The organism is Mycobacteroides chelonae, assembly GCF_016767715.1.
GTDB lineage: Bacteria > Actinomycetota > Actinomycetes > Mycobacteriales > Mycobacteriaceae > Mycobacterium > Mycobacterium gwanakae.
This window is the reverse complement of record NZ_CP050145.1, coordinates 1317016-1547701: the sequence shown is the minus strand read 5'-3', so window position 1 is coordinate 1547701 and position 230686 is coordinate 1317016. Positions and strand designations below refer to the sequence as shown.

Genomic DNA, 230686 nt, shown 5'->3' with positions numbered 1-230686 from the left:
AGATCGTCACCGCTGAGCGCCTCCCCGAATCGCTCAAACCCGAGCTGCGAGGGTAACGGGCCAGTCCACGCGCCGGCGAATCCGACAAGCGCCACGGTGGCAATCGGTGCCAGGAAGATCACGGTGACCGCAGCCACGAAGCACGTCCACAGGATAAGTCTGCTCCGCCTGCTCCACAGCAGCATGTCATGCCCCCTTGGGATGAAGCGCAGTCCGCCCGGACACCATGCGCGAGAAGATGATCCGGTACAGGCCGTACAACGCAAGTGACAGCGCTACCTGAACGGTCGCGATGACTGCCGCGCCCGGCAGATCGAAGGTGACGATGCCCCGGGTGTAGATCAGGACCGGCAGTGTTACGACTTCCTTGGCACCTGTGAATAGGACGATCCCGAACTCATTGAGCGCCAGAAGTAATACCAAGCTGCCGCCCGCCATCAGGGCCGGCCAGGCTTCCGGCATCAGTACCGTGCGCAGCACCCGCCACGGTGATGCCCCGAGGCTCGCGGCAACATCCAACTGTTCACGTGGGACTGTCGCGAAAGCGGCCAGCAAGGGGCGCACCACAAACGGCGTGAAGAAGGTGATCTCGGCCAGGATCACTCCGGTGGAACTGGACAGGAAATCCAGCGGACGCGCTCCTCCGGAGATACCCGCGACGACAGCGTTGACCGCACCCGCGGTGCCGTACAGAAAGGTGAAGGCGAGGGTGATCAGAAAGGACGGAAGCGCCAGGACGGTGTCGATCAGTCGTCCGACCAGTTCCGACCCCGGAAACGGTACGAAGGACAGCACGATGGCAATAAAAGTCCCCAACACCAGGCAACCGATGGTGGTGAGCACCGCGATCTGCGCCGTGCTCACCAGGGCACGCTGGAACAGCGTTGAGGTCAGCACCGCCAGCCACGTGCTGTTCCCCTCTCCGTCAGCGGAATTCGACAACACTCGCAGCAACGGGTACACGATGATGACGATCATGACGAGAAGCGGCGGCAGCGCCCACAGCATGGGTACGGTCCGTCGTGGTTCCCTACCGGGTGCTGCGTCCGTAGGATTGGCATGGTCCAGAACCGCGGTCATTCCGCCTCCCCCGGAATGGTGACCAGAACTCCGGCCGGCTCCGGGAACTTCACGCCGACAGCCGAATCCGGTGGAAAGTCGCCATGCCCGGGCACGTCCACGTCAATGAGCTGGTCGGGAAATCCATTCACCGCGAGCGACAGCCTGGTCGATGCTCCGCGCCACACCTGCGCGGCCACGCGTGCGTGCAGTGCACCCGGTTCGGTCGCGGCAACCACGGCAAGTGTGTGTGGGCGCACGCACACCATCGCATTGGCTCCGGGGGCCCAGGGGTCACGGCCCACTTCGGGCTTTGGCGCGATGACGCTCAGTACCTTGTCCCCCACCGAGACCAGTGCCGACTCCCCCGACACCCGTCCGACGGTGCAGGGGATCAGGTTCGCGCCACCGAGGAAGTTCGCGGTGAAATCGGAGGGCGGCCGGGTCCACAGGTTCCGCGCGGTATCGATATCGACCAGCTCCGCGTTGCGCATGACGGCAATCCGGTCTGCCAACGCCAATGCCTCGCTTTGGTCGTGGGTGACGTACAGCATGGCGGTATCCGACAAGGTCTTTTGTAGCTGCTGCAGCTCGGCGACCATCGACTGACGCAACTGAGCATCCAGGGCGGCAAGCGGTTCATCCAGAAGCAGCACCCGGGGCCGGATTGCCAGCGCGCGTGCAATGGCCACGCGCTGCTGCTGACCGCCGGACAACTCGCGGGGATAGCGGTCGGCATACCTGGACATGCTCACCATCGCCAGCGCCTCGTCGACGCGCGCCGCGATGTGGCCGGATTTGGTTCTACGTGCCCGCAAACCGAAGGCAACGTTGTCTCGCACGCGCATATGAGGAAACAGTGCATAGGACTGCACAACTACGCCGATTCCTCGTTTCGCGGGCGGTAGGTCCGTCACGTCGTGCCCATCCAGCCTGACCGTGCCGAAGGTTGGCCGCACGAAGCCGGCGAGTGCCTTGAGCGCGGTGGACTTTCCCGATCCACTGGGTCCAAGAAGGGCCACCGTTTCACCACGGGCGATACGCAGGTTGAAGTTTCGCAACGCTTCGGACCTCTTCTTACCGCGGCCATAGGTGACGGTCACATGGTCGAAGACGATCGCCGGTGCGTCCGCGGCAGCGCCAGCACGCGGGGCAGGTTCGACTGGAGTCCCGGCGAGGACATCGCCGACAAACCTTTTAGGCGAGGAGAATTCGGCACTGCGGTCCATATCAGCTCCCGGTCGCTTTCTGGTAGGCAATGAATGACGCATCGAGGGTGTCGAGCACCTGATTCCAGTCCGGATGCCAGATATTCACTCCCTCCAGGACTTCCGCCGGCGTGTTGGGTCCTGTCTCGGGTCGTACGTCGGTACGTACCGGCATCCCCAATGCCTCACCAGAGACGGTCTGCTGAACGCCCACGGACAGCAAGTAGTCGAGCAGCTTTTTCGCGCTCTCCAGGCGCGGGGCACCCTTGGTGATTCCAGCGACATACGGAAGGGAAACCGTTGAGCGGGAACCATCATCGGTCGCGGGGATGAACACCGAGAAGTTCGAGCGGTCTTCGCGGATCGATGCGAGGTTCATCTGAACGTCCCCGTTGGCCACCCATAGTTCTGCATTACTGACCTTGGGCTGAAGCTTGCCTGTGGAGCTGGACGGTCCAACGTTGTTGTGCTGCAGCTTTCTGAGATAGTCGACGGCACCCTGCTCTCCCATGAGGTGCTGCAGGAGGACCAACATGGCGGTACCGTCCCCGGCCTGCCCGGGTGTCGAATACTGAAGTTTGCCCTTGAACCTAGGACTCAGAAAGTCGCTCCAACGCGCATCTTTCAGCTCCGCGGCAGGGTTCGCGATGAACGTCAGATAGTTGTCGACAATCGCGACGTATCTACCATCAGTGTCTCGGTTGTTCTCGGCTACCGCGGAGACGTCAACCCCGGCGCCAACGAGTAGATCACTTCTTGCCGCCTTCTGGATGAAGGGCGGCAACGTCACCAGCAGGTCGGCCTGCGGGTTGGCCCTCTCCTTGGCGACCCGTGAGACCACCTCAGCAGAACCGGCTTCCACGAGATTCACGGATATTCCGGTACTTTGGGTGAATTTCTCGAATTGAGTCTCGTACCACGAGCCGAGCCCGTCCGCGCTGTACACGGTGACCGAGTTCGGACCGGTCCCACCACCGGTGCCGCCGCAGCCGCTTACCGTCAGGGCAACTGTCACGGTCGATACGAACCTCAGCACCCGCATCAGCGGGAGATTTTTCATGTCCTGCTCTTTCAGATTCGATGCAGGACGATGTCGGCAAAATCTCCCACCGAGTGCACGATGTGCGTAGGCTGCGCGGTGCTGAGCTGGGCGGCATCATGAGCGCCGGTCAGTGTCCCGGCGACAATCTGCGCGCCGGCGCGATGACCGGCCAACACATCGCTCGAGGTGTCGCCCAGGACCGCGACCTCGCGAACATCATTGACTTCCAGACGAAGCACGGACGTCAGCACCAGGTCCGGGTAGGGCCTGCCCCTCCCGGCCTCCGAAGGCGCCAGTGTCAAGTCTGCGATGTCGGCCCATCCCAGCGCCGCCAGTAGCTTCTCCTTGGTGGAGGCGCTGAAGCCCGTTGTGAGCGCGACTTTGACGCCGGCTTTTCTGAGCGTCGAAATAGCCTCCACCGCACCGTCAATCGGCCTGGCATGACCGTCTCCGATGAGCCTGTCGTACGCGTCCTCGAAGGTCCGGTTCGCATGTTGAGCCCTGTCCTCGTCGCCGAGTAGATGGCGGAACACGGCGATCTTCGATTGCCCCATGGTGTCGATGACGTACTGACGGGCGCGATCACGTTCAGGACCCACCTCCTCGATACCACCGGCGGTAGCCGCCGTCTCGAATGCCTTGAGCACCAATCCACCATCGGCGACCGTGGTGCCGGCCATGTCGAGCACGGCAAGACGAATAGGAATATCGGACATCGTTTTCCCTTTCCTGGGGTCGTCTGTACTAGAGGTTCATCAGGTCAGCTGTGTCCGCACCGATGGCCGGACCGAGGGTCATCCCGCGCCCGCCGGGGCCCGTCACCACCCACACCCCGGGCGCCGCCTCGCGCCGATAGACGATCTCGTTCGGGTCGGCGCATTGGGAGTAGACACCCGCCCACCGCCGCACCACTGGAGGGAGCTTGCGCCCCAACAGTTCCTCGGCCCTGTTGATGAGGTGCCGGTACGGAGCCTCGTCAACGTCGAAGGCGAAGGGTTCGGTGTACTCGTGGGTGTCCCCGATTGTCAGTCCGCCGTGCAGTCTTTGCACGCACAGCAGCTGCATCTTGTACTCGGCAGCCGTCGGTTCCTGAAGCTGCACGGCATTCAGGGCGTCGAGCGCATCACCGGCGAATGCCGGGTAATAACGCAGGCTGTCTCCGTCCGCGATCGCCGTGGTCAGCTCCTCACCGAGTGAGGCGGTCTGCATCATCTGCAACCGCACCCGGCGAACCGGGAAGTCGCCCAGTAACTCTCGCACCAGTCCGCCGTGCGCCGCCCCGGCACACATGACGACCGCATCCGCGCGGTACACCTCACCGTCGTCAGCACGAACCGAGACTCCGTCGGATGTGGCGTCGACCGACCGGGCCTCCGCGCCGGGCCGGAAGGAGTACCGCCCCGTCTCCTTGAGGTGTAACCGCATGGCCGGCAGCGCCACGCGTGACTCGACGGCGCCGTCCCGAGCGCAATGCAGCCCGGCGAGGAACTTTCCGCGTAGTGCGGGGTTACACCGCTGGACAGCCTCCGGGTCGAGCAGCGTGAATCCACGCGCACCGGCATCGGAGCGCGCCATCACCTCTTCGGCGACAGCCACCTCTTCCTGTGTCTGCAATAAGGTAAGCGATCCGATTGCCCGGAAGCCGGTACCCGGAACCGATTTCGCGATCCCCTGCCAGAGATCCCGAGACCGTTGTGCGACCTCCAGTTCTCGGGGCGACCTGCCGGAAACCCACACCAGGCCGAAATTCCGGACGGTGGCCCCACGGGCTTCGGATTCACGTTCCAGCTGCACCACGTGGTGTCCGCGCTCAATCGCAGCCCACGCATGGGCCGTTCCCAGAATCCCGCCACCAACAACCACCACTCGCATGCCACCAGCGTTTCGCATTGGTCTAGACCAATCAAGAACGCGGGGGCGAACACAGTATGAACAATTGGTATAGACCAATTTGGCGTACGCTCAGTCCGTGGACACCGTCGATGAACTCGAAGCAGTGCTGATGTCACTGCGCGGGATATGGGACGAGGAGGCCGTCGACGAGCTCGACCATGCCCTGCAGGCCGGATACCTCGCCCACGCCGACCGCGCGGACGATGAGCTGCTGCTCGCATCGGTTCTGCACGACATCGGGCACAGTCCGCTCCTCGGCCCCGCCGCCGACCACCGACACGACTCCATCGCGCGTGAATGGCTTACCCCTCGCCTCGGGAAACGGGTTGGGTGGCTTGCCGGTTCGCACGTCGCGGCCAAGCGGTACCTCGCGCTGACCGATTCCGACTACGCGTCGCATCTGTCCGCCGCATCCGTGGCATCGCTGGCCAGCCAGGGCGGAGCCGGCGCAGATAGCAGATGGAGTGAGCACCCGTGGTGGCCCGATGCACTCCGGCTGCGCCGGTTCGACGATGGAGCGAAGATTCCCGGGGCCAAGGGGCTTTCCATTCCCCACGTGCTCGCACTGGCCCGAAAGGTGGTGACACGGCATGACTTCTGACGTGCGACTTCCCAAGCATTACCGCGTACGCACCGAACTCGACCACATCCTTTCGGCACTGAGCGAAGGAGATTCAGTTCCGCCCGAGCGCGATCTCGCCGAACGATTCGAGGTGTCACGCGAGACCGTCCGCCAGGCGCTGCACGAGCTGCTCATGGAAGGGCGCATCGAGCGACGCGGACGAGGAACCGTGGTATCTGCGCCGAAGCTGGTGCAGCCTTTATCGTTACGGTCATACACCGAGGGCGCCCAGAGCCAGGGCCGAACCCCCGGGCGACTGCTGGTCACCTGGGAGGACATCACCGGAGACCCGGACCTATGCCGGGACCTCGGCATCCGGAACTCCTCGACGGTGATGCACCTGGAACGCGTACTGCTGGCCGATGGTGCCAAGCTCGGGCTGGAAAGCACCTATCTACCCAAATCGCGGTTCGGCTCATTGCGCAACACTTTCGATCCCGGCACCTCGCTGTACGAGGCCATACGCGAACTGGGAGTCGGGTTCGGCAGTGCCGTCGAGCGCATCGAAACGGTGCTCGCATCACCACGCGAGGCATCACTTCTGGACACCTCGACAGCTATGCCCATGCTCCTTCTGCACCGACGCACGCTCGACACCGACGGACGACCGATCGAATGCGTGCGCTCACTCTTCCGGGGTGACCGCGTGGCCTTCGAGGCAGTCCTAAAGGAATGACATTAAGTGTACGATTGACGTACACTTAATGTCATGGTGCCACGAGGCGAAGCGCGCACCGCGGCGATACTCGATACCGCCCTGCGGGTGCTGGTAGCTGACGGATACGAACGTTTCACCATCGATTCCGTCGCCGCACAGGCGCATGCCAGCAAGACGACCATCTACCGCAGGTGGAGCAACAAGGCCGAACTGGTCAAAGCCGCACTCGATGCTCACGACGCGAGCTGCAACGACCAGGTTCCCGATACCGGCTCGCTGCGGGGCGACCTCATTGCAACACTGGACATGCTGCGCCGCAAGACCGCGTCGATACCGCCGACCCTGTACACAGACCTCATGCGTGCCATGGAGCATGACGCGGAGTTGGCCGACGCCATCAACAGGCACCTGACCGATCCGGGCCTGTCCCCCTTCGATGCGCCATTGTCCCGAGCGATTCCGCGGGGCGAGGCGCGCGCCGATGTCGACCGCGAGCTGATCCACGATGTCGCCGAGGCAATGCTCACACATCGGCTGACCATGAGAGCGACGGTGGACGGCACCTTCATCCGTCGGCTCGTCGACGATGTGCTGATCGTGCTTGTTCGGGGCGGAGTTTCATGACCGTGGTGATTGCAGGGGCGGGCCCCACGGGCCTGACGCTGGCCTGCGAATTATCGCGACGCGGCATTGGGTGCCGAGTGTTGGAGAAGGCGCCCGGCCTGTTTCCGGGCTCTCGCGGCAAGGGTTTGTCGCCGCGCACCCAAGAGGTGTTCGACGACCTGGGAGTTGCCGACGCGATCCAGTCCGGTGGCATGAAGATGCCGTCATTCCGTATCTATGCCGGACGCGAGATAGTGGCCGAGCGCACGCTGATGGAGATGCTGGGATCGGAGATTCCGTCGGGACCGGGGGTTCCCTACCCGGGCTTCTGGATGGTGCCGCAATGGCGCACCGATGAGATCCTGCTCAACCGATTGCGTGAACTCGGTGGCGACGTTGAATTCAATTGTGAAGTAACGGGTTTCGATCAGAATATTGACGGGGTCACAGTCACGGTAATGCGGGACGGGACTCCCGACCGGATACGATCCTCATACCTCGTTGGCACCGACGGCGGGCGGAGCACGGTACGCAAGGTTCTCGGCGTCGGTTTCGCCGGAGAAACCTTCAAAAGCGAACGGACACTGATCGGTGATGTCCGTGCCGACGGCCTAGACGGCGAGTTCTGTCACGTGATGACACGGGGCGGTCAGGTATCGGAACGCTTCTCGCTATGGAATCTGCCGAACAGTGACCATTACCAGTTTGTCGCGAGCATGGCCGCCGACGACGTTCCCCCACCGACCCTTGAGGCGGTGCAGGCTCTCCTGGTCGAGCGGTCCGGACGCGAAGACATTGTGCTGCATGATCTCCGGTGGATATCGCGGTATCGGGTAAATACGCGGATGGTGGACAGGTTCCGGGAGGGCCGGGTGTTTCTGGCCGGTGATGCCGCTCATGTGCACTCCTCGGCGGGCGGCCAGGGTCTGAACACCAGCGTGCAGGATGCCTACAACTTGGGCTGGAAGCTGGCGGCAGTCATCGCGGGCGGTCCCGAGTGTCTGCTGGAAACGTACGAAGAGGAGCGGATGCCGGTAGCCGCATCGGTACTGGGGATGAGCACGGATCTGCATCATCGCAACTTCGAACCGTCGAATGACCCTGCACCACAGCTCCATCAGATGGATATCACGTATCGGCAGAGCTCACTGGCCGTCGACGACCGGCCCGCCCCCGGCACGTTACGGGCCGGCGACCGGGCTCCCGATGCACTATTGCCGGAAGGCCGTCGACTCTTCGACGTGCTCCGGGGTACACACTTCACGCTCCTCACAGCGGACGGCCGGGCCACCGATATCCCTGACGTGCAGGTAGCGCCCGTCACGCCGTCGACCGATTACGACATCACCGCGTCGACCTTCATCTTGGTGCGCCCAGACGGATACATCGGCGTCATGACCGAATCCGAGGAGACCGTCCGGAGGTATCTCACTCGGGTGCGTTAGAGGGCGGCGGTCAACGTGTCCAAGCGCGCGGGAACATGCTTATGCCACGGGGTACCCGCGTACTCGTCACGCCAGGCAGAGGAGGTCAGGACGTTCGGTGCCACGCCCGGCACGTGCGTTTCACCGGACTCGTCGGTGTAGTCGAGGCCGAATCCGTTCGGGAGTGAGGCATGACCTGCCTGCATCATGTCGCTGATCTCGACGGTGGCCTCCGCGCTACCCGCCGCCGTGGAGATGCGCACCCGATCACCGTCGGCTATGCCGAGCTGTTGGGCATCCTCCTGGCTTATCCGCAGTGCGCCCTGTTGATCACGTTTACGCCAGGACGGATTGCGCAGGATGTCGTTGGCGGTGTACGCCCGTCGCTCGCCCGCCGACAACACAATCGGAAACTCCGGAGTCGTCAGCTGCGCCGGTCTCGAGGCCAATCCTCTAATTTCGTCCAGCATTTCGGGGATTGCGAGGGCAATCTTGTGATCCGCATGCGTGATCAGTGCGAAGTCATCTTCGTACTCGTGAACGGTGAAAGTCACGCCCGATGGGCTGTTCAATATGGCATCGAAGAGCGCGTTGCCGTCCGAGTGGCCCGCCCGTGCCACCGCCTGCGGATAAGTCATCATCGCCTTCTGCGCCAGACCCCACAGCGCGGCGGCACCCTCCAGCCCCTTGGGCAGGGTCGGACCGAGGGTCTCGTACAGGATGTACGGAGCCAGCGGGCCGAGTGCCGGATTGGCCAGCACCGCGAAGAACGCCTGCAGGTAGGCATCCCGACCCTGTGCGGCAGCATCACGCAGCGGCTGCAAGTCCGCATCGTCGACCACTCCCAATGCCCGGACCAATCGCGCCCAGATCTCCGGCTCGGGCAAGGTTCCTGGCTCGGGTTCCAGCAGCGGGTGCCGCAGCTGAAAAGTGTTGTGCGGGAACTCCAGGTTGAAAAATGTTGCTTCTACCTTCTCGAACTGGGTGGCAGCAGGCAGCACATAGTGAGCGAGGCGGGCCGTTTCGGTCATCGCCACGTCGACGACGACGAGCAGCTCCAGGGCCTGGAAGGCCTCCTTGCATCGGGCCGAATCCGCAAGGGAATGCGCGGGATTGCTGCTCTCGACAACCATCGCACGGAACCGGTCGGGATGATCGGTGAGGATCTCGTCGGGAATGACGTTGGACGGCACCAGGCCCCCGATGATGCGGGCCCCGGTCACCGGGGTGTTGCCGAAGAAACCACCCATGAGCGGCGCCATCCACGAATGCAGATGTTGTCCACCGCGTTTGGCGAAGCTTCCGGTGAGGATCCATAGCATCTTGTTCAGATAGGAACTGAGCGTGCTGTTGGGCGCCTGCTGAATCCCGAGGTCTTCGAAGACCGCCACGCTCTCGGCAGCGGCTATCCGGCGCGCCGCCGCGCGAATGAGGTCTGCCGCCACGCCGCAGCGCTGCGCATAGTCGTCGATCGGTACCGCACGCAAGGCATCGCGAACCTCCTCGGTGCCGTTGACATGTGCCGCGAGAAAAGCTTCGTCACAGAGATTTTCCTGCACCAGTACCGCGGCCAGTGCCGCAAGGCACCAGGCGTCGGCGCCGGGGCGCACTCGCAGGTGGAAGTCGGCCATCTTGGCGGTGTCGGTGATGACCGGGTCGATGACGATCATCGACCGTTGCGGATCCTTGGCGATCTCGTTGAGCACCACTCGCGCCCGCGGGAAGCTCTGCGACATCCAGGGGTTCTTACCAACGAAGACCGACACCTCGGCGTGCTCGAACTCACCGCGGGTGTGCCCGCCGTACAAGTTCTTGTCGATCCAGGCCTCGCCCGTCTTCTCCTGTGCCAGCGCGTTAGAGCGGTACTTGGATCCGATGGCCTTCAGGAAGGCACCGCTATAGGCCCCACCCAGGTGATTGCCCTGACCGCCCCCACCGTAATAAAAGATCTTGTCTCCGCCATAGCTGTCACGGATGTGCTTGAAGCCCTCGGCGATCTCGACAATGGCCGTATCCCAATCGATTTCCTCATAGGTACCGTCGGGTCGGCGGCGCATCGGTGAGGTCAGTCGATCGGCATTGTTCTGGTAGTGATCCAGGCGCAATGCCTTGTTGCAGGTGTATCCCTTGCTCGCGGGGTGGTCCTTGTCGCCGCGAATCTTGGCAAGTGTGCGCCCCTCGGTCTGCACCACGATGCCGCAGTTGCACTCACACAGGATGCAGGCGGTGGGTAACCAATTGGTGGTGTTCATGACAAAGCCTCCTCGATAAGCGTGCGTAATTGCTTATGCACCACATCGATTGGTGTGATGTCGTGAGTGGATCGCGCGACGATGATTGCCCCCTCCAAAGAGGTTGTCATCAGCATGGCCAGCTCGTCGGCCCGCTCGCGGGGGACTCCGGCGGCGGCGAGCTTTTCGGCGATGAGGCCGATCCAACGCTGGAAGACCGCAGCCGAGTGTTCGATAAGCTTTTGATTACTGGCAGGGCTCTCCGGGTCTCCGGCCTCTACCGCGACTGCCACAACGGGACACCCAGCCCGGAAATCGCTGCGCACCAATTGCTTCCGATAGGACGCGACAAGCCTGTCCAGGGCCTCCACCCCTGAGGGTGTGGCGTCGATCATCCCGGCGATGTACTCCCCCGCCAGATCCACCGCTTCACCCAGCAATTGAGTGCGACCGCCGGGAAAGTAGTGATACGCCGAGCCGCGCGGCGCCCCGCTGTGTTCGAGTACATCGGAGATGGCCGTCGCGTGTGCCCCGCGCTCACGAATCAGCAGGGCGGCCGAGGCGACCATTCGTTCACGCGGGGTGCTCAATCGTCGTCCTTCCCGGGGCGCACAGGTCTATGTATGCTGCTCTACATAATCCGCTACCGACACGGAGAAGTCAATGTCTGAGTACGAAACCCTGAGCATCCGGCGCGACGGATATGTCCTGGTCATCGGCCTGAACCGGCCTGCCAAGCGCAACGCGTTCGATAAGACCATGCTCCAGGAGTTGTCTCTGGCATTCGGCGAGTTCGAGACGGATGCGGAGCTACGGGCTGCCGTCCTGTACGGCGAGGGCACGATGTTCACCGCCGGTCTGGACCTGGCGAGTGTGGCCGCAGAGATTCAAAGCGGTGCCTCCCTGACACCCGAGGGCGGGATTAATCCATGGCAGGTCGATGGCACACAACTATCCAAGCCACTGGTTGTCGCGGTACATGGCAAGGTCCTCACACTGGGCATCGAGCTCGCACTCGCCGGCGATATTGTGATCGCGGATGAGACAGCGACCTTCGCGCAGCTCGAAATCAATCGAGGGATTTACCCGTTCGGCGGTGCCACTATTCGTTTCCCGCGAGCCGCTGGCTGGGGTAACGCGATGCGATGGATGTTGACGGCCGACACCTTCGACGCCGCCGAGGCTCACCGCATCGGAATCGTGCAGGAGGTCGTGGCTGCCGGCGCGCACGTCGATAAGGCGATCGCCATCGCGCAGACGATCTCGCGACAGGCACCGCTGGGTGTGCAGGCCACCCTGCGCAACGCCCGCTCGGCGATACGCGAGGGCGAAGCCGCTGCCGAGACGCAGCTGGTGCCCACCATCCGGGAACTCTTCACCACCGAGGACGCGGCGCTGGGCGTGCAGGCCTTCCTGACCCGAACCACCGCCGAGTTCGTCGGCCGCTGAAGATCCACCGATCAGCGGGCGTTGACTGCCTTCCGCACGTCACCGAGCTCCCCGATAGGCACCGTGCGCGTCGAGGCGACCGGCCGAACTCCCGGGCCGTCGGGCTTGGACACCATGACCACGCTGTCGATGTAGGGCTGGATGGTGGTCGTGTTCTGCACGGTCGCAACGATCACCAACTGGAACCCGAACTTACGGAACGCCGATAGCGCCTGCTGCGCGAACTGCGGATCGGACTTCGAGAATGCCTCGTCGAGCATCAGCTGCGCAAAGACCGGCCGATTGTCGCCGGTTTCGGGGTTGGCGAGGTTGAAGCTCAGCGCACCGGCGAGGCAGAACGCCATCAGCTTCTCTTGCTCCCCACCGGAATTCGCACCCGCATTGCTGTAGGTGCGAATCGCCTCGCCGGTGGCGGCGTCGCGCTCCTCGCAGTACAACACGAAGCGGTTACGCACATCCAACGCGTCGCGCGTCCATTGCCTGGCCTCGGGGGTCTCCGCCGCCAGTAGATTCCGCAGTTGCAGGATGTCCTGGTACTGGTCGTGGATGGCCTTCTCGTCTCCCATGGAAACCGCAACGGCCCGTCCCGAAATCCGCCGGGCCCGCTCGTTGAGCTCGCCCACCGCCTCAAGCGCCTTGGGCTCGGCACGCAAGGTCAACCGGGTTCCCCTGTTGAACTCCACCGAGCCCAAACCGCTATTGACCCGGTCGATCTGGTCGGTGATGCGGTGCGCCTCCTCCTCGGCGAGCTGATGCAACCGCAGGACTGCGGTGGGCGCCTGCTCGGTGATGAGTCGCAGCATCTGCTCGTAGGCGGCCGGTAGGTCGCGCTCGTCGATTCGGCGGCACAAGGCGACGTAATCGTGGATCTTCTCGTCGAAGTTCTCACTGTCGTTGGGAATCGAATCCGGGAAGTCCCGGTCGTAGGCGTTGAGGATCCGGTTCAGCTCGTTGCGTGAACGGGTGACACTTTCCCGCAGCACCGACTGGTCCTTCTCGATCTGACGCCACAGCTCCAACCGGTAGGTGTCCGGCTCCAGCACATCCAGGCTTGACGACAGCTGCGGAACATAGGCTTCGATACCCGATCGGGTGTGCCCGCCCACCTCGCGCGGGTTCAAATTGTCCAACAGATCCAGCAGTCTCGTGCGGCGCGAATCGTGTTCGGATTCTTGCCTTCTGAGCGCACCGATACGTTCGGAGAGTTTCTTGATCTCATCGAGATAGGAATCGGCCTGCTGCTGCAGTCCGGTGAGGTCGGGGTTGGCCTCCAGCATCGCGTCGTACTGGTCCTGAAGCCGTGCCACGGCGGCTTCAGCCGAATCGGTATCGATCTGGCTCCAGTACTCGTATTGGCTGTGCAGCTTGGACCACCGCACCACCTCCGAGCGCAGTTCCTCACGTTTGGTGTCCATCTCGCCGATGAACTTCTCGGCGTCACCAACGGCCTGCTGCGCCTCGACCACATCATCGGAGAGCGCGGCGCGCTTGTCGCCTGCGTTGCCCTGATAGATGTACTGGGATGCACGCAGCTCGCGCCGGTCATCCTTGACCGCGCGCCGGTCGCCGTCCTTGCGCAGGCCCTGATCGGTGACCGCCCGGCGGTGCTTGCTGAACTCGTCGGGTGTGTCAACCAGCACGTAATCGCCCACAGCCGCCACCAGATTCATTGCAGCACTGGCGCATTCGTGATTGGGGTTGGTCAGGCGCAGGCAGTCGGCGAGGGTGCCCGGCTCGGCACGCCGCGGCGCGCCGGAAGGGATCACCCGCTCCATCTGCAGGTAGCCGCGCATCGGGTTCTCGTTGACGTATCGCAGCACCTGCCGGTGGTGCTGATCGGGCACCAGCAGGCACAGACCGGTAGACCGCAGCACCTTCTCCACCGATCTGCGCCACCGTTCCTGGCCTGGGCGCAGATCCATCAATTCGCAGACGTAGGGCAGCTCCTTGGCGGTAAGACCCAGCGCCGCCGCGATTTCCCCACGCATGCGGTCCTCGTCAGGAGGCACCGAGGTACCGACATGTTCAACGCGCTTGAGCTCGGAGGAAGCAGCCCGCAGCTGATCGCGCGCTGTCGACAAGGCGCCGGCCGCCATCACATAGGCGTCATGACCCGCTTCGAGTTCCGCATTGATCCGGGTGACTGCGCGCAGGCTCTCGACCCGCATGGCTTCGAATTCCTCAGCGGATTCGACGTCTTCGTCGTGGCCGAGGTCCCACAGGGCGCTGTCGTACGCGGTACGGCGGCGCGACACCTCCTCGGCCCGGGCCCGCGCATGAGCGAGTTCACTCTTGAGCGGTGCGAGATTGCTGTCGGCGGCGGCGATCCGGCCGAGCAGCTTGTCCCGCTCGCCGGTGAGAATGTCCTGGCGCGACTGGATTTCGTCGCATTCACCGCCGAGCCGAGTGATCTCGGTGTCCAACAGGTCGATCTCCGGACCGGCCAGCGCCAGCCGCTGCTGATCAACGTAGTCACGGACGGTGTGGTGGTCCACCACGTCGACGGTGGCCAGCTGCGCCGCGTCGCTGGCGTACGTCTGCTGAATCTGTTCGATATCGCCAAGCGTCTGACGCTGGCGCTGCGCGACCGCCAGTGCGGCACGCGCGTCCACCAACGGGGTGATCTGCCCCAGGGCCTCGGAGATCGCGGCCATGGACTCGGGCTCGTCGAGCATGTACTCGCGGACGAACTGTTCCAGGCCACCAACGCTTTTGAGCGACTTGGCCTTACCCAAGAGCTGCTGGGCTGCCGAGGAACCTTGGATGCCAACGGCGGCGTAGAGCTGTTCCAAATACCAGCGTTCACTCTTGTGTCCACGCCAGCCCGCGCCATCGAAAACCGCAGCCGAATATCCCTTACTCGCCCAGGCATTACACAGGTCGCGAATATCGGCATCGGCGTCGATCAGGTAATAGCGGCTCGAGGAATCCGAATCTGATCCCGGCGCAAGCCATTTGAGAACGAGGCCGGTGATCACGCGACCATCGGTGCCTGAATAGGTGACCGCGATCGCCGACCATGCCGCACCCTTACCGCGCAGGAACATCTGCGTTGGCCGCTCCCCCGGGTTCTTCAGCTCACCCCACAGACCGCGCACATACTTGTCGACGGTGCGCTTGCCCATACTCGAGCCGGCCGCAGTGGTATCGCTTGACGCGTTGAAGTTACGGCGGTTCGAGGACAGAAATGCCAGCGAAATCGCGTCCAGCAGGGAAGATTTACCGCTTCCGGAGGAGCCGGTGATCAGTGTACCGCGGCGGCTGAACTCGATGGTGTGGTACCCGTCGAAGACACCCCAGTTGATGACCTGCAGTCGGGACAGCCAGAACTGCTGGGTGGCTGAATCACCCGGCCTGCCGGGTAGGCCCTCATTCATCGTCATCGGTATCGCCATCTTCTTCGTCGTCGGTGGAGTCTTCTGGGGCGGCACCGCCACGCTGCAGCTGTTCGTATTGGCGTTGCAACGCCTCGATCATCTGCGCGGACATCAGCGCGTTGATGACGGGGCTGATGGTGTAGCTGTGCTCGTCGTCGCGAGTGCGCTGCAGGATCTCGGCCTTCGACAGGCGTTTGATGGCTTCGTCGACGCGGTCGCGCAGCATCGCTTCATCGCGGTCGATGTCGTGGCTGACATTGGCGAACAGCTCATGGATATCGTCGCGGCTGACCAGTACCTGCTCGTCGTGCGCGGTCCTCGCGATCTTGGCAAGGTGCAGCGCAACGATCGAGGCATACGTGCCCAGGGGTTCGCGGCGCAACACCCGGGCGCCGTACGCGCTGGGGTTCTCCAAGGGAGCCGGTTCGGCGTAGGCGACCTCAAGATCGTCGAAAACTCGTAGCCGCAGGTCCAATTCGGACAAACGCGAGGCCAGCACCTTGCGGTGCTCCATCATCGATGCCCACAACTCCGGCTGGCCGTCCTTGCTCAGATAGCGCCGGGCCACCAGGTTCTGCAACGCCCAGCATGCCTTGTCGGTCAGCTCGCTCGTGTCGCCGTCGAACCGTGGCCCCTTGACGGTTCTGGGTGCCGAGGCATCCGGCTCGACACCCGGCAGATCGTCAAAGTTGATGTTTCCCAGGGGCGTTGTCGTCACAGTGCCGCCCCCTCCTCTTCGAGGGTTGCCAACACCGGTTCACGGAACATCAACTGAGGTACCTCCATCACCCGGTCCTGTCCATCCAGGGACCGGAACTTCACCTTGACCGACTCGCGATCAAGGGTGTTGTCCTGCTTTAGGGCCAGCGACCACAGCACGATCACGTCACCCAGATACGGTGCGTCGACATGAGAAATCATGTCGGGCAGGGAAACTGGGCCACCGACAACAGCTCTGTTCACCGTCTCGGCCAGTGCGGCCATGTCCACCTGGGTCGCCAATGCCGAGAATCCACTCAAGTCCAAGGGGCCCGATGGCGCTTCCTGAGCCAGCACCGGCGGCGCCGTGTTCTTGATGGTGAATGACAGGGCACCGATGGACGCCGCCGCAGAGCGGCCAATTGGTAGTTCGGCGTCAATCGGGGAATCCGCGGTGGACACCTTGAGCAGCGCGTGCCCGGCGGCCAGGGCATCGTTGAGCTGCCGCGCACGGCCACGCGCCTGCTCCGTGGTGCCGGCGGCGAAGAATCGCCGGATACGTTGCGCACAGCGCTGCTCGATGCGGGAGACTTCCGCGATCTGCTGGGAAACCAGCTTGAAGAAGTTCTTCATGACATCACGCAAACCCGGGTCTAGCTCAGGTAATCCCTCAGCGACACAGGCGATATCGCTGCGCAGGGCGGCACGTTGGTCTGGGTCCTGGATGGTGCGTGTAAAGGCGGCGTACGAGGCGCGTTCGCGGGAGTCGAACAGGGCGTCGTAGTCGGCGAACATCCGTCGTGCACGGTCGCGGAACCCGGAGTCGGAGTCCTCCGCCGCGTCGATGAGTCCGGCGGTGATCTCGTTCTGCATGCTGCCGTAGCGCACGATGTCGGTGATCACCTGCTCCATCTGATAGGCGATGGCCCGGGTTTCATCCTCGAGATCAACGATGTCCGGCTCGGGACGGTATCCGTCGTCGATCGCGTGCAAGTAGCTCTGCAACTCGGCGATCTGAGCCTCGATATCGGCACGCAGCCGCGACGGGTCGCCATCCAGTTGAGTCGCGACCCGCTTGAGGCCCGCCGCGATGCCCGCGATGGACCCGCCGGTGGCGACGCTGTCGGCACGACGCAGTCGCCGGACGAAGGCCAGCGCACTGCGTGCGTCCTCGGTCAACGAGCAGACGTTCTCGGCGTCGGGACCGGCGCCATCCGACGCGCGGTGCAACCAGCCGTCACTTGCCCAGCTCTTGATGAGGGCGAGTCCAGACTGCTCCCCCAGTCCGACCGCGTGAAGATCCCGGTCCAGTTTGGCCACCAGCTGGGGTTCGGACACCTTCGCACTGCGGTCCAGGTGGCGCTCCATGAGCGTGATGTACGGCGCCAGATTCTTAGCGGCCAATAGCCTGACCGCCCGGGATTTCTGCACGTCGTCGTTGTGCGCGAACAGCTCTTCGATCGTCAGGTCAGTCATCGCACACCTCCATCACATTGCTAGCGCGTGTCCCCTGGCCCAGTAGCTGTCGTAGCCACCGGCCCGGAAAACCTACCGGGCTGACGAAGGCGTGGCGAATGGGCTCGCTGACGTGGGACAAATGAGGCAAATGAGTTAGCTGAGATCCCCGTGAACACCCAGGGTGCCGTCCAGGTACTGGCGGCGGCAAGCCCGTCGCGCCAGTTTTCCGCTGGTGGTGCGCGGGATGGCTCCCGCCGGGAGCAGGCGCACGTCGCAGAGCTCCAGGCCGTAGTGGCTGCGGACCGCCTCGCGGACCGCGTCGGCGGCTTCCTGCGGGTCAGCCTTGGCCGTCCGCGAGGCACGCTCGGCGACAACCACCAGACCATCGTCGATGGTGAAGGCGGTGACGTATCCGCGGCGCACGATGGGCGACGCGTCCGCGACGGTGACCTCGATATCCTGCGGGTAATAGGACCGGCCATCGATAGTGACGTGGTCGACCATGCGCCCGGTGACGTACAACTCACCGTCGAGATAGAAACCCATATCGCCGGTGCGCAACCAGTCGCCGTCCATATTGGACTTGTCAGCATGGCTTTTGGCGAGCGTCTCACCGAGCCGGGCGTGGAACGTCCTCGCACTCTCGTCCGGACGTGCCCAATACCCGCGGCCAACATTGTTGCCCTGCAACCAGATTTCCCCGACATGACCGTCCGGAAGCTCGTTGCCCGTCCCTGGATCGACGATCACACCTGACAAGCTGCGGGCGAGTTGGCCACAGGACACATGGACAGTGGTGTTGGGTGCATCGACAGCGGTCGATACCGCGCGGCCCTCGGCGAGCTGCGCACGATCGAGGTATACGACGGAGGGTTCGGCATCCGGTGCGATGTTGGAAATAAACAGGACGGCCTCGGCAATGCCGTAGGAGGGCTTGAACGCGGTCGACGGTAATCCGAAGGGCGCAAAGGCCTTTTCAAAGGTGCGGATGGCATCGATGCTGACCGGCTCGGAACCGATGATCATCACTACGTTGCCCAGGTCGATGTCCGCACCGTCCTTCGGCACACCGCGCTGTGCGGTGTACTCGTACGCGAAATTGGGTGCGGCGGTGATGACGCGGCCTTCCTTGCAGCCGTCGGAGAGCGCCTTGATCCAGCGTTGTGGCCGACGGATGAAGGCCGTCGGCGACATGAGGGTGGAGTGACCACCATAGACCGTCGGAAAGCCGATCATGGACAAACCCATATCGTGATAGAGCGGTAACCAGCTGCAGCCGTGCGTGTTTCGATCCAGCAGGTCGATCGACAGGATCATCTGCGTCAGATTGACACCGACGGCGCGGTGCGTGATTTCCACGCCGACCGGAGGTCGAGTCGCACCCGAGGTGTACTGCAGATGCGAGATGTCGTCATCCACAAGATGCACGTACTCGAAGGTCTCGCCCGCTTCATCGGGGATCTCGTCGATGACGAGGATGCGAGTGTCCCGTTCTTTGAGGAAGTCTTCGACAACCGTACGCGCGCGGGCGGTCGTCAGGACCACCGTGGGCCTGCAGTCCGTGAGGGCGGTATCCAGACGCTCGGCGTGGCCGGGCAACTCGGGAGCGAAGAGCGGCACCGCGATGGCGCCGGCCTTGATCGCCGAGAAGAATCCGACGACATAGTCCAGACCCTGTGGAGCCAGAATGGCGACCCGATCACCACGTTCGATGTGGCGTTGCAGCGTCGCGGCTACCGCGTTCAGACGCACCCCGAGCTGCGACCACGTGAGCTCGATACGGGTGCCGTCCTCGGAGGTGGTGAAGTCCAGATAGCGATAGGCGACGGTGTCCCCGACGTTCCTGATGTTGCGCTCGATGAGGGATATCAGCGTGGTGCCGGGCGGCAGTTCGACGTTTCCGTCGGCATTCAGACAATCGTCGATATCAAGCAAACCGTCAGCGCGAACCACGATTTCAAGTCTACGGGCGCGCGGAGAGCGCACCGGGTCCCACTGAATCTCTGGTGCGGGCGGAGGGACTCGAACCCACACGTTCTTACGAACACGGGCACCTAAAGCCCGCGCGGCTGCCATTTCGCCACGCCCGCAGAGTTCCGATCGTACCTCCTCGGTGTCAGAGGCCCTCGTTACGTTCGAACACAAATCGCCTCGAGGAGTCCCTTTGCGATCTGCAGACGAGTTTTGCCGAGTCCAACGACTCATCGAGACCGGGATGAACGACTGTGCCATCGCACGTCAAACAGGGATACCTCGACCGACGGTGAGAGACTGGCGCCGCCGGCCTGGAGTCCTAGTGAGGGCATCTATCAACTCGACAGCCTGTGGGGTAGCTCACGAACGGTCTTCGCTGCATGCAGAGAGCTACGCCTACCTCCTAGGCCTTTATCTGGGCGATGGGTGCATCTCACTGGACAGACGGTGCTGGCGTCTCAGGATCACCTTGGACCACAAGTATCCGCTCATCATCGAGCGGTGCCGAGTCGCCATCGACGCCTTGATGCCTGGACAGCAGGCCGCGATCGTTCAGTGCCCCAAGGGATGTGTGCAGGTCTCTCACTACTCCAAACACTGGCCCTGTCTCTTTCCTCAGCATGGCCCCGGCCGCAAGCACAGTCGCAAGATCGCCCTCGAGCCCTGGCAGCAGGACCTCGTCGATCACGCCACCGAGGATTTCGCCCGGGGTCTGATTCACAGCGACGGCTGTCGGGTGGTCGCCAACGATCGCGGAGTCGCCAGCATCCGCTATCACTTCACCAACCGCTCGGAAGACATCCTCGGCCTCTTCACCGCAGCCCTCGACAGCCTCGACATCCCCTGGACTCGATCGACCACCTACGTCGTCTCCGTCTACCGCAAAGCTGCCACCGCGCGTCTCGACGAGTTCATCGGACCGAAGCGCTGACCAGGGGCGTTGGCATCCGCCCCCACCTCACGCGGTACCGTCAGGAGGTGTCCACTACACGGCGTCGGAGACCGGCACTCATCGTGCTGGTCGGCGTCAGTGCGCTCGCGTTCCTGGGCCTGGCCTACTGGCAGTTCCAGCGATTCGAGTCGGTGACCGGCGATGGCCAGAACCTCGGCTACGCCCTGCAGTGGCCGCTTTTCGCGGCGTTCGTGATTTGGGCTTATCGCCGCTTCGTGCAGTACGAGGACGAGGGCCCGCCCCCGCCGCCCAGCGACCGGGTGACCGAAATACCGGAGGGCCTGCTTCCTGAGCGCCCTGCCGCCGCGAAGCCGGATCCCGCCGACCGCACACTGACCGACTACAACGCCTACCTCGCCGCCCTGGCCGAAGAAGATAGGAAGCCTGCCCCGTGACCGAGCCCGAAGCCACACCCCAGACGCCCGCCGTGACTACGCCGGTCGAGAAAATCCGTGGCGCCCTGTGGCGCTACCGGATCCTGGCCTGGACCACCGGTGTGTGGCTGATTGCCCTCTGCTGGGAAATGTGGCTCAAATACATTGAGCACGTACCGCATCCGCCGAGCTGGATCGGCATCGTGCACGGGTGGATCTACTTCGTGTACCTGATCTTCACCACCGATCTGGCCATCAAGGTGCGCTGGCCGTGGCCACGCACCGCCGGCACGCTGCTCGCGGGCACGATCCCGCTGCTCGGTTTCATCGTCGAGCATTACCGCACCAAGCAGGTCAAGGAGCAGTTCGGCATCTAGCCGAAAGAAATATCCAATGTCAGGAATACTGACATGACGATGCGACTTTGATAGCGGTATGACCACCACACATGCAGTTGTCGCCACTGCCTATGGCGCATCCGATGTACTCGAGTTCCGCGAGGTGCCGATCGATGGCCCCGCCGACGGCCAAGTGCTCATCGACGTCAAAGCCGCCGGCGTTAATCCCATCGACTGGAAGCTGTATTCGGGAGCCTTCGGCACCGACCCGGCCGCAATCCCCATGCGCCTCGGCCTCGAGATCTCTGGAACTGTCGCCGCCGTCGGCCCGGGTGTCGACGGGTTCCAACCCGGTGACGACGTCATCGCCGCGGGGCAGATCGGTGGCTACGCCAACCAGATCGTCACCACCGCAGACCAGGTGTTCAAGAAGCCCGCGAGTCTGTCCTTCAACGAGGCCGCCGGATTCCTGCTCACCGGGCAGACCGCGGTCCACCTATTGGAAGCCACCAATGTCACCGAAGGGGACACTGTTCTGATTCACGGTGCCGCGGGCGGCGTGGGACTGTTGGCCACCCAGCTCGCCAAGGCCCGCGGTGCAACCGTGATCGCCACCGCCAGCGCTGCCCGCCACGAACAGCTTCGTGGCTACGGAGCGATCCCGGTCGAATACGGCCCCGGACTGCAAGACCGTGTCAGCTCAATCGGCTCCGTCGATGCAGCCCTCGATCTGGTCGGCACCGATGAAGCCGCCGACGTCTCATTGGCACTCGTTGCCGACAAGGACCGTATCGCCACGATCGCCGGATTCGGCCGTGCCGCAACCGATGGCTTCAAAGCACTGGGCGGCGGCCCCGGTGCCGATGCGGGCACGGAGATCCGTCTGGCCGCCCGCCCTGAGCTGATTCGCCTTGCGGGCAATGGCGAACTCAAGGTCACCATCGATCGCATCTATCCGTTGGCCGAAGCGCGCCAGGCCCATGAGTACGTCCAGACGGGCCATGCCCGCGGAAAGGTGATCCTGCTGCCCTGACCCCCGCGAGCAGCCCCCTAATGCGGGGGCTGCTCCCCGGGGAGACTACGGCGCGGTCCGGCCGAGGTTAACCAGGTTGCGCAGCATCGGGAGCAGCGCCGCCAGCGCCCGTCCGCGATGCGATACCGCATCCTTCTCTTCGGGCGTCATTTCCGCTGCGGTCCGCAGACCGCCGCGCGGCACGAAGATCGGGTCGTAGCCGAAGCCGTTCTGCCCCGCGGGTTCGCGCGCGACCGAGCCCTTCCAGCGCCCCTCTACGACGACCTCTTCGCCGTCCGGAGTCACCAGCGCACACGCCGATACGAATGCCGCACCGCGGCGCTCGTCAGGCACATCGGAGAGCTGCGCGAGCAACAGTGCGGTGTTGGCAGCGTCATCTCCGTGCCGCCCCGCCCAGCGCGCAGACAGCACACCGGGCATCCAGTTCAGCGCATCTACCGCAAGCCCGGAATCGTCGGCGACGCAGGCTAATCCGGTCTGTTGTGCGCCCTCACGCGCCTTGATGAGCGCGTTGTCCTCAAAGCTGGCGCCCGTCTCTGGCACTTCCTCGTATTCAGGCACGTCGGCGAGCGAAACCAGTTCGACCCCGGTAATCCCTGACGACTCGAGCACCCGATGTAACTCCGCGAGCTTCTTCGGGTTACGGCTGGCGACAAGTATTTTCATGGCCCCCGCCTACTTCGAACCGAACGCCTTCTTCTGTGGCGCCTCCGGCAGGACACCCGGATACGGCAGGGCTAATGCTTCCTTCTGCAGAACGAACAGTTCCTCGGCGGCGCCGACGGCGGCGTCAAGCAGCTTGTCCAGCGTCGTACGCGGGAAGGTGGCGCCCTCACCGGTGCCCTGAACCTCCACCAACGTACCCGTGTCGGTGGCCACCACGTTCATGTCCACCTCGGCGCGCGAATCCTCTTCGTAGGGAAGGTCTACGCGCACCCGGCCGTCCACCACGCCAACACTCACGGCGGCGATCGCACACGACAGTGGCTCATCATCGGCGAGCTTGCCGTGCGCGGCCAGGTACGTCACCGCATCGGCGAGCGCTACATACGCACCGGTGATCGCCGCGGTGCGAGTCCCGCCGTCGGCCTGCAGCACATCACAATCGATGGCAATGGTGTTCTCCCCCAATGCCGACAAGTCGATACACGCACGAAGAGAACGCCCGATCAAGCGGCTGATCTCCTGAGTACGGCCACCTACGCGCCCCTTGACCGATTCACGGTCGCTGCGGGTATGGGTAGAGGCCGGCAGCATCGCGTATTCGGCTGTCAGCCAACCCAGTCCAGAACCCTTGCGCCAGCGCGGCACACCCTCGGTGGCGCTGGCGGTGCACATCACCCGCGTCTGACCGAACTCGATGAGTACCGAACCCGCCGGGTGCGAAGTGAATCCCCGCGTAATGGTCACCGGGCGCAGTTCGTCGTCTTGTCTGCCGTCTTCTCGTCTGGACACGCCCTCGACCTTATCGTCTCGGCGAAAGTACCGAGCGTGAGCGGCAGAGCTACAGCTCGATGGTCTCCCCCGCGACGACGGCCCGCACCGGCCCGTCGAATGCCGACTTCGCCTCGGCGATGACATCCTCGCGCGAAGTCCACGGCGGGATGTGGGTCAGCAGCAGTTCCTTCACGCCTGCTCGGGCCGCGATCTGCCCCGCCTCGGTGCCGGACAGGTGAAGATCCGGCGGGCGGTGCCCCGGCATGTGCGTCCACGACGCCTCGCACAGGAACACGTCGGCATCGCGAGCCAGCTCGACCACCGCGTCGCATATGCCGGTGTCACCGCTGTAGGCAAGGACGGCACCTGACGTGTCCTCAATCCGCAGTCCATATGACTCCGGCGGATGCGCCACCCGTGTGGGTGTCACCGTGAGCGACCCGAATTCGACGGGCACACCTTCACTCCACGCATACAAGTCGAAGATGTCGGTGAAGTCGTCGACCTCACCGCCGATCTCGGCCGACGCGGCCCCCACCCGAATCAGGGTGTCGGCGGGCCCGTACATGATGGCCTTGCCCTTGGGCGGATTCGGGTGATAGCGGCGCCACACAAACAGACCAGGCAGGTCCAGGCAGTGGTCGGCATGCAGGTGCGACAGCAGAACGGACACCGATCCGGGGTCGGCGAACCGTTGCAGAGAGCCCAAGACGCCGCCACCGAAGTCGATGACCAACGGTGGCGCATCCGGTGCCGTCAGAAGGTAACCAGACGCCGGTGAATCCGGTCCGGTGACACTGCCTGAGCAGCCGAGCACGGTGACTCGCACAGCCCCTAGCTTGCCACGTCCGGCAAGCGTCTCGGCACAGGGTTAGAGAGGTGTTGCAATTTCGGTGTAACCCGGAACACCGCTAGCTCGAGTTTGCACCGATGTCACAGCCGGACCGAGGAATCTGGCCGCCAGGGTGCGGAACGCATCGGGGTCACCGGTTGCCTCAAAAATGCGGTTCGGACCTGAGGCACTCGGGTTATCCGGATGCGGCCGCAACAGATCCCTCTCCGACAGCACCCGCAGCAGGTCCTTGGCAGTTTCCTCGGCGCTGGACACCAGCGTGACATCCTCGCCCATGGCGAGCTGGATCAGCCCGGACAGCAACGGATAGTGCGTGCAACCCAGCACCACGGTGTCGACCTGAGCCCGCTGTAGCGGCTCCAGATAGCCCTCGGCGAGCTGCAGCACTTGCCTCCCGCTGGTGATGCCACGCTCGACGAAGTCAACGAAACGCGGACACGCCACCGCCGTGATCTCGGTATCCCGCGCGGCCGCGAACGCATCCTGATACGCACCCGATGCGATGGTCGCCGCTGTTCCGATGACACCGATCTTGTTGTTGTGCGTGGTGTGCACGGCGCGGCGCACCGCAGGCAACACCACCTCGATGACCGGCACCGGCGCATAGCGTTCACGAGCGTCACGCAGGCATGCCGCCGAGGCCGTATTACAGGCAATCACCAGGGCTTTCACCCCGCGTCCGACAAGGTCGTCGCCAATGGCCAGCGCATGCCGGCGGATCTCCGGAATGGTCAGCGGACCATATGGCCCGTTACCCGTATCACCGACGTAAATGATGTCCTCGTCGGGCAGCTGGTCGATGATGGCCCGCGCGACGGTCAGTCCGCCAACTCCGGAATCGAATATCCCGATCGGCGAAGCGCCGCTTGCGCCAAGACCCTCGAGAGCGGCGCCGGTGCCCGTCATGTCGACAGCCTTGGTGGCGCCCCAGGACCACGTGCAGCCTTCGCCTTGCGTTCCCTACCCGAGAGCCAATAGGCGGCCAGCACGCCGGCGATAGCCCCACTCAGGTGCCCTTGCCAGGACACCCCGAACTGTCCGGGCAGCACACCCCACAGCACACCCCCGTAGAGGACGATCACGACGACACCGATGAGGATCTGTCCCACGCGGCGGTTGAAGAATCCTCGGACAATCACATAGGTGAGCCAGCCGAAGATCAGCCCCGACGCCCCGATGTGATTGGTCTCGTAGGGCGAGCCGAGGTTGCCAATCAGCCACGTGCCGATCCCGCCGAGAACCCAGATGATCGCGGTTGCCAGCAGGAAGCGTCCGAGCCCGGCGGCCGCGGCCAGGAAACCCAGCACGAGCGCGGGCACCGTGTTGGCAACCAAGTGGCCCCAATTCGCATGCAGCAGGGGCGCGAACAGGATGCCGTCCAGACCATCGGCCTCCAGCGGCCGGATGCCGTTCTCGTCGAGTTGGTGCCCGGTAACCGTATCGATGCCTTCGATGACATAAAGCAACGCGACGAACGAGACCACCAGGATTCCGCCGGTGACCCACTGTGGCCGTCTGGACCGCTCGGGACGGGCTGGATGGAACCCCTCCGGGCCACCCTGGTATCCCGTCATGCCCACAACTGCCCTTCCAGCGCGTCCTCTGCGTCATCCACGGTACCGGCGTAGGCGCCGGTCGACAGATACTTCCAGCCCGCATCGGCCACCACGAATGCGATGTCCGCGCGCTCGCCCGCCTTGACGGCCTTGGCCGCCATGCCGAGTGCCGCGTGCAGAATCGCGCCGGTCGAGATGCCCGCGAAGATGCCTTCCACTTGCACCAACTCGCGGGTACGGCGCACCGCGTCGAACGACCCCACCGAAAAGCGGGTGGTGAGCACCTCGGGGTCATACAACTCGGGCACGAATCCCTCGTCGATGTTGCGCAGTGCGTAGACGCCCTCGCCATAGCGCGGCTCGGCGGCAACAATGTGCACCCCGGGCACGTTCTCCCGCAGGAACCGTCCGGTACCCATGAGGGTTCCGGTGGTGCCCAGCCCGGCAACGAAGTGGGTGATCTCGGGCAGGTCGGCCAGAATCTCCGGGCCGGTGCCGTGATAGTGCGCGGCGGCATTCGCCGGGTTGCCGTACTGGTACAGCATCACCCACGAAGGATTTTGCGCGGCAAGCTCTTTGGCAGTGGCGACGGCGGTATTGGAGCCACCTTCGGCCGGGGAGAAGATGATCTGAGCGCCGTACAGCTCAAGCAACTGGCGTCGCTCGATGGAGGTGTTCTCCGGCATCACGCAGATCATCTTGTAACCCTTGAGCTGCGCGGCCATCGCCATCGAGATTCCGGTGTTACCGCTGGTGGGTTCCAGAATCGTGGCTCCCGGTTCCAGCAGCCCGTCCTGCTCGGCCTGTTCGATCATGCGCAGGGCAGGCCGGTCCTTGATGGAGCCGGTCGGATTGCGGTCCTCCAGCTTGGCCCACAGCCGCACATGCGGATCGCCGTCCCAGGCCGGGGACAGCCTCTGCAACCCGACCAGCGGCGTGTTCCCGAGGGCCTGGAGCAACGAGTCGTATCGGGTCATGCGCCGCTAGCCACCGGCCACGGCGGGCAGGATGGTGACCGAATCGCCATCGGCGATCTCGGTGTCCAGCCCACCCGAGAACCGCACGTCCTCGTCGTTGACGTAGATGTTGACGAAACGGTGCAACTTACCGTCGTCAACCAGCCGGTCGGAGATCCCGGAATAGTTGGATTCCAGGTCCGCGATCACCGCTTGCAGCGTGGAACCCGTTGCCGTGACGCGCTTCTCGCCACCGGTGTGCGTACGCAGGATCGTGGGAATCGATACTTGAATCGACACGGTGGATATTCCTTTTCTCTAGTACTGCTCGACGTATTGGTCTACAACGGAAATCTCCTCTTCGGTGACCACCCCGTCGACGATCCGGTAGCTGCGCAGTTCGTGCTGCTCAGGATCGCGAGTGGACACCAAAACGTAGTGGGCATCGGGTTCTGCGGCCAGGTTGATATCAGTACGGCTGGGGTAGGCCTCGGTCGCGGTGTGCGAGTGATAGATAACCACCGGCACCTCATCGGCGTCATCCATCGCCCGCCAAACCCGAAGCTGCTCACCGGAATCAAAGCGATAAAAAGTAGGAGACCGCTCGGCGTTGATCATGGCAACGTGTCGCTCGGGACGATCGGAACCCTCCGGACCGGCCAGTACACCGCAAGCCTCATCGGGATGATCGGCGCGAGCATGCTTGACCATGGCGTCGACCAAGTCGGCGCGAACTACCAGCACTGTCTTTCCTGCTTCCCTCTTGGCCGTCTCGGACGATTACGAAAACGCTCCTGGCAACATGTCACGATATGCGGGTATTCCGGCCACACTCACGGCGCCCACCACGGCCCGCACCACGGCACGCTCCACACAGTCGGCGGCGGCAATCCCCACCGAAATGGTGAGAGCCTCGGCATCGCCCTCGCCGGTCCCGGTCGCCAGCACGTACAGCGTGTCACCGTCCATCGGGGTATGCGCGGGCCTGATCGCCCGTGCCAACCCGTCGTGGGCAGCGATCGCCACCCGGCGGCATTGCGCCTTGCTCAGCGGGGCGTTGGTCGCCACCACGCCGATCGTGGTGTTCAACGAGACCGATTTGTCGGGCAACGCGGCCAGCGCCGCGATCTGGCTTGCCGGAGGCGCGCCGAGTTCCGGCGCACAGGCGGGGTCCCACGGCAGCCCTGTCGACGGATTGATCACCAGTCCAACCGGGTTCGCCACGATCACGGCACCGACCACAATCCCATTACCCAGATCCGCACTCGCGGAGCCGACACCGCCCTTGAGAGTGCCGGCTCGCGCGCCGACACCGGCACCCACGGCACCCCATTCGGGCGTATCGCTTGCGAGTTCTGCTGCCCGGTAACCGAATTCGGCGTCGGGACGACTCTTCCAGGCGCCCACCGGTAGATCGAAGATGACTGCTCCCGGGACGATGGGCACGGTACCGCCCTGCAGGGCCACTCCCCTGCCCTGCTCCTCCAGCCAGCGCATCACCCCATCGGCGGCGGCCAGTCCGTAGGCGCTGCCGCCGCTGAGCACAATGGCGTCGACCGTGCAGACGGTGTTGGCCGGATCGAGCAGATCGGATTCACGCGTTCCCGGAGCTCCGCCGCGCACATCGACCGCACCGGTCGTCCCCGGCGGCGCCAGCACCACGGTGGTGCCGGTGGCCCAGCCCGATCCGAGTTCGGCGTCGGCATCCACGCGCTGGTCATGTCCCACCAGCATTCCCGGAACGTCGGTGATCGCACCCGAGAACAGGCTCATACCGCCGACTTCCCCATCAACGCGAGCACCAACAACTCCTGCATCACGGTCAGCCAGTGGTAAATGTCCATATGCCCCGCCATCGGATCGTCTGCGGGCAACTCCTGCGGCCCGTCGCTGTCGATCCCGAGCATCGCCCCCAGCGCCAGGCGCACGTCATTCAATGCGGTCAGCCATGCGCGCGCGTCGTCCTCGGACAGCTCGAAGCGCCCGCCCTCCAGGGGAAGCGTGCGCAACAGCCGTTGACCCGCCTCACGTTTGGCGTCGATGATCTCCGGTTCATAGAGGCTGCGCAGTGCGCTGTTGAGTCCGCTCACCGCCTCGAGACTGCTGGTGCCGTCCTGGTCGGGGCGGTGAAAGTCCGGAAGCAACCGCCCAAGAGTGACATCGGAGGGCGCCGCGGTGTTCCCGGTACGGATGCCGGTCAGCTGTGCCAACTCGTCGTTGGGCGCTGACGATTCGCGCTCATCGAGCATCGCCAGCATGGAAGTGACCATCGACTGTACGAGCGCCGCCTCGTGCGGCTCCATCTCAGAACGCAGCCGAACCCCATCAGACGCGTTGACGCGCTTCCACTTTCGCACGGATCAGCGGCTCAACGATCCTGCTGCAGAGTGGCCCACAGACCGGCGGCGTGCAGCTTGCTGACGTCGATCTCCATCGACTCACGCGCCCCGCAGGACACCACAGCCTTGCCCTCGTGGTGAACCTGCAGCATCAGGTTGGTGGCCTCGCTCTCGCTGTAGCCGAACAGCTGCTGGAACACGTAAGCGACATAGTTCATCAGGTTTACCGGGTCATCCCACACGATGGTGACCCACGGCGACTGGGTCTCGTCGACATGTTCGACAGACCTCTCTGCGGTAGTCCCTGGCAAGGCTCGCGCCGGCGCACCCATGGCCCCAGAATACCGGGGCCGCGAACTCTGTCAGCATGAAGTTCGGGTTCCCCGTCTCCCCGGAGCCTCTCGGGACCCGTTCACGCGCCCGGGTATCCCGCTAACGTGGCGCACATGGCGCACCTGCATACGTCATTGCTCACCGACAAGTACGAGCTCACCATGCTTGCCGCCGCACTGCGTGACGGCACCGCGGGACGTCAGGCCACGTTCGAGGTGTTCGCCAGGAGATTGCCGGACGGCCGCCGTTACGGCGTCGTCGCCGGCACCACCCGATTGCTCGAGGCGCTTGCCGAATTCCGATTCGGATCGGAAGAATTGGAATCGCTGTCCGACTTTCTGGACGAGGACACACTCCAGTACCTGGCCGCATATCGATTTAGTGGCGACATCGACGGCTACCGCGAGGGTGAGCTCTACTTCCCGGGATCCCCGGTGCTCACGGTGCGGGGAACCTTTGCCGAATGCGTCATTCTGGAGACCCTGGCACTGTCGATCCTGAACCACGACAGTGCCATCGCCTCTGCCGCCGCCCGAATGGTGTCGGCCGCAGCAGGCCGTCCGCTTATCGAGATGGGCTCACGGCGCACCCACGAACTGGCGGCGGTAGCCTGCGCCCGCGCCGCCTATCTCGCGGGATTCGAATCGACGTCCAACCTGGAGGCCCACCGCCGCTATGGTGTGCCCGCCCGCGGCACCGCCGCGCACGCCTTCACTCTGCTCCACGCCAAGGACGGCATGAGCCCCAGCGAGGCCGAGCGTGAGGCATTTCGCGCGCAGGTCGAGGCGCTCGGGGTGTCCACCACCCTGCTGGTGGACACCTACGACATCACCACCGGGGTCGACAACGCCATCGCCGTCGCCGGGCCCGAGCTCGGGGCGGTGCGCATCGACTCGGGAGATCTGGGCATGCTGGCCCGGCAGGTTCGGGCACAACTCGACGGGCTGGGTGCGCACCGGACCCGCATTGTCGTCTCCGGGGACCTCGACGAGTACTCCATCGCGGCACTGCGCGCCGAACCCGTCGACATCTACGGTGTCGGCACCTCGGTGGTAACCGGATCGGGGTTCCCAGCGGCCGGCATGGTCTACAAACTCGTCGAGATCGACGGTATCCCGGTGGCAAAACGCAGTAGCCACAAGGAATCACATGGCGGCCACAAGTGTGCGCTGCGCACCGCCAAGCCGACCGGCACCGTCACCGAGGAAGTGGTGTATCGCGCGGCCGCCGGTCAACCCACCGTGATGGAGCCGCACCGGGTACTGACCACCCCGCTGGTGCGCGGAGGCGCGCCTGTCACCTCCGACTCTCTCGACGACGCCAGAGACCGGGTACGCACGGGATTACTGAGCCTGCCGTGGGAGGGGCTGGGCCTTTCGCACGGGGATCCTGCGATCACCACCCGATTGGTGGGATAATTCCTGGCCGGAGGACACATGGCAGCCAGAAGGCAATGGGCGGGAACCACTCCCGCTGAGCGGCGAGCGACGCGTCGGCGGGCACTGCTCGATGCGGGTATCGCGGCGCTCGGCGCCATCGACGGCCCGGCGCTGACCATCCGCACGGTCTGCAGGTCTTCCGGCGTATCGGAGCGCAACTTCTATGAGGAATTCGGTGACCGCGACGACTTCGTGCGTGCGGTGTACCAAGACGTCCTCGAATCCGTGATGCGCGTCGTCACCGAATTCGCCGCCGAGGGAGACGATTTAGAAACCCGCGCGGTGGAGACCTTCATCGGGGCGACCGTCGACAACCCCGCCTACGGACGCATCATGATGCTCGCGCCGTTCACCGAACCCATACTGGGCAGTGTCGGGTTCGCGGGCTCGATGGCCTTCGCCTCACTTGCCGAGAAGGCACTGATCGACGTCGACGATCCGGGACGGCGCCGCTTCCTATCGGTGTCGCTTGTCGGCGCGGCCTCCGGCGCCATCATCGATTATCTGCGCGGAGATCTGGCCATCAGCCGCGACGAGCTCATCGACTACATCTCACGCATGGGCCGTCACGTGTCTGACATCTTCGACTGAGTACCGGCGGGGGTACCGTCGATCCATGGGCAGGGCGCTTATCGTCGTCGACGTGCAAAACGACTTCTGCGAGGGCGGCTCGCTGCCCGTGTCCGGCGGAACAGCGCTGGCCCAGAAGCTCAACGACCTCACCGCATCCGGTGCGTACGATGCGGTGGTCGCGACGCGCGACTTTCACATCGACCCCGGCGACCATTTCTCCCAGACACCGGACTTCGCGACAAGCTGGCCGCCGCATTGCAGGGTCGGCACACCCGGCGCCGACTTTCACCCCGACTTCGACCTCACCCCGGTCGCCGAGGTGTTCTCCAAAGGCGAGTACTCCGCCGCGTATTCGGGCTTCGAGGGCGCCTGCGCGGATGGCACCACGCTGGCTTCGTGGCTGCAGAAACGGGATCTGGACAGCGTCGACGTGGTGGGCATCGCCACCGACCACTGCGTGGCCGCCACCGCGCGCGACGCGGCCCGACAGGGGCTGCATACCCGCGTACTCACCGCGTATGCCGTTGGCATTGAAGAACAATCAATACATCGCGCCCTGGGTGAGCTCCGGGCCGCCGGCGTCGAGGTAGTCCGCTGAAGAACACCGACACGCCCATGTCTGCCACGGGCCTGCTTGCCACGGCCGTCACCGCGCTCGGTGGAACCGAACGCGCCGGACAGCTCACGATGGCCACGGCCGTCGAGCACTCCCTGCATAGCGGCGAGCACCTGGTGGTCCAGGCCGGCACCGGCACCGGCAAGTCGCTGGCATACCTGGTACCGGCCCTTGCCCACGCCATCGAGGAGTCATCCCCGGTCGTGGTATCCACCGCCACCATCGCGCTGCAACGCCAGCTCGTGGATCGTGACCTGCCCCGGTTGGCGGAGGCGTTGGCACCCTCACTGGCCCGCAAGCCCAGATTCGCCATCCTGAAGGGCCGTGGAAATTACCTCTGCCTCAACAAATTGCACAACGGCGCAGCATCCGATCAGGAAGCACCCGACACGTTGTTCGAGCCCTTCGCGGCCAGCGCGCTCGGCCGCGACGTACAGCGTCTCAACGACTGGGCGGAGACCACCAAGACCGGGGACCGCGATGAACTCAAACCCGGCGTTCCCGATCGCTCCTGGTCGCAGGTCAGCGTGTCGGCACGCGAATGCCTCGGCGCCACCCGGTGCCCGTTCGGCACCGAATGCTTCGCCGAACTGGCCCGGCTCGACGCCGGACAGTCGGATGTGGTGGTCACCAACCACGCACTGCTGGCCATCGACGCCATTGCCGACATAAACATCCTGCCCGAGCATGACGCGGTGATCGTCGATGAGGCGCACGACCTCGTCGACCGGGTGACAAGTGTTGCCACCCAAGAACTCTCGGCAGTCGGGCTGACTGTCACCATCCGGCGGATAGGCCGCCTGGTGTCACCAGAAACGGCGAGCCGTTTCGAGGCCAGCTCGGCAACCTTCTCTTCGCTGATCCACGACAGCAGGCCCGGCACCATCGACCGCGCGGACGAGGAGACCGTCACCTACCTCACCGCGCTGCGCGACGCCGCGGCCGCCGCACGCACCGAGATCCCCACCGGCCAGTCCACCGACCCCGCCACTGCCGCCGCACGCACCGAAGCAGTTGCCGCACTGGACGATATCGTCGATGCCGCATCCCTGACGCTGGCCTGCTGGGCCGAACCGGACATCACGGCACGCCCCAACGTGGTGTGGCTCGATCACGAGGACAACCGCGGCACGGTGCGTCCGGTACTGCGGATCGCCCCGCTGTCGGTCGCCGGGCTGCTGCGCACCCGCCTGTTCGGGCAGCGCACCGTTGTCCTCACCTCGGCCACTCTGGTCCTCGGGGGCAAGTTCGACACCATGGCCGCCTCCTGGGGCCTGCCTGCCCGGGTGCCCAGCACAGACACGAATACCGAAGCCAAGGCCGTCTGGCACGGCATCGACGTCGGATCCCCGTTCCAGCATGAGAAATCCGCCATTCTCTACCTGGCGCGGCACCTTCCCGCCCCGGGGCGCGATGGCGTCGGTGCGGCGACGCTCAACGAGATCGAGACTCTGGTCCGCGCCGCGGGAGGACGCACCCTGGGGCTGTTTTCCTCGATGCGTGCCGCCAAAGAGGCATCCGAGGAAATGCGGACGCGGCTCGACACCCCGGTGCTGTGCCAGGGAGACGACGCGACATCGATTCTGGTCGAACAGTTCAGCGCGGACCCACAAACCTCGTTGTTCGGGACGCTGTCGCTGTGGCAGGGAGTCGACGTACCCGGACCGTCGCTGTCGCTTGTTCTCATCGACCGAATCCCATTCCCCCGCCCCGACGATCCGCTTCGGGCGGCCCGGCAGCGGGCAATCAGCGCGCGCGGAGGCAATGGGTTCATGGCGGTGGCGGGCACCCAGGCGGCGTTACTGCTGGCCCAGGGCACCGGCCGGCTGTTGCGCGGCGCACAGGACAGAGGCGTTGTCGCGGTGCTTGATTCACGGATGGCCACGGCGGGTTATGGCGGATTCCTGCGCGCATCGCTGCCACCGTTCTGGTCGACACACGACTTGTCGGTAGTCACCGCGGCGCTGCAACGACTGACGACCAAGCACGATGCGACCTATGCTGGAGAGGGCACCCGCACACGGGGATAGCCGCTACAGAGAGACGGCCATGTCGCTTCCGGACAGGTGGAATCACACGCCGACGGTAGTCCTGGGCTGCTGCGCCCTCCTGGCCCTGACACTCTCGACCTGCACGAATAATATTGAGGGCGTTCCGATTTCACAGCTCGGCAATGCGTATCAAGTTGCCGGGCTTCCCGCTGTAGACGGTCCTTCCGGGCTGCGCCCGCACCCCAAACCGGCGCACAGAGCCGTGCGCGGCGGCGACGACGGCGAGATGGACCGCCTTGCCGTCAACGCAGTCGCCGATATCGAGGATTTCTGGCAGGAGGCCTATCCGAAGAGCTTCTGGGCCCCGTTTCATCCGGTCGATTCGTTGACATCTTGGAACAGTGTGGGCCGCGACATCGCGAAGTTCTGCAACAACCTCACGATCGGCTTCGACAACGCCGGTTACTGCATCAGCCAGAACAGCCTGGGGTGGGACCGCGGCGCGCTGCTGCCCAAGCTGGTGCGGATGTTCGGCCCCATGGCGGTACCCATGACGCTGGCCCACGAGTACGGGCATGCCCTGACGCACCAGGCGAAGATGGTGGACCCTCAGACACAGACACTGGTCAGCGAGCAGATGGCGGATTGCCTGGCCGGGACATATCTGCGCTGGGTAGCGCAGGGCAGCTCGCCACGTTTCACATTGAGCACCAGCGAGGGCCTCAACAAAGTCATCGCGGCGCTGATCGCGTTCCGAGACGATCCGATTGAGGCAGGCGGCGTAATCGATGCGCATGGATCGGCATTCGAGCGGGTCTCGGCCTTCCAACGCGGATTCGTCGACGGCGCGACCGCGTGCACCCAGATCGACAGGGCGGAGATCGCCAAGCGAGCCGGTGGACTCCCCGAGAACCTCCCGCACGGCCGATCGGAAGGCCTGCCGGTCTCGGTCGACGCCCTGCGCACCCTGATGACGGTGCTCGGAGCAATTTACGGCCCGGCGCTCGACACCGCACCACCGCGGCTCTCGGTGTCGGGGGCCGCATGCGACGAATCCGGACGCCGCACAAGAGATGTGGCAGCGGTCTACTGCCCGGACTCCAACACGGTGGCTCTCGATCTGCCGCGGTTGACCGCCCTGGCCCGACCCACGCACGATCAGGGGCAGGTAACCGGCGATTTCACCGCGTACTCGATGGTCATCTCGCGTTACGCACTAGCGGTCGAGAATCAACAGGGCCTGCCGCTCGACAACGGGCAGAGCGCGCTACGCACCGCATGCCTAACGGGTGTCGCGTCGGCGGCGATGGCCAAACCCACCACACCCGACGATGCGCCGAACCCGATGGTGCTCACCGCGGAGGACCTCGATGAGGCGGTATCGGGGCTGCTCACCAACGGCATCGTGGCCAGTGATGTCAACGGGACCACCGTCCCGGCGGGCTTCTCCCGGATCGATGCCTTCCGAGACGGAGTCGCCGGATCGACGGACCGCTGCCTCACCCGCTACGGGTAAGTCGTGCCGTTAGTGCTCCAGGTCACTGGCGGCCAGCACCGCCAGACCCAGCTCGCTATCACCGGCCAGCAGCGGATGATGCGGAAGCACCCGCACCGTGTATCCCACCGACCCGGACACCGGCAAGGTGGTCGTGGTGGAGAAGGTCTCCACCCCACCGTCACGACTGCCGGTGTGCGCCATCGGGACAATCACCGATTCGGATAGCTTGTCGTCCAGGTCCACTCGCCCGATCACCGCCTGCACGGCGACCTCCGAGGGCGCCAGCCCGGAAAGCTGAACCGACGCGGTGAGCGTCAACGGTGATCCCAGCAGCGGGGTGTCCGGCAGGCCCGAACTGTCGACATCGGTGATGACCAGCGAGGGCCATACCTGCTGCACTCGTTCGCGATAGCGCGCCAGCTCCTTGGCCGGCGCGAACGAATGATCGGCTCCGACGGTGGCACGCAACGACTGGGCCGCGGGAGCGTAGTAGCCGACGGTGTAATCGCGAACCATCCTGGATGCCAGAACCTTTGGACCCAGCTTCTCCAGGGTGTGCCGAACCATCTCGACCCAACGCTGCGGCGTGCCATGCTCATCGCGCTCATAGAACTTGGGCGCCACCTTTTGCGCCAGCAGCTCATAAAGCGCCGCGGCCTCCAGGTCATCGCGCCGGGTGTCGTCGGTGACTCCGTCGGCCGTCGGTATTTCCCAACCGTTTTCGCCGTCGTACCACTCGTCCCACCACCCGTCACGGATAGATAGGTTGAGCCCGCCGTTGAGTGCGCTCTTCATCCCCGAGGTCCCGCACGCCTCGAGCGGACGCAGCGGATTGTTCAACCACACGTCGCAGCCGAAGTACAGATAGCGGGCCATGGACATGTCGTAGTCGGGAAGGAAGGTGATCCGGTGCCGCACGTCCGCCTGATCGGCGAACCTGACGATCTGCTGGATGAGCCCCTTACCGCCGTCGTCGGCAGGATGCGATTTACCGGCCACGATCAGCTGCACCGGATGCTTCTCGTCCAGGAGTAGCTCACGCAGCCGTTCCGGGTTACGCAGCATCAGCGTGAGCCGTTTGTACGTCGGGACCCGGCGGGCGAATCCGATGGTCAGCACACCCGGGTCGAACGCGTCGTCCACCCAGCCCAACTCGGCCTCAGCCGCGCCGCGCTGCAGCCACGAGGCACGTATCCGCCGTCGCACATCCTGAATCAGCTGCTCACGCAACTGTGATCGGATCCACCAGATGTGTCCGGGGTCTACCTCGTGGATGCGCTCCCATCCACTGGCGTCGTTGAACGCCTCGGCACCGACGAGCTGCTGGCCCAGCTCCAGCCATTGCGGTGCTGCCCAAGTGGGCGCATGCACGCCGTTGGTGATCGATCCGATAGGTACCTCGGCGGCGTCGAATGACGGCCACAGCCCGTTGAACATCGACCGGCTCACCTGGCCGTGCAGAAGCGATACACCGTTGGCGCGCTGCGCCAGCCGCAGCCCCATATGAGCCATGTTGAACGTGGAGGGGTCGTCCTCCGCGCCCAGGGCGATGATGCGGTCCACCGGCACACCGGGCAGCAGCGTGGAATCACCGGATTCCCCGAAGTATCGACGCACCAAGTCCACCGGGAAGCGGTCGATTCCGGCGGGAACCGGTGTGTGCGTGGTGAACACGGTGCTGGATCGGACCACCGTCAGGGCAGTTTCGACGTCCAGTCCGTGCTGCCCGATGTACTCGCGAATGCGCTCGAGCCCCAGGAACCCGGCGTGACCCTCATTGGTGTGAAACACCTCGGGAGATGGCGCGCCGGAGGAGGTGACATACGCACGAATGGCACGCACTCCGCCGATACCGGCCAGGATTTCCTGCTTGATGCGGTGGTCCTGGTCGCCGCCGTATAGCCGGTCGGTGACGTAGCGCAATTCCCGATCGTTCTCCGCGATATCGGAATCCAAGAGCAGCAGCGGAATCCGGCCCACCTGAGCAACCCAGATGCGCGCCGAGAGCACCCGGTCCTGCGGCATCGGCACCGTGATGAGGATCGGGGTGCCATCGTCATGAGCCAGTAAGCGCAACGGCAGACCGGCCGGGTCGATCAGCGGATACTGCTCGGTCTGCCAGCCGTCGGCGGTCAGCGACTGCCGGAAGTATCCCGACCGGTAGTGCAACCCCACCGCGACGAGCGGCAGGCCCAGATCGGAGGCGGCCTTGAGGTGATCGCCGGCCAGGATGCCCAAACCGCCGGAGTAGTTCGGCAACACCTCCGAGACGCCGAACTCCATCGAGAAGTACGCGATCGCGGCGGGCAGACCGCTGCTCTCGGCGCCCTCTTCACCGTCCCGCTCCAGCTGACGCTGGTACCACATGGGGCGATTCAGATAGTCATGAAGATCACCCGCCAGGGCAGCCACCCTGTCGACGAAACCATCGTCGGCAGCCAGCTCATCGAGCCGTTGCGCCGGGACCGACCCCATGACCGCAACCGGATCGTGGTTGGTCTGCTCCCACAGCTGCTGATCGATATCGGCGAAGAGATCCCGGGTGGGTTGATGCCACGACCAGCGCAGGTTGTTGGATAACTCGCCCAGCGCCGCCAACCGCTCCGGAAGATGGGCACGAACCGTGAATCGACGTAGGGCTTTCACCCTTCAGAACTTTACTGAGATTTCGGTGGATCGCATGCCCGGCGGAAATTCCGTACCGATACGCGATGCTGTGGAGGTTCCGTCTCACACGCTCGCGCCGATCACCGGCGTACCGGCGAAGCCTCTGGTAGCGCTTCTGCACCGCACCGCAGGGGCCCGTCTACTACGGTGGACGTGGTGACCGGACGCATAGGCATCGATGATGTCGCCCCCGCGATCTCCGGTGGGCGCTATCCGGCCAAGGCCGTCGTGGGTGAGGTCGTCCCCGTGGCGGCAACCGTCTGGCGTGAAGGCCATGAGGCCGTCTCCGCGACACTGGTGGTGCGCTGCCTCGGGCCCAGCTACCCGCAGCTCTCCGAGGGGCCGTTGCGCCGGATCTCGGCGCCCCGCGAGAAGGACACCAGCGCGACACGAATCAAACCGCTGCATATCCCCATGCAGCCGGGTGGGGCGCTCGATCGATTCCATGCCAGCTTCGTCCCGGACCGGGAGGGGCTGTGGACCTTCCGGGTCGACGGATGGGGCGACCCGATCGCAACCTGGCGCCACAACGTCGAGGCCAAACTGGAAGCGGGGCAGGGCGCTGCCGAGTTGGCCAACGATCTGGAGATCGGTGCGCGCCTGTTCGAACGTGCTGCGGCCGGAGTGCCACGGAAACGTCGGGGGCCGCTGCTGGCCTCAGCGGAAGCGCTGCGCACTCAGGACGACCCGGGAACGCGGTTTAAGCATGCGCTCTCCGATGAGGTACAGGTACTGCTCGCCGAGTTCCCGCTGCGCGATCTGCTCACTCGCGGAACCCAATACGGTATCTGGGTTGACCGCACTCGGGCGTTGTACGGCTCCTGGTACGAGCTGTTCCCGCGTTCCACCGGCGGAGTGGGACCGGACGGACGGCCCATGCACGGCACGCTGGCGACCGCCGGGGCCGACCTCGCACGGGTCGCCGCGATGGGATTCGATGTGGTGTATCTACCGCCGGTGCATCCGATCGGCGAGATCAACCGTAAGGGCCGCAACAACAATCCGATCGCCGAGCCCGGTGAAGTCGGTTCGCCGTGGGCCATCGGCAGTGCTGCGGGAGGTCACGACACGATCCACCCCGAGCTGGGAACCCTCAAGGACTTCGACCGGTTCGTGTCCACCGCGCGCAAGCTGGGCCTGGAAGTGGCGCTGGACCTGGCACTGCAGTGCGCACCGGATCACCCATGGGTCAGCGCGCATCCCGAGTGGTTCACCGAACTTCCCGACGGCACCATCGCCTACGCGGAAAATCCTCCCAAGAAGTACCAGGACATCTATCCCCTGAACTTCGACACCGACCCTGCCGGGCTGTACACCGAGGTGCTGCGTGTCGTGCAGCACTGGATTGCCCACGGCGTCAAAATATTTCGGGTAGACAATCCGCACACCAAGCCACCGGACTTCTGGCAATGGTTGATCGGCGAGGTCAAGGCGGCCGATCCCGACGTGTTGTTCCTGTCCGAGGCGTTCACTCGCCCGGCTCGGCTCTACGGTCTGGCCCGGCTCGGCTTCACCCAGTCGTACACCTACTTCACCTGGCGCACCGCCAAATCCGAGATCGCCGAGTTCGGCCGAGAGATCGCCGCGCAGGCGGACGTGGCACGCCCGAATCTCTTCGTCAACACCCCGGACATCTTGCACGCGAGCCTTCAGTACGGCGGCCCGGGCATGTTCGCCATCCGAGCGGTCCTCGCCGGCACCTTGAGCCCGACCTGGGGCGTGTACTCCGGATACGAACTCTACGAACACGTCCCGTTGCGCGAAGGCAGCGAGGAGTACCTGGACTCGGAGAAGTACCAGCTACGTCCCCGCGATTACAAGGGAGCTGCCGCGCGCGGCGAATCATTGGAGCCATTCATCACCCGACTCAACGAGATCCGCCGGCTACATCCGGCACTGCAACAGCTGCGCAACATCACCTTCCACCACGTCGAGAACGACGCCCTGCTGGCGTACTCCAAGTTCGACCCGGTAACCGGCGATGCCGTCCTGATCGTGGTGAATCTCAACCCCTTCGGGGCCGAGGACGGCACCATCTGGCTCGACCTGCCCGCACTCGGCCTCGATTGGCATGAAACGTTCTGGGTGCGTGACGAGCTCACCGGCGAGCAATACCGCTGGGGCCAAGCCAACTATGTGCGACTGGACCCCCTGACACCTTCTCGGCAAGTGGCGCACATCCTGAATCTGCCGCAGGTCCGCGAGTCGGCCCGCACGCACTTGGTGTTCCGCCCGTGACCACACCCGCGACCTTCCTGAAACCGGATGCCGCCGATCTCGCCAGACTGGTGGCGGGCACCCACCACAATCCGCATTCGATTCTCGGCGCGCACGAGTATGCCAACCCGGGCGGCAAGGGACACACCGTCATTCGCGCGTTCAAACCTGGCGCCACCGCGGTGGCCGCGGTGGTGGGCGACGAGCTGCACCCGATGGCCGACCTCGGGTCCGGACTTTTCGGGGTAGCGCTGCCCTTCCTGGACCTCCTCGACTACCGCCTCGACGTCGACTACAGCGGCACGCCGCTGATCATCGCCGATGCATATCGATTCCTGCCCACGCTGGGCGAAGTGGATCTGCATCTGTTCAACGAGGGCCGTCACGAGCGACTCTGGGAAATCCTTGGTGCGCACCCACGCTCGTTCGTCACCGCGGACGGCGAGGTCAGCGGGATCTCCTTTGCGGTGTGGGCACCCAACGCGCACGGGGTCTCGGTAATCGGCGATTTCAACGGGTGGAACGGCAACGACGCCCCCATGCGAACCTTGGGATCCTCCGGAGTCTGGGAACTGTTCTGGCCGGGCATGACGCTCGGTTCGCTTTACAAATTCCGTGTGCACGGCGCCGATGGGTCGGTGACCGACCGCGCCGACCCGTTCGCGTTCGCGACTGAATTGCCGCCGGCCACCGCCTCGCGGGTCACCACGTCGTCGTACTCCTGGCAGGACGAGGAATGGATGACCCGGCGCACCACCGGCAACCCGGTGTTCGAGCCCATGAGTACCTACGAGGTGCATCTGGCGTCCTGGCGCCCCGGACTCTCCTACCGGGAGCTGGCCCGCGAGCTCACCGACTACGTACTGGCACAAGGTTTCACCCACGTCGAGCTGCTGCCGGTGGCCGAACACCCCTTCGGTGGGTCCTGGGGCTATCAGGTGACCTCGTACTATGCCCCCACCTCGAGGCTGGGCACGCCCGACGACTTCCGCTACCTGGTCGATGCCCTGCACCGGGCGGGAATCGGCGTCATCGTCGACTGGGTACCCGCGCACTTTCCCAAAGATGCGTGGGCACTGGCCCGCTTCGACGGAACACCCCTATACGAACACGCCGACCCACACCGGGCCGAGCAGCTGGATTGGGGCACATATGTTTTCGACTTCGGGCGCCCCGAGGTTCGCAACTTCCTGGTCGCCAATGCCCTGTTCTGGCTCGACCAGTTCCACATCGACGGCCTGCGAGTCGACGCCGTCGCGTCGATGCTCTACCTGGACTACTCACGCCCCGCGGGTGGCTGGACACCGAACATTCACGGCGGCCGAGAGAATCTCGAGGCGGTGCAGTTCCTGCAGGAGATGAACGCCACCGTGCACAAGCTGCATCCCGGGATTGTCACCGTGGCCGAGGAGTCCACCTCCTGGCCGGGCGTTACCAGGGCGACCAGCCTTGGCGGCCTTGGCTTTTCCATGAAATGGAACATGGGGTGGATGCACGACACCCTGGGCTACGTCGGGCGCGATCCCATCCATCGCAGCTTCCATCACCATGAGATGACCTTTTCGATGCTGTACGCGTTCAGCGAGAATTTCGTGCTGCCGATCAGCCATGACGAGGTGGTGCACGGCAAGGGCACACTGTGGACCCGCATCCCCGGTGATGACCACGCCAAGGCCGCAGGCCTGCGCTGCCTGCTGGCCTACATGTGGGCGCACCCCGGAAAGCAGCTGCTGTTCATGGGTCAGGAGTTCGGTCAGCGGGCCGAATGGTCCGATGAGCGCGGCGTCGACTGGTTCCAGCTGGGCGAGGACGGGTACTCCTCAGGAATCGCGGCGTTGACCGCCGACCTGAATTCGGCCTACCAGCAGCGTCGCGCATTGTGGTCACAAGACACCGCCCCCCAGGGATATTCGTGGATCGACGCCAACGATTCGGCCAACAACGTGCTGAGCTTCCTGCGCTTCGGCGACGACGGTTCGGTGTTGGCCTGCATCTTCAACTTCGCGGGCATCGAGCACGCCAGCTACCGGGTGGGGTTGCCGCTGACCGGACGCTGGCGTGAGGTCATCAACACCGACGCACTGCAGTACCACGGCAGCGGAGTGGGGAACCTGGGCGAAGTCATCGCCGAGGCGAACCCGTGGCACGGCCGCCCGGCCTCGGCCACGCTGGCCCTGCCCCCCGCCGCCGCGATCTGGCTGGAACCCATCTCCGGGGACCTGTAGACAACATTAGGATGCGCTCAACGCAAACTCGCGTAGTTATAAGGGGTGGCTCGATGTCCAAACGCTGGGTGGCGCTGCTGGTGGGGCTGGTGCTGGTGATCACGTCGTGTGGCCGTCCACTCGGTGGGCAACCTCAATCGATCTACGCCGACCCCCTGCGCGTGGCAGGTATGCCCGCGGTCGACGGCCCGTCCGGCATGAAGCCCGGCGTCCAGATTCCCCAACGCAAGATCGAGAACACCGACAACGGTGAGATCGACGACTACGTCAAGGTGTCCCTGGCGGACATCGAGGATTTCTGGACGCAGTTCTACGGCGATTCGTTCGCCAACTTCCGGCCGGTATCCCGGCTCATCTCGGTCGACTCCCGTAAGGACAACGGCAGCATCAGGTTCTGCGGGGGCAACCTGAACGACTTCATCAATGCCGCGTTTTGTCCACCGGAGAACTCGTTCGCCTGGGATCGCGGCCAGCTGTTCCCCTACCTGCGCAAGCAAATGGGCGAGATGGCGATGAACACCGTCATGGCCCACGAGTACGGACACTCGATCCAGTATCACGCTCAGCTCATCACCCCAATCGACGATCCGAAGTGACCAAGGATCAGGTCGAGTACCTCGTCGACCTCACTCAGGAACAGCAAGCTGACTGCTTCTCCGGCGCCTATCTGCGCTGGGTCGCACAAGGGGATTCGCCACGATTCACCTTGAACACCGCCGATGGGCTGAACAAGGTCACGGCCGCGATGATCGCGATCCGCGACAACGACACCAGTAAGAAGTGGGCCATCCACGGTTCGGCCTTCGAGCGGGTCTCGGCCTTCCAGTTCGGGTTCACCGACGGCCCCATGGCCTGCAAGCGCATCGATCCCCGCGAGATCCTCAAGCGCCGCGGCGAGCTGCCCAAGGGACTGGGTGTGGGACCCAACGGCGACAACTGGCCGATAAACCCGGACACCATCGATGCGGTGCTGACCGCCGCCTCACAGGTGTTCCCCATGGACAACCCACCCAAGCCGGTATACGGCGACGGGAAGTGCTCTGACGGTTCGGGCACCGCGCCGGCTTCGTTCTGCCCCAACGACAATACGATTGCCCTGGATCCGAAGGCCCTGCAGAAGATGGCCACCCCGGTGTCGGACCGGGCGCTGTTCTCCGCGCAAGTCAACGGCGACTATTCGGCGTTCAGCGTGATCGTCTCGCGCTACGCACTGGCGGCAGAAAAGGCCGCGGGTCTGGAGACCGAGGGAATCATGACCGGGTTACGCACCGCCTGCCTGACCGGATACTTCACCTCACGCGCCGCCGGCAGGGGCATCGTGACTCCTCGCGCGCCGGTCATCCTCTCCGGCGGCGACCTCGACGAGGCTGTCTCCGAATTGCTTTCCAGCGGCAGGGCTTCCAGCGACGTAAAGGGCGAGACGGCCCCTTCCGGATTCTCCCGCATCGACGCCTACCGAATCGGCGTCCTGGGCAATGACCAAACCTGCGCCAAACGCTTCCCGTAACCGCGGGACCGGACAGCGGCCGAGTCAGAACAGGGCGTTGGCGAGCTTGCGCCGCCCGGCGACCACCGCGGGATCGGCCGGATCAAACAGCTCGAACAGCTCCAGCAGCCGGGCACGCACTTTGGCGCGTTCGTCGTCGCTGGTCACGCGAACAAGTGCGACGAGCCTGTCGAAGGCCGAATCCGGCTGCTGCGAAAGCACTTCCACGTCGGCAGCAGCCAACCCGGCGTCGATGTCACCGGGTGTGGCATCGGCGACCTCGACCGCATCCTGAGGGTGGGCCGTCGCCCGGATCAAGAACTCGATCTGACGCACCGACGCGGTTGCCTCGGCCGCGACCACCCCGGTGGCGCCGTCGTCCAGCAGACCTTGATAGGCGGCACGGGCCGCCTCGAAATCTCCGGAGTCGAGCGCATCACGCGCCGCGGCGAGCGCCGGATCTGTACTTTCTTCGGGGTATTCGGACTCCCCGACATCCTCCCCGTCCGGCGCGGTGGCGTCGGGCAGCTTGCCGGCGACCGCGTCGAGAATGGAGTCAAGCCACCGCCGCAGCTGATCGGCGGGCTGAGGTCCCGCGAAGCTGGTGATTGGCCTCCCGGCGGCCACCGCCACCACGGTAGGCACCGCCTGCACACCGAAAACCTGTGCGATCTGCGGACTGGTGTCGACGTTGACCCGCGCCAGGGCCCACTTGCCGCGGTCTTCCGCGACCAGGTCACCCAGGGTGGCGGCCAGTGCCGCCGAGGCCTCGCTGCGCGGCGACCCCAGCAGCACGATGACCGGGACACGATTGGACTGCGCCAGTACTTCGGCTTCAAGATTCGCCTCGGTCACCTCGACGGTCCATGCATCTCCGGCCGAGGGCTCGCGAGGAGCCGTGGGCTCCTGCGCGCGCTGCTTGAGAGCAGAGAGGTCGACAGCTCCGGACATGGCCGCAGCCATCGCGGGACGTGGTCGGGTCACGCTGTCCAGTCTGTCACGGCTCACGGCCTCCGCACTACGGTCCAGCGTCGCCCGCAGCCGCAGACCCCGCGACGGGCAATTTACCCGCCTTATCAGCCCATATGACAAAGATCACACTGCACAATGGGGCAACTCCAGCTAACAGTGCGAGCAACCAGGTGAGCGGACTCCAGCGGTACTCGCGGCCCGCGAGGAAGCCCAACACCAGGTACGCGATGAAGACGATGCCGTGGATCCAGCCGAAGACCTTCACACCGATCTCGTTACCCGGGTCCGGCACGTACTTGAAGAACATCCCGGTGAGCAGACCTGCCCAGCTGATGGCTTCGAGCAACGCGACGGTGCGAAACCTGCTGGCGGTGCTGCGCAGGTCGAAAAGCTGTGTCATGCCCTCAGTCTGCCCGATACAGCGCCCGACACATCATCGATCTACTACGTCGCGTCGTAAATCACACTCGCACGATCAGGGCATCGCCCTGGCCGCCGCCGCCGCACAGTGCGGCCACACCGATTCCGCCGCCGCGGCGCTTGAGTTCCTGCGCCAGGTGCAGAGTGATACGGGCACCCGACATTCCGATGGGATGACCGATGGCGATCGCTCCGCCGTTGACATTGACCTTGGCCGGGTCGATACCCAGGTCTTTCACCGAGGCCAAGCCCACCAGCGCGAAGGCCTCATTGATCTCGACCAGATCGAGCTGCTCGGGGGAAATCCCTTCCCGCTCACAAGCCTTCCGAATGGCGTTGGCCGGTTGCAGCTGCAGGCTGGAATCGGGGCCGGCGACCACACCATGGGCACCGATCTCGGCGATCCACTCCAGCCCCTCGCGCTCCGCGCGCTCCTTACTCATCACCACCACCGCGCAGGCGCCGTCGGAGATCGGCGAGGACGACCCCGCCGTGATGGTGCCGTCCTTGCTGAACGCCGGACGCAGCCCCGCCAGCGATGCCGCAGTGGTGTCCGCGCGGATGCCCTCGTCCTCGGCGAACTCGATCGGATCACCCTTACGCTGCGGGATCTGAACCGAGACCACCTCGTCGGCGAAGACACCGTCCTTCCACGCACGGGCGGCATGCTGGTGCGAGCGCGCCGCGAATTCGTCTTGCTCCTCGCGGGTGAACTTGTCGGCGGCGTTGCGCTGTTCGGTGAGGATGCCCATGGCCTGGTCGGTGAAGGCGTCATGCAGGCCGTCGAAGGCCATGTGGTCAACGAGCGTCACATCGCCGTACTTGAAACCGAAGCGGCTCTTGGGCAGCAGATGCGGGGCGTTAGTCATCGATTCCTGCCCACCGGCGACGACAACCTCGAACTCACCGGCCTGAATCAGCTGGTCAGCCAGCGCAATGGCGTCGACGCCCGAGAGGCACACCTTGTTGATGGTGAGCGCCGGAACATCCATACCGATTCCACCGGCAACGGCGGCCTGACGTGCGGGAATCTGGCCGGCGCCCGCGGTGAGGACCTGGCCCATGATCACGTAATCGACCGCAGACGGCGCCACCTTGGCCTTCTCCAGGGCGCCCTTGATGGCGATACCGCCGAGCTGAGCGCCCGAAAAGTCCTTCAGCGATCCCTGGAAGCGGCCAACGGGAGTACGCGCTCCAGCAACAATCACGGACGTGCTCATTGAATCTCCTTAATACTGCTCGAGTGGACGCCGTTTTCTGGAACGCGTTACCGTTGCGTTATGACGACATCGTCTCCTCTTGATGTTCCCTCGATCCTATCGACCGGTCTGGTGACCGCGATCGACCACGTGGGCATCGCGGTGCCCGACCTGGACGCCGCAATCGAGTGGTACCACGAACACCTGGGCATGATCCTGGTACACGAGGAGATCAACGAGGGGCAGGGAGTCCGCGAGGCGATGCTGTCCTTCCCCGGAGCAGAACCCGGTAGCTCACAGATCCAGCTGATGGCACCACTGAATGAGTCGTCGCCGATCGCCAAGTTCCTGAGCACCAAGGGAGCCGGCCTGCAGCAGCTGGCCTACCGCGTCACCGATATCGATGCGCTGTCCGATCAGCTCCGCGCCGCGGGCGTGCGAGTGCTGTACGACGAGCCGCGTATCGGCACCGCGAACTCACGGATCAACTTCCTGCATCCCAAGGACACCGGCGGCGTGCTCATCGAGCTCGTCCAGCCGACGCAGTCGCACTAGCTCCACCGACGCGTCGGGCTCCGATTCGCGCGGTTGCTCCAGCACGGCGTATGCCAGTGCCGACGGTCCTCCACCCCCCTGCCTTGTCCCTCGGAGACAGGCCACACCACCACATGAGCTACGCCGATCGCGATCTCGTGATCACAGCCGGGACAGCGGTAGATCTTGACCGCACGTGCCGCGGCGATCCGGCGCACTTGGTAGTCCAGCCCGTCGGTCCCCTGCTCAACCTGGTCACGGCCGAGAGGCGGCACACCGGCACGGTCGGCCGCAGCACGGCGCGGCGGATGTCGGCGGCCCATGCGGTGATTCTATGAGTGGTGGGGCGATTTCAGAACAAACGGAATTCGTCTGAGTCCATTCCCCGCATCGCATCGTAGTCCAGTGTGAGACAACGGATTCCGCGGTCTTCGGCAAGAGTGCGAGCCTGCGGCTTGATCTGCTGTGCCGCGAAGACGCCGGCGACGGGCGCCAGCGTGGTGTCCCGGTTGAGCAGTTCGAGATAGCGGGTGAGCTGCTCGACGCCGTCGATCTCGCCCCGGCGCTTGATCTCGACCGCAACGGTCGCACCGCCGGCGTCCCGACACAGCAGGTCAACCGGCCCGATCGGCGTCATATACTCGCGCCGCACCAGGGTGTATCCGTCGCCGAGCAGCGCGACGTGCTCGGCGAGCAACTCCTGCAGGTGCGCCTCGACTCCATCCTTGACCAGTCCGGGGTCGACCCCGAGCTCGTGGGCCGAGTCGTGCTCGATGTTCTCGATGGTGATCCGCAGCTGTTCACCGGCCTTGTTCTCCACCACCCAGACGGTCGAGGCATCCGCTTCGGCAGACTCCTCGTTCTCCGTCTCGACAAGCCAGCACGGCGGGCTCATCCAGTTCAACGGCTTGTAGGCGCGGTCGTCGGCGTGCACGCTCACCGAACCATCGGCCTTGATGAGCAGGAGCCGCTTGGCGGACGGAAGATGGGCGGTGAGCCGACCGACATAATTAACGGTGCATTGAGCTACGACGAGACGCACCGGCCCACTGTATAGGGAGTTAGGCTGGCCACAACTATGGCAAACGAGTCGATTCGCGCAGTGTCGCAGCGAGTGGGCCGTGCCCTGGCCACGATCACCGGGCAGACCGGCCGACTCGAGGCCGGCGACGGGTACGGATCGTGGCTGCTGGGCCGCTATGACGAAAGCACGCTCATCCAGCGCATCCGCATCCAGCTGATGCTGACCGTGTTCGTGGTGGCCGCCAACCTGATTGGTGTCGCCGTCGTCATCCTGCTGGTGCTCGTCGCGGTGCCCGACCCGAATGTCTTCGATGCGCCGTGGTGGATCCACTTCGTGATCGTTCCGGTGTACGTCACGCTCGCGGTGCTCATCGGCGCGGTATGGGGCACCCGCCGGACCTTCAAGGTGGTGCGGTGGGCACTCGACGAACGGGAGCCGACCAAGGCCGAACAGCGCAATGCGTTCGCAGTCCCGCGGCGACTCACGGTCGTCCAGGCGGTCCTGTGGGCGGGCGGCACAGCCCTATTCACCACGCTCTACGGGATACAAAACCCGCTCTATATCCCCAAAATATTCTTCGCAGTGGGGTTCAGCGGTGTCGTGGTCTGCGCTGCCAACTATCTGTTCACCGAGTTCGCGATGCGGCCTGTCGCCGCACGAGCACTCGAAGCTGGATACCGCAGAAGACGACTCGCTTCCGGAATCATGGTGCGCACCATGCTGGCCTGGGTGCTGGGGTCTGGCGTGCCCGCCGTCGGCATCATGCTCGCCGGTGTCGGAGCGCTGATCTTCGGCAATTTCACGGTCGACCAGCTGGCGGTGGCGGTCATCATCATCGCCGGTGCGATCCCCACCTTCGGGCTTATCCTCATCTGGATCTCCTCGTGGATGCTCGCCACCCCGGTGAAGGAGGTTCAGTCCGCGCTCAAGCGTGTCGAACAAAACGACCTGGACGTGAACCTGGTGGTCTACGACGGCACCGAGCTGGGCGAGCTGCAGGCAGGTTTCAACACCATGGCGGAGGGCCTGCGCGAGCGCGAACGCGTCCGGGATCTTTTCGGCAAGCATGTCGGCCGCGAGGTCGCCGCTGCCGCAGAGTTGCAACAGCCCGCTCTCGGCGGCGAAGAACGCCACGTCGCAGTACTTTTCGCCGATATCGTCGGGTCTACACAGCTGGCAGCTACCCGGCCGGCCATCGAGGTGGTCGCACTGCTGAATCGATTCTTCACCGTCGTCGTCGAAGAAATCGACCGATACGAAGGCATGGTCAACAAGTTCGAGGGCGACGCCACCCTCGCGGTGTTCGGGGCGCCTGTTCGGCAAGACCGCCCCGAGAGCCAGGCGCTCGCCGCTGCTCGCGCCATTGCCCGCCGACTACGGGCCGAGGTCCCCGAATGCCAAGCAGGCATCGGCGTTGCCTCGGGGCAGGCGGTGGCCGGAAACGTCGGCGCCCACGACCGTTTCGAATACACCGTGATCGGCGATCCGGTCAATGAGGCAGCCCGGCTCTGCGAGCTCTCCAAAACCGTGCCCGGGCACTTGGTGGCTTCGTTGGATACCGTGTTGCGCGCACACCATCGCGAGGCGCTGCACTGGCGTTCCGGCGATACCGTGACCTTGCGTGGCCGCATAGAGCCCACCGAGCTTGCAGTACCTGTCGCCTAAGGCCGCCGCACCGCGGCCTATTCGGACTGTTTCCACCATGCTTCGACATAGAGCACCATCGCCACCACGAGGGCGATGAGCACCCACAGCACCAAGGCTTGATCTATCCACGCTCCCGGCGGCGGCGCTCCGGGCAGGATGTTCCGCAGCGGCACGATCGCGAACAACATGGTGCCGAACCACGTGGTGAGCGGCGGGTGGAACTTCTTCCTCCCCCTGACCGTCTCAATCGCCACAATCAGCGCCATCGTCGGAAGCGTGATCAACACAAGACAGATACCGACATCGAATGCCAGCGTGCCCCGGGCACGCACCAACGTAATTGTGGTCTGGTCGCCCTTGCCGGCAGGAGCCTGTGATGTCTCCGTCGACACGCGCCATCCGCCCAGGCTTCCGATCACTTCGATCCGCGCGGGCACGGTACGTCGCCCTTCACCGTTGCCCACCATCACCTCTGCGCGCAGCTTCTCGGTGGAGTACTCATCGAAGGGCCATGATTGCGCGTCGCCCGTTGCGATCAGAGTGTCGTCCATAGCTGCGGGCAACGTGCCTCGCGGAAAATGCCGCTCCCCATAATCCAGCGATGACACCAACCTGACGGACATGTCCGCGTTCAGCAGGCCAAAGGCGTCAAGGTTCGCTTTCGCGGGCAGCACCACGATCTCAGAATCCAACCGGTTATTTACGGTCCGCAAATCCTGCAGATCGATGACCACCACAGTCTCGTTGTCCCGGGATAGATCGAGGTCCGCCGACGCCGACCCCGAATGATGATCCAGCATCCGGTAGATGACAAGAAATCCGACATAAATGACTAGCACGAGTACGACCGCACCTACGGTGGTGGCAGTCGGCTTCAGTTTGAAGCGCCCCTTCAATGCCTGCACAGGATTCCCATCTCTACCGTCGTGCTATTCGAAAAATCTAACAGCAGAAATGAAAACACCCCCCAGTTTCCTGGGGGGTGTTTCCAATTTATGTTCGGCGGTGTCCTACTCTTCCGTTCCGTGTTAAGAACAGTACCATCGGCGCTGAGAGGCTTAGCTTCCGGGTTCGGGATGGGACCGGGCGTTTCCCTCTCGCTGTGGCCGCCGTAACTCTTTCGTGTGATAAACACACAAGTTATCTGGTGGTGGAGTGTGGTCGTCAAATGACGACGAATAGTGGTTGCGATTTATTAGTAAGTTTTCGGTCGATTAGTGCCAGTTCCCTGAACGTATTACTACGCTTACAGGTCTGGCCTATTGAACCCATAGTCTGTGGGTGACCTTATCCCTCTAAAAGGGTAAGAAACCTGGTCTTGGAATAGGTTTCCCGCTTAGATGCTTTCAGCGGTTATCCTGTCCGAACGTAGCTATCCAGCCGTGCTCCTGGTGGAACAACTGGTACACCAGAGGTTCGTCCGTCCCGGTCCTCTCGTACTAGGGACAGGTTTCCTCAAGTTTCTGACGCGCGCGGCGGATAGAGACCGAACTGTCTCACGACGTTCTAAACCCAGCTCGCGTGCCGCTTTAATGGGCGAACAGCCCAACCCTTGGGACCTGCTCCAGCCCCAGGATGCGACGAGCCGACATCGAGGTGCCAAACCATCCCGTCGATATGGACTCTTGGGGAAGATCAGCCTGTTATCCCCGGGGTACCTTTTATCCGTTGAGCGACATCCCTTCCACTCAGAGATGCCGGATCACTAGTCCCGACTTTCGTCCCTGCTCGACTTGTAGGTCTCGCAGTCAAGCTCCCTTGTGCACTTGCACTCAACACCTGATTGCCGTCCAGGTTGAGGGAACCTTTGGGCGCCTCCGTTACATTTTGGGAGGCAACCGCCCCAGTTAAACTACCCACCAGGCACTGTCCCTGGACCGGATATACGGTCCGAGGTTAGAGGTTCAATACGATCAGAGTGGTATTTCAACGATGACTCCACAAACACTGGCGTGCCTGCTTCACAGTCTCCCACCTATCCTACACAAACCGAACCAAACGCCAATACCAAGCTATAGTGAAGGTCCCGGGGTCTTTTCGTCCTGCCGCGCGTAACGAGCATCTTTACTCGTAGTGCAATTTCGCCGAGTCTATGGTTGAGACAGTTGAGAAGTCGTTACGCCATTCGTGCAGGTCGGAACTTACCCGACAAGGAATTTCGCTACCTTAGGATGGTTATAGTTACCACCGCCGTTTACTGGGGCTTAAATTCTCCGCTTCACCCAAGGGTTAACGGGTCCTCTTAACCTTCCAGCACCGGGCAGGCGTCAGTCCGTATACATCGTCTTGCGACTTCGCACGGACCTGTGTTTTTAGTAAACAGTCGCTTCTCACTGGTCTCTGCGACCTCGTTCAGCTCACGGAGCAAGTCCGGTCACCAAGCGAGGTCCCCCTTCTCCCGAAGTTACGGGGGTATTTTGCCGAGTTCCTTAACCATAGTTATCTCGTACGCCTTAGTATTCTCTACCTGACCACCTGTGTTGGTTTGGGGTACGGGCCGTGTGTGAACTCACTAGAGGCTTTTCTTGGCAGCATAGGATCACTGAATTCGCCTCAATCGGCTATGCGTCACCTCTCAGGCTTAATGACGTCCGGATTTACCTAGACATCGCCCTACGGGCTTGCTCCGGTATAACCACTAACCGGTACAGCTACCTTCCTGCGTCACCCCATCGCTTGACTACTACCACCGAAGGTCCCACGCAGCGGGTTCACGTCGCACTCCGAAGAGATTGATCTAGAACCTTTTGGGTGGTTAGTACCGATGATTCATCATGGGCGCGCACACACGGGTACGGGAATATCAACCCGTTGTCCATCGACTACGCCTGTCGGCCTCGCCTTAGGTCCCGACTTACCCTGGGAGGACTAGCCTGGCCCAGGAACCCTTGGTCATTCGGCGGGCAAGTTTCTCACTTGCCTGTCGCTACTCATGCCTGCATTCTCACTCCCGCACCCTCCACTGCTGGATTACTCCGCAGCTTCGCTGGGTGCAGGACGCTCCCCTACCCATCCATGCCACTGCCCCGAAGGGAATGTATTGCATGAATGCCGCGGCTTCGGCGGTGTACTTGAGCCCCGCTACATTGTCGGCGCACAATCACTTGACCAGTGAGCTATTACGCACTCTTTCAAGGGTGGCTGCTTCTAAGCCAACCTCCTGGTTGTCTTTGCGACTGCACATCCTTTTCCACTTAGTACACGCTTAGGGGCCTTAGCCGGCGATCTGGGCTGTTTCCCTCTCGACGTACGGAGCTTCTCCCCCGCCGTCTCACTGCCGCGCTCTAACTTATTGGCATTCGGAGTTTGGCTGACGTCAGTAACCTAGTAGGGCCCATCGGCCATCCAGTAGCTCTACCTCCAATAAGAAACACGCGACGCTGCACCTAAATGCATTTCGGGGAGAACCAGCTATCACGGAGTTTGATTGGCCTTTCACCCCTACCCACAGCTCATCCCCTCAGTCTTCAACCTAAGTGGGTTCGGGCCTCCACGGCGTCTTACCGCCGCTTCACCCTGGCCATGGGTAGATCACTCCGCTTCGGGTCCAGAACACGCCACTATGGGCGCCCTATTCAGACTCGCTTTCGCTACGGCTACCCCTCACGGGTTAACCTCGCGACGTGTCCCTGACTCGCAGGCTCATTCTTCAAAAGGCACGCCATCACCCCACAAGGAGGCTTTGACGGATTGTAGGCACATGGTTTCAGGTACTATTTCACTCCCCTCCCGGGGTACTTTTCACCATTCCCTCACGGTACTAATCCGCTATCGGTCACTAGAGAGTATTTAGGCTTACCGGGTGGTCCCGGCAGATTCACAGCAGATTCCACGAGCCCGCTGCTACTCGGGATGAAGTACGAGACAGGTGTCGGATTTTCGCGTACCGGACTCTCACCGTCTGCGGCGGGCCGTCCCAGACCACTTCCGCTAATCACGACACTTTTTTACTGTCCGCCGGCCTGGTAGAACCGGCAAGTACAACTCCCACAACCCCGCACACACAACCCCTACCAGGTATCACATGCATGCGGTTTAGCCATCTTCCGCTTTCGCTCGCCACTACTCACGGAATCACGGTTGTTTTCTCTTCCTACGGGTACTGAGATGTTTCACTTCCCCGCGTTTCCTCCCAAAGCCTATATATTCAGCAGTGGGTAACACGACATCACTCGTGCTGGGTTTCCCCATTCGGACATCCTCGGATCAAAGCTCGGTTGGCAGCTCCCCGAGGCTTATCGCAGCCTCCTACGTCCTTCTTCGGCTTCTAGTGCCAAGGCATTCACCATGTGCCCTTAAGAACTTAGCTAATAAATTGCAAAAACTAACCTCACTCGTAAACGAGCGAGGCTTGTTAGATGCTCGCAACCACTATCCATAAGTCAAAGACCACACCCCACCACCAAGCAGGGTGACAACACAACGTGTTGCCTCAGGACCCAACAGTGTGCCAGCGTTTCAATTCTATTGACAGTCCGACGTTTTGCCGACTACCTATCCACGGGGTGGACAGGATTTATAAAACATATTCACCAAGCGAGTAACCACTACAGAAACTCACTTTATGTTCCCAAGCTCATTCGGCTGGGAAATGGTGCTCCTTAGAAAGGAGGTGATCCAGCCGCACCTTCCGGTACGGCTACCTTGTTACGACTTCGTCCCAATCGCCGATCCCACCTTCGACAGCTCCCTCCAAAAGGTTAGGCCACTGGCTTCGGGTGTTACCGACTTTCATGACGTGACGGGCGGTGTGTACAAGGCCCGGGAACGTATTCACCGCAGCGTTGCTGATCTGCGATTACTAGCGACTCCGACTTCATGGGGTCGAGTTGCAGACCCCAATCCGAACTGAGACCAGCTTTAAGGGATTCGCTCCACCTTGCGGCTTCGCAGCCCTCTGTACTGGCCATTGTAGCATGTGTGAAGCCCTGGACATAAGGGGCATGATGACTTGACGTCATCCCCACCTTCCTCCGAGTTGACCCCGGCAGTCTCCTACGAGTCCCCGGCATTACCCGCTGGCAACATAGGACAAGGGTTGCGCTCGTTGCGGGACTTAACCCAACATCTCACGACACGAGCTGACGACAGCCATGCACCACCTGCACACAGGCCACAAGGGAATACCTATCTCTAGGTACGTCCTGTGCATGTCAAACCCAGGTAAGGTTCTTCGCGTTGCATCGAATTAATCCACATGCTCCGCCGCTTGTGCGGGCCCCCGTCAATTCCTTTGAGTTTTAGTCTTGCGACCGTACTCCCCAGGCGGGGTACTTAATGCGTTAGCTACGGCACGGATCCCAAGGAAGGAAACCCACACCTAGTACCCACCGTTTACGGCGTGGACTACCAGGGTATCTAATCCTGTTCGCTACCCACGCTTTCGCTCCTCAGCGTCAGTTACTGCCCAGAGACCCGCCTTCGCCACCGGTGTTCCTCCTGATATCTGCGCATTCCACCGCTACACCAGGAATTCCAGTCTCCCCTGCAGTACTCTAGTCTGCCCGTATCGCCCGCACGCCCACAGTTAAGCTGTGAGTTTTCACGAACAACGCGACAAACCACCTACGAGCTCTTTACGCCCAGTAATTCCGGACAACGCTCGGACCCTACGTATTACCGCGGCTGCTGGCACGTAGTTGGCCGGTCCTTCTTCTGTAGGTACCGTCACTTTCGCTTCGTCCCTACTGAAAGAGGTTTACAACCCGAAGGCCGTCATCCCTCACGCGGCGTCGCTGCATCAGGCTTGCGCCCATTGTGCAATATTCCCCACTGCTGCCTCCCGTAGGAGTCTGGGCCGTATCTCAGTCCCAGTGTGGCCGGTCACCCTCTCAGGCCGGCTACCCGTCGTCGCCTTGGTGGGCCATTACCCCACCAACAAGCTGATAGGCCGCGGGCTCATCCCACACCGCAAAAGCTTTGCACCACTCACCATGAAGTGTGTGGTCCTATCCGGTATTAGACCCAGTTTCCCAGGCTTATCCCAGAGTGCAGGGCAGATCACCCACGTGTTACTCACCCGTTCGCCACTCGAGTACCCCGAAGGGCCTTTCCGTTCGACTTGCATGTGTTAAGCACGCCGCCAGCGTTCGTCCTGAGCCAGGATCAAACTCTCCAAACAAAATTTAATCCCGACAAAACAACTGTCAAAAGAATTGTTATCGACATAAAATGTCTATATAAACACTGACACACTATTGAGTTCTCAAACAACACATTTAATTTGTTGTGGCTATGAATTCTGGAATTACTTCCTTCATTCTCACCTTCGCCCTTTCGGGCGACTCGGAAACCGTATCAAGTTCGGTGAACTTGAGTCAAATTCCCGGTTTTGGCTGGTCACTTGCGCACCATCCGATCGCCGACATTCTGGAATTTCTTCCTGAATTCCGACTTCCGCTCTTTCGGGCGGCTGGGAAACCGTATCAAGTTCGGTGAACTTGAGTCAAATTCCCGGTTTTGGCTGGTCACTTGCGCACCATCCGATCGCCGAGATATCTGAATTTCTTCTTCTATTTCGGCTTTCGCCCTTTGTAAGCGGCCCGGGAACCGTATCAAGTTCGGTGAACTTGAGTCAAACTCCGGGTTTTGGCTGGTCAACTGCGCACCAACCTAAGACCGGAATTTCGGAATCGCTTCCTTGTCCCGGCCTCGCTCATTCAGGGCAACCCGACCACTGTACCAAGTCCAATGAACTTGAGTCAACTTCGGGTTCTGGGGGTGGTCAGCTAGCTGACCCGCTCGACTTCGGCACCCAGGCTCTGGAGGTTCTCCACGAACAACGGGTAACCGCGGTCGATATGAAAGACATCGTATACCTCGGTGACGCCATCCGCCACTAACCCCGCAAGCACGAGTCCGGCGCCGGCCCGGATGTCCGATGACCACACCGGCGCACTGGACAGTTGACGGATACCCCGAACTACCGCATGGTGCCCGTCGGTCCGCGCGTCGGCCCCCAACCGCATCATCTCCTCGACGAAACGGAATCGGGCCTCGAAGACGTTCTCGGTGATCATGGAGGTGCCGTCGGCTATCGCTGCAAGCCCAATTGCCATGGGCTGCAGGTCAGTTGGGAATCCCGGGAACGGTAACGTGGCCACATTGATCGCTTTGGGGCGCTCGTACTGAACCACACGAAATCCGTTGTCGTTCTGGGTCACTGTCGCACCGGCATCATGCAGCTTGTGCAGCACGAGCTGCAGGTGCTCCGGATCCACTCCCGTCACCGTGACATCGCCACGCGTCATCGCAGCAGCCAAACCCCAAGTGGCAGCGACGATTCGGTCTCCAATGACGCGATGCTCGGTGGGATGAAGCTTCGGAACACCGATCACCGTCAACGTCGACGTTCCAGCACCCTCTATCTGGGCACCCATCTGGACCAGCATGGTGCACAGGTCCACCACGTCCGGTTCGCGCGCGGCGTTGTGGATGGTAGTGACGCCATCCGCGAGAACCGCTGCCATCAAGATGTTCTCGGTCGCCCCCACGGATGGGAACTCAAGCTGAATATCAGCTCCATGCAACGCTTTTGCCTCGGCGACCACGCACCCATGTTCGATGGTGCACTCCGCTCCAAGCTGTCGCAATCCCGCCTGATGCATGTCGAGTGGACGTGAGCCGATCGCATCTCCGCCCGGTAACGCCACCTTGGCACGCCGGCAGCGCCCCACCAGGGGACCCAAGACACACACCGAAGCCCGGAACTGCCGCACTGCCGCGAAATCAGCCTCGTACTTGGGTTCATCGGGAGAAGTGATCCTGACAACATCGCCCTCTAGTTCCACCGTGGCGCCCAATCCCCGCAGGACATCCGCCATCAGCGGCACATCAAGGATGTCCGGGCAGTTGGTGATGGTGCTTGTTCCCTCAGCAAGAAGAGCGGCGGCCATCAGCTTGAGCACGCTGTTCTTGGCGCCGGTTACTGCCACGTTGCCGGTAAGCCGGGCGCCGCCGGTCACCAAGAAATGCTCGCTCACGCCCGACAGCGTAGCCGGGTAACGTTTCGACACATGACCGATGAGGCCCCGGACCCGCAACGTGAGCGAGGATCATCGAGCGGCGTGCATCTGACTCGCATCTATACCCGCACCGGAGATGACGGAACCACGGGTCTGAGCGACTTCTCGCGTGTATCGAAGAGTGATCCGCGGCTGGCCGCATACGCCGACTGTGACGAGGCCAACGCCGCGATCGGCGTCGCGGTTGTGCTCGGGAACCCAAGCCAATCGGTCGGTTCGGTACTACTGCAGATCCAGAACGATCTCTTTGACGCCGGCGCGGACCTGTCCACTCCCGTCGTACCCGATCCCGAGTACCCACCGCTGCGGATCACCCAGCCCTATATCGACCGTCTCGAGCACTGGTGCGACCAGTACAACGCCGATCTGCCGAAACTGAATTCGTTTGTGCTGCCGGGCGGTACCCCACTATCCGGGTTGTTGCACGTGGCGCGGACCGTGGCACGTCGGGCAGAACGGTCGGCCTGGGCGGCCATCGACGCCTATCCCGACAGCACCAATGTGCTCACCGCCAAGTACCTCAACCGGCTCTCGGATCTGCTGTTCATCCTGTCGCGGGTTGCCAACGACGGTAAGGACACTCTCTGGAAGCCCGGCGGCCCGGCGCAGCCCGCCTAACGCTCGCGACTGCGGCGTTCCGCACGCGGTGAGGGCCGCGACTCAACCCAGGACATGAATGCGGTCAACGCACCGCGATCCAGTGCCATTTCGTAGGTGCGCGCACCATCGCGCAGCTGCAGCACCACGATCTCTGCCGTCATGATGTCGTACTCGTCACCGCGCGGAATCCGCCGGTCGATGATTTCCAGTTCACGCCGCGAGAGCTGGCGATCGGGCCAGAGCCGCACGCTGGAGAGCCGATAGAACTCGGCCTGAGATTCGCGATAGCGCATCACGCCGTGTCGCCAGCGGCCCTCCCCCGCCTCCGGCACATCGCGCAGCAGTGCCGCGGTGCCGCCATTGCGCAACTTGAGCAGACGAAAGCTCAATGCAGCCACCGCCAAAGCAAGGACGGCGATGACCGATATCTCGATCATCGCCGTCACGCTCAAAGCGGTATTTCCTTAGTGGTTGGCCGTGTGGGTACTGCTAAACCGTCTGGCCAAGGGCACGCAGACGCGCGCGTCCCTGCGCCGCAACCCGTGGATCCTCAGAACCGGAATCGGTCTTGGCCTTGGACTCGTCGATATCCGCACGAGCCTGTGCGGACTCAACCAGGATGCTCACCTTGGTGTCGGTGATCGACAGGAATCCCCCGTCGATCGCCCACCACAGGTCATCATCGCCCTCGCGCTCAATCTTCACCGCTGCATCGTCCACCAGCTGCGCCACCAACGGAATGTGGTGCGGCAGGATGCCGATTTCACCGGAGGTCGTGCGGGTAAAGACGAATGTGGCCTTACCCGACCAGATCTCACGCTCGACGGCGACAATCTCGACGTCAATCTCGGACATTCAATGCACCTCCTTCAGATAGCTAGTGACGAATTACAGCTTGGCGCCGAGGCTTTCGGCCTTCTTCGCCAAGTCGTCCAGGCCACCGATGAGGAAGAACGCCTGCTCGGGCAGGTGGTCGAACTCGCCCTTGGTGAGCTTGTCGAACGCCTCGATGGTCTCCTTGAGCGGCACGGTCGAGCCGGGCTGACCGGTGAACTGCTCGGCGGCCATCATGTTCTGGCTCAGGAAGCGCTCGATACGACGTGCGCGACCCACCAGCTGCTTGTCCTCTTCCGACAGTTCGTCGATACCGAGGATCGCGATGATGTCCTGCAAGTCCTGGTAGCGCTGCAGAATCCGGATGACTTCCTGCGCGACGCGGTAGTGCTCGTCACCCACGACGGACGGCAGCAGAATCGTCGACGACGAAGCCAGCGGGTCCACGGCCGGGAAGATGCCCTTGGAGAACACCGCACGAGAAAGCTCGGTGGTGGCGTCCAGGTGCGCGAACGTGGTCGCCGGCGCCGGGTCGGTGTAGTCATCGGCGGGCACGTACACGGCCTGCATCGAGGTGATGGACCGGCCACGGGTCGAGGTGATGCGCTCCTGCAGCTCACCCATCTCGTCGGCCAGCGTCGGCTGGTAACCCACGGCCGAAGGCATACGACCCAGCAGGGTCGACACCTCGGAACCGGCCTGGGTGAACCGGAAGATGTTGTCGATGAACAGCAGCACGTCCTGGCCCTGCTCGTCGCGGAAGTACTCGGCCATGGTCAGCGCCGAGAGGGCGACGCGCATACGCGTGCCGGGCGGCTCGTCCATCTGGCCGAACACCAACGCGGTGTCCTTGAGGACGTTGGCGTCGGCGAGCTCGACCCAGAGGTCGTTGCCCTCACGGGTGCGCTCACCCACGCCGGCGAACACCGAGGTGCCACCGAAGTTGCGGGCGATGCGGTTGATCATCTCCTGGATCAGAACGGTCTTACCGACACCGGCACCACCGAACAGGGCGATCTTGCCACCACGCACGTACGGGGTCAGCAGGTCGACGACCTTGAGGCCGGTCTCCAGCATCTCGGTACGCGGCTCGAGCTGATCGAAGGCCGGGGGCTTGCGATGGATGGACCACTTCTCGAAGTCGCTGCCGTAGCCCGGCTCGTCGAGGCAGTTGCCCAGGGCGTTGAACACGTGCCCCTTGACGCCGTCGCCGACCGGCACCGCGATGGTGTTACCGGTGTTGATGACATCCACGCCACGCACCAGACCATCGGTCGGCTGCATGGACACGGTGCGCACCAGGTTGTCGCCCAGGTGCTGTGCGACCTCGAGGGTCAGCGTCTTGGCCATCGCCTCGTAGGTGATCTCGGCGTTGAGGGCGGAGAAGAGCGGCGGCACGGCGTCGCGCGGGAACTCCACGTCAACAACCGGGCCGGTAACGCGAACCACTCGCCCTACGGTCTTGTTAGCAGTTGGTGCGGTCATGTACTCGTCTCTTCCTAATGTTCGCTTGCGGCGGCCGAGGCAAGCGCGTCCACGCCGCCAACGATTTCACTGATTTCCTGGGTGATCTGGGCCTGGCGAGCGCGGTTGGCTTCCAGGGTGAGTCCCTTGATGAGCTCATCGGCGTTGTCCGTGGCGGCCTTCATGGCGCGCCGGCGGGATGCCGACTCCGAGGCTGCCGCCTCCAGCAGCGCCGCGTATACCCGGGTGGCCAGGTAACGAGGCAGCAGCGACGCGAAAAGCGTTGTGGCGTCAGGCTCGAACGAATACTGGGTGGTGGGGCCGGTGGCCTCGCCGACGTACTCGATCTCCATCGGGGCGATCCGCTTGGCCACAGCCGACTGGGTCAGCATCGACTTGAACTCGGTGTAGACGATATGGAGCTCGTCCACACCCAGAATTCCGTCAGCGCCCGGATCGTCACCGTCGTCATCTGCGCCCGACAGGAACGCGTCCACCAGCACACCCGCGATCTGCTGAGCATGTGCGTACTCGGGTCGCTCGGAGAACCCCGTCCAAGACTCGGTGACCGTGCGGCCCCGGAACTTGTAGAAGTTCAGTGCCTTACGGCCGATCACGTAGATCACCGGAGTCTTGCCCTGCTCGCGCAGCAGCGCGAAGAGCTCCTCGGCGACGCGGAGCACGTTGGCGTTGTAGCCACCGCAGAGCCCGCGGTCCGATGACACGATCAGCACGCCGGCCCGCTTGGGCGCGGCCCGCTCCACCAATAGCGGGTGATCCAGCGCCGCATCATCGGCGAGCGCGGTGAGCACGTTGGTGATCTCGGTCGCGTACGGCCGGGCAGCCACCACGCGAGCCTGCGCCTTGGAGATGCGCGATGTCGCGATCAGCTCTTGCGCCTTGGTGATCTTCTTGATCGACCCGGCGGATTTGATCCGCCGGCGCAATTCTCGGATTTGTGCAGCCATGGCTGATTACTTCTTGGGAGCCGGCTTGCGGACCTGGACGGTCTCCTGACCGACCTCGGACGCGTCGAGCGCCTCGGCCGCTGCGTCCTTGACCTCCACCGAGCTGCCGTCGGTGGCGGCGAAGCTCTTCTTGAAGTCGTTCACGGCGTCGGTCAGCTTGGTCTCGGTGTCCTCGGAGAACTTCTTGGTCTCCTTGATGTCGGCCAGGATGTCGGCGTGTGAACCGCGCACGTGATCAAGGAACTCCTGCTCGAAGCGGATCACATCGCCCACCGGCACCGAGTCGAGGTGTCCGCCGGTGCCCAGGTAGATCGCGACAACCTGCTCCTCGACCGGGTACGGCGAGTTCTGCGGCTGCTTGAGCAGCTCGACCAGGCGGGCACCACGCTCCAGCTGGGCCTTCGAGGTGGCGTCCAGGTCGGAGGCGAACGCAGCGAAGGCTTCCAGCTCGCGGTACTGCGAGAGCTCCAGACGCAGCGAGCCGGCCACCTCCTTCATGGCCTTGATCTGGGCGGCACCACCCACGCGGGAAACCGACACACCGACGTTGATGGCCGGGCGCACACCCTGGTTGAACAGGTCGGTCTGCAGGAAGCACTGTCCGTCGGTGATCGAGATGACGTTGGTGGGGATGTAGGCCGAGATGTCGTTGGCCTTGGTCTCGATGATCGGCAGACCCGTCAGCGAACCGGCACCGAGCTCGTCGGAGAGCTTCGCGCAACGCTCCAGCAGACGCGAGTGCAGGTAGAAGACGTCACCCGGGTATGCCTCGCGGCCCGGCGGACGACGCAGCAGCAGCGAAATGGCACGGTAGGCCTCGGCCTGCTTGGTCAGGTCGTCGAACACGATGAGGACGTGCTTGCCCTGGTACATCCAGTGCTGGCCGAGAGCCGAACCGGTGTACGGCGCAAGCCACTTGAAGCCGGCGGCATCGGAGGCCGGGGCGGCGATGATGGTGGTGTACTCCAGCGCGCCGGCCTCGTCCAGGGTGCGGCGCACCGCGGCGACGGTCGAGCCCTTCTGACCGACAGCGACGTAGATGCAGCGCACCTGCTGTGCCGGGTCACCGGTCTCCCAGGCCTGCTTCTGGTTCAGGATGGTGTCGACGCAGACGGCGGTCTTGCCGGTCTTGCGGTCGCCGATGATCAGCTGGCGCTGGCCGCGACCGATCGGGGTCTGCGAGTCGATGGCCTTGATACCGGTCTGCAGGGGCTCGGACACGCTCTGGCGCTGAACCACGGAGGCGGCCTGCAGCTCGAGGGCACGGTTGGTCTCGGCCTCGATGTCACCGCGGCCGTCGATCGGCTGGCCCAGCGGGTTGATGACGCGGCCCAGGAAGGCGTCGCCCACCGGCACCGACAGCACCTCGCCGGTGCGCTTGACCTGCTGGCCCTCTTCGATGCCGTGGAAGTCACCGAGGATAACGGTGCCGACGCTGCGCTCGTCGAGGTTGAGCGCCACGCCCAACACTCCGCCCGGGAACTCGAGGAGTTCCTGGGTCATGACCGAGGGCAGGCCCTCGACGTGGGCGATGCCGTCACCGGTATCGGAGACGATGCCGATTTCTTCACGGGTGGGGTCGGCAGAGAACGTCGCGACGTACTGCTCGATCGCGCCGGAGATATCCGCCGAGGAGATCGTCAACTCTGTCATGGCTTTTCGTCTTCCTGCTCGTCTATCGGGGTAGGTCTAAATAATGGTCAGTTGGGCAGATGGAGTGCGGCGGCCGAGAGTCGGCTGGACAGACTGCCGTCGATCTCCTCGTCACCGATGTTGACGACGAGCCCGCCCAGCAGCTCGGGATCCACATCCAGTTGCACCGCGATGGTGCGGCCGTAAATCTGCCCGAGCACCTGGGCAAGCCGTGTGCTCTGTGCATCGCTGATCGGTGCGGCCGACTTCACGTGTGCCACTGACTCGTCGCGCCGGGCAACCGCAAGTTCGGCCACCTCGAGCACGGCGACATCGGCGCGCTTGCCCCGCAGCAGACGCACGGTCTGCGCGAGCAGGCTTGTCACGATCAGATTGGACCGACCGGCCAGCACGTTCTTCAGCAATGCCACACGATCGGCGGCAGGCGAGGTGGTGTTACCCAGCAGCGTGCTCAGCTGCGGCTCGTTGTCCAGGATGCGACTGACGCGGAACAACTGGTCCTCGACGTCATCGATCTGGCCGTCACGCTCGGCCCGCTCCAGCAAGGCGAGACGGGCGATGTGTTCGATCGCGGTGATCAGGTCGTTGGAGGCGGACCAGCGGGCGGTCACGGCCGCACGCACGACCTCGAGTGCAGGCCGTCCGATCTTGGACCCGAACACCGAGTCGACCAGGGCGACCTTGGCGGCCTGCTCGCTGGCATCGACCGGCTCGGACAGGTGCTTGCGTAGCACCAATTCCTTGACGAGAACCTCGGCGACCGCAGTCAGATCATCGGCCAGCGCGTTGAGCGTCAGGCTGTCGAGGGAGACCGCATTGGCCTGGAAGGCCTTCACCTGCTCGGCGAGCGATTCGCGGCTGGCGGCGTGCAGACCGGCACCACCGGCGGCCAGCGGCCGACGTTCGGTATTGATACTGCCGGCCATCTGCGACAGCTCATCCAGGAACCGGTCGACAGTGGCGGACTGCGCCGCGGGGTCGCTCACGTGTGAACGAACCAGATCGCCTGCGCGGTTCACGGATTCGGCGCCGAGGTCACCGCGGAGCTGACGGATCAGCTGCTGGCGCTGAAGCAGGATCTGCTCCTGCCCATGCACCTTGATCCGCTCGACCTCGGCATCGGCCTGCTCACGCAGCTGCTTCGAGATCTGCACAGCATCGGCCTTGGCTTCCTCCGCGATGTGGGCGGCGTCGGCCTTGGCATCCTCGATGGCCTTGGCATGTGCACCCTCGGCCTCGACCAGCTTGTCCGCCGCAGTCTTGCTGTCAGCGAGCTGCTGACGCACCGCGTCCTGCTGCTTGGCCATCAACGTGCGTACCGGCGGCACCACGAACTTGACCACCAGGAACACGATGACAGCGAAACCGATGAGCTGTCCGATAAATGTCGACATCTTTGTTTAGCCTCGCCCTGCGTTCGCTGGTTCCGAAAGGCTCACCCCGAGAACGCGTTCGGCGAGCGTCCGAGACAGGCTCTCGACGCTTGCCGACAGCTCTCCGGAAGTTGCCTCGCCCTGACGGGCCAACTCTTCGGCGGCCTTCGCATTCACGGCGGTCGCTTCGGTGTTGGCCCGCTGACGCATGTCCTCGAGAATTCCGCGTCCCTCGGCTCTGGCCTCGTCACGCACCGCGGTTGCCGCACCGCGCGCCTTGGCCAGCTCGTCCTTGTAGTCAGCCTCGGCGGCGGTGAATTGCTCAGCGGCGTTCCGGTTGTCCTCGGCCGTCTTGGCGACCGTGTCCTCGCGTGCCTTGAGCACCTTTTGGATCGGCGGCACTACGAAGGTTCCGATGACCGCCAGGACGATCAGGAAGATCGCCAAGACGACAAAGAAGGTGCCGTTGGGGATGAGGAAGTTGTTCTGCTTCCCACCCTCTTCGGCGGCTTCCGCCGCGACTGCCATGACGGCAGAAGCGACACTGTGCAATTCACCCATGCCGATTAGCTGGCGCCGGGAGTCGCGAAGACGAACAGCGCCATGAAGGCCAGGTTGATGAAGTACGCAGCCTCAACCAGACCGACGGTGATGAAGAACGGGGTGAACAGCCGGCTCTGAGCCTCGGGCTGACGGGCCACACCCGAGATCAGGGCGTTACCGGCGATACCGTCACCGATACCGGCACCGATCGCGCCGCCGGCCATGATCAACCCACCGCCAATGAGGGCACCAGCAACAATTGTCGGGTCCGCCATTTTCTTCCTCCTTATTAAGTGGTAGCTGTGCTACCAGGGTCTATTCAATGTGGTCTGTGTAATTAGTGGTGCTCGTCGTCCAGTTCCATCGACTGGCTGAAGTACAGGACAGTCAGCAGCGCGAAGATGAAAGCCTGGATCAGGCCGACGAACAGGTCGAACGATTTCCAGATGGCGTTGGGCGCCCACATGATCCATGCCGGGAACATCGCGATCAGCGCGACCATGATGCCGCCGGCGAACATGTTGCCGAAGAGTCGTAGCGACAGCGAGATCGGCTTGGCCAGTTCCTCGATCGGGTTGATGAACGCCGTAACCCAGGTGTGACCCTTGAGCAGCTTGATCGGGTGGCCGATGAGGCCGCGGCGTGCAAAGCCCGCGATGTGGTAGCAGACGAAGACGAACAGCGCCAAGGCCAGCACGTAGTTGATATCCGAGGCCGGCGGTGCCAGCAGTTCGGCCGTCTTACCGTTCTCGTCCGTGTACTGCACGGGCAGCACCGAGATCCAGTTGGACACGAGGATGAAGACGAAGATCGTCACCGCCAGCGGCAGCACGAACGGCGCGATCCTCATGCCGATGGCCGACTCGACCTGATTGCGGAACTGAACGGTCACCGCCTCGAAAAACAGCTGCACCCCGTTCGGCACACCGGTCGAGGTGACCTTGGCCCGCAGGAACAGTGCCAGCGCGATCACCACTACTGCGGCCAGCGAGGTGGCAACGATGGTGTCCACGTTGACCTCACCGAGAAAACCCCAGTGTGCGTGCTTGTGATGGCCAACTTCGATGGCGGCTTCTGCCTGGAATGTCGTAATCATGCTGGGCTTATACCTCCGCCTGCGGCTGATTCACTGAACGGATCCCTTTCCACACCGGCACAGCGGTGGTCAACACCAGCAGCACCTGGAATAACGCGACTCCGAAGAACACCCCAAGACCTGCGGGGCGGAACACGAAGGCGATCACCAGGGCGAGGACGGTGATGATCATCAACCGCGCTGCGGAATTGATGGCCATCTTTTGCTTGCTTGGATTGTCTTGCGCAGTAATGACTTCCGCAGACTGGCGAACGAGGAGAGCGTTCACCAGTCCGAGGCCAAGCCCAGTAACGAAGAAAATGCCGAACTGCCAATGCCCGAGCAGGGCGGAGGCCAGGAGAGCCAGGGCACCGAGCACGCCACACAGAACCGCCAGACGCAACGGGCGAAACGCCAATGCCGGAAGGACCAGCGGGGCGTCGGGCGTTGTCACCTGGGGTGTCACCTCACATCTTTGTCGGGGTGGCGGAACAAAAACTGCATTCGTCGGTTCCAGACCTTATAGGAGGTCTGCGGGCTCGCTGAACTCACCTCAAAGGGCAGCTCCCTGTCGGTCAGTTGATCGGTCCGGCGAACCCCTGGATTGTCTAGACAGACTTTCCAAAAATTCCACCGATCCGGCGTGGCCGGCACCCGTGAGTTTTCGGGTATGGCAGAACCGTATCACATGGTAGAGGGGGTTAATGCACCCCTACTACTTTTCGTCGTACACGACCGGTTCGGCCGGAACCGTCGTCGAACTCCCGTCCAATTGGGCGCCCGAGAGCCGATCGGGTTCTTCGCCGCGCAGCAAGGGCACGACCGTCGCCACGATGGCGATACCGATCGCGCCCAACACCACCGCACCGGCATACCGAGGCTCGAAGAAGATGGTGCTGGCGGCACCGAACGCGATGATGGCCACCCACAGATAGATGATCAGCACCGCCTTGCGATGGGAATGCCCGATCTGCAACAGCCGGTGATGCAGATGCATCTTGTCCGGGCTGAAGGGGCTGCGGCCCGCGCGGGTGCGCCGGATGATCGCCAACAACGCATCCAGGGCGGGCACCAGCATCACCGCGATCACCAGTAGGAACGGCGACAACAGGACGAACATGTCTTTGGCCCCGTACGAGCTCTGCGAGATGGGGCCCGCGGCCGTGGTCGATGCCGCGGCCAGCATGAGGCCGATCAGCATCGACCCCGAGTCCCCCATGAAAATGCGGGCCCGATGGAAGTTGTGTGGCAGGAATCCCAGGCACGCCCCGGCCAGCACTACCGAAATGACGGCGGGCGGGTAGTACAGGACATCACCGCCGTGGCTGCGCAGCAGCCCGATCGAGAAGATGCAGATGGCCGCCGCGGTGATGAGTCCCAGACCTGCGGCCAGACCATCGAGACCGTCCACGAAGTTCATGGCGTTGACGATCGACACCGTCAAGGCGAGCGTCACCAGGATGGACGACATCTGATCCAGCACGATCGTTCCCACCCCACCGAACGGGATGTAGATCATGCTCCAGGCCACCCCCATGGTGACCAGCACGCTGGCGGCCGTGACTTGGCCCGCGAATTTGGTGAGCGCGTCCAGGCCCCACTTGTCGTCGATGAGACCGACGACCATGATGATGCCTCCCGCGACGACCACGGCGGGCATTCCCGAGGAATAGACGAATCCCCTTGTCAGGGCGGGCAGTTGCGAGGCCAGGAAGATGGCGGCACAAACACCGAGATACATCCCGAGGCCGCCCATCCGGGGGGTCGGCTGCAGGTGCACGTCGCGTTCGCGCGGGTAAGCCACCGCCCCCACCCGGGTCGCGAACATCCGTACACCACCGGTGCAGAAGAACGTCGTGATGGCCGCGGTCAGCCCAACCAGGGCAAGCTCACGCAGAGGGACACCCGCACCGCGATCGGCAAGGGCCAGCAGCTCACTCACGCATCCGACCGTACTTCAAGATTCTGTGGGTTCCGCCGACTCGCCGGGACCGACATCGCCACCAATCACATCGACGATCTGTTCCCGGGTGATCGGCCCCTCCCGCACGACCAGCGGTACCGGCCCGGTGAGATCGACGATGGTCGACGCTGCCCCCAATTCCGCGGTGCCGCCGTCCAGATACACGGCAACCTTGTCCCCCAGTTGATCGCGTGCTTCACCGGCGGTGAGTGCCGCCGGCTGCCCCGAAACGTTGGCACTGGAGACCGCCATCGGACCGACAGCGCGCAAGAGATCGATGGCCACCGGGTGCAGCGGCATCCGCAGCATGACGCTTCCCTGCGCGTCCCCGAGATCCCAGGACAACGACGGCGCATGCTTCACGATGATGCTCAGCGGCCCCGGCCAGAACGCCTCGATGAGTTCGCGGGCCGCCGACGGAACGGCGAAGACGAGCCCGTCGACGGTGTGCCAGGACCCGACAAGCACGCCGACGGGCATATCCCGGCCTCGCCCCTTGGCGGCCAACAGCGCCGAAACCGCATTGGAATCGAATGCGTCACAACCTAATCCGTAGACGGTATCGGTGGGCATCACCACCAACTCACCCGCCTTGAGCGCGCTCACCGCCGCGTCGACCCCCTCCTGGCGGGTCGCAGCGTCCTGGCATTCGTAGACGGCGGTCACGACCCCAGTCTATGACGCCGGAGATTTGCGGCGTGCGGTGACAAATCTCGGACGGCCTGCCAGGTCGTGCCGCTGCACAACCTCATCGAACAGTCCACTGGCCGTGAACAACTCACGTGTTCCCTCACCGTTGGTGTCGTCATGCTCAACACCGATGTGGCCTCCGGGGGCAAGGAGCCGGCCTGCGGCGGTCACGATTGGCGCGATGACGGTAAGCCCGTCGAACCCCGCAAAAAGCGCCAACGGCGGATCATGCTGCGCCACTTCCGGCTCCAATTCGGCGTCTTCGGGGATGTAGGGCGGGTTGGCGACGATCAGATCGACCGTTCCATCGAGCTCCCTCAACAGCGCGGGTGAGGTCACATCGGCCTGGATCACCTCGACCGGAGTTCCAGCGGTGTTACGCCGCGTGTAGACCAGTGCCTGATCGTCGAGTTCGATCGCGAGGATGCGTGCGGCGGGCTCGTCATGCGACAGGGCGATCGCCAGCGCCGCAGACCCGGCACACAGCTCGACAACCGTGGCGTGCGGCATCAATTTCCCTGTTGCCCAGGCATACAGAGATTCCGTCTCCGGACGCGGGATGAACACGCCCGGGCCCACCGACACCTCGACGGGGCCAAATGCGGCGTTTCCGGTCAAGTGTTGCAAGGGAATCCGCTGCACGCGTGCCGCCACCAGGTCGCGGTAACTCTCGGAGAAACCAGGGGCGATCTCAGCGAAGCGCAATCGGGATCGCGAGACTCCAAGCAGATGGGCTGCGAGCTCTTCGGCGTCTACCTGCGGACTGGAAACTCCTGCCCCAGAGAGCGATTCGACCGCCTCGGCGATCAGCTGACGCAACGCGCTCATCTCGTTCACGCCTCCTGCAGGCGTGCCTTCCGATCGGCCACTGCCAGCGCGTCGAACAGTGCATCGAGGTCACCGTCGAGCACCTGGTCAAGGTTGTGCGCCTTGAACCCCACGCGGTGATCGGTGATGCGGTTCTCCGGGAAGTTGTAGGTGCGGATGCGCTCGCTGCGATCCACCGTGCGGATCTGGCTGGCCCGACCGGCGGAGGCGTCGGCTTGCGCCTGCTCCTCGGCGAGCGCCTGCAGCCGCGCCGCCAGCACCTGCATGGCGCGGGCCTTGTTCTGCAGCTGAGAACGCTCGTTTTGGCAGGTCACCACGATCCCGGTCGGCAGGTGAGTGATGCGGACCGCCGAGTCGGTGGTGTTGACGCCCTGGCCACCCTTGCCCGAGGAGCGGTAGACGTCGATCCGAAGGTCCGACTCGTCGATCTGGATTTCTTCTACCTCTTCCGGCTCCGGATAGACCAGCACTCCGGCTGCCGAGGTGTGCACGCGCCCTTGGGATTCGGTGACAGGCACACGCTGGACGCGGTGCACACCGCCTTCGAACTTGAGCCGCGACCAGACGCCGTCGGCGGTGTCGCCCTTGCTGGCGATGGCCAAGGTCGCGTCTTTGTATCCGCCGAGGTCGGATTCGGTCTCGTCGAGAACGGTGACCTTCCAGCCGTGCCGCTCGGCGTACCGGATGTACATCCGAGCCAGGTCGGCAGCGAACAGCGCCGATTCCTCGCCTCCCTCACCAGATTTCACTTCGAGGAGGATGTCGTCACCGTCATGGGGGTCGCGGGGAGCGAGCATGTCCGAAAGCTGTGTCTCCAGCTCGGCGATCGACGATTCCAGCTCGGTCACCTCGTCGGCGAACGAGGGATCATCCGCCGACAGTTCACGGGCGGTGGCCAGATCATCGCGGGCGGAGACCAGCTTGCGGTGGGTGGCGACGATCGGCGAGAGCATCGCGAACCGGCGTCCGGCCTTGCGCGCCGCGCCAGGATCCGCGTGCAGCGCTGGGTCGGCCAGTTGCTTCTCCAGTTCAGCGTGCTCGGCCAGCATTCCTTCGATCAGCGGCGTCTCGCTCATGCGCCCTCCTCCCAATGTTCATACCCGCGCTTGGTCATACAAAAAACCGACGCCCGGACTGCACAAAGGCAAATCCGGGCGTCGGCAAGGAAGCTATTTGTCGGCTGCGGCCTTGCGCTTGCCGTACCGGGCCTCGAACCGGGCGACGCGACCGCCGCTGTCCAGGATCTTCTGCTTACCGGTGTAGAAGGGGTGGCACTGCGAGCAGACCTCGACCACGATGTGGCCGCTGTCCTTGGTGCTGCGGGTGGTGAAGGTGTTGCCGCAGCCGCAGACCACGTTGGTCTCGACGTAGGTGGGGTGGATACCCGATTTCATTGCTTTTCCTCTGCGTGTTGTGGTCGCCGGGTCGCTTGTGGGCGTGAACCGGAACCCTTCAAAAGGCTGAGAGGCCATTATGCCAGCTCAGTTACGTAGAACCTAAACGGCGCCGACCTGCGCACTATTCCCGATTTCTGAACCCGGCGTACGTTGGGGAAGGAAAGCCGATTCGGGAAGGAAACGCATGAACATCAAGAGATTGATCGTCACAAGCGCATCCGCGGCAGCGATGGGTTTGGCCGCATTCGCCGGCGCACCGGGGCTGGCCTACGCCGACCCCATCACGCCCCCGGCACCGCCGCCCATCCCCCAGGCCCCACCGATCCCCCAGGGAACCGGTGTACCGCCCGTCCCTCAGGCGCCGCCGATTCCGCAGATTCCGTCCATTCCGCAGCCCTGATACTCGCCCGACCTCGGGCATGTAACGGGCATTGACATCCTGTCGATATTCACAACGGCAGCCGCGGCATAACCAACGCGGTGCAGCTGTTGGAAATCGGTACTTCGGTTGAGTCGGGGCGAACCGCCGAGATAATCGGACAGGAGTCGCACGTGAATCTGAAAAGTGTTGTGAGCCAGGGTGTCATCGTTGGCACGTTGACGATGGGAGCGCTTGGGCTGGGCGCCGTTCCGGCGTATGCGCAGCCTCCGGGACAGCCCGGTTACATCCAGGATCATCCCAACCGCCCACACGGCGACGATGACGATGACTGGGGCGGCCACGACGGTTGGCGGAACAACGGCAACTGGCGCGGCAATGACAATTGGCGCGACCGCGACCAGGACTGGCGGGATGACCGCAGATGGCGCGATGACCGCCGGGAATGGCGCGACAACCCGTGGCATTACGACCAGCGTCCACCGTGGGGCTGGGCCCCGCCACCTCGCGCGGAATGGCGCGGACCGCTTCCAGATCGTTGGGGCCCACCCCCTGCGGCCTTCGACTACTGGGGATATCGGGTACAGCCGATCTGGGATGACGGTTTCCGGACCTGGGGATTCTGGCTGTTCGGTATCTGGATTCCGCTCGCGTCGATCGGCTAGCGGTCCCGGCCATATGAACCTGCGCGGTATCACCGATACCCGGTGATACCGCGTCAGGCTCTAGCTGTACTGCGGCTCGTCAGCGCCGTTGGAGCCCGGAGTGTTCTTGGAGACCTGGACCAGGAATTCGTAGTTGGTCTTGGTCTTGCGCAGCTGGCTCATCAGCAGGTCGATGGCCTGATGTGAATCCAAGCCGGAGAGCACGCGGCGCAGCTTGTGCACGATCGCGAACTCGTCGCCGCTCATCAGCAACTCGTCCTTACGAGTACCCGACGGGTTGACGTCGACGGCGGGGAACACACGGCGTTCGGCGATCTTGCGGTCGAGCTTGAGCTCGGCGTTACCGGTGCCCTTGAACTCCTCGAAGATGACCGTGTCGCCGGTGGATCCGGTCTCGACCATCGCGGTGGCGATGATGGTCAACGAGCCGCCGTGCTCGATGTTGCGCGCCGCGCCCAGGAACCGCTTGGGCGGGTACAGCGCCGTCGAGTCGACACCACCGGACAGGATGCGGCCGGACGCCGGCGAGGCGTTGTTGTATGCACGTCCCAGGCGGGTGATGGAGTCGAGCAAGACCACGACGTCCTTGCCCTGTTCCACGAGACGCTTGGCACGCTCGATGGCGAGCTCGGCAGCCTGAGTGTGGTCTGACGGCGGGCGATCGAAGGTGGAGGCGATGACCTCACCCTTGACCGAGCGCTGCATGTCGGTGACCTCTTCGGGCCGTTCGTCGACCAGCACCACCATCAGATGGCACTCGGGGTTGTTGGCGGAGATCGCGTTGGCGATGTTCTGCATGATCGTCGTCTTACCGGCCTTCGGCGGAGACACGATCAGCGCGCGCTGCCCCTTGCCGATGGGCATGATCAGGTCGATCACACGAGTCGTCAGCTTCTCGGTGGTGGTTTCCAGCCGCAGCCGCTGATTCGGGTACAAAGGCGTCAACTTGGTGAAGTCGGGACGCTTCTTGGCGTCCTCAACCGGGCCACCGTTCACGGAATCGAGGCGCACCAGCGGGTTGAATTTCTGGCGCTGGTTCTGATTACCGGCATCCGCGTCGCGGGGTACCCGCACGGCACCGGTGATGGCATCGCCGCGGCGCAGCCCGTTCTTGCGGACGAGGTTCATCGAGACGTACACATCGTTCGGCCCGGCCAGATATCCGGACGTCCGGACGAACGCGTAGTTGTCGAGCACATCCAGAATGCCGGCCACGGGCTGGACGACATCGTCCTCGCGCAGCTCGGTCTCGCCACCCTCATTGGTGTTGCGATCGCGACCACGACGGCGTTCACGGGTACGGCGACCACGACGGCCCCGGCCCTCACCGTCATCACCGCGGTTGCCCTGGTTCTGGTTGTTGTCCTGGTTCTGGTTGTCCGAGTTCTGGCCCCCCGAGCCACCCTCACGCCCAGAGTTCTCGGAGTTCTCCGAGTTCCCCCGGCCGCCGTTCTGCTGCTTGCGCTCGCCCTCGGCGTTCTGGTTCTGGTTCTGGTTGCGACGCCGCTCACCGCGTCCCTCGCGAGGCGCGCCCGCCGTCTCGGAGTCCTTGCCCTCACCGGAGTCGGCTTCCGGAGCGGACTTCGGCGCCTCGGCAGGCAGATCGAGTGCGGTCTGAGTGGGCTCGGATCCAGCAGATTCGTTCTGCTCGTTCTGGGCCGGTTCCTTCTGGGCCACTTCAGCTGGTGCTGAGGCCTGAGGCTGCTGGGCCTGGGTGGACTGGTTGTTGTTCTTCGACGCGCCAAGCGCACCCTGATGCTCACGAATGGCGGCGATCAGATCGCTCTTACGCATTCCGGAGGTGCCCTTGACGCCAACTTGGCTGGCCAATGCACGCAACTCCGGCAACACCATCGTCGACAGCGCACCCAGTCCATCACTCCGACGCTCCTTGTTGGAGCGATCAGAGGAGGCTGTGGCGGGCGCCTCGGGGGCTTCCGGGGCGGCTTCGGTCGCGATGAGGTCCGTATCGGTCACGGATTTCCTTTCCTTCCCCCGCCGAATATGGGGCGAGGGTCTCACTTCGGCCAGTCAGGTTGCTGGCCGCGAAGTTCATGCTGCGGGCCCACACAGATAGGGCCACGCGAGGTCCTGAGAAATGGCAGCTGACCATCGACCTTGCCCAATATCGCCGCCTGTCGGCGACGACGGAGGCATCGGAAAGAACTAGGAGAATTTGTGATCGTCCTCGTTCTCGGCGCAGGTGCGCAGAAGCTGCAATTGCTGGGACTGATACCGAGGATAACCCCCAGGTGGGTATCAAGCAACCAGCACCCCCCCCGGCGAGTCCCCCGCTCACCAGCCATAACGTCGGCTATCGAACCGACACGCCCGCCGATACGGACATCGTCGCCAGCGAGAAACCTTGATCTTCAGCGTATTTCACCGCGACGTCAGGGATATCACCGGTGGTCAGGGCCAATACCGCAGGTCCAGCCCCGGAAAGAACCGCCGCAACCCCCTGACTGCGCAGGTATCCAAGAACCTCGGCGGACGCCGGCATCGCGGAGGCGCGCTGGGGCTGATGTAGGCGGTCTTCGGTGGCCGTCATCAGCAGATCCGGCCGCGCAGTCAGCGCGACGGTGAGTAGCGCCGCTCGGCTAATATTGAACCTGGCGTCTACATGGGTGACAGATTCTGGCAGCAATACGCGAGTGTGCGCGGTGGAGGACTGTTCCTCCGGGATCGCGGCAACAATTCTGATATCGGGGTGCACATCCAGCCGGGTGGCCGCATAGACGGGGGCCACACCCGAAGTCTCCGACCAGGAGACCACGGCTCCCCCGAGCACGCTGGCCGCCGCATTATCGGGATGCCCCTCGAATTCCGAGGCCAACTGCACCAGCACCTCGTCGGAGAGCACCGGGTGTCCGGCCTTGGCAAGGAGTCCGTTGGCGACGGCCAGGCCGGCAACCGCAGCCGCGGCCGAAGAACCCAAACCCCGCGAGTGTGGAATCTTGTTGCGGCACTGAACGATCAGACCAGCGGCGGCAGCTCCTCCGGCAGCGAGCCCACGCTCGATCGCCCGCACCACCAGGTGACTGCCGTCGAGCGGGACCTCACCGGCGCCCTGACCTTCGACAGCCACCTTGAGACCGGATTCGGTTGTACTGACCTCGATCTCGTCGTACAGCGACAGCGCGATACCGAGGCTGTCGAAGCCCGGCCCCAGGTTTGCACTCGACGCCGGCACCACGACGGTGGTGATCAGCCCCGCGGGCAGGATTTGGTTCACGCGAGTTCCAGCGCCTCGGCGACCGCGCTCGCCTGCACCGGAATGGGAGTCACCTCGGGCATGCCGCTCAGGGCGTTATCGGGATCCTTCAGGCCGTTCCCTGTCACGGTGCAGACCACGATGGAACCCTTCGGAACCCAGCCGTCGGCAACCGATTTCAGCAGACCGGCGATGCTGGCCGCGGACGCGGGCTCTACGAACACGCCCTCGCTGGAGGCGACCAGCCGGTAAGCGCTGAGAATCTCCTCATCGGTGACGGCCAGGAACTTGCCGCCGGATTCCTGTTGTGCGGCAACAGCACCCGACCACGACGCAGGCGATCCGATCCGGATTGCGGTGGCGATGGTCTCCGGATTGGCAACCGGCGCCCCGTTCACCAACGGTGCCGCACCCGCGGCCTGCGCACCCAGCATCTTGGGCAACCGGTCCGACAGGCCGTCGCGGTGGTACTCGTTGTAACCGCGCCAGTAGGCGGTGATGTTTCCCGCATTGCCGACCGGCAGCGCGTGAATATCGGGGGCGGTGCCGAGGGCATCCATGATCTCGAAGGCCGCAGTCTTCTGTCCCTCGATGCGCACCGGGTTCACGGAGTTCACCAGGGCGATGGTCGGATAGTCCGCGGTGGTCTTGCGCGCCAGCTCCAGACAGTCGTCAAAGTTGCCGTCCACCTGGATGATCCGCGCACCGTGGATCACGGCCTGGGCCAGCTTGCCCATCGCGATCTTGCCCTGTGGGATCAGCACCGCACACGTGATACCCGCCTTGGCGGCGTAGGCGGCGGCGGAGGCCGAGGTGTTCCCGGTCGAGGCGCACAACACCGCGCGCTGGCCACGGGCCAGCGCGTCGGTCACCGCCATGGTCATACCGCGGTCCTTGAACGAGCCGGTGGGGTTGAGGCCTTCGACCTTCAGGTGCACGGTGCAACCGGTGAGCTCGGACAGCCGCTTCGCGGGAAGCAGCGGAGTGCCACCCTCGCGAAGCGTCACGGGCTGCCAGTTCTCCCCGATCGGGAGGCGGTCCCGGTATGCCGCGATGAGGCCGGGCCAAGGGGTATGAACGGTCACTCTTGTGTTCCTTCCAGCCGGATGACACTTGCGACACCCAACACCACGTCGAGGTCGGCAAGTGCAGCAACGGTTTCCGAGAGCGCAGCATCGGTGGCCTTGTGGGTGAGCACCACCAGACGGGCGCCCGTCTCGTCGACCTCGCCCTCCTGCCGGACGGTGGCGATGCTGACTTCGCGCTTGGAGAACTCGGCGGCGACGGTGGCCAGCACACCGGGCTTGTCGGCCACCCGCATGCGCACGTAGTACCGGGTCGGGATGAGACCGATCGGCGCAATGGGCAGCTGTGCGTACCGAGATGCCCGCGGACCGCGTCCGCCCTGCACCCGGTTGCGCGCCGCCATCACCAAATCGCCGAGCACGGCCGATGCGGTCGGCGCACCGCCGGCACCCTGGCCGTAGAACATCAGCTCGCCGGCGGCCTCAGCCTCGACGAAGACCGCGTTGAACGCTCCGTTGACGCTCGCGAGTGGATGGGTCAACGGCACCAGCGCCGGGTACACCCGCGCCGAAACTCGTTGGTTTCCCTCGGCGTCCGTAAGCCGTTCACAGATAGACAGCAGCTTGATGGTGCACTGCAGGGCTCGCGCCGACTCGAAGTCGTCGGCACTGATCTTCGTGATGCCCTCGCGGTATACGTCGTCGGCACTGACCCGGGTGTGGAAGGCGATCGACGCGAGAATGGCGGCCTTGGCCGCAGCGTCGTAGCCCTCGACATCGGCGGTCGGATCGGCCTCGGCGTATCCGAGCTCGCCTGCCTCGGCAAGTGCGGTGTCATAACCGGCCCCGGTGGTGTCCATGGCAGACAGGATGTAGTTGGTGGTGCCGTTGACGATGCCGGATACCCGAATCACCGAATCGCCGGCCAACGATTGGGTCAAGGGCCGGATGACGGGAATGGCACCGGCCACCGCTGCCTCGAAATAGAGGTCAACCCTTGCCTTCTCGGCGGCTTCGGCAAGCTCACCGGCAGACTGGGCCAGAAGCGCCTTGTTGGCGGTCACCACCGACTTGCCCGCGTTGAGTGCACCCAGGATGCCGCGCCGTGCGGGTTCCACCGGACCCATGAGCTCGACGACGATGTCGACGTCGTCTCGTGAAACCAGCGCGTCGATATCGTCGGTGAGCAGTTCGACCGGAACACCGCGGTCATCGGCTACACGGCGCACACCGATACCGCGAATCTCCAGCGGCGCACCGATGCGGGCGGCGAGGTCACTCGCGCTGCTTTCGATGATCCGCGCTACTTCACTGCCGACGTTGCCCAGGCCCAGGATCGCTACGCCTATCGCGTCACTCATTCACTTACCTCCAAACTCACCAAATCCTCGACGGTCTCGCGCCGCAGGATCAGTCGCGCCTCGCCGTCCTTGACGGCGATAACCGCCGGACGGGTCAGCAGGTTGTACCGGCTGGACATCGAATAGCAGTACGCACCGGTCGCGGCGACCGCCACCAGGTCGCCGGGAGCCACGTCCTCGGGCAACCACGCGTCCCTGACCACGATATCGCCGCTTTCGCAGTGCTTTCCCACCACCCGGGACAGCACCGGTGCGACGTCACTATCGCGGGAAACCAGCTGCGGGTGGTACTCGGCCTGATACAGCGAGGTGCGGATGTTGTCGCTCATCCCGCCGTCGACGCTCACGTAGCGCCGCTGCCCGTTGGACAGGATCACGTCCTTGGTGGTGCCCACGCGGTACAGCGTCACGGTGCCGGGACCGGCGATGGCCCGGCCGGGCTCGATCACCAAACGCGGCTCGGGCAGGCCCGCCAGCGCCGACTCGGTGCGCACGATCACGCCCAGCTTGGCCGCCAGATCCTCGATGGGAGGCGGATCGTCGGACGGCACATAACTGATGCCGAGGCCGCCGCCGAGGTCGATGATGTTGAGCTGCGCGGTCTTCTCGGTACCGAACTCGGCGACCACGTCGCGCAGCAGCCCGATCACCCGGTGCGCGGCGACCTCAAACCCGTCGACATCGAAGATCTGCGAACCGATGTGGCTGTGCAGTCCCACGAGTCGCAGGTTGTCGGTGGCGAAGACACGTCGCACGGCCTCCAGTGCCTGCCCACCGGCCAGGGACAACCCGAATTTCTGGTCCTCATGCGCGGTGGAGATGAACTCATGGGTGTGCGCCTCGACACCGACGGTGACACGCACCAGAACGTCTTGCACCACACCGGCACTGCCCGCGATCGCGTCCAGTCGCTCGATCTCGATCATCGAATCGACGACGATGTGTCCGACGCCTACCTGCACCGCCTGGGCGAGCTCCGCCTCAGATTTGTTATTACCGTGCAACGCGATTCGCGCCGGAGGGAACTCGGCGCGCAGCGCGATGGCCAGCTCGCCCGCTGAGCAGACGTCCAGGCCCAGCCCCTCATCCTTGATCCACCGCGCGATCTCGGTGCACAGGAACGCCTTCGAGGCGTAGTGCACGCGCGCAGCACCACCGAACGCCGCGGCCATGTCGCGGCAGCGCGATCGGAAGTCGTCCTCGTCGATGACAAAAAGCGGCGTGCCGTACTTCTCGGCGAGCTCGGAGACGGTGAGGCCCCCGAGGGTCACCTCGCCGTCGGTGCCGCGAGAGGCATTGCGGGGCCATACGTTCGGTGCCAATTCGGTCGGGTTGACCGGAGGTGCGCTGCTCATGGCGGTGTGCTGTTCCCCTTCTGCGTGGCGGGGGCCTGCCGGGTGTGCGCTCACATCCGCTCCGGTGCGCTCACGCCGAGAATGTCCAGGCCGTTGGCGATGACCTGCCGGGTGGCAAGGCATAACGCTAGGCGTGCCGCGTGTAGATCCCCCGGTGTTTCGTCACCTTGCGGGAGCACCCGGCACGAGTCGTAGAACCGGTGGTAATCACCGGCGATGTCTTCCAAGTACCGTGCGACGCGGTGCGGTTCACGCAGCACCGCGGCGTTTTGCAGAATGCGGCCGAACTCGCCGAGCCCCCGGATCAGCGCACCCTCCTTCTCATGGGTGAGCAGTTCGAGATGATCGGTCGAGTGCCGCAGGCCCAGATCCGCGGCATTGCGCGCCAGTGCACAGAGCCGTGCGTGCGCGTATTGCACGTAATAGACCGGGTTCTCACTAGACGCGGAGGCCCACAGCTGCAGATCGATGTCGATCGAGGTGTCCACCGAGGACCGGATCAACGCGTAGCGCGCAGCATCGACGCCGATGGCGTCGACCAGGTCATCGAGAGTGATCACGGTACCCGCACGCTTGGACATCCGCACCGGCTGACCGTCGCGCACCAGGTTGACCATCTGACCGATGAGCACCTCGACGCTGTCGGCGTCGTAACCCAACGCCGCCGCAACGGCTTTCAGGCGTGCGATGTACCCGTGGTGATCGGCACCGAGCATGTAGATACACAGGTCGAAGCCGCGCTCGCGCTTGTCCAGGTAGTAGGCGATGTCACCGGCGATGTAGGCGGGGTTGCCGTCACTCTTGATGACGACGCGGTCCTTGTCGTCGCCGAAGTTGCTCGAACGCAGCCAGGACGCGCCGTCCTTCTCGTAGATGTTGCCGGTCTTGCGCAGCTGGGCGATGGCCTCCTGCACCCGTCCCGAGGTGTGCATCGAGTCTTCGTGGGTGAAAACGTCGAAGTCCGTACCGAATTCGTGCAGCGACTTCTTGATGTGGGTGAACATCAGGTCCACGCCGATTTCCCGAAAGACTTCAGCAGCCTGTTCAGCCGGCAGCGAGAGCGCGTCGGGACGTTGAGTGAGGACCTGCTTGGCGATATCGGCGATGTAATCCCCGGCGTAGCCGTCCTCCGGAGCTTCCTTGCCCTCGGCCGAGGCGATGAGCGAGCGAACGAACCGATCGATCTGCGCACCGTGGTCGTTGAAGTAGTACTCACGGGTGACCTTGGCGCCCTGGCGGGTCAGCAGGCGGCCCAGCGCGTCGCCGACCGCGGCCCAGCGGGTGCCGCCGATGTGGATCGGGCCCGTCGGGTTGGCCGAGACGAACTCCAAGTTGATGGTGTGCGTGCCCTGCGCATCGGAATTGCCGTAGCTCTCGCCCGCGTCCAAGATGTTCGCGACGATGGTGCCCTGTGCGTCGGCGGCGATCCGCAGGTTCACAAACCCGGGTCCGGCAATCTCCGCGGCAGCGATCGCGTCGTTGGCGACGAGGGCATCGACGAGCCAGGTGGCCAGGTCACGCGGGGCGACGCCGACCTTCTTGGCGACCTGCAGGGCCACGTTGGTGGCGTAGTCACCGTGCTCGGGATTACGGGGCCGTTCGACGGTCACGGTGTCCGGTAGCGCCGACGTGTCCAGACCTCGCTCGTCCAGCACCGTGGTAGCGGTGGAACGTAGCAGGTCGGCGAGGTCGGCGGGAGTCACGGCGATCATCCTATGGGCTCGGGTATCCAGGCCCCGAATCCTTTACCCGCGACCGAAACGGTGGTCGGGATGCCGGTTGGGATGCGCTAGGCTGTCCCCGCTAGTCTTTCCAAGCCCTGACGCCCTCGTAGCTCAGGGGATAGAGCGTCTGCCTCCGGAGCAGAAGGCCGCAGGTTCGATTCCTGCCGAGGGCACACAATTATTCGGCTGCGGGACTTTCCGCCGCGGCGGCGGCAGCCTCACGAACCTGCTGCTTCTCCACCTTCACTCGGCGTCGCCAGTTACGCACCACGAAGAACGTGACGAGCAGGAAGATCAACAGCGCCACACTCGCCCCGATGGCCGTCGCTCCCCGGAATCCGGGCGCTTCGACGTCGAGCACACGCTCGCCGGCGTGGGCGGAATTGCTGGTGCCGAACACGATCGTCAGCGTCATCAGGTTGGGCACCGCGACAATGACCGCGAGCAGTGTCAGCACCCCGGCGAAGAACGTCCCGCCGCGGCGACCCCGTATCAAAAATGCCCACAGCGCGAGCAACAGCGGTATTCCGGTGCACAGCAGACCGAGCGTGAGCCCGCTGCCGATCCCCTTGGTGAAGCTGCCGTGACCGGACATATCGGCGATGCGTTGTGCCCACCACCGCGGGATGAAGGCCGACAGTGCGAAGTACACGGCAACCAAGGTCAACAACAATGCGATGACCGCGATCACGCGACCGCGCCACCTCGCCCAGACCGACTCCTTGCCCACAGGCCCTGCTTTGCCACTCCCAGCCATGGGAAAAGGCTATGCCAATAGAATTGACTTTCGTGCGCCAGAAAGCAGTGTTCGGTCTGATTGGTCTGGCATTGACGCTGTGCTGGGCGCCGGTGGCGAATGCCGACCCGATTTCGGTCTGCCCGTTCAATCAGCCATCAGGGTGGAACGGGCAGCAATGTTTCCCCCAGCCATGCGTTCCGCCGTACGCGCCGGGGGTCCCGCCGTGCTTCATGCCGCCGCCCACAATCGCGCCCCCGACGATGGCGCCGGGCGGCATCCCCCACTGATCGACTCAGGCCACTGACGGCGTGAGTGGGCGGCGCCGCGCGTACAACAGCGATAACGCGAGTACTACGAGCCCCGCGACCGCCAGCGCCGCGCCGACCAGAGAAGGGGCGCGGTAGCCATACCCAGCGGTGATGACCAGGCCCCCGAGCCAGGCGCCGCCGGCATTGGCGATATTGAGCGCCGAGTGATTCAGCGCGGCGGCCAACGTCTGCGCGTCATCTGCCACATCCATCAATCGGGTCTGCAGAGCGGGCACCAGTGACGTTCCGGCGACTCCCACGGCGAACACCAGCACCAGTGCGGCCCAAGGATTTCGGGATACCGCCGCGAAAATCACCAGCATCACGGCCACCAGCACCAGACCAATGGCGATGGCCCTGACCACACTGCGGTCCGCCATCCAGCCACCCAGCACGTTTCCGGTGACCATGCCGATGCCGTAGAGCGCCAATGCCAGCGGGACGAGGGCCCTCGATAGTCCGGAGACGCTGGTGAGTGTGGTGCTGATGTAGGTGTAGAAGGCGAACATGCCGCCGAAGCCCACGATGCCGATGAGCAGGGTGAACCACACCTGAGCGCGACGCAGCGCGCTGAGCTCCGTCAGCGGATTCGTGATCTTCATATCCGTCAGCCCTGGCAAGAACCGCAACAACGCCGCGACCGTGACCACGCCGATGACCGCGACGACGGCAAAGGCCGAACGCCAGCCCACCGTGTTGCCGAGCCAGGTGGCCACCGGAACACCCACGACATTGGCCACCGACAAACCCAGCATGGTCTGCCCCACGGCCTTGGCGCGTTCCCCTGGGCCGGCAAGGTGTGCCGCCACCAGCGCCGCGACGCCGAAGTAGGCACCGTGCGGCAGCCCGGCGACGAACCTGGACGCGATCAGCGCGGCGTACCCCGGCGCGAAGACGGTGGCCGCATTGCCGATCGTGAACGCGATCATGAGCGCGATGAGCAGGGTCCGACGCGAGGCCCGGGCGGTGAGTGCCGCGATGATCGGTGCACCCACGACCACACCCAGCGCATAGGCGCTGATGACGTGCCCGGCCTCAGGCTCGGTGACGTGGAAGCCGTGCGCGATGTTGGGCAACAGCCCCATCGCCACGAATTCGGTTGTCCCGATCCCGAATCCACCTATGGCAAGTGCCAGAATCGCGCCTCGGCGAATGCGTGGTGACACCGGCGACTCGGGCTGCGCGCGTGAATCGACAACGGCAGTCATGAATAGGGCTCCTGTGCGGTATGCGGCTAGATGCGCACATCGATGAGCGCCCTGATCGGTCAACCACCGATTCTGCCGGGTTCATTCCCTTCAGGCGAACTGTGGTCGTCTCGTAGTTGTCCGCAGTCGTCAGCGGAACGGGCTGATGATGTCGCGCATGAACTGCCCGATGTTGGTCGGCGCATCGCCATCGGGGAAGCTCGCGGTGGCCAGCACGTTGCCGCCCGCGTCGGTGAAGTTCCGATCTGCGCGCTGTTGATGGGTCGAGTTGGTCACCAAAATGATTCCCGAGGCGCCGGCCTGCTTGGCCAGCGGCACCGAGAACTGCGCATTCTGCACCGTGCTGTTGGCCCGGGGTTCCACAACGATGCGGTCGGATGGATACCCAAGGCCGACAAGCATGTTGCGCATCTGCTCGGCCTCTGACACACCGTTTTGCGGATTACCTCCGGTCACGATGATGAACGAGTTCGGGAACATATTGGCGATCGCCCTGCCCGTCGCTACCCGCTGATACAGCTTGTCCCGCATCGAGCCATCGGGCTTGAGTCCGTACCCAAGGATGACGACCGCGGGCTTCGAGAAGTCCTTGCCCGCCGCCATGGGCTCGGCGCTCGCGGCACCGGGACTGCACAGCGCGAGAACGGCACCGACGACCCAGATGGTCGCCCATCGAGTGATCAATGCGCCCTCCAAGTCTCAGTGACTCCTGCGACAGACGAGATACATGGTGCCAGAGTTACCCCTGTCAAGTCGACCCGCCGGTGAAATCTCCCGCGATTCCCTCTGGTGTGACCGATATGACAGATGTAAGCTGTGCTATAAGACACATGTCTACTAACACCACAACGCCGTGGAGGGTGACGTGACCGAAGCCTCAACCATCGACCGAGAAGCCGATACGCCCGAGCCGATCGCTCCCCCGCTCGTAGCACTTCCCAAGCTGGCCCAGGGCATCGCCTTCGTAGCCTCCCGGCGATGGACCACCAGCAGACTGGCCAAGAAGTACGGCAAGGTCTACACGATCAACATCCCCAAATTCGGATACACGGTCGTGGTGGCGGACCCGGATCTCACCCGGCAGGTGTTCACCACCAGCACCGAGATTCTGGGCAACATCCAGCCCAATCTGAGCCAGCAGCTCGGACCCGGGTCGGTCTTCGCCTTGGAGCGCAACGAACACCGGCATCGCCGCAAGCTGCTCGCACCAAAGTTCCACGGCAAGGCCATGATTCAGTACGAGCAGATCATCGAGGAAGAGACGCTGCGCGAATGCGCGTCATGGCCGGAGGGTCAGCAATTCCAGACCATGGAACCGATGATGCGGATAACCCTCAACGCCATCTTGCGCGCGGTCTTCGGCGCCGACGGAGCCGAGCTGAACGTGCTACGCGAGCTGATTCCACCGTGGGTGGTACTGGCGTCTCTGACCACTCGGGTACCGCAGCCGAAACGAGTCTATGGGCGGTTCAGTCCGTGGGGCCGATTGAAGGCCTACCGTGCGCGTTATGACGAGGTGATCGCACTTCTCATCGACAAGGCTCTCGCCGCACCAGATTTCGAGGACCGCACCGACATCCTCGCCCTGCTGTTGCGGTCCACCTACGACGACGGCACCACCATGTCGCGCAGCGATGTCTCCGACGAGCTACTCACTCTGCTGGCAGCCGGTCACGAGACCACCGCCACCACTCTGGCGTGGGCCTTCGAACGGATCACCCGTCACCCACAGGTGCTGTCGCGCCTGGCCGAGGAGGCACAGACCGAGAACAACGAATACCGCCAGGCGACAATCCTTGAGGTACAACGCAGTCGGCCGGTCATCGATTTCGCGGGGCGTCACGTGCTGGCGCCTTACGTCGACATCGGGCCCTACCGAATCCCCCAGGGCCACTCCCTGGTGGTGAGCATCAATTTGATGCATGACGACCCGGCCGCTTTCCCCAACCCCGAGCGTTTCGACCCGGAACGCTTCACCGACGCCAAACCCGGCAACTCGTGGGTTCCCTATGGCGGCGGGACCCGGCGCTGCGTCGGCGCGGCCTTCGCCAACATGGAGATGGACATCGTCCTGCGGACCGTGTTGCGGCACTTCACCATTGAAACCACGACGGCCCCCAACGAAAAGTGGCACTCACGCGGGGTCGCCTCGTGCCCGAAGAACAACGGGCTCATGACGGTGCGGCGCCGCTGACACCCTCAGGCAAGCCTGCGCGGCTCCGCCTCAGGGATGCCGTTTACGCAGCTGCATGAGGATCTCGCCCTCGGGTCCTCCGGTGAAGGTCACTTCGCGGCGCGGCTTCTGACCCGGCACCATTTCCAGCTCGTATTTCTGAGCCAGCGACGCTATTCCAATGATGGCTTCCAGGTTCGCGAAGCCTGAGGCGATACACATGCGCTTGCCCGCCCCAAAGGGCATGTGTGCCTTGCGCTGTTCGGGCTGCAGGTTCTCCTTGAGGAACCGCGCGGGATCGAAGGTCCTGGCGTTCTCCCACACCCGCTCGTTGTGGTGAATGCTGTCGATCAACACGGTGACGGTGGTACCGGCCGGAATCGGGTAATCACCCAGCACATCATCGGCCTTCGCGGCACGCGCCAATCCCAAAATCGGCGGGTACACCCGCATCGCCTCATTCAGTACCGCGGCGGTCCATGGCAGATTGTCGACATCCGCAGCGGTGGGTAACCGTCCACCGAGCACCCGGTCGACCTCTTCGCCGAGTTTCGCGCGCGCATCGGGATTGCGGGACAACAGATACCAGGTCCACGCGAGCGCGGCAGCGGTGGTCTCAAAGCCCGCACCGAGGAAGGTCATCAGTTCATCGCGGATTTCCAGATCCGTGTACCTGGCACCCGTTTCGGGATCTTCGGCGGCCATCAACAGCGCCAACAAGTTGTCCTGCCTGGTGATCCGGCCGGAGTGATGATCGGCGATGAGCTGATCGATGGTGCGCTCAACCCAGCGCAGACCCCTCATGGTCCGCGGAGCGGCCACCGACGCGCCGATACGCAACGCGCGTATGGCCAACCGCGGGGTGTGTGAAGCCAACTCGTCAGGGCCGTGGGTGGCAAGCTTGTCCACGAACCAGCGCAGCGGTGGGGCCGCCCCCACGATGTAGCCCACGCCGAAGAGCTTCAGCAGGCGTGCGAAGTTGATCCGCATCCTCTCGGCCATGTCGCCGGACAGATCGATACCGAACATCGTTTGCGCGACGATATCCATGGTCAGGTAGTTCATCTCGGCGGTGACATCGACCGCCTTCCCCTGGGAATACAGCTCGTCCCATCGAGCGAGGGTGCGCGCGCTGGCCTCCGCCATCTGTGGAGCGAACAGGTCGACCTGGCGCTTGGCGAAGATCGGCTGCACCAGCCGACGATTTCGGTTCCAGAGTCCCTCGTTGAGATCGGTCACCAGCCCGCGGCCGAAACCGACTGCCAGGAGATCGTATTCAGCGCTCTTGATGTAATTGTCCTGATTAGCCACCAGCACATGACGGGCCAGTTCCGGATTGCGGACAATCACCGTCTTACGCATGGGCGCCCTCGCAACGATGACGTCATCCTGCCCGGGCAGGTTGGCGAGGTACTCGGAGATGGTGTGTCGGTAGGTGGACCAGACCGCCCCGAGTGCGAGACGCCACGACTTCAGATAGCCGACCTTGGTGTTATGCCACCGGAGGAAGGTCGGCCCGCCCGGATAGAGGTCGTGGTTGACCGGACATTCACGGGCCGCCGTGGCGACCGGCGCGGAAAGGGGTTCTGGCTGCAACGCTGGAGCCGACACGGTTAGACCCTTTCCTGCTCGGAGACGCCGTCGCGCGCCTCGTCAACCTCTGATTCGAAAGTCACCTCTTCCACCACGGCGTCGTTCTCGTCGTCGGCCCCCGCATCGGCAGTGTCATCGTCGTGGCCCTCGTCATCGAGGTCGACGAGTTCGCCTTCCTCGGCATCGTCGTCGGCCGCGTCGTCCAGATCTGCATCCGCCGAGGCGCCCCAGCGCTCATGGTCAGCTCGGGCCCTCTTATTGGCCTCCGCGATTTCGAACCCGTCGGCCACAACGCCGCTCAGCTCCTGCCCAACTTCTCCCACCGTCCGCGTGATGATGCGGATGATCCGGCCGACACGAGACCCGACCGACTCCACGACCTCCTGGACGACGTTGACGTTGCGCTCTACAGGTCCCACCATGCTGCACTGCCCCTTCGAATTCGGTGGCCAAATAGTGAACAATCGTGCACTGAGATCAGTGTGCGTAACGTAGATGAACCTGTCAATACCAGGCCTCAACACGGTTTCGAACAAAAGAAGCCAATCGATAAGAGCACGACCGTACACTGACAGGTATGCGCCATAGTCGTGCTGAAAAGAAGCTGCACACCCGCCGCGCATTGCTCGACGGGACCTTGGATCTACTCAAGGTGCGTGGCTTCGCCGCCGTGAGCCTGCGCGAGGTGGCTAAATCCGCAGGTTTGGTTCCCACGGCGTTCTATCGGCATTTCGAATCGATGGAGGACCTGGGCACGGTCCTGGCCGAAGAGAGCGTTCGTGCGCTTCGTGACACCTTCCGTCAGGCCCGGCGCGAGGTGGGCAGTGACAACCCTGCCAAAATTCTCGGACTCATGGTCGACCGGGTGAGCGAGCATGCGAACAACTTCCGGTTTCTGGTGCGTGAACGTCACGGCGGCTCGCCGCAGGTTCGGCGTGCCATCAACAACGAGATGCGCATGCTCACCAACGATGTCGTGGTCGAGCTCGCGCGCAATCCCGCAACGAACCACCACACCACCGAAGATCTCGAGATCGCCGCCGAACTCATCGCCGGCTCGATTCTCAACACCATCGGCATGCTGGTGGATACCGATCACCCCAGCGACGCCGACGCGCAAGCGGCCCTCAATCGCGCGCTGCGCCAGTTAGACCTGGTCACCAGCGGGCTGGCTCACACCGGCAGCGTCACGACCGTCATTCCGAAGCCGACTGCTGCCGGTGCACAGGACGAATCTTCTGCCACAACCAGAGTCCCATGAGCATGCCGACCGCATCGGCAAGCACATCAAGCAGACTTCCGTCCCGGCGCGGAACCCACAGCGCCTGAATAACCTCTGAACACGCAGCGAAGGCCAGAACCCAGGCCAGTGTGAACCTTTCACCGATCCTTGCGAATCGCGAGGACACCGCCAGCATCCCGAAAATCAGAAAATGCACTACCTTGTCCGCCCCGGGCGGTCCGGACGGGACTGCGCTGCCGGGCGTGAACAACAGCAGGCACGCGATCGTCAAAGCACACACCAGGGTGAGCCAGCGAAAGCATGGAAACCACGAATGAACTATGCGAATCATCGTGACCCATATTGCCGCTTCGGTTCTGGGTGATTCAAAGCGATGCCGCCAATGGGCATGCTGCGTACAACGAAGATATGACCTCCGCTCCGTCAATCCTCGAAATCCGCGCACTGCCCGGCACCGAGACCTACCGGAATCTGCTCACCCAGGTCGCCGACGGGGCACGAGAACGTGACCTTGACGACGAGAATCCCTTTGACCAGGTTCGGCTGCTCAAGGAGGCAGGGATCGGTCGGCTGCGTATCCCGGTAGAACTGGGCGGCGCAGGACTTTCTGTGCGGCAACTCTTTTCCACCATCATCGATATCGCGCAGGCCGACCCCATCGTCGCGCACATCTTCCGCACCCACTTCTGGTTCGTCGAGGAACGGCTGCGCACCCTTTCCGATCCCACGTCGGCCGCCTGGCTGACGAAGGTGAACGAAGGCAACCTGTTCGCCAATGCATTCAGCGAGAAGGGGACTTTGGCCGTCGGAAGTCTGGTGTTCAACACCCGTCTACTGCCGGCCGGTGATGGATATCGGTTGAATGGCGAGAAGTTCTACAGCACCGGGACCTTGTTCGCGGACTACCTGACGGTCACCGCAACCACCGACCACGATTCGATCGCATCGGTCATCGTCCCCGGCGATCGCGACGGGGTGCGGCTGGTGGACGACTGGGATGGATTCGGCCAGCGACGCACTGGTACGGGCACCACGATCTTTACTCAGGTCGATGTCGCCAGCAACGAAATCCTTTCCGACACACCGTACGACGCGGCCCCGGTGCCCACCACGCAGTATGCGTCGTTGCAGCTCTACATCCTGGCGATTGTCGCCGGAGTGCTGCGGTCAGTCGTAGATGACGGTGCGGCACTGCTGCGTTCCCGGCAGCGCAACTTCAGTCATGCTCTCACCGAACGTCCGGTCGATGATCCGTTGTTGCAGCGCACCCTGGGCGAACTCAGCGCAACCGCGTTCGCGGCCGAGGCCACGGTTCTCGCCGCGGCCGATGCCATTGATGCCGCCACCGCGTCCTTGCGCGATGGAGTTCCCGATGCGCAGCTCGCCGAGGAAGCCCAACTGGCGGTCGCCAAGGCCAAGGTGCACATCGATGCCGCCGCACTCGATGCCGCAACGAAGCTGCTGGACCTGGGTGGTGCCAGCGCCTCCAGCCGGAGCCGAAATCTGGACCGGCACTGGCGGAACATCCGGACCATCAGCCTGCATAATCCGGTGCACTACAAGGCCCGGGTGATCGGCCAGAACCTGCTGCACGGCACGCCGCTTCCGGCGAACGCGTATTTCTGAGGGGCACCGATTTTGAGGGGTATCGGGGCAGCCGAGTCACTCAGGCCGACAGGCTGATTCGCTGCGCCCCGGTGACCGAGTGATAACGGTCGGGGCTGCAGGTCAGCACGATCACCTGCGCCTCCGTGCCCACCGCGCCGAACACCTCTCCCATGCGCTCCAGCCTGTCGCTGTCGGTGAATCCCAGCGCGTCATCGATGATGACCGGCACCGCATCCTGCGGAGCCACCAACGCGGCACTTGCCAGTCGCGCGACGATGCCCAGTTGTTCCTTCGCGCCACCCGATAGCGACTCGTAGGGCACCGTTCGGCCTTCCAGCGTACGGCTGCGAATACTCAGATCGCTGTCGACGTCCACTTCGAAGGTGGGGCCGAAGACCATGCGCCCCAACCGCTCCAGCTCCGCACGGAATGGGTCGACATAACGCAATCTCATGCCGTCCCGATGCCGCAACATCACCGATCGCAGGGTGTCGACGGCTCGGGCCTTCGCCCCGATCCGGGCGAATTCCGTTGCCGCATATTCACGCTCGGAAGCAGCGGCATCCAGCTGGTCCTTACGGCCCTGCCTGCCGAACACTTCCAGGCGCACCGAGATATCGCGTAGCCGATGACGCAACGACTCGTGCTGCTGATCCAGCCCCTGTGCTCGCGCGGAGACCTCGCCGAGTTCGGCGCGTACCCGATCAGCCTCGAGCGCGGCCAACTGACCCATCAGATCGGTGATGCGGCGAGCGGTCAGGTCTGCCGCTTGGACCGCCTGCTCATGGCGTTCGGTGAGCAGATCGTCGGAAGCCGATGCCCGAACCTGGGCCAGGCGCTGCTCCACGGCGGCCAACTCTTCGGCGCGGGCGCCCTGCTTCTCTCGCAATACCATTGCCTCGGTCGACTTTTCGGCGAGTTTCTGATTGGCGACCTGGGTGGCGTGGCGGTGGGTGACCTCTTCAGCCTGCAGGCGCTCCGCCTCGGCCACCAACCGGGCGACCTCTGCGCGAGCCTGCGCCGGATCGATCGCATCCCACAGACCGTCGGCCTCCGGTGCCAACTCGCGCAAGCGGCTCAGCTTCTCGCGCAGTGCATCAAGGCTCTCGGAGCCCATCAGCCCATCCAGCAGTGCCGTCAACCGGTCGCGTTCGGCATTCAGCTCGGTCCGCCGCTCATGCTGCTTATGGGCCTCACCGACATCGGCTACACCAGCAGCCGCCAGTGCGCCGGTGAGCGCCTCACGAGCCGCATCGAGGTTTCCACGCAGCTGCGCGGCGTTGGCCCCCGGAATGATTCGGGTGACTGCCACACCGGGAGCGGTGATCTCGACGGTATCGGTGGCCGCACTCGCCCATTGCTCCCCGGCCGCAACCCGCAGCTGGCGGCCATCCACGGTGATGTCGACATCGGCGAGCGCGCGAACCTCCACCTGCGCCGAAGCGGTGTCCAGAGCCACCTCTGCCATGCCCACGGTTCGCGCGGCGGCCTCGATAGCGCCAAGGGTCTGTGCGGTGATGGCCAGTGCCGAAAGTTCCGCACCGGCCGTGGTCAACTGCCGGGTAGCGAGGTCGATACGCGACACCCGGGCCGCCAGTCCATCCACCTCATCCCGGGCCAGTGCGCGGTCCAAAGTGTCGCGGGCCGACTGCAATTGAGTACGGGTAGCCTCGACCGCCTGGGCCATCCGGGCCGCGGCAACCTCGGCCGCCTCTGCTACCTGTTGCGCCTCAGCGTGCGCTTCCTTCGCGGCCGACACCTGCTCGGCGAGCCCATCGATTCCGGCGCGACGGGCCTGGATATCCGCGACCAGTTGGGCCCGCTCGTCACGTTTGGTCTGTGCTGCCACCGCCGCGGCCTGCGCCGCCTCCGCGACTACGGCTGCGTTATCGCGTTGTTGCATCAAGGTCGAAACGGCTTGGGAGGCCTGCTCCAACGGAACCAGCCGACGACTCACCTCGGCACGGTCGGCAATGACGGAGGCCAGCTCCCGAGTCAGCTCGTCGTGCTCACGAACCTGTTGCTCGACCTCGGCCACGGCCGCGTTGGCGACGGCAAGCGCATCCTCGGCGGCGGTCAGCCGGACACCGGCCTTGGCCCATTCACCGGTGGGACGCCCGGTCGCGGTGAAGTACAGCGCGTACTCGGCGTCGATCCGCTCCACTAAATCGGGCTCGCTACCGGACAGCGCAACCGATTGTCCGGCAGCAAGATCCAGTGCGCGGGTAAGCGCATCGCTCGACGACAGATCGAGTACACCCGCACCCGCCGACTGCAGAACCCGCTGCGCCTTCCACAAGTTCATGTCGATGGACTGATCCAGCATGTCCAGCACCCGCTGATGCGCCTCATCTCCGGAGAGCTGTTCGCGGCGTGGCTCGATGACCGTCAGATGCGTCTCGGCGCGCTTGTGAAAACGCTTCCGATACACGAATCGATAGGGGCCACAGCTGATCTCGGCTTCAATCTCGGAGCCTACGTCCGCAAATGTGGGCTTGACCTGCTTGACGTCCTTCTTGGTGGAACGATCCTTGGATTCGATCAGCAGGTCCAGCGCCTCGATCATGGACGTCTTGCCGATCTCATTCGCTCCGCTGACCACCACAACACCGCGATCGGGAAAAGTGATGTCGCGATGAGCTATTCCGCGATAGTTGGTGACCGAAAGGCGGTGCAGCTTCACGCCGCTGACCCTCGTGCCACCGCGCCGCCCTTGGCCGAGCCGCCTCGCCCGGCACTGGACGTGAGGCGCAGTAACAGCGACAGGGCGCCCTGGGCATCCGCCGACGACGACCCGCCCGCGGCCGCCATCTCCTTCAGCTCGGCGATAGCGGACTCAGCGAAACCACCGACACCGAGGTCACTGAACTCTCCATCGGCGGGCACCACCGCAATATCGGTATGCCGCTCCCACGTCCGCATGCTGGCGAAAAGCCGCGTGTACTTGTCCAAGCACTCTTCCAGCACGGCGTTATCGGTCACGCTGAGCGTGCCGGTGAGCCCCAGACGCACCACCGTGCGCTCCTTGTCGGGCAGCAGTTCGAGGTTCAGTCCGAGATCGGCGATATCGCGCGCGTTGTCCACCGACCGCCGCAACGTCACGAACCGCCATCTGCCCACATGATGGGCATCCACCTGCACCGCACCCGATTCGTCCAGGCCCACCACAAGAGCATGTCCCGGATCGGATTCCACATCGTCGTAGTTGGTGACCTCGGGCGCCCCCGAGTACCAGACCCGCCCGGTGGATCCCACCTGGGTCCGGGAATGCTTGTCCCCCAACGCCACGTAATGGACCGCGCCGCGGGCGATGGCGTCCTCGACGGCCTTCAGCGCGATGAGCGCCGGTTTCGTCGGGTCGGGGTCCAGCACATCCACACCACCGTGGGCCACCACGATGCGGCGGGTGCCGTCAACGGGCAGAGCCTGCAGCTGTTCGGCCACCAGATCATGCGTGGGCGCCTTGGAACGCCACGGCACCGCGACCAGCTCGACACCGGCAGCCACCCGATGCACGCCCGCGGTATCGAGGACGTGGACGTTCGCGGGCTTCTCGGCCAGGAACAGCTCACTGGTGTACACCGAGGCGGCGTCCAGGGGATCGTGGTTGCCGGGCAGCAGATAGATATCCACCCCGACGCCACGCATCACCTCCAGCGCCTGACTGATGACGCGCGGGGCCAGCTGGTTGGACTCGAAGACATCTCCACACACCACCATGAAGTCGCAACCCTGTGCCACAGCAACCTCACCAAGGGAGGCGATAGCCTCCCTACGCGCGGCTGAATACTGCGGCTGAGCTTCGCCGGCAAGGAAATGCCGGGTCATGCCGAGCTGCCAGTCAGCGGTGTGCAGGAACTTCACACGGGAAGTCTATGGGCGTCCACCGACAACCTCCGGGTGCCGCGCCTGATCCCCGCGGCCCGGATTGGTGACTTATCCACAGGTCGGGCATTTGCCCGTCTTTCGTCACCTACCCCGGCTACCGTACGACCATGCCGGATGACGCCAAGCGCACCCTGATCTTGATGCGGCATGCGAAGTCGGCGTATCCGCCAGGAGTCGACGACCACCAGCGCCCGCTGAATCTGCGTGGTACGCGACAAGCCACCCAGGCCGGAACGTGGCTGCAAGACAATTTCAATCGGATCGACGCAGTGCTGTGTTCAACCGCTACCCGGACCCGCGCGACGTTGACTCAAACCGGGGTACACAGCCAGCTCGTCAGATTCAGCGACAAACTCTACGACTCAACGGTGGGAATCACCCTCGGCGAGATCAACGCGGTACCGGATTCCGCGAGCACGGTGCTCGTCGTCGGGCATGAACCCACCACCTCGCAACTGGCACTCATGCTCGCCGATACCGGTACCAGCAATGCAGAGGCCGCGAACCGGATCTCCACCAAGTTTCCGACCTCCGCAATCGCGGTGCTCACCACTCGGTCGCCATGGTCACGGCTCGAATTAGGCGGCGGATCGCTCACCAAGTTCCACGTGCCGCGCTAGTCGGCAGGGTCTCAGACCTTCTCAGCCACCTGGGTGGACAGCTTCATCGCGCAGTGACATGCGTCCGAGGATGTGCCGTGACCCGCACCGAGCAGGGTGACCGCCAGTTCGAAGAATTGGTCGTCCCCGTACTCCAGCGCGGTGACGCACATCCCGTACGTCGAACTGATGAAACCGCTCTTGCCTCCCGCAGAGAAGTCCCTGACCTCGTCACGCGTCCGCTCCTCGCCCTCACGCTCGCGGCCGATCGGGCTGCCGCGATACCAGGACAGGGTGACGTTCGGGAGCGCGCTCCACGATCCATTCGGAGACCAGGTGCATCCGGCGGGGGTCTTTGCAATCAGCCTGAGGTCAGCCCGGCGTACGACGGCCATCACATCGGGTGTGGTGAGGCTGCCGCACTCGGAGTACCCCGGGCCGACCCGGACGTCATGCGAGGTAGCCACCTCATGCCCGTTGACTTCGTGGTGGTGCCCGGAACATCCCGAACTCAACAGCATTCCCATGGCCAGCACAGCACACAGCACTATCCCGCCCAAACGGGACGAGCGAACACGACCTGTCAGATGTTCACTGACAGCGTCATCTCCATCAATTTTATTGCCTGCGTGCATGAGTCTCCGCCTTGGCCCTGCGGGTTGACCCACCATCCAACAACACCTGCTGCGTCGCTGGCAACTCCACAGGCGCCCGGCTGGTCCGGTGGCTTCATCACGATCGACGGGATTCCCTGAATCGCCCGTTCCTGGACGTTGTATTTCAGACTGTTCGCTGTGGCCTTCTCCGCTTCGAGACTGCCCGTCTCGAACCAGAAGCGGGTGATGTCGACGAGGCCACCGCTCTTACTCATCGCCTGCCACCGGCACAATGCGCCCACAAACGTGCTCTGAATGTCCCTCGGATCCGCGTCGACGGCCTTGGCCAGAACGTCGGTGGTGAGGACGTCGCATTCCTTGAGCAGGTTGGGGTACTTCTGCTCGGCGGGCGTGCCGTCACCCAGATCGCCGCGGCCGGGCATGACCGCTTCTCCGTCGACGGTGCCGCCACAGCCTGCGGACGCGAATGCGACCAGCGCGACGCACGCCGCCGCGAACAGGGACTTCGTTTTCCGATGGGTCATTTCTTGGCCGCCTTGATCGACGTCTCGGTCAGCTGCTTGGCCACGTCGCAGGAGTCGGGAGCGCCGGATCCGAGCTCGAAGTTGATAGACCATTCGATGAAATCGTTTCCGAAGTCCATGCCGATCTCGCACAGTGTGGTCACGGTGCCCGGGTAGCCGTTGGTGGCGATGAACCCCTTGTATCCGGCGATCTCGATGTCCTCGACGCTGGGGCGTGTCCGCTCCTCCGTCGCCCGTTCACGACCGATGGGGCTGCCTCGGTACCAGTTGAAGGAGAAGTGCGGTCCCACGATGCTTCCCCCGCGCAGCCAGACACATCCGACCGAATTCTTGGCGGTGCCCACCAAACCCACGACCTTGGTCAGCTGCATCATCGCCTGATCGCTGACACCGCCGCATTCCGAGAACATCGGACCCTCGACGCCCTTGGACTTGGTCTGCGCCGGCGCTGTCGCGTTCGGCTCATTGCCATCGGGTTGATCAGACTTATCACCGCCCGAACAACCGGCCACCACAAGCGCCACCATCACCACGGCGACAGCACACTTGCTCCACACGTTGCGCGAATCCAAGCCCAACCTCACATGTGCACTGTAGCGGCACAAACCCGCGCCAACCACTGAGCTGCGGGTTTGTTGCGGGAGTCGTGTGCGACAGTGGTGCCCATGCCTCAGGGTCAGTTGCGGGCCCTCCTGCGACGTTATGTCCGTCCCTACCGCAGTCTGGTCGCGGTGGTCGTCATGCTGCAGATCATCAGCACCCTGGCCGCGCTATATCTGCCGACAGTCAACGCGGCGATCATCGACGACGGAGTCGCGCAGGGCGATACGCGCACGATCATGCGACTCGGCATGGTGATGCTGGCGGTGACGCTGGTACAGATCGCCTGCTCGATCGGCGCGGTCTACTTCGGTTCCCGGACCGGCATGGGCTTCGGCCGCGACATGCGGTCGGCGCTGTTCCACCACATCACCGGGTTCTCCGCCGAAGAGTCGTCTCGATTCGGCGCGTCGACCTTGTTGACGCGCACCACCAACGACGTTCAGCAGCTGCAGGTACTGGTCCAGATCACCTGCACCATGCTGGTGACGGCACCGATCATGTGCATAGGCGGGATCGCGATGGCGATCCACCAGGATGCGGGGTTGTCCTGGCTGCTCATCGTGAGCATGCCTGCGCTCGGCCTGGTCAATTGGTACATCGTGCGGTCGATGTTGCCGATCTTCCGCCGCATGCAACGGCTCATCGATGGCATCAACCGGGTCATGCGGGAACAGTTGTCCGGCATTCGTGTCATTCGCGCATTTACCCGGGAAACTCTGGAACGCAAGCGGTTTGGTGCGGCCGTCGCCGAGGTGTCCGAAGCGGCACTTGCCGCCGGCCGATGGCAGGCCCTGATGCTGCCCACCACTTCACTGGTCATCAACACCTCCAGCGTCGCGCTGATCTGGTTCGGCGGGCTGCGTATCGACCAGGGACAGATGCAGGTGGGCTCGCTGGTGGCCTTCTTGTCCTACTTCTTGCAGATCCTCATGTCGATGATGATGCTCACCATGTTGGCCGTCATGGTGCCGCGAGCCTCGGCGTGCGCCGAACGGATCACCGAGGTATTCGAGACAGTGGGATCGATTACCGCCCCGCCCGATCCGCTTTCCGCGGACGCATCGGATCCGACCGTTGAGTTCACCGATGCCGGCTTCCGCTATCCAGGTGCCGAACGTGCGGTATTAGAAGGAGTTTCATTCACGGCACAACCCGGAACGGTCACCGCGGTGGTCGGTGCGACGGGCTGCGGCAAGAGCACGTTGTTGTCACTGATCCCCCGCTTGCACGACGTGACCGCGGGTTCGGTACGCGTGGGCGGTAACGATGTCCGGCGATATGACCCTGAGAACCTTTGGACACTCATGGGGTTGGTTCCGCAACGCGGGTACCTGTTCTCCGGAACGGTGGAAAGCAACCTGCGCTACGGCAAGTCCGACGCTACCGAGAACGAGATGTGGGAGGCGTTACAGGTAGCGCAGGCGGCGGATTTCGTCCAAGCGCATCCTGCGGGGTTGCACATGCCGGTGTCACAGGGCGGCATCAATTTTTCCGGCGGGCAGCGTCAGCGCATAGCCATTGCGCGCGCGGTGATTCGCCGTCCGGGCATCTACCTGTTCGATGACGCGTTCTCCGCGCTGGATGTACGTACCGATGCCCGGTTACGGGAGGCGCTGCGCGCGGTCGCCGCACAGTCCACCGTGATCGTGGTGGCTCAACGGATCTCGACGGTAATCGATGCCGACCAGATCGTGGTGCTCGACAATGGTCGAGTGGCCGCGGTGGGCACCCATGCCGAGCTGGTGGACTGCTGCGGGATGTACCGGGAGATCTGCGATTCGCAGGCGGTGTCACTGGTATGACTCAGGGGATCGGTTTTCGAGGGGTGCAGCAAGGGCTGGTAGAGCGTTCCCGGGACTTCCGTGGCACCGGAGTGCGGATGGTGAGGCGTCTTGCTCCGCAACGTCTTCTGACCGCGGTGGTGATCATCCTGTCGATGACCGGTATCACGATCGGGGTGATCGGGCCCCGAATCCTGGGCCACGCCACCGACCTGTTGTTCAACGGGGTGGTTGGGCGAGAGTTGCCCGCCGGACTCAACAAGGAACAAGCCATCGAGGCGGCACGGGCACGCGGGGACGGCCAATTCGCACAGATGCTTTCCGGCATGAACGTCACCCCAGGAGTGGGTGTCGACTTTCATGCCGTGGGGATGACGTTGGCACTGGCACTGGGCCTATACCTGGCGGCTGGGTTGTTGGCGTGGGTTCAGGCCCGGCTTCTGAACGTCACCGTGCAGCGCACGGTCGTGGCATTGCGGGCCGATGTGGAAGACAAACTACATCGGCTTCCGTTGTCGTACTTCGATTCCCGCCAGCGCGGGGAGATTCTCAGCCGCGTGACCAATGATATCGACAACATCCAGACGTCTCTTCAGATGAGCATCAACCAACTGCTGAGTTCGATGCTCACCCTAGTCGCCGTGCTTGTCATGATGCTCAGCATTTCGCCGCTACTGGCCGTGATCACCCTCGTGACGGTGCCCCTGTCGCTGTGGGTGACGCGGGCCATCGCCCGTCGCTCGCAACGGCTGTTCGTCGCGCAATGGTCTAACACCGGGAAACTGAACGCGCATATCGAAGAGACGTACAGCGGTTTCACCATCGTCAAAACATATGGACACCGCACGGACGCAGAGGCGATCTTCGCGGATCGGAACGCCAAGGTGTACAACAGCGCCTTTGGCGCACAGTTCTTCTCGGGCCTGGTGTCTCCCGCTACGGCGTTCGTAGGGAACCTGAGCTATGTGGCGGTGGCGGTGGTGGGCGGCCTCAAGGTGGCCTCGGGTGATCTGACACTGGGCAGCATCCAGGCGTTTACGCAGTACGTACGGCAGTTCAACCAACCGTTGACGCAGGTGGCCGCGATGTACAACACCCTGCAGTCCGGACTCGCCAGCGCCGAAAGGGTTTTCGAGTTGCTCGATGCCGACGAGGAGACTCCGGACCCGGCACATCCCGCCGCTATTCCCGCCGGGTCACCGGGTGTCGAGTTCGAGGACATCAGTTTTGGCTACTCCCCCGAAACCCGGGTGATCGATGGGCTGTCGCTGCGCGTCGAACCTGGGCAGACGGTGGCGATCGTCGGGCCGACCGGGGCAGGAAAGACCACCCTGGTGAACCTGGTGATGCGCTTCTACGACCTCGAGTCCGGGCGGATACTGCTTGACGGCATTGATATCTCAACGGTGAGTCGCCACGATCTGCGATCACTGATGGGGATGGTGCTGCAAGACACTTGGCTCTTCGCAGGCACCATCGCCGAGAACATTGCCTATGGGCGGCCCGGGGCGTCCGACGACGAGGTTCGCGAGGCGGCACGCGCGGCGTACGTGGACCGATTCGTGCAGACACTCCCCGACGGATACGACACCAGGATCGCCGACGACGGCGAGAACATCAGCGCCGGCGAGAAGCAGTTGATCACCATAGCCCGGGCCTTCCTGGCACGCCCGCAGCTGCTGATACTCGATGAGGCGACGAGTTCGGTGGACACCCGAACCGAACTACTGATTCAGCGGGCCATGGCCGAGCTACGTCGGGATCGGACGAGTTTCATTATCGCCCATAGGCTTTCCACCATTCGTGATGCGGATCGCATTGTCGTGATGGACGGCGGCAGTGTGGTCGAGAGTGGCACCCATACCGAGCTGTTGGCGCGCCGCGGTCCCTACTTCGCGATGACGCAGGCCTAGAGCTGCGGGCCTTGCGTTCGCAGATCCCGAACCTCTGTCATGGCCCCCCGTAGCTTGTCCAGCCATTCCTCGGCGTGTTCACCGACCAGCCGCACCGCCCATGCCAGCGCGTCGGCGCGGGAGCGGGCGACTCCCGCTTCGACCAGGGTGTCGAGCACCTGGCGCTCGGGCTGGCGCAGACGAGTCATCACCGGGACCGCGATGTGCGTGAACAGGATCCGCTCGGACTCCTCGGCGGTGCCCACGTCGACACCCCAGGAGACCTTGCGCCCATACCGGGCCTGCGCCTCGTCGGCGATGCGCATTCGGTGAGAGCGGGTCTCTTCCCGGAAGCGAGAGGCGCGGCCTGCTGCGCGCGCCTCACTTTCCTTGGCACTCTCCTCGGCGGGCAGTCGGCCGATGACGGTGATCTCTTCGCGGTCGACAACGACTTCAGGATCGCCACTGAACCAGCCGTCGGGCAGGCGCCCGGCGAACCAATCCGCGGCGTCGGAGGCGTCGGATTGTTGATCTCGTTTCATGATTACAAAATTACATGCTTACAAACTTCGCGGCGTTCGCCTACAGCGAACAACGAGCGAACGCGGACGCTACGTCAACCGCGGCGCATGACAATCGCGGCACCACCCGCGAGCAGGATGACCACCGCGAGGACCAGCGCCCATCCGAGACCAGCGATCCACCACACGGCGCCGAGGACGGCCAGCACCGGGGCGGCCAAGAACAGCGCCATACCTGGGTGCTGACGGATCACCGCCAGCGCGGCGTTTGCCCGCTGCTTGTCGATTTCCTTACCAGCCATATCACCAGCGTACTGCGCATCGGCGGCGGTCAGCGGTCCACTTTCTCCAGGATCTCGGCATCCGCGCGCAGTAATCCATCGAGATAGAGCGGACGGATACCGTTCTCGTCGAACGCGACGAGAATCCGACGCCGCAACTCGCGCTCCACCGCCCACTGCGCATTAGCCCGGACGGCCACCGTCAATCGCAGACTGATCGCGTCGGTGGTGATTCCATCGACACCCTGCATCTCCGGAGCTCCGAGCACGTCCTGCCGCAACGCATCGTCGGCGACTGCCCGCTCGGCGGCCTCGAGCGCCACCTTGCAGGCCAGGTCGACATCGGCGCTGTAGGACACGGGCACCTGCAGGAAGGCCACCGCATAGTCCTGACTGAAATTTCCTACGCGGGCGATCGCCCCGTTGCGCACATACCAGAGGGTGCCGTGCAGGTCACGCACCGTGGTGATGCGCAGACCAACACTTTCAACGGTGCCCACCGCATCACCGACGTCCACCACGTCGCCGACGCCGTACTGGTCCTCGAACAGCATGAATATTCCGGTGATGAAGTCTCGCACCAGGTTTTGCGCGCCAAAACCGAGTGCGACGCCGACGATTCCCGCGGATGCGATGAAGGGAGCCACGTTCACCCCCAGGATCGCGAGCGACTGCAGGATCACCCAGACGAGCACCAGAAACGAGACTGCTGATTTGAGAACGGAACCCAAGGTCTGCGCGCGCTGCGCCCGGCGTCTACGCCTTCGTGCGTCACGGGCCGGGTCCTGAGCACGTCCGCGCAGGGTGCGCACGGTCGAGGGCCGTCGCTCGGCCTCGTCAAGAGCCTCGTTTTCGGCCGCCTCCGACGCGCGGCGCGTGAAAAGCGACCACCGCCGGCGGCTCTCCGCCTGATCTGTCCGTTTCGCCCCCTGGACCAGCCGATCGATTGCGCGGTGAAACACGTATCGCACCACCAGCGCCAAAACGATGTAGATCGCGATGTCGACCGGCTTGTGGATCAGCCAATCCCGGCCGGACTCGGACAATTGGATTGCTAGGTCTGACACCACCCCGAGGGTACCCATCGAGGACGATTCCACGAGTGGGCAAAGGACTATCGCCCGCCGCGCACCCACGAAAATTGTTTGCCCCGTAGGGAACTGAACGTCGGACCAAGATACGCATTCTAAAAGCCTTACAGCAAAGGAGAATAGAGCGCGTCCGTTCGCTCATACGCACCAGTGATGGCCTTGCCCAACTCTGGTCGGTGGGGGGACCTCAAGGCCGGGCTTCCGGGCAAGCAGACGCCTACAACACGGCCTTGCAGGCGTCCAGGGAAAGTAAGAACTCCTCTTTCGCTGCCGGGACAATCCTGGCGAAATCAAGATAGCCATGGACCAGGGCGTCCGCGTTGCGGAGCTGGACCGCTACCCCCGCGTCCGCGAGAAGTGCCGCGTAGATCCGGCCGTCGTCTCGAAGCGGGTCGTGTTGCGCGGTGGCGATGTACACCGGGGGCAGACCCTCGAGGTCCCCGTTGACCGGCGCAACGGTGAACGGTAGTGCTGTCGGGTCAGCGGTTTCGGATAATTCACCGAGATATGCCTGGCCGAAGATCCTCATCATGTCGCGGGAGAGAACCGGGCCGGCGGCATTCTCGATGACCGACGGCAAGGAGAGATCGCTGGTGGTGCCCGGGTACCAGAGCAGTTGAAACTTCAGATGTGGACCACCGCGGCTTTTGGCCAGCTGGGCGGCTACGGTGGCGAGGTTACCCCCGGCAGAATCGCCGGCTACCGCGATTCTGGCTGGGTCCGCGCCCAATTCCGTGGCATGCTCCGCCGCCCAAGTGAGTGCGACGAATGCATCGTCGACAGCGGCAGGGTAGGGATTTTCGGGCGCGAGGCGGTAATCCACGGAGACCACCACCGCTTCGATATGTGCGCATATCGAACGTGCCACCCAGTCGTGAGTATCGATGCTGCCCAGCGCAAAACCGCCGCCGTGGTAGTAGACGGCAAGTGGGAGCTCTCCGGCGTCTTCGAAACCCAGCGGCCAGTAGACGCGCGCCGCGATGGGGGGTGCGTCGGTCGCCGGAATCACGATGTCCTTCACACGGCCAACCGGGGTCGACGGCGCCTCACCGCGGACAGCATGTCGGCGGGACTCACGTGCCAGAGACAAATCCGCCGGCCGATCAAGATGCACCGCCGGGCTCGCATCGAGGACAGACTTCAAGACAGCATCAATGGGCCTGATCACGATTTCCTACCTTCGGCATCGGCGGGTGGTGCGTCGCGGACAGTGAGCGCCAGCAAGAAACCGAGGCCCATCAATCCGCTGATGTATATCAACAGACCAGCCCATCCCGCATCCGTGAGCACGCGGCTACCGACGAGCCCGAACACGGCGCTCCCACTGAAGCTCGACGCGAGAAAGAGCGAGGACGCCTGCGCCCTACCTTTATGCGCGATCGTCGCCGACAGGCTCGTGAGACACGTGTACCCCGCAAACCCTCCCCCGGTGACAAGCGCTGCGCCAAGCACAATGATCCACACCACGGGAACGGCTAGCAGCGCTACTCCGGCCAGCATCAAGACAACAGCCAGAAGTAGCGTGTTCCTGATTCCGATCCTCGCGGCTACGGTACCCGAGGTCTTCGCGGTGAAAACGCCCACCAGAATAACCAGAAAGAATGTGCCGTACATACTCGGCGATATATTGAATGGTGGCGATTCGACCCTGAAGGGCAAGGCATTGAATATCGAAATAATCGCCCCCATGAAGCAAAATATCAGCAGATATATTACGAGCAACCGACGGTTCGAAAGGTGCGAGAGGAAGAGCCTGGCTTCCATGGCGTACGAGATATCGCTGGATATGAAGAAGTTCGAGCGCGGCAGTGTGATAGCGGAAACAACAATTACTCCAAGCAGTAGCACGGCCAGCACACCGAGTGCCAACCGCCATGAACCCGTGCCCCCAACAATCCAGGCCGGCAACATTTGGCCCAAGAGTGACCCGAGGGCGTTTCCTGCCGCGTATATCCCCATCGCAGGGGTAACTGCCTGGGGTTCGAACTCTTCCCCTATGTATGCCATCACAATGGCAGAAACACCGGCCAGCAAGACTCCCTGAAGTCCTCTCAACAAGACGATTTCAGTGAGGTTGTCGCAGAACACCAGAAGCAGGTAAATCAACGTTCCAAGTGTTGACGACGCCAGCAGTATGCTCCGCCTGCCATAGCGTTCGGACAACAGGCTGATGGGGATCAATCCCAGCGCAAAACCGGCAAATGCCACCAGGAAAATGAGTTGGCTGTCGCCCGCAGAGATCTGTAGACCCTCCGCGACCTGCGGCAGAATTCCCTGGATGCAATACAGCTGCGCGGGTCCAATCATCGAGGCCAGGAGCAGGCCAACTGCCGCGACGCGAAACTCTCGGGACTTGGCACGGATCCTGCCTGCGGCGCCGCTCTGCTGCGATTCAGCTGTGTACATCGACATCATGTTCCATTCCGGGCATTCGCGAGGACGGTGCCGGACGTACCCGCCGGCGGGCGCCAACGCACGATCCGCGGCCACCAGAACCATGGACCCAGAATCCTGGCGATAGCTGGGACGATGAACGAGCGCACAATCAGGGTGTCAAGCAGAAGGCCTACACAGATAATCGAGCCCACTTGCGAGATGGCGCGTAGATCGTTCGGCACCATGGACAGCATGGTGAATGCGAATACCAAACCGGCGGCTGTCACAACACCACCGGTTGACCCGACCGACCGTATGATCCCGGTCTGGATTCCGCCGTGCAATTCTTCTTTCATGCGTGCGATTAACAGCAGATTATAATCCGAACCCACCGCGACCAAGAGGATAAAGGCAAGAGGTAGAACCATCCAGTGCAGGTTCAAGCCAACTATGTGCTGCCAAATCAATACGCCCAATCCAAAAGCTCCCGAGAAGGAGAAGGCTACGGTGCCGATAATGGTGCACGCGGCAATTATGCTCCTCGTGATGATCAGCATTATGACGAAGATCAAAGTGAACGAGGCGATAGCCGCGATCAGCAGATCGGACTTTACATATTGTTCGATGTCTCGATAATTCGAGGCCGAGCCTCCGAGGTAGATCTTCGCCCCGGCGAGAGATGTGCCTTTCAGCCCCTCATAGGCGGCCTTTTCGATGGCATTAACATGGGCTACCCCCTCGGGGCTCAGTGCCTCACCGTCATGGTTGATGATGAACCTAGCCGCCGTACCGTCCGGCGAAACGAGAAACCGGAGAGCGACCTGGAAGTCGGTGTTGCTGAAGATGTATTTCGGCGCATAGAAGAGGTCGTCATTACGAGAATCGTCAAAATCCTGACCGATATCGATCATGTCGTTTGCGTCGTCGGCCGCGGTGTAGGTGTTCAGCGCCTGGGTGCCGCGTGACTTGACCATCATCCCGCGCATGATGGTCATGTCACTTAATGCCATGCGTGTCTGCGTAAGCATGCGGGGCAGCAGCTGGTCCATGACCTGCATGGAGGCCAGCGCCTCCGCTGTCAGTGCCGTCATCCCGTCGATGCTGTCCATCGACTCGAACATCGACCGCCCCATCCAGCAAATGGGGATGTCCGCGCAGTGCGGTTCCCAGTAGTAGTAGTTCTTAATAGGTCTGAGGAAATCGTCGACGGCGCTGATGTTTATTTCCACCTGATCAGCGAGTGCCTTCATCTCCTCCATTGTCCCCACCATGTCATGGGTGAGTTGCGTCATTTGATCCATGAGCCCAAGAATTGTCTGCATGATCGAGATGGTGTGATCCATGACGGCCACTTGGTTATCTAAATCTGCTACTTGGTTCTCGGTAAATGGCAGCTGTTGACCGCTGCTACTACCTTGTCCCGCCAGTATGTTGGCGATTGACGCGCGCTCCATCGGACGGCCCTCCGGCCGGGTGATGCCTTGAACTTGGGCAATCCCCGGAGTGTGGAAGATGGTCTTGGCGATATGATCGAGTGAGATGAAATCGGCAGGGTTTCGCATATCGTGGTCGGACTCGATCAAGAGCATTTCCGAGTTCAGTTTCCCGCCCGCAAAATGTCGGTCCGAGGCCATGAATCCGGCGTTAGCTGGCGTGTTCACCGGCTGGAAGGCCCGCTCGTTGTAGCTCACTCGGTAGGACGGCAGAAAGACGGCCCCCACCAGTACTGCTGCACTTGAGGCAACGAGGACTGGCTTTGGCCAGCGCACGACGATCGTGCCTACCCTGCGCCATCCCCGGGACTGTCGGGTCGGTCTCGGGTCGAGAAGGCCAAATTTACTTGCGATTGCGAGCAGAGCCGGGCCGAGCGTCAACGCCGCTGCGACCGTGACCAACATGGCGATGGCGCAGGCCGGCCCCATCGTATTGAAGTAGCCAAGCCGCGCAAAACCAAGGCAGAGGCACGCCCCCGCAATGGTGAGCCCCGACCCCAAAATGACGTGCGACACTCCGTGAAACGTTGTGTAAAACGCGCGGTCCCGATCCTCACCCGCATTACGTGCCTCGTGATATCTGCCGAGCAGAAATATCCCGTAATCTGTTCCGGCTGCAATGATAAGTGACTCGACCATGCTGGTCGCGAATGTCGAAATGCCGATGACGTTGTGAACCACGAAAAAGGAAACAATGCCGTTGGACACCGTGAATTCGAAGGCGACGGTGAGTAATATCAGTACTACGCATGCAATGGAGCGGTAAACCAAGACAAGCATGATGATGATGACGGCAACCGTGAAAAGCAGGACACGCTTCATGCTTTTGTCGCCGGCGTCAAGCAGGTCCGCAGACAGCGGCGCCGCCCCGGAGACGTACACCTTGAGTCCGGGTGGGGGCGGGGTTCGCTCAAGGGTATTTTGCACCGTCTTGCGTAGCGCGATGGTGGACTCGTTGGCGGCGGCCTCGCCGATATCGCCGACCAAACGAAGCATCACGTAGGCGGCCTTGTTGTCGGGGCTCTGACTGCCCGCGGCCGTGATCGGCTTACCCCACATGTTCATGATGAACTGAACATGCTGCTTGTCCGCGTCGAGCAAACGGATTAACTCGTCGTAGTACTTGTGGTCGGCATCCCCCAGTATTCGCCCCTCGGTCTCCAGCAGGATGTAGGCGAGGCTCGTGGAAGTCGATTCTTGAAACTTCTCGCCAATGTGCAGCATTGCGCGCTGCGAAGGCGCATCCAGAGGAACCATCGGCCCTGCGTGTTGCTTTGTCACGCCGTCGAGCTTGGGGACTAACAAGCTAGCCGCAACGGCAGCGCCGACCCAGAAGAGAACGATCGGGATCGCGAGCACCCGAACAGCGTGCGCGATGAAAGGGCGCCTTTCGCCGCGGTCGGGCCCCACATGCTTGTTACCCACGTGTCACGTCGTCTCGTGCGGTGGTCATGCCGACTTCACCTTGCATGCGACCGATCCCTGCTCGCGACTCTGGACCTGCTCGTCGCGAACCTCGCCGTTGACGATGATCCTGCAACCGAGTTGATCCCCCGTCGACTGCGCCATGAGATTGGCCAACATCGATGTGCGGGTCGTCACTTCTTCGTGCGTCCAAGGCAACGTCGTGAAGTCGACACGGTGTGGTCTGCTGTCGACGTCTAGGTAAGTGAGCGTCCCTGTGCCCGCGGATTCCCCGAACACCATGTAGACCACGTGCTTGGGAGCGAAGGACGGGAGCTTCGGTGCACCCTTCGGACTCACCACCGGCCCCGACGGGGCAGATAGCGCGCGCACCTTCACCACGGATACGGACGCAAGCGAGGCCACGACCGCTATCACCACGACCAACCAGCCGTGTCGGATGACCTTGCGCCCGAACGCACCGAGCCCTCGATGGAACGCCATCAGATGCGAGCGTCTATCGCCGCGGTCAGTTCGTCTTCGATGTACGCAAGAAGCTCATCGCTCTTTTCGTAACTTCCGGCTAGGAAACCCACCCGCAGTCGTTGATTCAGCGAGTCAATCGTGTACACCGAAACTTCCCGACCGTACAAGAACGTATAAATAGCTGGCCCCAATGCCGATGCATGACTGGATGTGATGTCGTCTACGACCAGATTCCCCGGTAGACGGGGAACACGAATTCGACCTAGCTGAGTGGCATGAATTGCGCCACCAAAAGACTTATCAGCGAGAAGCTTCGTTGGCTCATTTCTAACTCGCGTTCGGTGAATTGTGCCGTCCGCTAAGTCCCTGTCGAATTGGACATGTATCTTTCTGGCGAGTGTGACGAGGTCCGGGCCGATCTCAACATCGCCGAACCATGCGTTGGAGAGCAAGTTGGTCGCTTCGGTGGGGGCAACCGGAGGCGCCACACAGTCGCGAAGATCCACCGGATAGAAATACAGTGGGACTGGGTCGCCAGCGCGGACATGCGCACGAATCAGAGCTGCGGATACAAGCGCGTTGATCGAGATGCTTTCGATATTGCCGAGGCGGGCGAGGTTTGCTCTGCCGAGTTTTTCCAACGTCATCTGTTTGGCGAGCGCGGGCTCCCGAGGGGGCGGGAGTTTCTGGGCAAGCGCGGCCTCATCCCACAGCGGCACACGCAATACTTCATCCGCCTTCACACTCGGATCCGCGCCCGGATACTGAGTGCGGTTCAGGAAGTACTCCCCCGACTGCGGGAATTTTTGGGTGAGGATCGGCGGGAACTGCCCTTCCTCGATGCGCTGAACGTAAAGGCTCCAAAACTCGATGAGGATCGCAGATCCGTGACGGCCGTCCGCGATTGAGTGGTGGACGAAGAACGTTATGCGGGCCTGGCCGTCCCCGAGAAGCAGATCGACATAGAAAAGCTGCTGCGTCTGATCGAATACGGCCTCACGCCCAGTGGACCGGGTCTCAAGGTCTTCTCCCTCGAATACGCGGATCGATTTGGGCGGTTGGTGCGTCGCCACAAACTCGGGGACTTGATCATTCTTACGGATGATGCTTCGCAGGGATTCGTGGCGGAGCTGCATCTCAATACAAGTGTCATTCAGCGCCTCGATATTTAAATCCCCCGAGATAAGCATTGACTGACCGCCGAAATGACCAAACCCAAAAGTGAAGTATGTCTCCAGGCGGCTAAGTGGACGAATTGACTCGCCAGGCGCGTCCACCGTGTCCTGATGCGGTCGCGTGTCTGTCACGTTGCCTCCTTTCTTGGCTATTCGCCCTGTTACGCATAGTGTTCGCACGGAACTTTGGCTAATCAATCGCAAACTCGCCGGAAAGCAGCTCCACGTCCCCTGGCTCGCGGATGGCGACAGTCTGAAATTTTGCGTCCAAACGTTCCGCCAGACGGGTCAACGGTCCGCTCGGTGCTAGTTCGATGAACAGGGTGTCGGCGGTTCCTGCCGCGGCGATCGCGGCAGCGCAGAGGTCCCAACGGACCACCGAGTTGATCTGGGCGATCAACCGCTTCTTGAAGTCCGATGGACCTGCGATGATCGCTCCGTCGCTATTGCCGATCATGGGAGATGACGGAGCCGAAACCGGACAGCTATTCACTGCGTCCGCAAACGGTGATATCGCGGAATCCATCGCCGATGTGTGAAAGGCGCCCGCCACATCCAGTTTCATGACGCGCATGCCCTCGGGTGGCGCATCCGCAAAATGCTCGACAGCGTCGAGGGGGCCGGCGACGACGAACTGGTTGCAGCCATTACGGTTGGCCGTTGAGAGGCCATGTTCATGCGTCTTCGCCACAATCTCGTCATCTGACGCGCCGCCCCTTTTCGTCGGCATCACCGCGGCCATACCGGTAGCGGCGAGGGCGCATGCCGATGACATCGCACCACCCCTCACGCCGGCCAACGTCAGGGCAGCCTCATCAGTCAGATAGCCCGCGCCCACCCCAGCAGCGAGCTCGCCCACCGAGTGGCCGGCGAACAGCGCGCTGTCTCCGGAGATATCGACTTTCTCGCGCAGCAAGCTCAGTGACAGCAGCGCCGCCGCGATGATGACAGGCTGAGCGACGGCGGTATCCCGCAAAGAGTTCTCATCTCTGCTGGCGGTCACCAAGTCGAACTTGACCGCGTCAGACCAGATTGCGATGCGATCGCGCGCAGCGGACAGGGTTAGCCAAGGATCGAGCATGCCCGGCTTCTGCACACCTTGCCCGGGGGACGTGACGATGTAGTTGTACACATTTCCTCGCTTTCCCAGTGGGGTCAGAAATTCTCCGGCAGTAGCTTTTGGCATCGTCGCCTAAATGATTGGGCTGACGTTGAACGCCCGAACGAGGCAGGCGCTTACTTCGTCGATGTGGTCTTCCAAGTAGAAATGCCCGCCGCCGCGGAATACCTGCAGATCGAAATTGCCACGTGTGTGTTCGCGCCACGAACTCACCCGCTCCTGTGGGGCCAAGACGTCGTGGTCACCGATGAGCGCGGTGATATCGCAACCGACGGTCGCGTCGGGCGGTGGGGTGTATGTCTCGCCGGCCGTGAAATCGCTTCGCAGCACCGGTAAAAGAGCGCTGAGGGCCGAGGGGTCGTTGAGGATCTCGGGCGGCAGGCCACCCAGAGCCGCTATTCTTTCGATTCCTTCGGCCTCGTTGAGTAGGCGATAACCGAGATCGACCACCTTGGACGGTGCCACTATCCCGGACACCACAAGTTTGCGAACAGGCAGCCTCTGCGCCACCTCGAACGCTATATGGCCACCGAGGCTGTGACCGAACAGTACGTCTTGCTTATCGCTAGCGGGTAGGGCCGATGCGATGCCTTCTGCGAGCAGGGGCACTGACTCTATCGGCCGCTCGCGCAATCTATTTCCCCGTCCCGGGTATTGCACGGCGAGCACTTCGGTGTCGACGGGCAGCATCTTCGCCAATCGCCTGAAGTAACTGGCGGAACCGCCTGCATGGGGGAAACAGATCACCCGCGTCGCACCGTTCCCGTCGCGGAGCCTGCGCAGCCAAGGATTGCCAGGCAGTAACTCATCGGTCCTGCGCACCTGTCCTCCTTAGTCTGTCGAGGCGTCCGTCTGTGATGAAACCCAGCGGATGCTGTGTGAGAAATTGTGATGCGTTCGCGCTCTTCGGCTTTGATCGCTATTTCATCTTGTATCCGCCGTCGATATGCAGAACCTCGCCCGTGATGTAGGTGTTGTGGGGGCTCGCGAGGTACAAGACGGCGTTGGCAACTACTTCCGGCTTTGCAAAGTCTTTGGCCAGTATCTGGGCCTTCAAGCGTTCGAAGGTGGCAGGGACATGAGTACGCGTAATCTCCGCCATGTCGGTGTAGATGACACCTGGCGCCACCGCGTTCGAGATGATGTTTCGCGACGCGAACTCAACGGCTATGGCTTTGGTGAACGACTCCAAGCCACCTTTGGTTGCGGCATAACTAGATTGGCCGCTATCGGGCTTGCCGGCGGCCACGGATGAAATATTGATGATTCGTCCGTATCGCTGGCCCAGCATGTGCGCGACGACAGCTTTCGTCATCCGGATGGGGCCCAGGAGGTTGGTCGCCACCGTCTCCTCGAGATAATCCGGGGCGATGTCAAGGAGCAGTCCGGCTCCGTGGGTGCCCGCGTTGTTCACAAGGACGTCGATCCGGCCGAATTCGGCGTGCACGGTATCCGCTAGCAGCTCGGGTACTGCCGGATCGGCTATGTCGCCCTGGCAGAGGAGGACCCTTCTACCCAACGCGGATATTTTTTCGGCGACCTCTTCTGCTGCCGGTTTCGAGTTTCCGTAGTGCACTGCGATATCCGCCCCATGTTCGGCAAGCGCCAATGCGATGGAACGTCCGATTCCGCGTGAGGCCCCGGTGACCAGTGCAACCTGACCTTCAAACTCTTTGCCGCTCAAAGACACGTTTCTCCCTGGTTTGTGATGCTCAAGTGGTCCTGATGTTCACGCCGCGCCCGCTGTGTCTGGACGTTTGGCCAGTACCGCACTGGAGATTCCGTTGAAGTTGGTATAGGTGCCCAGAACTGAGTCGATCCGCTGCTTTCGGGGTCCGCCCCGTACGAACTCGAGCTGATCAGACAGCGGATCTCCGAGATGGGCGATTGCCGGCAGAGTATTTTCGGTGAAAATTTGCCCAGCGAGTGCCAGATCGACCAGCGGGCCGGCCGCACCTGGTGTACCGGTTATCGGCCGAACGGTCGATACGGGTATGCCACTGCCCTTGAACAAGGTGGTGAGCAGTTCGATCTCGGTGGTGTCGTAGCCGGGGGCCGCCTTGCCGTCGGCCAGCACCGCACCGAGTTGCTCTGTGCCAATCCCGTTCTGGTGCAGCATGCCTTCATAACGGCCAGCGACGTGTGCGGGCCCGGCGCCGCGGCTGCCCGAAACGACAACCGTGTCACATAATTCGACCAGCGGTGTGGCACCGCGCGCGGTCGCGTCTCGCGAGCGTTCCAACACCAGCGCTACCGCGCCCTCACTCAGGATCGTTCCGTCTTGCGCACTATCGAAACTCCGCAGCTGGCCGTCGCCGCCAGCGTCTTTACTGAGATGGCCCAGGCGGTAATGCCCGGCCAGCGTGAGTGGTTCGTTGTAGCTGCCTGCACCCACCACCAACGCGATATCGCAATGCCCGTTACGCAGACTGAACTTGGCTCGTTGCAGCGCGGTGACTGCCGCAGATTCGCCCTGGACCAGCGCTGCGCAATCCCCGCGGAGCTCATGGACGATGCTTACCAGCGCGAGCGTGTTGTTGTTCAGGGCATGAATGATGGTGAACGGATCAAGCCCTCCGTTCATGAGTAGCTCGTTTGTCACTGCGCCGAAATCGATTTCGCGGCCCTCACCCAGTTGTGTCAGTCCTCGCGCGAAGGTTCCGATGCTAGGTGTAGTGGAATTGTCTTGTGCGACAAATAGTCCGCGTCGATGATCATCGATGGTCGCCCAGCCTGGTCCCGCCTCGGTGATCGCATCTTGAGCTGCCAATACCGCGTTGAAGGTGTACGGGGTGCCGTACTTCCGCTGTCTGTGTGGCACCGCTTCCCGGCTTTGCTCCACGACCTCGGCCGGTACATGGCCGAAATGCGTGATCCGGCGCGTGGAGACCAGCGGATCGAGGTACGGCGAAATAGCCGGTTTTCCGTCAGTCCAGGCATCCCACAGGGGCGTGATGTGACGACCCGTCGGCAGTACCACGCCGGTTCCCGTCACGACTATTGATTGATCTGAATGTTCAGTTGTCATAACGGCGTACCACCAGAGCAGCGTTGAGCCCACCGAACCCGAGCGAGTTGTTGATTGCCACCTCGACATCGGCCTTGCGGGCCTGACCCGGCACATAATCAAGGTCACAGGCCGGGTCGGGGTTCTCCAGGTTGAGCGTCGGCGGGATGATTCCGTCGCGCAGCGACAGCACCGTCGCTATCAGCTGCTGGGCGCCCGCCGCGGCGAGCATGTGGCCCAGCATCGTCTTGATAGAGCTGACCATGAGCGAGCGGTAATGCTCACCGGAGCGGAACACTTCCTTGATCGCCGCCGTCTCGGCCGCGTCGCTCAGCGGAGTGGATGTACCGTGTGCACTTACATAACCCACCTCGGACGGGGCGACTCCAGCATCGGCGAGGGCACGCTGCATCGCCAAAACCGACCCGCCTCCTTGCGGGTGCGGTGCGGTGACCTGATATGCGTCCAGCGAGCTGCCGAACCCCGCCACCTCGCCGTACACGTGCGCACCGCGCGCCAGTGCCGACGACTCGCTCTCCAAGAGCACCATTGCTGCCCCCTCGGCGGTGACCATCCCACTGCGGTCGCGGTCAAACGCCCGACATAGCCGGTCGCCGTAGAGTTTTGATGTTGATGGGGCGCCGAGCAGGTACAGACTCGTCATTATCGGCAGATTCAGTGGGCTAACCGCTCCCCCGGCGATAACGGCATCCGTTTCCCCGCGCCGGATCATCCGGAAGCCGTGCCCGAGTGCGTGTGTTGCTCCGGCGCACGCCGTATTGAGGTTCAGCGTGGGACCAGCTAGGCCAGAGCGCGTGGCGATTTCGGTCGCCAAGGCATCGCCGGTGGCCAACGGCGCGTGCGACCGGTCAAGGCCGATCTGTTGTTCGTGTACGCGTTTCCAGTCCACGACGCCATCGACGTACGCACTCAACAACTCTCCTGATTCACGTTCTGGCATCTCCGAGGCGATCGAAACACCGGCGCGGCCCAGTGCCTCAGCGTTCGTCACACCGGCGTCCTCCAGTGCTTGCTGCGCGGCCGCGAGGCCAAACCGGGTGCGCCTCTCCATCGGCGCACCGAAATCGGGAAACAACGCGGTAAACGCTTGGTCGTCTACCGGTGCCGCATAGCCGACGGGGAAGTTCGGAACATCGGGCGGCGACCATGCCTGTATTGCCGAACGCCCGTTTACCAATCCATCCCACATGGACTGCCAGTTCATGCCAAGGCCACAGACCACGCCAAGGCCCGTCACCAATACACGATTGCCGTGCCGGGGCCGGTTCACATCGCTCATCGCGCCACCTTCTCCACTACGACAGCGCAAACCTGTCCTTGGACACCGCAACTGAGCACCACAACCGCCTGATTGTTCGACAGTGATTCTTCGGCCACGGCATCGTCGCCGTTTCCGTTCGCCGGGAGCAGCCGCAACCCGCGAAGCAGTCCGTGCCGGGCCAACAACACGTGCACCAAGGGCTGCGCCGGTCCGGTAACTCCGATAGCCTGCTCCGCGGAGAACACCGGCGCCTGATCGTTGAACACGCCACTAATCGCGGCATGCTGAGCGTGAGCCACCTCGTCTGTCCATGGGCTGTCGGCCAGTATCCAGCCCACGTCCTCAACCGATAATTCGGCCATGCGCAACGCATTTCGCAGCGTCTCCGCAAGCACCTCGGGGCGATTCTGACTGGTAGCGAACCCGCGGCTGTAGCCCGTAAGTACAACATCGCTGGACTGCCCGACGCTAAAGAATGCCGCCGCTTCGCCGGGGATCGCTCCGTTCCAGTCCAGATCGTCGTATTGCAATGCCAACCAAGGGGATATAGACGGGCTTACCGCGCCGACCAACGCAGTCTCACAGTCGCCTTCCGCAACTGCGAGTGCACCTTCGATCAGCGCCTGCATGCCTGCGTCGGAGAAGGGCGAATACACCGACGTGGGGCCGGTCAACCCAAACAGGATTGCGATATGGCCAGCCACCGTGTTGTTCGAATCTGTTAGCGCGAAGAACGGTGGAATATCTCGAAGATACAGCTCGGCGATCTTCTCGGGGTCTTGCGCCACCTCGCCAAGGTCAGGCGTATCACATTGCGGCAGTAGCGGACTGAGAACCATAGGTAGGCCGAGATAGGCGCCCCACTCAGGGCGGCCAACATCCGAGATGCCCTTCAGTGACAGTTGGGCCCCATACATCGCCAAGCGAGTTTGTTTCACCGTCGTGCGCAGTGCTTTTCGGTGGATACCAAGCGTGGATGCATCTGGATCGGGAACGGCGAAGACTTCAGGAATCTCGGACCACGGTCCGAACATGAATTCGTTTGGGACAGTGCTCTTTTTTCCTATTCGCAGTGCTTCCCATACGGCCTCCACGCCGAGCCCGGTTGCGGAATACAAGCCTGGATTACACAGTCCTACCGCCAACCGCTGATTCATCGAGTGTCACGCTTCCTTTGCCAGGATTAGTGTGCAGTTCATGCCGCCAAAGCCGAAGGAGTTGGAGAGCACGGTGTCGAATTCACAGTGCCGGGCCTTGGTGACTACGTCGAGCCCTTTGGTGACATCGTCCGGCTCACTGAAATTCAGCGTGGGCGGAATAACCTGTTCACGCAAGCTCATCGCAGACAGCACGGCTTCGATCGCGCCGCTTGCCGCAAATCCATGACCGAGCGAGGACTTGGTGCTGGTCAACGGAATTGAGGCTGCGTCGGCACCGAACACCAAGTGCAGAGCTGCAGCTTCGCACTCGTCGTTGGCTTGCGTACCCGTCCCGTGAGCGTTCACATGATGTATGTCTGACGGACTCAGACCGGCATCAGCGATCGCGGCACGCATACATGCCGCGTATGTCGCACCGTCCCGCTCGCTTGAGGTTATCCGTACTGCTTCGGCGGTGCCCGTGTAGCCGGCGACTCTTGCCAGCGCCTGTGCACCACGCGCTTCGGCGTGCGAGCGTCGTTCCAGCACAAGGAATGCGGCGCCGTCGGCGATGACGAAACCGTTGCGAGCCTTATCGAATGGCCTGCTTATCTCGGCGCTTGGTTTGTCACCAGTGGGGGCGAGCGCGCCGAGCGCGGCGAAAGCCGTGACGATGCTGTAGGTAGTCAGTCGCTCTGCGCCACCGACCAGCGCCACATCCAATTCGCCGGAGCGAATATGCCGGTAGCCGCTGCCGATCGCCACACCGCCCGCAGCACACGCCTCCGCATGAGTCACCAGTGGTCCACCGAGGCCGAAATACTCGGCCAGAGAGGCGGTCAGCGTATCCGGAAGAAACTGCAGAAGATCATCCGGAGGATCCGATACGGCCTCGCGATGGTCCAGGTAGGCGTCGAGGTCGAACGTGCCGGCTTGCCGGTCATAGAGCCGAGACAGATCCGCGAGTGTGTCCGGCGCGAACGCGAGCTTGTTGCACGCGGCAAACACACCGACCCGGTCGCTGCCCGCAAGGTTAGGCAGGCCACTGCGCTTCCAAGCCTCCACTGCCGCATGCCATCCGATTACACCAGCCGCACCAACCCGAGCCGCCTGCTCCGGCAAGGCACTCGCCAGCTTGCGCACGGTTTCCTCATCTACGTGCCCGGAAACCGACGCGGGCAACTCAGCATCGCGATGGTCCTGGTGCTGCCGGATGAAGGAGGCACCGTCGTTCAACTGCCAAAATAGCTCCTCGGGATCGGTAACCGTACCCGCGACAAGTCCAATCCCTGTGATGACTACATCGTCGTCATCAGGTGACTGTTTCTGTAGCTCCATCTGTGAAGATGCTTTAGCTAAAGACGCTATGCGACAGCCGAGTTGGCCTGAGTAAGTGCTTCCCGCACATCGGCGACCAGAAGTTCATCGCCGGTGACCGGACCAGCCGAAGGGTTGAGGAGGCGATGCGCCATCGACGCCCAATGGGCGGTCGTTGTCGCCCCCGAAACCTCGTGTGGCCAAGCACCGGCCTGGAAGTCGTCGGCCGTGTAGCCGAACGCCGATTGATACAACGCACCTTCAGCCAGCTTGGTGATCCGACCTTCCGCGTCGTACACGCGGTCCTTACCTCCAAGCTCATCAGCGAGAGCGCTGAGAACGTTGCTGCGCGGGAAGGTAACACGGAACTTCGACTCCAGATTGCGCCGGAGTTCGACGATATCGAGCGACTCTACGCCCTGGTCAGACATCGGCGCCGTCGTGACTTCCTCGGTCTCGATGCCGAGCACCTCGGCCAATTCCTCACGCACAATGGTGTGAATCTGGTCGTAGCTAAGCAGATTGCTCATGGGTATCAGAGTGCCTTTCATCTTTGCCGTCTGGTTCGCTCAAGGCGAGCCGAAAAAGGCTCTGCCAGTTGGCGATAGATTCGAACTTCGATCAGGTGACAACGTTGGCACTTGGCGATCACTCGCCGTGAACCTGATAGCAGAAACGATAAGACTGGGCGATAGGGTTCGCAACTGGTAGACGAAGTCTGTCATCTATAAGTTGATTATCCAGGCGCGATCAGACGCGCGACGGTCAGACGGACTTGGCCCACCGCCCGAATGGGACACTCCCGCAATAGGATTATGGCGCCGAAGTCGTCTGTGAGCGCGCCGAGCACCGGGAAATTACGTCCGGGAGTGGGGTGGCGCACAGCTAAATCACGGATGCGCGCCCGGTCACAGAAGGCATCAAGGCCGCCTCCAACACCCCAATACCGACTCCCGCCGACAAATCGCACCACCTGGTGACAGGAGGAACCACGGCAGTACAAGGGATGGGAGAGCCCATGGCCCTTACTAGCGTCAGACGACGGCTAGCCAGACGGCCAATGCCTCCATGGCGTGCGGGTCGGCGAGCGCGGCGGCTTACTTGCGTCGAGCGGCGACGCACTCGGCGCGGGCCTGTTGGTGGCTTTCGTGATCGGGGCGGGCGTCCCGGCAGTCTGGGCAACGGGGGGTCCTAGAACTGCCGCACGATCCGCACGTGTTCGCCCCCGATCTCACCTCGCTCAAAGGCCGCAGCGGTGCGGGGCAACACGGGCGCCAACACCTCACCGGTCGCCGCCCGTCGGGTTGCCAACCGGTCAGCATCAGCGATCCGGCACCGCGCCGCCCCCTTACTCACATGCAACCGCCCAGACAAAACATCGGCATGCGAGGTACCACCGAGTTCAACCGGCGAGGCTTGGGTGGTCACCGCAGGCACCAACCCCAGCCCAGCAGCGCAGAGCCGACGCTGCACCACTCTGACCGGGCCACACCGCCAACGCCTCGGAAGCGCTCAACGCATCGATCGCATCAGCACAGAAGGCATCAAACCGCAGCCCCGAACACCCCAATCGAATACATGTTCGGACGCTAATCCCGCCCATCGGCACCCAGCCATGCCCTGAAACAGCTGTGACAGAAGTGAATTGATCTGCCGACCCGCTACGGTGTGCTCATGTCGTGTGTCTTCTGCGCCATTGTCGCCGGCGAGTCGCCATCATTCCGTGTGTACGAGGACGAGACGACGCTCGCCTTCCTCGATATCCGCCCCATCACCCGCGGACACACCCTGGTGATCCCGAAGGCCCACGCACAGGACCTCACGGATCTGAAGCCCGATGACGCCGCCGCCATCATGACGGTGGGCCAGCGCATCGCCAACGCCATGCGCGATTCGGAGCTGCAGAGCGATGGCACCAACCTGGCGCTCAACGACGGCCGCGTCGCATTCCAGACGGTCATGCACGCGCACCTACACGTGGTGCCGCGACGCGGAGGCGACAAACTTGCCTTCGCAAAGGGATTCATGGTTCGTCGCGATCCCAACCTGGAAGCGACCGCCCAGATCATCCGCGCAGCGGTGCAGGCCAACTAGCCAAGAAATTCGCTCGACCGCCCGCACAGCTCGCTGCTACGTTTTTCCGCGACATGTCCTCTCCGACGGCGGATTCGCCGACAATCGATCAGGTGAATCGCCGGCCGGTACTCCTGCTGCTCTTCGCATCCGTTGTGGCCGCCATCGGCAACGGTGTGTCGATCGTGGCGATCCCCTGGCTGGTGCTGCAGCGCACCGGCTCGGCCGCGGATGCCGCGATCGTCGCCGCCGCCGGCACCCTGCCCCTGGTCTTCTCCACCCTGATCTCGGGGACCGCGGTCGACTTCTTCGGGCGCCGCAAGATGTCGATCATCTCCGACGTTCTCTCGCTGTTATCCGTCTCTGCCATACCGATTCTGGCGATGACGACCGGGCTGAGCGTGCCGCTGCTTGCGGGCCTCGCCGCACTCGGCGCCATCTTCGACCCCGCCGGGATCACCGCACGCGAATCAATGCTGCCTGCCGCGGCGAAGGCTGCCGGCTGGTCCCTCGACCGGATGAACAGCATGTACGAAGCGGTGTTCAACGTCGCCTACATCGTGGGACCAGGTCTAGGAGGTCTACTGATCGCCTCCATCGGCGGTGTCAACACCATGTGGGCCACCGCTGCGACGTTCGTCGTGTCGGTAGTGGCCATCACCTTCCTCAAGGTCGACGGCAGCGGGAAACCGGCCGCCGAAACCAAGCCCACCGGTGTCGTCAGCGGTGTCGTCGAGGGATTGAAGTTCGTCTGGAATGTCAAGATCCTGCGCACCCTGGCGCTCATCGACATGGCCATCACGGCGCTGTACCTGCCGATCGAAAGTGTATTGCTGCCCAAGCACTTCAGCGACGCCGGAACACCTCAGCAGCTCGGCTGGATACTCATGGCCATCTCGGTCGGCGGACTGCTCGGCGCCCTCGGGTACGCCACCATGGTGCGCTACGTCCAACGCCGCACCATCATGCTGTGCGCCACCTTCACCGCCGGCATCACCACGCTGGGTATGTCGCTCCTGCCGCCCATCGCGGTGCTGCTGGTACTGGGCGCATGCCTGGGCTTCATCTACGGACCGGTGGCGCCGATCGCCAACTACGTGATGCAGACCCGCTCCCCCGAACACTTGCGCGGCCGGGTGGTGGGCGTCATGACCTCCACCGCGTACTGCGCCGGGCCGCTCGGATTCATGCTCGCCGGCCCGATCGCCGACAAGTTCGGCGTCGCCTCGACCTTGACGATCATCGGCATACCCATGATCCTCATCGCCGTCGCCAGCACGCAAATGCCCGTCTTGCGGGAGTTGGACCGGGGCGAACAGCGGCCCCACAACGATCCCACTCGGTAGGGTCGGCTTCGTGGCTGATTTCGAGAGAAGAACTGCACTGATCACCGGCGGCGCACGCGGCATGGGGCGTTCGCACGCACTGGCGCTGGCCGAGGCGGGCGCTGATATCGCGATCTGTGACCGCTGCGAGAACAGCGACGTCGTGGGGTATCCGCTGGCAACCGAGGACGACCTGGCCGAGACGGTCGCGATGGTCGAAAAGACCGGGCGGCAGTGCATCTCAGCCAAACTTGATGTGAAGGACCGTGCAGCGCTGGAGGCGTTCGTCGCCGAGACCGAGGAGTCACTCGGCGGAATCGATATCGCGATCACCAACGCTGGTATCAGCACCATCGCGCTGCTGCCCGACGTTGAGTCTGCCCAATGGGACGAGGTTATCGGCACCAATCTCACCGGAACCTTCAACACCATCGCGGCCGTGGCACCCGGCATGATCAAGCGGAACTACGGCCGGATCGTCACGGTCTCCTCGATGCTCGGCCACAGCGCAACGTGGGCGCAGGCCTCGTACGTGTCGTCGAAGTGGGGCGTCATCGGACTGACCAAGGTCGCCGCGCATGACCTCGTCGGCTACGGCATCACCGTCAACGCCGTCGCACCGGGCAACATCGAAACCCCGATGACACAAAACGATTTCGTCTTCGGCATGATGCGGCCCGATCTTGAGAAACCGACCCTCAAGGACGTCGAGTCCGTCTTCGCATCGCTGCACCTGCAGTACGCCCCCTTCCTCAAAGCCGAGGAAGTCACCCGCGCCGTGTTGTTCCTGGCTCACGAAGCCAGCTCGCATATCACCGGGACGGTGCTGCCGATCGACGCCGGCGCGACAGCGCGAATGATATGAGCCAGACCGCCCTCGACGAGCTCGCAACCACCCTCGGCGAGGGTGCGGTCATCACCGATCCGGATATCACCGCCTCCTATCGACAGGACCGCGCCTTCGATCCTGACGCCGGAACGCCCTTGGCGGTGGTACGTCCCAGCAGCACTGAGCAGGTCTCCGCGACCCTGAAATGGGCCAGCACCCATCACATCCCCGTCGTGCCCCGCGGTGCGGGCACTGGACTATCCGGGGGGTCGACCGCCCAGGACGGCGCTATCGTGCTGTCGACCGAACGGATGCGCGCCATCACGATCGACACCACCACGCGTGTCGCGATCGCCCAGCCCGGCGCCCTCAACGCGGAAGTAAAGGCCAGCGCCGCCGAACACGGTCTCTGGTACCCGCCGGACCCATCGTCCTTCGAGATCTGCAGCATCGGCGGCAACATCGCGACCAACGCAGGTGGGCTGTGCTGCGTCAAGTACGGCGTCACCACCGACTACGTGCTGGGCATGCACGTCGTCCTGGCCGACGGCACAATCCTGAGACTGGGCGGACCGCGACTGAAAGATGTTGCTGGACTGAGCCTTACAAAGCTCTTCGTGGGCAGTGAGGGGTCCCTGGGGGTCATCACCGAGGTCACGCTGCGGCTACTGCCCCCACAACCGCCGCCGTGCACCGTGGTGGCGACGTTCAATTCGGTAACCGAGGCGGCCGATGCGGTACTGGCCATTACCGCACAGATCCGGCCTTCAATGCTGGAGTTCATGGACTCGGTGGCGATCAACGCGGTTGAGGACAAATTGAAGATGGGGCTGGACCGCGAGGCCGCCGCCATGCTCGTCGCCCGCTCGGATGAACGCGGTCGAACGTCGGCAGAGGATGCGGACCTTATCGCACGGATCTTTACCGATCATCATGCTGCCGAGGTCTTTTCCACCGATGACCAGGAGGAGGGCGAGGCCTTCGTCGCGGCACGAAGGTTCGCGATCCCTGCGGTGGAAGCAAAGGGGCCGCTGCTACTGGAAGACGTGGGCGTTCCACTCCCCAAGCTCGCCGAGCTGGTGAAAGGAGTGGAAGCCATCGCGACACAACACCGGTTGCTCATCTCGGTGATCGCACACGCCGGTGACGGCAACACCCATCCACTGATCGTGCACAACCCCAACAACCCCGATGAGTCGCAGCGCGCCCATGCCGCGTTCGGCGCGATCATGAATCTGGCGATCTCTTTGGGAGGCACCATCACCGGCGAGCACGGGGTGGGCCGCCTCAAGAAGCCATGGTTGGGCGGCCAGGTCGGCCCGGAGGTGCTGGAGGTCAATCGCCGAATCAAACAGGCTCTCGACCCGGCGGGCATCCTCAACCCAGGGACGCTCGTCTAGCTTCGCCAAGAGTCTTGACACTCTGGGCCATATGCCTTACACATAAGACATGTCACTTGATGTGTCTCACGCAGTTGTGCCGCGCTACATCCCCGGAGCCTCCGACAACTGGACCGATCCCTGGCCGATGTACGAAGCCCTGCGCGACCACGATCCGGTACACCACGTGGTGCCCGAGCATGCCCCCGCCGACGACTATTACGTGCTCACCCGGCATGCCGATGTCTACGAGGCCGCTCGCGATTGGGAGACGTTCTCCTCGGCACGGGGTCTGACCGTCATGTACGGCGACCTGGAGAAGACCGGCATGGGCGATAACCCGCCCATGGTCATGCAGGACCCGCCCACGCATACCACTTTCCGCAAGCTCGTCTCCCGCGGATTCACACCGCGCCAAGTCGTCGCCGTGGAACCCAAGGTGCGCGAGTTCGTGGTGGAACGCCTTGAGCGCCTCAAGGAACGCGGCGAGGGCGATATCGTCGTAGAGCTGTTCAAACCGTTGCCCTCGATGGTTGTCGCGCACTACCTCGGGGTGCCCGAAGAGGACCGCGCACAGTTCGACGCCTGGACCGATGGCATCGTCGCGGCGGCATCCGGCGGCGCCATCGACATCGAGGCCATGCAGGGCGAGGTCGCTCAGACCATCGGTGAACTGATGATGTACTTCACCGGGCTGATTGAACGACGACGTGCCGAACCCGAGGACGACACCGTGTCGCACCTGGTCGCGGCGGGCGTCGGTGCGGACGGAGATATCAGCGGGACGCTCCAGATCCTCGGTTTCGCATTCACCATGGTGACGGGCGGTAACGATACGACCACCGGAATGCTGGGCGGTGCAATACAACTGCTGCATAAATATCCCGAACAGCGGCGAATGCTGATCGAGGATCCATCGCGCATTCCGGGAGCGGTCGAGGAATTCCTGCGCCTGACATCTCCGGTGCAGGGGCTCGCGCGCACCGCGACCCGCGATGTCACCATCGGTGATACCACCATTCCGGCGGGGCGGCGTGCGCTGCTGCTCTACGGCAGCGCCAATCGCGATGAGCGCGAATACGGAGATGATGCAGGCGAACTGAATGTCCTGCGGAACCCGGGCAAGCTACTTACCTTCAGTCACGGGAATCACCACTGCCTGGGAGCCGCCGCGGCGCGCATGCAATCGCGGGTGGCTCTTGAGGAACTACTCACCCGCATACCGGATTTCGAGGTCGACATGGACGGAGTCACCTGGGCGGACGGCTCGTATGTGCGAAGGCCCCTGACGGTCCCCATCCGCGTGCGATGATCTTGCGATGAGCCGTGTGCGCGAAGTGCGTGAACCAGCGTGAGCTGGTTGGCCGACACCCGAACATCGGTAGCCGCGGAGAAGATTCTCGACGCAGCTGCCGAGCTGTTCGTGCGCGACGGGGTCGCCGCCGTCGGCATGAATGAAATCGCCAAGGCCGCCGGCTGTTCCCGCGCGACGCTGTACCGGTACTTCGAGAACCGCGAGGCGCTGCACATCGCCTACGTGCACCGCGAGGCACGAACCATCACCGGACAGGTCACCACAGCGGTCGCCGGAATCGACGATCCGACGGAACGTCTGGTGAGTGCCGTACTCACCAGCCTGCGAGTGGTACGCGAAAACCCGGCGCTATCGGCCTGGTTCCGTCCCGGCGAGTACGTCGGCGGATCACTCGCCTTGCATTCGGAAGTTCTGAACGCCATGGTGTCGGCGTTCGTCGACGGCACAGTCGCGGACCCCGAATCCCACCTGCGGGCAAAATGGTATGTCCGGGTGATCATCTCGCTGCTGTCGTACCCGGAGGACAACCCCGACGACGAGCGCACTCTGATCACGGAGTTCGTTGCACCAATGATCTCCGCAGACGTGAACCCCACGCCAGCAGCATCTGCGCAGCCCGGTGAATCAGCCACGACGCGGGCACGCTGACCACCATCGTCACCAGGAAAACGATCACCACCGACCCGGTGTAGACGTGGTAGTGCAGTAGGTCGACCATCACGATCTCCATCAGGATCATGTGGATCAGGAACAGCTCGTAAGAGATCTCCCCCAGCCACACCATGGGCCGCGACGAGAGAAACCTGACATACCAGCCGTTGTCACCCAACCCGGCGGGCGCGACCAGCAATGTCGCAATCACCACGTAGAAGATCGATTTGGTCAGCGCTTGCGGCAGTGCCCACGGCGAGGTGGTCGGGTCTCCGGCTATCCGCGTGGACACGATGAGGTAGCAGATGATCGCGAGCGGCACAGTCACCAACGCGTAGCACCGCACACCCATCACGGCGAGAACGGACAGAATCATGCCGCCCACGAACCATGAAAGGTAGGCCGGAAGCCATAGTTTCGCACCGTCCGGAAGGGCACTGACTGTGTACACCAGCGTCATCCATGCCGGTGTCACCAGGACCAGACCACCCAGACCGACCAGCAGGCGCACCGGATGCCACTGACCCCCACAGAGTTTCTTGATCAGCAGCCACGCCAACAAGGGCAATGCGACGTAGAACGCCGCCTCGACGGCAAGGCTCCAGATCTGGGTCATGCCTTGATGGATATAGCGATACCCGTAATTGGAGGTGTAAATCTGGGTGAGCGTGAGGTTTCGCAGTAAGCCCAGCCAGGTGTGTCCGGGGTTCGGATACTGATCCCGGATGTGATACCAGGTGTACGCGATCGCCACCAGAATCCAGTACGCAGGCATGATGCGCCGAAACCTGTGCCAGGCATAGCGTTTCACCGAAGGTGAGGCAGTACCGTCAGCAGCGGCCCGCACCCAGGGCAGGAACAGCAAGAACCCGGACAGAACGAAGAAAATCGGGACACCGATCTCCAAACGAGCCTGCATCAGGTGCAGATAGGCCCGCCATGGAGAGACGCCGTCGACGACGTAGTTCCCGGTGCTGTAAGCCGCGTGGGTGGCCACCACGAGGGTCGCGGCCACCGCCCGGATACCCGTGAGCGCAGCGACGCGTCCGGGACCATGGACGACGGGGGCACTGTCAGTCGCGGGGACCGCCGTCATGGTTTCTTGGGGGACCGCTTGGGACGCTTCGCCTCCGACCGTTTGTGGTCCGTGTGCTTGTGGTCTGGGCGCTTGCGATCCGCGAACTTGCGCGCCGGGCGCGCACCATCGGGCCCACCCGCGGGGCGCAGTTCGATGAGTACACCGGAGATCCGGGTGTTCTCCAGCGCTTTCAATGTCTTGGGCGACAGCTTGGCGGGCAGCTCCACAAGTGAGTGATCCGGGCGGATGGTGATGTGCCCGAAGTCGCTGCGATGCAGACCACCTTCGTTCGCGATCGCGCCCACGATGGCGCCCGGCATCACCTTGTGCCGCTTGCCGACAGCAATGCGATACGTCGCCAAGCCGGGAGTCTGCGTGCGCGGTTCGCGGGGCCCGCGCTCGGGGCGTTCCCCACGCTCGTGGCGAGGATCACGAGGCGGATCGGGCTTCAGCAGGAACTGCTCGCCGTCGCGCGACAGTACCGCCAGCGCTGCCGCGATATCGGCCACCGGCACATTGTTATCGCGTTCGTAGTCCTCGACGAGCCGGCGGAACAGTTCGATTTCCGGTGCCGCGAGCGCAGCGGTGATGGCATCGCGGAACTTCGTCACTCGCTGGGCATTGACATCGTCGACCGACGGCAGCGGCTCCTCGGCAAGCCGGGCACCGGTGGCCTTCTCGATGGCCTTGAGTAGGTGCCGCTCACGCGGAGAGACGAACAACACCGCGGTACCCGAGCGGCCCGCGCGACCCGTGCGGCCGATGCGGTGCACATACGACTCCGTGTCGTGCGGAATGTCGTAGTTGAGGACGTGGGAGATGCGTTCGACGTCCAGACCGCGGGCGGCAACATCGGTGGCCACGAGGATGTCGATGGTCCCGCTCTTGAGCGCGTTGATGGTCCGCTCACGTTGCGACTGGTTGATATCGCCGTTGATCGCCGCCGCGGCGAATCCGCGTGCCTTGAGCTTTTCGGCCACCTCCTCGGTGGCCTGTTTGGTCCTGACGAACACGATCATCGCCTCGAACGTCTCGACCTCGAGGATCCGGGTGAGCGCGTCCATCTTGCGGGGGCCGGCCACCTGGATGAAGCGCTGAGTGATGTTCTCGGCCGTGGACGTCTTTGCCTCGACCTTGATCTCCACCGGGTCGTGCAGGTACTTCTTGGTGAGCCGGCGGATGGTGGTGGGCATGGTGGCCGAGAACAGCGCCACCTGCTTGTACTCGGGAGTATCGGCCAGGATGCGTTCGACATCCTCGGCGAAGCCCATGGTGAGCATCTCGTCGGCCTCGTCCAGCACCAGATAGTCCAGATGCGACAGATCCAACGTGCCGCGCTCGAGGTGGTCGATGACACGCCCCGGTGTCCCGACCACAACCTGAGCCCCCCGCTTGAGGCCCGACAGCTGCACCACATACGACTGACCGCCATAGATCGGCAGCACATTCAGCTTGGGCATATGGGCGCCGTACCGGCCGAACGCCTCGGCGACCTGCAACGCCAGCTCACGTGTGGGCGCCAGCACCAAGGCCTGGGTGTTCTTCGAGGTCAGATCGATTTTAGAGAGGATGGGGATGGCGAACGCCGCCGTCTTCCCCGTACCGGTCTGCGCCAGGCCCACCACATCCGAACCTGCCAACAACGGCGGGATGGTGGCGGCCTGAATCGCCGACGGTGTTTCGTACCCCACGTCGGACACCGCACGCAGCACCTCGGGGGCGATCTGTAGGTCCGCGAAGGTGACGGCGTCATCCGCGCGTGGTGCACTCGATTCGCCGGTGTCGGGCGTGGGGATATCTGTAGAGGTCATGGCGTCAAGAAGTCTAGGCGCTATAGCGCTCAACTCCCGCCTCCGTGGCATCTTCGGTAAATGTCGGTAGTGTGCGGGGCCGTGCGAAGGATGGATTTGGTGGCCGCGCTGACCGTGCTGCCGGCTGTGCTCGCCCTTGCCTGCGCGTGCACCGGCGGCGACAGCACGGTATCCAAGACGCCAACCAACACCATTGCCTCACCGTCGCCGACACCCTCTTCTCCCGGCACCGCGGGCCCCACGTCCAAGCCCAAACCCCCGCCGTCGACCAACGACGACTGCACGGTGAACCTGAAGGACCCGGCCATCGCGGCGGCTATCGCACTCTTACCCCCGGGACCCAATAGCGCCGCCACGTGGAATCCGGTACCGGTAGCGGGCAACTACAGCAAGTGCGCTCCCCTGTCGGCGATCATCGTCACCACCGACAGCGGAGCCACCCACGCTGCCGATTCCGCCACCCGTGCAGTGTTCTTCCATCTGGGTGGTGTGATCTCCCATGGTGTCCCCGACACCTACGGTTACAACGCCATCGACCTGTCGGCGAGCACCCTGGACACGGTGGTGCTCAATTTCTCCAACGGCATTCCCGGTCTCGAAAGTGTGGTGTCGTTCCGCTGGAATGGATCTGGCGTGGAAAAGGTGCAACAGGCCGGACAGTAGCCGCGATCCGTCGGTGCCAGCACCTACAGTGATCGGGTGTTCGTCCTCGACGGCCGGGTCGTCTACAGCGCTTCGGATCTTGCCTCCGCCGCCCGCTGTGAATACGCCCTGCTGCGGGTGTTCGATGCCAAACTCGGATGGGGCCCTACGCCCCCACGTGACGATGAACTACTGGCGCGCACCGCGACTTTGGGCGACGCTCACGAAGCCCACCACCTTGCCGAATTGCAGAAACGCTTCGGCTCCGGGGTGGCCAGCATTCCCTTTCCTCCCACATTCACACTCGACGGGCTGAATGCTGCGGCGGCTGCGACCAAACGGGCCTTCGACGACGGGCACCCGGTGGTGTACCAGGCCGCCATGTTCGACGGCCGGTTCCTCGGGTTCGCGGACTTCGTGGTTCGGGAGAGTCAGACATACCGTGTCTGCGATACCAAACTTGCCCGCAGCGCCAAGGTGACGGCATTGCTGCAGTTGGCGGCCTACGCCGACAGCCTGATGGCGACGGATGTGCCGGTGTCGCCGGAGGTACGGTTGATTTTGGGTGATCGTTCGACCGTCGACTATCCAGTCGCCGATCTGGTTGGCGTGTATCGCCAACGACGAATCCAGTTGCAGGACTTGCTTGATCGCCATTTGGCGGGAGGCGCTGCGGTGCAGTGGTCAGATGCGCACGTGCGCGCCTGCTTCCGTTGTCCCGCGTGCGAGCCGGAAGTCGATCGCACCGACGACTTGTTACTTGTCGCGGGCATGCGGATCAGTCAGCGTGCCGCACTGTTGGAGGCCGGAGTCGGCACCGTCGCAGAACTGTCCGCACGTGTCGAGCCGGTACCCGATCTGTCGGCGCGCAGTCTGCAACAGTTGGTGGCACAGTCTCAGTTGCAGGTGCGCCAACGCGAGAGTGGTACACCACAATTCGAGGTGGCCGACCCGATTCCGCTGGGTACGATGCCGGCACCCAACCCTGGCGACATCTTTTTCGACTTCGAGGGCGATCCACTCTGGACGGCAGACGGCGTGCAATGGGGGCTGGAATACCTCTTTGGCGTGCTTGAGTACGACCGATCCGGAAATGAGAAGTTCCGGCCTATTTGGGCCCACGATCGCCACAGCGAGCGCAAAGCCCTGACCACCTTCCTGGACCTGGTAGCCAAACGTCGCCGCCGATATCCAGGCATGCACGTCTACCACTACGCGGCGTATGAGAAGACCGCGCTGCTGCGCCTTGCGGGGCGGTACGGCGTCGGCGAGGAGCAGATCGACGATCTCCTGCGCGACAACGTGTTGGTCGACCTCTATCCCGTGGTGCGCAAAAGCATTCGCTCCGGATCCAGCGGCTATGGGCTCAAAGCGCTGGAGCCGCTGTTCATCGAATCCGGAAAACGCTCCGGTGATGTCACCACCGCAGTCGACTCGATCAACGAATACGCACGCTACTGCGCGCTGCGCGACAGCGGCGACCCCGCGGCGCAAGAGGTGTTGGATTCCATCGCCGAGTACAACCGGTATGACTGCGCCTCCACGCGCAAGCTCCGAGACTGGCTACTGGTACGAGCATTCGAGCACGGCATTACCCACTTGTCGTCTCCTGCCGCTATCGGCGAAAAGGATGAGCCGCAGCCCGATGAGGTCGGCGGGGCGCTGGCCGCGTTCGTCGGCGATGCCGGCCCCACCGACCGGCGCGCCGATCAAACGGCGGCGGCCATGCTTTCGGCGGCGCGCGGATATCACACCCGTGAGCGAAAACCATTCTGGTGGAGCCACTTCGATAGGTTGAACAACCCCGTCGACGAATGGGCCGACACGGCGGGAGTCTTCCTCGTCGAGGGCGCGGAGCTGATCGAGGACTGGCATAAATCAGGTAGCCAGCGCAAGCTCCGGCGACACGTGAGGCTGACGGGCGACCTCGCTGGCGGCGTCCTCGACGACAGCGTCTACGCGCTTTACGAGCCGCCCGCTCCCGCGGGGCTCGGCGACGGGGACCCCGACCGCCGGGCATCTGGTTCGGCCACCGTAGTGGAGATCACCGAATCCGGCGGCGTACCCGTGGATGTGACGATCCAGGAGCTCACGCCGAAGAACGGCGAGGTATTCGCGGAGATGCCGATGGCCCTCGCACCCGGCGCACCGGTGATGACCAAGGCACTGGAGTCCGCCATCGAGCACGTCGCTGCGGATGTTGCCCATGGCCTTCCCGATATGCCCAGCACCGCATCCATCGATATTTTGTTGCGCCGCAACCCTCGTGGTGCCCCATTGCCACCTGTCGGCAACGGCGGATACGCCGAAGCCATCGCTTCCGCGTTGCGGAATCTGGACTCGTCCTACCTTGCCGTGCACGGCCCACCGGGAACCGGTAAGACCTTCACGGCGGCGCGCGTCATCGCCGAAATAGTGACGCGGGAAGCGTGGCTTGTCGGTGTGGTGGCCCAATCCCACGCCGTTGTCGAGCACCTCCTCGATCAGATAGTCGCGGCGGGTGTGCCCCCGGAACGGGTGGCCAAGAAGGCCTCGCCCTACAGCGGCGATGCCGCGTGGACCCAGATTCGGGACAGCGACTATGCGGGGTTCATCGCATCCCACGCCGGTGAGGGCGCCGTCATCGGTGGTACCGCATGGGATTTCGCGAACACCACCCGCGTGGCCGATGGGGTGCTGCGGCTGCTGGTCATTGACGAGGCGGGCCAGTTCAGTTTGGCGAACACGCTGGCAGTCGCACGGGGAGCACAGAACCTGCTGCTGCTCGGTGATCCGCAGCAGCTGCCGCAGGTGTCGCAGGGTGTGCACCCCGAGCCGGTGGACTGCTCCGCGCTGGGCTGGCTGGTCGAGGGCCATGGCGCGCTACCCGCCGAGCGGGGGTACTTCTTGGAGCGCTCGTACCGGATGCATCCAGCACTCTGCCAACAGGTTTCACAGCTTTCGTACGATGGTGAGCTCGAGTCCGCCGCCCCGACACGCAGTTTGGCCGGGCAGCTGCCCGGGGTGCGGACGCGACTGGTGGATCATCACGGAAACGCGACCAGCAGCCCGCAGGAAGCCGAGGCGATCGCTTCAGAGATTACTGGGCTCATCGGTTCGGAGTGGACCGATGAATCCGGGACCCGGCCATTGGCGCAGTCCGATGTGCTGGTGGTGGCTCCGTACAACGCGCAGGTGTTGACGGTGCGAGCCGCGCTGGCCGCTGCCGGATTGGACGAGGTGTTGGTGGGGACCGTGGACAAGTTCCAGGGCCGCCAAGCACCGGTGGTTTTCGTATCGATGACGGCCTCGGCCGTCGATGACGTACCGCGTGGGATGTCGTTCCTGCTGAACAGAAACCGCTTGAACGTGGCGATCAGCCGCGCGAAGTTCCAGGCGGTGATCGTCCGATCGCCGGCATTGACCGAGTATCTGCCGGCCACACCCGACGGACTGGTGGAGCTGGGGGCGTTCTTGGCGCTAAGTCCGGGCCTGGCGCAGTAGCCCATGCCAGACTGAGGTCTATGTCCGCGCTCGTCGATGCCCTTGTCCAGATCGTTGGCGATCGGTATGTCAGCACCGACGCTGACGTGCTGGCGGGACGGACCATCGATCACACCGGACGCTATCGTGGTGCCGCGAGCCTGCTGATCCGCCCGGGATCCGCCACGGAAACCGGCGCAATCCTGAAGGCCTGCAAGGAGCACGGGAACCCCGTCACCACCCAGGGCGGCCGCACGTCGATGGTCGCCGGGACAGTTCCCGAGCATGACGATGTACTGCTGTCCACCGAGCGACTCACCGAGATCGGCCCCATCGACACGATCGATCGACGCGTACGCGTAGGTTCCGGCGTCACCCTGGCCGCACTGCAACAGGCCGCCGCCAAGGAGAACCTGCAATTCGGCGTCGACATCGGCTCCCGCGACTCGGCCACCCTGGGCGGCATGGCATCCACCAACGCCGGCGGCCTGCGCACGGTGCGCTATGGCAACATGCGCGAGCAAGTCATCGGCCTACAAGTTGTCCTGCCCGACGGATCAATCATGGAGCGCCACAGCGATGTTCGCGCCGACAACACCGGCTACGACCTCACCAGCCTGTTCGTCGGAGCCGAGGGCACCCTCGGCGTCATCACCGCGCTCGAACTGCGCCTGCACCCGGTACCGAAACACAGCGTTGCCGCGATCACCGGGTTCGACGATCTGGATCAGCTGGTCGAGGCGAGCCGGATTTTCCGCGACCTCAGCGGAATCGCGGCTCTGGAACTCATGGACGCCAGGTTGGGCATACCAAGCCCCGTCGCCAACCCATGGCTGCTGCTCATCGAGCTCGCCCGCGACAGCGATCCCACCGAAGACCTCGCCGAAGCGCTCGATGCCGCCGGAGTGGCGGATCAGGCCGCCGTCGGTTTGGATGCCACCTCCCGCGAACGGCTTTGGCAGGTGCGCGAATCCATCGCCGAGGAGCTCGGCGTGTACGGCCCACCCCTGAAATTCGATGTCGCGCTGCCCTTGACACATATCGGTGAGTTCGAGCAGCGCGCTACCGATCTCATCGCCGCGACCGTACCCGATGCGATACCCGTGCTGTTCGGCCATGTCGGCGAGGGCAACTTGCACTTAAATGTGTTGCGCTGCCCCGACTCCACCGCGTTGTATCAGCCCATGATGACGCTCATCGCCGACCTGGGCGGCAATGTCAGCTCTGAGCATGGCGTCGGGACGATCAAACGTGACTATCTCGGCATGGCGCGCACACCGGGCGACATCGCCGCCATGCGCGCCGTCAAAGCAGCCTTCGATCCCACCGGATACCTGAACCCGGCGGTGCTGTTCGCCGCGCGAGCATGACACTCACCGTCGATCCCCACAGGTTCAGTCGGGACTGGTTCGCGGCGTGGAACGCGCACGACATCGACGCGGTACTCGCGCATTTCCACGACAAGGCCGTCTTTACCTCCGCCTATGGTGCCGAAATCGCCCCGGAAACCGGGGGTGTCTTTCGGGGCAAGGACGCCATTCGCGCCTACTGGGCCGATGCCCTCACCCGCAACCCTGACCTACATTTCGAACCGATCGGCACGTACGTGGGCGCGAAGGCCCTTGTTATCAACTACCGAAACCACCGGGGCGGCCTCGTCAACGAGGTCCTAATCTTCGACGGGGACAATGTGATCGAGGGGCACGGCACCTACCTTTAGGGCAACCGGCCTCATGAACAACGCCGCCAGCAGGCCGACGGCCAACGCGACGATACCCAACAGCATGGATTGCGCCATCGCCGCCGAGAACGGCGCGCGTAGCCCCGGCGGCAGCACCCCGCTGGAAGCGGAATCGGCTGGCATTGAAGGGATTTCAGCAGCCAAACGTGCCGTCATCAATGCCCCCATTGCCGAACTGCCCAGCACGCCTCCGACCTGGCGCAGCGTGTTGTAGACACCGGAACCGGCCCCGGCCACCTCGGAGGGCAGATTCCGCGTCGCGGTGGTCGCCAATGGCCCCCAAATGCATGCCATGGCAGCACCGATACCCGCCGCAGGCAACATCAACTGCCACATCTGCGTCTCGGGCCGCATTAATGCCGTCCACCACAACGTGGACGCGATCATCAGCATGACACCGCCGCCGATCAGCATCGAGGGACGCACCCGGTCGACAAGCCAGCCGGTCACCGGCGCCAAGATCCCACTCACGATCGCGGTCGGTGCCTGCGTCAACGCCGCCTTAGTCGGCGAGAAACCCAGCGCCAATTGCGTGTAGAACATCATGGGCAAACCGGTGGAGATCACACAAAAGCCCATCGACGCGATACCGACACCGGCGAGCGAGAAGTTGCGGTCCGTGAACAACCGCAACGGAATCAGTGGCTCACCCCGATTCACCGACTGCCACCACACGAATACGCCCAGGACCGCCAGACCGGCGGCCATCATCCCCCACACCCCGGGCGCCCAGTGAAAGCTCTCCCCCTCCTGCAGCGCGAACACGAACGCGAACATGCCCACAGCCGAGAGCGCCATGCCCAGTAGATCCAGCCGATGCGGATGCGTCGCCATGCGCGGAATGTAGATGGCGCCCAGGATCATTCCCAGCACACCCACCGGAACGTTGACATAGAAGATCCACTGCCAACCCCACCCGTCGACCAACAGGCCACCGGCAACCGGGCCCACCAGAGTCGCGATCCCGGCCACCGCCCCCCACACCCCCATGGCGGTTCCGCGCCGCTGTGGGGGAAACACTCGCTGTACCACTGTCAGTGTCTGCGGCGTCAACATCGCCGCGCCGAACCCCTGCACTACCCGGGCAGCGATAAGCCATCCGATCGATCCGGCGAGCCCGCACCACAAGGAGGCGGCGGTGAAAACCGCCAACCCCGCCAAGTACATGGACTTCGGGCCGAACTGATCCCCGAGCCGCCCGGTGATCAGCAGCGGCACCGCGTAACCCAGCAGATAGGCGCTGGTGACCCACACCGTTGCCGAGTAGTCGGCACTGAAAGCGGCCTTGATGGCGGGATTGGCGACCGACACGATGGTCGAGTCGAGCAGGATCATGAACAGTCCGAAAAGCACCACCCACAACGTCGTCCACGGTCGCGGATAGTCCTGGTGTACAGCTCCGGAATCCAGTTGCCGCTCAGGTGGTGGCACGGCTTCTCACGGCGGCCAACCCCGCCAGGGCCAGCACAACGCCGACCATCATGACAACGGCCACCGCGAGTGCGTTATTGCCCAACGCGCCAACCAGCGGTGCGATCACGGCTCCGACACCGAACTGCGCGGCGCCCAGCACCGCCGCCGAGGTACCGGCCGCCTCACCGTGGCGAGACAACGCCAGGGCAGGCGCGTTGGGAATGACGAATCCCATGAACGCCATCAATGTCCACACCGGAGCCACGAAGCCGACGAGCCCACCGACCCCGAGCCCAGCCAGCACCAGCAGTACCGCGGCCGGAATCAGAGCCAGCGACAGGCACCACTGCACGATCTGCTGCGGTTCGAACCGTTTGAGCAACACCACGTTCAGCTGTGAGGCCGCGACAAACGCAACGGCGCCGGCACCGAACGCGATCGCGAACACCTGCTGATTCATGCCGTACTGGCCCTGCAGCACAAACGATGCACCCGAGATGTAAGCGAACAGGCCTGATAGCGACAGTCCGGCGACGAGCGCCAGAACCACGAACACCTTGTCACGCAGAAGATCGCGATAGGTCCGCAAGATTGCCTTCACCTGCAATGGACGCCGGGCGGCCGGCGGCAGCGTCTCGGGCAGCGCCAGGACCGCGAGGATCAGCAGCAGCACTCCCAGAAATGACAGTGCCGCGAACACGTGCTGCCATGACCCGTGCACCAGCACTGCCGCCCCCAGCGATGGGGCGAGGATCGGCGCGATACCGATCACCAGCGTGAGTCGGGAGATCACGGTGGCGGCCGCCTTGTCGGTGTAGAGGTCGCGCACCACGGCCATCGCCACGACCATCGCCGCCGCGGCACCCACGCCCTCGATCGCCCGCAGCACACCCAGCACCACGATGTTCGGAGCCACCGTGATAGCCAGCGACGCCAAGATATGCAGGGTCGCCCCGGCGATCAGCGGCAGACGCCGCCCCAGCGAATCCGATAACGGACCCACGAGGAGCTGTCCCAGTCCCAATCCCAGCAGCGTCCCCGTCAGGGTCAGCTGCGTCAGGGTCGAGTTGACGTGCAGATCCGTCCCGATGTCGGGCAGGGCCGGGAGGTACATGTCGATGGTGAGCGGCCCCAGGGCAACCATCGCACCCAACACGGTGATTAGCCACGCCCTGCCCAACCGGGTGGTGGGGGGCGATACGGAATCGACCGGTGTCGGAGCGTCCGTGGTCGTCTCACTCCGGGCAGCTGTCATCTCAGTGGTCAGCGCTCGCACGCCGCAAAACCTTCCGTTTCCTCAACAAATGTGAGTTGCATCTCACCGATTCCATGCCCAGGGACAGTGTGGTGAGTCGCCCCCGGTACCAGTCCTGCACCATATCCCCATCGACGTCGCCGAACCTCTGGCGCGACCCGAATAAGTCAATCAACGCCGCCGACTTTGCTCGCCGCTATCCGAATCCGTCTCGCGACCTACCGATCCACTACCGCACCCTCGGTGGGCAAAAGCGCTGGATGAGGTCAAGCAGTCATCTGAAACACACCCGATGAACCCCGGGAGTAGGAACGAAAAGCACTCGTCATTCGTCTTCATTACTGTGAAGACAAAATCTTCGCTCACAACCAGTGGACCCATCCAGCCCACCGCACTGAAGGAACACACGCCGATGAGCACTCGCTTCACCGAACCGCAGCGGCAGCTCGCCCTGGGAGGCAAGGGCAAAGAAACCAAAGTCGGAGCCTCCGGCAAGCTGCTCTCGCTGATCCTGGACCAGAGCACCAAAGTTCAGGAACCTGCGGTCCGCGCGTATGTCCAGAAACTACGAGCCTCCCACCCGGGCGCAGCACCCGGCGACGTCATCACCATGTTGGAGAAGCGCTATCTGGCGACGGTGATGGGCAGTGGCGCAGCAGTCGGCGCCGCCGCCGCCTTCCCCGGAGTAGGCACTCTGGCGGCATTGTCGGCCACCGCCGGAGAGGCAGTGCTGTTCCTGGAGGCGACGTCCCTGTTCACCCTCGCACTGGCGGCGGTCCACGACATCGAGGTCGCCAAGATCGAACATCGGCACACGCTGGTGCTCGCTGTCCTGCTCGGCGAGGACGGTGAGACGACCGTCTCGGACGTGCTGGGCAAGGAACGCACCGTCGGCGGCGGCTGGCTGGCCGAGGCGACCTCGACGCTGCCGGTACCCGCGCTCAGTCATCTCAACGCCACCCTGCTCAAGCGGTTCACCAAGAAATTCGCGGTGAAACGCGGGGCCATGGCGTTCGGCAAGCTGTTGCCGGCCGGAATCGGCGCCGTCATCGGCGCTGGTGGCAACCGGTTCATCGGCAAGCGGATCATTACCAACGCACGTAATGCCTTTGGTCCGCCACCGACCGTGTGGCCGGTGCAACTGCGTCTGGTCGCGCCCAAGACCTAGTAACCGGAAGGGTTGGCTGTTCACGGTCCAGCCACCCTTCGGCCATCAGCGGCGCCGATGATGTCGCCTCTGTCATATCACCGTGACACCTCACCCCTTTTGGCGACGCGTTAGCCTGGTAGCGGTCGCTGAACGGACTGAATACCGAACGAGACGGAGCGAGGCGAAGACTGCCGTGAACGGTTCAAATCCCCAATTCGGGCAGAACGAATGGCTGGTCGAAGAGATGTACCAGCGATTCAAGGAAGACCCGTCCTCGGTGGACTCCAGCTGGCACGAGTTTCTTGCCGACTATGTGGCCGAGCCCGCCACCGATGTCTCCAACGGCCAATCCGCCGCACCCGCACCCGCCCCCGCACCACCGGCGACCCCCGCGCCCGCGGCACCGGCCGCGCCCGCACCGAAGCCGGCCGCTTCCCCAGCCGCACCCAAGCCGGCCGCAGCTGCCGCCCCGGCGCCGAAGCCTGCCGCCGCTCCTATCCCGTCCGCCGAAGGTGACGAGACGCAGGTGCTGCGCGGTGCCGCCGCAGCCGTCGTGAAAAACATGTCGGCCTCCCTGGAGATCCCGACCGCCACGAGCGTCCGGGCCGTCCCGGCCAAGCTGATGATCGACAACCGCATCGTCATCAACAATCACCTCAAGCGCACCCGCGGCGGCAAGATCTCCTTCACCCATCTGCTGGGTTACGCCATCGTCCAGGCCGTCAAGGACTTCCCGAACATGAACCGGCATTTCGCCGAAGTGGACGGTAAGCCGGTCGCCATCACCCCCGCACACGTGAACCTGGGCCTGGCCATCGACCTACCCGGCAAGGACGGCAACCGCACCCTGGTGGTGGCGGCCATCAAGGGTTGCGAGGAAATGGCTTTCGGCCAGTTCATCAACGCCTACGAGGACATCGTGCGTCGGGCCAGGGACGGCAAGCTCACCGCCGAGGACTTCTCCGGGGTCACCATCTCGCTGACCAATCCGGGCACCATCGGCACCGTGCACTCGGTGCCGCGGCTCATGCGCGGACAGGGCGCCATCATCGGCGCCGGTGCGCTCGAATACCCCGCGGAGTTCCAAGGCACCAGCGAGGAGCGCATCTCCGATCTGGGCATCGGCAAGCACATGACGCTGACGTCCACCTACGATCACCGCATCATCCAGGGCGCCGAGTCCGGCGACTTCCTGCGCACGGTGCACCAGCTACTGCTGTCGGACGACTTCTTCGATGACATCTTCCGTGAGTTGGGCATCCCGTACGAGCCGGTGCGCTGGCGTGTCGACAACCCCGACTCCGTCGTCGACAAGAACGCCCGAGTCCTGGAACTGATTGCGGCATACCGCAACCGGGGCCACCTGATGGCCGATACCGATCCGCTGCGTCTGGACAAGACCCGTTTCCGCAGCCACCCCGATTTGGACGTGCTCAGCCACGGGCTGACCCTGTGGGACCTGGACCGCGAGTTCAAGGTCTCGGGATTCAAGGGCCAGGAGTACATGAAGCTGCGCGACGTGCTGTCGGTGCTGCGCGACGCGTACTGCCGGCACGCCGCGGTGGAGTACACCCACATCCTGGAGCCCGAGCAGCAGAAGTGGCTGCAGGAGCGCATCGAGGTCAAGCACGACAAGCCGACCGTTGCCGAGCAGAAGTACATCCTCTCCAAGCTCAACGCGGCCGAGGCATTCGAGACCTTCCTGGCCACCAAATACGTTGGGCAGAAGCGTTTCTCACTGGAAGGCGCTGAGGGCGTCATCCCCATGATGGACGCCGTCATCGATCAGAGCGCCGAACACAGCCTCGACGAAGTGGTCATCGGTATGCCGCACCGCGGCCGGCTGAACGTGCTGGCCAACATCGTCGGGAAGCCGTACTCGCAGATCTTCACCGAGTTCGAGGGCAACCTGAACCCGGCGTTGGCCCACGGCTCCGGTGACGTCAAGTACCACCTGGGCGCCTCCGGCACCTACATCCAGATGTTCGGTGACAACGACATCGAGGTGTCACTGACGGCCAATCCCTCGCACCTTGAGGCGGTCGACCCGGTACTGGAGGGCCTGGTTCGCGCCAAGCAGGATCTCCTCGACGTCGGCACCGATGGTGGCCGCTTCACCGTGGTGCCGTTGATGTTGCACGGTGACGCCGCATTCGCCGGACAGGGTGTGGTCGCGGAAACCCTGAACCTGGCCAACCTGCCCGGCTACCGCACCGGCGGCACCATTCACATCGTGGTGAACAACCAGATCGGTTTCACCACCGCGCCGGAGCATTCCCGCTCCACCGAGTACTGCACCGATATCGCGAAGATGATCGGCGCCCCGATCTTCCACGTGAACGGGGACGACCCCGAGGCCTGCGTCTGGGTCTCACGCCTGGCCGTCGACTTCCGGCAGAAGTTCAACAAGGACGTCGTCATCGACCTCGTCTGCTACCGCCGGCGCGGTCACAACGAGGGCGACGATCCCTCGATGACCAACCCGCAGATGTACGAGGTCATCGACACCAAGCGCGGTGTGCGTAAGACCTACACCGAATCCCTCATCGGCCGCGGCGACATCTCGATGAAGGAGGCCGAGGACGCCCTCCGGGACTACCAAGGTCAGCTTGAGCGGGTGTTCAACGAAGTCCGCGACCTGGAGAAGTACCAGCAGCGGCCCAGCGAGTCCGTAGAAGAAGACCAGCAGCTCCCGCAGAAGCTGGTCACCGCCGTCGACAAGGCACTGCTGCAACGCATCGGTGACGCCTTCCTGGCGGTACCCGAGGACTTCAGCGTGCACCCGCGCGTCAAGCCCGTGCTGGAAAAGCGTCGCGAGATGGCCTACGAAGGCAAGGTCGACTGGGCCTTCGGCGAGCTCCTCGCATTCGGCACCCTGGTCGCCGAGGGCAAGGTAGTGCGGTTGTCCGGCCAGGACTCCAAGCGCGGCACCTTTACCCAGCGCCACGCGGTGATCATCGACCGGCACAACGGCGATGAGTTCAGCCCCTTGCAGCTGGTCAGTGTCGACGCCGAAGGCAACCCCACCGGCGGCCACCTCGTGGTGCACGACTCATCACTGTCCGAGTACGCGGCCGTCGGCTTCGAGTACGGCTACTCGGTGGGCAACCCCGACGCAATGGTGTTGTGGGAAGCCCAGTTCGGCGACTTCGTCAACGGCGCGCAGTCCATCATCGACGAGTTCATCTCCTCCGGCGAGGCCAAATGGGGACAGCTCTCCGAAGTGGTGCTGCTGCTCCCCCACGGCCACGAAGGACAGGGTCCCGACCACACCTCGGGCCGGATCGAACGGTTCCTGCAGCTGTGCGCTGAGGGTTCGATGACGGTCGCGATGCCCTCGACACCCGCGAACTACTTCCACCTGTTGCGCCGGCACGCGCTGGACGGCATCACCCGCCCGATGGTGGTTTTCACACCGAAGTCCATGCTGCGCAACAAGGCTGCGGTCAGCGATATCAAGGACTTCACCGATCGCAAGTTCCGCTCTGTCCTCGAAGAAGCCAATTACGAGGACGGGGTCGGCGACCGGAGCAAGGTCCGCAGAATTCTCCTGACCAGCGGAAAGCTGTACTACGACCTGCTGGCACGCAAGACTGCCGACAAGCGTGACGACGTTGCGATCGTGCGCATCGAGCAGCTGTACCCCATCCCGCGTTATCGCCTGGAGGAGACTCTCAGCCGTTATCCCGATGGTGCACAGTACATCTGGGTGCAGGAAGAGCCTGCCAACCAGGGTGCGTGGCCGACCTTCGGCCTGAACCTGCCCGAGGTGGTGCCACGCCTGGCCGGTCTGACCAAGATCTCCCGCCGCGCCATGTCGGCGCCGTCGTCCGGCTCCTCGAAGGTGCACGCCGTCGAGCAGCAGGAGATCATCGACGAGGCATTCGCCCCCACATCTGCGCAGGAGTGATTGAGCCCAAGGTCAGGCCCGCCCCTTAGGGGGCGGGCCTGATTCATTCTTGGACCTCTGTCCCGTTGCGCGCGTGTTCAATACGCTGCGCCAATGACGGCCAAGACCGCACCCGCAATCGAACCCATAACACTGCCGGTGGAGGAATGGCCACCGCTTAGCGGTAAGCCCAGGCCCTCACCCGAGGACCCGTTCTATCGCCCTCCGTCCGGCTGGGAAAACACACTGCCCGGAAGTCTGTTGCGGCGCAGGAGAGTTCGGATTGCACTGTTCGGCGTCATCCCGTTACGCCTGCAGGCCTGGCACCTGCTCTACCGCACCACAGATCTCCACGGCGCGCCCGAGACCACCGTGACGACGGTATTGGTTCCCCGCGACGCACATGAGACGTCACCGGTTCTGGCCTACCAATGCGCCATCGATGCGGTATCCCCGCGCGCATTCCCCTCCTATGGCCTGCTTCCGCATACGTTCGGGCTCAACCAGACCCAGAACGAACTGCTGTTGATGGTGGCCGCACTCGCCCGCGGTTGGGTCGTTTCGGTGAGTGATCACGAAGGGCCACAAGGACTATGGATGGTGGCCCGACAACCGGGGTATCACGTGCTGGACGGTGTGCGAGCTACCTTGAACGCCAGCGGCACACACGGCATACCGCAGCTCCCCGCCGATGCCCCCGTCGGATTCTGGGGATACTCCGGAGGCGGGACGGCAAGCACCTGGGCGGCCGAAATGGCGCCTGTCTACGCACCAGAACTCAATGTCGTCGGCGCTCTGCTCGGCGCTCCCGCCGCCCAGCCGGGCGCGCTGGTGCGCAAACACAGCGGCAGATTTGCCTCGGGACTCATCCCACCGGTGCTGGCCGCGATGATGCGGGCGCATCCGGGTGCTCGCGAATTCCTCGGCGGGCACCTGAACCCGCGTGGTCGTCAGATCATCGCCAAAGCGGCCGAGGTGGGCCTGGTCGAATCGACGCTACGGTGGCCGTTCAAGAACTTCGACACGCTCGTCGATCGGCCCGTCGAGGAATTGATGAACGCCCCCGAAATCAGCACCGTCACCGAGGAAATGCGCCTGGGGCAACACACACCCAGCGCACCGGTCTACCTGTACCACGCCGTCCGTGACCAGCTACTGCCGATCACGGCCTCCGACAAGCTGGCACAGGACTACATCGCGGGTGGCACGCATGTCACTTACCGGCGCGACCGGACCACCGAGCACATCCTGCTCGCCATACTCGGCAGCAGTGACGCCCTCGGGTGGTTGGCTGCGCGGTTAGCGGGCAGACCCCTGCCGCCGGAATCTGACGTCCGGACCGTGCTTTCGACCTCCTTGACCCTCCGGGCCATGGGGAGCCAGCTGCGCGGGCAGTGGGGAATTCTCAAGCTTTTCCTCGGGCGCCTGTAGACGCCGCATCAGTGGCCCACCCTTTGCGGCAAGAAATTAACCAGTATGTTCATTTTAGGCAACGACATTCGCCGCCAGCAACCCTCTGGGCAGCGGTGATAGCGGTCCGTGTATCCTGAAAATGGTCTCGAGGTTGACTTCGGCCGTTTGCCTAATCGGTGATGAACCACAAGGTCAAACTGGCACCTTGGTGGGTAACCCCGATTCAATGTCGATTCGTTGCCACGAATCATTCTTGTTGAATACGCTGCGCAAATCCCCTGATTCTTCTTCGGCATCAGCACAGCCCATCGATTCACCCGGGATGACAAGAGCTAGGACAGGAGCCAGATGACAGCCGGCACTGCGCCCACGTCGGCCCCGGCGACCCAGCCCATCGAGGCCTGGCCGATGCAACTTGGCAAGCCATTACCGTCGCCGCAGGACCCGTTCTTCCGTCCGGCTGACGGCTGGGAGAAGGCCGCACCCGGAACACCCCTGCGACGCCGGCGAGTTCAGATCGGCTTCTTCGGGATCTTCCCGCTGAAGCTGCATGCCTGGCAGGTGCTCTATCGCAGCACCGACCTGCACGGTGCGCCGGAGACCACGGTGACCACGGTGCTCGTCCCCAAGAACGCGACATCGGAATCTCCGCTGCTGGCCTTTCAGAGTGCGATCGACGCCGTCACCCCCAAGAGGTTCCCCTCCTATTACCTGCAGCACCGCACCTTCGGTATCAACCAGTCGCAGAACGAGTTTCTGCTGGCGGTTGCCGCGCTACAGCGGGGGTGGATCGTCACCATCAGCGACCATGAGGGCCCGAAGGGGCTCTGGATGGCGCCCAAACAACCCGGCTACCACGTGCTGGACGCGCTGCGCGCCACCATTGCCGCATCCGGCGAGGACGGCATACCGCGCCTGACCAACCAAACACCGGCGGCGGTGTGGGGGTACTCGGCCGGCGGCAACGCCACCGCGTGGGCCGCCGAACTCGCCGGTGAGTACGCACCCGAACTCAACCTGGTCGGGGCGTTGATCGGTGCGCCCGCACCCCAACCCGGCCCCCTCATGCATCAGCTCAGCGGCCAGTACGCGTCGGGCCTCATCATCATCGTGCTGGCGGCCATGATGCGGGTAAGCCCCTCCATCCAGGAGTTTCTGCAGAAGCACCTCACCAAGAGAGGCCGCCGGATGGTCGAGAAGGCCGAGCGCCTCACCGTCATCCAGGCCCTGCTGTACTGGCCATTTCTCAACTTCAACAGGATCTTCGATCGCCCGCTCGAGGAAGTGATGGACACCCCGGAAATCGCCGCCCTCACCGACGCGATGACGCTGGGGCTGCGCACCCCCACCGCCCCGATTTATCTCTATCACTCGATCCACGATGTCTTGTTGCCGGTTTCCAGCACGGACCAGCTCGCCGAGGACTACATCGCCGGTGGCGCACAGGTCACCTATCGGCGCGACCGTGCCAGCGACCGTGTCTTCCTGTTACTGTCCGGCGGCCATGACGCGCTTGGCTGGCTTGATGAACGCATGCGCGGCAAGACATTACCCACACGACCCGACGTCCGGACCGTATTGTCGACGGTCCTGTCGCCTCGCGCGGTGATCATGTACCTCCGGCAGATCGTGGCAGTCGTGAAGCTACTTGCCGGACGACTGTGACGGCATACCGCCGGCGGTTCTGACCGCCAGCAGGGCCGCCGCCAATGTCCGTGCGGCCGAGGGCTGGGCGGGGTCCAGGCCGGTGAGTTCGGCGACCCGGCGCAATCGGTAGTCGAGGGTATTCGGATGCACGTGCAGCGATTTGGCCGCGAGCTGCCGTCCATGCTCGTGTTGCAGATACGCACTGAGTGCTTGCTGCAAATGTGGGTGGGACGCGAGTGGCTGGATGGTGGCGGCAAGTAGGTCTCGGGCTCTACCCGGGCGGGTGATCTGGTACTCCAGCAGCAGATCGGAGAGCCGGTACGCACTCGGTGCTCGGCCGAGCCGTAATGCGAGTAAAGCCAATTCGCGTGCTTCATCCGCGGCGGCGGCAATCTCACCGGGCTCGGTCGCATGGGAAACTCCGAGCGTGACCGGTCCCCCGGCCACCTCGGAGAACAACGGCAGCAGTGACTCCACCGCGCCCACCGCAGGCAGCAAGATGGTTCCGCCGCGGCCGTCTAAGGAGGTAAGCACGGGCTCGCGTGCGTGCTCGTCGACGATGTCCTGCACCAAATGCGCCCGTCTGCGCGCCACGACGGTGTTGGCTGCGGGTTCGGGCATGTACAGGAACAGCACGTTGTACGACAGTGCGAGCGTGACACTGGCGCGTTCGGCGGCATCGGTCCACGGCGCCCCCTTGACCAAAGCATCGAAGAGATCGCGCCGGGCCTCGGTCGTCGCACTGTAAAGACCTTGGCGCTCTTCGAGGTACGCGGCGGTGACGGCTGGAAGCATCAATTGCAGATATCGCTGCACCTGCATGCTGATGGCCAGCACCTGATCGAACTCGTCAGGGGTTGCCAACTCCCGGAGTGTCTCTATGCCGACCCGAGCGGCGACGTTGTAGACGGCCAGGATCGCCGGTAGCGGTATGTCCTCCTGCGCGCGCCGGGACGCAGCCAGGATCGACACCGCGAATTCGTCTTCGGTGGGCGCCCGCGATTCCAGCATCACCCGGGAGAAGATTCGGAAGTGCTGCTTGGTGAACTCGGTGATCTCACCGTCGAGAACCTCGCGCGGCAGCATTCCGTAGTACGGCACCTCGGAAGCGAAGCAGTCCACCGCGCGGCGCGCCGTTTCCGGCAGCCGACGCATGAACCGATCACTGAGTGACGCCGTCATCAGCGGACTCCAACCTTCTCCCACTGCATCGTGGAATACCCGTATCCCTCACCGATCACATCCGTGAGACCCTTGCGCACCCTACCGTCCTGTACCCAAGTTGGGAGGTTTGCTCGAAGGTTCATCGCCCCGGTTCGCCGGTTATTGGGGCCGGTCATAGCTTTCGGGCGTGGGCCTCGTATCTTTCACAAAGATCAGGACGAGTCCACGACTTTCCCGGGGCGCCGATCCTACGTTTCAACGATGACTGCCATCGCCCCACGGCGTTCGCTTAACAATCTGGTCACGCGGTACTGGACCCTGATGTCGAAGGTGTACAACTTCCCGCTTGTGCAACGCCACATCTACAGCCCGGCACAAAACGACACCATTAAGCAATTACGCGCGCACGACGCTCGGCGAATCGCCGATATTGCCTGTGGTACTGGCATATTGGCGTCGCGGATTCAGTCCGAGCTGCGTCAGCCCTCTGTTTTCGGGGTCGATATGTCCGACGGCATGCTCGCCAAGGCGAGAGCACGGTCCGCCGAGGTCCAGTGGAGGAAGGCCCCCGCGGAACAACTCCCGTTCGAGGACGGCACTCTCGACGCGGTCGTCACAACGTCGGCATTCCATTTCTTCGATCAGCCCGCCGCGCTGGCGGAGTTCCATCGCGTACTCGCCCCCGGCGGCATGGTCTCGGTCGCCACGATCTGCCCGCGGGAGCGCCGCTGGATGCGGCGCGGAACCGGAGAACGTGGACCTGCGCACTTCCCCACGGCCGGGGAAATGGAGCGGCTGTTCTCGCGTGCCGGGTTCGATGTCGTCGTGCATCGCCCGGTGGAGCGCCCGTTCACGCCACCGCTGGTGTCGGTCGACTGGATCTGCGTTGGCCTCAAGGCCTGAGCCTCACCTACCCGGCACCCGACCGCGCCGCGCCACCATCCATTACCCTCACTGATTGACGTCAGCGTCACAACGTAAATCTGTCAGGAGTAATCATGGATGGCTTCAGCGGCAAGGTGGCCGTGGTGACCGGTGCGGGTTCGGGAATCGGACGTGCACTGGCGGTGGAACTCGCGCGCTCGGGCGCCAAAGTAGCCATCAGCGATATCGACAACGAGGGCCTCGCCGAGACCGAACGCCAGATCAAGGCCCTGGGCGCGGAGGTTCGCGCTGATCGGCTGAACGTCGCCGAGCGCGAAGCTTTCCTGCTCTACGCCGACGTCGTCAAGGAGCACTTCGGCAAGGTCAACCAGATCTACAACAACGCCGGCATCGACTTCCACGGGGACCTGGAAGTCAGCGAATTCAAGGACATCGAGCGAATCATCGACGTCGACTACTGGGGCGTGGTCAACGGCACCAAGGCCTTCCTGCCACACCTGATCGCCTCCGGCGACGGTCACGTCGTCAACGTCTCCAGCATCTTCGGCATCATGGGGGCTCCCGGCCAAAGCGCTTACAACGCAGCCAAATTCGCGGTGCGCGGTTTCACCGAATCACTGCGCCAGGAGATGATCACCGGCAAGAAGCCGGTCGCGGTCACCTGCGTACACCCCGGCGGCGTCAAGACCAACGTGGCCCGCAACGCCACAATGGCCGAGGGCTATGACCACGCGCAGTTCGCGAAGTTGTTCGATCGGGTCGCACGCACCAGTCCGCAGGCCGCGGCCCGCATCATCCTCACCGCAGTCCGTAAAAAGAAGCCGCGCGTACTCGTTGGCCCCGACGCCAAGGTGATCGACTTCCTGGTTCGGCTGACCGGCGCGCGCTACCAGGATCTGTTCGTTCTCGTCGAGCGATTCCTGATGCCCAAACGTTCCCACTGACCCATTACCCTGACTATTTGACAGTCGTCTAACAAGGAGACATCTATGGAAGGCTTCAGCGGCAAGGTGGCCGTGGTGACCGGTGCGGGTTCGGGAATCGGACGTGCACTGGCGGTGGAACTCGCGCGCTCGGGCGCCAAGGTGGCCATCAGCGATGTCGATGCCGAAGGCCTCGCAGAGACCGAACGCCAGGTCAAGGCCCTGGGCGCGGAGGTTCGCGCCGATCGCCTCAATGTCGTTGAGCGCGAAGCCTTCCTGCTCTACGCCGACGCCATCAAGGAGCACTTCGGCAAGGTCAACCAGATCTACAACAACGCCGGCATCGCCTACCAGGGCGAGGTGGAAGAAAGCCAGTTCAAGGACATCGAGCGGATCATCGACGTCGACTTCTGGGGCGTGGTCAACGGCACCAAGGCCTTCCTGCCACACCTGATCGCCTCCGGCGACGGTCACGTCGTCAACGTCTCCAGCCTGTTCGGCGTGCTGTCCATGCCAGGCCAAAGTGCTTACAACTCAGCCAAGTTCGCGGTGCGCGGCTTCACCGAATCACTGCGCCAGGAGATGATCATCGGCAAGAAGCCGGTCGCGGTCACCTGTGTGCACCCCGGTGGCATCAAGACCGCCATCGCACGCAACTCCACCACCGCGGAGGGTTACGACCAGCAGGCGATGGCCGCGATGTTCGACAAGTACCTCGCGAACACCAGCCCCGAGGCCGCGGCCCGCATCATCCTGACCGCCGTCCGCAAGAAGAAGCCACGGGTGCTCGTCGGGCCCGATGCCAAGATCCTTGACCTGGTCGTTCGCGTGACCGGCTCCCGCTACCAGGACATCTTCTCGCTGGTGACGGGCTTCATCATGCCCAAGCCCGGGAAGTAACGACCCGAGTCGATCATCCGCGTCGCGCTAGCGCGCCGCGCGGATGATCGACGGCAAGAAGGTGCCGATGATGGTCTGGTCAAAGACCATCGTGGTCGGCAGCCTGTTGTGCACGATGGCAACCGAGATCTTGCGCTTCTGATCGGCCCAGCCGAAGGAGCCACCCGCACCAATATGCCCGAAGCCGCCACCTATCACCGGCGCCACCAGGGAGTGATACCCGCGGTGCCAGCCCATCGGTATCCCGAGCGTGTGGTCTATCTGGTAGCTGTTCTTACGTCCGAGACCCTTGGTGACATCGGGCGAGAGCAATCGCGTTCCGTCAACGCTGCCGTCGCCCGCCAGGGCCGCGTAAAGCTTGGCCAACGCGGGTGCGGTACAGCAGGCACTGCCGGCACCGCACCGCAGATCCATCACGGGAGCACTCGCATGCCCGTCGTCGGCAAGCAGCATCTCGGCGCCCGGTTGGTACAGCGTGGAGGCCGCGCCCTTGGCCCCGGGCATCCTGTCGAGCATCCCCATGACCGGCGGAGCCGTCCGACGGATAAAGCCGGACCGTGCGACCCTATCCAAATGCGGTGTGAGCGCAGCTGATTCGGAGGGCGCACCTTTGGGCGGCCTACCCATGTGGATACCGTCGACCCCTAGCGGCTCGGCCAGTTCGGTGCGGTACAGCTCCTCGAGGTCCTTACCGGTGACGGCCTTGGCGAGCCGTCCCATGAGCCAGCCGATGGACAACGCATGGTAGGCGGGCTTGCCGAAATATCTGTCGACGGGCGCTGCGGCCAACCGGTCGGCCATCAGATCCGGGTCGAACATCTCCTCGTAGTTGTGCGCAATACCCGTCAGCCGCGACAACCCTGCCGTATGCGACAGGATTTCGTCGACCGTGATCGCACCCTTACCGTGGGCGGCGAACTCGGGCCAGTACCGGGCGACCGGGGCGTTGTACTCAAGCAGTCCGCGGTCCACCAGCTTGTGGATGATCGTGGCGGTAACCCCCTTGGACGCCGAGAAGATCACCGGCGCCGTATCCCGCGTCCAGACCTGCCCCTTCTGCGCCTGACCGGCCCACAGATCCAGTACGGGCTCGCCGTCCACGTACACACAGATCGCGCCACCGCCCACGCGGTACCGGGTGAAGGCAAGCGAGAAAACGCGCACCACCCCTCGGAACTCGGGGCGCGCCCAGCCGTTCACCCCCGGCGGCAGCTCCACACCGCGTTCCAGCGGCGGATAGGCGAAGGGGGCGGGTAGCGGTGATTCCGGGACCGCGTCATCGAGGCCGTGAGGTTGTGCCATAAGTAACAGTGAGTACCAGGTACTTGGCGTCAAGACAAGGGTGATGAATCAGATGTCAGGACAGATACCCAATCGACCCGCGACGATTGGGGGCACTTCACGATGTCAGCCGACGGCCTTGACGATCTGCGGCCACAAGAACGCAAACGAGATCTGGTCGAGAGCCATGGTCAGCGGCAGCCGGTTATGCGCAAGGCCCACAGCGATCTTGCGCTTAGGGTCGGCCCATCCCATCGAGCCACCGAGCCCGATGTGGCCGAAGCCGCCGCGGAATCCATTCATAGGCAGCGACATGTATCCCAGGTGCATGCCCATGGGGAACACGATGGTGCGGTCGATGCTCAGATTGATCCTACGAGCAAGCCCGGCAACAGTTTCCGGAGAAAGGAAATCGCGGCCCTCGACAGTGCCACCGCCCGCCAGGGCGGCGTACATCTTGGCGAGCGCCGGTGCCGTCGCGACCGCGTTGGCCGCCGGTGCCTGCATGTCGTACAGCGCTGAACTCAGGGTGCCGTCATCGGCGAGGATCCGCTCCATTCCGGGCTCGTACATCGTGCCGATCGCACCCTCGAAACCGGGAAGACGATCGATGGCACGGATGACTGTCGGCAGCACGCGGCCCACCACGGGCCGGGTCGCCACCGGATCCAGGAATGGGTACATCGAGGCGGCCTTGGTCGACGAGGTCCGTGGCGGACGTCCGAGGTGTATCCCCTCGACTCCGAGCGGCTCGGCGATCTCGGTACGAAACAGCTCACGCATGTCCTTGCCGGTGACCGACCGGGCCAGGCCCGCAAGCAGCCACCCGAAGGTGAGTGCGTGATACGCGCGTTTGCCGTAGAACTTGTCGACCGGCGCCGCGGCCAGACGCTGTTCCATGAGCTCGTGGTCGGTGACGTCCTCTGCATGGCGCGCGATCCCGTCCAACCGGGACAGTCCGGCGCGGTGATCGAGAACCTGACGCACGGTGATCGACGACTTACCGTTGGCTCCGAACTCCGGCCAGTAACGCGCAACCGGGGCGTCATAGGCGAGTAGGCCCCGGTCGACCAGGCGGTGAATGACGGTGGCCGCGATACCCTTCGACGCCGAGAACACAAGCGCTCCGGTGTCACGTGTCCAGCCCTGCCCGGCAGCAGCCGCACCGGCCCAGATGTCCAATGCCGGTTCACCGTCGACGTAGACGCAGAGGCCACCGCCGCCGAGGCGATACTTGGTGAACATCCACTCGAAGGTTCGGACCACGGAGGCCAGCTCGGGCCGCGCCCAGCCCTCCACGCCGTTCGGGAGCCGCAATCCGGGCAGGTCGCCCGGGTACAGCTCAGTGCCACGTACGGGTGCTGTGGCCGCAACATTGGGGCCCAGAGGGATCGCCATAATGAACATTTAGGTACCACGTGTCAAATAACCGGGTCAAGTCACAATCTGATTGCCGACGGCGTCACCCCAGGTCAGCGAGCTTGGGCTGCGGGCCCCTCACTGACAGCAATTCTCAGCCTTCCGCAACCGCCGGGGCCGCGGACTCGAATCGATAGTCGTCGAGGTTGAATGTGCGACTGCGCCAGGCGGATTCCAACGTCGTGGTCGGACGCAACGGCGCATCGCCATTTTTGTCGAAGTAGTAGCTGTTGGAATGCGCGCAGCTGTCTTGCCAGAAGATCTGACGGCGTCTGCGCCTGAGCATTTCCGCGAAGAAACGGTCATTGGCGCGTTGGGTGACTTCGACATAGTTCGCGTCGAGCTTGCGTGCGCGCAACAGACAGCGAGCGATATGGGTGGATTGTGCTTCGATCAGCGCGAAATACGATGACCCGTTGTAGCCGTACGGCCCCATGATCGAGAAATGGTTGGGGAATCCGGGCACACTCACCCCCTCATAGGCATGGAGGCGGTGCGTATCCCAGTAGGCCTGCTGGGTAATACCGTCACGTCCGGTCAGGTCGTAGGTCGGCATATTGCCCGGGTCCATCACCTTGAAACCGGTCGCGAGGATGAGCACATCCAGTTCATGCTCGGCACCACCGGATACATGGACCGTGTGGGCGCCGACCCGGACAATGGGGCCAGTTTCGAGCGTGACGTTGTCGCGGTTGAAAGTCGCGAGATACCCGTTGTGAAAACTTGGCCGCTTGCAACCCAATCCATACCGCGGCGTGAGCTTGTCACGGGTTTCCGGGTCCCGAACCTGGCTATGTAGAAACCTGCGCGCTAGGGATTCCACGACGGGCGACATACCGGGTATTGCCCCGTGATAGTGCGCCGGGATCGGAAAAGTGGCTTCCACGAATGCCTGACTCGCCAGCCTGGTGGCTTGTAAGCCGCCGGGTAGACGGGTGATCAATCGAGATAGGCTGCCGCGCAATGAGAAATCGGGCTTGGGCAGGCACCAAATGGGGGTTCTCTGAAACACGGTGAGATGCTCTACTTCGGGAGCGATAGCGGGGATTATCTGAACCGCCGAGGCACCGGTTCCTATGATGCCCACCCGCTTTCCGGCCAGGTTCTGGGTGCGGTCCCAACGGGCGGTATGCATTCTCTGGCCCTCGAAGTCCTCGATGCCGTCGATCTCCGGATACACCGGGCGAGTGAGTACGCCGCACGCGTTGATGAGAAACCGTGCCGTCAACTGTTCTCCTGTGGCGGTGCTGACAGTCCACAGGCACTCCTGTTCGTCGAACACCGCGCCGGTGACCGTGGTGTTGAACCGAATCTTTTCGGCCAGTACGTATTTCTTGACACAGTGCTCGGCATACGCCTTCAGCTCGCGGCCGGGCGCGTAGCTACGTGACCAATCACGTTGCTTCTCGAAGGAGAACTGGTAGCTGAACGACGGGATGTCGACCGCGATGCCCGGGTAGGTGTTCCAATGCCATGTTCCACCGACGCCGTCGGCCTCATCGATCAGTAGAACATCTCGGAACCCGTTGTTTTGCAGTGCTATTGCTGTTCCTATACCCGAGAAACCGGCACCGATGATGATAATGAGGTGATCGGGTCGCGGGCGCTTTGCCGCCGGCTGAGCCGATGACCGGGTGGTGGTGGCCAAACCATCGTTGTCGACAGCGGTTGTCATGAAGGCTCCAGTTCTCGAGTGAGTCATACGCGGGCAAGTAGGTTGCCGACCGAAGCCGGCAGGGCACGGAGTGCGTGGTAGGCGAGCCGTGATTCCACGCCCACGGGAACAAGTGCCAAGTTGTGCCGGGCGGCACGAGCAATGGCTTTGGCCACCGCATCTGGGGGGTGCCCGAGTTTGAATCCCTTTTCCATCAGCTCCTTTTCAGCACCGATGGCGCCGCGTAGGCGGGTGTGCTCCAGAATGGGCGTTTTGATTACGCCCGGACAGATGACGCTGACTCCCACACCACGCCCCGCCCAGTCCGCCCGCAGGCATCGAGAAAACATGATGACCGCAGCCTTGGACGCGCAATACGACGCCATCCGCCGCGTCGGGATATAGCCGGCCCCGGAGGCCACATTGACCACGTGACCGCTCCCACGCGCCACCATGTCGGGTCCAAACGCCCTACAGCCATGCGCAACCCCGTCGTAATTGATGGACCGTAGCCAGATCCAGTCTTCATGTGTGGTTTCCAGAAAGTCACCCCCCACGCCCACGCCCGCGTTGTTAACGAGGATGTCAACGGGACCGTGTTCGGCCTTGATACGGGCGGAGGCTTCCTCGACCGACCCCAAATCCGCCACATCGCAGGCATATCCGAATACCCGGCCACCACCATGCCGAGCGGCGCCCGCGGCAGCCTGCAGGGCGTCCTCGTTGATATCCAGGCCGATCACCTCGGTGCCCGCGCGTGCGTAATGTTGCACGGTGGCAGTGCCGATACCACTAGCGGCACCGGTTATCACGACGCGTTGCGGAATCTTCATGCCACGTGTCTCCGCCGGGCGATGGCCTGTAGGCCATGGCGCGGGCGCAACGTCAGGGTGCCTTCGGGATCGACGGGATGGCCCGGCTTCAGATCAAACACGAAGTGCTGACTCAAGATCGCCGTCACCAACACCGACTCCATCGTTGCGAAACTCTGGCCGATGCATATGCGTTTACCGCCCCCAAAGGGCATATACGCACTACGGGGCCGATCCTTGCCCTCACCTGGCAAGAATCGCGACGGGTCGAACTCGTCTGGGTCGGCCCACCATCGCTCGTCATGGTGCACCAGATGCCCGGGCATAATTATTGTGGTGCCCTTTCGAATTCGATGACCACCGATAACGTCGTCCTTCACTGCCACCCGCGGAACAATCCACGCCGGACTGTAGTAACGCATCGCCTCCAAGAAACATGCAGTCGTCCACGGCAACTTCGACAGGTCATCCGCTCCCGGAGTTCGCCCCTGCAGAACCTGATCTATCTCGGCAAGCATCCGATCGCGGGCGTTGGTATTCAATGCCAGCAAGTACCACATCCAAGACAGCGCATTGGCCGTCGTCTCGTGTCCCGCCAACATGAACGTTATTGACTCATCACGGACTCGCTTGTCCGACAAAGGCTTACCGTCCTCAGCCTCAGTCGTGAGCATGTAATTCAAAAGGTCAACCCCATCGATGGGATTAGCCTTGCGATCGCGCACCAAGTCCCAGACCGCCTTGTCCAGTGTTTTCGCGACCACCTGCACGTGCCTGAACGGCCAAGGGAGCGGTACCGGCAAGAACGCTCCCCGCATCACCGTACGGAACAACCATCGAGGCGGCTCTGCAATGAGGAACAGCCGCAAGAACTTGACACCGAACCGCAGACCTGCGGTCACTTTGTCTGACATCGCATCGGAGATAGCACCGAATTGCCTACCGAATAAAGCGTTTCCCACGATGTTGAGCGTGAGTCGCACCATTGCATCCGACAGGCTCATTTCGATGGGTCCGTCACCCTGCGAATCAATTTCAGCCACCATCTCCTCGATCGGCTCAATCATCAGGTCGACCAGACCATTTAGCCTGCGTTTAGCGAACATCGGATTAAGCAGCGTTCGATGCCACTGCCAGGACTCTTCCTCGTCTGTAAAAAGATTCAGGCCAAGCAGGGCACGCAGTAACTCAAACTCGAACGACTTGTGGTAGTTAAGCCTCCCGGCGTGAAAGACGTGATCGATGTAGTCGGGATGGGTTAGGCCCACGAAGTTCCTATTTCCGCAACGCCATCGGGTGATGTCACGTCCCGCGATCCGACGAACCAAGCCTTGGTCGGGATCCAGTCCATACCGCGCCACCTCGAATGTCATCAGCAGACCGTTGAGTCGGGTTGCCGGCGCGCCCGAGACAAGCAGTGGCTTGTCGCCCTTCACCACCCCGGTCTCCACAGTGCGAACCGCTGCAGACGTCATTGTCTCCACCTCTCCGATATGCCAGACCCGAGATCCCAGATCATCTGATCTCACATGAGATCATTTACATTAGAGCGTCTATCGTCAAAGTTTTCAAGGAATCGCCGAGATTTGCGATCATCGACAGATGCGCCGCACGTCCGACCTCTACGGCGGTCAAACGCACGCCGAACGACGTCAAGAGCGCCGTTCACGGTTCGTCTGCGCCGCCTTGGACATCTGGCGCGAGTCCGGCTGGGCAGCGGTGACGATGCGCAAAGTCTGTGCGCACACCACCCTGAACACCCGATATTTCTACGAGGACTTCTCCGATAGAGACGAGCTGCTGGTCGCGGTGTGGGAGGGCATCCGATCCGAACTGCTCGCCGCCGTTGTGGAGGTTCTTGTTGGAGATCCCGCTCGTCCACCCCTGGAGACCCTCAATCGGGCGCTGCACGTTCTCGTCACATGGGTCGCGGATGACTTCCCCCGTGCACAAGTACTGCTGGGCAACCACACGGGATGTCCCGCACTCGAGAAGAAGAGACAAGCATCGCAGCGGGAGCTGGTTGAACTCATGATCGACACCGGCCGTCCATATCTGCGCCCAGACGCCGACGCCGACGCATTCCGCGTCGACGTCACCATCGGCCTCAACGGTTTCACCGGCATGATGAGCGAATGGCACTCGGGCGCAATCATTCTCACCGAAACACAGGTCATAGATCACGTAACGAGGCTCGCCACTGTTATCGCGAGCCAGCACATCACCGCCAGCTAGCGCAGCAGAATCTGGTGATCGTTAAGCCAGGTGTCCACTAGTCGCTGTGGATCCGCACCGCCGGATACCTCGCGGGTCATCGCCGCCAGGTCACCGGTGGTCAGCTCGCCGGCGACCTTGTTGAGCGACAAAACCTGCGGTTCGGACAGTTCATTGCGCCGGTACAGCGGAACGACGTTGTTGGCCGGCAGCCAGTTTTTTTCGTCGTCCACCAGGGTGACCCCATTGACCGGAAGGGCCGGGCTGGCGGTGGATGTCCAGGCCACCGCCACCTCTGTACGCTTGAGCGCCGCGAAAAGCTCACCAGTACTGGGGAATTGACGCGGATAACCCGTCGAGCAAGAACCTATGCGCGCGACGGGAACGGGCCCCGGCCCCACCTGCCCGGCACGCGCCAGTTCATCGCAATGCCGCGCGAGCCCGGCAAGCGTGGGTTTAGCCGAGACACTCGTTGTACCGGACGGAACCGCAATGGCCGGGCGATCCTCTGCCGTCCCATAGTCGGCGGCCGCGACACCTGCGGGCAGCGCGGCGATCATGGCCTTATACGTGACTTCCTCGTCTCCGCTGGCCCGCTGCTGTGGCGCGAACTGCCGCAGCAGCCGCCCAGTGAACCCGGGTGCGACGCTCGCGATACCGGTATCCAGTTCGGCTACCGGATCGGGACTCTCACGCACCTTGGTATCGATACCGGTCGCCTTCACCACTGCGGCATAGATGTGCGCAAGCACCCGATACTGCGGGTCATTCGTGGTCACCACCGTCAAATACGGTGCGGGACCATGATTGTCCGAACACGCGGCAAGTACGGACACTGCAGCCAGCAGCCCCGCTATGCACGCGCGAACCTTGAACATCGACGACTAGAGGGCTAGTCGCTCTCGTGCGCGACAGCCTGAACCGCGGCCGCCACGGCGGGTCCGACACGCGGATCGAGCGGACTCGGCACAATCTTGTTCGGCGCCAGGTCAGGTTCGACGACTGAGAAGATTGCTTCGGCCGCAGCCACTTTCATCCGCTCGGTGATCTTGGTGGCCTCGGCGTCCAGTGCCCCACGGAACACACCGGGGAAGGCCAGCACGTTGTTGATCTGGTTCGGGAAGTCGCTGCGCCCGGTCGCGACAATCGCGGCGTACTTGGCGGCCACATGCGGGTGAATCTCGGGGTCGGGATTGGAGCACGCGAAGACGATGCTCTCGTCTGCCATGGTCGCGATGAGCGACTCGTCGACCTTTCCTGCCGAAACACCCAGGAACACATCGGCGCCCGCGAGCGCCTCGGCCTGTCCGCCGGTGAGACCGCGCGGGTTGGTGCGTGCGGCAAGGTCTGCCTTGAACTCGTTGAGGTCATCGCGGCTGGAATGCACGATGCCCTTCGAGTCCAGCACCGTCACGTCGGTAATGCCGTCGGCCAGCAGGATGTTGGCGCATGCGACGCCGGCCGCGCCCGCACCGGAGATCACCACCTTGAGCGACTTCTGATCGCGGCCCAACACCCGCGATGCTCCCATGAGCGCCGCCAACACCACGATGGCGGTGCCGTGCTGGTCATCGTGCATCACCGGACAGTCCAGCGCCTCGATCACGCGACGCTCGATTTCGAAACAGCGGGGCGCCGAGATGTCCTCCAGATTGACCGCACCAAAGGTGGGGCGCAGCCTGATCAGCGTCTCGACGATCTCGTCGGGATCCTTGGTGTCGAGCACGATCGGGATGGAGTTGAGCCCGGCGAAGGTCTTGAACAACGCGCTCTTGCCCTCCATGACGGGCAGCGACGCCGAAGGACCGATATCACCGAGGCCGAGCACCGCGCTGCCGTCGCTGACCACCGCGACCAGGCGATGGGCCCAGGTGTACTTCTTGGCCAGGCTGGCGTCGGCGGCAATGGCCCGCGATACCTGCGCAACACCCGGGGTGTAGGCGATCGACAGTGCGCGCTGTGTGTCCAGCGGCGACTTGAGCTCTACCGACAGCTTCCCGTCGATATGTGCTTCGAAAATCTCTTCATCTGTCACGACAACGTCGGATGCGGTCACAGCGGTGAGACTACTGGCCCCCTCGAAAGTCACTCCTGGCGACTCTGGAACTGTGAGCGGCCCGTTACGCGCCTGCCACGAATCCGCGCACCGACTCGGCGATCATCTGCACCGCGATGGCAGCCAGTAACAAGCCTGCGACCCGGGCCAAGAGCATGATCCCGCCCTCCCGCAGCACCCTGATCAGCACCGTCGAGAACCTCAGCGTCAGATACAGCACCACGTGCACGCACAGGATCGCGGCGGCGATGGCCAGATAGGTGCCCACCTGCCCCTGCGCCTGACGGACCGCGATGATGGTCGCCGCGATGGCTCCCGGCCCCGCCATCAGCGGGGTGCCCAGCGGGACAAGCGCCACGTTGACCCCGCTGTCTGCGTTCTGGCTGGTGGCGCCGCCCATCAACAGAGATAGGCCCGTGATGAGCAGCAGCAGGCCGCCGGCGCCCTGCAGCGCGGGCACACCTATATGTAGATAGGTCAGGATCGCCTGGCCGCCGATCGCGAACATCGAGATGACGGTCAACGAGACCGCCGGCGCCTGCCAGGCGGCACGATGTCGTTCGGCGGCGGGCTGTCGGCCCGTCAGCGACAAAAACACCGGTACCGCACCCGGGGGATCCATGATGACGACCAGGGTGATGAACACTGAGGTGAACACCGCAATATCGAATGTCACGATTTCAGTGTCCCAGGCGGTCCCACAGGCTCGCGGGTTACCATCTCGCGGAACGGTTCCGCAGAACGATTGGTTGCGAGCAGGGAGCCCACATCATGGCGCGATTTCCGTCGGTCAATCCGTCGTCGTTGCGTTCACCTATCCGCGGCCGTGAACCCGAGACCGATGCCAAACGCATCCCGGTCCCTCTCGCCCGCGCCATTGTCGACTGTGGCGTATACGTCGACGGAGTCCGGCTGCCGGGCAAGTACACGCCCACCGCCGCGCTGGAGAAGGTGCGCTCGCTGGACCGCGGGTTCGTGTGGGTGGGGCTGCACGAACCCGACGAACATCAGATGGAGGCGGTCGCCCAGCCGTTCGGACTACACCGGCTGGCCGTCGAGGATGCCGTGCACGCGCACAACCGTCCGAAGCTCGAGCGGTACGACGACACCTTGTTCTTGATTCTCAAGACCGTGAATTACGTTGAACACGAATCTATCTCCTCGGCCCGCGAGATCGTGGAGACCGGCGAGATCATGATTTTCGTGGGCGGCGACTTCGTGGTGACGGTGCGCCACGGCGACCACAGCGGGTTGGCGAAGGTGCGCGCCCAGATGGATTCCGATCCCGACCACATGCGGTTGGGCCCGTACGCCGTCATGCACGCCATCGCCGATCGCGTGGTCGACTCGTACATGGAGGTCTCCGACCTTGTCGAGACCGATATCGATGCGATGGAGCAGAACGTCTTCTCGCCCCGATCCAGCACCGATATCGAGCACATCTACATGCTCAAACGTGAAGTGGTGGAGTTGCGCCGCGCGATCAGCCCGCTGACGGGAGCACTCAGCAAGCTCACCCAAGACCACAACGACCTGATCACCAAGGAAGTCCGGCGGTACCTGCGTGACGTGCTCGATCATCAGAGCCACGCCGCCGATCAGATCGGGAGCTACGACGAGATGCTCACCTCCCTGGTGAATGCGGCCCTGGGCAAGGTGGCCATGCAACAGAACACCGACATGCGCAAGATCAGCGCGTGGGTGGGCATCGCCGCGTTTCCGACCATGCTCGCCGGCATCTACGGCATGAACTTCGAGCACATGCCCGAACTGGCCGAGCCGGCCGCCTACCCAATCGTGCTGCTCGTCATGGTCGTCGTGTGCACGCTGCTGTACCGGAACTTCCGAAAGAACGGGTGGCTGTAGCGCGCTAGCTCGGCTGCGCGTGGGCGCGCGACGGGTCCTTCACATCGATATCGGCCTGCAGCCATGCGTCCCTCAGCGCATCGGCTCCCTTGAGCCGTACCCAAGCCGCTTCGTTGGCCGTGATGGGCACCGCCACCAGAAAACGCACCGGCGAGAGCGGTTCGGGCAACAGCAGATCCGGGATATCGCCGGTCTGCAGCAATACCGCCGTGTACGCCTGCCGTGCCGGATCGTCCCAGAGCGGCTGGCCCAGATCGACGAGCGCGTCCTCGGTAAGCACCAGCCCCTCCACCGCCGGCGAGGCGGCCAGCACCGCAAGAGATCGAGCCAGGCCGGGAAAGACGTTGCCGCGCAGACTGATCAGCACTTCGGCGCGCGGACCCAGCTCCTCTGAAGTCAGCATCTCCCCCGGGTCGGCCATGGGATAGCGCGAAGCTCCCACCGAGACGAAATGCGATACCCCGGCGTTATCGGGACCATAGCGCAGCAGCTCATAGGGCTCAGCTCCGAGAAAGGTGACCGAGGCCGAATCCGGCTCGCCCGCACCGATACCCGTGAAGTGATCGGCCAGATGGGCGCGTACCTGACGGACGATCTCGTCCGAACTCATCCCCGGGCCGGTCACTGCCCAGCAGAGTCATTGCCGGGCAGTGAAAGGTTCTCCCCGGATGCGGCATCGAATATCACCAGCTTGCCGGTGTCGATGATCAGCTCGACGGGCTGACCCTCCACGACCTTGGATGCCGCGGAAAGCCTTGCCACAAATTCGTTTTCGTCTGCCCCAGCCACCCCGGCCTCCTGCGCGAGTTCGGCCAGCTCGTCCGAGTGAGCCGCACCGCCTTCGGTGGTGAAGTGCACGTACTTGTCCGAGCCCAGCGACTCCACCATGTCGGCATTCACCGTGAGCGTCAGTCCGGTGATCCGCTTGTAGGTGTCGACCAACGCGGCGTCCTCGAACTGCTCGGGCCGAATCCCCACGATCACGTCGCTGCCCAAAACACCGGCCTTCTTGGCAGAAACGTTGGCGTAGACGCTCGCCTCGAGTGTCACCTCGCCGAACGGCAGCTGCACTCCGATATCGGTAAGCCTCGCCGGGAAGAAGTTCATGGCCGGGGATCCGATGAAACCGGCGACGAACAGGTTGGCCGGGGTGTCGTAAAGCTCCTGGGGAGCACCGACCTGCTGCACCTTTCCGGCGCGCAGGACCACCACCCGATCACCGAGCGTCATCGCCTCGGTCTGGTCATGCGTGACGTAGACGGTGGTGGTGCCCAACCGCTTTTGCAGCCGCGCTATCTCGGTACGCATCTGCACCCGCAGCTTGGCATCCAGATTGGACAACGGCTCGTCCATGAGAAATGCCTTCGGACTGCGAACGATCGCCCGGCCCATCGCCACGCGCTGCCGCTGTCCGCCGGAGAGGTTGGCGGGCTTGCGATCCAGATAGTCGGTCAGATCCAGGATCTTCGCGGCCTCTTCGACCTTTGCGTTCACGTCGGCCTTGCTCATCTTGGTCAGGGTCAACGGGAAGGCAATGTTCTGGCGCACAGTCATATGCGGATACAACGCGTACGACTGAAACACCATGGCGATATCGCGATCCTTGGGCGCCTTCTCGTTGACCCGCTCACCGGCAATCGTGAGCTCGCCCGAGGAGATGTCCTCGAGTCCGGCGATCATGTTCAACGTCGTGGACTTACCGCACCCCGAGGGCCCGACCAGGATGATGAACTCGCCGTCGGCGATATTCAGGCTGACGTCCTGTACCGCCGCGGAACCGTCCGCGTACGTCTTGGACACCTGGTCCAGCACAATCTCAGCCATCGCTAACCCTTCACTGCACCGGAGGTCAGTCCGGCAACGATCCGTCGTTGGAATATGAGCACGAAGATGATGATCGGCACCGTGATGACGATGGCACCCGCGGCAATCGATCCGGTGGGCTCCTCGAATTGCGAACTGCCGGTGAAGTTCGCGATGGCGACCGGGGCCGTGATGGATCGGTCCGTGGCTGTCAGCGAGATCGCCAGCAGCAGGTCGTTCCAGGCGAAGATGAACACCAGGATCGCGGACGTGACAATGCCCGGCGTGGCCAACGGCGCGATGACCTTCCAGAAAGCCTGTGCCGGTGTGGCCCCATCCATCTTGGCGGCCTTCTCCAATTCCCAAGGGATCTCGCGGAAGAACGCCGACAGTGTGTAGATGGCCAGGGGTAACGCGAAGGTGATGTACGGGATGATCAGTCCCGGCCAGGTGTCGAACAGGCCGACCGAGCGCTCGATGTTGAAGATCGGCGTCACCAGCGAGATCTGCGGGAACATCGCGATGAGCAGGGCCGCGCCGACGAGGGCTTTCTTCCCTGGAAAGTCCAGTCGCGCCACCGCGTACGCGGCCATGGTGCCCACGCTGACGGCGATCAGTGTCGCGATGAGCCCAATGCCGATGGAGTTCACCAGTGCCGAGGTGAACACGTTTCCGCTGAAGATGCTGCGGTAGTTATCAAGCGTCACCGGCCATGGGAAGAACTTGCCATCCTTGACCGTCGCGGTGGGTTTGAGTGACAGGCTCAGCACCCACAGCACCGGTACCAGCGCGTAACACAGCACCAACACGTCGGCGATCACCCAACCCGCGGCGCGCGAGGGCGCGGTGCGGCTCATCGTCTTGCTCCTTCGTCATCGGCCGTCGGGGCCGCGGCACCGAAAACCTTGATGAAGATGAACGCGATGATGGCCACACACAGGAAGATCAGGACACTGATCGCCGAACCAAGACCGACGTTGAAGGCCTTGAACAAGTTGTCGTAACCCAGGATCGACACCGACCCCGTGTTGTTGCTGCCGCCGGTGAGCACGTAGATGTTGTCGAAAATCCGGAAGGCATCCAAAGTTCGGAACAGCAACGCCACGAGAATCGCTGGTTTCATGATCGGGATGGTGACGCGGATCAGTCTGCTCCAGCCGTTGGCACCGTCAACCTGAGCGGCCTTCAACAAGTCGTCGGGGACTAGCGCCAGGCCGGCCAGCAACAGCAGAGCCATGAACGGCGTGGTCTTCCACACCTCCGCCAAGATCACCACTGCCAGCGATGGAATCTGTTGTGTCAGTGGCGCACTACCCGACGGAAGAAGATTCGCCAGATATCCCGTACCCGGCGTCCACGCGTAGTACCAGCTGTAAGACGCTGCGACGGTGACGATTCCGTAGGGAATCAGCACGGCAGTGCGCACCAGGCCCTTCCCGAAGATCGTTCGATGCATCACCAGCGCGAGGGTCAGGCCGAGTACTAGCTCGATGACCACCGAAATCACCGTGATCGCAAGCGTGACCACCAGGGCGCTCCACCAATATCTGTCGGTCAGCACCGTGACGTAGTTGTCGAACCACACCAATTTGCGGTCCTGCGGGCTGGCCAGGCTGTACTTCTGCAGGCTGAGCCAGATGGCATAGCAGATGGGGTATGCGGTAACCGCGAGCATGAGAAGCGCTGCCGGTGCGATGAGCAGGAGACCGAGACGCCGCTCGGCCTTCTTCCCCGCCGAGGCCCCTTTGACACCCGAACTGGTCATGGGATCAGCCCCCGCCCGTCCACGGCCTTCTGCACCTGATCGGTGAGCAGATCGGCGGTGCGCTCGGGATCGATTCCGGTGATCGGCGCCAGCGCAGCCGAGACTCGCGTCGAGATGGCTTGGTAGTACGGGGAGGCCGGACGCACCGCGGCATTGGCGAGCTGCTCTCGGATGATCGCGTACGCGGGATACTTGGCCTGGAATTCGGGATCGTCATAGAGAGAGGCGTCCACCGCGGGCAGGCCGCCCTCGATTGCCGTCGCCTTCTGGTTCTCGCGGCTGCGCAGGCAGTTCAACGCCTCGAAGGCCTGTGCCTTGTAGCGCGTTGTTTTGGCAACCGCGATGTTCAGCCCACCGATGGTGACCCTGGCGGGCTGCCCCGCGACCGCCGACGGGAAGGGTGCGAAACCAAGTGCCGCACTGGCTGCCTCGTACGCGGCCGTGAACTGCTCGTCGTTCGGTTCGAAGCGTCCCGCACCGGCGATCGCACCGGTCAGGTCAGGGCGCCGATCCAGACGCAGGAACGGAACTCCACCCTTGATCGCGTTCTCCATCATGCTGGCCATCACGAACGGCCAATTGATCTCAAAGGCGGCCTTACCTTGCTCAAAGGCCAAACGCGCTGTGCCCTCATCGGTCTGGGTAATCGAGGGGTCGGCACCGTCGGCCGTCGCGATCGATTTGATGATCCGCAGGGCGGTAACCGTGGCGGCGCGATGCTCCGGGGTATCGGTCAAGGTGACTCGCTTGCCGTCATCGCCCAGCACCGAGCCGCCGGCGCTGACCAGCAAGGTGTTGAACAACACCACCAGGCCCTCGTACTGCTTGCCCTGCAACGCAATCCAGCTAGGTCCGCCAGATCGCGCGAAGCCCTCGGCTTCCTGCACAGCCTGATCCCACGTCTCGGGTGGTTCCGGAACCAAGTCCTTGCGGTACCAGAGCAGTTGAGTGTTGGTACTCAACGGGGCGGCGTACAGCTTGTCCTTCCAGCGGGCGCTGGCCAGCGGACCTGCGAGAGTGTCGCGCTGGGCGTTGGCATCGGTGACACCCGCCGGATCGTCCGAAAGCGGTAGCGCCCAACCCGCTTCGGCGAACTCCGCGGTCCACACCACGTCCATGCCCATCAGGTCGAGGGTGCGGTCGTTACCGGTCAATCGGCGAGCCAGCTGCAGCCGTTGCTCATCGGCGCGCTTCGGAAGGCTCACCTGCCGGATGGTGAACCGCCCACCCAGTTCCTTATTGCATCGTTGCGCAGCAGCCGTGAAGGTCGCGGCCTCACTGGCCGGGGTGTAGAAGCGGATGACGATGCCGTCGTCGGAGCGGGCGCATCCCGTCAGCGAAGCCAGCGTCAGGCACGTGACGCCCAGCGCCACACCCTTCCGTCGGAACCATCCGGCCGACGACTCCAACACGACCGCCTCCTGGTCCGTTGACGCGTCTCGGCACCTCCGTGTGCCGGTACGGCGGGCACACCCGTCCCGCGCGGCAACCGTAGAGCTAAAACCAGGTGACATGCAACATGTTCGGTGCGCGCGTCCCACTATCGGGGGCGCGGGCAACGCCGCAGGCCAACGCCATACGGCTCACAGCCGAGCAGGCTCAGATAGCTAGTTTGGCCAACATGTCACGCGCGGCTTCTGCCTGCGCCGGCTCACACAGCACGTCATAGCGACCCGCGACAAGCTGCATGGTTGATGCGAAATCCCTTGTGCCCCTCGTCATCGCGTAGGGCACCGCGGCGGTGACCAATCCGAACACCAATCCAACGGTAAGTCCCACGACGAGTGAGCCGGCCAGATTGGTGCTGAACATCCCCAGCACCAGGCCGATGAACAGGCCCAGCCACGCTCCGCTGAGCATGCCCCCGCCGAGCACCTTGGGCCATGACAATCGGCCGGTCACCCGTTCGACCTGCATCAAGTTCACGCCGACGATGGTGACGTTTTCGACCGGGAATTGCTGATCGGACAAGTAGTCAACGGCGCGCTGAGCCTCCGCGTACGTCGGGTACGAACCGATGGGCCAACCTTGCGGTGGCGTCGGCAAAGACAGGGACGAAGACAACGGGGAACGCGGTGACGTCGAGCGCTGTGGCTGCCCGGGTGTGAGCGGTTGTCCCACGAGTTCGATCCTCCTGCAGAAGTCGGTGATGCACGGTAGCGCGCTAGCTAGCACCCATTTAACGCCCGACCGCACCAGATGGTGCCCCTTTGACCGCGACCTGCGACTTTCCGCCCGCAGCGCGGCCAGAAACGCCCTCGATACGCTAGGTTTGCGCCATGACTACCCCGGGCAACGAACCCTCCGGCACCGGCCCCGACGCCTCGTCCGGATACGAGTATCCGTCCCTGGAACAGTCCGCGCCGCCGGCCGATGCCGCTTCATCGGCCAGCCAGGTGCCTCCGAGCATTCCCCCGGCGTGGGAGACGCCCGGACCTCCCCCGTCCTACCCCGCCTATCCGACCACTCCTCCCGCCTATCCCACGGGTGTCCCGCCGTATCCGACGGCACCGCCGGCCTATCCGCAATATGGCCAGACGTATCCGCCGTATCAGTCGGGACAGCCGGGCCCATACCCGCCGCCGGGCTATCCCACTGCCGGTGGTTATCCCGGGTATCCGGCACCCGGATACGCCGACCCGTACGGATACGGTGCCTACGGGCAGACCGGTGGCGGCACCAACCCGCTGGCCATCGGTTCGTTGATCGCGTCGATCGTCGGCGTCTTCTGCGGCATCGGATCGATTGCCGGAGTCATCATGGGCTTCATCGCGCTCAACCAGCTCAAGACCTCGCCGCAGGACGGCAAGGGCGTCGCCATCGCCGGGATCATCATCGGTGCTGCGGTGATCGTGTTCTGGGTGCTGATCATGATCATCGGCGTCGCTTCTGGCGGCAGTTCCAGTTCGTACTAGCCCGCCGGGGGCTCGAACGGGGGCGCCTGCCGCGCCATACCCGCGGCGCGTCCTTTGCCGGCGATCACCAGGGCCATCTTGCGGCTGGCCTCGTCGATCATCTCGTCCTCGAGCATCACAGCGCCACGTGCGCCGCCTGCCACCGAGGTGTGCCACTCGTAGGCGTCCAGGATGAGTTCGGCCCTGTCGTAGTCCTCCTGGCGCGGGCTGAAGATCTCGTTGCCGGCCTCGACCTGCGCGGGGTGCAGCACCCACTTCCCGTCAAAGCCCAGCGCGGCCGAACGACCGGCCGCAACCCGGAAGGCATCGACGTCGCGCACCTTGAGATAGGGGCCGTCAATGGCGTCGATGCCATGGGTGCGCGCGGCAACCAGGATGGTCATCAGCACATGGTGATAGGCCTCGCCGTCATAGCCCGGAGGCTGCTCCCCGACAACCAGAGTGCGCATGCCGAGACTGGCCATGAAGTCCGCGGGGCCGAAGACCAACGACTGCACCCGCGGGCTCGCCGATGCGATCGCATCGATGTTGGTGAGGCCTTCGGCATTCTCGATTTGCGCCTGGATCCCGATCGCACCCACCTCAAGACCCCGTGAACGCTCAACCTGGGTCAGCAGCAGATCCAGCGCCGTCACATGCGATGCGTCCACCACCTTGGGCAGCAGAATGTTGTCGATGTTGCCGCCGGCTCGCGTGACAACCTCCACCACATCCGCATAGGTCCACTCGGTGGTCCAGTCATTGACACGCACCGATCGCAGCTGGCCGGACCATCCCGGCGCATTGAGGGCATCGACAATGCGCTGACGTGCCTCCACTTTGGCCGGTGCCGCCACGGCGTCCTCAAGGTCGAGGAAGATCTCGTCCGCGGGAAGGGTTTTCGCCTTGTCGATCATCTTCTGGCTGCTGCCCGGAACAGCCAGGGTGGTGCGGCGCGGACGGTAGGTGGGAGCTGTCACAACTAGCCAGCGTAAAGCGCCGCATTATGCGGTGGCGCGCCTCCCGTACCGCTCCTTGGCTTCGGCGGGAGTGACGGTGACCGCACGCGCGGGTGTCTTGCCCGCGTGGAAGTCCCGCAGGGTCGTTGCCGTCATCGGCAGCTTGGCGAATCGCGCGATGGAGTCTTCCACCGCGGGAACGCTGGCGATCGACATGGCTGCCGATACCAACGGCCGGTACGCGGCGTCAACGATTCCCGGCTGATCAAATTGCCCCAGCTCCCGCATCCACCGTGGCAGGGTCGCGATGGTCGCCGGGGCCATCATCCGACTGACTGCCCAGAACCGCAGATTGCTGCCCGACCGCGGGGTGCGCAGCAGGTAGTGCATCGCGTGCTGTGCCCGCTCAGAGGTACACAGCGCGGGACGCATCTGGGCGAAGTACTGACGCACCTCGTCACGGGACCGGGGAACGTCGGCCGGATTGACGGTCTGCAGCTCGGCGGCGATCACGCACTCCGACCAGTAGCGGTCCTCCTCGGCCTGGCTCAGCGGCCCGGGACCGAACATCTCGTAGCACTTGAGCACCGAATGCCAGCCGGTGACGTGGATCCAGAGCTGCGAGGCCGGATCATTGGCGCTGTATCGCTTGCCGGTCACCGGGTCGGTGCCTTTGGAGCGAGCGTGAACCTTCTGCAGGTGCTCGGAGGCCTCAACCGCGGTTCGCGAATCGGCGGTCGCGACGATGAGGAAGTAGGCGAGGGTTCCATCCATCCGCCCTCGCGGATCCCGATAAATGCCCGCCGAATCGGCCACGGCGGCAGCCAGATGGGGCTCGAAGTGCTCGAGCACCACCGAGCGCTGAAACCCGATAAGTGCGGTGGGGCTGGTCCACACCTTCCACGTCGGTGAGTCCGGTCCGAAGAATCCGTAATCCTCGCGGGGACGATCGGAGCCAAGCTCCCAGCGGACGGCGACATCTGGCGAAGCGGTCATACTGCAACGCTATCAATTGATTACTTTTACGTCCAGACACTGACTGTAAGTCAGATAAACCGCGGTCTATGCGGCCCGAGATAGCCACTCGCCCATTTTTGCTTCGGGTGCCCGCCGAACTCGCCATGGCCAGGGGAGATTCGTCGAGGATCCGAAATTCGCTGGGGTTTGCCCATTTTGCAACCGGACCGACATCTCGCCGGTATGGTTGCTCCGGTTCACATCGGTCACATCCGTCACGACTGCATACGTCAGAATGGGTGCCGACAGATTGGGACCACAGCGAATAAGCAAGGGCCCGAGAGATAGGGGCGCAGTGGAGCTTCCGGGTTGGGTTGCGTCGTCGGTCAAGCATGCCCGTGATGCGGTGCTCCGCGTCGCAGGCGCCCCAGTGCCCTGGCTCCGAGTGGGCGGACTGAGCGCCCTGGTGGTCGTTGGCTCTGCCGTGGCGGCCAGTGGTGCGCAAGTCAGCGGGCAGGCCGTCGTACCCGTTCCGGTCCCGCTGGCCTCTGCCGTCGCCGAGCAGGCGGAAATGGGCCCGCTGAATCTGGTGACCGTGATGCGCCCGCCGACGCAGTACCGTGTCGCGCCGAGCGCCGCGATCGCGCCGCCGCCACCGGGAATCGTGATGGCCCCCGGGGGACTTGGTATCCCGAAGATCGCATTGGACGCCTACCAAAACGCCGAACGGATGATGGCCAAGGCCGCGCCCGGTTGCGGCGTCAGCTGGAACCTGCTGGCGGGCATCGGCCGCATCGAATCAGGGCATGCCAACAACGGCGCCACCGATATCAAAGGCCGTGTGGTGCGTCCCATCTATGGCCCGAGCCTGGATGGCAGTCTTCCGGGCAACGAAGTCATCGTCGACCATGAGCAGAGCCGCACCCAAGGTGCACAGGTGTACGTCCGGGCCATGGGCCCCATGCAGTTCCTGCCGAGCACATGGAACCACTACGCTTCCGACGGTGACGGCGACGGAAAGGCCGATCCACAGAACGTCTTCGACGCGAGCCTGGCCGCCGCCCGCTATTTATGCAGCGGCGGATTGAATTTGCGGGATCGCTCGCAGGTGATGTCGTCCATCCTGCGGTACAACAATTCGATGGCCTACGCACAGAACGTGCTCGCCTGGGCCGCTGGTTACGCCACCGGGGTCATCCCGCTCAACCTGCCACCGCTGACCGCCGCCGATGTCGCACCCGAGCGCAAGGCTCACCTGGGCGGTGGCGAGTCACGTGGGCTTGGGCCGGGCTCGGCGACCGACGTCGCTGGACTGTCCCCCAATGACCCGCTGGCCCAGCTGCCGATCCTCACCCCGCTGACACCGGACCGGGTCGGTGTCGTGGGCCCACCCGCCGCCGGCACGCCGGCGCCCGAGGCGCCCCAGGCACCGTGCGTGTTCTTCTGTGCACCACCACCACCGCCGGCCGAGCCTTTCAACCCGTTCGCACCGCCGCCGGCTGAACCCTTCAACCCGTTTGCACCGGCCCCGCAGCCGTTCAACCCGTTCGCTCCGCCCCCGCCGCCAGTGGAGCTCGGGCCGGCCCCCGGACCAGCGCCGGGACCGGCAGCGCCAAAGCCGTAAACCGCACGCCCTAGACTCGGGTAGTGACATCCGAGCTCACCACGGCCGTGCGCAGTGCACTCGCCGGGGTTATCGATCCCGAACTTCGCCGCCCCATCACTGAATTGGGGATGGTCAAGGACATCACCTTCGACGACGCCCACAACGTCGAGATCGGGATCTACCTCACCACCTCCGGATGCCCGAAGAAGGCGGAGATCGCCGAACGAGTAACCCAGGCCGCCGCCGACGTCGACGGCGTAGGTACCGTGCGCGTGCTGCTGGATGTGATGAACGACGAGCAGCGCACCGAATTGCGCAAACAGTTGCGTGGCGATAGCGCCGAGCCCATCATCCCCTTCGCTCAGCCCGGATCGCTTACCCGGGTGTACGCGGTGGCGTCGGGAAAGGGCGGTGTCGGAAAGTCCAGTGTGACCGTCAACCTCGCGGCGGCAATGGCAGCCAAGGGGCTGTCGGTCGGGCTGCTCGACGCCGATATCTATGGCCATTCGGTACCGCGCATGATGGGCACCTCGGATCGCCCCACTCAGGTGGAACGGATGATCCTGCCCCCGGTCGCCCACGACGTGAAGGTCATCTCCATCGCCCAGTTCACCCAGGGCAACACCCCGGTGGTGTGGCGCGGGCCGATGCTGCATCGCGCCCTGCAGCAGTTCCTGGCCGACGTGTTCTGGGGAGACCTGGACGTGCTGCTGCTGGATCTGCCGCCGGGCACCGGCGACGTGGCGATCTCGGTGGCGCAGCTCATTCCCGGTGCCGAGATTCTGGTGGTCACCACCCCGCAGCAGGCCGCCGCCGAGGTGGCCGAGCGCGCAGGAGCGATCGCGACCCAGACACGTCAGCGCATCGTCGGCGTCGTGGAGAACATGTCCTGGCTGGTGCTGCCCGACGGCACCCGCATGGAGGTGTTCGGATCCGGCGGCGGCGACACCGTCGCCGAAAGCCTGACCAGGGTGGTGGGAACGAAAGTGCCACTGCTCGGCCAGATTCCACTAGACCCAGCGGTACGTGAGGGCGGCGACGACGGGCTGCCCATCGTGCTCAGTCAGCCGGATTCGGCTGCGGGCCAGGCACTTCGGGCGGTCGCAGACAAGCTCTCGACACGTAGCCGGGGACTGGCGGGCATGTCGCTGAACATCGACACCGCACGGCGCAACTAGGTCGCGTCGGCGTCGTAGCGGGTCGGGCCCGGATCCCCAGGCTTGGTGAGATCAGGGTTGGCGACGGGCGTGGGGGCCGGCTCCGAGACCGCCTTCTTCACGTCTTCAAGCGGCTTGGTCAACGAATCGAGCACCGAATCATCGCCGTCCAGAAGGTGTTTGGTAATGACGGCGCGTGGGGTCATACCGCGCAGCTTCTGCAGCTCGGCGAGCGGCTTGCGCACGTCATCGAACTCCGGCCCAAGCTCCTCACGCAGTGAGGCCGTCGCGCCACTGGCGTAGTCACGGACCTTGCGCAGCGACTCAGTGGTCCACTGGATCGCCCCCGGCAACCGCTCGGGACCGAGCACCACGAGTCCCACGACCAGCAGGACCAACAGCTCCCCCCAGCCGACACTGCCGAACATCAGGAACCGTCGGGGCCGGGAGTAACTTTGAGCTCGACGGGACGGCCCTGACGCAGCACCGTGATGGTGGCTTCCTGTCCAATCTTCAGCTGCCGCACCGCGACCACGAACTCATCGGCGTCGGCCACCGTCCGGTCACCCACCTTGACGACGACATCGTTCTCCAGCATGCCGCCCTTTTCGGCGGGGCTGCCGGCCTTGACGTTGGCCACCTCGGCGCCGGTAGCGGTCGCGTTGCTCACCGTGCGGCTGCTGATACCCAGCGTCGCGTGCACGATCTTGCCGTCACGGATCAGCGACTGCGCGACCTCGGCGGCCTCGTTGATCGGGATGGCGAACCCGAGGCCACTTGAGCTGTCGCTCAACGACTTTCCGGCCGTGTTGATCCCGATCACCTGGGACTTCATGTCGATGAGCGGGCCACCGGAGTTTCCGTGGTTGATAGCGGCATCGGTCTGAAGAGCGTCGATCACCGTGTCGGTATCGCTGCCCTCACCCGAGAGCGGCACCGGACGGTGCAGTGCGCTGATGATGCCGCTGGTCACCGTGCTGCGCAGGCCCAGCGGTGAACCGAAGGCAATGACCTCGGCACCGACGGCGACCTTGTCCGAGTCGCCCAGACGCGCCACGGTCAGGTTGTCGACGTTGTCCACCTTCAGCACGGCGATGTCCGTCTTGGGGTCACGACCCACAAGGTTGGCGGGCACCTTCTTGCTGTCGTTGAAGATGACTTCGATCTTGAACTTGCCGGGGTTCTTCGCGGCATCGGAGATCACGTGATTGTTGGTGATGACATAGCCCTTGGGATCGATGACGACCCCCGAACCCTGCGCTACCTCGTCGTCAGAGCTGGCCTCGATGGTCACCACCGCGCTTTTGACGGCGTTGGCGACCGCCGTGAAACGTGACTCATCGGGCTGGGTGCTGTCGTCGGTGGTCAAGGTGACCTTCGAGGTGGTGAAAGCCTGCACCACCTCGGCCGTCTTGCGGCCCACAATGCCGCCGACCAGGCCGATCAGCAGCGCGATTGCCGCAAGGACGGCCAGCGCCGGGATGGAAACCCGCCCGCCGAAAAGGACCTCGCGGACGCCGAGCTTCGGGGCGGGCGTGCCGTCGAGCGTGACGGGCGCCTTGGTGACCGCGGGCCTGCCCAACTGCACCTGCGCGGTCGGGTCGCGCCACGGATCCTCAGCGGCATCCGGACCGTCGTCGACGGCGTTGAGCTTGCCGGCATCGGCGGGATGACGTTGCAAGGAAGTCGTGGCGTTATCGGGCCGTCCGAAGGCCTGGGCCAGCACGGGGTCGGGCGGACCCACCCGCGGTGTGTACTCCCCCTGGTCTCGGTACTTGTCCGCCCCCTGGAACGAACCGGATACCCCCGAAGGACGGCCGAAAGCCCGCTGCGAAGCCGGATCGACGGGCGGCCGGTCAACCGGGCGCGGCGCCAACCGGGGGGCGGTGTCCTGATGTGCGGTCACCGGCCCACCCTACCGGCGCTTACGACGACGACGCACCTCATCACTGGCTAACGCGGGTGGCAAGTCGCCCTCATGTGAAGACGCTGAAGGCGGTGCGGCCTCATGCGGGATGTGCGGAATCTGGCTGAGCAACCCGAGCAACGAAACCGGCACCCGGATGCCCCCGGAATCACGCAGTGCGCTGCGCGCTTGGCGCTGTGCGTCGATCTCCAGCGCGCATTCGGCGCACATCGACAAGTGGTGCGCCGCTCGCAGGTGCGCGCTCATCCGGAGCTCGCCATCCACGAACGCGGCTATCGCCTCAGTGGACAGATGCTCGGTCGATCCGAACTGGCGCGGAGCACCCACCGGCGCCTCGCTCTGCGAGGCGAATGGGGACGGCAGTCGGGAGAAGGACGAGAAGCTCGAGAACGCTCGCCGGAACGAGCCGCTATCCACCACGGCGACGCTCCCTTCGGTCCGGTAGGGCCGGCGGACTCGTGCCGACCTAACTCGAAGATAGCGCGCGAATGTACTCATTGCGTACCAACCTGCACCAATGGTGTTGCGCGCTACTCGGCGGCCGCGAGCGCGGACGTCGAGGAGTGCGCAGCCAGATACTCACGGATGGCCTGGCGACCGCGGTGGATGCGGCTGCGGACGGTGCCGAGTTTCACATCCAGGGTGGCGCCGATTTCCTCGTAAGACAGACCTTCGATGTCACACAGAACCACGGCGGCACGGAACTCCGGCGCCAACGAGTCCAGCGCGGCCTGCAAATCGGCGCCCAGCTGCGCGTCGTGGTAGATCTGCTCGGGATCTGGGTCGGTCGCCGGGACGCGGTCGTAATCCTCGGGCAGCGCCTCCATGCGAATGCGGCCACGGCGGCGGACCATGTCGAGGAACAGGTTGGTGGTGATGCGGTGCAACCACCCCTCGAAGGTGCCGGGCTGGTAGTTCTGCAGCGAGCGGAACACCCGAATGAAGGTCTCCTGAGTCAGGTCCTCAGCGTCTTGCTGGTTACCCGACAGGCGGTAGGCCAGGCGGTACACGCGGTCGGCGTGCTCACGAACCAGCTCATCCCAAGACGGCATGGCTGCCTGGTCTCCGGTGGCATCGAACACTGCGGTCCCGGATAGTTCGGCGGGATCGATGGCCTCGACGAAGTCGGTGTATTCGGCCGACTCGCTGATACGCGTAAGCGAAATCGCGTGTTCCTCCTGTTCGCTTGTGGCGGCTTCACCCCCAATGGGGAAGCTGTCAGCCTGCTCAACCCGGATGCCAGGGGTGTTATTCCCAGATAGGCGCGGGGCACTCGGGCTCTCGTTCAGGATGGATCGCGACATGTGAATGACCTTCTATCACCGAGGTGTGGGCCACTTATGAGCTAACTTAACTCTTCCTGAGAATGCGGTCTCGATCCGATCTCGCCGGGGGATCCGGGACAAGAAACCCGTCACATCCTTGATGAGTGCGGCGTGTCGCGGGACAGATGCCCTCCCACTCGACAGGATCGAATCGTGACCAGCAGCGCAGATCGATCCCGCGTCGAGGCGATGGTCAGCCACGCCGAGGGCGCCATCTCCGAAGACGACATCGTCGCCGCCGCCCGGGAACGTGCCGTTGACCTGGGCGCGGGCCCGGTAACGCCCGCTGTCGGCGCTCTTCTCAGTGTCTTCGCACGCCTTTCCGGCGGCAAGGCCGTCGTCGAGGTCGGGACGGGCGCGGGGGTCAGCGGCCTGTGGCTGCTCTCCGGAATGCGCGAGGACGGCGTGCTGACCACCATTGATCTGGAGCCCGAGCACCAGCGCAGTGCCAAACAGGCCTTTTCGGAGGCGGCCATCGCCCCGTCGCGCACCCGGCTGATCGGTGGGCGCGCCCAGGAGGTCTTGCCACGACTGGCCGACGAGTCGTATGACCTGCTCGTCATCGATGCCGCGCCGGCCGATCAACCTGAGTTCCTGGCCGGTGGCATTCGGTTGCTGCGCCCGGGCGGAGCCGTAGTGATCCACGGGGTGTCCGCCGGCGGACGCGCGGGCGACCCCGCGGCCAACGATCCCGATGTGGTCGGAGTTCGCGAAGCCGCGCGCATCATCGCCGATGATGGCCGGTTCACCGCAGTGCTGATCCCACTGGGAGACGGCCTGCTCGCTGCCACCCGCGACTGACGCGTAAACCGTCGTTTCGGCGGCGCCTTCGCACCGTTCTCGTCAAAACCTTCATCTGACGCGGGCTAAATCCTTGACGCCAGACTGAACGTGTGTTTAACGTACTAAACATGCGTTCAGTCGATGATCTCACCGCAGCCGCCCGCATCCGGGATGCCGCCATCAAGTTGTGGGGCGAACAGGGACTGAACACCAGCGTGCGAGCGATCGCCGAAGCCGCGGGAGTGAGCCCCGCACTGGTTATCCATCACTACGGATCCAAGGACGGGCTCCGCCAGGCGGTGGATGAATACCTGCTGGAGTACATCCGCTCGGAGAAATCGCGCACGCTGACCTCCAACGACCCCAAGGTCTGGCTCGACGCCATCGACGAGATCGAGACGTTCGCGCCGATGGTCAGGTACCTGCTGCTCAGTGTGCAATCGGGCGGCGAGCCCGGCCGCGCGTTTCTTCAGCACTCCATCGAGAACGCCGAGGCATATCTGGACGACGGAGTCCGCGCGGGCACGATCAAGCCGAGCCGTGATCCCAAGGGCCGGGCGCTGTGGCTCTCCTTGAACGGCGTAGGCGCGCTATCGATCTACGTACAGATGTACCCCGACGACGACCTGGGCACGATCTTGCGCCGCTACTCCGATGAGCTGATCTTCCCCGCCATCGAGGTCTACACCGAAGGCCTCATGACCGACTCCACCATGCTCGATGCGTTTGCGGCACAACAGGAAAACTCTCGCAACGGAGGAGACTCGAAGTGATGTATTCCAACCTCGCGGTCGAAATACGCGGCCTCTCCAAGTCATTCGGTAAGACCAAGGCACTCGACGGGCTCGATCTGTCGGTCGCCCACGGCGAGGTGGCGGGCTTCCTCGGCCCCAACGGCGCGGGAAAGTCCACCACCATTCGAGTACTTCTGGGCCTGCTGCGCGCCGACTCCGGCACCGTGCAGCTCCTCGGCGGCGACCCGTGGGTCAACGCCGTGGATCTGCATCGGCTCATCGCCTACGTTCCCGGGGACGTCACGCTGTGGCCCAACCTCACCGGCGGGCAGGCGATTGACTTCCTCACCAGAATGCGTGGCACCGAACATATTTCACTACCGAGGCGCAACGAACTCATCGAGCGTTTCGAACTCGACCCCACTAAGAAGGCACGCACCTATTCCAAGGGCAACCGTCAGAAGGTGGCGCTCATCGCGGCGTTCTGCTCCGACGCCGAACTGTTCATACTCGACGAGCCGACATCCGGCCTGGATCCGCTGATGGAGACGGTCTTCCAGGAGTGTGTGGCCGAAGTGGCCGCGCGCGGATGCGCGGTGTTGCTGTCGAGCCACATCCTGGCCGAGGTGGAGAAGCTGTGCCACCGGGTGACCATTGTCCGCGCCGGACGCGCGGTGTTGTCCGGCTCCCTGGCCGAGCTGCGCCATGTCATGCGGACCTCGGTGACGGTACGCACACTGGCGAATCCCTCTGGTCTCAAATCGGTTCCACAGTTGCGCGACCTCACGATCGGCGGCAACCGGGCCTCCTTCACGGTGGATCGCAGCGACCTGGACCGCATCATGGAACAGCTGGCAAGCCTCGGGATCGTCGACCTCACCGTGGCGCCGGCATCACTTGAAGAGCTCTTCATGCGCGAGTATCAGGGCGTACCGCGATGAGAAGCGACTTCGCGACGCTCCCCATGCGTCAGCCGATTTCGGACGGTACCCCGAAACATCCGTTGACCGGAACAGGCACCCTGATCCTGTTGGCACTACGCCGCGACAGGCTCCGGATCTGCATGTGGGTCGGCTGGCTGACGCTGCTGATGACCTATACCCCGCTGGCGTTCGCGTCGATGTATCCGACGTCCGCCGACCGGATGGCCCGGGTCACGATGATGAAGACCCCCGCCGGAATCATCATGGGCGGGCCAAATTTCGGCATCAACGAAACCGATATCGGTGTCATGGTCGCCAACGAACTAATGACCGTCATGATCGCCGCCGCCGCCATCATGTCCATCCTGACGGTCATCCGGCATACCCGCGCCGAAGAGGAATCCGGCGGTGCCGAGCTGGTCATGTCGGCGGTCGTCGGCCACCAGGCACGCACCTACGCGGCGCTCATCGTGGTAGGCCTGATGAACGCCGTTCTGGCCCTGGCCATGACGATTGCTTTGTCCGCCGCGGGATTCGATGTCGCCGACAGTCTCGGAATCAGTCTCGGAATCACCGGAGCCTCCATGGTTTTCGCCGGTATCGCGGCGGTCACCTCCCAGTTGTGGCGCACCTCCCGAGCCGCCACCGGTGTCGCCATGGCATCCCTGGCAGCAGCCGTCGTGATCCGCGGACTCGGCGACATCATCGACAACAGGGGCAGCACACTGAGTTGGTTCTCGCCCCTGGCGTGGGCCCAGCAGATGCGGCCATTCGTCGATCTGCGTTGGTGGCCCCTCCTCCTGCTGGTGGGCACCACCGTGGCCCTGATGCTCGCCGCGCACGCGCTCGAAGGACACCGCCAATACGACGCGGGGGTGCTGCCCTCGCGTGGCGAGGACGCCAATGCCCCCGAGATCAGGTCCGTCTTCGGACTCAACCTGCAACTGCAACGCGGGCTGCTCACCGGATGGGGAGTCGGAATCTTCCTGAGCGGTATGGCCTTCGGGTCGATGGCCAAGAGCCTGCGGGATTCGATTGACACCAACCCGCTGTTGACCCGGGCATTCCAGGCCCACGGCCTGGACAGCATCTTCGCCACCTTCAACCAGGTGCTCGCCATCGCGGTCACCGCGTACGTGGTGTCGGCGATTATGAGGCTCGCCAAGGATGAACAGAGCGGCATCGCCGAAGCCGTACTGGCGCGCGCCGTATCGCGCTGGAACTGGCTACTGTCCACGGTCGCGGTGACACTGGTGGGCAGTGCGATTCTCATGTTGATCGCCGGTCTGGGCAGTGGACTGGGCGCGGCGAGCACGTTGCACAATCCGGATTTGGTGTGGCGTCTCACGCTCGCCGCATTGGCACAGATCCCCGCCCTGCTGGTGATCGCCGGTATCGCTGCCCTATCAGTTGCACTGCGGCACAGCTGGATCGGCTGGCTCGTGGTGGCATTTTCCGTGGGCATGCTGTACGCAGGCATCCTGCAGCTGCCGTCCTGGATTGTGAAGTTCTCACCGGTGATGCGGGTCAGCGCGCCGGTCGAGTATCCGTGGTTGACCATGTTGGTCCTCATTGTCATCGGCACCGGGCTTATCGCAGCCGCGGGCGAGATCTACCGCCGTCGTGACGCCCTCTGAGAAAGGAAGATCATGAAAACTGGTGTACAAGCTCTTATCTCGGGAATCATCGCCCTCGCTGTCTTCGGCGCGGCACTGTTCTGGCCCGCGGGAACGTTCGACTACTGGCAGGCCTGGGTGTTTCTGGCGATCTTCGCGATCAGTTCCACGATTTCCTCGGTCTACTTGGCCAGGACGAATCCCGAGGTGCTGCGGCGTCGTATGCGCGGCGGCCCCATCGCGGAGACACGCTTGATACAGAAGCTCGCGGTCACGGTGCTGTTGAGTTCCTTCCTGGCCTTGGTCGTGGTCAGCGCCTTCGATCACAGGTTCGGCTGGTCTCATGTACCGACCTGGCTGGTCATCGTCGGAGAGGCACTGGTCATCGTCGGATTGGGTGCCGCCACACTGGTCGTGGCCCAGAACCACTATGCGGGAGCGAGTATCACCGTCGAGTCCGGGCAGACCGTCACCTCAACTGGTCTGTACGGGCTGGTGCGCCACCCGATGTACACGGGATCACTGGTGATGATGGTGGGCATACCGTTGGCGCTGGGTTCGTTCTGGGGCCTGCTCGCGGCGATTCCCGCATTCGGCTCACTGGTGGTGCGGATCATCGACGAGGAGAAGATGCTGCGCCACGACCTGCCCGGCTACGACGAATACACCGAGAAGGTCCGCAGCCGTCTTGTGCCACTGGTGTGGTGAGAGGCTAGATCCACACACCCTTGCCGACGGCGACCACGCCGCCCGCGCTGACGTTGAAACGCTCGCGATCGCGCTCGATATCAACACCAACCTGTTCTCCGACACCGACAACCACGTTCTTGTCCAGAATCGCGTGCCGCACGACCGCCCCACGGCCCACTCGCACACCGGGCATCAGCACGCTGCCCTCCACCACGGCACCGTCGTCGACGACGACATTCGAGGACAGCACCGAGTTACGCACGGAACCCGCCGAAATGATGCTGCCGGCACCCACCACCGATTCCTGCGCGGAGCCGCCGTTGACGAACTTGGCAGGCGCCAGGTTCTCGGACTCGCCACGGATGGGCCAGCGCCGGTTGTACAGATTGAACACCGGGTGCACCGAAACCAAATCCATGTGCGCGTCATAGAACGCGTCGAGGGTTCCGACGTCGCGCCAGTACGCGTGATCGCGCTCGGTGGCGCCGGGCACCAGGTTGGTGTTGAAGTCATAGACAGCGGCCCGCCCGTCGGCCACCAGCCGGGGAATTATGTCGCCGCCCATGTCGTGGTCGGAATGGTCGTCGTCGGCGTCGGCGCGAATGACGTCGATCAATTCCTTGGTGGTGAAGATGTAGTTCCCCATCGACACGAAGGCCGCGTCGGGATCATCCGGTGTGCCCGGAGGATCCGCGGGCTTCTCGATGAACTCACGGATACGGCCGGTGTCGTCGGCGTCGATACAACCGAAGGCGCTGGCCTCGCTGCGGGGCACCCGGATACCCGCCACGGTCACTCCGGCACCGCTGTCGATGTGGAAGTCGAGCATCTGCTCGGGATCCATCCGGTACACATGGTCGGCGCCGAACACCACGATGTACTCGGGATCCTCGTCGAAGATCAGATTGAGCGACTGGTGGATGGCATCGGCGCTCCCGGTGTACCAGCGCGGACCGAGGCGCTGCTGAGCAGGGACAGGGGTGATGTACTCCCCCGCCAAGCCCGAGAGCCGCCAGTTCTGCGAGATGTGCCGGTCCAGTGAGTGCGATTTGTATTGGGTCAGAACACAAATACGCAAGAACCGCGCGTTGACCAGGTTGCTCAGCACGAAATCGATGAGGCGATAGGCACCGCCGAAGGGCACCGCCGGTTTCGCGCGGTCGGCGGTCAGTGGGTAGAGACGCTTGCCCTCACCGCCGGCAAGCACGATCCCCAGAACGTGTGGCGATGCCCTCATAGCAATCAACCTATCGGCACTCGGCAGAAGCGGCCAGCGGTACACCCCCGGCGGGCCTGCGGTCGTCGGGGCCACCTACTACGGTCGTGGCTATGACGGAGGGTCTTCACGCGCGCGGCTCATCCCCGACGCGGGTGGCAATGATGACGCGGGAGTACCCACCCGAGGTCTACGGCGGTGCCGGTGTCCACGTCACCGAGCTGGTGGCTCAGCTGCGCACACTGTGCGATGTCGAGGTGCACTGCATGGGCGCACCCCGCGACGGCGCCTTCGTGCACCGGCCAGACCCCGCGCTGGACGGCGCCAACCCCGCCTTGACGACGTTGTCGGCCGATCTGGTGATGGCCGCAGCGGCGGCTGGTGCGTCGGTGGCGCATTCACACACCTGGTACACGGGCCTGGCCGGACATCTGGCCAAGCTGCTGCATGGCATCCCACACGTTTTGACTGCGCATTCCCTGGAGCCACGTCGCCCGTGGAAGGCCGAACAGCTCGGCGGCGGGTATCGGGTGTCCTCGTGGGTGGAACACACCGCGATACACGCCGCTGACGCCGTCATCGCGGTCAGCAGCGGGATGCGCGAAGACATCATGGCGACCTACCCCGGTTTGGACCCGAACCGGATCCATGTGGTGCGCAACGGAATCGACACAACCACCTGGTATCCGGTTGACCCAGCCGAGGCGATCACCCAACCGGGGTCGGTTCTTGCCGAGCTCGGCGTGGACCTGGGCCGCCCGATTGCCGTGTTCGTCGGACGCATCACCCGGCAAAAAGGTCTCGCGCACCTGGTGTCCTCGGCACACCATTTCTCCCCCGACGTGCAGCTGATCTTGTGTGCCGGTGAGCCGGACACTCCCGAGATCGCCGAGCAGATCACCGGTGCTGTCACCGAGCTAGCCGCGGCACGGCCCGGAGTGCACTGGATACGCGAATTCCTTCCCATCCCCAAGCTGCGGGAAATACTTTCCGCGGCAACGGTGTTTGTATGCCCGTCGATCTACGAGCCACTGGGCATCGTCAATCTCGAGGCGATGGCGTGTGGCACAGCGGTCGTGGCATCGCGTGTCGGTGGCATACCCGAGGTGGTTGCCGACGGTGTCACCGGAACTCTGGTGGCGTACGAGAGCAGCGAAGCCGCGGCGTTCGAGGCAGGGCTCGCCGACGCGGTCAACGCATTGGTCGCGGACCCGGCTCGCGCCACCGAATATGGGAATGCCGGTAGGGCGCGATGTATCGAAGAGTTCTCGTGGGCGCATATCGCGGAGATGACGCTGCAGATCTATCAAAAAGTCTGCGGCTGACGCCCGAGGCAGGGCCTAGCTGGTGACGTTCTTGAGTTCGTCGCCGAGTGCGGCAGCCTCATCGGGGGTCAGCTCGACCACCAGGCGACCGCCACCTTCCAGTGGCACGCGCATAACGATCCCGCGCCCCTCTTTCGTAGCCTCGAGAGGACCGTCGCCGGTTCGGGGCTTCATGGCCGCCATCGTGTGCTCCCTCCAAATTCCAGCCAAGGGTGTTCGGCATCTCCGACCATTGTTCCCTATCTGAGCTGCCGTTTCACTGAACCATTCTTCCCTATCGCGGACATCTGGGGACAGCAGACCCTCAACTGGACCTTCCGGAGGGGGCGGTTTCGGCTCGCGGAACCCAGCAGGAACGCACATGATCGTCGACCATCCCGGTGGCCTGCATCAGGGCATATGCCGTGGTAGGACCTACAAAACGGAACCCCCGGCGTTTGAGTTCTTTGGCCATCGCAATGCTCTCATCGGTGACCGCGGGCACGTCGGAAAGACGCTGCGGCCGGGCGCGGCGTTTCGGTGCAAACGACCACAACAGGTCCGAAAGATCGGTGTCCAAATCGAGGACGACGCGGGCATTGGATATGGCCGACTCGATCTTGGCGCGGTTCCGCACGATGTCGGCATCGGCCATCAGCCGCGCCACATCCTTGTCGCCGTACCGGGCAACCTTCTCCGGTGTGAAGCCGTCGAACGCACGACGGAACCCCTCACGTTTGCGCAAGATGGTGATCCACGCCAGCCCGCTCTGGAAGGCCTCCAAGCACAGCCGCTCGAACAATGCGTCGCGCCCGTACAACGGGCGTCCCCACTCGTTGTCGTGATAGTCGGCGTACAGCGTCGACCCGGGCGGGTCGGCGGCCCAGGAGCAGCGGGAGGGCTCCTTATTCGGCATTGGCTTCGATGCCGGCCCGGGCGCCCTGCACCTCGTCGAGCTCGGCGCGCAGCTCGTCGATCTGGCGGGCAAGCCGGTCCAGCACCCAATCAACCTCACTGGCCTTGTACCCGCGGAAGACCAATGAGAACTTGACGGCGTCTATATCGGCACCGGCCACATCATCGGCGGGCAGGACTGTCGCGGTGGTGCCCTTGGGGAGCGCCGGCAACTCCTCCCCGCGGCCGAACAGTATCGAGCCCAGCACGAACAGCACGGCGGCCACCGCGACGAGAACCAGCAGATACGTCAGTGCGAACGTCACAACACTGATCTTGCCAGCGAGGTATGACATCGCGACCTACCGTGGGGCCATGACCTCCTGGCAAGAGTTCACCCAGCAGGCGCCATCCATCGCCGACGTGTTCGCGCGCCGCCACCACGCGACGCGCAATCTGTGTTTTCTCTCGACGCTGCGCCGCAGTGGCGCCCCACGGATCAGCCCGATGGAACCGCGCATCTTCGAGGGCAGGCTGATCGTCGGCGGCATACCCGCCACCGCCAAGCTCGCTGATCTTGCCCGCGACCCTCGCTTCGAGCTGCACACGGCCACCACCGATACCCGCATCAGCCAGGGTGACGCCAAGGTCTGGGGCACCGTGCACGACGAGCAGGATCTCGACCTGCACGCCTCGTTCGCCGAGTATCTCTACGCCACAATCGGATTCGACCTGCGCGGCCGCCGGTTCTCGCCGTTCTACGTCGCAGACATCGAGGGAGCCTCGGCCGTGCGACTCGACGACGACCACATGATCGTCACCGTCTGGTCGCCCACCGACGGTGAGCGCGAGATCCCGAAGACCTGAAGGCTCAGCGCAGGGTGTTCATCGGCGGGCGGTCCTCCAGCGACACCGTGGAGCTGCGCGGGGTGAACCCGTCACCGTCGGCGAAGAACTGGGTGATGCCCACCCCTGAGTCGGGAATCCCGCACCGCGACAGCATGCTGGCCATCACCTGACGGCTCATCACACCGAGTTCGACCAGCGGCCGGTTGCGATGGCTGCGCACACCCAGGTTCACCTGGGCGATGGCATTGAGTCCGAGTCGGTCGTACGTGTCGATCAGTAGGCCGATCTCGACGCCGTATCCGGGTGCGAAGGGCACCGAGGACAGCAGCTCCCGGGTGCCGGCGTACTCACCGCCCAGCGGCTGCACCACACAGCTCAGTTCGGGCCGGAGAGCGGCAAGCATGGGTCGGGCCACCAGTTCGGTCACCCGCCCACCACCGTTGGCATCCTCGGACCCGCTGACCTTGAGCGGACGCCGATAGAAGCCCTTGACCAGATGCACACCCTGACCCAACAACAGCGGGCCGAGCAGGTGCGGCACGAACATCGGATCGGGGTCGATCAGATCGGAGTCGACGAAGGCGATCACGTCGCCGGTGGTCGCGGCCACCGACCGCCACAGCACTTCACCCTTGCCCGGGTTGGGCGGCACCTCAGGCAGCGCCTGTTCACGGCTGACCACGCGCGCACCCGCGGCCACGGCCCTGATCGCGGTGTCATCAGTGGAGCCCGAGTCGAGCACGATCAACTCGTCCACCAGACCGCCCAGCAGCGGGCTGATGGTGTCGACGACCGCGGCGACCGTCTCCTGCTCATTGAGCGCGGGCAAGACCACCGAAACGGTGCGGCCCTTCTTCGCGGCGATGAGCTGCTCGACTGTCCAATCGGGCCGGTTCCAACTGTGCGTTTCCAGCCAGCTCGGATCGATACCAACTACTCCGTCTAGTTGATGGGTCATGCCAACCCCCTCACTGTTCGCGCCGGTGGGCGGGTTCCGACGATGGAGCCCACCATTTCCAGCGTGCGGCGTGTGGGCCCGACTTCGTGCACCCGGAACATGCGGGCACCGGCCGCCGCCGCCAGGGCGGTAGCGGCGAGAGTGCCTTCGAGTCGTTCCGTCAGTCCCACACCAAGAGTCTCCCCGATGAAATCCTTGTTGCTCAATGCCATCAGCACCGGCCACCCGGTATTAACGAGATCGTTTACGTGGCGCAACAAAGCGAGCCCGTGGAAGGTGTTTTTGCCGAAGTCATGCGTCGGATCGATCAGAATCGAGTCCTTCGATACCCCGAGAGCCACCGCGCGTTCGGCGGCCGCAGTCACCTCGGCGATGACGGCTTGGACGACACCGTCCACCTCGGTCCCGTAGTTCACCCGATAGGGCCGGGTGCGCGGCACCGCGCCACCGGTATGTGAGCAAACCAGTCCGGCGCCATGGGCGGCAGCCACTGCGGGTAGCTCCGGGTCGGTGCCGGCCCAGGTGTCGTTGATGAGGTCGGCGCCTGCCGCGCAGGCCTTCTCCGCGACCTCGGTGCGCCAGGTGTCGATGCTGATCAGCAGGTCAGGATGGGCACCGCGCACCCATTCGATGAAGGGCACCACCCGCGCGATCTCGGCCTCGGCGTCGACGGTCTCGCCCGGGCCGGCCTTGACGCCACCGATGTCCACCACATCGGCGCCGTCGGCCACCGCTTTGTGCACCGCAAGCTGGGCGGCCTCGTCGGTGAAGGTGGCACCCCGGTCGTAGAAGGAGTCCGGCGTGCGGTTGACGATCGCCATGATGAGGGCACGATCGGTACGGACGGGCCGTCCGCAAAACGTCTCATGCACGCCCTCATTGTGCAGGCCAGGGCCCCTGCAGCTGCACCGAGTGGGAAACGTGGGCGAGATTTCCCCCGGTTTCCCGCCCGCGTTTCACACTCGGGGAGCGAAATGACTTGCGGGCCTGAGCAGTATGGGCACATGGGCGGAAAGCGATTCCTGGTCACCGGATCCTCGGGCCATCTCGGGGAGGCCCTGGTCCGCACCCTGCGCCGGGGCGGGACCGATGTCGTCGGCATCGACATCGAGGCCGGACCGGCCACGGATATCGTCGGGTCGATCGCCGACCGCGCGGTTGTCACCGAGGCGATGGCCGGGGTGACGTCGGTGCTGCACACCGCAACCCTGCACAAACCGCATGTGGGTTCGCATGCGCGGGCCGACTTCGTCGAGACCAACATCGAGGGCACACTCGCGCTCCTGGAAGAGTCCGTCACCGCGGGCGTGGCCGGATTCGTCTACACGAGCACCACCAGCGCATTCGGACACGCGCTGGTAGGCACCCAGGAGGCCGCCTGGATCACCGAGGAGGTGGCGCCGGTGCCCAAGAACATCTATGGCGCCACCAAGACCGCCGCGGAAGATATCGCGCATGTGGTGCATCAGGGCTGCGGGTTGCCGATCATCGTGCTGCGCACCTCCCGATTCTTCCCCGAGCAGGACGACAATGATGCGGTCCGGGCCCGCTACTCCGATGCGAATGTGAAGGCCAACGAATACCTCTATCGCCGGGTGGATCTGGCCGATGTCGTCGAGGCACACCTGCTGGCGGCCGAACGCGCGGCCGACATCGGCTGGGCCAAATACGTGGTCTCGGCGACCACGCCGTTCTCCCGCGCCGATATCGCGCAGCTGCGCACCGATGCACCGGGCGTGGTGGCTCGACACTTCCCCGAGCAGCCCAATCTGTACGCGGCGCACGGATGGACGATGTTCCCGACGATCGACCGGGTCTACGTCAACACCAGGGCCCGCACCGAACTAGGCTGGACACCACGCTACGACTATCGCCACATCCTCGATTGCCTTGCCGCAGAGCAGGATTTCCGCAGTCCGCTGGCCCGCGAGATCGGCGCCAAGGGCTACCACGCTGAACCCACCGGTGTGTACACCGCGGGCTAGCCCGCTGCTGAGATCTCCACGTAGCGACGCAGGAAGGCGGTCTCGTCGAGCCGCTTGCGCCGCATCCAGCTGGTCACCTCCGCATTGCATTTACTCGCATTGCAGGACGGGCAGGCGGGCACCACGTTGGACAGCGTGTACCGGCCACCACGGGAGATCGCCTGGACACAGTCGCGTTGCAACGCTGTTCCGGTCGCGCCGCAATAGGCGCAGCCACCCCAGGCTTCCACGAGTGTCAGCCACTGCGCGTCGGTGAGGTCGTTGTCGGCAAGCTTCACCAGGCGTTGACGGCGCCGCGAGGCACGCACCCGTCGACTGACTCCCACGGTGGAACAGTAACCCGCCGAAGGGCTATGCCTTGGGACGCTGGCCGCCCGCGACCTCGCCTGCGTATTCCGGATAGAACGGCACATAACCCTCGCCGCGACCGGCGAGCACGTACAGCGGATCGGTCACGGCCTCCCCGTACGCCTGTTCACGCAGCTCCACCTTGCGACTCTTGAAGGTGGTGGTGTGCTCCAGGGTGTCCACGATCCTTACGAAAAGCGGCAGCGCGTAGGCGGGAAGGTACTGATACACGATGTCGCTCAATGCCTTTGGATCGAACTCGGCGCCGTCGTGCAGCTTGATGGCGGCCATACCGGCGCGGCCGTCGGTACCCGGTACCTCGACGCCGAAGACCGTGGCCTCTTCGATGGCGTCGGCGTGGTGGAGTGCGCCTTCCACCTCGGTGGTCGCGACATTCTCGCCCTTCCACCGGAAGGTATCGCCGAGTCGGTCACCGAAGGCCGCGTGTCCCCAGCCCAGGTTGCGCATCAGATCGCCTGTGTTGAACCAGGTGTCGCCCTTCTTGAAGGCGTCACGCACCAGCTTCTTCTCCGAGGCCGTCGGATCGGTGTACCCGTCGAACGGCGCCAGGCTGGTGACCTTGCTGATCAGCAGACCCGCCTCGCCCGCTCCGACCTTCGTCAGGTGCCCCTTCGAGTTGCGGAGCGGTTCTCCGGTCTCGATGTCGTATTTGACGTAGGCGATGGGCATCGGGCAGATACCGACGGTGCGGTCGATGTTGAGCGCGTTGACGAACGCGGTGTTGGACTCGCTGGCCGAGTAGAACTCGCAGACCCGCTTGATGCCGAAACGGTGGGTGAACTCGCCCCACAGCTCGGGCCGCAGCCCGTTACCGATGATGACGCGCACCTTGTGCTGGCGATCGGTGGGCTTGGGCGGCTGGTTGAGCAGGTAACGGCACAGCTCACCGATGTAGATGAAAGCGGTTGCGCGGCTGGCGATGACCTCGTCCCAGAAGCGCGACACCGAGAACGACTTGCCGATCGCCAGCGTGGCGCCGGCGTTGATGGTGGTCGATACGGCGAGGGTCAGCGCGTTGTTGTGGTACAGCGGCAGACAGCTGTACAGCACATCGCTGGGACGCAGCCGCAGTGCCATGTCGCCGACTCCGGACATGCCGCGCAGCCACCGATAGTGCGTCATCACACTGGCTTTGGGCAGGCCGGTGGTTCCGGAGGTGAAGATGTAGAACGCCCGGTCCTTGGTCATCACCGCGTCGGTGGCGGCGGGATTGGTGGTGGGCGCGAGTACCGAGGCCCGGTCCAGTTCGTCGCCGGTGAGCAGGGAGATGACGTTGGCGCCGGATTCGTTGATCGGTTCGACGAAGTCGGCCTCGCTGATCAGCAGTTTGGAGTCGAGCAGTCCGATGCTGTGCGCCAGCACGTGTCCGCGCTGGTTGTAGTTGAGCATTCCGGCGATGGCACCGAGCTTCACGGTGGCGAGCATCAGCAGGACGGTCTGCGGCGAGTTGCGCAGCATGATGCCGACGACGTCACCGCGACCCACACCGTGCGAGGCCAGCGTGGCGGCGTACCGGTTGGCGGTGGCGTTCGCCTGCGCGTAGGTGATGTCGGTGCCCTCGAACCGCAGGAAGACGCGGTCGGCGTGCTTGGCGGCGCGCTCGGCGAAGAGCGCCCCGATCGACCAACGGCCCTTGGGGTTGGACTTGATACCGCTGATGATGCCGCGCGCCAGAATCGGCAGGTCCCAGGCCATGCCCGGCAGCTGCGCCAATACCTCGGTCAGGTGAACCCGATCACGGGGATTCGACGGAATGGCGCTGCTTGCGGACATCTAGTTCTCCCTGTTCCTTACCGCCCAGTAGGCAATGGCTCACCGCATTGTTGACGAACGACCCAGCCCCGTCAATCCGTTGGCTTGCATGCGTCGAGGGCAGCGGCGATATCGGTGTGCACCAGTAGTCTGTCCCGCGCGTGTGCGGCCACGTAGCCCTTGTCCTGGAGTTCATCGAGCCAGCGCAGCAGTCCGGTGTAGTGACCGTCGGGGTCCAGCAACACCACCGGCTTCTCATGTAGCCCCAGATAGCCGGCGGTCCAGGTCTCGAAAACCTCTTCCAGCGTGCCGATCCCGCCAGGCAGGGTGATGAAGGCGTCGGATCGGTCCTCCATGATCTGCTTGCGCTCGCGCATGGTGGTGGTGACGACGAGCTCATCGGCGTCGGTATCGGCGACCTCTCGATGTACGAGTGTCTTGGGGATGACCCCGATGGTGCGTCCTCCGGCAGCGCGCGCCGCCTGCGCCACGGCGCCCATGGCCGAGACGTTGCCGCCCCCGGAGACCAGCGTCCAGCCGCGTTCGGCGATGGCGGTGCCCAGACGAGTGGCTAGATCCAGCAGTTCCGGGTGGCGGGGCCCCGACGCGCAATACACACAGACCGACAAACTCATCGGTGACTCCCCTTCCCGTTGACCGCCTCGGCCTGCACGATGGCCGCCACCGCTTCGTCGATGCTGTCGGTGACCGAGAGCAGCGCGATGTCCTGCTCACCGATCTTGCCCGCGGGCAGCATCGTCCCGCGGATCCAGTCGAGCAGGCCCGACCAGTACTCGGTGCCCAGCAGGATGATCGGGAACCGCGTGACCTTGCGGGTCTGCACCAGGGTGAGCGCCTCGAAGAGTTCGTCGAGGGTGCCGAATCCACCGGGCAGACACACGAAGGCCTGTGCGTACTTGACGAACATGGTCTTGCGGACGAAGAAGTAGCGGAAGTTGATGCCCAGGTCCACCCATTCGTTGAGGCCCTGCTCGAACGGCAGCTCGATACCCAGGCCCACCGAGTAACCGCCCGATTCGCTCGCACCACGGTTCGCGGCCTCCATGGCGCCCGGTCCGCCGCCAGTGATGACGGCATACCCCGCCTTGACCAGGGCCACACCCAGCTCCTGCCCGAGCCGATATTCGGGTGAGTCCTGCTTCGTTCTGGCCGAGCCGAAAACCGTTACCGCTTTGGGGGTTTCCGCAAGCGCATCGAAGCCCTCCACGAACTCGCCCTGAATGCGCAGCACGCGCCACGGATCGGTGTGCGTCCAGGTGGTGGTGTCGCGGATGTCCAGCAGACGTTGGTCGGCGGTGGTGTTCTCACATCGATCACGACGCAGCTGAACCGGTCCGTGCAGTTGAGGTTCGGTACTTTCTGGCACGCCGCCAGCCTAGGGGCAGCGGGCAAATCAATTCCCGCGGGACAGCTCACCCAGTAGCGCCAGCGTGCGGGCCTCGTCTTCCGGTCCGCCCAACTCGGTGTGGCTTGCGAACACTTCGGTGGCTCCCGCATCGAAGTATCGCCGCAGCTCGCTAGCCACATGCTCCTCGTCGCCGATGATCGCCAGCTCCCCGGTGTGCTGAACCCCCTCGGCGTCAAGCACTTTCCGATATGACGGGATGTTCTCGTAGAACGCCATGTCTTCGATGGCAAGCGCCCGGACCCGTGCCGGATCGGAGGTGACCACGACGGCGACACCGGCGATGACACGCGGGCGTGGCCGCCCGGCCTGCTCGGCGGCCGCATCGATGACGGGAACGATCTCCCGGCTGAGCGCTCGCGGTCCGGCGTGCAGCGGAATCGTGCCGTCGGCCAGCTCGCCGGTGGCCCGCAGCGCCTGTGGGGCCATGGCCGCGACCAACACGGGGATGTTCTCGCCGCCTGGCTGCGCGGTGGTGAATTTCGGTGCGACCGTGAGGGTCTCGCCGTGAAAGTCGGCGGTTCCGGTGTCGAGCAGCTGCCGGAGAGTGGTGAGGTATTCGCGTAGGCGGCGTATCGGCTTGTCCACGTGCAGGCCATAGCTCGGGCCCTCGATCACCGGCGCGCCGAGCCCCAGCCCGAGCTGAAATCTCCCGTGGCTTGCGGCCTGGGCGGTCTGTGCGGCCGCCGATACCTCGATGGGGTGACGCGGATTGATGGGGATCACCGAAACCCCCACAGCGCTCAGCTTTTCCGGAGGGATCGCCTGCCCGATCACCGCGGCCACGGTGATCGCGTCATAGTGATACATCTGCCCCAGCCACAGCGTCCCGACGCCGGCATCGGTGACTTTGCGCCCGTGGGCGATGAACGCATCGACCAGGTTGGTGCCGGTCTGGACGCTGAGGGGTCGGCCGATCGCCACTCCGAGTTTCACGTCTCGGCCAACCCCGCGCGTTCAGGTGGCTATTCCCCGCAGAATCAGCGCGATAATTTCCCACGCAGCCGACTTCCGATAAAATCGCGTCTTGTGTTGATTAGCCGCCACCTCACCGGAGTGATGTCGTTGAGCGGTGGGCAACGCATCGACCGCCACTGGCACGAGGTGCATCAGATCGTGTATCCCGCCTCCGGTGTCATCGCGGTGACGACGGACGACGGCACCTGGATCGCACCCCCGAATCGCGCGCTGTGGATACCTGCCGGCGCTGGTCACGAACATCGCTTTTACGGCCCCACCGAGTTTCATTCCGTGGCCTTCGATCCGGAGAAGTACCTGGTGGAGCTGAAAGCTCCGACCGTCATCGCGGTGTCCCCGCTGCTACGGGAGCTGATCATCACGTGTTCGGTTCCCGGTGACCTGCCCCGGGATGAGGTCACGCGGCTGGAGGTCGTACTCATCGACCAGCTGCGGCGCAGTCCGGAGCAGGCGCTGAAGTTGCCCATCCCGCGTGATCAGCGGTTGGCCGAGGCGTGTGCGCTGGTGGATGACGACCTGACACAGGTGTGGACCGTGGCCGAACTGGGGCGGCGGGTAGGTGCCAGTGAGCGCACGCTGACCCGGTTGTTCCGCACCGACATGGGTATGACGTACCCGCAGTGGCGCACGCAGATCCGTCTTCATCACGCGTTGCGACTGCTCGCGGAGGGGCGGCCCGTCACCTATGTGGCGCATCAGTGTGGTTGGGCCACACCGAGTGCGTTCATCGACGTGTACCGGCGCATCCTCGGTCAGACACCGGGAACCTACGCCGCACCCGTCACGCGCTGAGGTAGCGCCGCAGTACCGCGGCCACGTCGGTGATCTGCTGTACCGGAACGTGTTCGCCGCGGGTATGCGCCAGATTGGGGTCACCCGGCCCGTAGTTGACCGCGGCGATCCCTCGCGCCGCGAACCGGGACACATCGGTCCAGCCGTACTTCGCGCGCACCACTCCCCCAGCCGCGCCGATCAATTCGGCGGCGGCCGGGCGGTCCAGGCCGGGCAGTGCCCCGGCCGCAGCGTCGGTCAGTTCGATGTCGACGTCGAGTCCGTCGAAGACCTCCCGCACGTGGACGAGCGCCTGTTCGGGGCTGCGGTCGGGGGCGAACCGGAAATTGACGGTGACGGCGGCCGCGTCCGGGATGACGTTCCCGGCAACTCCGCCGTCGATCCGCACCGCGGACAGCCCCTCCCGATATTCGCAGCCGTCGATGTCGACGATGCGCGCCCGATATGCGGCGAGCCGGTCCAGGACGGCGCCGAGCTTGTGAATGGCGTTGTCCCCCAGCCAGGATCGCGCCGAATGTGCGCGGGTACCGGCGGCCCGGATCACCACGCGCAGGGTGCCCTGGCAACCTGCCTCGATGAGACCGGCGGTGGGTTCGCCGAGGATGGCAAGGTCGGCGTCGAGCCACTCGGGTAGTTCGCGTTCGATACGGCCCAGCCCGTTGGCCGAGGACTCGATCTCCTCGCAGTCGTAGAACACCAGTGTCAGGTCGACACGGGGTGTCACGGTGGCGGCCAGGTGCAGGAAGACCGCATCACCGGATTTCATGTCCACGGTGCCGCACCCGAACAAGATGTCGCCGTCCTCGTTCCGTTCCCAGTGGCTCGGCACGTTGTCGGCGGCCGGCACGGTGTCGAGGTGCCCGGCGAGCATCACCCGGGTGTTGTGACCGTAATCGGTGCGGGCCAGCACCGCGTTGCCGTTGCGTATGACCTCGAATCCGGTCGTCTGTTCCCGCAGGGCAACCTCGACGATGTCAGCGATCTGAGCTTCGTGCCGGGACTCACTGGGGATGTCTACCAGGGCAGCCGTCAGGGCTATCGGGTCACCAGCGAGTTCGAGCGCCACCGATTCAGGCTAGCGTGTACCCCGTGAGCGGAGCAGTAGCACTTGGCCTGGCGACCATCGCGGCGGACGGATCGGTACTGGATACCTGGTTCCCGGCGCCCGAGTTGACCGACGCACCCGGCACTCCGGGTACCGAGCGAATCGACGCAGCAGACGCGCCCGCAGAACTGGCAGCGCTGGCCGGGCCCGATGCCGACCGTGGCGTCGAGAAGGTGTTGGTACGTACCACCATTGGCTCGCTCGCCGATAAGCCCGCCGACGCCTATGACGCCTACCTGCGCCTGCATCTGTTGTCGCACCGGCTGGTCCCACCGCACGGTGCCAGCATGGACGGGTTGTTCGGTGTGCTCACCAACGTGGTGTGGACGAACTTCGGCCCGTGCGCCGTCGAGGGTTTCGAGACGGTGCGCGCGAAGCTGCGTGCGCGCGGTGTGGTGACCGTGTTCGGCATCGACAAGTTCCCGCGCATGGTCGACTACGTGGTGCCCACCGGAGTGCGTATCGCCGATGCTGACCGGGTGCGGCTGGGTGCGCACCTGGCCCCCGGGACGACCGTCATGCACGAAGGATTTGTGAACTTCAACGCGGGCACTCTGGGCGCGTCGATGGTGGAGGGCCGCATCTCGGCCGGTGTCGTCGTAGGTGACGGATCCGATGTCGGTGGCGGCGCATCAATCATGGGCACCCTGTCCGGCGGCGGCAGCCAGGTGATCTCTGTGGGCCAGCGCTCGCTGCTGGGCGCCAACTCTGGCGTGGGCATCAGCCTGGGCGACGACTGCATCGTCGAGGCCGGGCTCTATGTCACCGCCGGCACCAAGGTTGCCACCCCCGACGGTAAGACCATCAAGGCACTGGAATTGTCCGGCACCAACAATCTGCTGTTCCGGCGCAACTCGCAGACCGGTGCGGTTGAGGTGGTGTCGCGTGATGGCGGCGCGTTCGAGCTGAACGCGGCGCTGCACGCCAACTAGTTCCGGCGCCGGCCGTACAGATCGCGCAACAGCGCGATCTCCGCGCCGTGGTGCAGCAATTCGCGATTGATGTGCAGTGCCAGTGTCAGAAACGGCTTGTCGGCCCATGGGCCTTCGGCCGGACCGACCGGTAGTGCCATTGCCCCGTCGTCTTTGCCGCGCACGCCGTCGAGCCATGCGGCATACAAGACATCAAGGCGCTGCAGGGCGTCGGCCGCGGTGACCGGGTAGTCGTAGGTCAGGTAATCGATGGCCGGTCCGGCCCAGCTCTCGGGGAAATGACTGGTGATACGCGCCCCGAGTACGCCCACGAGAATATGGCCGAGCCGCCAGGCGATGGTGGTGACCGGCGCGGGTTCGGGGGGTGGAGCGGCGAATTCGATCACATAGTCGCCTGATCCACCCTGCAGCGGAGTCGTCGCGGTGCCGCGTGGCCGCAGACTCCAGCAGCCCTGCACCGGTTCCCAGAAGTATTCGTCGTCGGTGAGCCCGTCGAAGCGGGGACGCAGCTGGGAGGTCCAGTGCCAGTTGATCTGATCGACGATCTCCGCGGTCACGTCCAAGTGATCAGCTCCTTTTTCAGGACCTTCCCCATGGCATTCCGGGGTAGCGCGTCCACCCGACGGACCTCGCGGGGACGCTTGTGCACCGAGAGTTGTTGTGCCACGAAGCCAATGACGTCGTCCTCCACCACATCACCGACAACGTAGGCGACGATGCGTTGCCCTAGGTCGTCATCGGGTACTCCCACCACCGCGACCTCCACGATCCCGGGATGACCCAGGAGCACGGTTTCGATTTCACCGGCACCTATGCGGTAGCCACCCGATTTGATCAGGTCAACCGATTCGCGTCCGACGATCCGGTGCATTCCGTCGGCGTCGACGACGGCGACGTCCCCGGTGCGATACCAGCCGTCTTCGGTGAGCACCTCGGCGGTCTTTTCTGGCAGGTTGAGATAGCCGCTGAACAGCGTAGGGCCCTGAACCTGCAGCTGGCCAACGGTTTCCCCGTCATCTGGGGCCGCGCCGCCATCCTCGGCCAGCAGACGGGTCTGCACCCCCGTCAAGGGGTGACCCACCCAGCCTGCGCGCCGCTCTCCGTCGGCACGCGTCGATAGCGTGATGACAGTCTCAGTGGCGCCGTAGCGCTCGATCGGGGCATGTCCGGTGAGCGCGCGCAGCTGGTCAAAAACGGGCACCGGCAGTGGGGCACTCCCCGACACCAGTAGCCGCGCCGAAGACAGTGCACGAGCGCAGGATTGGTCGGCCGCCACCCGCGACCAGACCGTGGGCACACCGAAGTACAACGTGCCGGGAGTGGCGGCGTACGCCTCGGGTGTCGGCTTGACGGTGTGTACAAACCGATTTCCCACACGCAACGATCCGAGCAGGCCGAGTACCAGCCCGTGCACGTGGAACAGCGGAAGCCCATGTACCAGAACGTCGTCGGGTGTCCACGTCCACGCATCAGCCAGCCCGTCCAGGCTGGCGGCCAACGCGCGCCGACTCAGCTGTACGCCTTTCGGCGCACCGGTTGTCCCCGAGGTGTACACGATGAGCGCGGTCGACTCGGGGCGAGGTTCGGAGTATTGATGCCAGGAACGCGCGTGGCGGCGTACCGGCACGTGCGGCAATCCCTCTGGCTCGTCTGGTGTTTCACCCAGCCACGCGATGGCCCCGCTATCGGCCAGGATGTGGCGGCGTTCGGCCACCCCAACGTCTGCCGGCACCGGCACGATGGGGACTCCGGCGATGAGCCCGGCGATGACGGACAGCACCGTGTCGATGCTCGGACGAGCCAGCACCGCGATCGGACCCGAGGCGCCACCGATGCGTTCGGCTGCTGCCGTCGCCGCACCTACCAGGTCGGCGCGACCCCAGCTGTCCTCACCGATGCGAACCGCGTCCGCGAGATCGGGCGACTTGGGGTGAAGGGACGTCAGCAGCATGAGCCCAGCCTAGGACGCGACCCCTTTGCAGGGCCGCTGAGACATGCCTAGCCCCCGGAAAGCAGCGCGCGCAGGAAGAAGGTCATGTTGGCGGGACGCTCGGCGATGCGTCGCACAAAGTATCCGTACCACTCCTCGCCGAACGGCACGTACACCCGCATGTGGTGCCCCTCACCTGAGAGGCGGCGCTGTTCGGCATCGCGAATCCCGTACAGCATCTGGTATTCGTAATCGCCTGGTCCCCTGCCTGTCTCGCGCGCCATCAGGTTGGCCGCATCGATGATGGCTGGATCGTGTGAGGCCACCATCGGGTAGCCGTCACCCTCCATCAAGACGCGCAGGCAACGCAGGTACGCGACATCGACGTCCTCGGGGTCTCGATGCGCCACCGATTCGGGCTCGTCATAGGCCCCCTTGCACAATCGAATGCGCGAGCCCGGACCGGAGAGATCGACGCAATCGGCATACGTACGTTTCAGATAGGACTGCAGCACGGTACCCAGCCACGGGAAGTCGGTGCGCAGTTCACGCACGATACCCAGGGTCGAATCGGTAGTGGTGTGATCCTCGGCGTCGACGGTGACCCATACCCCGGCCTGATCGGCCTTGGCACACAACAGCTGCGCGTTTTCCAGGGCTATCTGCTCGCCACCATGCGGCAACGCCTGGCCCAGAGCGGAGAGTTTCAGGGAAATCTCCAGCGGACGCACACCGGTATGTACGGTGTCGCTGCGCTGCGCCAGAGCGTCCAGCAGCGAGAGGTACGCCGACACCGTACGGGTGGCCTGCTCGATATCGGTGGTGTCCTCGCCCAGGTAGTCAATCGAGATGAACCGCCCCGAGTCCAGCAGTGCGGTACCCGCCGCAAGAACATCGTCCTCGGATTCACCGGGGACGAAACGGCGCACTACCTGGCGCGTCAACGGCATGCGCTCGGCGGCGTGCCGAAGCCGCGCAGACCTACTGGCCGCCAGGATGGCGGGTCTGGCTGTTTTGCCGAACCACTCAGCCATCCTCACGCTCCATGTGGGGGTATTCGTATTCGGTTGGGGCGTCGAATGTTTCCTTGATGGATCGCGGCAGCAGCCAGCGCTGCAGATTCAGCGGCGACCCGGCCTTGTCGTTGGTACCCGATGCCCTGCCACCACCGAAGGGCTGCTGGCCGACGACAGCGCCGGTGGGCTTGTCGTTGATGTAGAAGTTGCCCGCGGCGAAGCGAAGCCGGTCACTGGCCGCCTGGACGGCTTGGCGGTCGTCGGCGATGACAGCGCCGGTGAGCGCGTATCGGGAACCGGTATCGACGATGTCGAGGATGCGCTCGTAGTCGTCGTCGGGGTAGACGTGCACCGCCAGGATCGGGCCGAAGTACTCGGTGGAAAACGCCTCGTCGGTCGGGTCGTCCGAGAGCAACACCGTGGGGCGAATGAAATATCCTTCGCTGTCGTCGTATTCGCCTCCCGCCGCGATCGTCACCCCGGCACTCTTGGCACGATCGATGGCGGCGGCGTTGCGCTTGAACGACTTCTCGTCGATGACGGCACCGCCGAAGTTGGCGAGGTCGGTGACGTCCCCGTAGGTCAACGCGGACGTGGCATCGAGGAACTCATCGCCCATCTGATCCCACACCGAGCGGGCCACGAAGGCGCGAGAGGCCGCCGAACATTTCTGCCCCTGGTAGTCGAACGCACCACGAATAAGTGCGGTACGCAACACGTCTGGACGCGCTGAGGTGTGCGCGACGACGAAGTCCTTGCCGCCTGTCTCCCCGACAAGCCGCGGGTAGGTGTCATACCTGTCGATGTTGGTCCCGACCTCACGCCACAGGTGCTGGAATGTCCGGGTGGAGCCGGTGAAATGGATACCCGCCAGACGCGGGTCGGCGAGCGTCACATCCGATACCGCGATGCCGTCCCCGTTGAGCAGGTTGATGACACCGGGCGGCAATCCGGCGGCTTCGAGGAGCTCCAGGGTGAAGTGCGCGGCGAAGGCCTGGGTAACGGACGGCTTCCACACCACCGTATTACCCAAAAGTGCTGGGGCCGTTGGAAGATTCCCGGCGATGGCGGTGAAGTTGAAGGGGGTGATGGCGTAGACGAAGCCCTCGAGGGGGCGGTATTCCATCCGGTTCCACGCGCCGCCGCCGCTGCTGGGCTGTTCCGCGAGGATATGCCGGGCGAATTGCACGTTGAACCGCCAGAAGTCGGCCAGCTCGCAGGCCGAATCGATCTCAGCCTGATACGCGGTTTTCGACTGGCCCAGCATGGTGGCGGCATTCAGGGTGGCCCGCCACGGACCTGACAGCAGATCGGCGGCTCGCAGGAAGACGGCCGCCCTGTCATCGAATGACAGTGCCGCCCAATCATTCTTCGCGGCGACCGCGGCCTCGACCGCGTCGCCGGCTTCGGCATGACCTGCGTTGGTGACGGTCCCCAGCACGGCACGGTGGTTGTGTGGCTGCACCACATCGATGCGTTCGCCCTCACTCATTCGGCGAACGCCACCAATCACATGCGGCAGATCGATGGGCGAGGCACTCAGCTCACCCAATGCTGTCGTCAATCGGTCGCGTTCGGGAGTGTTAGGGGCGTACGTGAGCACCGGCTCGTTGACGGGCGCCGGCACGTTGGTGATGGCATCCATGCACTAAGCATCGTCCTGTTCCCCCATGACTGTCGAGGAATCTGGACAATGCGCAACGAAACCTCAGGTAACACCGAAATCCGGCGGGACGTTACGTGTGGTAGTTCGGGTCTTCGACGGTCAGTCGGCCAGGCGCGCGATCGCGGCGTCGATCCGCTCATCGGTCGCGGTGAGGGCCACCCGCACATGTTCCTTGCCGCGGGGGCCATAGAACCGTCCGGGCGCCACCAGAATCCCACGCTGGGCCAGGTACGCCAGCGCGTCATCACAGGAGTCACCCCGCGTCGACCACAGATACAAGCCCGCCTCGGAGTGGTCGATCCGGAATCCGTTGCCGATCAACGCCTTCGAAAGCTTGTCGCGACGAATCTGGTAGCGGGCACGCTGATCGCGCTGATGCCCGTCCTCGTTCAGCGCCGCGGTCATCGCCGCCTGCACCGGTCCCGGCACCATCATCCCGGCGTGCTTGCGTACCGCGAGCAACTCACCGACCACCGATGGGTCGCCCAGCACGAATCCGGCCCGGTACCCCGCCAGCGATGAGGTCTTGGATAGCGAGTGCACGGCCAACAATCCGGTGGTATCGCCGTCGCAGACCCGTGGATCGAGAACCGACACCGGCTCGGCGTCCCACCCGAGCCCGAGGTAACACTCATCGGACACCACGAGGGCGCCGCGCTCACGAGCCCACTCGACAACCTTGCGCAGATGCTCCACCGGCAGCACCGCGCCGGTGGGATTGCTGGGCGAGTTGAGGTAGATCAGGGCGGGATGCTGCGGACCCAGCTGGGTCAGCGAGTCCGCGCGGACCGTGGGCACACCGGCAAGCCGGGCGCCCACTTCATAGGTGGGATACGCCAACTCGGGGATGACGATCAGGTCGTCGCTACCCAGCCCGAGCAGGGTCGGCAGCCACGCGATGAGTTCCTTGGTGCCGATGACCGGCAGCACGGCGTCGTCGGCAAGCGGCACCACGCCGTATCGCCGCGATACCGCGTCGCGGATTGCCTGGCGCAATGCCGGCGTGCCGGCGGTCGCCGGATATCCGGGAAGGTCGCTGGCCGCGGCCAATGCGTCGCGGATGACCGGGGCCACACTGTCCACCGGGGTACCGACGGAAAGGTCGACAATCCCTTCGGGGTGCGCCGCAGCGGTCGCCTTCGCACCGGCGATGGTGTCCCACGGAAACTCCGGAAGCCGGGACGAGACCCGCAGCCGGGACTCAGACGACAAGTTCAGTGTCCCTCACCCATGGGCGGAAGCTCCTTGACCGACGGCGGGTCGTAATCGGTCTTGCCTACCTTCGCGGCACCACCGGGCGAGCCCAAGTCTACGAAGAAGTCAGCGTTGCCCTGGATATAGCCGGTCCACTGATCCGGCACGTCGTCCTCATAGAAGATGGCCTCCACAGGGCACACCGGTTCGCAAGCACCGCAGTCGACACATTCGTCGGGGTGGATATAGAGCATGCGCCCACCCTCGTAGATGCAGTCGACGGGGCATTCCTCAATGCATGCCTTATCCATAACGTCGACGCACGGTTCCGCGATCGTGTAGGTCACGAAGGTTTCCTCATTTCCTGCGCTGATGTCCAGTTCATGCGTTGCGGCAAGTATCCCGGTCCATAGATGTGCCCCGCGACACAGGCTGACCTAACTCGCCAAGGCGATCTAGCCGTATCCGCCGGTTACAGGTACTTAGCTTAACGTTTAACTTGACTTGCCGCCAGCAGCCACGCTCAGCCCCCGGGCCACAGACGCGTGCCACGCGACATACCCCCACCGATCGCGCCCATCGGGCATGCGGCGTTCGGGTAGATCAAGGGCCTACGACGTAGTCCGTGCCGGCGCATACGCGACCCGGCCACCGGCGAGGCCTGTCATCCCCCAGATAACGACTTAACCTGGACAAACCCGTTCGCAAGCAACGTAATCCGCGTATTCGCCGGGGCCGATGCGGCCGGCCTGCACGCCCTCGTCGACGCAGTCGCCGGCATATCCCCCGGTGCAGGTTTGATCCGGCGCGCCCGCACACGGTTCGGCGATCATCTGCATCACGCACAACCTCCCGAAGCACCGCACCCAACTACATGCTTCAGACAGTCACCGTTACCGGCCGCGACACTTAACTGGACAGTTATATGCAGACTGTTGCACTGCAACAAGTTGCATAGGGGTCCGGTTTCGTGTCAGCATGCTGCCGTGGCACTCACCCACGCGATCCTGTTGTCCCTGGCCGAGCAGAACGGGTCAGGTTACGAGCTCACGAGCCGATTCGACCGGTCGATCGGCTACTTCTACAGCGCCACGCACCAGCAGATCTATCGCACGCTGCGCCGCATGGAGGACGACAGCTGGCTGCGCTGCACCGTCGTCGACCAAGAAGGACGGCCCGCGAAGAAGGTCTACGACGTCGCCGAGCTGGGCTATCGCGAGTTGTCCCGGTGGGTCAACAGCTCCGAGGGCACCGACATGCGCGACCTGGCCCTCAAGGTCCGCGCGGGTACCTACGGCGACATCGACACGGTGGTCGAACACATCCGCGTGCAACGCGACACGCACCTCGTCATGCTCGACAACTACCGCGAAATGGAAAAACGCCAGTTTCCCGCTCCGGATCAGCTCACCGGCGCGGCCCTGCATCAATATCTCGTCCTACGCGGCGGTGTCCGCATGGAAGAGGGCTTCACCGATTGGTGCGACGAAATGATCACTTCCTTGTCCACAGCCCGGACTGAAAGCGAGAATCATGAGTAATCCATATCCAACCCTGTTGTCCCCCTTGGACCTTGGCTTCACAACGTTGAGGAACCGAGTCGTCATGGGATCCATGCACGCAGGACTTGAGGACTTCCCCTGGGATACGCCCGCCCTGGCGGCCTACTTCGCCGAGCGCGCCAAAGGCGGCGTCGGCATGATCATCACCGGCGGATACGCCATCAACCGTGCCGCCTGGCTCAAGCCCCTGGCCGGAAAGCTCACCACTTCCCTTGAGGCGTACCGGCATCGCATTGTCACCAACGCGGTGCACAAGAACGGCGGCAAGATCATCGTCCAGCTGCTGCATGCGGGCCGCTACGGATACCACCCGTTCTCGGTGAGCGCGTCGAACAAGAAGTCACCCATCACGCCGTTCAAGCCGCGCAAGCTCAGCACCAAGGGTGTCTGGCAGACGATCGAAGACTGGGCACATAGCGCCAAGATGGCCAAGAAGGCCGGTTACGACGGCGTGGAAATCATGGGTAGCGAAGGCTATTTCATCAACCAGTTCCTCGCGCCGTACACCAACGATCGCAACGACGAGTTCGGCGGCAGCCCGAAGAACCGGCGCAGACTGGCCGTCGAGGTGGTCAAGGCCGTCCGCAAGGCGGTCGGACCGGAGTTCATCATCTGCTATCGGCTGTCCATGGCCGACTATGTGCCCGACGGCCAGACCTGGGATGAGATCGTGGCGCTGGCCAAGGAGATCGAGGCTGCCGGTGCGACGATCATCAACACCGGCATCGGCTGGCATGAGGCGCGAGTGCCCACCATCGTCACCTCGGTGCCACAGAACGCGTTCGTGGATCTGTCTAACAAGATCGCTCAAGAGGTTCGGATTCCGGTGATGGCATCCAACCGGATCAACATGCCGCAGTCCGCCGAACAGATCCTCAACGACGGTCAGGTGCAGTTGATTTCGATGGCCAGGCCGCTGCTGGCCGACCCGGACTGGGTCAAGAAGGCCTCGGCCGATCACGCCGACGAGATCAACACCTGCATCGCCTGCAACCAGGCCTGCCTGGATCACTCGTTCGTGAACAAGAAGGCCAGCTGCCTGCTGAACCCGCGTGCGGGCAACGAGACAACGCTCAAACTGCTGCCGACTCGGCATGCCAAGAAGATCGCCGTCGTCGGCGCGGGCCCGGCCGGACTGGCGGCCGCCGTCACCGCGGCCGGACGCGGGCACAAGGTGGTGCTGTTCGAGGCCAACCCCGAGATCGGCGGCCAGTTCGACATGGCCCGCAAGATTCCCGGCAAGGAAGAGTTCAACGAGACCATTCGCTACTACACGACGATGCTCAAAAAGTACGGCGTCACAGTGCTTTTGAACAAGAAGGTGGATGCGCAGGAGCTGATCGCCGGCAAGTTCGACGATGTCATCTTGGCCACCGGGGTCAAGCCCCGGGTTCCGGCCATCCCCGGCATCGACCACCCGATGGTGCTCTCCTACCCGGAGGTCATCAAGCAGATCAAGCCCGTCGGCAAGCGTGTGGCGGTGGTCGGCGCCGGCGGCATCGGCTTCGATGTGTCCGAGTTCCTGACGATCGACGAGTCACCGACGCTGAACCTCAAGGAGTGGCGGGCCGAGTGGGGCATCTCCGAGGAGCACGACTCCCGCGGTTCGCTCACGAAACCCATTCCGGCTCCAGCGGTTCGCGAGGTCTACCTGTGCCAGCGCAAGAAGGGATCGCTGGGCAAGGGGCTGGGCAAGACCACGGGCTGGGTGCACCGCGCATCACTCAAGGCCAAGAAGGTGACCGAGCTGGCGGGGGTCAACTACGAGCGGATCGACGATGCCGGACTGCACATCAGTTTCGGTGAGGAGCGCAAAGACCCGCGGGTGCTCGAGGTCGACAACGTGGTGATCTGCGCGGGCCAGGAATCGGTGCGCGACCTCGACGACGTGTTGAAGGAAGCCGGGGTCGAAGCCCACGTGATCGGTGGCGCTGCGCTGGCCGGCGAGCTGGATGCCAAGCGCGCGATCAAGCAGGGCACCGAGCTGGCCGCGAAGCTGTAGTCCCCCAACTGCCGACGGGCCTACCGATATCCGTTGCACCAACGGTGCGGATGCATCTGGCGGCACGCCCTCCAGATGTCGTTCGGGTCCGTTGTGGTGGTACTCGGTGGCGCGTCGGTTGTGGGCGTGATCGCCGGCGCCGGGAGGTAGGTGGTTGCGGTCACCGTTTCGGTGACCGTCTCCGCCGACGAGGGTGGCGCAGACGGTGATAGGGATGACGACACCGGCGCGGATGTCGAGGGTGTCGTCACCGACGTGATGGGGACAAGTGGTGGCACCGTTGTCTTCTCAGGAACGAGAAGCAGAAACCCGAGAGCGATGATCGCCAGCACACCCGCCGCCGCGGCTATCGCAACGATCCACACCTGACGGGATGTGCCCCGAGACGGCGAGGTCACCGGGAGCAATTGCGTGGGCTCGTCCCCGCCGTCGCTCCAGGCCCGCACCGTGTCTTCGTAGGACGGCATTCCTCGGCACCTCCGTGACGGTCATCGCTCGATCTGCTACCGAGCCGATGGCGCCGGATGCCGCCACGCTAATGAGCGATTCTGAGGTGCCGCTGAGATGCAGCTGCCAAATACTTGGACGATGTGCAGGGGTCAGCGCGTCGCTGTGCCGGTCGGACTTTCCAGCTTCCCGTCTCCGACTCCGACACCCGGCTTCACTCCACCCGGTACCCCCGCGCCATCGACTACCCCGGCCGAAATCCGGGGCCCCCGGGCGGGGCCCGACATCAGCACCGGCAGCTGAGTACCGCGCGAGGGACGCAGTGCGGGCAGCTGGCCGGGCACGAAGACCGGGTTATAGGGCGCCGGAACGGGCGGTGGCGGAGCCGCGGCGACAGGCGAGGCAACGCCGACCGCGATTGCCGCCACAACCGTTGCTACACAAAATGTTCGGATCATGGTGCCACTCCTTCAGTCATGCCACGTGGGTCCTCCAGCTGCCCGGCGGTCATCCCGGCGCCGATTCGGGCGGTGTACCCGGAGTCGACACCGGCGGAGATACGGGCACCGCGCGGCGTTGCCGGAGACAGCCCAAACGGTGGTTGCGCCGCGGTCGCCGCATAGTTGGGTGTCCCACCCGGCACGGCCACGGGCACCGCAGGCATCGGGTTCACCGGCGGCGGGTCCGCCATGGCTTGCGGCGCGCACCACAAGGACACTAATACCCCTGTGGCACAGACGAATTTCATCATCAGATCTTGATCGGATCGCCATAGATTGCGAACTCGGTGTGACCGGTCTCGGTCGACGCCCGCAACGAGGCGAAGGAACGGATCGTCACGTCACCACCACAGGCATCTGCCTTCACATGCACATTGTCCAAATCCAGCGCACCCGTACCACCGTGGGACAGAACCATATTGGCCATCGGGAGGTTCACGATGACGCCCGGCTGCACCACGGTCTGAACGAACCCGCTGACTCCCGCGCTGCCTCCCACTCCCACCGACGGTGTCGGTGCCACACCAAGGCTCACCGACGGCGCGATACCCGCCGATCCACCAAGCTGCAAGCCCGCAGACACATCCGACTGGCAACCGAGCTGATATCCGATGACGAAGAGGCTGTCGGTGATGGGGTTGGTGCCGCCGGAGGCGGTCGCCGTGCCCGACAGGGTAATGAATGCCTCACGCGAGTTGGTTGCCGCGGCCAGGTTGGGAACCACGTTGACGCGTTCATTGTCGAGCCTGATCTGCAGTTGCCAGCCATCGCGGGTTGTCCGCGAATATGACTGCGGCGCCATCTCTCTCGGCTCTGCACTGGCCGGTACCGCGACCATGAACCCAAGCATGGCAACGATGAAGCTTGTCGCTACGAGTCGGGTAATCACGCACATCACGATGCCCAAACCGGCCACCGGAGTTAACCCACCGCGATCCAGTCAGTCAGGTGCGCGCAGAAAGCGTCAACTTAGCGGTATCCGTCGCATTCGCGCCGCGGGTGCAGTTCGTGACACAACCGGCCTTCTTCTGGACGTGTCGGCACCACTTCTGTTGGCGTCACCTCTGTCGGCGCGACCGGCGCGGGCGTCTCCACCACCACGGTGGTTTCGATAACCGTGGTGACCACCGTCTCCGTCGGCGGCGCGACGGGCACCGAACTACTTGGCACACGTGGATGTTCGGTCGTCGTCGTCACCGGAGCCGGCGCCACCGGCTCCTCAGCCTTGTCCACCTCCAGCAGGGCCAGAACCAACGCCGCCACAATGGCCAGGGCTGCGGCCGCGCAGACGATCCACACCCAGCGCCATGAGCGATTGCCCACGGAAATCTCGGAGTCATCCGCCTCGGAGTACGCAGCGGCAGGCGGATTCAATGGCCGCTGGGTAGTCGGCGGCATCGACTCCTCGTCGGGCGGGAATTCGGTCATCAGGGCACGAGGCTACCGCCATCAACGGCAGCCCACTGCCGATCCTCGCGAGGACACCATTTTCCGCCCAGTTCCGCGAACCATTCGCCACTTAACCAGGTGTGAGCAGGGACCCAGTCGGCGATGCTCGGCCAGCGACCAGGTATCGAATCAGTCTGCATCCGCTATGAGCCAGGTTCTCGTCCTGAGAGAATAAGGGGTCGGCATCTTTCGCACGGCCGCCTGTATCGGAGATGACACTGTGCCCAACGAAGACAGCGATCCACGAATCCGGGCAGTAATGCGCGGCAACCGTTCCCGCGACACAAAACCCGAGCTGGCCGTCCGGTGCCTGCTTCATTCCTGTGGCCTTCGCTTCCGAGTCGACTACAGGCCAGTAGCAGCTATCCCCCGCCGTGCAGACATCGTATTCACCCGAGCTCGGATAGCCGTTTTCATCGACGGGTGCTTCTGGCATGGATGCCCCGAACACCATGTTCCAGCAAAGTCAAATACGCAATATTGGGGCTCAAAGATCCGCCGCAATCGCGCGAGAGATTCAGAAACGACATACTTGCTCAGACGCTCCGGGTGGACAGTACTGCGGTATTGGAGTCATGAACCAGCTGAGTACGTCGCAGCCGACATCTGCGAAAGATACCGAAACACAACAGCACAACTCAGCTAGTCGATTTGCCTTGAGCGCCAGCCACGGCATCTAGATTGTCCGCCGGATCGGAAGACCTTCTGCTTCGAGTGGCTGGCATCTCTTCCGCGACAGCCCCGACCATGGACTTAGCAGCTGTACGCGACATCCACAAAAGCGCCGGGTCACCGAGCATCACCGCCGCCCTGAGTGGAAGCGGCTTGTACTCGCTTAGGCACTCGAGAAGCACCCGTGCTGCCGCACGAGCGAGGGGGGGCGGCACACTGTTTCCAACTTGCCGATGACCGTGCCAGTTCGTCGTGTGAAACCGAAACCAATCGGGATAGCCGTGAAGCCTGGCCGCTTCCCGGACCGTTATGACTCGGTCTTCCAACGGGTGGATCGGCCTTGGGGAAGTGTGCGCACCTCTCTCCGCGCCCGTGCCTGCACGAAGCGTCCGAGCTGGCCCATTCACTGGAAGACGGTACAAACGGCTCCTAGCCTCGACCGATGCTGGCTCTGTCAGCTTGAATCTGGCGACGGTGCCCGCTTCGTGACGCGTACGCCGCGATCCTGTCAAGAGGTGCCTTTCCCATTGTCGCGGACGTGATCGGTCCCCAGGGGTCGGGTCTAAACCGACCAGATATCTTGCGTACTCGCTCGAAGTACTCTGCAGCCGCTTGAAGTCGCGCCCGTCCAAGCGCACTTCGTCCGAATCGAACAATGCCTCATATCGGCCCGGGGAAGGCAGCCCCGACAGCGCATCAGCAACCGAAACTTCACCCGGCATGGTTCGCGGCCGACCAGGCGCGCCTCCCTCCCTTGCCCCCAACACGACAACGCGACGACGCATCTGCGGCACAGCGAATCGCAAGCTGTTCACAGTCGACTCAGTGCCCGACAATTCATATCCCGCGTCACGTAGGCGATTGAACGCCACCTCACGGACATGGGTAAACCTGCCCTCAAGGAGACCCGCAACATTCTCTAGGCATAGGGTGCGCGGTTGAATCTCCTCTACGAGTCTGACGAATTCTAAGAGAAGCTCGTTACGTTCATCTCCCTCCTCACGCTTCCCTCCAGACGAAAACCCTTGGCAAGGAGGACCTCCCACGATTGCGTCAAGGCGGCCTGGCCAGATCAAGTCGGGGTGCATGCGCTCGAACCCCTTACGGGCAGCGCTCAAAACCTCGGCTCCGGACAGATTCGCGATGTTTCGGCAAAGCATCTCACACTGGGGAAAGTTAAACAGGTGGGTGGCAGCGTGGACCGGATCATACTCTGCTGCGGCCACAATATCGAACCCAGCTTGCTCAAATCCCAGCGTCAACCCCCCCGCGCCAGCAAACAAATCTACAGCGATCGGGCGCGTCTGACGATTACGGCGGGAGCTGTTTGTTGTCGGCGGCACACGAAGACGATCGCACATCGCATCTCCGATTGCACGTTTCTCCATCAAACCGTCACAGTCCGTGCGGGTAAGGCATCATAGCGCCATGGTCACATGAGGTACCGACATAAGCCTTGCTGTCGCCCAACGCCGATCCTCGTGAAGAGGCGAAAGAGCGCGCGAGGGACTCGGCGGCATGGCTCGCAGCCGTCGCGGTACCCAGTTCTGACTAGACTGAGCCACATAGGGATCGGAGGAGGGGAAATGACTTCAGAAATCATCAAGGCGGAGCCCACAAAGGCCTTTTTTATATCCATGCTCGTGCGCGACATAAGCCTTATACCTGCAATAATTGACCTCGTTGACAATTCGGTTGATGGAGCTCGTAGGCTTCGACCAAAAACAAGCAAAGGATCACCCACCCAAGCAGTTAAAGGCAATCGCTTCGCGAATCTATGGATAAATATAAGAATTGACGGAAATAGTTTCGAAATCAGCGATAATTGTGGAGGAATACCTTGGAAAATCGCGCGCGACTACGCATTCCGATTCGGTCGTCCAGATGGAGCTCCGGACACCCCTAACTCCATAGGGCAATTCGGAATAGGTATGAAACGTTCACTTTTTAAGTTCGGGAAGACCTTCTCGATCGACTCGAAAAGTGCAGAAGAGTATTTCAAATTAGACGTCGACGTAAAGGAGTGGGAGAAGAGCCCAGAATGGACCTTCTCTAACGTAACCTATCGACACGAAGTAACGCCGCCCGATGCCGCCGGGACGATCATCAAAGTCAATGGCCTATACGACTCAGTAGCGGAAAATTTCAGCGAATCTAGATTCCATAACGAACTTATCGAAGAACTCGCCCGCACACACCAAGCGACCATAAATGACGGTCTATCTATTACATTGAATTCCATTCCGGTTAATGTCAACATTCAGACATTAATCTCCGCGAACGAGCTTCAGCCCGCACATCTTATCGAGACGCTTGACGAATCCTCTGACCGTCCAGTGCATATTGAAATATTTGCAGGAATAGACCGGTCAGCCCCCGCATCCGCTGGCTGGTACATTTACTGCAACGGAAGGCTCATATTAGGCCCAGATCAAACGTCGATAACTGGTTGGGGAGAAGGGAATGGAAAGACACTCCCGCGGTATCACAATCAGTTTGCCCGTTTTAGGGGCTACGTATTCTTTGAAAGCTCCGATGTCGAAAAACTTCCATGGACCACAACCAAAGAAGGCATCGATGGCGACCACCGGATGTACCGCGCCATACGTCCAAAAATGATCGAAGTAGCGCGACCCGTGATTGATTTCCTCAACGCCCTCGATAATGAAAAGGATCATCCAGACAGGGAAGACCTTGAGAAGATGGTGCGGAAGGCGGAGAGGGAGAGCACGGCTCCTATCAGCTCAGTCCCAGAATCCCCTAAATTTGTCTCCCCGAGCCGGACAGCGAAGCCAAAATCAACCACGAAATCTATCCAGTACTCGAGGCCAGCGGCTCAGATCGAAAAGGCCAAGGCTTGGCTTGAGGTATCTTCAAACCGCGAAGTTGGCGAGGGAACCTTCGACTATTTCTATCAAGCTGAGTTCGGCGACGACGATGAGTAACGCGAAGCCCAGCTACGAGGCCATCGACTACCGATTAAGGCCTGCTAAGGCGGTCGAACGTAAGATGTTAGCCGACGCATTTCGAGCATTAGATCGGGCAAGCTCCCTGCGTCATTACCAATATATCGGCTTCGGGTCTCCATACTTCGCAGACTTCGCCCTATTTCACCGTGCGTTAAATATACAGTCAATGGTGTCGATCGAGCGCGAAATAGACGACAAGGACAGGTTCGAATTCAACAGGCCATTTGCGGCTATTGAATTAAAGTTTGGTGAATCGTCAGAGATTCTGCCTGAGCTCGCATGGACCCAGAAAACGATAACCTGGCTCGATTACGACGATCCGCTAGAACTTTCGATGCTCGATGACCTTGCACTATGTGTACGGAACATGCCATCGGGCAGCATCATTCTTATCTCTTCGTCAGCGCACCCTAATAGCAAGCTAGACGAAAGAGTGGACGACCTGCGGAATCGCCTAGATACCTATGCGCCAGCACAGGTGACAGCGAACCAGCTCGGAGGATGGAGCCTAGCTGGGATCTACCGAGACATTATCGACGAGCGTATCCGTACTGCGATCCGCGAACGCAACACACTCAAAGATAACGAACTAAAAGTTCATTATCAGCAGATATTCAATTTCCAATACGCGGACGGAGTAAAGATGCTCACCGTCGGCGGCATCATTCTGAATGAATCAGACGAGACAGGGTATCGCGCATGCGCCTTCGACAAGTTCGATTTTCATCGATCGGACAATGACGCGTATAGAATTAATGTGCCTAAATTAACACCCAAAGAAATCAGGCATCTCGATTCTTTCCTCCCGTCAGAAAACGAAATAAACGCCACTGACGTAGGAATACCTCAAAGTCAATCAGCAAGATATGCCGCGCTCTATCGGTACTTTCCGAGATACGTCGATGCCGACCTGTAAGGGCAGTATGCAATGCCGCCCATACGCTTTGGCGCAGGCAGGCATGAACAAGGAACGCGGTCAGCCCCAGAGTTATGAACTGCCATCAGTGGACCACTCCGGGTAGGCGCTACCCGTACCGCGTTGGTCGGCTGAATCCATCACGTGCGAGATCCTCGTCGGGCGCCTTCGCGACTCAGGCACACGCGGGGATGGTCACGACGTCAACTGCCTCACCCGAGCAGACTCAGTGAAGGCTTCAGCGTAGCCAAGCTTTACGCGGCGGACGGCCGCCGCGCGTAGGTGGTGGTGCGTTCCACTGCGGGGCGTCCGATGCCGTCGGCGATTTCTTCCAGCTCGGCGATGGTCTTGGCGGATCCGTGTTCAGATCCGGCCATCCGGGAGATGGTCTCCTCCATGAGGGTGCCGCCCAGATCGTTGGCACCTCCTTCGAGCATCACCCGTGTGCCGTCGATACCCAGCTTGACCCAGCTGGTCTGGATGTTGTGGATACGCCCATGCAGCATGATGCGCGCCAATGCGTGCACCGCCCGGTTGTCACGGTTGGTGGGCCCGGGCCGCGCGGCGCCCGCCAGGTACAGCGGGGCGCTCTGATGCACGAACGGCAGCGGTACGAACTCGGTGAATCCGCCTGTGCGGTCCTGAATTCCGGAGAGAACCCGCAGATGCGACACCCAGTGCTTGGGCGTATCGACGTGCCCATACATCATGGTGGAGCTGGACCGCAGCCCCACTTCGTGCGCGGTGCTGATGACATCGATCCATTCCGACGCGGGCAGCTTGCCCTTGGTCAGCACCCACCGAACCTCGTCGTCGAGGATCTCGGCGGCGGTGCCCGGAATGGTGTCCAGACCTGCGGCGCGCAGTTCGGTCAACCACTCACGAACGCTCTGGCCACCCTTGGACGCACCGTTGACGATCTCCATCGGGCTGAAGGCGTGCACGTGCATGCTGGGCACCCGCTTCTTGACCGCGCGCACCAGATCGGCATACCCGGTGACCGGCAGCTCCGGGTCGATACCGCCCTGCATGCAGACCTCGGTAGCACCGGCGACATACGCCTCCCAGGCGCGGTCTCCGACCTCCTCGGCCGACAGCGAGAAGGCGTCGGCATCGCCCTTGCGCTGCGCGAAGGCGCAGAAACGGCAGCCGGTGTAGCAGATGTTGGTGAAGTTGATGTTCCTGTTCACCACGTACGTGACGTCGTCACCGACCACATCCGCGCGGATCGAATCAGCCAGCGCGGCAACAGCATCCATAGCCGGACCCTCGGCGGTCGCCAACGCCAGGTACTCGTCATCGCTGCAGCCGGCCGGATCTCTCTCGGCGGAGCGCAGCGCCGCCAGCACGTCACCGCTCACCTTTTCCGGGGCACGCGCATTCAGTTCACGAACATGTTCGCGGATGGATTCCCAGTCCCCGAAGGCACTCGCCAGATCGCTACGAGTGTCGGTGTTGCGGCCCTCCGAATCGATGGCCTCATGCAGGTCTACCCGGCCCGTCGACTCCCAGGTCTCGTCGGGCTCCTGCCAGGGCAATCCCGTCGGCGAGATATCCAGGGCGTAACCGGTTTCCGGGTCGGCCAGGGCCTCCACGTGTCCACGTACCCGCGGGTCGATCCACGCCGCCCCCGCCTGCACGTACTGCGGGTGCGCGGTGAGCCGCTGCACCAGGTCGTATCCGGCCTCGGCGGTCACGTCGGCCAGATCGTCCACTGCGGGCCAGGGGCGTTCGGGATTGACGTGGTCGGGCGTGAGCGGCGAGACACCGCCCCAGTCGTCCACACCCGCCGCGATGAGCGCGAGGCATTCACTGCGGGACACCAGGTTTGGCGGCGACTGCACCCGCATCTTGGGACCCAGTACCAGCCTGGTCACGGCGATGGTGGCCAGGAAGTCGTCGATATCGGCGTCGGGCGTCGACTTCATCGCGGTGTCCGGCTTGGCGCGGAAGTTCTGCACAAGCACTTCCTGCACGTGCCCGAACTCCTTGTGTACCTTCCGGATCGCGTGAATGGTCTCGGCCCGTTCGGTCAGGTTCTCCCCGATGCCCACCAGCAGCCCGGTGGTGAAGGGGATGGACAGCCGGCCGGCGTCGGTCAGCGTGCGCAGCCGCACCGCGGGGTCCTTGTCGGGGCTGCCATAGTGCGCCTCGCCCCGCGTCTCGAACAGCCGCCGCGACGTGGTTTCCAGCATCATCCCCATCGAAGGCGCCACCGGCTTGAGCCGTGCCAGCTCGGACCACGTCATCACGCCCGGGTTCAGGTGCGGCAGCAGTCCCGTCTCTTCCAGCACCCGGATCGACATGGCCCGCACGTAATCAAGCGTGGTGTCGTATCCACGCTCATCGAGCCACTGTTTGGCCTCCGGCCAGCGGTCCTCAGGCCGATCGCCCAGCGTGAACAAGGCCTCTTTGCAACCCAATTCGGCGCCGCGACGGGCAATGTCCAAGATCTCGTCGGGCTCCAGGTACATGCCCTGGCCCTGCGCGCGCAGCTTGCCCGGAACCGTCACGAAGGTGCAGTAATGGCACTTGTCCCGGCACAGGTGGGTAACCGGAATGAAGACCTTGCGCGAATAGGAGACCGGCAGGCGCCCGGCCGCGCCGCGACGCCCGGCCGACTCCAGCCCGGCGTCGCGCACGCGCGACGCACTGGCCATCAGGTCGACCAGATCGTCTCCCCGCGCGGTCAGCGCGAGCGCGGCCTCATCGACGTTCAGCGTCACGCCATCGCGGGCGCGGCGCAGCACCCGCCTCAGTGCGGGCGATGAGCCACCTGCGCGTGCGGCATCCGGAACAGAAGATGCCGCTTTCGGCGCGGGAAAGGCGGGATTCGGCAGCGGCGTTACGTCGTCGGGCACGTTTGTAGAACCGTCGGTCACCCCCAGATCATCCGCCCGTACCAAAAGCCCCACCACTCGGGGGTTCATCAACGGGACCACGCTGCGAAAACACTCGGGATGGCTAGGCTGATCTTCGTGAGTCTTACGAGAACGCTCAAGCAGAAACTTCCGTTTCTGCGGTATTCGTTTCTGCGTGCGGTGTTCGGCGGGCTGAACGTCATGCGCACTGGTCAGATGGGCGATGGCCGTGAAGAGGCCACCGCCGAGCACGTCATCGCCACCGCCCCGGCCGGGGATGTCGACGCCGCGATCAACGCCATCGACAACTTCGCGTATGACCAATCGATTCTGATGAATGTCGGCGACGAGAAGGGGCAGCTGCTCGACGCGGCCGTCAAACGCGCCAACCCCAAGATCGCCCTCGAACTGGGCGCGTACTGCGGCTACAGCGGGCTACGGATCGCGCGTGCGGCTCCCGGCGCCAAGTTCTTCTCCATCGAGAAGTCGGGGGCCAACGCCTCGGTGGCCCGCCGGGTCTGGGCCCACGCCGGGCTGGCCGACCGCACCACCTGCCTCACCGGCACAGCCGACGACGGCACCACCCTGGACACACTGACCAAGGACTACGGATTCACCGAGGGATGCCTGGACTTCGTGTTCATCGACCACTGGAAGGACGTCTACCTCGACGACCTGCAGCGGCTGATGGAACGGGGCTGGCTGCATCCGGGCACGATCGTGGTGGCCGACAACGTCGGCTTCCCCGGCTCCCCCAAGTACCGCGCGTACATGAAGGAACAGCAGGGAAAGCGCTGGCAGACCATCGAGCACGAGACCCATGTCGAGTACCAGACATTGGTGAAGGACCTGGTCCTCGAGTCTGAGTACTTGGGCTAGACGTTCGCCCGCCGTAGGACATATGCCGCGGGCAGCACACCGAACGCCAACAGCAGCACGGGCCCAAACCCGCTGAAAATCACGTCACCGCCGGGCCCGCCGAACAACAGCAGCGTCGTGGTCGCCACGAACGCCCACAGCGGTGCCCCCGACCATCGGGTCGACGGTGCCCATTGCAGCGCGCACCACACCAGCACCACGTTGAGGACAGCGCTGATGACCAGGCCCAGCGGAACCAGAACCCCGCCAAAGCGCGTGTTGAGCAGAGCAGCGCCGAAAATGGCACTGATGATGCCGTCGACAACGAGCGCGGTCAGTACGAACGCGCGCAGATAAACGTTCAGGCGTCTAAATCGGGACGGAGTCGAGCTGGGCCACGAGTGAGCCGACGACCCATTGGAAGTTGTCCAGCCGGTCTTGCCAATGCTGCTGGTTGGGGTCCAGGTCCGGATCAGGTGGCATGGATCGAGCTTACAACTCCACGCCGGCGAACAGATCTGATTCCCATCCGGTGTCGACACCGGCCACACCACGCACCAGCACAAAATGCTCGATGTCCGCGAGCGGCAACGCGATCAGGTTCGACAGCGCCAGCGAGGTCCCGTCCTCGGAGACGGTGAGCTGAGTGGCATGCGCGCGCAGCGCGGCGGCCTTGGCGTCGCGATAGGCCGAGACGTCGATGGCGGCGCTGATCTGCTCGTCGGCATATGTGGGTATGACGTCGACGGGGGCCGGCTCACATCCCGGAGGCAGCTGCTTCATCGCGGCGAGTCCCGCGCTCAGCGCACTGGTGGCGATGACGGTCCAGTACAGCTTGGCCACCTTCCAGGAGGCCTGCTCGACCGCAGCGGTGGTCACCGTGTGCGCCTGGATGTGGTCGGGATGCCCATATCCCCCGAAGGGGTCGTAGGTGATGACGACGTGCGGGCGGTGCTCGTCGATCAATCGCGTCAGTTCCGCGACGGCATCGTCTACATCGGCACCGGCGAATGCCCGCGGATGCAGTGGCCCGGTGTCGGCCATGCCGGAGTCACGCCAGTGCCCGGCACCGCCAAGAAAAACAGGTTGCTCGACCCCGAGGTGCTTCAGCGCGGCAGACAATTCCGCGATGCGGTACCCGCCGAGTTGATCGGCGTGGTCCACGGCGAGCTGTGCCCAGCGGTCGCCGATCACCTCGCCTTCCTCGCCGAGCGTGCAGGTGACAACCTTGACGTCGGCGCCTTCGGCGGCATACCGCGCGATGGTTCCGCCGGTCGTCAGGGATTCATCGTCGGGGTGCGCGTGCACGAGCATCAGACGGCGGGTCATGGGCGGGTCTTCTTCCACTCTCCTGCCGTGGCCACGATTCCCACCGGAACCGCACCGGTCAGCTCGACGTTCTGCACACTGGGCCCGGCCGCGGCGATGGTGGTGTCCTGCATGATCGGCAACACCGTTGCCATCTTCCACAATTGCGGCTCGGCCTGATCGACGACCTTGCCCACATCGGCCTGCCCGGTGAGCGCGGCGTCGATGCTGGCCTGCAGGCCCTCATCGCACAACCCGGTGAGATTGCTCGGGGCGCGAACGGATTCTTCCCGCGCAGGCGGCGCCGGCGTATTGCTCGCCGGTGGCGGGGGCGGTGTCGTGGTGCGGGTCTCGGGCAGCTTGCTCGATTGCAGTGCCGGGCAGCCGTAGCGGGAGGCCAGCACGGTGGCGAGGTCTCCGCCCGACTGGTGCCAGCCGACGATGGCGTCGACGCGGCCGTCCGGAATCGCCTGGCCGTACAGCGTAGGCGGGTCGAGGGCTAGGACGCTGGCCCGCACTCCGGCATTGCGCAGTTGATCGGCGGCGGTGTTGGCGACGGCGACCGACGTCGGATCGTTGGCAGCGGCACCGATCACCAGGCTCAGCGGCTCGCCGTCCCGGGTGATCTGTGGCGGACCTGCCGGGGCGCCGGGTGCCGGCGGTACCTCGACGGCTTCATATCCGGCCTCTTTGAGTAACGCCAGGGCCGCGTCGCGGGTGAGAGCAGTGGGCGCGGTGGGCTTGTATCCGGGGTCCGAGGGGGAACGCACCTGTGCCGCCGCCAGGGTGACGGCGTTGTCGTTGCCGGCGGCCACCGCGGCCAGCAGCCCGACATCCAGCAGTCCGAGCAGCCCGCGGCGCACCTTGGCATCGGTGAGCGTGGGCTGTCCGGCGCGCAAGGTCAGCTGCAAGGTGCGCGGCGCGACGATGCGCGCGGTGCGCACGCCGGGAATGTTGGACAGCTGAGCGAAGGTCACCGCACTGCCGTGCACCTGGGCTACCTGGGTGTCCCCGTTACGGATCGAGTCGGCCAGCACCGTGGGCGCGCCTGCACGCCGGAACAGGATTTCGTCGGGAACCGCGGGTTTGGCCCAGTACCGGTCGTTACGGGCGAGCAGGATCTCGTCACGCTGGGGGTCGATCGCGTCGACCCGGAAGCGTCCCCCGGACGCGGGCATCGACTTGATCAGCCCGGAGGCGAACCCGCCCGGAATGTCCTTCACGATGTGCGCGGGCAGCAGATCGGTGAACAGCTCGCGCCAGGCCGGGTATCTGTGGTCGAAGGTGACGACCACACGCTTGCCGCCGTCACGTGACTGCACGTCGGTGATGTTTCCGTAGCCCGCCGGGTCGACGGTCCCGGGCTGAACGAGCATCTGTTGCCACAGGTAGGAGAAATCGTCGGCACCGATGGGCGCGTTATCGGTCCACTGCGCCTCGGGACGGATCGTGTAGGTGACCGTGAAGGGTTCTTGGCTGGTCTCTTCGGCCGATACCAGCAGCGTCGGGTCCAGCTCCCAGCGTGAGCCGGTGGTGGTCGTCGAGTCGGGCACCGGGCGGAAGGCACTGGGCAGCACCAGCGAGCTGATCGCGGAGTTCACCGGTGACTGATCCGACAGCAGGTGCGGATTGAATCCGGCGCCGATCGAATCGATACCCACCACGATCTGCTCTTTTTTGGGCGGCGGCGGTGTCGTGGAATTGGTGGTTTCGCTGCCTTGCACGGCCGGTGGCGCGCTGACGGAGCACCCCGCGAGCAGCACCACACCGAGTACTGCGCACAGTCGCAGGCGCGGTGACTCGATCAGCATGAGGACCAACCTTATCGGTGGGGTGGCGCGTGGCGCCCGCGGCAACCGGTCAGGGGGTCACGATCGCAAAGTTGGGATCGGGCTGATCGAGCACGGCGACCAGCCGCGCGAATCCGGTCACGTCGCCGTCCACGGTGATCTCGCCCGAAGCGACAAGCTGCGCCGGGTCCGTGCCATCCAGCAGAACCTTGATGAGGATCGGCCGGGTAAGAGTGAAGGTCACGTCGGCCTCACTGATGTCCGCGGGCCGGTCATAGTGCACCAGCACGCCGTTGCGCAGCTCCACGCGGTGCACGCGATCCTCGTCGGTGAAACGCCAATCGCTGACGAAGCGTTCATCCCAGGCCTTCGGGCCGTTGATGCGCAGCGAAAGCGCGTCAAAGACCTGATCCACCGTCAGCGCCGCCACCACCGAGGGCGAACCGACCGTGATGGGAGTCCCGACGTTGCCATGAGACAGTTCGTAGGCGCCCATTAGGTAGAAATTACGCCAGGTGGCGTTCTCCGATCCGTAACCGAGTTGCTGAAAACAGCTGGCCTGCAACGCCTTGGCCGCTTCGTTGGCCGGATCGGCGAAGATCACATAGTTGACCACCTGGGCCACCCATCGATAGTCGCCCTCCTCAAAGGCGATGCGCGCCTTACGTAGCACCTCCTCGGCGCCACCCATGAACTCGACGTGCCGCTGCGCGTTCGCGACCGGTGGATGCTCCCAGAGGTGCGCCGGATTGCCGTCGAACCAGCCCATGTAGCGCTGGTAGATCGCCTTGACGTTGTGGCTGACCGACCCGTAGTAGCCGCGCGCATGCCACGCGTTGGCAAGGGCCGGGGGAAGCTGCAGCGACTCGGCGATCTCGGAGCCCACCAGCCCCTGGTTGAGCTGGCGCAGCGTCTGATCGTGCAGGTAGGCATACAAATCTCGCTGCAGGGCAAGGTATTCCACCAGAAGTTCGGTCCCCCAGGTGGGCCAATGGTGCGAGGCGAACACCACGTCGGAAGCACGCGCGTACAGGTTGATGGCCTCGGTGATGTAGCGCGCCCACACGTGCGGATCACGGACCAGTGCGCCGCGCAGGGTCAGCAGATTGTGCAGGGTGTGCGTGGCGTTCTCGGCCATACAGAGCGCGCGGCGCTGCGGGAAGTGGAAATTCATCTCCGCGGGCGCCTCGGTGCCCGGCGTGAGCTGGAAGACCATGCGCACTCCGTCTATGGTCTCTTCCTGCCCGGTATGGGTGATGTCGAGAGTCGGCGGAATCAGCGTGACGGTGCCGATGGAATTGGTTTGGCCCAGGCCGGAGCCCACCTGCCCCAGCGGCCCCCTCGGCAGCACGGCACCGTACATGTACACAGCCCGGCGCGTCATCGCGGTTCCCGCATACACGTTCTCGGCCACCGCATGTTCCAGGAATCCCGCCGGGGCCAGGACTGGGCAGTGACCCGCCTCGACATCCTCCGCGCTCACCACCCCCAGCGCGCCCCCGAAATGGTCGGCGTGGGAATGGGTGTAGATCAGCCCGGTCACCGGGCGATCGCCCCGATGACTCCGGTAGAGCGCCAATGCGGCAGCGGCGGTTTCCGCGGACACCAGCGGGTCGATCACGATGACCCCGCGCTCCCCCTCGACGAGCGTCATGTTGGAGATATCCAGGCCGCGTACTTGGTAGATGCCCTCAGTGACGAGGTACAGCCCCTGCCTGATGTTCAGGCCGCACTGCCGCCACAGGCTCGGGTGCACCGATGCCGGGCAGCTGTCACGCAAGAAGCCGTAGGAGTCGTTGTCCCACACTGTTTTTCCGGAATCATCGGTGACGATGCCCGGTTCCAGGGCCGCGATGAATCCCCTGTCGGCGTCGTCCTGGTCCGCGGTATTGGCGAACGGAAGCTCCTGCGCCGCCGCCACGTTCTGTTCGATGATGCGCGATGTGGGCTGGGTCTGCTCCATATCGCGATAGTACCCACAGGCCCCTTCGAGTGATCGCGAAAGCCGTTATCCCTCAAACGAGTTCATTGAGCCAGGGCAACCGCCGTTACCAAAGTCAGTCGAGGTCGACCCGGACGGTCAAAAGTTCGGTGCCCACGGCACGGACCACCGCACTATTGGCCGTCGGCAGCTGCTGCAGCCGCGCGCGGGCGTCATCCTCGGGAAGCAGGTGCGCGGTGCCGGTGCGCCATTGGTCGCGGATTCGCAGCCGCACCGCCGGGTTGGCCTTGATGTTGCGCACATAGTCGGAGTGATCGCCATGTTCGGAGACCAACCAGAATTGGTCACCGACGAGGCGCCCGCCGATCGCGGTGTGCCGCGGCTGTCCGGATTTGCGGCCTGTGGTTTCCAGCATCACGACCGGCAGTTTTCGTCCCACCGGGTTGACGAGATACCGCTGTGCGTTGTGAACCACGAGGCGCTTGATGGAGTTGAAATCAACAACGCCATGCAGTCTGCTCCCATTCCGGCGGCGATGCGAGACAGCGAGCCTCAAAGCTCCTTGAGGCGAGCTTTGAGCAGGCAGAACTCGTTGCCTTCGGGGTCGGCCAAGACATGCCATTGCTCCTGGCCGGTCTGACCGATGTCGGCCGGACGTGCGCCGAGCTTCAGGAGGCGTTCGAGCTCGGCGTCCTGATCGCGGTCGGTGGGGTTGACGTCGATATGCAGCCGCGATTTCCCGGAGCGCGGCTCAGCACTGAAACTCAGGAACAGCGTCGGCTGCGGGCCGCCGAACCCCTCGCGGGGTCCGATCTCCAGCGAGCCGTCTTCCTCACGACTCAGCACGACGAAGTCCAGAACCTCGCACCAGAACCGTGCCAGCGCCTCCGGGTCGCGACAATCGAGCACGAGCTCGCTGATACGACAGGCCATCGGCCAAACCTAGCTGTTGTTGGCGGCTGCCTTCGCGCGTGAGCGATTGCGCGCCCGGGTGTTGGCATCCAGGTCAACCTTGCGCACGCGCACGATTTCCGGGGTCACCTCGACACATTCGTCGGCCGCGCAGAACTCCATGGCCTGCTCGAGGTCGAGCTCGATGGGCCGTGCCAGGGTCTCCATGACATCGGCGGTCGACGAGCGCATGTTCGTCAGCTTCTTCTCGCGGGTGACGTTGACGTCAAGATCCTCGGCACGCGGGTTGATCCCGACGACCTGGCCCTCGTAGGTGTCTTCACCGGGCTCCACGAAGAACTGCCCGCGGTCGGCGAGCTGGATCATCGCGAATGGGGTGATGCTGCCGGTCCGGTCGGACACGAGCGATCCGGTGTGCCGCGCGCGGATCTCGCCCGCCCACGGGCGGTAACCCTCGAAGACGGCGTTCGCGATGCCGGTGCCGCGGGTCAGCGTCAGGAAGTCGGTGCGGAATCCGATGAGGCCACGCGACGGCACGATGAAGTCCATGCGGACCCATCCCGCGGCATGGTTGGCCATCTCTTCCATGCGGCCCTTGCGGGCGGCCATCAGCTGAGTGATGGCACCCACGAATTCCTCGGGACAGTCGATGGTCATGGCCTCAAACGGCTCGTGCAGCTTGCCGTCGATCTGCCGGGTGACCACCTGAGGCTTGCCAACGGTCAGTTCGAAGCCCTCACGGCGCATCTGTTCGACGAGGATGGCCAGCGCCAGCTCTCCACGGCCCTGCACCTCCCAGGCGTCTGGACGGCCGATGTCGACGACCTTGATGGACACGTTGCCGACGAGCTCCGAGTCCAGCCGCGACTTGACCATGCGTGCGGTCAGCTTGTGCCCCGACACCTTGCCGGCCAGCGGTGAGCTGTTGGTGCCGATGGTCACCGAGATGGCGGGCTCATCGACGGTGATGCGCGGCAGCGCGTGCGCGTGATCGGGGTCGGCGAGCGTGTCGCCGATCATGATCTCCGACATACCCGCAACGGCGACGATGTCACCGGCGACCGCCTCTTCGGTGGGGCTGCGGTCGACACCCTCGGTGGCGAGCAGCTCGGTGATCTTCGCGTTGGTGATGACGGGGTGGCCATCTACTTCGCGCATCCAGGCGATCTGCTGACCCTTGCGGATCCGTCCGTTGTAAATGCGGATCAGCGCGAGCCGACCCAGGAACGCCGAAGCATCCAGGTTGGTGACGAGGGCCTGCAGCGGCGCCTCGGGGTCACCCTTGGGCGGCGGGATGTGCTCGAGCAGGACGTCGAAGAGCGGGTCGAGGTTCTCGCCGTCCGGGTTCTCCCCGTTCGGGGGCTCGGTGGTGCTGGCGATGCCGGCGCGGCCCGATGCGTACAGCGTGGGCAGATCGAGCGCCTTCTCCGCGGCCGCCTGTGCTTCCTCATCGAGGTCAGAGGCCACATCGAGCAGCAGGTCGTGGCTCTCCTCGACCACCTCGGCGATGCGCGCATCGGGTCGGTCGGTCTTGTTGACGACGAGGATCACCGGCAGGTGCGCGGAAAGCGCCTTGCGCAGCACGAACCGGGTCTGCGGGAGGGGCCCCTCGGAGGCGTCCACCAGCAGCAGCACTCCGTCGACCATCGACAGGCCGCGCTCCACCTCGCCGCCGAAGTCGGCGTGGCCGGGGGTGTCGATGACGTTGATGACCGTCATGGAGCCATCCGCATGGTGCCGGTGCACCGCGGTGTTCTTGGCCAGGATGGTGATGCCCTTTTCCTTCTCCAGATCACCGGAGTCCATCAGGCGCTCGACGGCGTCATCACCTCGGTGCGTGAGCGCACCCGATTGTTTGAGCATCGCGTCGACCAGGGTTGTCTTGCCGTGGTCGACGTGCGCAACAATGGCTACGTTCCGGAAACTGTGGGTCACGTCTGCCAATTCTGGCAGTGAGGACCCCTGTTCACGAAACTGGCGTTATCACGTGTGACGCCCGACATAGACACAAACACAGCCCAAGACACTTTTAGACCCAGAAGTAGGACCCCTCAGTGAAGGCCAGCAAGGTCGCACGACTCAAGCCCAAGAAGAAGTGCTGTAAGAGCAAACCACGCTGTATGAAGTGCCCTCTTGTGGTGCACAAGATGCAGAAAGCCGAGCAGCACGGGCTCTCCGACAAGGAACTCAAGAAGGTGCTACACCGGGCGCGGGCCCACTAGCGCCGCCCGCAGCGCGGGGATCCACCCCGCGTCAGCGGCGACCCACTCCACCGTGTCGAGTTCGTCGGCGGTGACCCAGCGCAGGGCCAGATGCTCATGCGGGTGCGGGATGCCGCCGTCGTGCAAGCGTGCGAGATAGGCACGCAGCACCAGATTCCCGACGACGACGTCCTCGCCGATGCGGGTGTCAACCTCGACCTCGATCCCGAGTTCCTCGCGTAGCTCCCGGGCAAGTGCCTGTGGCTCCGATTCGCCCTCGGCGACCTTGCCGCCCGGAAGCTCCCACTGTCCGGCCAACTCGGCAGGTTTGGACCGCTGCGCGATAAGCAGCTTGTCGCCATCGATCACCGCACCCGCGACCACTATCGCCATGGTGGTCGACGCTATACGTTGAGTTGATGGCCCTGCTCACCGATGACCAGATCAACGCAGCGCTCGCCGAGCTTCCCGGGTGGACCCGCGAGGGCGACTCCCTGCGCCGCACGGTCAAGTTCGACGCCTTTCTCGACGGAATCGACGCGGTACGCCGCATCGCCGAGCACGCGGAAGCCGCCGATCATCACCCCGATATCGATATCCGATGGCGCACCGTGACATTCGTGCTGTCCACGCATTCCGAAGGTGGCATCACCGACAAGGATCTGGCACTGGCCGAAACCATCGACACGCAGACCGACCGCTAGGTCCATGCCACATCGGCCCTGCCCGCGTCTATGCGACAAACGTGTTACCGGCTCTGCACTGCCCTAGTTGTCGCATAGACGCGGGCAACAGGACAGTGGATGCCGAGGAACTCGGGCGCTGCGGACTTTTACAAGATCGCGGTGACGTTGCCGTGTCGCATGACCCGGTCCTCGCAGTGCCAGGCAACCGCACGCGACAGCACCAGGCGTTCCACATCGGAACCGAGCCGCACCAGGTCTTCGACGGTGTGCGTGTGGTCGACCCGGATCACGTCCTGCTCGATGATCGGCCCCTCGTCCAGCTCCGCTGTCACGTAATGCGCTGTGGCGCCGATCATTTTCACGCCGCGTTCCCGCGCACGGCGATACGGCATGGCGCCGGTGAACGCGGGGAGAAATGAATGGTGGATGTTGATCAGCGGGCAACTGATCTCGTTGAGAAATTCCGGCGACAGGATCTGCATGTATCGAGCCAGGACCACCAGGTCGACGTTTCCCTGCAGCAGGTCCAGCTGCTTGCGTTCGGCTTCGGCGCGGTTCTCGCGAGTTGCCGGGATATGCACGAAGGGCAGCCCAAATGAGCGCACCTGATCGGCAAGATCGGGGTGGTTGGAGATCACCATCACGATCGACATGTCGAGTTCGCCGCGACGGTTGCGCCACAACAGGTCCAGCAGGCAGTGATCTGTACGCGACACCATGATCGCGACTCTCTTGGGCTTGGCGGCCTCACTGAATCGGTACTGGATGTCGAATTCTTCAGCGATGGAAGCGAATCGCTTCTCCATGTCTTCGCGTGCGGCGCTGAGCCCGGAACGGTGAAAGACGGTGCGCTGCATGAACCAGCCACCCTGCGGTTCCGTCGAGTACTGCGCCAGCGAGATGATGCTCGCGCCGGCCTCGGCCAGGAACGCGCTGACGGCGGCGACCACGCCGATCCGGTCGGGGCATTGCAGCAGCAGCCTGCCGATGTCCTTGGAGTGGAAGGCATCCGACGAGCCCGTGGGGTGGGCCCCTTGGGGAGATATGGGAAACACGCCCTACCCCACCTTCAGTCCGTGCATGCGCGCCAAGAACTTCAGGAACAGCCGGGCGGGCAGTAGCCGTTGCGCGGCCATGATGAGCGGGGCGTTACTGCCCTTGGCGTACAAAGGCTTCGGGTTCGGATTCAGCGCCACGTCCACAACCAGGCGGGCCAGGTCATCGGTGGCCATGCCGTGCTGTTCCCGCGCGGCCATGGCCGCGTCGACCGTCCGGAATGCTTCGCGGTAGGCGGATCCCTCGGCCACGATGCGATTGCGCCGCGTCTCGATCCCCGTGGCGATGACGCCGGGTTCCACGGTGCTTACCGTTATCCCGAACGGCGCGACCTCGTACCGCAGGCAGTCGGCCACGGTGTGCAATGCCGATTTAGCCGAGCTGTAGGTCGACCGAAAGGGCACGTGCAAGGTGCCTGCCATCGACCCCACCATCACGATGGCGCCGCGGCGCCGTTCCCGCATCCCGGGTAGCACCGCTTTGGTAAGCGCCACGGGCCCAAAGACATTGGTGGTATACAGCTTCTCGAAGTCATCGATGGAGATGTCTTCCAGCGCGCCGATCTGACTTTCTCCGGCGTTGTTGACCAGGATGTCCACCTCGCCCGCCTGCGCGACACATTCGGCGATGCTGGCCTTGTCGGTTTGGTCCAGCCGCAGATACTGCACCCCGGCGATGCGGTCGGTGATGGTGTCCGGATTACGGCTGGTACCGAAGACGCGGTGCCCGCGCTCGACGAAGATCCGGGCCGCGCTCGCGCCGATCCCGCTGGAAGCACCGGTGACCAGGACGGTCCAATGTTCAGGCATGGCCGCAACGCTAGCCGGTGGGCGAAACTTCCCGATTCCAAGCCCGTGACCTGATCCCCGTCACCGCCATCCAGGTCAACGTCGCCATTGCCGCCACAATGTCCACCAGCCCGGCCCATGCCAATGGCCAGGGCCGGTCGATGCGCCAGATGTCCGGTTGGGCGAAGCTGAGCAGCCACGGCACCCCGACCAGTAACAGCACCAGCCATCCGTACCCAAAGATCTTCGCGCCCAGTTTTTCTCGCCAGGGCCCGTGGAGCAGCCACACCATGAACGGAACCATCCACACCCAATGGTGTGTCCACGAGATGGGCGAGATGAGCAGACCGAACATCTGCACCACGCAGATCCGCCCCAACCTGTCGTCCACGGCCCGCCAGGCGAAAAAGGCCAGCACCGCTGTCACCAGGTATGCCACCAGCACCAGTGCTCCCGAGCCCGCGTCGTGGCCGAGAATCCTGGAGATCCCGCCCCGCCAGGACTGGTTGAACACGGTGGCGATCGGCCCGATCCGGTCCGGCTTACCCAACAGATCGGTGAAGTAGTAGCGCCCCTGCTCCCCGACCACCGCGATGCCCACCAGCACGGTCAGCACAAAGACCACCGCGGCCCAGATGGCGGTCGCCCAGCGGCGCGCACCCAGGAAGTAGAGGCCGGAGACCAAAGGAGTCAGCTTCACCCCGCCTGCGAGTCCCACCAGCGTTCCGGAGATCCACCACCGTGACGACGTCACCGCCAGCAAGATCAGCAGCATCAACAACACATTGATTTGCCCGTAGTCCAGGGTCGAACGCACCGGTTCGGTCCACATGGTCACGGCCGTCCACACGGCGGCCCCACGCGCGTCGTCGAATCCGAGTAACCGCTGACTCAGCCGGACCACCGCGTAGAGCGCGGCGATGGTGCCCAGAATCCAGCACAGTCCGAGCAGACTGAACGGAAGCAGGTGCAGCGGCCAGAACACCACTGCCGCAAAGGGCGGATAGGTGAAGGGCAGCGGAAAGTCCGGCGTCTTGTCCGGGTAGGTGAACTCGTAGAGATTGCCGTGGCCCAGAGTTGCCGGACCGCTGACGTACACATGCAGGTCCACAAGGTCGGCACCGTGCGGCGTTAGGTACGCCCAGGCGAGGCGCACCGCGACACTCAGCGCCAACAGCCACGGACCCCATTCGCGGACACGCCGCCACGCCGACGCGCCGCGTGTCGAAACCTGGGGCTCGGCATTCGCCCTGGTCGGCTCTGTTCTCATCGGGGCTTCGATAACCTCGCTCACTCGTTTTGGTAACGGTTCCATCTACGCCACACGCGTCACTTGAGTAACACGCGTAACGGATTACCTTGGCGTTTAACACCAGTAATCACGTCTAGCGAAACAGCATTGGAGTTCAATATGTCACGGATCACCAACGTCTTCATGGGCGCGTCGATCGCGGCCTTCGCGTCGGCCGGCCTGGCGCTGGGCCTGGCGTCGACCGCCAGCGCTGACCCCATCCCCGCCCCGGGGCCGAACCCGACCAACCCCGCCGCGATCCTGGGCCAGGCAGCTTCGGGCTTCGGTAACGCGCCCGCCGCCGCACCGGTTGCTCCCGCAGCACCCGCCGCCATCGCCGCACCGGCCGCACCGGCGCTGCCCGCCGTCGCTCCCGCGGCACCGGCTGCTCAGGTTCCGGGCCTGGCTCCTGCCGCACCGGCTGCTCAGGTTCCGGGCCTGGCGCCCGCCGCACCTGCGCTGCCTCCGGCCGCTCAGGCACTGACGCCGGCAGCCGCCCAGGCGCTGTCCCCCGCGTCTGTTCCCGCAACCAGCAGCGTGCCCGGCGTTTCGCAGATCCCCGGCGCAGACGGTGTCACCCAGACCGTTGATCTGTGGGCCACCAACCTGCCCAAGCTGCTGCCTGCCGGAGTGCAGCAGACGCTGATTCCGCCGGCCCTGGTCAACGGAATCCCGGCAGCCGCAGCGGCTCCCGTCGCCGGGCTGCCCGCCGCGACCGCTCCCGGTGTTGGGGTGGTCCCGTCGGCACCGCTGTTCGCGGCGCTGCCGTAGTTCACGACACAAGCGAGGCGGTCAGGGCTTTATGCCTTGGCCGCCTTTGCTTTTGCCGCAGCCTTCATTTCTTTCTTGTGGGCGCGCACCAGCCCCAGCGACTCGCCGTCGACGACGTCCGCAACCGACAGATGGGTGTCCTTCTCGCCATAATTTCCGGCGGCCTTGCGCCAATCCTTCGGCTGCACCCCGTATTGCTTGCCGAGCAGCGCCACAAAGATCTTTGCCTTCTGCTCACCGAAACCAGGCAGCGCCTTGAGCCGCTTGAGCAGCTCGGCCCCGTTCGGATCGCCGGTCTTCCAGATGTTCTCGGCGCGGCCGTCGTACTCATCAACGATCTCCTGCGCGAGCACCTGGACGCGCTTGGCCATCGAGCCGGGGAAGCGATGGATCGCGGGCCGTTCGGAGCATAAGGCCACAAACTTGTCGGGGTCGTATTCCGCAATCTGGTGCGCGTCGATACCGCCGATCCGGTCGGCGATCTTCTTCGGCCCGGCGAACGCCACTTCCATCGGGATCTGTTGATCGAGGAGCATGGCGATCAGAAGCGCTAGCGGATTCTCCTCCAGCAACTCATCGGCGGCCGGATCTTGCGCAAGCTGCAATTTCGCCAATGTGACATTCCTTCCTTCTGAACTTTGACAACGCCAGCGGTGCTACGCTACGGCAACTTGGGCGACCAAGATCACAGTGTTCGGGGAGGCTGCCGCTGTCAGGCCAATTGGACGTTGATCTAGAGGCGTTGCGCAAGCTGTCGCCGGAATTACGAGAACAGGCCCACAAACTGTGCAGCCGGGCCGACAACCCCACGAGGGTCGAAGCGGGGGATGCTCCATCGCTGACCGCCGTCAGACGACTGGTCACCGAAGTCATCCCCGAGCTACAGCGCATGTTCGCGGCGCGCTGCGTCAACATGGCTGACTTGTCCGAGCAAGCACAGACCCGGTTCGGGGATACCGAAGAGTACGTGCGCCAAACCATCCTTTCGGCCGCGTCCCTGTCGAGGCCGCAATGAAGTCGGATTACTCGGCCAGACGGCTGTTGACCAACCATCCCGAACAGTCGATCGTGCCGTTGCGCCTGGCGATGCTGACCGCCACCGAACTGCAACATCGCGCCCAGGACTACAAACATTCGGTCGACATGCCCGGCGGCCTTCCGTGGGACGGTGAAACCGCGCGCGCGGTCCAGGACACCGCGGCCAGTGACGAGAAGACGATCTACCTGGCCACCCAGGTGCTGCTCGATGACGCCCCGAAGGCCTTGGTCACCTTGGAGTTCCAGTCGATTGAGTACCGCCGCGAGGCGGTCGACCTGTACAACGAGGCCAGCGACCACGGCTACACCGTGGCCGAGGACCTCACCGTCAGCTGGAACATGCAGCCCGATGCCAGCTCGGAGGTCATCGAGAAGGCGAATCAAAGCGCCGCCAAGTTCACGCGGATGATGCGCAAGGCCTACGACAAGTGGTGGGCCGCCGAACTGGAAGCCCAGCAGCAGATCGACGCCATCTGCGATGAGTTGGCGGCCTCGTTCAACCCCTTCTGCGGGCTGACTCCCGCACAGGGAAATCGGGACGGGGAGCATTTTCAGGCGGACAGCCAGCGCGATCAGAGCGTGCTGAGCAGGGTCAACGCGGCATCACTCTTGGATGATCGGCAGCTCAAGGATCTCGCCGCGGGTAAGAGCGTCACCATCCCGTCCAACCAGCTGCAGTATCTGTACGAGTTCGCGCAGTCTTTCGATGGGAAGTCCGCCACCGAGATCGCCGCGATCAAAGCTGCGCTGCCCGAGGAATCCCGCGACGCGATGACGCGGGCATTCGATCTGGTCTCCAACAATCAGGTCAAGTCCGGCGTGCCCTTCACCGATGGCGCCCTGAAGAACTTCATCCCCGACGTCGGCTCCGAGCCACGTCTGCCCGACGGCATCGTCAGCGAAACAATCCACCTGCCTCCGGTCGAACCGACCGATGCCGAGAAGTTCTTGCGCGCGGTCAACCAGCAGTACGGGGATGAATCGGTACACCGGAGCGTGTGAGCGGTCGCTCCCGCAGCCGGTCAGGTGAACACCTGACAAACCAGCGCCAGAAACCCCGCCGCTGTGACTCAGCTCTCATTACGCTCTCCCAGCACCCTTACAGGTACCCATAAGGAGCCAGCGTTGACCGCGATCGATCCTAGCGAGCTGTCCACCGAACGAGCCCTGGAAATCCAGAGCAGCCCGGAGTTTCAGGAACTTCGGAAGACATTGCGACGCTTTGTTTTTCCCATGACGGCATTCTTTCTCGCGTGGTACGGCCTGTACCTGGTGCTGGGCGCGTTCGCCCATGACTTTATGGCGATCAAACTCGTCGGCAACATCAACGTGGGACTCGTGCTGGGCCTTGGCCAGTTCCTCACGACCTTCGTCATCACCGGCCTCTACGTCAGATTCGCCAACCGCGAGCTGGATCCGAAGGCCGCGGCCATCCGCGCCGAGGTGGAACAGGCATGAGCACCATATCGACGCTGGCGGCCGAAACCGTCGGTAATCCGGCCACTAACATCGCGATCTTCACCGTCTTCGTCGCCGTCACCCTCTACCTCGTCATCCGGGCCAGCGGCAGCAACAAGACCGCAGAGGGCTTCTTCACCGGCGGCCGCGCCTTCTCCGGCCCACAGAACGGCATCGCCATCGCCGGCGACTACCTTTCCGCCGCAAGCTTTCTCGGAATCGCCGGGGCCATCGCGGTGTACGGCTATGACGGCTTCCTGTACTCCATTGGATTCCTGGTGGCCTGGCTGGTGGCCCTGCTTCTCGTGGCCGAATTACTGCGCAACACAGGCAAGTTCACCATGGCCGATGTGCTGAGCTTCCGGCTCAGGCAGCGCCCGGTGCGTCTGGCGGCGGCCACGTCCACCCTGACGGTGTCACTGTTCTACCTACTCGCGCAGATGGCGGGTGCCGGAGGCCTGGTGGCACTCCTGCTCAACATTCACAGTCGATGGGGCCAATCGATTGTGATCGGCGTGGTTGGTGTCCTCATGATCGTCTACGTCCTGGTGGGCGGAATGAAGGGCACCACCTGGGTGCAGATCATCAAGGCGGTCTTGCTGATCAGCGGCGCCGCGCTCATGACGGCTGCGGTATTCGCCAAGTTCGGTTTCAACTTCTCCGACATCATCGGCGCGGCGCAGCACGCCGTGTCCGACAGTCACACCAAAGGTGTTGCGTCCCGCGATGTTCTGGCGCCGGGCGCCCAGTACGGCGGCTCGTTGACGTCGAAGATCAACTTCCTGTCGCTCGGACTCGCGCTGGTGCTGGGCACCGCCGGCCTCCCCCACGTCTTGATGCGCTTCTACACCGTGCCCACCGCCAAGGAGGCGCGGCGTTCGGTGGTGTGGGCGATCGGACTGATTGGCGCCTTCTATCTGTTCACCCTGGCGCTGGGCTACGGCGCCGCGGCGCTCGTCGGACCCGATCGCATCCTGGCGGCGGCGGGCGGGCAGAACTCGGCCGCACCACTGTTGGCCTTCGAACTCGGCGGAGTGATCCTGCTGGCGGTGATCTCGGCGGTGGCCTTCGCCACGATTCTCGCGGTGGTGGCCGGGCTGACGATCACCGCATCGGCCTCCTTCGCACATGACATCTACGCCTCGGTCATCAAGGGCCACAATGTCTCTGAAGCAGAGCAGGTCCGGGTGTCCCGGATCACCGCAGTGGTGCTGGGTGTCATCGCGATCGGGCTCGGCATCCTGGCCAACGGGCAGAACGTCGCGTTCCTGGTGGCGCTTGCCTTCGCGGTCGCGGCGGCGGCCAATCTGCCGACCATCGTGTACTCGCTGTACTGGGCGCGGTTCAACACCCGCGGCGCGTTGTGGAGCATGTACGGCGGCCTGATCTCCACCATCGTGCTCATCGTCTTCTCCCCCGCCGTCTCCGGCGCCAAGACCGCGATGATCCCCGGGGCCGACTTCGCCTTGTTCCCGCTCGCCAATCCGGGCATCGTGTCGATTCCACTGGCCTTCCTGCTGGGCATCATCGGGACGCTCACCTCCAGCGACAAGGGCGATCCCGGGTTGAACGCCGAGATGGAGGTGCGCTCCCTGACGGGCATCGGCGCAGAAAAGGCGATTGCGCACTGATCGTGGCGGAATGAGACAGCCCCGCCCGTGACTTACATTGGGTTGTGATTGCTCGCTTGCGCCGCTCAGCCGCGTTCATCCTGCTGGCGTTCAGCTTCTCGGCGGTCATGATCGGCACCACAATGCCGACTCCCATGTACGCGTTGTACTCGCAGCAGATGCATTTTTCCGTGCTCACCACCACGGTCGTCTATGCCACCTATGCCGCAGGCGTGCTGTTCGCGCTGCTGATGTTCGGCGGCTGGTCCGATGTTCTCGGCCGTCGTCCACTGTTGCTGACCGGAGCCGGGTTCGCCATCCTCAGCTCGGTCATCTTCCTGTTCGTCGACTCGGTTCCGCTGCTGCTGGTCGCGCGCATCGTCTCGGGACTGTCCGCAGGGTTTTTCACCGGTGCCGCTACCGTCGCCGTCATCGAGGCAGCACCCGAGCAATGGCGGGGACGGGCCGCCGCCGTGGCCACCATCGCCAACACCGGCGGCCTTGGATTGGGCCCCTTGGTGGCCGGTGTTCTCGTTCAGTACGCACCCTGGCCCACACATCTGGCCTTCATCGTTCATATCGGACTTGTGTCGATCGCCGTGGTCGCGCTGCTCTTGGCACCCGAGACCGCACCGCGGCACGGAAAACTTGGTGTGCAACGCCTTTCGCTGCCTCCCGAGGTCCGGGTGACATTCGCGGCAGCAGCGACGGCGGGATTCGCGGGATTCGCGGCACTCGGATCCTTCACGGCGGTGGCACCCGGGTTCCTGTCCGGGGTACTCGGCATCGACAACCACGCGGTGGCCGGGGCAAGTGTCTTCCTGACTTTCGGATCTTCTTGTGTGGCACAGATTCTCGTCCGGCAGGT

General features: G+C 63.7%; 214 protein-coding genes, 2 tRNA genes, 3 rRNA genes and 2 pseudogenes (2 of these 221 running past the window's edge). 75 read left to right on the top strand and 146 right to left on the bottom strand.

Going from position 1 to position 230686, the window contains the following annotated elements; genetic code table 11:
* The 6 genes in view from HBA99_RS07660 to HBA99_RS07635 are tightly spaced (at most 29 nt apart) and all read right to left on the bottom strand, a layout consistent with a single transcriptional unit that may run on beyond the window.
* On the bottom strand, positions 1-185 hold the beginning of the coding sequence (locus HBA99_RS07660) for an ABC transporter permease (RefSeq protein ID WP_070931092.1). 613 nt of this gene lie to the left of the window's left edge; 185 of the gene's 798 nt are visible here — the first part of the coding sequence; its start codon is at positions 183-185; the stop codon falls past the left edge of the window.
* Position 186: 1 nt separating this feature from the next.
* Complete coding sequence (locus HBA99_RS07655; protein ID WP_078322292.1) at positions 187-1080, bottom strand: 2-aminoethylphosphonate ABC transporter permease subunit; 894 nt, start codon at positions 1078-1080, stop codon at positions 187-189.
* Positions 1077-2288 carry an ABC transporter ATP-binding protein gene (locus HBA99_RS07650; RefSeq protein ID WP_070951311.1) on the bottom strand — a complete coding sequence of 404 codons (1212 nt, stop codon included), beginning with the start codon at positions 2286-2288 and terminating at the stop codon, positions 1077-1079. Before HBA99_RS07650 ends, HBA99_RS07655 begins: the two co-directional genes overlap by 4 nt.
* Before the next feature lies 1 nt (position 2289).
* Positions 2290-3309, bottom strand: coding sequence for a 2-aminoethylphosphonate ABC transporter substrate-binding protein (locus tag HBA99_RS07645; RefSeq protein WP_070931148.1), 1020 nt, complete (start codon positions 3307-3309; stop codon positions 2290-2292).
* A 29-nt stretch (positions 3310-3338) separates the two neighbouring features.
* Positions 3339-4025 (bottom strand): phosphonatase-like hydrolase, encoded by a 687-nt coding sequence (locus tag HBA99_RS07640; protein WP_057969330.1) that lies wholly within the window; start codon positions 4023-4025, stop codon positions 3339-3341.
* Between the two features lie 28 nt (positions 4026-4053).
* Positions 4054-5181: a TIGR03364 family FAD-dependent oxidoreductase gene (locus HBA99_RS07635; RefSeq protein ID WP_070931090.1), complete on the bottom strand. Its 1128-nt coding sequence runs from the start codon at positions 5179-5181 to the stop codon at positions 4054-4056.
* Positions 5182-5278: 97 nt separating this feature from the next.
* Here HBA99_RS07635 and HBA99_RS07630 point away from each other — a divergent pair, with 97 nt between their 5' ends.
* The 4 genes from HBA99_RS07630 to HBA99_RS07615 are packed head-to-tail and all read left to right on the top strand — an operon-like array spanning position 5279 to position 8530.
* Positions 5279-5803 carry an HD domain-containing protein gene (locus tag HBA99_RS07630; protein WP_165610946.1) on the top strand — a complete coding sequence of 175 codons (525 nt, stop codon included), beginning with the start codon at positions 5279-5281 and terminating at the stop codon, positions 5801-5803.
* Positions 5793-6500, top strand: a complete 708-nt coding sequence (locus HBA99_RS07625; RefSeq protein ID WP_070931089.1) for a GntR family transcriptional regulator — start codon at positions 5793-5795, stop codon at positions 6498-6500. Before HBA99_RS07630 ends, HBA99_RS07625 begins: the two co-directional genes overlap by 11 nt.
* Before the next feature lie 33 nt (positions 6501-6533).
* Positions 6534-7106, top strand: coding sequence for a TetR/AcrR family transcriptional regulator (locus HBA99_RS07620; protein ID WP_070922547.1), 573 nt, complete (start codon positions 6534-6536; stop codon positions 7104-7106).
* Positions 7103-8530, top strand: a complete 1428-nt coding sequence (locus tag HBA99_RS07615) for an FAD-dependent monooxygenase (RefSeq protein ID WP_070931088.1) — start codon at positions 7103-7105, stop codon at positions 8528-8530. The genes HBA99_RS07620 and HBA99_RS07615 overlap by 4 nt, the downstream gene beginning before the upstream one ends.
* Here HBA99_RS07615 and HBA99_RS07610 read toward each other — a convergent pair.
* Entirely contained in the window at positions 8527-10761 is a 2235-nt protein-coding gene (locus HBA99_RS07610; protein ID WP_070922549.1) for a molybdopterin-dependent oxidoreductase, read from the bottom strand. The genes HBA99_RS07615 and HBA99_RS07610 overlap by 4 nt on opposite strands.
* Entirely contained in the window at positions 10758-11330 is a 573-nt protein-coding gene (locus HBA99_RS07605; RefSeq protein ID WP_057969335.1) for a TetR/AcrR family transcriptional regulator, read from the bottom strand. Before HBA99_RS07605 ends, HBA99_RS07610 begins: the two co-directional genes overlap by 4 nt.
* A 73-nt stretch (positions 11331-11403) precedes the next feature.
* Between HBA99_RS07605 and HBA99_RS07600 the strand changes: the two genes are divergently transcribed.
* Positions 11404-12189 (top strand): crotonase/enoyl-CoA hydratase family protein, encoded by a 786-nt coding sequence (locus tag HBA99_RS07600; protein ID WP_030094944.1) that lies wholly within the window; start codon positions 11404-11406, stop codon positions 12187-12189.
* An 11-nt stretch (positions 12190-12200) separates the two neighbouring features.
* On the opposite strand, the gene HBA99_RS07595 is transcribed toward HBA99_RS07600, so the two are convergent.
* The 5 genes from HBA99_RS07595 to HBA99_RS07575 all read right to left on the bottom strand — a co-directional run bounded on the left by HBA99_RS07595 (position 12201) and on the right by HBA99_RS07575 (position 19813).
* On the bottom strand, positions 12201-15566 hold the full coding sequence (locus HBA99_RS07595; RefSeq protein ID WP_070916412.1) for an ATP-binding protein: 3366 nt from the start codon (positions 15564-15566) through the stop codon (positions 12201-12203).
* A complete protein-coding gene (locus HBA99_RS07590) occupies positions 15559-16284 on the bottom strand; it encodes a DUF4194 domain-containing protein (protein WP_030094942.1) in 726 nt (241 codons plus the stop codon). The genes HBA99_RS07595 and HBA99_RS07590 overlap by 8 nt, the downstream gene beginning before the upstream one ends.
* Complete coding sequence (locus HBA99_RS07585) at positions 16281-17741, bottom strand: DUF3375 domain-containing protein (RefSeq protein ID WP_070951312.1); 1461 nt, start codon at positions 17739-17741, stop codon at positions 16281-16283. The genes HBA99_RS07590 and HBA99_RS07585 overlap by 4 nt, the downstream gene beginning before the upstream one ends.
* A gap of 135 nt (positions 17742-17876) precedes the next feature.
* Positions 17877-19676, bottom strand: a complete 1800-nt coding sequence (locus tag HBA99_RS07580) for a fatty acyl-AMP ligase (protein ID WP_070951313.1) — start codon at positions 19674-19676, stop codon at positions 17877-17879.
* 51 nt (positions 19677-19727) lie between these two features.
* Positions 19728-19813 (bottom strand) — tRNA-Leu (locus HBA99_RS07575).
* Positions 19814-20166: 353 nt separating this feature from the next.
* Between HBA99_RS07575 and HBA99_RS07570 the strand changes: the two genes are divergently transcribed.
* From HBA99_RS07570 to HBA99_RS07555, 4 genes are read left to right on the top strand one after another with little or no spacing between them, the layout of a single operon-like run.
* A complete protein-coding gene (locus tag HBA99_RS07570; RefSeq protein ID WP_234797158.1) occupies positions 20167-20628 on the top strand; it encodes a hypothetical protein in 462 nt (153 codons plus the stop codon).
* A gap of 47 nt (positions 20629-20675) precedes the next feature.
* The gene (locus HBA99_RS07565) at positions 20676-21044 is read left to right on the top strand and encodes a hypothetical protein (RefSeq protein ID WP_075907736.1); all 369 of its coding nucleotides are present in this window, start codon (positions 20676-20678) and stop codon (positions 21042-21044) included.
* Positions 21041-21400: a DUF3817 domain-containing protein gene (locus HBA99_RS07560; RefSeq protein ID WP_030094937.1), complete on the top strand. Its 360-nt coding sequence runs from the start codon at positions 21041-21043 to the stop codon at positions 21398-21400. Before HBA99_RS07565 ends, HBA99_RS07560 begins: the two co-directional genes overlap by 4 nt.
* A 58-nt stretch (positions 21401-21458) precedes the next feature.
* Complete coding sequence (locus HBA99_RS07555; RefSeq protein ID WP_070951314.1) at positions 21459-22394, top strand: NADP-dependent oxidoreductase; 936 nt, start codon at positions 21459-21461, stop codon at positions 22392-22394.
* Positions 22395-22439: 45 nt separating this feature from the next.
* Here HBA99_RS07555 and rdgB read toward each other — a convergent pair whose 3' ends face one another.
* Genes rdgB through clpS form a run of 11 tightly spaced genes read right to left on the bottom strand, consistent with a single transcriptional unit; the run spans position 22440 to position 29867 of the window.
* A complete protein-coding gene (gene rdgB, locus HBA99_RS07550) occupies positions 22440-23060 on the bottom strand; it encodes an RdgB/HAM1 family non-canonical purine NTP pyrophosphatase (protein WP_030094935.1) in 621 nt (206 codons plus the stop codon).
* Between the two features lie 9 nt (positions 23061-23069).
* Entirely contained in the window at positions 23070-23849 is a 780-nt protein-coding gene (rph, locus tag HBA99_RS07545) for a ribonuclease PH (RefSeq protein WP_030094934.1), read from the bottom strand.
* A gap of 49 nt (positions 23850-23898) precedes the next feature.
* On the bottom strand, positions 23899-24660 hold the full coding sequence (locus tag HBA99_RS07540; protein ID WP_057965115.1) for a cyclic nucleotide-degrading phosphodiesterase: 762 nt from the start codon (positions 24658-24660) through the stop codon (positions 23899-23901).
* Between the two features lie 42 nt (positions 24661-24702).
* On the bottom strand, positions 24703-25590 hold the full coding sequence (murI, locus tag HBA99_RS07535) for a glutamate racemase (RefSeq protein ID WP_070951315.1): 888 nt from the start codon (positions 25588-25590) through the stop codon (positions 24703-24705).
* Complete coding sequence (locus HBA99_RS07530) at positions 25587-26258, bottom strand: rhomboid family intramembrane serine protease (RefSeq protein WP_057967279.1); 672 nt, start codon at positions 26256-26258, stop codon at positions 25587-25589. The genes murI and HBA99_RS07530 overlap by 4 nt, the downstream gene beginning before the upstream one ends.
* Positions 26255-27217: a cysteine synthase gene (locus tag HBA99_RS07525; protein ID WP_070916418.1), complete on the bottom strand. Its 963-nt coding sequence runs from the start codon at positions 27215-27217 to the stop codon at positions 26255-26257. The genes HBA99_RS07530 and HBA99_RS07525 overlap by 4 nt, the downstream gene beginning before the upstream one ends.
* A 6-nt stretch (positions 27218-27223) precedes the next feature.
* On the bottom strand, positions 27224-27496 hold the full coding sequence (locus tag HBA99_RS07520) for a MoaD/ThiS family protein (RefSeq protein WP_030094929.1): 273 nt from the start codon (positions 27494-27496) through the stop codon (positions 27224-27226).
* Between the two features lie 18 nt (positions 27497-27514).
* Positions 27515-27940 carry a M67 family metallopeptidase gene (locus HBA99_RS07515; protein ID WP_030094928.1) on the bottom strand — a complete coding sequence of 142 codons (426 nt, stop codon included), beginning with the start codon at positions 27938-27940 and terminating at the stop codon, positions 27515-27517.
* A gap of 36 nt (positions 27941-27976) precedes the next feature.
* Complete coding sequence (locus HBA99_RS07510; protein ID WP_070951316.1) at positions 27977-28969, bottom strand: P1 family peptidase; 993 nt, start codon at positions 28967-28969, stop codon at positions 27977-27979.
* The gene (gene aosR, locus HBA99_RS07505; RefSeq protein WP_030094926.1) at positions 28966-29553 is read right to left on the bottom strand and encodes an oxidative stress transcriptional regulator AosR; all 588 of its coding nucleotides are present in this window, start codon (positions 29551-29553) and stop codon (positions 28966-28968) included. Before aosR ends, HBA99_RS07510 begins: the two co-directional genes overlap by 4 nt.
* Before the next feature lie 11 nt (positions 29554-29564).
* On the bottom strand, positions 29565-29867 hold the full coding sequence (gene clpS / locus HBA99_RS07500; RefSeq protein ID WP_030094925.1) for an ATP-dependent Clp protease adapter ClpS: 303 nt from the start codon (positions 29865-29867) through the stop codon (positions 29565-29567).
* Positions 29868-29981: 114 nt separating this feature from the next.
* Between clpS and HBA99_RS07495 the strand changes: the two genes are divergently transcribed.
* Genes HBA99_RS07495 through HBA99_RS07475 form a run of 5 tightly spaced genes read left to right on the top strand, consistent with a single transcriptional unit; the run spans position 29982 to position 36003 of the window.
* Entirely contained in the window at positions 29982-31286 is a 1305-nt protein-coding gene (locus HBA99_RS07495; RefSeq protein WP_070922553.1) for a nicotinate phosphoribosyltransferase, read from the top strand.
* 18 nt (positions 31287-31304) lie between these two features.
* The gene (locus HBA99_RS07490) at positions 31305-31898 is read left to right on the top strand and encodes a TetR/AcrR family transcriptional regulator (RefSeq protein WP_030094923.1); all 594 of its coding nucleotides are present in this window, start codon (positions 31305-31307) and stop codon (positions 31896-31898) included.
* A 25-nt stretch (positions 31899-31923) separates the two neighbouring features.
* Positions 31924-32478 (top strand): isochorismatase family protein, encoded by a 555-nt coding sequence (locus HBA99_RS07485; protein ID WP_070951317.1) that lies wholly within the window; start codon positions 31924-31926, stop codon positions 32476-32478.
* 17 nt (positions 32479-32495) lie between these two features.
* On the top strand, positions 32496-34526 hold the full coding sequence (locus HBA99_RS07480; protein WP_070922555.1) for an ATP-dependent DNA helicase: 2031 nt from the start codon (positions 32496-32498) through the stop codon (positions 34524-34526).
* 19 nt (positions 34527-34545) lie between these two features.
* The gene (locus HBA99_RS07475) at positions 34546-36003 is read left to right on the top strand and encodes a neutral zinc metallopeptidase (RefSeq protein ID WP_070922750.1); all 1458 of its coding nucleotides are present in this window, start codon (positions 34546-34548) and stop codon (positions 36001-36003) included.
* A gap of 9 nt (positions 36004-36012) precedes the next feature.
* On the opposite strand, the gene glgP is transcribed toward HBA99_RS07475, so the two are convergent.
* Positions 36013-38631 carry an alpha-glucan family phosphorylase gene (gene glgP, locus HBA99_RS07470; RefSeq protein ID WP_057965120.1) on the bottom strand — a complete coding sequence of 873 codons (2619 nt, stop codon included), beginning with the start codon at positions 38629-38631 and terminating at the stop codon, positions 36013-36015.
* Between the two features lie 177 nt (positions 38632-38808).
* Between glgP and HBA99_RS07465 the strand changes: the two genes are divergently transcribed.
* The 3 genes and pseudogenes from HBA99_RS07465 to HBA99_RS07455 all read left to right on the top strand — a co-directional run bounded on the left by HBA99_RS07465 (position 38809) and on the right by HBA99_RS07455 (position 44601).
* The gene (locus HBA99_RS07465) at positions 38809-40890 is read left to right on the top strand and encodes an alpha-1,4-glucan--maltose-1-phosphate maltosyltransferase (RefSeq protein WP_070922752.1); all 2082 of its coding nucleotides are present in this window, start codon (positions 38809-38811) and stop codon (positions 40888-40890) included.
* A gap of 17 nt (positions 40891-40907) precedes the next feature.
* Positions 40908-43094 (top strand): 1,4-alpha-glucan branching protein GlgB, encoded by a 2187-nt coding sequence (gene glgB, locus HBA99_RS07460; RefSeq protein ID WP_070952298.1) that lies wholly within the window; start codon positions 40908-40910, stop codon positions 43092-43094.
* A gap of 53 nt (positions 43095-43147) precedes the next feature.
* Positions 43148-44601, top strand: a pseudogene (locus tag HBA99_RS07455) (neutral zinc metallopeptidase).
* Positions 44602-44625: 24 nt separating this feature from the next.
* On the opposite strand, the gene HBA99_RS07450 reads toward HBA99_RS07455, so the two are convergent.
* The 3 genes from HBA99_RS07450 to HBA99_RS07440 form a co-directional block, all read right to left on the bottom strand.
* A complete protein-coding gene (locus HBA99_RS07450; RefSeq protein ID WP_070916424.1) occupies positions 44626-45564 on the bottom strand; it encodes a tetratricopeptide repeat protein in 939 nt (312 codons plus the stop codon).
* A 34-nt stretch (positions 45565-45598) separates the two neighbouring features.
* A complete protein-coding gene (locus tag HBA99_RS07445) occupies positions 45599-45952 on the bottom strand; it encodes a DUF3817 domain-containing protein (protein WP_070950000.1) in 354 nt (117 codons plus the stop codon).
* A gap of 61 nt (positions 45953-46013) precedes the next feature.
* Positions 46014-47192: an acetyl-CoA C-acetyltransferase gene (locus tag HBA99_RS07440; protein WP_070951318.1), complete on the bottom strand. Its 1179-nt coding sequence runs from the start codon at positions 47190-47192 to the stop codon at positions 46014-46016.
* A gap of 60 nt (positions 47193-47252) precedes the next feature.
* Here HBA99_RS07440 and mce point away from each other — a divergent pair, with 60 nt between their 5' ends.
* On the top strand, positions 47253-47726 hold the full coding sequence (mce, locus tag HBA99_RS07435) for a methylmalonyl-CoA epimerase (protein ID WP_030094912.1): 474 nt from the start codon (positions 47253-47255) through the stop codon (positions 47724-47726).
* Here mce and HBA99_RS07430 read toward each other — a convergent pair.
* Together HBA99_RS07430 and nucS are read right to left on the bottom strand one after the other, a co-directional pair.
* A complete protein-coding gene (locus HBA99_RS07430; RefSeq protein ID WP_081342956.1) occupies positions 47723-48028 on the bottom strand; it encodes a hypothetical protein in 306 nt (101 codons plus the stop codon). The two genes, mce and HBA99_RS07430, sit on opposite strands and share 4 nt — an antisense overlap.
* Before the next feature lie 29 nt (positions 48029-48057).
* On the bottom strand, positions 48058-48747 hold the full coding sequence (gene nucS, locus HBA99_RS07425) for an endonuclease NucS (RefSeq protein ID WP_070950001.1): 690 nt from the start codon (positions 48745-48747) through the stop codon (positions 48058-48060).
* A 36-nt stretch (positions 48748-48783) separates the two neighbouring features.
* Between nucS and HBA99_RS07420 the strand changes: the two genes are divergently transcribed.
* Positions 48784-50394 carry an adenylate/guanylate cyclase domain-containing protein gene (locus tag HBA99_RS07420; protein ID WP_070916428.1) on the top strand — a complete coding sequence of 537 codons (1611 nt, stop codon included), beginning with the start codon at positions 48784-48786 and terminating at the stop codon, positions 50392-50394.
* 17 nt (positions 50395-50411) lie between these two features.
* Here HBA99_RS07420 and HBA99_RS07415 read toward each other — a convergent pair whose 3' ends face one another.
* From HBA99_RS07415 to murA, 5 genes are all read right to left on the bottom strand, one after another.
* A complete protein-coding gene (locus HBA99_RS07415; protein ID WP_070916429.1) occupies positions 50412-51281 on the bottom strand; it encodes a DUF4436 domain-containing protein in 870 nt (289 codons plus the stop codon).
* Between the two features lie 92 nt (positions 51282-51373).
* Positions 51374-51490 (bottom strand): 5S ribosomal RNA (gene rrf / locus HBA99_RS07410).
* Between the two features lie 80 nt (positions 51491-51570).
* Positions 51571-54685, bottom strand: a 23S ribosomal RNA gene (locus HBA99_RS07405).
* Positions 54686-54981: 296 nt separating this feature from the next.
* Positions 54982-56497, bottom strand: a 16S ribosomal RNA gene (locus HBA99_RS07400).
* The 16S, 23S and 5S rRNA genes sit together here, the layout of an rRNA operon.
* Before the next feature lie 607 nt (positions 56498-57104).
* A complete protein-coding gene (gene murA / locus HBA99_RS07395) occupies positions 57105-58358 on the bottom strand; it encodes a UDP-N-acetylglucosamine 1-carboxyvinyltransferase (RefSeq protein ID WP_030094907.1) in 1254 nt (417 codons plus the stop codon).
* Positions 58359-58442: 84 nt separating this feature from the next.
* Between murA and HBA99_RS07390 the strand changes: the two genes are divergently transcribed.
* Complete coding sequence (locus HBA99_RS07390; RefSeq protein WP_030094906.1) at positions 58443-59018, top strand: cob(I)yrinic acid a,c-diamide adenosyltransferase; 576 nt, start codon at positions 58443-58445, stop codon at positions 59016-59018.
* Here the strand turns inward: HBA99_RS07390 and HBA99_RS07385 are convergent.
* The 15 genes from HBA99_RS07385 to rpmE all read right to left on the bottom strand — a co-directional run bounded on the left by HBA99_RS07385 (position 59015) and on the right by rpmE (position 71785).
* Positions 59015-59437, bottom strand: a complete 423-nt coding sequence (locus HBA99_RS07385; RefSeq protein ID WP_030094905.1) for a DUF2550 domain-containing protein — start codon at positions 59435-59437, stop codon at positions 59015-59017. The genes HBA99_RS07390 and HBA99_RS07385 overlap by 4 nt on opposite strands.
* 52 nt (positions 59438-59489) lie before the next feature.
* On the bottom strand, positions 59490-59855 hold the full coding sequence (locus HBA99_RS07380) for a F0F1 ATP synthase subunit epsilon (RefSeq protein ID WP_030094904.1): 366 nt from the start codon (positions 59853-59855) through the stop codon (positions 59490-59492).
* A gap of 33 nt (positions 59856-59888) precedes the next feature.
* A complete protein-coding gene (atpD, locus tag HBA99_RS07375; protein ID WP_030094903.1) occupies positions 59889-61319 on the bottom strand; it encodes a F0F1 ATP synthase subunit beta in 1431 nt (476 codons plus the stop codon).
* 14 nt (positions 61320-61333) lie between these two features.
* Positions 61334-62266, bottom strand: a complete 933-nt coding sequence (locus tag HBA99_RS07370) for a F0F1 ATP synthase subunit gamma (RefSeq protein ID WP_030094902.1) — start codon at positions 62264-62266, stop codon at positions 61334-61336.
* A gap of 6 nt (positions 62267-62272) precedes the next feature.
* A complete protein-coding gene (gene atpA / locus HBA99_RS07365; protein WP_030094901.1) occupies positions 62273-63919 on the bottom strand; it encodes a F0F1 ATP synthase subunit alpha in 1647 nt (548 codons plus the stop codon).
* 47 nt (positions 63920-63966) lie between these two features.
* A complete protein-coding gene (locus HBA99_RS07360) occupies positions 63967-65313 on the bottom strand; it encodes a F0F1 ATP synthase subunit B/delta (protein ID WP_070922560.1) in 1347 nt (448 codons plus the stop codon).
* A gap of 6 nt (positions 65314-65319) precedes the next feature.
* Complete coding sequence (locus HBA99_RS07355; protein WP_030094899.1) at positions 65320-65853, bottom strand: F0F1 ATP synthase subunit B; 534 nt, start codon at positions 65851-65853, stop codon at positions 65320-65322.
* A gap of 5 nt (positions 65854-65858) precedes the next feature.
* Entirely contained in the window at positions 65859-66110 is a 252-nt protein-coding gene (locus tag HBA99_RS07350) for a F0F1 ATP synthase subunit C (RefSeq protein WP_030094898.1), read from the bottom strand.
* Between the two features lie 62 nt (positions 66111-66172).
* The gene (gene atpB / locus HBA99_RS07345) at positions 66173-66931 is read right to left on the bottom strand and encodes a F0F1 ATP synthase subunit A (RefSeq protein ID WP_030094897.1); all 759 of its coding nucleotides are present in this window, start codon (positions 66929-66931) and stop codon (positions 66173-66175) included.
* A gap of 7 nt (positions 66932-66938) precedes the next feature.
* Positions 66939-67364: an ATP synthase subunit I gene (locus tag HBA99_RS07340; protein WP_030094896.1), complete on the bottom strand. Its 426-nt coding sequence runs from the start codon at positions 67362-67364 to the stop codon at positions 66939-66941.
* Between the two features lie 261 nt (positions 67365-67625).
* Complete coding sequence (locus HBA99_RS07335) at positions 67626-68852, bottom strand: glycosyltransferase family 4 protein (protein WP_070951320.1); 1227 nt, start codon at positions 68850-68852, stop codon at positions 67626-67628.
* Positions 68853-68867: 15 nt separating this feature from the next.
* A complete protein-coding gene (locus HBA99_RS07330) occupies positions 68868-69539 on the bottom strand; it encodes an L-threonylcarbamoyladenylate synthase (RefSeq protein ID WP_070951321.1) in 672 nt (223 codons plus the stop codon).
* Positions 69540-69548: 9 nt separating this feature from the next.
* Positions 69549-70391, bottom strand: coding sequence for a peptide chain release factor N(5)-glutamine methyltransferase (prmC, locus tag HBA99_RS07325; RefSeq protein ID WP_070952299.1), 843 nt, complete (start codon positions 70389-70391; stop codon positions 69549-69551).
* A 5-nt stretch (positions 70392-70396) separates the two neighbouring features.
* Positions 70397-71467 carry a peptide chain release factor 1 gene (prfA, locus tag HBA99_RS07320; RefSeq protein ID WP_030094892.1) on the bottom strand — a complete coding sequence of 357 codons (1071 nt, stop codon included), beginning with the start codon at positions 71465-71467 and terminating at the stop codon, positions 70397-70399.
* Between the two features lie 93 nt (positions 71468-71560).
* Positions 71561-71785, bottom strand: coding sequence for a 50S ribosomal protein L31 (gene rpmE, locus HBA99_RS07315; protein WP_030094891.1), 225 nt, complete (start codon positions 71783-71785; stop codon positions 71561-71563).
* 187 nt (positions 71786-71972) lie between these two features.
* Here rpmE and HBA99_RS07310 point away from each other — a divergent pair, with 187 nt between their 5' ends.
* Both HBA99_RS07310 and HBA99_RS07305 read left to right on the top strand, forming a co-directional pair.
* Positions 71973-72188: a hypothetical protein gene (locus HBA99_RS07310; RefSeq protein ID WP_030094890.1), complete on the top strand. Its 216-nt coding sequence runs from the start codon at positions 71973-71975 to the stop codon at positions 72186-72188.
* Between the two features lie 152 nt (positions 72189-72340).
* Positions 72341-72832: a hypothetical protein gene (locus HBA99_RS07305; protein WP_030094889.1), complete on the top strand. Its 492-nt coding sequence runs from the start codon at positions 72341-72343 to the stop codon at positions 72830-72832.
* Between the two features lie 60 nt (positions 72833-72892).
* Here the strand turns inward: HBA99_RS07305 and rho are convergent, their stop codons facing one another.
* From rho to argS, 6 genes are all read right to left on the bottom strand, one after another.
* Positions 72893-74809 (bottom strand): transcription termination factor Rho, encoded by a 1917-nt coding sequence (rho, locus tag HBA99_RS07300; protein WP_070951322.1) that lies wholly within the window; start codon positions 74807-74809, stop codon positions 72893-72895.
* Positions 74810-75146: 337 nt separating this feature from the next.
* Complete coding sequence (thrB, locus tag HBA99_RS07295) at positions 75147-76067, bottom strand: homoserine kinase (protein WP_070922564.1); 921 nt, start codon at positions 76065-76067, stop codon at positions 75147-75149.
* On the bottom strand, positions 76064-77131 hold the full coding sequence (gene thrC, locus HBA99_RS07290) for a threonine synthase (protein ID WP_070951323.1): 1068 nt from the start codon (positions 77129-77131) through the stop codon (positions 76064-76066). The genes thrB and thrC overlap by 4 nt, the downstream gene beginning before the upstream one ends.
* Positions 77128-78432, bottom strand: coding sequence for a homoserine dehydrogenase (locus tag HBA99_RS07285; protein WP_030094885.1), 1305 nt, complete (start codon positions 78430-78432; stop codon positions 77128-77130). The genes thrC and HBA99_RS07285 overlap by 4 nt, the downstream gene beginning before the upstream one ends.
* Positions 78429-79841, bottom strand: coding sequence for a diaminopimelate decarboxylase (lysA, locus tag HBA99_RS07280; protein WP_070951324.1), 1413 nt, complete (start codon positions 79839-79841; stop codon positions 78429-78431). Before lysA ends, HBA99_RS07285 begins: the two co-directional genes overlap by 4 nt.
* Positions 79838-81490 carry an arginine--tRNA ligase gene (argS, locus tag HBA99_RS07275; protein ID WP_070952300.1) on the bottom strand — a complete coding sequence of 551 codons (1653 nt, stop codon included), beginning with the start codon at positions 81488-81490 and terminating at the stop codon, positions 79838-79840. The genes lysA and argS overlap by 4 nt, the downstream gene beginning before the upstream one ends.
* Positions 81491-81611: 121 nt before the next feature.
* Between argS and HBA99_RS07270 the strand changes: the two genes are divergently transcribed.
* A tRNA-Arg gene (locus HBA99_RS07270) sits at positions 81612-81684 on the top strand.
* A gap of 5 nt (positions 81685-81689) precedes the next feature.
* On the opposite strand, the gene HBA99_RS07265 is transcribed toward HBA99_RS07270, so the two are convergent.
* The 3 genes from HBA99_RS07265 to HBA99_RS07255 form a co-directional block, all read right to left on the bottom strand.
* On the bottom strand, positions 81690-82268 hold the full coding sequence (locus tag HBA99_RS07265) for a permease (protein ID WP_070931081.1): 579 nt from the start codon (positions 82266-82268) through the stop codon (positions 81690-81692).
* Positions 82269-82542: 274 nt separating this feature from the next.
* Positions 82543-83766 carry an MFS transporter gene (locus HBA99_RS07260; protein ID WP_070951326.1) on the bottom strand — a complete coding sequence of 408 codons (1224 nt, stop codon included), beginning with the start codon at positions 83764-83766 and terminating at the stop codon, positions 82543-82545.
* 129 nt (positions 83767-83895) lie between these two features.
* Positions 83896-84462 (bottom strand): YdcF family protein, encoded by a 567-nt coding sequence (locus HBA99_RS07255; protein ID WP_070951327.1) that lies wholly within the window; start codon positions 84460-84462, stop codon positions 83896-83898.
* Between the two features lie 157 nt (positions 84463-84619).
* On the opposite strand from HBA99_RS07255, the gene HBA99_RS07250 reads away from it, so the two are divergent.
* On the top strand, positions 84620-85960 hold the full coding sequence (locus HBA99_RS07250) for a cytochrome P450 (RefSeq protein ID WP_081347583.1): 1341 nt from the start codon (positions 84620-84622) through the stop codon (positions 85958-85960).
* 30 nt (positions 85961-85990) lie between these two features.
* Here the strand turns inward: HBA99_RS07250 and HBA99_RS07245 are convergent, their stop codons facing one another.
* A complete protein-coding gene (locus tag HBA99_RS07245) occupies positions 85991-87550 on the bottom strand; it encodes a cytochrome P450 (RefSeq protein WP_070951328.1) in 1560 nt (519 codons plus the stop codon).
* Positions 87551-87552: 2 nt separating this feature from the next.
* Positions 87553-87954 carry a hypothetical protein gene (locus tag HBA99_RS07240; RefSeq protein WP_070951329.1) on the bottom strand — a complete coding sequence of 134 codons (402 nt, stop codon included), beginning with the start codon at positions 87952-87954 and terminating at the stop codon, positions 87553-87555.
* Positions 87955-88109: 155 nt separating this feature from the next.
* Here HBA99_RS07240 and HBA99_RS07235 point away from each other — a divergent pair, with 155 nt between their 5' ends.
* Entirely contained in the window at positions 88110-88793 is a 684-nt protein-coding gene (locus HBA99_RS07235; protein ID WP_030094876.1) for a TetR family transcriptional regulator, read from the top strand.
* Here the strand turns inward: HBA99_RS07235 and HBA99_RS24935 are convergent.
* Complete coding sequence (locus tag HBA99_RS24935) at positions 88729-89106, bottom strand: VanZ family protein (RefSeq protein ID WP_081347584.1); 378 nt, start codon at positions 89104-89106, stop codon at positions 88729-88731. The genes HBA99_RS07235 and HBA99_RS24935 overlap by 65 nt on opposite strands.
* An 11-nt stretch (positions 89107-89117) precedes the next feature.
* On the opposite strand from HBA99_RS24935, the gene HBA99_RS07225 reads away from it, so the two are divergent.
* Positions 89118-90401, top strand: coding sequence for an acyl-CoA dehydrogenase family protein (locus HBA99_RS07225; RefSeq protein ID WP_081347585.1), 1284 nt, complete (start codon positions 89118-89120; stop codon positions 90399-90401).
* 40 nt (positions 90402-90441) lie between these two features.
* On the opposite strand, the gene HBA99_RS07220 is transcribed toward HBA99_RS07225, so the two are convergent.
* Both HBA99_RS07220 and HBA99_RS07215 read right to left on the bottom strand, forming a co-directional pair.
* A complete protein-coding gene (locus HBA99_RS07220) occupies positions 90442-93066 on the bottom strand; it encodes an AAA family ATPase (protein ID WP_070951330.1) in 2625 nt (874 codons plus the stop codon).
* Complete coding sequence (locus HBA99_RS07215) at positions 93063-94247, bottom strand: metallophosphoesterase family protein (RefSeq protein ID WP_070951331.1); 1185 nt, start codon at positions 94245-94247, stop codon at positions 93063-93065. The genes HBA99_RS07220 and HBA99_RS07215 overlap by 4 nt, the downstream gene beginning before the upstream one ends.
* A gap of 131 nt (positions 94248-94378) precedes the next feature.
* Here HBA99_RS07215 and HBA99_RS07210 point away from each other — a divergent pair, with 131 nt between their 5' ends.
* The gene (locus HBA99_RS07210) at positions 94379-94891 is read left to right on the top strand and encodes a SixA phosphatase family protein (RefSeq protein WP_046252954.1); all 513 of its coding nucleotides are present in this window, start codon (positions 94379-94381) and stop codon (positions 94889-94891) included.
* Between the two features lie 11 nt (positions 94892-94902).
* On the opposite strand, the gene HBA99_RS07205 is transcribed toward HBA99_RS07210, so the two are convergent.
* The 3 genes from HBA99_RS07205 to HBA99_RS07195 are packed head-to-tail and all read right to left on the bottom strand — an operon-like array spanning position 94903 to position 96538.
* Positions 94903-95421, bottom strand: coding sequence for a DUF3558 family protein (locus HBA99_RS07205; RefSeq protein ID WP_046255605.1), 519 nt, complete (start codon positions 95419-95421; stop codon positions 94903-94905).
* 32 nt (positions 95422-95453) lie between these two features.
* Positions 95454-96011, bottom strand: coding sequence for a DUF3558 domain-containing protein (locus tag HBA99_RS07200; protein ID WP_070951332.1), 558 nt, complete (start codon positions 96009-96011; stop codon positions 95454-95456).
* Positions 96008-96538 (bottom strand): DUF3558 domain-containing protein, encoded by a 531-nt coding sequence (locus tag HBA99_RS07195; protein ID WP_070952303.1) that lies wholly within the window; start codon positions 96536-96538, stop codon positions 96008-96010. The genes HBA99_RS07200 and HBA99_RS07195 overlap by 4 nt, the downstream gene beginning before the upstream one ends.
* Before the next feature lie 153 nt (positions 96539-96691).
* Here HBA99_RS07195 and HBA99_RS07190 point away from each other — a divergent pair, with 153 nt between their 5' ends.
* Together HBA99_RS07190 and HBA99_RS07185 are read left to right on the top strand one after the other, a co-directional pair.
* A complete protein-coding gene (locus tag HBA99_RS07190) occupies positions 96692-98416 on the top strand; it encodes an ABC transporter ATP-binding protein (RefSeq protein WP_199253028.1) in 1725 nt (574 codons plus the stop codon).
* Positions 98413-100308, top strand: a complete 1896-nt coding sequence (locus HBA99_RS07185; RefSeq protein WP_070951334.1) for an ABC transporter ATP-binding protein — start codon at positions 98413-98415, stop codon at positions 100306-100308. Before HBA99_RS07190 ends, HBA99_RS07185 begins: the two co-directional genes overlap by 4 nt.
* Here the strand turns inward: HBA99_RS07185 and HBA99_RS07180 are convergent.
* From HBA99_RS07180 to HBA99_RS24930, 17 genes are all read right to left on the bottom strand, one after another.
* Positions 100305-100829: a hypothetical protein gene (locus HBA99_RS07180; RefSeq protein WP_046252950.1), complete on the bottom strand. Its 525-nt coding sequence runs from the start codon at positions 100827-100829 to the stop codon at positions 100305-100307. The genes HBA99_RS07185 and HBA99_RS07180 overlap by 4 nt on opposite strands.
* A gap of 74 nt (positions 100830-100903) precedes the next feature.
* A complete protein-coding gene (locus HBA99_RS07175; protein ID WP_070951335.1) occupies positions 100904-101110 on the bottom strand; it encodes a hypothetical protein in 207 nt (68 codons plus the stop codon).
* A gap of 29 nt (positions 101111-101139) precedes the next feature.
* Positions 101140-102174, bottom strand: coding sequence for a mechanosensitive ion channel family protein (locus HBA99_RS07170; protein ID WP_070951336.1), 1035 nt, complete (start codon positions 102172-102174; stop codon positions 101140-101142).
* 223 nt (positions 102175-102397) lie between these two features.
* Positions 102398-103348, bottom strand: a complete 951-nt coding sequence (locus tag HBA99_RS07165) for an alpha/beta hydrolase (protein ID WP_109494138.1) — start codon at positions 103346-103348, stop codon at positions 102398-102400.
* Positions 103345-104586: an MFS transporter gene (locus HBA99_RS07160; RefSeq protein ID WP_070931136.1), complete on the bottom strand. Its 1242-nt coding sequence runs from the start codon at positions 104584-104586 to the stop codon at positions 103345-103347. The genes HBA99_RS07165 and HBA99_RS07160 overlap by 4 nt, the downstream gene beginning before the upstream one ends.
* Positions 104587-104591: 5 nt before the next feature.
* Positions 104592-107474 (bottom strand): MMPL/RND family transporter, encoded by a 2883-nt coding sequence (locus HBA99_RS07155; protein WP_070931071.1) that lies wholly within the window; start codon positions 107472-107474, stop codon positions 104592-104594.
* A gap of 24 nt (positions 107475-107498) precedes the next feature.
* Positions 107499-107957 carry an MmpS family transport accessory protein gene (locus HBA99_RS07150; protein ID WP_057965144.1) on the bottom strand — a complete coding sequence of 153 codons (459 nt, stop codon included), beginning with the start codon at positions 107955-107957 and terminating at the stop codon, positions 107499-107501.
* Positions 107957-109246, bottom strand: coding sequence for a phthiocerol/phthiodiolone dimycocerosyl transferase family protein (locus tag HBA99_RS07145; protein WP_081347586.1), 1290 nt, complete (start codon positions 109244-109246; stop codon positions 107957-107959). The genes HBA99_RS07150 and HBA99_RS07145 overlap by 1 nt, the downstream gene beginning before the upstream one ends.
* A 58-nt stretch (positions 109247-109304) precedes the next feature.
* Positions 109305-110246: an ACP S-malonyltransferase gene (locus HBA99_RS07140; protein WP_030094858.1), complete on the bottom strand. Its 942-nt coding sequence runs from the start codon at positions 110244-110246 to the stop codon at positions 109305-109307.
* Positions 110247-110306: 60 nt separating this feature from the next.
* Positions 110307-111056: a thioesterase II family protein gene (locus HBA99_RS07135; RefSeq protein ID WP_030094857.1), complete on the bottom strand. Its 750-nt coding sequence runs from the start codon at positions 111054-111056 to the stop codon at positions 110307-110309.
* Positions 111057-111153: 97 nt separating this feature from the next.
* Positions 111154-111924 (bottom strand): SDR family NAD(P)-dependent oxidoreductase, encoded by a 771-nt coding sequence (locus HBA99_RS07130; RefSeq protein WP_030094856.1) that lies wholly within the window; start codon positions 111922-111924, stop codon positions 111154-111156.
* Between the two features lie 39 nt (positions 111925-111963).
* Positions 111964-113229 (bottom strand): beta-ketoacyl synthase N-terminal-like domain-containing protein, encoded by a 1266-nt coding sequence (locus HBA99_RS07125; RefSeq protein WP_030094855.1) that lies wholly within the window; start codon positions 113227-113229, stop codon positions 111964-111966.
* Positions 113230-113251: 22 nt separating this feature from the next.
* Entirely contained in the window at positions 113252-114541 is a 1290-nt protein-coding gene (locus HBA99_RS07120) for a beta-ketoacyl-[acyl-carrier-protein] synthase family protein (protein ID WP_030094854.1), read from the bottom strand.
* Positions 114538-115680 carry a beta-ketoacyl synthase N-terminal-like domain-containing protein gene (locus HBA99_RS07115; RefSeq protein WP_030094853.1) on the bottom strand — a complete coding sequence of 381 codons (1143 nt, stop codon included), beginning with the start codon at positions 115678-115680 and terminating at the stop codon, positions 114538-114540. The genes HBA99_RS07120 and HBA99_RS07115 overlap by 4 nt, the downstream gene beginning before the upstream one ends.
* A gap of 6 nt (positions 115681-115686) precedes the next feature.
* On the bottom strand, positions 115687-117000 hold the full coding sequence (locus tag HBA99_RS07110; RefSeq protein WP_030094852.1) for a beta-ketoacyl-[acyl-carrier-protein] synthase family protein: 1314 nt from the start codon (positions 116998-117000) through the stop codon (positions 115687-115689).
* A gap of 26 nt (positions 117001-117026) precedes the next feature.
* Positions 117027-117530, bottom strand: coding sequence for a phosphopantetheine-binding protein (locus tag HBA99_RS07105; protein WP_030094851.1), 504 nt, complete (start codon positions 117528-117530; stop codon positions 117027-117029).
* 640 nt (positions 117531-118170) lie between these two features.
* Positions 118171-118407 (bottom strand): DUF222 domain-containing protein, encoded by a 237-nt coding sequence (locus tag HBA99_RS24930; protein WP_030094850.1) that lies wholly within the window; start codon positions 118405-118407, stop codon positions 118171-118173.
* A gap of 246 nt (positions 118408-118653) precedes the next feature.
* Here HBA99_RS24930 and HBA99_RS07095 point away from each other — a divergent pair, with 246 nt between their 5' ends.
* The 6 genes from HBA99_RS07095 to HBA99_RS07070 are packed head-to-tail and all read left to right on the top strand — an operon-like array spanning position 118654 to position 124548.
* On the top strand, positions 118654-119073 hold the full coding sequence (locus HBA99_RS07095; protein WP_005116307.1) for an HIT family protein: 420 nt from the start codon (positions 118654-118656) through the stop codon (positions 119071-119073).
* 53 nt (positions 119074-119126) lie between these two features.
* On the top strand, positions 119127-120398 hold the full coding sequence (locus HBA99_RS07090) for an MFS transporter (RefSeq protein WP_030094849.1): 1272 nt from the start codon (positions 119127-119129) through the stop codon (positions 120396-120398).
* A 10-nt stretch (positions 120399-120408) separates the two neighbouring features.
* Positions 120409-121242, top strand: a complete 834-nt coding sequence (locus tag HBA99_RS07085; protein ID WP_030094848.1) for a mycofactocin-coupled SDR family oxidoreductase — start codon at positions 120409-120411, stop codon at positions 121240-121242.
* On the top strand, positions 121239-122606 hold the full coding sequence (locus HBA99_RS07080) for an FAD-binding oxidoreductase (RefSeq protein WP_030094847.1): 1368 nt from the start codon (positions 121239-121241) through the stop codon (positions 122604-122606). The genes HBA99_RS07085 and HBA99_RS07080 overlap by 4 nt, the downstream gene beginning before the upstream one ends.
* Positions 122607-122655: 49 nt before the next feature.
* Positions 122656-123897, top strand: coding sequence for a cytochrome P450 (locus HBA99_RS07075; RefSeq protein WP_030094846.1), 1242 nt, complete (start codon positions 122656-122658; stop codon positions 123895-123897).
* Between the two features lie 39 nt (positions 123898-123936).
* Positions 123937-124548, top strand: coding sequence for a TetR/AcrR family transcriptional regulator (locus HBA99_RS07070; RefSeq protein WP_030094845.1), 612 nt, complete (start codon positions 123937-123939; stop codon positions 124546-124548).
* On the opposite strand, the gene HBA99_RS07065 is transcribed toward HBA99_RS07070, so the two are convergent.
* Both HBA99_RS07065 and HBA99_RS07060 read right to left on the bottom strand, forming a co-directional pair.
* A complete protein-coding gene (locus HBA99_RS07065; RefSeq protein WP_030094844.1) occupies positions 124451-125647 on the bottom strand; it encodes an acyltransferase family protein in 1197 nt (398 codons plus the stop codon). The two genes, HBA99_RS07070 and HBA99_RS07065, sit on opposite strands and share 98 nt — an antisense overlap.
* Positions 125644-127440 (bottom strand): DEAD/DEAH box helicase, encoded by a 1797-nt coding sequence (locus HBA99_RS07060; protein WP_030094843.1) that lies wholly within the window; start codon positions 127438-127440, stop codon positions 125644-125646. Before HBA99_RS07060 ends, HBA99_RS07065 begins: the two co-directional genes overlap by 4 nt.
* 90 nt (positions 127441-127530) lie before the next feature.
* On the opposite strand from HBA99_RS07060, the gene HBA99_RS07055 reads away from it, so the two are divergent.
* From HBA99_RS07055 to HBA99_RS07040, 4 genes are read left to right on the top strand one after another with little or no spacing between them, the layout of a single operon-like run.
* Positions 127531-128103: an LppP/LprE family lipoprotein gene (locus tag HBA99_RS07055; protein WP_030094842.1), complete on the top strand. Its 573-nt coding sequence runs from the start codon at positions 127531-127533 to the stop codon at positions 128101-128103.
* 36 nt (positions 128104-128139) lie between these two features.
* Positions 128140-131565 (top strand): TM0106 family RecB-like putative nuclease, encoded by a 3426-nt coding sequence (locus HBA99_RS07050; RefSeq protein WP_070951337.1) that lies wholly within the window; start codon positions 128140-128142, stop codon positions 131563-131565.
* Positions 131566-131585: 20 nt separating this feature from the next.
* Positions 131586-132914 carry an FAD-binding oxidoreductase gene (locus tag HBA99_RS07045; RefSeq protein ID WP_030094840.1) on the top strand — a complete coding sequence of 443 codons (1329 nt, stop codon included), beginning with the start codon at positions 131586-131588 and terminating at the stop codon, positions 132912-132914.
* Positions 132911-133264, top strand: a complete 354-nt coding sequence (locus HBA99_RS07040) for a nuclear transport factor 2 family protein (protein WP_046252933.1) — start codon at positions 132911-132913, stop codon at positions 133262-133264. Before HBA99_RS07045 ends, HBA99_RS07040 begins: the two co-directional genes overlap by 4 nt.
* On the opposite strand, the gene HBA99_RS07035 is transcribed toward HBA99_RS07040, so the two are convergent.
* Together HBA99_RS07035 and HBA99_RS07030 are read right to left on the bottom strand one after the other, a co-directional pair.
* Positions 133214-134716 carry a DHA2 family efflux MFS transporter permease subunit gene (locus HBA99_RS07035; RefSeq protein WP_199253012.1) on the bottom strand — a complete coding sequence of 501 codons (1503 nt, stop codon included), beginning with the start codon at positions 134714-134716 and terminating at the stop codon, positions 133214-133216. The genes HBA99_RS07040 and HBA99_RS07035 overlap by 51 nt on opposite strands.
* Positions 134703-135974, bottom strand: a complete 1272-nt coding sequence (locus tag HBA99_RS07030) for a Bcr/CflA family efflux MFS transporter (RefSeq protein WP_030094837.1) — start codon at positions 135972-135974, stop codon at positions 134703-134705. Before HBA99_RS07030 ends, HBA99_RS07035 begins: the two co-directional genes overlap by 14 nt.
* 391 nt (positions 135975-136365) lie before the next feature.
* Here HBA99_RS07030 and HBA99_RS07025 point away from each other — a divergent pair, with 391 nt between their 5' ends.
* The 4 genes from HBA99_RS07025 to HBA99_RS07010 all read left to right on the top strand — a co-directional run bounded on the left by HBA99_RS07025 (position 136366) and on the right by HBA99_RS07010 (position 144070).
* A complete protein-coding gene (locus tag HBA99_RS07025) occupies positions 136366-137121 on the top strand; it encodes a hypothetical protein (RefSeq protein ID WP_070951338.1) in 756 nt (251 codons plus the stop codon).
* Positions 137122-137296: 175 nt separating this feature from the next.
* The gene (locus HBA99_RS07020; protein WP_075874218.1) at positions 137297-141013 is read left to right on the top strand and encodes a multifunctional oxoglutarate decarboxylase/oxoglutarate dehydrogenase thiamine pyrophosphate-binding subunit/dihydrolipoyllysine-residue succinyltransferase subunit; all 3717 of its coding nucleotides are present in this window, start codon (positions 137297-137299) and stop codon (positions 141011-141013) included.
* A gap of 93 nt (positions 141014-141106) precedes the next feature.
* The gene (locus HBA99_RS07015; RefSeq protein WP_070951339.1) at positions 141107-142423 is read left to right on the top strand and encodes a lipase family protein; all 1317 of its coding nucleotides are present in this window, start codon (positions 141107-141109) and stop codon (positions 142421-142423) included.
* A 330-nt stretch (positions 142424-142753) separates the two neighbouring features.
* Positions 142754-144070 (top strand): lipase family protein, encoded by a 1317-nt coding sequence (locus tag HBA99_RS07010; protein ID WP_070951340.1) that lies wholly within the window; start codon positions 142754-142756, stop codon positions 144068-144070.
* Here HBA99_RS07010 and HBA99_RS07005 read toward each other — a convergent pair.
* Positions 144050-145234, bottom strand: coding sequence for a PucR family transcriptional regulator (locus tag HBA99_RS07005; RefSeq protein WP_046255600.1), 1185 nt, complete (start codon positions 145232-145234; stop codon positions 144050-144052). The genes HBA99_RS07010 and HBA99_RS07005 overlap by 21 nt on opposite strands.
* Before the next feature lie 243 nt (positions 145235-145477).
* On the opposite strand from HBA99_RS07005, the gene HBA99_RS07000 reads away from it, so the two are divergent.
* The 3 genes from HBA99_RS07000 (at position 145478) to HBA99_RS06990 (ending at position 147924) form a co-directional block, all read left to right on the top strand.
* A complete protein-coding gene (locus HBA99_RS07000; RefSeq protein WP_070951341.1) occupies positions 145478-146119 on the top strand; it encodes a class I SAM-dependent methyltransferase in 642 nt (213 codons plus the stop codon).
* A 95-nt stretch (positions 146120-146214) separates the two neighbouring features.
* On the top strand, positions 146215-147045 hold the full coding sequence (locus tag HBA99_RS06995) for an SDR family NAD(P)-dependent oxidoreductase (RefSeq protein WP_046252929.1): 831 nt from the start codon (positions 146215-146217) through the stop codon (positions 147043-147045).
* Positions 147046-147090: 45 nt separating this feature from the next.
* Positions 147091-147924, top strand: a complete 834-nt coding sequence (locus HBA99_RS06990; RefSeq protein ID WP_046252928.1) for an SDR family NAD(P)-dependent oxidoreductase — start codon at positions 147091-147093, stop codon at positions 147922-147924.
* Between the two features lie 27 nt (positions 147925-147951).
* Here HBA99_RS06990 and HBA99_RS06985 read toward each other — a convergent pair whose 3' ends face one another.
* From HBA99_RS06985 to HBA99_RS06965, 5 genes are all read right to left on the bottom strand, one after another.
* Positions 147952-149226: a serine hydrolase domain-containing protein gene (locus HBA99_RS06985; RefSeq protein WP_070951342.1), complete on the bottom strand. Its 1275-nt coding sequence runs from the start codon at positions 149224-149226 to the stop codon at positions 147952-147954.
* 105 nt (positions 149227-149331) lie between these two features.
* Complete coding sequence (locus tag HBA99_RS06980) at positions 149332-150603, bottom strand: serine hydrolase domain-containing protein (protein ID WP_070952304.1); 1272 nt, start codon at positions 150601-150603, stop codon at positions 149332-149334.
* A 115-nt stretch (positions 150604-150718) separates the two neighbouring features.
* Entirely contained in the window at positions 150719-152299 is a 1581-nt protein-coding gene (locus tag HBA99_RS06975; RefSeq protein ID WP_081347587.1) for a flavin-containing monooxygenase, read from the bottom strand.
* A gap of 23 nt (positions 152300-152322) precedes the next feature.
* A complete protein-coding gene (locus HBA99_RS06970) occupies positions 152323-153111 on the bottom strand; it encodes an SDR family NAD(P)-dependent oxidoreductase (protein ID WP_070918320.1) in 789 nt (262 codons plus the stop codon).
* Complete coding sequence (locus HBA99_RS06965; protein ID WP_078343073.1) at positions 153108-154565, bottom strand: cytochrome P450; 1458 nt, start codon at positions 154563-154565, stop codon at positions 153108-153110. Before HBA99_RS06965 ends, HBA99_RS06970 begins: the two co-directional genes overlap by 4 nt.
* A gap of 127 nt (positions 154566-154692) precedes the next feature.
* Between HBA99_RS06965 and HBA99_RS06960 the strand changes: the two genes are divergently transcribed.
* Positions 154693-155325 carry a TetR/AcrR family transcriptional regulator gene (locus tag HBA99_RS06960; RefSeq protein ID WP_070951343.1) on the top strand — a complete coding sequence of 211 codons (633 nt, stop codon included), beginning with the start codon at positions 154693-154695 and terminating at the stop codon, positions 155323-155325.
* On the opposite strand, the gene HBA99_RS06955 is transcribed toward HBA99_RS06960, so the two are convergent.
* The 3 genes from HBA99_RS06955 to HBA99_RS06945 form a co-directional block, all read right to left on the bottom strand.
* On the bottom strand, positions 155322-156086 hold the full coding sequence (locus HBA99_RS06955) for a glycine betaine ABC transporter substrate-binding protein (RefSeq protein WP_234798039.1): 765 nt from the start codon (positions 156084-156086) through the stop codon (positions 155322-155324). The two genes, HBA99_RS06960 and HBA99_RS06955, sit on opposite strands and share 4 nt — an antisense overlap.
* A gap of 110 nt (positions 156087-156196) precedes the next feature.
* Entirely contained in the window at positions 156197-157360 is a 1164-nt protein-coding gene (locus tag HBA99_RS06950; RefSeq protein WP_044104280.1) for an NAD(P)-dependent malic enzyme, read from the bottom strand.
* Between the two features lie 64 nt (positions 157361-157424).
* Positions 157425-158036 carry a MarC family protein gene (locus HBA99_RS06945; protein WP_030094820.1) on the bottom strand — a complete coding sequence of 204 codons (612 nt, stop codon included), beginning with the start codon at positions 158034-158036 and terminating at the stop codon, positions 157425-157427.
* A 95-nt stretch (positions 158037-158131) separates the two neighbouring features.
* On the opposite strand from HBA99_RS06945, the gene corA reads away from it, so the two are divergent.
* Positions 158132-159226 carry a magnesium/cobalt transporter CorA gene (gene corA, locus HBA99_RS06940; RefSeq protein WP_030094819.1) on the top strand — a complete coding sequence of 365 codons (1095 nt, stop codon included), beginning with the start codon at positions 158132-158134 and terminating at the stop codon, positions 159224-159226.
* Between the two features lie 4 nt (positions 159227-159230).
* On the opposite strand, the gene HBA99_RS06935 is transcribed toward corA, so the two are convergent.
* The 6 genes from HBA99_RS06935 to HBA99_RS06910 all read right to left on the bottom strand — a co-directional run bounded on the left by HBA99_RS06935 (position 159231) and on the right by HBA99_RS06910 (position 164915).
* Positions 159231-159836 carry a suppressor of fused domain protein gene (locus tag HBA99_RS06935; protein ID WP_070951345.1) on the bottom strand — a complete coding sequence of 202 codons (606 nt, stop codon included), beginning with the start codon at positions 159834-159836 and terminating at the stop codon, positions 159231-159233.
* Positions 159837-159847: 11 nt separating this feature from the next.
* Positions 159848-161050, bottom strand: a complete 1203-nt coding sequence (locus HBA99_RS06930) for an ABC transporter ATP-binding protein (RefSeq protein WP_070951346.1) — start codon at positions 161048-161050, stop codon at positions 159848-159850.
* Positions 161051-161052: 2 nt separating this feature from the next.
* Entirely contained in the window at positions 161053-161886 is an 834-nt protein-coding gene (locus tag HBA99_RS06925; protein WP_046252921.1) for a carbohydrate ABC transporter permease, read from the bottom strand.
* Positions 161883-162794 (bottom strand): carbohydrate ABC transporter permease, encoded by a 912-nt coding sequence (locus HBA99_RS06920; RefSeq protein ID WP_046252920.1) that lies wholly within the window; start codon positions 162792-162794, stop codon positions 161883-161885. Before HBA99_RS06920 ends, HBA99_RS06925 begins: the two co-directional genes overlap by 4 nt.
* Positions 162791-164206 (bottom strand): ABC transporter substrate-binding protein, encoded by a 1416-nt coding sequence (locus HBA99_RS06915; RefSeq protein WP_070951347.1) that lies wholly within the window; start codon positions 164204-164206, stop codon positions 162791-162793. The genes HBA99_RS06920 and HBA99_RS06915 overlap by 4 nt, the downstream gene beginning before the upstream one ends.
* Before the next feature lie 187 nt (positions 164207-164393).
* Positions 164394-164915 (bottom strand): YflT domain-containing protein, encoded by a 522-nt coding sequence (locus HBA99_RS06910; protein WP_030094813.1) that lies wholly within the window; start codon positions 164913-164915, stop codon positions 164394-164396.
* 158 nt (positions 164916-165073) lie between these two features.
* Here HBA99_RS06910 and HBA99_RS06905 point away from each other — a divergent pair, with 158 nt between their 5' ends.
* Entirely contained in the window at positions 165074-165709 is a 636-nt protein-coding gene (locus HBA99_RS06905; protein WP_046252918.1) for a DUF4190 domain-containing protein, read from the top strand.
* On the opposite strand, the gene HBA99_RS06900 is transcribed toward HBA99_RS06905, so the two are convergent.
* Together HBA99_RS06900 and HBA99_RS06895 are read right to left on the bottom strand one after the other, a co-directional pair.
* Positions 165706-166668, bottom strand: coding sequence for an HpcH/HpaI aldolase/citrate lyase family protein (locus HBA99_RS06900; RefSeq protein ID WP_070951348.1), 963 nt, complete (start codon positions 166666-166668; stop codon positions 165706-165708). The genes HBA99_RS06905 and HBA99_RS06900 overlap by 4 nt on opposite strands.
* Before the next feature lie 24 nt (positions 166669-166692).
* Positions 166693-167643: an oxygenase MpaB family protein gene (locus tag HBA99_RS06895; protein ID WP_046252916.1), complete on the bottom strand. Its 951-nt coding sequence runs from the start codon at positions 167641-167643 to the stop codon at positions 166693-166695.
* 316 nt (positions 167644-167959) lie between these two features.
* Between HBA99_RS06895 and HBA99_RS06890 the strand changes: the two genes are divergently transcribed.
* Positions 167960-169228, top strand: a complete 1269-nt coding sequence (locus HBA99_RS06890; RefSeq protein WP_070951349.1) for a lytic transglycosylase domain-containing protein — start codon at positions 167960-167962, stop codon at positions 169226-169228.
* A gap of 23 nt (positions 169229-169251) precedes the next feature.
* Positions 169252-170388, top strand: coding sequence for an Mrp/NBP35 family ATP-binding protein (locus HBA99_RS06885; RefSeq protein WP_070931050.1), 1137 nt, complete (start codon positions 169252-169254; stop codon positions 170386-170388).
* On the opposite strand, the gene tatB is transcribed toward HBA99_RS06885, so the two are convergent.
* The 4 genes from tatB to sigE form a co-directional block, all read right to left on the bottom strand.
* Entirely contained in the window at positions 170385-170795 is a 411-nt protein-coding gene (gene tatB / locus HBA99_RS06880) for a Sec-independent protein translocase protein TatB (protein WP_070931049.1), read from the bottom strand. The genes HBA99_RS06885 and tatB overlap by 4 nt on opposite strands.
* Positions 170795-172273, bottom strand: a complete 1479-nt coding sequence (gene htrA, locus HBA99_RS06875) for a serine protease HtrA (protein ID WP_070951350.1) — start codon at positions 172271-172273, stop codon at positions 170795-170797. The genes tatB and htrA overlap by 1 nt, the downstream gene beginning before the upstream one ends.
* 9 nt (positions 172274-172282) lie before the next feature.
* On the bottom strand, positions 172283-172714 hold the full coding sequence (gene rseA, locus HBA99_RS06870; protein ID WP_101312697.1) for an anti-sigma E factor RseA: 432 nt from the start codon (positions 172712-172714) through the stop codon (positions 172283-172285).
* Positions 172715-172824: 110 nt separating this feature from the next.
* The gene (gene sigE / locus HBA99_RS06865) at positions 172825-173598 is read right to left on the bottom strand and encodes an RNA polymerase sigma factor SigE (RefSeq protein WP_070950029.1); all 774 of its coding nucleotides are present in this window, start codon (positions 173596-173598) and stop codon (positions 172825-172827) included.
* 210 nt (positions 173599-173808) lie between these two features.
* Between sigE and HBA99_RS06860 the strand changes: the two genes are divergently transcribed.
* From HBA99_RS06860 to HBA99_RS06840, 5 genes are all read left to right on the top strand, one after another.
* The gene (locus HBA99_RS06860; RefSeq protein WP_044104568.1) at positions 173809-174420 is read left to right on the top strand and encodes an O-methyltransferase; all 612 of its coding nucleotides are present in this window, start codon (positions 173809-173811) and stop codon (positions 174418-174420) included.
* A gap of 110 nt (positions 174421-174530) precedes the next feature.
* On the top strand, positions 174531-175175 hold the full coding sequence (locus HBA99_RS06855) for a TetR/AcrR family transcriptional regulator (RefSeq protein WP_057968214.1): 645 nt from the start codon (positions 174531-174533) through the stop codon (positions 175173-175175).
* Positions 175172-176077, top strand: coding sequence for an ABC transporter ATP-binding protein (locus HBA99_RS06850; protein ID WP_070922609.1), 906 nt, complete (start codon positions 175172-175174; stop codon positions 176075-176077). The genes HBA99_RS06855 and HBA99_RS06850 overlap by 4 nt, the downstream gene beginning before the upstream one ends.
* Positions 176074-177696 carry an ABC transporter permease gene (locus HBA99_RS06845; protein WP_078321538.1) on the top strand — a complete coding sequence of 541 codons (1623 nt, stop codon included), beginning with the start codon at positions 176074-176076 and terminating at the stop codon, positions 177694-177696. The genes HBA99_RS06850 and HBA99_RS06845 overlap by 4 nt, the downstream gene beginning before the upstream one ends.
* A 12-nt stretch (positions 177697-177708) precedes the next feature.
* Positions 177709-178383 carry a methyltransferase family protein gene (locus HBA99_RS06840; RefSeq protein ID WP_030094799.1) on the top strand — a complete coding sequence of 225 codons (675 nt, stop codon included), beginning with the start codon at positions 177709-177711 and terminating at the stop codon, positions 178381-178383.
* Between the two features lie 4 nt (positions 178384-178387).
* Here the strand turns inward: HBA99_RS06840 and glgC are convergent, their stop codons facing one another.
* A complete protein-coding gene (gene glgC / locus HBA99_RS06835) occupies positions 178388-179602 on the bottom strand; it encodes a glucose-1-phosphate adenylyltransferase (RefSeq protein WP_030094798.1) in 1215 nt (404 codons plus the stop codon).
* Positions 179603-179694: 92 nt separating this feature from the next.
* On the opposite strand from glgC, the gene glgA reads away from it, so the two are divergent.
* Positions 179695-180906, top strand: coding sequence for a glycogen synthase (gene glgA / locus HBA99_RS06830; protein ID WP_109492710.1), 1212 nt, complete (start codon positions 179695-179697; stop codon positions 180904-180906).
* A gap of 15 nt (positions 180907-180921) precedes the next feature.
* Here glgA and HBA99_RS06825 read toward each other — a convergent pair whose 3' ends face one another.
* The 3 genes from HBA99_RS06825 to HBA99_RS06815 all read right to left on the bottom strand — a co-directional run bounded on the left by HBA99_RS06825 (position 180922) and on the right by HBA99_RS06815 (position 182105).
* Positions 180922-181089, bottom strand: coding sequence for a DUF3117 domain-containing protein (locus tag HBA99_RS06825; RefSeq protein WP_005059648.1), 168 nt, complete (start codon positions 181087-181089; stop codon positions 180922-180924).
* A 121-nt stretch (positions 181090-181210) separates the two neighbouring features.
* A complete protein-coding gene (locus HBA99_RS06820) occupies positions 181211-181801 on the bottom strand; it encodes a DNA-3-methyladenine glycosylase I (protein WP_046252908.1) in 591 nt (196 codons plus the stop codon).
* Positions 181791-182105: a DivIVA domain-containing protein gene (locus HBA99_RS06815; RefSeq protein WP_109365349.1), complete on the bottom strand. Its 315-nt coding sequence runs from the start codon at positions 182103-182105 to the stop codon at positions 181791-181793. Before HBA99_RS06815 ends, HBA99_RS06820 begins: the two co-directional genes overlap by 11 nt.
* A 49-nt stretch (positions 182106-182154) precedes the next feature.
* On the opposite strand from HBA99_RS06815, the gene HBA99_RS06810 reads away from it, so the two are divergent.
* Complete coding sequence (locus HBA99_RS06810; protein ID WP_070922611.1) at positions 182155-182646, top strand: pyridoxamine 5'-phosphate oxidase family protein; 492 nt, start codon at positions 182155-182157, stop codon at positions 182644-182646.
* Between the two features lie 4 nt (positions 182647-182650).
* Here the strand turns inward: HBA99_RS06810 and HBA99_RS06805 are convergent, their stop codons facing one another.
* On the bottom strand, positions 182651-183586 hold the full coding sequence (locus tag HBA99_RS06805) for a glucosyl-3-phosphoglycerate synthase (protein WP_070922612.1): 936 nt from the start codon (positions 183584-183586) through the stop codon (positions 182651-182653).
* Positions 183583-184458 (bottom strand): dihydropteroate synthase, encoded by an 876-nt coding sequence (gene folP, locus HBA99_RS06800; protein WP_109418616.1) that lies wholly within the window; start codon positions 184456-184458, stop codon positions 183583-183585. The genes HBA99_RS06805 and folP overlap by 4 nt, the downstream gene beginning before the upstream one ends.
* Before the next feature lie 132 nt (positions 184459-184590).
* Between folP and HBA99_RS06795 the strand changes: the two genes are divergently transcribed.
* On the top strand, positions 184591-185571 hold the full coding sequence (locus HBA99_RS06795; protein WP_070951351.1) for an NAD-dependent epimerase/dehydratase family protein: 981 nt from the start codon (positions 184591-184593) through the stop codon (positions 185569-185571).
* Here HBA99_RS06795 and HBA99_RS06790 read toward each other — a convergent pair.
* The 5 genes from HBA99_RS06790 to HBA99_RS06770 all read right to left on the bottom strand — a co-directional run bounded on the left by HBA99_RS06790 (position 185568) and on the right by HBA99_RS06770 (position 190054).
* Complete coding sequence (locus tag HBA99_RS06790) at positions 185568-185897, bottom strand: HNH endonuclease (RefSeq protein WP_030094790.1); 330 nt, start codon at positions 185895-185897, stop codon at positions 185568-185570. The genes HBA99_RS06795 and HBA99_RS06790 overlap by 4 nt on opposite strands.
* Positions 185898-185922: 25 nt before the next feature.
* Positions 185923-187713, bottom strand: a complete 1791-nt coding sequence (gene fadD6 / locus HBA99_RS06785) for a long-chain-acyl-CoA synthetase FadD6 (protein ID WP_030094789.1) — start codon at positions 187711-187713, stop codon at positions 185923-185925.
* Between the two features lie 71 nt (positions 187714-187784).
* A complete protein-coding gene (locus HBA99_RS06780; RefSeq protein ID WP_070916471.1) occupies positions 187785-188327 on the bottom strand; it encodes an LOG family protein in 543 nt (180 codons plus the stop codon).
* A complete protein-coding gene (locus tag HBA99_RS06775) occupies positions 188324-189079 on the bottom strand; it encodes an LOG family protein (RefSeq protein WP_070916472.1) in 756 nt (251 codons plus the stop codon). Before HBA99_RS06775 ends, HBA99_RS06780 begins: the two co-directional genes overlap by 4 nt.
* A gap of 27 nt (positions 189080-189106) precedes the next feature.
* Positions 189107-190054, bottom strand: a complete 948-nt coding sequence (locus tag HBA99_RS06770; RefSeq protein ID WP_081347588.1) for a TIGR03564 family F420-dependent LLM class oxidoreductase — start codon at positions 190052-190054, stop codon at positions 189107-189109.
* A 93-nt stretch (positions 190055-190147) separates the two neighbouring features.
* Between HBA99_RS06770 and HBA99_RS06765 the strand changes: the two genes are divergently transcribed.
* Positions 190148-190888, top strand: coding sequence for an AraC family transcriptional regulator (locus HBA99_RS06765; RefSeq protein ID WP_070951352.1), 741 nt, complete (start codon positions 190148-190150; stop codon positions 190886-190888).
* On the opposite strand, the gene dapE is transcribed toward HBA99_RS06765, so the two are convergent.
* The gene (gene dapE, locus HBA99_RS06760; RefSeq protein WP_030094784.1) at positions 190878-191954 is read right to left on the bottom strand and encodes a succinyl-diaminopimelate desuccinylase; all 1077 of its coding nucleotides are present in this window, start codon (positions 191952-191954) and stop codon (positions 190878-190880) included. The genes HBA99_RS06765 and dapE overlap by 11 nt on opposite strands.
* A 23-nt stretch (positions 191955-191977) precedes the next feature.
* On the opposite strand from dapE, the gene dapD reads away from it, so the two are divergent.
* Positions 191978-192925, top strand: coding sequence for a 2,3,4,5-tetrahydropyridine-2,6-dicarboxylate N-succinyltransferase (gene dapD / locus HBA99_RS06755; protein ID WP_070951353.1), 948 nt, complete (start codon positions 191978-191980; stop codon positions 192923-192925).
* Here the strand turns inward: dapD and HBA99_RS06750 are convergent.
* The 6 genes from HBA99_RS06750 to fdxA all read right to left on the bottom strand — a co-directional run bounded on the left by HBA99_RS06750 (position 192922) and on the right by fdxA (position 199078).
* Positions 192922-193488 (bottom strand): DinB family protein, encoded by a 567-nt coding sequence (locus HBA99_RS06750; RefSeq protein WP_070920315.1) that lies wholly within the window; start codon positions 193486-193488, stop codon positions 192922-192924. The genes dapD and HBA99_RS06750 overlap by 4 nt on opposite strands.
* Positions 193479-194876, bottom strand: a complete 1398-nt coding sequence (locus HBA99_RS06745) for an acyl-CoA synthetase (protein WP_070951354.1) — start codon at positions 194874-194876, stop codon at positions 193479-193481. The genes HBA99_RS06750 and HBA99_RS06745 overlap by 10 nt, the downstream gene beginning before the upstream one ends.
* Before the next feature lie 47 nt (positions 194877-194923).
* Complete coding sequence (locus HBA99_RS06740) at positions 194924-195889, bottom strand: proline dehydrogenase family protein (protein WP_030094780.1); 966 nt, start codon at positions 195887-195889, stop codon at positions 194924-194926.
* Positions 195882-197516, bottom strand: a complete 1635-nt coding sequence (pruA, locus tag HBA99_RS06735; RefSeq protein WP_057963876.1) for an L-glutamate gamma-semialdehyde dehydrogenase — start codon at positions 197514-197516, stop codon at positions 195882-195884. The genes HBA99_RS06740 and pruA overlap by 8 nt, the downstream gene beginning before the upstream one ends.
* Positions 197517-197636: 120 nt before the next feature.
* Entirely contained in the window at positions 197637-198731 is a 1095-nt protein-coding gene (dapC, locus tag HBA99_RS06730) for a succinyldiaminopimelate transaminase (RefSeq protein ID WP_081347378.1), read from the bottom strand.
* A 20-nt stretch (positions 198732-198751) separates the two neighbouring features.
* Entirely contained in the window at positions 198752-199078 is a 327-nt protein-coding gene (gene fdxA, locus HBA99_RS06725; protein WP_030094777.1) for a ferredoxin, read from the bottom strand.
* Between the two features lie 639 nt (positions 199079-199717).
* Here fdxA and HBA99_RS06720 point away from each other — a divergent pair.
* Entirely contained in the window at positions 199718-200272 is a 555-nt protein-coding gene (locus tag HBA99_RS06720; RefSeq protein WP_070920318.1) for a PadR family transcriptional regulator, read from the top strand.
* Complete coding sequence (locus HBA99_RS06715) at positions 200265-202295, top strand: NADPH-dependent 2,4-dienoyl-CoA reductase (protein ID WP_030094775.1); 2031 nt, start codon at positions 200265-200267, stop codon at positions 202293-202295. The genes HBA99_RS06720 and HBA99_RS06715 overlap by 8 nt, the downstream gene beginning before the upstream one ends.
* 20 nt (positions 202296-202315) lie before the next feature.
* Here the strand turns inward: HBA99_RS06715 and HBA99_RS06710 are convergent, their stop codons facing one another.
* The 5 genes from HBA99_RS06710 to HBA99_RS06690 all read right to left on the bottom strand — a co-directional run bounded on the left by HBA99_RS06710 (position 202316) and on the right by HBA99_RS06690 (position 204670).
* Positions 202316-202762 (bottom strand): hypothetical protein, encoded by a 447-nt coding sequence (locus tag HBA99_RS06710; protein WP_070951355.1) that lies wholly within the window; start codon positions 202760-202762, stop codon positions 202316-202318.
* A 132-nt stretch (positions 202763-202894) separates the two neighbouring features.
* Positions 202895-203200: a hypothetical protein gene (locus HBA99_RS06705; protein WP_070920320.1), complete on the bottom strand. Its 306-nt coding sequence runs from the start codon at positions 203198-203200 to the stop codon at positions 202895-202897.
* The gene (locus HBA99_RS06700) at positions 203197-203493 is read right to left on the bottom strand and encodes a hypothetical protein (protein WP_078321548.1); all 297 of its coding nucleotides are present in this window, start codon (positions 203491-203493) and stop codon (positions 203197-203199) included. Before HBA99_RS06700 ends, HBA99_RS06705 begins: the two co-directional genes overlap by 4 nt.
* Positions 203493-204131 carry an MspA family porin gene (locus HBA99_RS06695; RefSeq protein WP_070952307.1) on the bottom strand — a complete coding sequence of 213 codons (639 nt, stop codon included), beginning with the start codon at positions 204129-204131 and terminating at the stop codon, positions 203493-203495. The genes HBA99_RS06700 and HBA99_RS06695 overlap by 1 nt, the downstream gene beginning before the upstream one ends.
* An 80-nt stretch (positions 204132-204211) precedes the next feature.
* Positions 204212-204670: a hypothetical protein gene (locus HBA99_RS06690; RefSeq protein ID WP_070920322.1), complete on the bottom strand. Its 459-nt coding sequence runs from the start codon at positions 204668-204670 to the stop codon at positions 204212-204214.
* A gap of 241 nt (positions 204671-204911) precedes the next feature.
* Here HBA99_RS06690 and HBA99_RS06685 point away from each other — a divergent pair, with 241 nt between their 5' ends.
* Positions 204912-205337: a very short patch repair endonuclease gene (locus HBA99_RS06685; RefSeq protein WP_268968064.1), complete on the top strand. Its 426-nt coding sequence runs from the start codon at positions 204912-204914 to the stop codon at positions 205335-205337.
* On the opposite strand, the gene HBA99_RS25080 is transcribed toward HBA99_RS06685, so the two are convergent.
* Positions 205330-206724, bottom strand: coding sequence for a DNA cytosine methyltransferase (locus HBA99_RS25080; protein ID WP_420892102.1), 1395 nt, complete (start codon positions 206722-206724; stop codon positions 205330-205332). The genes HBA99_RS06685 and HBA99_RS25080 overlap by 8 nt on opposite strands.
* Positions 206725-206949: 225 nt before the next feature.
* On the opposite strand from HBA99_RS25080, the gene HBA99_RS06675 reads away from it, so the two are divergent.
* The 3 genes and pseudogenes from HBA99_RS06675 to HBA99_RS25155 form a co-directional block, all read left to right on the top strand.
* Positions 206950-208308, top strand: coding sequence for an ATP-binding protein (locus tag HBA99_RS06675; RefSeq protein ID WP_070951357.1), 1359 nt, complete (start codon positions 206950-206952; stop codon positions 208306-208308).
* Positions 208301-209248: an O-methyltransferase gene (locus HBA99_RS06670; RefSeq protein ID WP_070951358.1), complete on the top strand. Its 948-nt coding sequence runs from the start codon at positions 208301-208303 to the stop codon at positions 209246-209248. The genes HBA99_RS06675 and HBA99_RS06670 overlap by 8 nt, the downstream gene beginning before the upstream one ends.
* Before the next feature lie 127 nt (positions 209249-209375).
* Positions 209376-209495, top strand: a pseudogene (locus tag HBA99_RS25155) (excalibur calcium-binding domain-containing protein); the annotation flags it as partial.
* Between the two features lie 7 nt (positions 209496-209502).
* Here the strand turns inward: HBA99_RS25155 and HBA99_RS06665 are convergent.
* Complete coding sequence (locus HBA99_RS06665) at positions 209503-212109, bottom strand: bifunctional FO biosynthesis protein CofGH (protein WP_193606375.1); 2607 nt, start codon at positions 212107-212109, stop codon at positions 209503-209505.
* A 117-nt stretch (positions 212110-212226) separates the two neighbouring features.
* Here HBA99_RS06665 and HBA99_RS06660 point away from each other — a divergent pair, with 117 nt between their 5' ends.
* A complete protein-coding gene (locus tag HBA99_RS06660; RefSeq protein WP_057963917.1) occupies positions 212227-212988 on the top strand; it encodes an O-methyltransferase in 762 nt (253 codons plus the stop codon).
* Here HBA99_RS06660 and HBA99_RS06655 read toward each other — a convergent pair.
* The 8 genes from HBA99_RS06655 to HBA99_RS06620 form a co-directional block, all read right to left on the bottom strand.
* Positions 212985-213320: a hypothetical protein gene (locus HBA99_RS06655; protein ID WP_057968225.1), complete on the bottom strand. Its 336-nt coding sequence runs from the start codon at positions 213318-213320 to the stop codon at positions 212985-212987. The two genes, HBA99_RS06660 and HBA99_RS06655, sit on opposite strands and share 4 nt — an antisense overlap.
* A 139-nt stretch (positions 213321-213459) precedes the next feature.
* Positions 213460-214281, bottom strand: coding sequence for an N-acetyl-1-D-myo-inositol-2-amino-2-deoxy-alpha-D-glucopyranoside deacetylase (gene mshB / locus HBA99_RS06650; protein WP_070922800.1), 822 nt, complete (start codon positions 214279-214281; stop codon positions 213460-213462).
* 11 nt (positions 214282-214292) lie between these two features.
* Positions 214293-216086: an ABC transporter family substrate-binding protein gene (locus HBA99_RS06645; RefSeq protein WP_070951359.1), complete on the bottom strand. Its 1794-nt coding sequence runs from the start codon at positions 216084-216086 to the stop codon at positions 214293-214295.
* Between the two features lie 49 nt (positions 216087-216135).
* A complete protein-coding gene (locus tag HBA99_RS06640) occupies positions 216136-218028 on the bottom strand; it encodes an alkyl/aryl-sulfatase (RefSeq protein WP_070951360.1) in 1893 nt (630 codons plus the stop codon).
* A 94-nt stretch (positions 218029-218122) separates the two neighbouring features.
* Positions 218123-218521: a nitroreductase family deazaflavin-dependent oxidoreductase gene (locus HBA99_RS06635; protein WP_199345360.1), complete on the bottom strand. Its 399-nt coding sequence runs from the start codon at positions 218519-218521 to the stop codon at positions 218123-218125.
* A gap of 38 nt (positions 218522-218559) precedes the next feature.
* Positions 218560-218940: a VOC family protein gene (locus HBA99_RS06630; RefSeq protein WP_064408085.1), complete on the bottom strand. Its 381-nt coding sequence runs from the start codon at positions 218938-218940 to the stop codon at positions 218560-218562.
* Between the two features lie 9 nt (positions 218941-218949).
* A complete protein-coding gene (gene typA, locus HBA99_RS06625) occupies positions 218950-220854 on the bottom strand; it encodes a translational GTPase TypA (RefSeq protein ID WP_046252884.1) in 1905 nt (634 codons plus the stop codon).
* Between the two features lie 263 nt (positions 220855-221117).
* A complete protein-coding gene (locus HBA99_RS06620) occupies positions 221118-221513 on the bottom strand; it encodes a (deoxy)nucleoside triphosphate pyrophosphohydrolase (protein ID WP_070922625.1) in 396 nt (131 codons plus the stop codon).
* Positions 221514-221539: 26 nt separating this feature from the next.
* Between HBA99_RS06620 and HBA99_RS06615 the strand changes: the two genes are divergently transcribed.
* Entirely contained in the window at positions 221540-221824 is a 285-nt protein-coding gene (locus tag HBA99_RS06615; protein ID WP_070951361.1) for a 4a-hydroxytetrahydrobiopterin dehydratase, read from the top strand.
* Positions 221825-221952: 128 nt separating this feature from the next.
* Here HBA99_RS06615 and purU read toward each other — a convergent pair whose 3' ends face one another.
* Genes purU through HBA99_RS06600 form a run of 3 tightly spaced genes read right to left on the bottom strand, consistent with a single transcriptional unit; the run spans position 221953 to position 224965 of the window.
* Entirely contained in the window at positions 221953-222852 is a 900-nt protein-coding gene (purU, locus tag HBA99_RS06610; RefSeq protein ID WP_070952308.1) for a formyltetrahydrofolate deformylase, read from the bottom strand.
* 12 nt (positions 222853-222864) lie between these two features.
* Positions 222865-223671, bottom strand: coding sequence for an SDR family oxidoreductase (locus HBA99_RS06605; protein ID WP_070951362.1), 807 nt, complete (start codon positions 223669-223671; stop codon positions 222865-222867).
* Positions 223672-223681: 10 nt separating this feature from the next.
* A complete protein-coding gene (locus tag HBA99_RS06600; protein ID WP_411550964.1) occupies positions 223682-224965 on the bottom strand; it encodes a mannosyltransferase in 1284 nt (427 codons plus the stop codon).
* Between the two features lie 96 nt (positions 224966-225061).
* Between HBA99_RS06600 and HBA99_RS06595 the strand changes: the two genes are divergently transcribed.
* Positions 225062-225712, top strand: coding sequence for a hypothetical protein (locus HBA99_RS06595; protein ID WP_030094755.1), 651 nt, complete (start codon positions 225062-225064; stop codon positions 225710-225712).
* A 29-nt stretch (positions 225713-225741) separates the two neighbouring features.
* Here HBA99_RS06595 and HBA99_RS06590 read toward each other — a convergent pair whose 3' ends face one another.
* Positions 225742-226317, bottom strand: coding sequence for an HhH-GPD-type base excision DNA repair protein (locus HBA99_RS06590; RefSeq protein ID WP_030094754.1), 576 nt, complete (start codon positions 226315-226317; stop codon positions 225742-225744).
* 116 nt (positions 226318-226433) lie between these two features.
* On the opposite strand from HBA99_RS06590, the gene HBA99_RS06585 reads away from it, so the two are divergent.
* The 5 genes from HBA99_RS06585 to HBA99_RS06565 all read left to right on the top strand — a co-directional run.
* A complete protein-coding gene (locus tag HBA99_RS06585; protein ID WP_057963867.1) occupies positions 226434-226727 on the top strand; it encodes a hypothetical protein in 294 nt (97 codons plus the stop codon).
* The gene (locus tag HBA99_RS06580; RefSeq protein WP_070951363.1) at positions 226724-227752 is read left to right on the top strand and encodes a TPR repeat domain-containing protein; all 1029 of its coding nucleotides are present in this window, start codon (positions 226724-226726) and stop codon (positions 227750-227752) included. Before HBA99_RS06585 ends, HBA99_RS06580 begins: the two co-directional genes overlap by 4 nt.
* A gap of 123 nt (positions 227753-227875) precedes the next feature.
* Positions 227876-228208: a DUF485 domain-containing protein gene (locus HBA99_RS06575; protein ID WP_070920328.1), complete on the top strand. Its 333-nt coding sequence runs from the start codon at positions 227876-227878 to the stop codon at positions 228206-228208.
* Positions 228205-229839 carry a solute symporter family protein gene (locus tag HBA99_RS06570; RefSeq protein WP_109494140.1) on the top strand — a complete coding sequence of 545 codons (1635 nt, stop codon included), beginning with the start codon at positions 228205-228207 and terminating at the stop codon, positions 229837-229839. The genes HBA99_RS06575 and HBA99_RS06570 overlap by 4 nt, the downstream gene beginning before the upstream one ends.
* A 44-nt stretch (positions 229840-229883) precedes the next feature.
* On the top strand, positions 229884-230686 hold the 5' portion of the coding sequence (locus tag HBA99_RS06565; RefSeq protein WP_070951364.1) for an MFS transporter. 406 nt of this gene lie beyond the right edge of the window; the window shows 803 of its 1209 coding nt (coding positions 1-803); its start codon is at positions 229884-229886; the stop codon falls past the right edge of the window.

Excerpts from the sequence above, each read along its gene's own strand:
- HBA99_RS07015 (WP_070951339.1), top strand. The coding sequence starts at position 141,107 with ATGACGGCCAAGACCGCACCCGCAATCGAACCCATAACACTGCCGGTG.
- HBA99_RS06820 (WP_046252908.1), bottom strand. The coding sequence starts at position 181,801 with ATGCCGAATAAGGAGCCCTCCCGCTGCTCCTGGGCCGCCGACCCGCCC.
- HBA99_RS07525 (WP_070916418.1), bottom strand. The coding sequence starts at position 27,217 with ATGACCCGATACGACTCGTTGCTCCAGGCCCTCGGGAACACGCCGCTG.
- HBA99_RS07640 (WP_057969330.1), bottom strand. The coding sequence starts at position 4,025 with ATGTCCGATATTCCTATTCGTCTTGCCGTGCTCGACATGGCCGGCACC.
- HBA99_RS07080 (WP_030094847.1), top strand. The coding sequence starts at position 121,239 with ATGAGCCAGACCGCCCTCGACGAGCTCGCAACCACCCTCGGCGAGGGT.
- HBA99_RS07350 (WP_030094898.1), bottom strand. The coding sequence starts at position 66,110 with ATGGCGGACCCGACAATTGTTGCTGGTGCCCTCATTGGCGGTGGGTTG.
- HBA99_RS06605 (WP_070951362.1), bottom strand. The coding sequence starts at position 223,671 with ATGCCTGAACATTGGACCGTCCTGGTCACCGGTGCTTCCAGCGGGATC.
- HBA99_RS06715 (WP_030094775.1), top strand. The coding sequence starts at position 200,265 with ATGAGTAATCCATATCCAACCCTGTTGTCCCCCTTGGACCTTGGCTTC.
- HBA99_RS07000 (WP_070951341.1), top strand. The coding sequence starts at position 145,478 with ATGACTGCCATCGCCCCACGGCGTTCGCTTAACAATCTGGTCACGCGG.
- HBA99_RS06995 (WP_046252929.1), top strand. The coding sequence starts at position 146,215 with ATGGATGGCTTCAGCGGCAAGGTGGCCGTGGTGACCGGTGCGGGTTCG.
- HBA99_RS06965 (WP_078343073.1), bottom strand. The coding sequence starts at position 154,565 with ATGACGTCTGCAGCGGTTCGCACTGTGGAGACCGGGGTGGTGAAGGGC.
- sigE (WP_070950029.1), bottom strand. The coding sequence starts at position 173,598 with ATGTCGCGATCCATCCTGAACGAGAGCCCGAGTGCCCCGCGCCTATCT.
- HBA99_RS07370 (WP_030094902.1), bottom strand. The coding sequence starts at position 62,266 with ATGGCTGCACAAATCCGAGAATTGCGCCGGCGGATCAAATCCGCCGGG.
- HBA99_RS06905 (WP_046252918.1), top strand. The coding sequence starts at position 165,074 with ATGACTACCCCGGGCAACGAACCCTCCGGCACCGGCCCCGACGCCTCG.
- HBA99_RS07530 (WP_057967279.1), bottom strand. The coding sequence starts at position 26,258 with ATGACGGGATACCAGGGTGGCCCGGAGGGGTTCCATCCAGCCCGTCCC.
- HBA99_RS06710 (WP_070951355.1), bottom strand. The coding sequence starts at position 202,762 with ATGCCGTCCTACGAAGACACGGTGCGGGCCTGGAGCGACGGCGGGGAC.
- HBA99_RS07620 (WP_070922547.1), top strand. The coding sequence starts at position 6,534 with ATGGTGCCACGAGGCGAAGCGCGCACCGCGGCGATACTCGATACCGCC.
- HBA99_RS06805 (WP_070922612.1), bottom strand. The coding sequence starts at position 183,586 with ATGACCCATCAACTAGACGGAGTAGTTGGTATCGATCCGAGCTGGCTG.
- atpB (WP_030094897.1), bottom strand. The coding sequence starts at position 66,931 with ATGATTACGACATTCCAGGCAGAAGCCGCCATCGAAGTTGGCCATCAC.
- atpD (WP_030094903.1), bottom strand. The coding sequence starts at position 61,319 with ATGACCGCACCAACTGCTAACAAGACCGTAGGGCGAGTGGTTCGCGTT.
- HBA99_RS07170 (WP_070951336.1), bottom strand. The coding sequence starts at position 102,174 with ATGGGTACCCTCGGGGTGGTGTCAGACCTAGCAATCCAATTGTCCGAG.
- HBA99_RS07355 (WP_030094899.1), bottom strand. The coding sequence starts at position 65,853 with ATGGGTGAATTGCACAGTGTCGCTTCTGCCGTCATGGCAGTCGCGGCG.
- HBA99_RS07610 (WP_070922549.1), bottom strand. The coding sequence starts at position 10,761 with ATGAACACCACCAATTGGTTACCCACCGCCTGCATCCTGTGTGAGTGC.
- HBA99_RS07240 (WP_070951329.1), bottom strand. The coding sequence starts at position 87,954 with ATGGTGGGACCTGTAGAGCGCAACGTCAACGTCGTCCAGGAGGTCGTG.
- HBA99_RS06645 (WP_070951359.1), bottom strand. The coding sequence starts at position 216,086 with ATGCTGATCGAGTCACCGCGCCTGCGACTGTGCGCAGTACTCGGTGTG.
- HBA99_RS07065 (WP_030094844.1), bottom strand. The coding sequence starts at position 125,647 with ATGACGGCGGTCCCCGCGACTGACAGTGCCCCCGTCGTCCATGGTCCC.
- pruA (WP_057963876.1), bottom strand. The coding sequence starts at position 197,516 with ATGGATGCCATCACCAACGTGCCGGCGCCCGTCAACGAGCCGGTGCTC.
- HBA99_RS07585 (WP_070951312.1), bottom strand. The coding sequence starts at position 17,741 with ATGACTGACCTGACGATCGAAGAGCTGTTCGCGCACAACGACGACGTG.
- HBA99_RS06810 (WP_070922611.1), top strand. The coding sequence starts at position 182,155 with ATGACCTCCTGGCAAGAGTTCACCCAGCAGGCGCCATCCATCGCCGAC.
- HBA99_RS07595 (WP_070916412.1), bottom strand. The coding sequence starts at position 15,566 with ATGAATGAGGGCCTACCCGGCAGGCCGGGTGATTCAGCCACCCAGCAG.
- HBA99_RS07475 (WP_070922750.1), top strand. The coding sequence starts at position 34,546 with ATGTCGCTTCCGGACAGGTGGAATCACACGCCGACGGTAGTCCTGGGC.
- HBA99_RS07625 (WP_070931089.1), top strand. The coding sequence starts at position 5,793 with ATGACTTCTGACGTGCGACTTCCCAAGCATTACCGCGTACGCACCGAA.
- HBA99_RS07150 (WP_057965144.1), bottom strand. The coding sequence starts at position 107,957 with ATGGCGTTCCATCGAGGGCTCGGTGCGTTCGGGCGCAAGGTCATCCGA.
- HBA99_RS25080 (WP_420892102.1), bottom strand. The coding sequence starts at position 206,724 with ATGTGCGATCGTCTTCGTGTGCCGCCGACAACAAACAGCTCCCGCCGT.
- rpmE (WP_030094891.1), bottom strand. The coding sequence starts at position 71,785 with ATGAAATCGGGTATCCACCCCACCTACGTCGAGACCAACGTGGTCTGC.
- HBA99_RS07495 (WP_070922553.1), top strand. The coding sequence starts at position 29,982 with ATGGCGCACCTGCATACGTCATTGCTCACCGACAAGTACGAGCTCACC.
- HBA99_RS06920 (WP_046252920.1), bottom strand. The coding sequence starts at position 162,794 with ATGACCAGTTCGGGTGTCAAAGGGGCCTCGGCGGGGAAGAAGGCCGAG.
- HBA99_RS07060 (WP_030094843.1), bottom strand. The coding sequence starts at position 127,440 with ATGACCTCTACAGATATCCCCACGCCCGACACCGGCGAATCGAGTGCA.
- HBA99_RS07075 (WP_030094846.1), top strand. The coding sequence starts at position 122,656 with ATGTCACTTGATGTGTCTCACGCAGTTGTGCCGCGCTACATCCCCGGA.
- HBA99_RS06580 (WP_070951363.1), top strand. The coding sequence starts at position 226,724 with ATGAAGTCGGATTACTCGGCCAGACGGCTGTTGACCAACCATCCCGAA.
- HBA99_RS07025 (WP_070951338.1), top strand. The coding sequence starts at position 136,366 with ATGAGCACTCGCTTCACCGAACCGCAGCGGCAGCTCGCCCTGGGAGGC.
- HBA99_RS06630 (WP_064408085.1), bottom strand. The coding sequence starts at position 218,940 with ATGGCCTGTCGTATCAGCGAGCTCGTGCTCGATTGTCGCGACCCGGAG.
- HBA99_RS07360 (WP_070922560.1), bottom strand. The coding sequence starts at position 65,313 with ATGTCGACATTTATCGGACAGCTCATCGGTTTCGCTGTCATCGTGTTC.
- HBA99_RS06970 (WP_070918320.1), bottom strand. The coding sequence starts at position 153,111 with ATGAAGATTCCGCAACGCGTCGTGATAACCGGTGCCGCTAGTGGTATC.
- HBA99_RS07555 (WP_070951314.1), top strand. The coding sequence starts at position 21,459 with ATGACCACCACACATGCAGTTGTCGCCACTGCCTATGGCGCATCCGAT.
- HBA99_RS07420 (WP_070916428.1), top strand. The coding sequence starts at position 48,784 with ATGGCAAACGAGTCGATTCGCGCAGTGTCGCAGCGAGTGGGCCGTGCC.
- HBA99_RS06825 (WP_005059648.1), bottom strand. The coding sequence starts at position 181,089 with ATGGCGGCCATGAAGCCCCGAACCGGCGACGGTCCTCTCGAGGCTACG.
- HBA99_RS06595 (WP_030094755.1), top strand. The coding sequence starts at position 225,062 with ATGTCACGGATCACCAACGTCTTCATGGGCGCGTCGATCGCGGCCTTC.
- HBA99_RS06780 (WP_070916471.1), bottom strand. The coding sequence starts at position 188,327 with ATGAGTTTGTCGGTCTGTGTGTATTGCGCGTCGGGGCCCCGCCACCCG.
- HBA99_RS06700 (WP_078321548.1), bottom strand. The coding sequence starts at position 203,493 with ATGATGAAATTCGTCTGTGCCACAGGGGTATTAGTGTCCTTGTGGTGC.
- HBA99_RS06615 (WP_070951361.1), top strand. The coding sequence starts at position 221,540 with ATGGCCCTGCTCACCGATGACCAGATCAACGCAGCGCTCGCCGAGCTT.
- glgC (WP_030094798.1), bottom strand. The coding sequence starts at position 179,602 with ATGAGGGCATCGCCACACGTTCTGGGGATCGTGCTTGCCGGCGGTGAG.
- HBA99_RS07010 (WP_070951340.1), top strand. The coding sequence starts at position 142,754 with ATGACAGCCGGCACTGCGCCCACGTCGGCCCCGGCGACCCAGCCCATC.
- HBA99_RS07430 (WP_081342956.1), bottom strand. The coding sequence starts at position 48,028 with ATGGGCCGCCGACATCCGCCGCGCCGTGCTGCGGCCGACCGTGCCGGT.
- HBA99_RS06990 (WP_046252928.1), top strand. The coding sequence starts at position 147,091 with ATGGAAGGCTTCAGCGGCAAGGTGGCCGTGGTGACCGGTGCGGGTTCG.
- HBA99_RS07265 (WP_070931081.1), bottom strand. The coding sequence starts at position 82,268 with ATGGCTGGGAGTGGCAAAGCAGGGCCTGTGGGCAAGGAGTCGGTCTGG.
- HBA99_RS06620 (WP_070922625.1), bottom strand. The coding sequence starts at position 221,513 with ATGGCGATAGTGGTCGCGGGTGCGGTGATCGATGGCGACAAGCTGCTT.
- HBA99_RS24935 (WP_081347584.1), bottom strand. The coding sequence starts at position 89,106 with ATGATTCGCATAGTTCATTCGTGGTTTCCATGCTTTCGCTGGCTCACC.
- murI (WP_070951315.1), bottom strand. The coding sequence starts at position 25,590 with ATGACGGGCACCGGCGCCGCTCTCGAGGGTCTTGGCGCAAGCGGCGCT.
- HBA99_RS07235 (WP_030094876.1), top strand. The coding sequence starts at position 88,110 with ATGCGCCATAGTCGTGCTGAAAAGAAGCTGCACACCCGCCGCGCATTG.
- HBA99_RS07210 (WP_046252954.1), top strand. The coding sequence starts at position 94,379 with ATGCCGGATGACGCCAAGCGCACCCTGATCTTGATGCGGCATGCGAAG.
- rdgB (WP_030094935.1), bottom strand. The coding sequence starts at position 23,060 with ATGAAAATACTTGTCGCCAGCCGTAACCCGAAGAAGCTCGCGGAGTTA.
- HBA99_RS07110 (WP_030094852.1), bottom strand. The coding sequence starts at position 117,000 with ATGGAGCTACAGAAACAGTCACCTGATGACGACGATGTAGTCATCACA.
- HBA99_RS07200 (WP_070951332.1), bottom strand. The coding sequence starts at position 96,011 with ATGACCCATCGGAAAACGAAGTCCCTGTTCGCGGCGGCGTGCGTCGCG.
- HBA99_RS07445 (WP_070950000.1), bottom strand. The coding sequence starts at position 45,952 with ATGACACAGCTTTTCGACCTGCGCAGCACCGCCAGCAGGTTTCGCACC.
- HBA99_RS07440 (WP_070951318.1), bottom strand. The coding sequence starts at position 47,192 with ATGAGCACGTCCGTGATTGTTGCTGGAGCGCGTACTCCCGTTGGCCGC.
- prfA (WP_030094892.1), bottom strand. The coding sequence starts at position 71,467 with ATGAGCGAGACGCCGCTGATCGAAGGAATGCTGGCCGAGCACGCTGAA.
- corA (WP_030094819.1), top strand. The coding sequence starts at position 158,132 with ATGGCGCGATTTCCGTCGGTCAATCCGTCGTCGTTGCGTTCACCTATC.
- HBA99_RS06930 (WP_070951346.1), bottom strand. The coding sequence starts at position 161,050 with ATGGCTGAGATTGTGCTGGACCAGGTGTCCAAGACGTACGCGGACGGT.
- HBA99_RS06745 (WP_070951354.1), bottom strand. The coding sequence starts at position 194,876 with ATGCTGCTGACGTCCCTTCACCCCAAGTCGCCCGATCTCGCGGACGCG.
- HBA99_RS07385 (WP_030094905.1), bottom strand. The coding sequence starts at position 59,437 with ATGATCGAGATATCGGTCATCGCCGTCCTTGCTTTGGCGGTGGCTGCA.
- HBA99_RS06985 (WP_070951342.1), bottom strand. The coding sequence starts at position 149,226 with ATGGCACAACCTCACGGCCTCGATGACGCGGTCCCGGAATCACCGCTA.
- HBA99_RS07645 (WP_070931148.1), bottom strand. The coding sequence starts at position 3,309 with ATGCGGGTGCTGAGGTTCGTATCGACCGTGACAGTTGCCCTGACGGTA.
- HBA99_RS07600 (WP_030094944.1), top strand. The coding sequence starts at position 11,404 with ATGTCTGAGTACGAAACCCTGAGCATCCGGCGCGACGGATATGTCCTG.
- HBA99_RS07175 (WP_070951335.1), bottom strand. The coding sequence starts at position 101,110 with ATGGCTGGTAAGGAAATCGACAAGCAGCGGGCAAACGCCGCGCTGGCG.
- HBA99_RS06740 (WP_030094780.1), bottom strand. The coding sequence starts at position 195,889 with ATGGCTGAGTGGTTCGGCAAAACAGCCAGACCCGCCATCCTGGCGGCC.
- HBA99_RS07485 (WP_070951317.1), top strand. The coding sequence starts at position 31,924 with ATGGGCAGGGCGCTTATCGTCGTCGACGTGCAAAACGACTTCTGCGAG.
- HBA99_RS07310 (WP_030094890.1), top strand. The coding sequence starts at position 71,973 with ATGAACATCAAGAGATTGATCGTCACAAGCGCATCCGCGGCAGCGATG.
- glgA (WP_109492710.1), top strand. The coding sequence starts at position 179,695 with ATGACGGAGGGTCTTCACGCGCGCGGCTCATCCCCGACGCGGGTGGCA.
- mshB (WP_070922800.1), bottom strand. The coding sequence starts at position 214,281 with ATGCTCGTGCACGCGCACCCCGACGATGAATCCCTGACGACCGGCGGA.
- HBA99_RS07045 (WP_030094840.1), top strand. The coding sequence starts at position 131,586 with ATGTCCGCGCTCGTCGATGCCCTTGTCCAGATCGTTGGCGATCGGTAT.
- HBA99_RS06895 (WP_046252916.1), bottom strand. The coding sequence starts at position 167,643 with ATGACCGCTTCGCCAGATGTCGCCGTCCGCTGGGAGCTTGGCTCCGAT.
- HBA99_RS06670 (WP_070951358.1), top strand. The coding sequence starts at position 208,301 with ATGAGTAACGCGAAGCCCAGCTACGAGGCCATCGACTACCGATTAAGG.
- fadD6 (WP_030094789.1), bottom strand. The coding sequence starts at position 187,713 with ATGTCCGCAAGCAGCGCCATTCCGTCGAATCCCCGTGATCGGGTTCAC.
- clpS (WP_030094925.1), bottom strand. The coding sequence starts at position 29,867 with ATGGGTGCGCCGGCGCGAGCCTTGCCAGGGACTACCGCAGAGAGGTCT.
- HBA99_RS07260 (WP_070951326.1), bottom strand. The coding sequence starts at position 83,766 with ATGACTGCCGTTGTCGATTCACGCGCGCAGCCCGAGTCGCCGGTGTCA.
- HBA99_RS06840 (WP_030094799.1), top strand. The coding sequence starts at position 177,709 with ATGAAAACTGGTGTACAAGCTCTTATCTCGGGAATCATCGCCCTCGCT.
- HBA99_RS07055 (WP_030094842.1), top strand. The coding sequence starts at position 127,531 with ATGGATTTGGTGGCCGCGCTGACCGTGCTGCCGGCTGTGCTCGCCCTT.
- HBA99_RS06675 (WP_070951357.1), top strand. The coding sequence starts at position 206,950 with ATGACTTCAGAAATCATCAAGGCGGAGCCCACAAAGGCCTTTTTTATA.
- HBA99_RS06980 (WP_070952304.1), bottom strand. The coding sequence starts at position 150,603 with ATGGCGATCCCTCTGGGCCCCAATGTTGCGGCCACAGCACCCGTACGT.
- mce (WP_030094912.1), top strand. The coding sequence starts at position 47,253 with ATGACGACATCGTCTCCTCTTGATGTTCCCTCGATCCTATCGACCGGT.
- HBA99_RS06705 (WP_070920320.1), bottom strand. The coding sequence starts at position 203,200 with ATGATCCGAACATTTTGTGTAGCAACGGTTGTGGCGGCAATCGCGGTC.
- HBA99_RS07655 (WP_078322292.1), bottom strand. The coding sequence starts at position 1,080 with ATGACCGCGGTTCTGGACCATGCCAATCCTACGGACGCAGCACCCGGT.
- HBA99_RS06690 (WP_070920322.1), bottom strand. The coding sequence starts at position 204,670 with ATGACCGAATTCCCGCCCGACGAGGAGTCGATGCCGCCGACTACCCAG.
- HBA99_RS07635 (WP_070931090.1), bottom strand. The coding sequence starts at position 5,181 with ATGCGAGTGGTGGTTGTTGGTGGCGGGATTCTGGGAACGGCCCATGCG.
- HBA99_RS07040 (WP_046252933.1), top strand. The coding sequence starts at position 132,911 with ATGACACTCACCGTCGATCCCCACAGGTTCAGTCGGGACTGGTTCGCG.
- HBA99_RS07090 (WP_030094849.1), top strand. The coding sequence starts at position 119,127 with ATGTCCTCTCCGACGGCGGATTCGCCGACAATCGATCAGGTGAATCGC.
- HBA99_RS07480 (WP_070922555.1), top strand. The coding sequence starts at position 32,496 with ATGTCTGCCACGGGCCTGCTTGCCACGGCCGTCACCGCGCTCGGTGGA.
- HBA99_RS07180 (WP_046252950.1), bottom strand. The coding sequence starts at position 100,829 with ATGAAACGAGATCAACAATCCGACGCCTCCGACGCCGCGGATTGGTTC.
- HBA99_RS07115 (WP_030094853.1), bottom strand. The coding sequence starts at position 115,680 with ATGAATCAGCGGTTGGCGGTAGGACTGTGTAATCCAGGCTTGTATTCC.
- HBA99_RS07195 (WP_070952303.1), bottom strand. The coding sequence starts at position 96,538 with ATGGTGGCGCTTGTGGTGGCCGGTTGTTCGGGCGGTGATAAGTCTGAT.
- HBA99_RS07650 (WP_070951311.1), bottom strand. The coding sequence starts at position 2,288 with ATGGACCGCAGTGCCGAATTCTCCTCGCCTAAAAGGTTTGTCGGCGAT.
- HBA99_RS07160 (WP_070931136.1), bottom strand. The coding sequence starts at position 104,586 with ATGTACACAGCTGAATCGCAGCAGAGCGGCGCCGCAGGCAGGATCCGT.
- HBA99_RS06925 (WP_046252921.1), bottom strand. The coding sequence starts at position 161,886 with ATGAGCCGCACCGCGCCCTCGCGCGCCGCGGGTTGGGTGATCGCCGAC.
- prmC (WP_070952299.1), bottom strand. The coding sequence starts at position 70,391 with ATGAGCGCGTTGCGTCAGCTGATCGCCGAGGCGGTCGAATCGCTCTCT.
- HBA99_RS07095 (WP_005116307.1), top strand. The coding sequence starts at position 118,654 with ATGTCGTGTGTCTTCTGCGCCATTGTCGCCGGCGAGTCGCCATCATTC.
- atpA (WP_030094901.1), bottom strand. The coding sequence starts at position 63,919 with ATGACAGAGTTGACGATCTCCTCGGCGGATATCTCCGGCGCGATCGAG.
- HBA99_RS06640 (WP_070951360.1), bottom strand. The coding sequence starts at position 218,028 with ATGGAGCAGACCCAGCCCACATCGCGCATCATCGAACAGAACGTGGCG.
- HBA99_RS06935 (WP_070951345.1), bottom strand. The coding sequence starts at position 159,836 with ATGAGTTCGGACGAGATCGTCCGTCAGGTACGCGCCCATCTGGCCGAT.
- HBA99_RS06795 (WP_070951351.1), top strand. The coding sequence starts at position 184,591 with ATGGGCGGAAAGCGATTCCTGGTCACCGGATCCTCGGGCCATCTCGGG.
- HBA99_RS06860 (WP_044104568.1), top strand. The coding sequence starts at position 173,809 with ATGGTCAGCCACGCCGAGGGCGCCATCTCCGAAGACGACATCGTCGCC.
- HBA99_RS07105 (WP_030094851.1), bottom strand. The coding sequence starts at position 117,530 with ATGAAAGGCACTCTGATACCCATGAGCAATCTGCTTAGCTACGACCAG.
- HBA99_RS07490 (WP_030094923.1), top strand. The coding sequence starts at position 31,305 with ATGGCAGCCAGAAGGCAATGGGCGGGAACCACTCCCGCTGAGCGGCGA.
- HBA99_RS06960 (WP_070951343.1), top strand. The coding sequence starts at position 154,693 with ATGCGCCGCACGTCCGACCTCTACGGCGGTCAAACGCACGCCGAACGA.
- HBA99_RS06600 (WP_411550964.1), bottom strand. The coding sequence starts at position 224,965 with ATGGAACCGTTACCAAAACGAGTGAGCGAGGTTATCGAAGCCCCGATG.
- HBA99_RS06845 (WP_078321538.1), top strand. The coding sequence starts at position 176,074 with ATGAGAAGCGACTTCGCGACGCTCCCCATGCGTCAGCCGATTTCGGAC.
- HBA99_RS07510 (WP_070951316.1), bottom strand. The coding sequence starts at position 28,969 with ATGAGCCTGTTCTCGGGTGCGATCACCGACGTTCCGGGAATGCTGGTG.
- HBA99_RS07285 (WP_030094885.1), bottom strand. The coding sequence starts at position 78,432 with ATGAGTGACGCGATAGGCGTAGCGATCCTGGGCCTGGGCAACGTCGGC.
- HBA99_RS06570 (WP_109494140.1), top strand. The coding sequence starts at position 228,205 with ATGAGCACCATATCGACGCTGGCGGCCGAAACCGTCGGTAATCCGGCC.
- tatB (WP_070931049.1), bottom strand. The coding sequence starts at position 170,795 with ATGTTCGGCAGTGTCGGCTGGGGGGAGCTGTTGGTCCTGCTGGTCGTG.
- HBA99_RS06975 (WP_081347587.1), bottom strand. The coding sequence starts at position 152,299 with ATGACAACCGCTGTCGACAACGATGGTTTGGCCACCACCACCCGGTCA.
- HBA99_RS07005 (WP_046255600.1), bottom strand. The coding sequence starts at position 145,234 with ATGACGGCGTCACTCAGTGATCGGTTCATGCGTCGGCTGCCGGAAACG.
- HBA99_RS07120 (WP_030094854.1), bottom strand. The coding sequence starts at position 114,541 with ATGAGCGATGTGAACCGGCCCCGGCACGGCAATCGTGTATTGGTGACG.
- HBA99_RS07380 (WP_030094904.1), bottom strand. The coding sequence starts at position 59,855 with ATGTCCGAGATTGACGTCGAGATTGTCGCCGTCGAGCGTGAGATCTGG.
- HBA99_RS07185 (WP_070951334.1), top strand. The coding sequence starts at position 98,413 with ATGACTCAGGGGATCGGTTTTCGAGGGGTGCAGCAAGGGCTGGTAGAG.
- HBA99_RS07615 (WP_070931088.1), top strand. The coding sequence starts at position 7,103 with ATGACCGTGGTGATTGCAGGGGCGGGCCCCACGGGCCTGACGCTGGCC.
- HBA99_RS06855 (WP_057968214.1), top strand. The coding sequence starts at position 174,531 with ATGCGTTCAGTCGATGATCTCACCGCAGCCGCCCGCATCCGGGATGCC.